At 69.8% G+C, this 228,671-nt stretch carries 209 protein-coding genes and 24 pseudogenes (1 of these 233 running past the window's edge); 118 read left to right on the forward strand and 115 right to left on the reverse strand.

The window, feature by feature from the left end; translation table 11 throughout:
• Window positions 1-51: 51 nt before the first annotated feature.
• Entirely contained in the window at window positions 52-1,701 is a 1,650-nt protein-coding gene (locus GA0070607_RS22730; protein ID WP_089020006.1) for a hypothetical protein, read from the forward strand.
• A 216-nt stretch (window positions 1,702-1,917) separates the two neighbouring features.
• On the opposite strand, the gene GA0070607_RS32455 is transcribed toward GA0070607_RS22730, so the two are convergent.
• The 4 genes from GA0070607_RS32455 to GA0070607_RS22750 all read right to left on the reverse strand — a co-directional run bounded on the left by GA0070607_RS32455 (window position 1,918) and on the right by GA0070607_RS22750 (window position 8,106).
• Window positions 1,918-5,052 (reverse strand): coiled-coil domain-containing protein, encoded by a 3,135-nt coding sequence (locus GA0070607_RS32455; protein ID WP_157743204.1) that lies wholly within the window; start codon window positions 5,050-5,052, stop codon window positions 1,918-1,920.
• Window positions 5,053-5,090: 38 nt separating this feature from the next.
• Window positions 5,091-6,347, reverse strand: coding sequence for a hypothetical protein (locus GA0070607_RS32460; RefSeq protein WP_157743205.1), 1,257 nt, complete (start codon window positions 6,345-6,347; stop codon window positions 5,091-5,093).
• Window positions 6,340-6,879 carry a hypothetical protein gene (locus GA0070607_RS22745; protein ID WP_089020009.1) on the reverse strand — a complete coding sequence of 180 codons (540 nt, stop codon included), beginning with the start codon at window positions 6,877-6,879 and terminating at the stop codon, window positions 6,340-6,342. Before GA0070607_RS22745 ends, GA0070607_RS32460 begins: the two co-directional genes overlap by 8 nt.
• 82 nt (window positions 6,880-6,961) lie before the next feature.
• Window positions 6,962-8,106 (reverse strand): IS3 family transposase gene (locus tag GA0070607_RS22750; protein WP_089020010.1). Its coding sequence is split into 2 segments (ribosomal slippage): window positions 6,962-7,833 and window positions 7,833-8,106, totalling 1,146 coding nucleotides; the frame shifts between segments, so codons are not numbered across the junction.
• A gap of 122 nt (window positions 8,107-8,228) precedes the next feature.
• Here GA0070607_RS22750 and GA0070607_RS22755 point away from each other — a divergent pair.
• The 4 genes and pseudogenes from GA0070607_RS22755 (at window position 8,229) to GA0070607_RS22770 (ending at window position 10,967) form a co-directional block, all read left to right on the forward strand.
• Entirely contained in the window at window positions 8,229-8,999 is a 771-nt protein-coding gene (locus GA0070607_RS22755; RefSeq protein WP_408630847.1) for a hypothetical protein, read from the forward strand.
• Window positions 9,000-9,054: 55 nt separating this feature from the next.
• Window positions 9,055-9,981 (forward strand): DNA methyltransferase, encoded by a 927-nt coding sequence (locus tag GA0070607_RS22760; RefSeq protein ID WP_231931192.1) that lies wholly within the window; start codon window positions 9,055-9,057, stop codon window positions 9,979-9,981.
• Window positions 9,982-9,985: 4 nt separating this feature from the next.
• Window positions 9,986-10,546: pseudogene (locus GA0070607_RS22765) on the forward strand (DNA cytosine methyltransferase); the annotation flags it as partial.
• A 79-nt stretch (window positions 10,547-10,625) separates the two neighbouring features.
• Entirely contained in the window at window positions 10,626-10,967 is a 342-nt protein-coding gene (locus GA0070607_RS22770) for a hypothetical protein (RefSeq protein ID WP_231931238.1), read from the forward strand.
• Between the two features lie 321 nt (window positions 10,968-11,288).
• Here the strand turns inward: GA0070607_RS22770 and GA0070607_RS22775 are convergent, their stop codons facing one another.
• Complete coding sequence (locus GA0070607_RS22775) at window positions 11,289-11,522, reverse strand: hypothetical protein (RefSeq protein WP_089020012.1); 234 nt, start codon at window positions 11,520-11,522, stop codon at window positions 11,289-11,291.
• Between the two features lie 122 nt (window positions 11,523-11,644).
• On the reverse strand, window positions 11,645-12,106 hold the full coding sequence (locus tag GA0070607_RS22780; protein WP_089020013.1) for a DUF6328 family protein: 462 nt from the start codon (window positions 12,104-12,106) through the stop codon (window positions 11,645-11,647).
• A gap of 202 nt (window positions 12,107-12,308) precedes the next feature.
• Here GA0070607_RS22780 and GA0070607_RS22785 point away from each other — a divergent pair, with 202 nt between their 5' ends.
• Both GA0070607_RS22785 and GA0070607_RS22790 read left to right on the forward strand, forming a co-directional pair.
• Window positions 12,309-13,709, forward strand: coding sequence for a sulfatase family protein (locus GA0070607_RS22785; RefSeq protein WP_089020014.1), 1,401 nt, complete (start codon window positions 12,309-12,311; stop codon window positions 13,707-13,709).
• Between the two features lie 9 nt (window positions 13,710-13,718).
• A complete protein-coding gene (locus GA0070607_RS22790) occupies window positions 13,719-14,585 on the forward strand; it encodes a bile acid:sodium symporter family protein (protein WP_197701116.1) in 867 nt (288 codons plus the stop codon).
• A 49-nt stretch (window positions 14,586-14,634) separates the two neighbouring features.
• Here the strand turns inward: GA0070607_RS22790 and GA0070607_RS22795 are convergent, their stop codons facing one another.
• Window positions 14,635-15,303, reverse strand: a complete 669-nt coding sequence (locus GA0070607_RS22795; RefSeq protein WP_157743206.1) for a DUF421 domain-containing protein — start codon at window positions 15,301-15,303, stop codon at window positions 14,635-14,637.
• Window positions 15,304-15,984: 681 nt separating this feature from the next.
• Here GA0070607_RS22795 and GA0070607_RS22800 point away from each other — a divergent pair.
• Window positions 15,985-16,199 (forward strand): annotated as a pseudogene (locus GA0070607_RS22800) (IS110 family transposase); the annotation flags it as partial.
• A 608-nt stretch (window positions 16,200-16,807) separates the two neighbouring features.
• A pseudogene (locus GA0070607_RS34170) lies at window positions 16,808-17,309 on the forward strand (hypothetical protein); the annotation flags it as partial.
• Here the strand turns inward: GA0070607_RS34170 and GA0070607_RS22810 are convergent.
• The 5 genes and pseudogenes from GA0070607_RS22810 to GA0070607_RS33995 all read right to left on the reverse strand — a co-directional run.
• Window positions 17,277-17,557 (reverse strand): annotated as a pseudogene (locus tag GA0070607_RS22810) (glycoside hydrolase family 15 protein); the annotation flags it as partial. The pseudogenes GA0070607_RS34170 and GA0070607_RS22810 overlap by 33 nt on opposite strands.
• 382 nt (window positions 17,558-17,939) lie before the next feature.
• The gene (locus tag GA0070607_RS22815; protein WP_197701117.1) at window positions 17,940-19,451 is read right to left on the reverse strand and encodes a glycoside hydrolase family 15 protein; all 1,512 of its coding nucleotides are present in this window, start codon (window positions 19,449-19,451) and stop codon (window positions 17,940-17,942) included.
• A gap of 59 nt (window positions 19,452-19,510) precedes the next feature.
• Window positions 19,511-19,783, reverse strand: coding sequence for a trehalase-like domain-containing protein (locus GA0070607_RS33015; RefSeq protein WP_197701118.1), 273 nt, complete (start codon window positions 19,781-19,783; stop codon window positions 19,511-19,513).
• On the reverse strand, window positions 19,780-20,271 hold the full coding sequence (locus GA0070607_RS33990; protein ID WP_331716465.1) for an LLM class flavin-dependent oxidoreductase: 492 nt from the start codon (window positions 20,269-20,271) through the stop codon (window positions 19,780-19,782). Before GA0070607_RS33990 ends, GA0070607_RS33015 begins: the two co-directional genes overlap by 4 nt.
• Window positions 20,181-21,521 carry an LLM class flavin-dependent oxidoreductase gene (locus GA0070607_RS33995; RefSeq protein ID WP_331716429.1) on the reverse strand — a complete coding sequence of 447 codons (1,341 nt, stop codon included), beginning with the start codon at window positions 21,519-21,521 and terminating at the stop codon, window positions 20,181-20,183. Before GA0070607_RS33995 ends, GA0070607_RS33990 begins: the two co-directional genes overlap by 91 nt.
• A gap of 62 nt (window positions 21,522-21,583) precedes the next feature.
• Between GA0070607_RS33995 and GA0070607_RS22830 the strand changes: the two genes are divergently transcribed.
• The 4 genes and pseudogenes from GA0070607_RS22830 to GA0070607_RS22845 form a co-directional block, all read left to right on the forward strand.
• Window positions 21,584-22,801 (forward strand): D-arabinono-1,4-lactone oxidase, encoded by a 1,218-nt coding sequence (locus GA0070607_RS22830; RefSeq protein ID WP_089020016.1) that lies wholly within the window; start codon window positions 21,584-21,586, stop codon window positions 22,799-22,801.
• On the forward strand, window positions 22,798-23,175 hold the full coding sequence (locus GA0070607_RS22835; RefSeq protein WP_089020017.1) for a sensory rhodopsin transducer: 378 nt from the start codon (window positions 22,798-22,800) through the stop codon (window positions 23,173-23,175). The genes GA0070607_RS22830 and GA0070607_RS22835 overlap by 4 nt, the downstream gene beginning before the upstream one ends.
• A gap of 200 nt (window positions 23,176-23,375) precedes the next feature.
• Window positions 23,376-23,660: pseudogene (locus GA0070607_RS33495) on the forward strand (FUSC family protein); the annotation flags it as partial.
• Between the two features lie 654 nt (window positions 23,661-24,314).
• A pseudogene (locus GA0070607_RS22845) lies at window positions 24,315-24,575 on the forward strand (ATP-binding protein); the annotation flags it as partial.
• 875 nt (window positions 24,576-25,450) lie between these two features.
• On the opposite strand, the gene GA0070607_RS32465 reads toward GA0070607_RS22845, so the two are convergent.
• The 6 genes and pseudogenes from GA0070607_RS32465 to GA0070607_RS33020 form a co-directional block, all read right to left on the reverse strand.
• Window positions 25,451-25,792 (reverse strand): nuclear transport factor 2 family protein, encoded by a 342-nt coding sequence (locus tag GA0070607_RS32465; RefSeq protein ID WP_231931193.1) that lies wholly within the window; start codon window positions 25,790-25,792, stop codon window positions 25,451-25,453.
• A gap of 2 nt (window positions 25,793-25,794) precedes the next feature.
• Complete coding sequence (locus tag GA0070607_RS22855; RefSeq protein WP_157743208.1) at window positions 25,795-26,487, reverse strand: dioxygenase family protein; 693 nt, start codon at window positions 26,485-26,487, stop codon at window positions 25,795-25,797.
• Between the two features lie 851 nt (window positions 26,488-27,338).
• Entirely contained in the window at window positions 27,339-27,668 is a 330-nt protein-coding gene (locus GA0070607_RS22865) for a heterodisulfide reductase-related iron-sulfur binding cluster (protein WP_089020019.1), read from the reverse strand.
• Window positions 27,669-27,759: 91 nt separating this feature from the next.
• A complete protein-coding gene (locus GA0070607_RS22870; RefSeq protein WP_089020020.1) occupies window positions 27,760-28,440 on the reverse strand; it encodes a tetratricopeptide repeat protein in 681 nt (226 codons plus the stop codon).
• 370 nt (window positions 28,441-28,810) lie between these two features.
• A pseudogene (locus tag GA0070607_RS22875) lies at window positions 28,811-29,182 on the reverse strand (ATP-binding cassette domain-containing protein); the annotation flags it as partial.
• 89 nt (window positions 29,183-29,271) lie between these two features.
• Window positions 29,272-29,838 carry a transposase gene (locus GA0070607_RS33020; RefSeq protein ID WP_197701119.1) on the reverse strand — a complete coding sequence of 189 codons (567 nt, stop codon included), beginning with the start codon at window positions 29,836-29,838 and terminating at the stop codon, window positions 29,272-29,274.
• A 362-nt stretch (window positions 29,839-30,200) separates the two neighbouring features.
• Here GA0070607_RS33020 and GA0070607_RS22885 point away from each other — a divergent pair, with 362 nt between their 5' ends.
• Window positions 30,201-31,070, forward strand: a complete 870-nt coding sequence (locus tag GA0070607_RS22885) for a Rieske (2Fe-2S) protein (RefSeq protein WP_089020021.1) — start codon at window positions 30,201-30,203, stop codon at window positions 31,068-31,070.
• Between the two features lie 87 nt (window positions 31,071-31,157).
• Here the strand turns inward: GA0070607_RS22885 and GA0070607_RS22890 are convergent.
• Both GA0070607_RS22890 and GA0070607_RS22895 read right to left on the reverse strand, forming a co-directional pair.
• A pseudogene (locus GA0070607_RS22890) lies at window positions 31,158-31,295 on the reverse strand (DUF6328 family protein); the annotation flags it as partial.
• A 614-nt stretch (window positions 31,296-31,909) separates the two neighbouring features.
• A complete protein-coding gene (locus GA0070607_RS22895; protein ID WP_089020022.1) occupies window positions 31,910-32,434 on the reverse strand; it encodes a hypothetical protein in 525 nt (174 codons plus the stop codon).
• Between the two features lie 575 nt (window positions 32,435-33,009).
• On the opposite strand from GA0070607_RS22895, the pseudogene GA0070607_RS22900 reads away from it, so the two are divergent.
• The 3 genes and pseudogenes from GA0070607_RS22900 to GA0070607_RS22910 form a co-directional block, all read left to right on the forward strand.
• A pseudogene (locus GA0070607_RS22900) lies at window positions 33,010-33,225 on the forward strand (sensory rhodopsin transducer); the annotation flags it as partial.
• A 132-nt stretch (window positions 33,226-33,357) separates the two neighbouring features.
• The gene (locus GA0070607_RS22905; RefSeq protein ID WP_408630894.1) at window positions 33,358-34,236 is read left to right on the forward strand and encodes an IS5 family transposase; all 879 of its coding nucleotides are present in this window, start codon (window positions 33,358-33,360) and stop codon (window positions 34,234-34,236) included.
• A gap of 60 nt (window positions 34,237-34,296) precedes the next feature.
• Entirely contained in the window at window positions 34,297-35,439 is a 1,143-nt protein-coding gene (locus GA0070607_RS22910) for an FUSC family protein (protein WP_089020024.1), read from the forward strand.
• A gap of 60 nt (window positions 35,440-35,499) precedes the next feature.
• Here the strand turns inward: GA0070607_RS22910 and GA0070607_RS22915 are convergent.
• Window positions 35,500-35,687, reverse strand: a pseudogene (locus GA0070607_RS22915) (transposase); the annotation flags it as partial.
• 476 nt (window positions 35,688-36,163) lie between these two features.
• On the opposite strand from GA0070607_RS22915, the gene GA0070607_RS32470 reads away from it, so the two are divergent.
• Complete coding sequence (locus GA0070607_RS32470) at window positions 36,164-36,655, forward strand: hypothetical protein (RefSeq protein ID WP_157743210.1); 492 nt, start codon at window positions 36,164-36,166, stop codon at window positions 36,653-36,655.
• Window positions 36,656-37,005: 350 nt separating this feature from the next.
• Here the strand turns inward: GA0070607_RS32470 and GA0070607_RS22930 are convergent, their stop codons facing one another.
• Window positions 37,006-37,479: a GNAT family N-acetyltransferase gene (locus GA0070607_RS22930; RefSeq protein WP_197701120.1), complete on the reverse strand. Its 474-nt coding sequence runs from the start codon at window positions 37,477-37,479 to the stop codon at window positions 37,006-37,008.
• Between the two features lie 315 nt (window positions 37,480-37,794).
• On the opposite strand from GA0070607_RS22930, the gene GA0070607_RS22935 reads away from it, so the two are divergent.
• From GA0070607_RS22935 to GA0070607_RS33500, 21 genes and pseudogenes are all read left to right on the forward strand, one after another.
• Window positions 37,795-38,637, forward strand: a complete 843-nt coding sequence (locus GA0070607_RS22935) for an integrase core domain-containing protein (RefSeq protein ID WP_089020027.1) — start codon at window positions 37,795-37,797, stop codon at window positions 38,635-38,637.
• A gap of 212 nt (window positions 38,638-38,849) precedes the next feature.
• Window positions 38,850-39,695: a DODA-type extradiol aromatic ring-opening family dioxygenase gene (locus tag GA0070607_RS22940; protein WP_089020028.1), complete on the forward strand. Its 846-nt coding sequence runs from the start codon at window positions 38,850-38,852 to the stop codon at window positions 39,693-39,695.
• 33 nt (window positions 39,696-39,728) lie between these two features.
• Window positions 39,729-40,055, forward strand: coding sequence for an extradiol ring-cleavage dioxygenase (locus tag GA0070607_RS22945; protein WP_089020029.1), 327 nt, complete (start codon window positions 39,729-39,731; stop codon window positions 40,053-40,055).
• 22 nt (window positions 40,056-40,077) lie between these two features.
• A complete protein-coding gene (locus GA0070607_RS22950) occupies window positions 40,078-41,148 on the forward strand; it encodes an amidohydrolase family protein (RefSeq protein WP_172899083.1) in 1,071 nt (356 codons plus the stop codon).
• Window positions 41,149-41,231: 83 nt separating this feature from the next.
• On the forward strand, window positions 41,232-41,912 hold the full coding sequence (locus GA0070607_RS22955; protein ID WP_089020030.1) for a FadR/GntR family transcriptional regulator: 681 nt from the start codon (window positions 41,232-41,234) through the stop codon (window positions 41,910-41,912).
• A gap of 21 nt (window positions 41,913-41,933) precedes the next feature.
• Window positions 41,934-42,578 (forward strand): cysteine hydrolase family protein, encoded by a 645-nt coding sequence (locus GA0070607_RS22960; protein ID WP_089022036.1) that lies wholly within the window; start codon window positions 41,934-41,936, stop codon window positions 42,576-42,578.
• Between the two features lie 44 nt (window positions 42,579-42,622).
• On the forward strand, window positions 42,623-43,417 hold the full coding sequence (locus GA0070607_RS22965) for a 2-keto-4-pentenoate hydratase (protein WP_231930162.1): 795 nt from the start codon (window positions 42,623-42,625) through the stop codon (window positions 43,415-43,417).
• A complete protein-coding gene (locus GA0070607_RS22970) occupies window positions 43,414-44,313 on the forward strand; it encodes an acetaldehyde dehydrogenase (acetylating) (protein ID WP_089020032.1) in 900 nt (299 codons plus the stop codon). Before GA0070607_RS22965 ends, GA0070607_RS22970 begins: the two co-directional genes overlap by 4 nt.
• Window positions 44,310-45,347 carry a 4-hydroxy-2-oxovalerate aldolase gene (dmpG, locus tag GA0070607_RS22975; protein WP_269458393.1) on the forward strand — a complete coding sequence of 346 codons (1,038 nt, stop codon included), beginning with the start codon at window positions 44,310-44,312 and terminating at the stop codon, window positions 45,345-45,347. The genes GA0070607_RS22970 and dmpG overlap by 4 nt, the downstream gene beginning before the upstream one ends.
• Window positions 45,348-45,353: 6 nt before the next feature.
• A complete protein-coding gene (locus GA0070607_RS22980) occupies window positions 45,354-46,139 on the forward strand; it encodes a 2-keto-4-pentenoate hydratase (protein WP_197701122.1) in 786 nt (261 codons plus the stop codon).
• Window positions 46,139-46,339 carry a tautomerase family protein gene (locus tag GA0070607_RS22985; RefSeq protein WP_197701123.1) on the forward strand — a complete coding sequence of 67 codons (201 nt, stop codon included), beginning with the start codon at window positions 46,139-46,141 and terminating at the stop codon, window positions 46,337-46,339. Before GA0070607_RS22980 ends, GA0070607_RS22985 begins: the two co-directional genes overlap by 1 nt.
• Before the next feature lie 2 nt (window positions 46,340-46,341).
• Window positions 46,342-47,772 (forward strand): aldehyde dehydrogenase, encoded by a 1,431-nt coding sequence (locus tag GA0070607_RS22990; RefSeq protein WP_089020034.1) that lies wholly within the window; start codon window positions 46,342-46,344, stop codon window positions 47,770-47,772.
• Window positions 47,773-48,109: 337 nt separating this feature from the next.
• Window positions 48,110-49,078: an ABC transporter substrate-binding protein gene (locus GA0070607_RS22995; RefSeq protein ID WP_157743211.1), complete on the forward strand. Its 969-nt coding sequence runs from the start codon at window positions 48,110-48,112 to the stop codon at window positions 49,076-49,078.
• 116 nt (window positions 49,079-49,194) lie between these two features.
• Entirely contained in the window at window positions 49,195-49,863 is a 669-nt protein-coding gene (locus tag GA0070607_RS23000) for an ABC transporter permease (RefSeq protein WP_197701124.1), read from the forward strand.
• Between the two features lie 44 nt (window positions 49,864-49,907).
• Window positions 49,908-50,630 (forward strand): ABC transporter permease, encoded by a 723-nt coding sequence (locus GA0070607_RS23005; RefSeq protein ID WP_231930164.1) that lies wholly within the window; start codon window positions 49,908-49,910, stop codon window positions 50,628-50,630.
• A gap of 27 nt (window positions 50,631-50,657) precedes the next feature.
• Window positions 50,658-51,431 carry an ABC transporter ATP-binding protein gene (locus GA0070607_RS23010; RefSeq protein ID WP_089020038.1) on the forward strand — a complete coding sequence of 258 codons (774 nt, stop codon included), beginning with the start codon at window positions 50,658-50,660 and terminating at the stop codon, window positions 51,429-51,431.
• Window positions 51,432-51,433: 2 nt separating this feature from the next.
• The gene (locus GA0070607_RS23015) at window positions 51,434-52,297 is read left to right on the forward strand and encodes a cyclase family protein (RefSeq protein ID WP_089020039.1); all 864 of its coding nucleotides are present in this window, start codon (window positions 51,434-51,436) and stop codon (window positions 52,295-52,297) included.
• A gap of 2 nt (window positions 52,298-52,299) precedes the next feature.
• Window positions 52,300-53,817, forward strand: a complete 1,518-nt coding sequence (locus GA0070607_RS23020) for an amidohydrolase family protein (RefSeq protein ID WP_089020040.1) — start codon at window positions 52,300-52,302, stop codon at window positions 53,815-53,817.
• Window positions 53,810-54,514: a GntR family transcriptional regulator gene (locus tag GA0070607_RS23025; protein WP_089020041.1), complete on the forward strand. Its 705-nt coding sequence runs from the start codon at window positions 53,810-53,812 to the stop codon at window positions 54,512-54,514. Before GA0070607_RS23020 ends, GA0070607_RS23025 begins: the two co-directional genes overlap by 8 nt.
• A 127-nt stretch (window positions 54,515-54,641) precedes the next feature.
• Window positions 54,642-54,782, forward strand: a pseudogene (locus tag GA0070607_RS23030) (helix-turn-helix domain-containing protein); the annotation flags it as partial.
• A pseudogene (locus GA0070607_RS33500) lies at window positions 54,779-54,997 on the forward strand (hypothetical protein); the annotation flags it as partial. The pseudogenes GA0070607_RS23030 and GA0070607_RS33500, both read left to right, overlap by 4 nt.
• Here GA0070607_RS33500 and GA0070607_RS23035 read toward each other — a convergent pair.
• The 6 genes and pseudogenes from GA0070607_RS23035 to GA0070607_RS33850 form a co-directional block, all read right to left on the reverse strand.
• On the reverse strand, window positions 54,909-56,006 hold the full coding sequence (locus GA0070607_RS23035; protein WP_089020042.1) for an integrase core domain-containing protein: 1,098 nt from the start codon (window positions 56,004-56,006) through the stop codon (window positions 54,909-54,911). The pseudogene GA0070607_RS33500 and the gene GA0070607_RS23035 sit on opposite strands and share 89 nt — an antisense overlap.
• 66 nt (window positions 56,007-56,072) lie before the next feature.
• Window positions 56,073-56,306: a hypothetical protein gene (locus GA0070607_RS23040; protein ID WP_089020043.1), complete on the reverse strand. Its 234-nt coding sequence runs from the start codon at window positions 56,304-56,306 to the stop codon at window positions 56,073-56,075.
• A gap of 104 nt (window positions 56,307-56,410) precedes the next feature.
• Entirely contained in the window at window positions 56,411-59,089 is a 2,679-nt protein-coding gene (gene fdhF / locus GA0070607_RS23045) for a formate dehydrogenase subunit alpha (protein WP_089020044.1), read from the reverse strand.
• Entirely contained in the window at window positions 59,090-60,826 is a 1,737-nt protein-coding gene (locus tag GA0070607_RS23050) for an NAD(P)H-dependent oxidoreductase subunit E (protein WP_197701125.1), read from the reverse strand. It abuts the gene before it with no gap.
• A gap of 378 nt (window positions 60,827-61,204) precedes the next feature.
• Window positions 61,205-61,687 carry an NAD(P)-binding protein gene (locus GA0070607_RS33845; protein WP_197701309.1) on the reverse strand — a complete coding sequence of 161 codons (483 nt, stop codon included), beginning with the start codon at window positions 61,685-61,687 and terminating at the stop codon, window positions 61,205-61,207.
• A pseudogene (locus GA0070607_RS33850) lies at window positions 61,664-61,990 on the reverse strand (potassium transporter TrkG); the annotation flags it as partial. The gene GA0070607_RS33845 and the pseudogene GA0070607_RS33850, both read right to left, overlap by 24 nt.
• Before the next feature lie 77 nt (window positions 61,991-62,067).
• Here GA0070607_RS33850 and GA0070607_RS23060 point away from each other — a divergent pair.
• The 6 genes from GA0070607_RS23060 to GA0070607_RS23080 all read left to right on the forward strand — a co-directional run bounded on the left by GA0070607_RS23060 (window position 62,068) and on the right by GA0070607_RS23080 (window position 66,227).
• Window positions 62,068-62,436 carry a hypothetical protein gene (locus tag GA0070607_RS23060; RefSeq protein WP_157743212.1) on the forward strand — a complete coding sequence of 123 codons (369 nt, stop codon included), beginning with the start codon at window positions 62,068-62,070 and terminating at the stop codon, window positions 62,434-62,436.
• Window positions 62,406-62,555 (forward strand): transposase, encoded by a 150-nt coding sequence (locus GA0070607_RS32480; protein ID WP_157743213.1) that lies wholly within the window; start codon window positions 62,406-62,408, stop codon window positions 62,553-62,555. Before GA0070607_RS23060 ends, GA0070607_RS32480 begins: the two co-directional genes overlap by 31 nt.
• A gap of 240 nt (window positions 62,556-62,795) precedes the next feature.
• Window positions 62,796-63,065 (forward strand): metal-sensitive transcriptional regulator, encoded by a 270-nt coding sequence (locus GA0070607_RS23065; protein WP_089020047.1) that lies wholly within the window; start codon window positions 62,796-62,798, stop codon window positions 63,063-63,065.
• A gap of 142 nt (window positions 63,066-63,207) precedes the next feature.
• Window positions 63,208-64,608 carry an MBL fold metallo-hydrolase gene (locus GA0070607_RS23070; protein WP_089020048.1) on the forward strand — a complete coding sequence of 467 codons (1,401 nt, stop codon included), beginning with the start codon at window positions 63,208-63,210 and terminating at the stop codon, window positions 64,606-64,608.
• A gap of 129 nt (window positions 64,609-64,737) precedes the next feature.
• The gene (locus GA0070607_RS33510) at window positions 64,738-65,340 is read left to right on the forward strand and encodes a rhodanese-like domain-containing protein (protein ID WP_231930166.1); all 603 of its coding nucleotides are present in this window, start codon (window positions 64,738-64,740) and stop codon (window positions 65,338-65,340) included.
• A complete protein-coding gene (locus GA0070607_RS23080; protein ID WP_231930168.1) occupies window positions 65,337-66,227 on the forward strand; it encodes a sulfite exporter TauE/SafE family protein in 891 nt (296 codons plus the stop codon). The genes GA0070607_RS33510 and GA0070607_RS23080 overlap by 4 nt, the downstream gene beginning before the upstream one ends.
• Here GA0070607_RS23080 and GA0070607_RS34175 read toward each other — a convergent pair.
• The 6 genes from GA0070607_RS34175 to GA0070607_RS23100 form a co-directional block, all read right to left on the reverse strand.
• Window positions 66,211-66,624, reverse strand: a complete 414-nt coding sequence (locus GA0070607_RS34175) for a hypothetical protein (RefSeq protein ID WP_089020050.1) — start codon at window positions 66,622-66,624, stop codon at window positions 66,211-66,213. The two genes, GA0070607_RS23080 and GA0070607_RS34175, sit on opposite strands and share 17 nt — an antisense overlap.
• 12 nt (window positions 66,625-66,636) lie before the next feature.
• Window positions 66,637-67,143: a cation-transporting P-type ATPase gene (locus tag GA0070607_RS23090; protein ID WP_172899084.1), complete on the reverse strand. Its 507-nt coding sequence runs from the start codon at window positions 67,141-67,143 to the stop codon at window positions 66,637-66,639.
• A gap of 630 nt (window positions 67,144-67,773) precedes the next feature.
• Entirely contained in the window at window positions 67,774-69,342 is a 1,569-nt protein-coding gene (locus GA0070607_RS23095) for a glycoside hydrolase family 65 protein (protein WP_197701126.1), read from the reverse strand.
• Window positions 69,251-70,171, reverse strand: a complete 921-nt coding sequence (locus GA0070607_RS33030) for a glycoside hydrolase family 65 protein (RefSeq protein ID WP_197701127.1) — start codon at window positions 70,169-70,171, stop codon at window positions 69,251-69,253. Before GA0070607_RS33030 ends, GA0070607_RS23095 begins: the two co-directional genes overlap by 92 nt.
• A 164-nt stretch (window positions 70,172-70,335) precedes the next feature.
• A complete protein-coding gene (locus GA0070607_RS32485; protein WP_157743214.1) occupies window positions 70,336-70,473 on the reverse strand; it encodes a hypothetical protein in 138 nt (45 codons plus the stop codon).
• Window positions 70,474-70,964: 491 nt separating this feature from the next.
• Entirely contained in the window at window positions 70,965-71,975 is a 1,011-nt protein-coding gene (locus GA0070607_RS23100; protein WP_089022040.1) for an Acg family FMN-binding oxidoreductase, read from the reverse strand.
• Window positions 71,976-72,160: 185 nt separating this feature from the next.
• Here GA0070607_RS23100 and GA0070607_RS23105 point away from each other — a divergent pair, with 185 nt between their 5' ends.
• Both GA0070607_RS23105 and GA0070607_RS23110 read left to right on the forward strand, forming a co-directional pair.
• Entirely contained in the window at window positions 72,161-74,500 is a 2,340-nt protein-coding gene (locus GA0070607_RS23105) for a heavy metal translocating P-type ATPase (protein WP_089020052.1), read from the forward strand.
• 472 nt (window positions 74,501-74,972) lie between these two features.
• Complete coding sequence (locus GA0070607_RS23110) at window positions 74,973-76,202, forward strand: IS110 family RNA-guided transposase (protein WP_157743215.1); 1,230 nt, start codon at window positions 74,973-74,975, stop codon at window positions 76,200-76,202.
• Window positions 76,203-76,304: 102 nt separating this feature from the next.
• On the opposite strand, the gene GA0070607_RS23115 is transcribed toward GA0070607_RS23110, so the two are convergent.
• The 3 genes from GA0070607_RS23115 to mqo all read right to left on the reverse strand — a co-directional run bounded on the left by GA0070607_RS23115 (window position 76,305) and on the right by mqo (window position 78,918).
• Window positions 76,305-76,817 carry a hypothetical protein gene (locus GA0070607_RS23115; RefSeq protein ID WP_089020053.1) on the reverse strand — a complete coding sequence of 171 codons (513 nt, stop codon included), beginning with the start codon at window positions 76,815-76,817 and terminating at the stop codon, window positions 76,305-76,307.
• A 231-nt stretch (window positions 76,818-77,048) separates the two neighbouring features.
• Window positions 77,049-77,396 carry an FAD-binding oxidoreductase gene (locus GA0070607_RS23120; protein ID WP_197701128.1) on the reverse strand — a complete coding sequence of 116 codons (348 nt, stop codon included), beginning with the start codon at window positions 77,394-77,396 and terminating at the stop codon, window positions 77,049-77,051.
• A gap of 34 nt (window positions 77,397-77,430) precedes the next feature.
• Entirely contained in the window at window positions 77,431-78,918 is a 1,488-nt protein-coding gene (gene mqo / locus GA0070607_RS23125) for a malate dehydrogenase (quinone) (protein WP_231930169.1), read from the reverse strand.
• A gap of 219 nt (window positions 78,919-79,137) precedes the next feature.
• Between mqo and GA0070607_RS23130 the strand changes: the two genes are divergently transcribed.
• A complete protein-coding gene (locus GA0070607_RS23130) occupies window positions 79,138-79,365 on the forward strand; it encodes a transposase (RefSeq protein ID WP_157743216.1) in 228 nt (75 codons plus the stop codon).
• Window positions 79,366-79,677: 312 nt separating this feature from the next.
• Here GA0070607_RS23130 and GA0070607_RS23135 read toward each other — a convergent pair whose 3' ends face one another.
• The 3 genes and pseudogenes from GA0070607_RS23135 to GA0070607_RS23145 form a co-directional block, all read right to left on the reverse strand.
• Window positions 79,678-80,385 carry a transposase family protein gene (locus GA0070607_RS23135; RefSeq protein WP_231930171.1) on the reverse strand — a complete coding sequence of 236 codons (708 nt, stop codon included), beginning with the start codon at window positions 80,383-80,385 and terminating at the stop codon, window positions 79,678-79,680.
• Between the two features lie 836 nt (window positions 80,386-81,221).
• Window positions 81,222-81,428 (reverse strand): DUF2795 domain-containing protein, encoded by a 207-nt coding sequence (locus tag GA0070607_RS23140; RefSeq protein ID WP_157743217.1) that lies wholly within the window; start codon window positions 81,426-81,428, stop codon window positions 81,222-81,224.
• A 248-nt stretch (window positions 81,429-81,676) separates the two neighbouring features.
• Window positions 81,677-81,766, reverse strand: a pseudogene (locus tag GA0070607_RS23145) (transposase); the annotation flags it as partial.
• A gap of 77 nt (window positions 81,767-81,843) precedes the next feature.
• Between GA0070607_RS23145 and GA0070607_RS23150 the strand changes: the two are divergent.
• From GA0070607_RS23150 to GA0070607_RS23155, 3 genes are all read left to right on the forward strand, one after another.
• Window positions 81,844-82,713 (forward strand): integrase catalytic region, encoded by an 870-nt coding sequence (locus tag GA0070607_RS23150; RefSeq protein ID WP_231930173.1) that lies wholly within the window; start codon window positions 81,844-81,846, stop codon window positions 82,711-82,713.
• On the forward strand, window positions 82,707-82,907 hold the full coding sequence (locus tag GA0070607_RS33520) for an integrase core domain-containing protein (RefSeq protein ID WP_231931196.1): 201 nt from the start codon (window positions 82,707-82,709) through the stop codon (window positions 82,905-82,907). Before GA0070607_RS23150 ends, GA0070607_RS33520 begins: the two co-directional genes overlap by 7 nt.
• A 728-nt stretch (window positions 82,908-83,635) precedes the next feature.
• The gene (locus tag GA0070607_RS23155) at window positions 83,636-83,872 is read left to right on the forward strand and encodes an SHOCT domain-containing protein (RefSeq protein WP_197701129.1); all 237 of its coding nucleotides are present in this window, start codon (window positions 83,636-83,638) and stop codon (window positions 83,870-83,872) included.
• 250 nt (window positions 83,873-84,122) lie between these two features.
• On the opposite strand, the gene GA0070607_RS23160 is transcribed toward GA0070607_RS23155, so the two are convergent.
• The 3 genes from GA0070607_RS23160 to GA0070607_RS23170 all read right to left on the reverse strand — a co-directional run bounded on the left by GA0070607_RS23160 (window position 84,123) and on the right by GA0070607_RS23170 (window position 88,429).
• Complete coding sequence (locus tag GA0070607_RS23160) at window positions 84,123-84,659, reverse strand: universal stress protein (RefSeq protein WP_157743218.1); 537 nt, start codon at window positions 84,657-84,659, stop codon at window positions 84,123-84,125.
• A gap of 77 nt (window positions 84,660-84,736) precedes the next feature.
• Window positions 84,737-85,630, reverse strand: coding sequence for a universal stress protein (locus GA0070607_RS23165; protein WP_089020057.1), 894 nt, complete (start codon window positions 85,628-85,630; stop codon window positions 84,737-84,739).
• Window positions 85,631-85,678: 48 nt separating this feature from the next.
• On the reverse strand, window positions 85,679-88,429 hold the full coding sequence (locus tag GA0070607_RS23170) for a bifunctional acetate--CoA ligase family protein/GNAT family N-acetyltransferase (protein WP_231930175.1): 2,751 nt from the start codon (window positions 88,427-88,429) through the stop codon (window positions 85,679-85,681).
• A gap of 182 nt (window positions 88,430-88,611) precedes the next feature.
• Here GA0070607_RS23170 and GA0070607_RS23175 point away from each other — a divergent pair, with 182 nt between their 5' ends.
• On the forward strand, window positions 88,612-89,316 hold the full coding sequence (locus GA0070607_RS23175) for a CBS domain-containing protein (protein ID WP_089020059.1): 705 nt from the start codon (window positions 88,612-88,614) through the stop codon (window positions 89,314-89,316).
• Between the two features lie 152 nt (window positions 89,317-89,468).
• Complete coding sequence (locus GA0070607_RS23180) at window positions 89,469-89,828, forward strand: CBS domain-containing protein (protein ID WP_172899085.1); 360 nt, start codon at window positions 89,469-89,471, stop codon at window positions 89,826-89,828.
• A gap of 213 nt (window positions 89,829-90,041) precedes the next feature.
• Here the strand turns inward: GA0070607_RS23180 and GA0070607_RS23185 are convergent, their stop codons facing one another.
• From GA0070607_RS23185 to GA0070607_RS23210, 6 genes and pseudogenes are all read right to left on the reverse strand, one after another.
• A complete protein-coding gene (locus GA0070607_RS23185; protein ID WP_089022044.1) occupies window positions 90,042-90,515 on the reverse strand; it encodes a universal stress protein in 474 nt (157 codons plus the stop codon).
• Between the two features lie 175 nt (window positions 90,516-90,690).
• Window positions 90,691-91,263, reverse strand: a complete 573-nt coding sequence (locus tag GA0070607_RS23190; RefSeq protein WP_157743219.1) for a hypothetical protein — start codon at window positions 91,261-91,263, stop codon at window positions 90,691-90,693.
• Window positions 91,149-91,850 (reverse strand): recombinase family protein, encoded by a 702-nt coding sequence (locus tag GA0070607_RS34180; RefSeq protein WP_089020062.1) that lies wholly within the window; start codon window positions 91,848-91,850, stop codon window positions 91,149-91,151. The genes GA0070607_RS23190 and GA0070607_RS34180 overlap by 115 nt, the downstream gene beginning before the upstream one ends.
• 132 nt (window positions 91,851-91,982) lie before the next feature.
• Entirely contained in the window at window positions 91,983-92,915 is a 933-nt protein-coding gene (locus GA0070607_RS23200; RefSeq protein WP_231930185.1) for a transposase, read from the reverse strand.
• A 136-nt stretch (window positions 92,916-93,051) separates the two neighbouring features.
• Window positions 93,052-93,829: pseudogene (locus GA0070607_RS23205) on the reverse strand (transposase family protein).
• 203 nt (window positions 93,830-94,032) lie between these two features.
• Window positions 94,033-94,977 (reverse strand): oxidoreductase, encoded by a 945-nt coding sequence (locus GA0070607_RS23210; protein ID WP_331716430.1) that lies wholly within the window; start codon window positions 94,975-94,977, stop codon window positions 94,033-94,035.
• 79 nt (window positions 94,978-95,056) lie between these two features.
• Here GA0070607_RS23210 and GA0070607_RS23215 point away from each other — a divergent pair, with 79 nt between their 5' ends.
• The 4 genes and pseudogenes from GA0070607_RS23215 to mctP all read left to right on the forward strand — a co-directional run bounded on the left by GA0070607_RS23215 (window position 95,057) and on the right by mctP (window position 98,168).
• Window positions 95,057-95,692 carry an acyl-CoA-like ligand-binding transcription factor gene (locus GA0070607_RS23215; protein ID WP_231930187.1) on the forward strand — a complete coding sequence of 212 codons (636 nt, stop codon included), beginning with the start codon at window positions 95,057-95,059 and terminating at the stop codon, window positions 95,690-95,692.
• A 356-nt stretch (window positions 95,693-96,048) separates the two neighbouring features.
• On the forward strand, window positions 96,049-96,213 hold the full coding sequence (locus GA0070607_RS34185) for a DUF3311 domain-containing protein (protein ID WP_089020065.1): 165 nt from the start codon (window positions 96,049-96,051) through the stop codon (window positions 96,211-96,213).
• Between the two features lie 59 nt (window positions 96,214-96,272).
• Window positions 96,273-96,516: pseudogene (locus GA0070607_RS23225) on the forward strand (DUF3311 domain-containing protein).
• Window positions 96,516-98,168: a monocarboxylate uptake permease MctP gene (mctP, locus tag GA0070607_RS23230; RefSeq protein WP_089020066.1), complete on the forward strand. Its 1,653-nt coding sequence runs from the start codon at window positions 96,516-96,518 to the stop codon at window positions 98,166-98,168. Before GA0070607_RS23225 ends, mctP begins: the two are co-directional and overlap by 1 nt.
• 404 nt (window positions 98,169-98,572) lie before the next feature.
• On the opposite strand, the gene GA0070607_RS23235 is transcribed toward mctP, so the two are convergent.
• Both GA0070607_RS23235 and GA0070607_RS23240 read right to left on the reverse strand, forming a co-directional pair.
• On the reverse strand, window positions 98,573-100,507 hold the full coding sequence (locus GA0070607_RS23235) for an NHL repeat-containing protein (protein WP_089020067.1): 1,935 nt from the start codon (window positions 100,505-100,507) through the stop codon (window positions 98,573-98,575).
• A gap of 102 nt (window positions 100,508-100,609) precedes the next feature.
• Complete coding sequence (locus GA0070607_RS23240) at window positions 100,610-102,541, reverse strand: NHL repeat-containing protein (protein ID WP_089020068.1); 1,932 nt, start codon at window positions 102,539-102,541, stop codon at window positions 100,610-100,612.
• Between the two features lie 339 nt (window positions 102,542-102,880).
• On the opposite strand from GA0070607_RS23240, the gene GA0070607_RS23245 reads away from it, so the two are divergent.
• Complete coding sequence (locus tag GA0070607_RS23245; RefSeq protein WP_089020069.1) at window positions 102,881-104,932, forward strand: ligand-binding sensor domain-containing protein; 2,052 nt, start codon at window positions 102,881-102,883, stop codon at window positions 104,930-104,932.
• 92 nt (window positions 104,933-105,024) lie between these two features.
• Here the strand turns inward: GA0070607_RS23245 and GA0070607_RS23250 are convergent, their stop codons facing one another.
• Window positions 105,025-106,977: an NHL repeat-containing protein gene (locus GA0070607_RS23250; protein WP_172899086.1), complete on the reverse strand. Its 1,953-nt coding sequence runs from the start codon at window positions 106,975-106,977 to the stop codon at window positions 105,025-105,027.
• 180 nt (window positions 106,978-107,157) lie between these two features.
• Between GA0070607_RS23250 and GA0070607_RS23255 the strand changes: the two genes are divergently transcribed.
• Window positions 107,158-109,425 (forward strand): NHL repeat-containing protein, encoded by a 2,268-nt coding sequence (locus GA0070607_RS23255; RefSeq protein WP_089020071.1) that lies wholly within the window; start codon window positions 107,158-107,160, stop codon window positions 109,423-109,425.
• Window positions 109,426-109,558: 133 nt separating this feature from the next.
• Here the strand turns inward: GA0070607_RS23255 and GA0070607_RS23260 are convergent, their stop codons facing one another.
• Window positions 109,559-111,529, reverse strand: a complete 1,971-nt coding sequence (locus tag GA0070607_RS23260) for a ligand-binding sensor domain-containing protein (RefSeq protein WP_089020072.1) — start codon at window positions 111,527-111,529, stop codon at window positions 109,559-109,561.
• A 99-nt stretch (window positions 111,530-111,628) separates the two neighbouring features.
• A complete protein-coding gene (locus GA0070607_RS23265) occupies window positions 111,629-112,885 on the reverse strand; it encodes a Gfo/Idh/MocA family protein (RefSeq protein WP_089020073.1) in 1,257 nt (418 codons plus the stop codon).
• 149 nt (window positions 112,886-113,034) lie between these two features.
• Here GA0070607_RS23265 and GA0070607_RS23270 point away from each other — a divergent pair, with 149 nt between their 5' ends.
• From GA0070607_RS23270 to GA0070607_RS23300, 7 genes are all read left to right on the forward strand, one after another.
• Window positions 113,035-114,276, forward strand: a complete 1,242-nt coding sequence (locus GA0070607_RS23270; RefSeq protein WP_089020074.1) for an ABC transporter substrate-binding protein — start codon at window positions 113,035-113,037, stop codon at window positions 114,274-114,276.
• Window positions 114,277-114,338: 62 nt separating this feature from the next.
• Window positions 114,339-115,268 (forward strand): carbohydrate ABC transporter permease, encoded by a 930-nt coding sequence (locus GA0070607_RS23275; RefSeq protein ID WP_089020075.1) that lies wholly within the window; start codon window positions 114,339-114,341, stop codon window positions 115,266-115,268.
• A complete protein-coding gene (locus GA0070607_RS23280; protein WP_089020076.1) occupies window positions 115,265-116,164 on the forward strand; it encodes a carbohydrate ABC transporter permease in 900 nt (299 codons plus the stop codon). The genes GA0070607_RS23275 and GA0070607_RS23280 overlap by 4 nt, the downstream gene beginning before the upstream one ends.
• Complete coding sequence (locus tag GA0070607_RS23285) at window positions 116,161-117,165, forward strand: hydroxyacid dehydrogenase (RefSeq protein ID WP_089020077.1); 1,005 nt, start codon at window positions 116,161-116,163, stop codon at window positions 117,163-117,165. Before GA0070607_RS23280 ends, GA0070607_RS23285 begins: the two co-directional genes overlap by 4 nt.
• Before the next feature lie 55 nt (window positions 117,166-117,220).
• Window positions 117,221-118,102 carry a Gfo/Idh/MocA family protein gene (locus tag GA0070607_RS23290; protein ID WP_089020078.1) on the forward strand — a complete coding sequence of 294 codons (882 nt, stop codon included), beginning with the start codon at window positions 117,221-117,223 and terminating at the stop codon, window positions 118,100-118,102.
• Window positions 118,103-118,261: 159 nt separating this feature from the next.
• Entirely contained in the window at window positions 118,262-119,278 is a 1,017-nt protein-coding gene (locus GA0070607_RS23295) for an NAD-dependent epimerase/dehydratase family protein (protein WP_089020079.1), read from the forward strand.
• A gap of 8 nt (window positions 119,279-119,286) precedes the next feature.
• Window positions 119,287-120,342 carry a dihydrodipicolinate synthase family protein gene (locus GA0070607_RS23300; RefSeq protein ID WP_197701130.1) on the forward strand — a complete coding sequence of 352 codons (1,056 nt, stop codon included), beginning with the start codon at window positions 119,287-119,289 and terminating at the stop codon, window positions 120,340-120,342.
• A gap of 52 nt (window positions 120,343-120,394) precedes the next feature.
• Here GA0070607_RS23300 and GA0070607_RS23305 read toward each other — a convergent pair whose 3' ends face one another.
• Window positions 120,395-121,615, reverse strand: coding sequence for a response regulator (locus tag GA0070607_RS23305; RefSeq protein ID WP_089020080.1), 1,221 nt, complete (start codon window positions 121,613-121,615; stop codon window positions 120,395-120,397).
• 81 nt (window positions 121,616-121,696) lie between these two features.
• Here GA0070607_RS23305 and GA0070607_RS23310 point away from each other — a divergent pair, with 81 nt between their 5' ends.
• The 5 genes from GA0070607_RS23310 (at window position 121,697) to GA0070607_RS32490 (ending at window position 125,556) form a co-directional block, all read left to right on the forward strand.
• Window positions 121,697-122,872 (forward strand): DegT/DnrJ/EryC1/StrS family aminotransferase, encoded by a 1,176-nt coding sequence (locus tag GA0070607_RS23310; RefSeq protein WP_197701131.1) that lies wholly within the window; start codon window positions 121,697-121,699, stop codon window positions 122,870-122,872.
• Window positions 122,869-123,765, forward strand: coding sequence for a dihydrodipicolinate synthase family protein (locus GA0070607_RS23315; protein WP_197701132.1), 897 nt, complete (start codon window positions 122,869-122,871; stop codon window positions 123,763-123,765). Before GA0070607_RS23310 ends, GA0070607_RS23315 begins: the two co-directional genes overlap by 4 nt.
• The gene (locus tag GA0070607_RS23320; RefSeq protein ID WP_197701133.1) at window positions 123,762-124,502 is read left to right on the forward strand and encodes an amidohydrolase family protein; all 741 of its coding nucleotides are present in this window, start codon (window positions 123,762-123,764) and stop codon (window positions 124,500-124,502) included. Before GA0070607_RS23315 ends, GA0070607_RS23320 begins: the two co-directional genes overlap by 4 nt.
• Window positions 124,499-125,257, forward strand: a complete 759-nt coding sequence (locus tag GA0070607_RS23325; protein ID WP_089020082.1) for an amidohydrolase family protein — start codon at window positions 124,499-124,501, stop codon at window positions 125,255-125,257. Before GA0070607_RS23320 ends, GA0070607_RS23325 begins: the two co-directional genes overlap by 4 nt.
• A gap of 128 nt (window positions 125,258-125,385) precedes the next feature.
• A complete protein-coding gene (locus GA0070607_RS32490) occupies window positions 125,386-125,556 on the forward strand; it encodes a hypothetical protein (protein WP_157743223.1) in 171 nt (56 codons plus the stop codon).
• Between the two features lie 113 nt (window positions 125,557-125,669).
• On the opposite strand, the gene GA0070607_RS23330 is transcribed toward GA0070607_RS32490, so the two are convergent.
• From GA0070607_RS23330 to GA0070607_RS23345, 4 genes are all read right to left on the reverse strand, one after another.
• Window positions 125,670-126,263, reverse strand: coding sequence for a DDE-type integrase/transposase/recombinase (locus GA0070607_RS23330; RefSeq protein ID WP_089020083.1), 594 nt, complete (start codon window positions 126,261-126,263; stop codon window positions 125,670-125,672).
• Complete coding sequence (locus GA0070607_RS33530; RefSeq protein ID WP_089020084.1) at window positions 126,260-126,568, reverse strand: transposase; 309 nt, start codon at window positions 126,566-126,568, stop codon at window positions 126,260-126,262. Before GA0070607_RS33530 ends, GA0070607_RS23330 begins: the two co-directional genes overlap by 4 nt.
• A gap of 458 nt (window positions 126,569-127,026) precedes the next feature.
• Window positions 127,027-127,377, reverse strand: coding sequence for an IS5 family transposase (locus GA0070607_RS23340; protein ID WP_089020085.1), 351 nt, complete (start codon window positions 127,375-127,377; stop codon window positions 127,027-127,029).
• Between the two features lie 142 nt (window positions 127,378-127,519).
• Window positions 127,520-128,749: a helix-turn-helix domain-containing protein gene (locus tag GA0070607_RS23345; RefSeq protein ID WP_157743224.1), complete on the reverse strand. Its 1,230-nt coding sequence runs from the start codon at window positions 128,747-128,749 to the stop codon at window positions 127,520-127,522.
• 70 nt (window positions 128,750-128,819) lie between these two features.
• On the opposite strand from GA0070607_RS23345, the gene GA0070607_RS23350 reads away from it, so the two are divergent.
• Window positions 128,820-133,106, forward strand: a complete 4,287-nt coding sequence (locus GA0070607_RS23350) for a carboxypeptidase regulatory-like domain-containing protein (RefSeq protein ID WP_089020087.1) — start codon at window positions 128,820-128,822, stop codon at window positions 133,104-133,106.
• A gap of 114 nt (window positions 133,107-133,220) precedes the next feature.
• Here GA0070607_RS23350 and GA0070607_RS23355 read toward each other — a convergent pair whose 3' ends face one another.
• The 4 genes and pseudogenes from GA0070607_RS23355 to GA0070607_RS23370 form a co-directional block, all read right to left on the reverse strand.
• Window positions 133,221-133,526 (reverse strand): site-specific integrase, encoded by a 306-nt coding sequence (locus GA0070607_RS23355; RefSeq protein WP_089020088.1) that lies wholly within the window; start codon window positions 133,524-133,526, stop codon window positions 133,221-133,223.
• A gap of 75 nt (window positions 133,527-133,601) precedes the next feature.
• The gene (locus GA0070607_RS23360) at window positions 133,602-133,835 is read right to left on the reverse strand and encodes a hypothetical protein (RefSeq protein WP_089020089.1); all 234 of its coding nucleotides are present in this window, start codon (window positions 133,833-133,835) and stop codon (window positions 133,602-133,604) included.
• Window positions 133,832-134,749 carry a tyrosine-type recombinase/integrase gene (locus GA0070607_RS23365; protein WP_197701134.1) on the reverse strand — a complete coding sequence of 306 codons (918 nt, stop codon included), beginning with the start codon at window positions 134,747-134,749 and terminating at the stop codon, window positions 133,832-133,834. Before GA0070607_RS23365 ends, GA0070607_RS23360 begins: the two co-directional genes overlap by 4 nt.
• Before the next feature lie 46 nt (window positions 134,750-134,795).
• Window positions 134,796-134,966 (reverse strand): annotated as a pseudogene (locus tag GA0070607_RS23370) (PEP/pyruvate-binding domain-containing protein); the annotation flags it as partial.
• 131 nt (window positions 134,967-135,097) lie between these two features.
• Between GA0070607_RS23370 and GA0070607_RS23375 the strand changes: the two are divergent.
• From GA0070607_RS23375 to GA0070607_RS23400, 6 genes are all read left to right on the forward strand, one after another.
• Window positions 135,098-136,138 carry a zinc-dependent alcohol dehydrogenase family protein gene (locus tag GA0070607_RS23375; protein WP_089020091.1) on the forward strand — a complete coding sequence of 347 codons (1,041 nt, stop codon included), beginning with the start codon at window positions 135,098-135,100 and terminating at the stop codon, window positions 136,136-136,138.
• Window positions 136,135-136,764 carry a hypothetical protein gene (locus tag GA0070607_RS23380; protein ID WP_089020092.1) on the forward strand — a complete coding sequence of 210 codons (630 nt, stop codon included), beginning with the start codon at window positions 136,135-136,137 and terminating at the stop codon, window positions 136,762-136,764. Before GA0070607_RS23375 ends, GA0070607_RS23380 begins: the two co-directional genes overlap by 4 nt.
• An 89-nt stretch (window positions 136,765-136,853) precedes the next feature.
• Complete coding sequence (locus GA0070607_RS23385; RefSeq protein WP_231930191.1) at window positions 136,854-137,540, forward strand: CBS domain-containing protein; 687 nt, start codon at window positions 136,854-136,856, stop codon at window positions 137,538-137,540.
• Between the two features lie 54 nt (window positions 137,541-137,594).
• A complete protein-coding gene (locus GA0070607_RS23390; RefSeq protein WP_089020094.1) occupies window positions 137,595-137,858 on the forward strand; it encodes a cyclic nucleotide-binding domain-containing protein in 264 nt (87 codons plus the stop codon).
• Window positions 137,859-137,922: 64 nt separating this feature from the next.
• Window positions 137,923-138,399, forward strand: a complete 477-nt coding sequence (locus GA0070607_RS23395) for a nitroreductase/quinone reductase family protein (RefSeq protein ID WP_231930193.1) — start codon at window positions 137,923-137,925, stop codon at window positions 138,397-138,399.
• 99 nt (window positions 138,400-138,498) lie between these two features.
• Window positions 138,499-140,898 (forward strand): phosphoketolase family protein, encoded by a 2,400-nt coding sequence (locus GA0070607_RS23400; RefSeq protein WP_089020095.1) that lies wholly within the window; start codon window positions 138,499-138,501, stop codon window positions 140,896-140,898.
• Between the two features lie 241 nt (window positions 140,899-141,139).
• Here the strand turns inward: GA0070607_RS23400 and GA0070607_RS23405 are convergent, their stop codons facing one another.
• Window positions 141,140-142,171, reverse strand: coding sequence for an Acg family FMN-binding oxidoreductase (locus GA0070607_RS23405; RefSeq protein WP_331716431.1), 1,032 nt, complete (start codon window positions 142,169-142,171; stop codon window positions 141,140-141,142).
• 261 nt (window positions 142,172-142,432) lie between these two features.
• Window positions 142,433-143,296 carry an IS701 family transposase gene (locus tag GA0070607_RS23410; RefSeq protein WP_197701135.1) on the reverse strand — a complete coding sequence of 288 codons (864 nt, stop codon included), beginning with the start codon at window positions 143,294-143,296 and terminating at the stop codon, window positions 142,433-142,435.
• Window positions 143,297-143,622: 326 nt separating this feature from the next.
• On the opposite strand from GA0070607_RS23410, the gene GA0070607_RS23415 reads away from it, so the two are divergent.
• The 3 genes from GA0070607_RS23415 to GA0070607_RS23420 all read left to right on the forward strand — a co-directional run bounded on the left by GA0070607_RS23415 (window position 143,623) and on the right by GA0070607_RS23420 (window position 145,280).
• Window positions 143,623-144,063, forward strand: coding sequence for a hypothetical protein (locus GA0070607_RS23415; RefSeq protein WP_172899087.1), 441 nt, complete (start codon window positions 143,623-143,625; stop codon window positions 144,061-144,063).
• A 246-nt stretch (window positions 144,064-144,309) separates the two neighbouring features.
• Window positions 144,310-144,549, forward strand: coding sequence for an MmyB family transcriptional regulator (locus tag GA0070607_RS34190; protein ID WP_172899088.1), 240 nt, complete (start codon window positions 144,310-144,312; stop codon window positions 144,547-144,549).
• 335 nt (window positions 144,550-144,884) lie between these two features.
• Complete coding sequence (locus tag GA0070607_RS23420; RefSeq protein WP_089020098.1) at window positions 144,885-145,280, forward strand: hypothetical protein; 396 nt, start codon at window positions 144,885-144,887, stop codon at window positions 145,278-145,280.
• Window positions 145,281-145,392: 112 nt separating this feature from the next.
• On the opposite strand, the gene GA0070607_RS23425 is transcribed toward GA0070607_RS23420, so the two are convergent.
• Complete coding sequence (locus GA0070607_RS23425; RefSeq protein WP_089020099.1) at window positions 145,393-146,277, reverse strand: ABC transporter substrate-binding protein; 885 nt, start codon at window positions 146,275-146,277, stop codon at window positions 145,393-145,395.
• Window positions 146,278-146,474: 197 nt separating this feature from the next.
• Between GA0070607_RS23425 and GA0070607_RS33535 the strand changes: the two genes are divergently transcribed.
• Complete coding sequence (locus GA0070607_RS33535; protein ID WP_089020100.1) at window positions 146,475-146,990, forward strand: SCP2 sterol-binding domain-containing protein; 516 nt, start codon at window positions 146,475-146,477, stop codon at window positions 146,988-146,990.
• Complete coding sequence (locus tag GA0070607_RS32500; protein WP_231930195.1) at window positions 146,890-147,210, forward strand: glycogen debranching N-terminal domain-containing protein; 321 nt, start codon at window positions 146,890-146,892, stop codon at window positions 147,208-147,210. The genes GA0070607_RS33535 and GA0070607_RS32500 overlap by 101 nt, the downstream gene beginning before the upstream one ends.
• A gap of 136 nt (window positions 147,211-147,346) precedes the next feature.
• On the opposite strand, the gene GA0070607_RS23435 is transcribed toward GA0070607_RS32500, so the two are convergent.
• From GA0070607_RS23435 to GA0070607_RS23465, 8 genes and pseudogenes are all read right to left on the reverse strand, one after another.
• On the reverse strand, window positions 147,347-148,381 hold the full coding sequence (locus GA0070607_RS23435; RefSeq protein WP_089020101.1) for an alpha/beta hydrolase: 1,035 nt from the start codon (window positions 148,379-148,381) through the stop codon (window positions 147,347-147,349).
• Window positions 148,382-148,579: 198 nt separating this feature from the next.
• Complete coding sequence (locus GA0070607_RS32505) at window positions 148,580-148,711, reverse strand: hypothetical protein (protein ID WP_408630848.1); 132 nt, start codon at window positions 148,709-148,711, stop codon at window positions 148,580-148,582.
• A gap of 397 nt (window positions 148,712-149,108) precedes the next feature.
• Window positions 149,109-150,956, reverse strand: a complete 1,848-nt coding sequence (locus GA0070607_RS23440; protein ID WP_089020102.1) for a multicopper oxidase family protein — start codon at window positions 150,954-150,956, stop codon at window positions 149,109-149,111.
• Complete coding sequence (locus tag GA0070607_RS23445) at window positions 150,953-151,399, reverse strand: DUF6220 domain-containing protein (RefSeq protein ID WP_089020103.1); 447 nt, start codon at window positions 151,397-151,399, stop codon at window positions 150,953-150,955. Before GA0070607_RS23445 ends, GA0070607_RS23440 begins: the two co-directional genes overlap by 4 nt.
• A 112-nt stretch (window positions 151,400-151,511) precedes the next feature.
• Window positions 151,512-151,685, reverse strand: coding sequence for a YceI family protein (locus GA0070607_RS23450; protein ID WP_157743226.1), 174 nt, complete (start codon window positions 151,683-151,685; stop codon window positions 151,512-151,514).
• Window positions 151,682-151,936 carry a YceI family protein gene (locus tag GA0070607_RS23455; RefSeq protein WP_157743227.1) on the reverse strand — a complete coding sequence of 85 codons (255 nt, stop codon included), beginning with the start codon at window positions 151,934-151,936 and terminating at the stop codon, window positions 151,682-151,684. The genes GA0070607_RS23450 and GA0070607_RS23455 overlap by 4 nt, the downstream gene beginning before the upstream one ends.
• A gap of 268 nt (window positions 151,937-152,204) precedes the next feature.
• A pseudogene (locus GA0070607_RS34195) lies at window positions 152,205-152,459 on the reverse strand (MMPL family transporter); the annotation flags it as partial.
• The gene (locus GA0070607_RS23465; protein ID WP_089022050.1) at window positions 152,366-154,543 is read right to left on the reverse strand and encodes an MMPL family transporter; all 2,178 of its coding nucleotides are present in this window, start codon (window positions 154,541-154,543) and stop codon (window positions 152,366-152,368) included. The pseudogene GA0070607_RS34195 and the gene GA0070607_RS23465, both read right to left, overlap by 94 nt.
• Before the next feature lie 212 nt (window positions 154,544-154,755).
• Between GA0070607_RS23465 and GA0070607_RS23470 the strand changes: the two genes are divergently transcribed.
• Window positions 154,756-155,886, forward strand: a complete 1,131-nt coding sequence (locus GA0070607_RS23470) for a sensor histidine kinase (protein WP_089020107.1) — start codon at window positions 154,756-154,758, stop codon at window positions 155,884-155,886.
• Window positions 155,883-156,545 (forward strand): response regulator, encoded by a 663-nt coding sequence (locus tag GA0070607_RS23475; protein WP_089020108.1) that lies wholly within the window; start codon window positions 155,883-155,885, stop codon window positions 156,543-156,545. Before GA0070607_RS23470 ends, GA0070607_RS23475 begins: the two co-directional genes overlap by 4 nt.
• 174 nt (window positions 156,546-156,719) lie before the next feature.
• Here GA0070607_RS23475 and GA0070607_RS23480 read toward each other — a convergent pair whose 3' ends face one another.
• The 3 genes from GA0070607_RS23480 to GA0070607_RS23490 form a co-directional block, all read right to left on the reverse strand.
• Window positions 156,720-156,947 (reverse strand): hypothetical protein, encoded by a 228-nt coding sequence (locus GA0070607_RS23480; protein WP_089020109.1) that lies wholly within the window; start codon window positions 156,945-156,947, stop codon window positions 156,720-156,722.
• 39 nt (window positions 156,948-156,986) lie between these two features.
• Window positions 156,987-160,358, reverse strand: coding sequence for a S8 family serine peptidase (locus tag GA0070607_RS23485; RefSeq protein WP_231930197.1), 3,372 nt, complete (start codon window positions 160,356-160,358; stop codon window positions 156,987-156,989).
• A 134-nt stretch (window positions 160,359-160,492) separates the two neighbouring features.
• A complete protein-coding gene (locus GA0070607_RS23490) occupies window positions 160,493-163,735 on the reverse strand; it encodes a S8 family serine peptidase (RefSeq protein ID WP_172899089.1) in 3,243 nt (1,080 codons plus the stop codon).
• Between the two features lie 316 nt (window positions 163,736-164,051).
• On the opposite strand from GA0070607_RS23490, the gene GA0070607_RS23495 reads away from it, so the two are divergent.
• Window positions 164,052-165,026: a helix-turn-helix domain-containing protein gene (locus GA0070607_RS23495; RefSeq protein WP_089020111.1), complete on the forward strand. Its 975-nt coding sequence runs from the start codon at window positions 164,052-164,054 to the stop codon at window positions 165,024-165,026.
• A 208-nt stretch (window positions 165,027-165,234) separates the two neighbouring features.
• Here the strand turns inward: GA0070607_RS23495 and GA0070607_RS33540 are convergent, their stop codons facing one another.
• Complete coding sequence (locus tag GA0070607_RS33540; protein ID WP_089020112.1) at window positions 165,235-165,429, reverse strand: site-specific integrase; 195 nt, start codon at window positions 165,427-165,429, stop codon at window positions 165,235-165,237.
• A 110-nt stretch (window positions 165,430-165,539) separates the two neighbouring features.
• Window positions 165,540-165,677, reverse strand: a pseudogene (locus GA0070607_RS34200) (Tn3 family transposase); the annotation flags it as partial.
• 56 nt (window positions 165,678-165,733) lie between these two features.
• On the opposite strand from GA0070607_RS34200, the gene drmC reads away from it, so the two are divergent.
• Complete coding sequence (gene drmC, locus GA0070607_RS33550) at window positions 165,734-166,399, forward strand: DISARM system phospholipase D-like protein DrmC (protein ID WP_408630919.1); 666 nt, start codon at window positions 165,734-165,736, stop codon at window positions 166,397-166,399.
• 211 nt (window positions 166,400-166,610) lie between these two features.
• On the opposite strand, the gene GA0070607_RS34205 is transcribed toward drmC, so the two are convergent.
• Genes GA0070607_RS34205 through GA0070607_RS32515 form a run of 3 tightly spaced genes read right to left on the reverse strand, consistent with a single transcriptional unit; the run spans window position 166,611 to window position 168,521 of the window.
• On the reverse strand, window positions 166,611-166,952 hold the full coding sequence (locus tag GA0070607_RS34205) for an SDR family NAD(P)-dependent oxidoreductase (protein WP_408630920.1): 342 nt from the start codon (window positions 166,950-166,952) through the stop codon (window positions 166,611-166,613).
• Window positions 166,953-166,991: 39 nt separating this feature from the next.
• Window positions 166,992-168,254 carry an ISL3 family transposase gene (locus GA0070607_RS23520; RefSeq protein ID WP_089017243.1) on the reverse strand — a complete coding sequence of 421 codons (1,263 nt, stop codon included), beginning with the start codon at window positions 168,252-168,254 and terminating at the stop codon, window positions 166,992-166,994.
• Between the two features lie 45 nt (window positions 168,255-168,299).
• Complete coding sequence (locus GA0070607_RS32515; RefSeq protein ID WP_197701136.1) at window positions 168,300-168,521, reverse strand: SDR family NAD(P)-dependent oxidoreductase; 222 nt, start codon at window positions 168,519-168,521, stop codon at window positions 168,300-168,302.
• A gap of 501 nt (window positions 168,522-169,022) precedes the next feature.
• Between GA0070607_RS32515 and GA0070607_RS23530 the strand changes: the two genes are divergently transcribed.
• Window positions 169,023-169,568: a GNAT family N-acetyltransferase gene (locus GA0070607_RS23530; RefSeq protein ID WP_089022053.1), complete on the forward strand. Its 546-nt coding sequence runs from the start codon at window positions 169,023-169,025 to the stop codon at window positions 169,566-169,568.
• A 53-nt stretch (window positions 169,569-169,621) separates the two neighbouring features.
• On the opposite strand, the gene GA0070607_RS23535 is transcribed toward GA0070607_RS23530, so the two are convergent.
• Window positions 169,622-170,785, reverse strand: coding sequence for an IS110 family RNA-guided transposase (locus GA0070607_RS23535; RefSeq protein WP_089016390.1), 1,164 nt, complete (start codon window positions 170,783-170,785; stop codon window positions 169,622-169,624).
• A gap of 368 nt (window positions 170,786-171,153) precedes the next feature.
• A pseudogene (locus tag GA0070607_RS23540) lies at window positions 171,154-171,376 on the reverse strand (helix-turn-helix domain-containing protein).
• Between the two features lie 168 nt (window positions 171,377-171,544).
• Here GA0070607_RS23540 and GA0070607_RS23545 point away from each other — a divergent pair.
• The 3 genes from GA0070607_RS23545 (at window position 171,545) to GA0070607_RS23555 (ending at window position 174,489) form a co-directional block, all read left to right on the forward strand.
• A complete protein-coding gene (locus tag GA0070607_RS23545) occupies window positions 171,545-172,738 on the forward strand; it encodes an NAD(P)/FAD-dependent oxidoreductase (RefSeq protein WP_089020115.1) in 1,194 nt (397 codons plus the stop codon).
• Between the two features lie 18 nt (window positions 172,739-172,756).
• Complete coding sequence (locus tag GA0070607_RS23550) at window positions 172,757-173,716, forward strand: sigma-70 family RNA polymerase sigma factor (RefSeq protein WP_172899091.1); 960 nt, start codon at window positions 172,757-172,759, stop codon at window positions 173,714-173,716.
• Between the two features lie 377 nt (window positions 173,717-174,093).
• Window positions 174,094-174,489, forward strand: coding sequence for a VOC family protein (locus tag GA0070607_RS23555; protein ID WP_089020117.1), 396 nt, complete (start codon window positions 174,094-174,096; stop codon window positions 174,487-174,489).
• Between the two features lie 64 nt (window positions 174,490-174,553).
• On the opposite strand, the gene GA0070607_RS23560 is transcribed toward GA0070607_RS23555, so the two are convergent.
• A complete protein-coding gene (locus tag GA0070607_RS23560) occupies window positions 174,554-175,054 on the reverse strand; it encodes a DUF4240 domain-containing protein (protein WP_089020118.1) in 501 nt (166 codons plus the stop codon).
• Here GA0070607_RS23560 and GA0070607_RS33855 point away from each other — a divergent pair.
• Window positions 174,949-175,461: a Type 1 glutamine amidotransferase-like domain-containing protein gene (locus GA0070607_RS33855; protein WP_269458394.1), complete on the forward strand. Its 513-nt coding sequence runs from the start codon at window positions 174,949-174,951 to the stop codon at window positions 175,459-175,461. The two genes, GA0070607_RS23560 and GA0070607_RS33855, sit on opposite strands and share 106 nt — an antisense overlap.
• 64 nt (window positions 175,462-175,525) lie before the next feature.
• Complete coding sequence (locus tag GA0070607_RS23570) at window positions 175,526-176,446, forward strand: phosphotransferase (protein ID WP_089020119.1); 921 nt, start codon at window positions 175,526-175,528, stop codon at window positions 176,444-176,446.
• 104 nt (window positions 176,447-176,550) lie between these two features.
• Here the strand turns inward: GA0070607_RS23570 and lepB are convergent, their stop codons facing one another.
• From lepB to GA0070607_RS23585, 3 genes are all read right to left on the reverse strand, one after another.
• Window positions 176,551-177,072 carry a signal peptidase I gene (gene lepB / locus GA0070607_RS23575; protein WP_157743231.1) on the reverse strand — a complete coding sequence of 174 codons (522 nt, stop codon included), beginning with the start codon at window positions 177,070-177,072 and terminating at the stop codon, window positions 176,551-176,553.
• A 213-nt stretch (window positions 177,073-177,285) separates the two neighbouring features.
• Window positions 177,286-177,780, reverse strand: a complete 495-nt coding sequence (locus tag GA0070607_RS23580; protein ID WP_157743232.1) for a DUF5134 domain-containing protein — start codon at window positions 177,778-177,780, stop codon at window positions 177,286-177,288.
• A gap of 120 nt (window positions 177,781-177,900) precedes the next feature.
• Complete coding sequence (locus tag GA0070607_RS23585) at window positions 177,901-178,680, reverse strand: DUF899 family protein (RefSeq protein WP_089020122.1); 780 nt, start codon at window positions 178,678-178,680, stop codon at window positions 177,901-177,903.
• A gap of 133 nt (window positions 178,681-178,813) precedes the next feature.
• On the opposite strand from GA0070607_RS23585, the gene GA0070607_RS23590 reads away from it, so the two are divergent.
• Window positions 178,814-179,419: a winged helix-turn-helix transcriptional regulator gene (locus GA0070607_RS23590; RefSeq protein ID WP_231930199.1), complete on the forward strand. Its 606-nt coding sequence runs from the start codon at window positions 178,814-178,816 to the stop codon at window positions 179,417-179,419.
• A 141-nt stretch (window positions 179,420-179,560) separates the two neighbouring features.
• Here GA0070607_RS23590 and GA0070607_RS23595 read toward each other — a convergent pair whose 3' ends face one another.
• The 4 genes from GA0070607_RS23595 to GA0070607_RS23610 form a co-directional block, all read right to left on the reverse strand.
• The gene (locus tag GA0070607_RS23595) at window positions 179,561-180,400 is read right to left on the reverse strand and encodes an RNA polymerase sigma-70 factor (RefSeq protein ID WP_231930200.1); all 840 of its coding nucleotides are present in this window, start codon (window positions 180,398-180,400) and stop codon (window positions 179,561-179,563) included.
• Between the two features lie 158 nt (window positions 180,401-180,558).
• Window positions 180,559-180,918, reverse strand: coding sequence for a sigma factor (locus GA0070607_RS23600; protein ID WP_089020125.1), 360 nt, complete (start codon window positions 180,916-180,918; stop codon window positions 180,559-180,561).
• A gap of 29 nt (window positions 180,919-180,947) precedes the next feature.
• Window positions 180,948-181,388 carry a hypothetical protein gene (locus tag GA0070607_RS23605; protein ID WP_089020126.1) on the reverse strand — a complete coding sequence of 147 codons (441 nt, stop codon included), beginning with the start codon at window positions 181,386-181,388 and terminating at the stop codon, window positions 180,948-180,950.
• A gap of 173 nt (window positions 181,389-181,561) precedes the next feature.
• Window positions 181,562-183,949 (reverse strand): low temperature requirement protein A, encoded by a 2,388-nt coding sequence (locus GA0070607_RS23610; RefSeq protein WP_231931198.1) that lies wholly within the window; start codon window positions 183,947-183,949, stop codon window positions 181,562-181,564.
• Between the two features lie 508 nt (window positions 183,950-184,457).
• Between GA0070607_RS23610 and GA0070607_RS23615 the strand changes: the two genes are divergently transcribed.
• Window positions 184,458-184,814: a hypothetical protein gene (locus GA0070607_RS23615; protein ID WP_089020128.1), complete on the forward strand. Its 357-nt coding sequence runs from the start codon at window positions 184,458-184,460 to the stop codon at window positions 184,812-184,814.
• 184 nt (window positions 184,815-184,998) lie between these two features.
• On the opposite strand, the gene arsB is transcribed toward GA0070607_RS23615, so the two are convergent.
• From arsB to GA0070607_RS23635, 4 genes are all read right to left on the reverse strand, one after another.
• Window positions 184,999-186,075, reverse strand: coding sequence for an ACR3 family arsenite efflux transporter (gene arsB / locus GA0070607_RS23620; RefSeq protein WP_089020129.1), 1,077 nt, complete (start codon window positions 186,073-186,075; stop codon window positions 184,999-185,001).
• A 176-nt stretch (window positions 186,076-186,251) separates the two neighbouring features.
• Window positions 186,252-186,659 carry an arsenate reductase ArsC gene (locus GA0070607_RS23625; RefSeq protein ID WP_089020130.1) on the reverse strand — a complete coding sequence of 136 codons (408 nt, stop codon included), beginning with the start codon at window positions 186,657-186,659 and terminating at the stop codon, window positions 186,252-186,254.
• A gap of 240 nt (window positions 186,660-186,899) precedes the next feature.
• Window positions 186,900-187,601, reverse strand: coding sequence for an arsenate reductase/protein-tyrosine-phosphatase family protein (locus tag GA0070607_RS23630; RefSeq protein WP_089020131.1), 702 nt, complete (start codon window positions 187,599-187,601; stop codon window positions 186,900-186,902).
• Between the two features lie 203 nt (window positions 187,602-187,804).
• Window positions 187,805-188,134, reverse strand: coding sequence for an ArsR/SmtB family transcription factor (locus GA0070607_RS23635; RefSeq protein ID WP_089022054.1), 330 nt, complete (start codon window positions 188,132-188,134; stop codon window positions 187,805-187,807).
• A gap of 62 nt (window positions 188,135-188,196) precedes the next feature.
• Here GA0070607_RS23635 and GA0070607_RS23640 point away from each other — a divergent pair, with 62 nt between their 5' ends.
• Complete coding sequence (locus GA0070607_RS23640) at window positions 188,197-189,303, forward strand: flavin-containing monooxygenase (RefSeq protein WP_089020132.1); 1,107 nt, start codon at window positions 188,197-188,199, stop codon at window positions 189,301-189,303.
• On the opposite strand, the gene GA0070607_RS23645 is transcribed toward GA0070607_RS23640, so the two are convergent.
• Window positions 189,275-189,652: an ArsR/SmtB family transcription factor gene (locus tag GA0070607_RS23645; protein WP_089020133.1), complete on the reverse strand. Its 378-nt coding sequence runs from the start codon at window positions 189,650-189,652 to the stop codon at window positions 189,275-189,277. The two genes, GA0070607_RS23640 and GA0070607_RS23645, sit on opposite strands and share 29 nt — an antisense overlap.
• A 509-nt stretch (window positions 189,653-190,161) precedes the next feature.
• Here GA0070607_RS23645 and GA0070607_RS23655 point away from each other — a divergent pair.
• The 5 genes from GA0070607_RS23655 (at window position 190,162) to GA0070607_RS23675 (ending at window position 195,010) form a co-directional block, all read left to right on the forward strand.
• The gene (locus GA0070607_RS23655; RefSeq protein WP_231930208.1) at window positions 190,162-191,421 is read left to right on the forward strand and encodes a M28 family metallopeptidase; all 1,260 of its coding nucleotides are present in this window, start codon (window positions 190,162-190,164) and stop codon (window positions 191,419-191,421) included.
• Between the two features lie 2 nt (window positions 191,422-191,423).
• Window positions 191,424-191,750 (forward strand): ArsR/SmtB family transcription factor, encoded by a 327-nt coding sequence (locus GA0070607_RS23660; protein ID WP_089020135.1) that lies wholly within the window; start codon window positions 191,424-191,426, stop codon window positions 191,748-191,750.
• Complete coding sequence (locus GA0070607_RS23665; RefSeq protein WP_089020136.1) at window positions 191,750-192,247, forward strand: GNAT family N-acetyltransferase; 498 nt, start codon at window positions 191,750-191,752, stop codon at window positions 192,245-192,247. The genes GA0070607_RS23660 and GA0070607_RS23665 overlap by 1 nt, the downstream gene beginning before the upstream one ends.
• A gap of 76 nt (window positions 192,248-192,323) precedes the next feature.
• On the forward strand, window positions 192,324-193,742 hold the full coding sequence (locus tag GA0070607_RS23670) for an FAD-dependent oxidoreductase (RefSeq protein ID WP_089020137.1): 1,419 nt from the start codon (window positions 192,324-192,326) through the stop codon (window positions 193,740-193,742).
• Complete coding sequence (locus tag GA0070607_RS23675; protein ID WP_089020138.1) at window positions 193,742-195,010, forward strand: MFS transporter; 1,269 nt, start codon at window positions 193,742-193,744, stop codon at window positions 195,008-195,010. The genes GA0070607_RS23670 and GA0070607_RS23675 overlap by 1 nt, the downstream gene beginning before the upstream one ends.
• A gap of 69 nt (window positions 195,011-195,079) precedes the next feature.
• Here GA0070607_RS23675 and GA0070607_RS33555 read toward each other — a convergent pair.
• A pseudogene (locus tag GA0070607_RS33555) lies at window positions 195,080-195,268 on the reverse strand (hypothetical protein); the annotation flags it as partial.
• Window positions 195,269-195,381: 113 nt separating this feature from the next.
• On the opposite strand from GA0070607_RS33555, the pseudogene GA0070607_RS33045 reads away from it, so the two are divergent.
• Together GA0070607_RS33045 and GA0070607_RS23690 are read left to right on the forward strand one after the other, a co-directional pair.
• A pseudogene (locus tag GA0070607_RS33045) lies at window positions 195,382-195,791 on the forward strand (proton-conducting transporter transmembrane domain-containing protein); the annotation flags it as partial.
• Between the two features lie 361 nt (window positions 195,792-196,152).
• Complete coding sequence (locus tag GA0070607_RS23690) at window positions 196,153-197,079, forward strand: peptidase M23 (protein WP_089020139.1); 927 nt, start codon at window positions 196,153-196,155, stop codon at window positions 197,077-197,079.
• Between the two features lie 97 nt (window positions 197,080-197,176).
• On the opposite strand, the pseudogene GA0070607_RS23695 reads toward GA0070607_RS23690, so the two are convergent.
• From GA0070607_RS23695 to GA0070607_RS32520, 4 genes and pseudogenes are all read right to left on the reverse strand, one after another.
• A pseudogene (locus GA0070607_RS23695) lies at window positions 197,177-197,431 on the reverse strand (multicopper oxidase domain-containing protein); the annotation flags it as partial.
• Window positions 197,432-197,590: 159 nt separating this feature from the next.
• The gene (locus tag GA0070607_RS23700) at window positions 197,591-198,646 is read right to left on the reverse strand and encodes a CapA family protein (protein ID WP_089020140.1); all 1,056 of its coding nucleotides are present in this window, start codon (window positions 198,644-198,646) and stop codon (window positions 197,591-197,593) included.
• Window positions 198,647-198,874: 228 nt separating this feature from the next.
• Window positions 198,875-198,994 (reverse strand): annotated as a pseudogene (locus GA0070607_RS23705) (IS110 family transposase); the annotation flags it as partial.
• Window positions 198,995-199,144: 150 nt separating this feature from the next.
• Window positions 199,145-199,447, reverse strand: coding sequence for a hypothetical protein (locus tag GA0070607_RS32520; protein WP_172899093.1), 303 nt, complete (start codon window positions 199,445-199,447; stop codon window positions 199,145-199,147).
• A 247-nt stretch (window positions 199,448-199,694) separates the two neighbouring features.
• Here GA0070607_RS32520 and GA0070607_RS23715 point away from each other — a divergent pair, with 247 nt between their 5' ends.
• The 3 genes from GA0070607_RS23715 (at window position 199,695) to GA0070607_RS23725 (ending at window position 202,326) form a co-directional block, all read left to right on the forward strand.
• A complete protein-coding gene (locus GA0070607_RS23715) occupies window positions 199,695-199,958 on the forward strand; it encodes a GIY-YIG nuclease family protein (RefSeq protein ID WP_089020143.1) in 264 nt (87 codons plus the stop codon).
• Window positions 199,959-200,143: 185 nt separating this feature from the next.
• Window positions 200,144-201,499 carry a hypothetical protein gene (locus tag GA0070607_RS23720; RefSeq protein ID WP_157743234.1) on the forward strand — a complete coding sequence of 452 codons (1,356 nt, stop codon included), beginning with the start codon at window positions 200,144-200,146 and terminating at the stop codon, window positions 201,497-201,499.
• Entirely contained in the window at window positions 201,496-202,326 is an 831-nt protein-coding gene (locus tag GA0070607_RS23725; protein ID WP_089020145.1) for a hypothetical protein, read from the forward strand. The genes GA0070607_RS23720 and GA0070607_RS23725 overlap by 4 nt, the downstream gene beginning before the upstream one ends.
• A 52-nt stretch (window positions 202,327-202,378) precedes the next feature.
• Here GA0070607_RS23725 and GA0070607_RS34210 read toward each other — a convergent pair whose 3' ends face one another.
• From GA0070607_RS34210 to GA0070607_RS23750, 6 genes are all read right to left on the reverse strand, one after another.
• A complete protein-coding gene (locus tag GA0070607_RS34210) occupies window positions 202,379-202,495 on the reverse strand; it encodes an HNH endonuclease (RefSeq protein ID WP_408630849.1) in 117 nt (38 codons plus the stop codon).
• A 270-nt stretch (window positions 202,496-202,765) separates the two neighbouring features.
• Window positions 202,766-203,944, reverse strand: a complete 1,179-nt coding sequence (locus GA0070607_RS23730; RefSeq protein ID WP_089020146.1) for a low temperature requirement protein A — start codon at window positions 203,942-203,944, stop codon at window positions 202,766-202,768.
• A 268-nt stretch (window positions 203,945-204,212) separates the two neighbouring features.
• Window positions 204,213-204,440: an IS3 family transposase gene (locus GA0070607_RS23735; RefSeq protein WP_089020147.1), complete on the reverse strand. Its 228-nt coding sequence runs from the start codon at window positions 204,438-204,440 to the stop codon at window positions 204,213-204,215.
• Window positions 204,441-204,629: 189 nt separating this feature from the next.
• Window positions 204,630-205,178, reverse strand: coding sequence for an isochorismatase family protein (locus GA0070607_RS23740; protein WP_089020148.1), 549 nt, complete (start codon window positions 205,176-205,178; stop codon window positions 204,630-204,632).
• Window positions 205,179-205,331: 153 nt separating this feature from the next.
• Entirely contained in the window at window positions 205,332-205,994 is a 663-nt protein-coding gene (locus tag GA0070607_RS23745; RefSeq protein ID WP_231931199.1) for a response regulator, read from the reverse strand.
• Window positions 205,995-205,999: 5 nt separating this feature from the next.
• Window positions 206,000-207,265, reverse strand: coding sequence for a sensor histidine kinase (locus GA0070607_RS23750; RefSeq protein WP_089020150.1), 1,266 nt, complete (start codon window positions 207,263-207,265; stop codon window positions 206,000-206,002).
• Window positions 207,266-207,420: 155 nt separating this feature from the next.
• Between GA0070607_RS23750 and GA0070607_RS23755 the strand changes: the two genes are divergently transcribed.
• Genes GA0070607_RS23755 through GA0070607_RS23765 form a run of 3 tightly spaced genes read left to right on the forward strand, consistent with a single transcriptional unit; the run spans window position 207,421 to window position 210,745 of the window.
• On the forward strand, window positions 207,421-208,386 hold the full coding sequence (locus tag GA0070607_RS23755) for an ABC transporter ATP-binding protein (RefSeq protein WP_089020151.1): 966 nt from the start codon (window positions 207,421-207,423) through the stop codon (window positions 208,384-208,386).
• Entirely contained in the window at window positions 208,383-209,954 is a 1,572-nt protein-coding gene (locus GA0070607_RS23760) for an ABC transporter permease subunit (RefSeq protein WP_089020152.1), read from the forward strand. Before GA0070607_RS23755 ends, GA0070607_RS23760 begins: the two co-directional genes overlap by 4 nt.
• Window positions 209,951-210,745 carry an ABC transporter permease gene (locus tag GA0070607_RS23765; protein ID WP_089022056.1) on the forward strand — a complete coding sequence of 265 codons (795 nt, stop codon included), beginning with the start codon at window positions 209,951-209,953 and terminating at the stop codon, window positions 210,743-210,745. Before GA0070607_RS23760 ends, GA0070607_RS23765 begins: the two co-directional genes overlap by 4 nt.
• Window positions 210,746-210,793: 48 nt before the next feature.
• Here the strand turns inward: GA0070607_RS23765 and GA0070607_RS23770 are convergent, their stop codons facing one another.
• On the reverse strand, window positions 210,794-211,603 hold the full coding sequence (locus GA0070607_RS23770) for a metallophosphoesterase (protein WP_089020153.1): 810 nt from the start codon (window positions 211,601-211,603) through the stop codon (window positions 210,794-210,796).
• Window positions 211,604-211,691: 88 nt separating this feature from the next.
• On the opposite strand from GA0070607_RS23770, the gene GA0070607_RS23775 reads away from it, so the two are divergent.
• Both GA0070607_RS23775 and GA0070607_RS23780 read left to right on the forward strand, forming a co-directional pair.
• Entirely contained in the window at window positions 211,692-212,543 is an 852-nt protein-coding gene (locus GA0070607_RS23775; protein ID WP_089020154.1) for an NAD(P)-dependent oxidoreductase, read from the forward strand.
• Between the two features lie 124 nt (window positions 212,544-212,667).
• Complete coding sequence (locus GA0070607_RS23780; protein ID WP_089020155.1) at window positions 212,668-213,435, forward strand: DUF427 domain-containing protein; 768 nt, start codon at window positions 212,668-212,670, stop codon at window positions 213,433-213,435.
• Window positions 213,436-213,523: 88 nt separating this feature from the next.
• On the opposite strand, the gene GA0070607_RS23785 is transcribed toward GA0070607_RS23780, so the two are convergent.
• Entirely contained in the window at window positions 213,524-214,603 is a 1,080-nt protein-coding gene (locus GA0070607_RS23785) for a hypothetical protein (RefSeq protein WP_157743235.1), read from the reverse strand.
• A gap of 42 nt (window positions 214,604-214,645) precedes the next feature.
• Here GA0070607_RS23785 and GA0070607_RS23790 point away from each other — a divergent pair, with 42 nt between their 5' ends.
• Window positions 214,646-215,950, forward strand: a complete 1,305-nt coding sequence (locus GA0070607_RS23790) for a low temperature requirement protein A (protein ID WP_231930221.1) — start codon at window positions 214,646-214,648, stop codon at window positions 215,948-215,950.
• Here GA0070607_RS23790 and GA0070607_RS23795 read toward each other — a convergent pair.
• A complete protein-coding gene (locus tag GA0070607_RS23795; protein ID WP_231930224.1) occupies window positions 215,843-217,165 on the reverse strand; it encodes an MFS transporter in 1,323 nt (440 codons plus the stop codon). The two genes, GA0070607_RS23790 and GA0070607_RS23795, sit on opposite strands and share 108 nt — an antisense overlap.
• Before the next feature lie 58 nt (window positions 217,166-217,223).
• Window positions 217,224-217,997 carry an AAA family ATPase gene (locus GA0070607_RS23800; RefSeq protein WP_231930226.1) on the reverse strand — a complete coding sequence of 258 codons (774 nt, stop codon included), beginning with the start codon at window positions 217,995-217,997 and terminating at the stop codon, window positions 217,224-217,226.
• A 138-nt stretch (window positions 217,998-218,135) separates the two neighbouring features.
• Between GA0070607_RS23800 and GA0070607_RS23805 the strand changes: the two genes are divergently transcribed.
• Window positions 218,136-218,798 carry an MOSC domain-containing protein gene (locus GA0070607_RS23805; RefSeq protein WP_089020158.1) on the forward strand — a complete coding sequence of 221 codons (663 nt, stop codon included), beginning with the start codon at window positions 218,136-218,138 and terminating at the stop codon, window positions 218,796-218,798.
• A gap of 165 nt (window positions 218,799-218,963) precedes the next feature.
• Here GA0070607_RS23805 and GA0070607_RS23810 read toward each other — a convergent pair whose 3' ends face one another.
• The gene (locus tag GA0070607_RS23810; RefSeq protein WP_089020159.1) at window positions 218,964-219,866 is read right to left on the reverse strand and encodes a helix-turn-helix domain-containing protein; all 903 of its coding nucleotides are present in this window, start codon (window positions 219,864-219,866) and stop codon (window positions 218,964-218,966) included.
• 172 nt (window positions 219,867-220,038) lie between these two features.
• On the opposite strand from GA0070607_RS23810, the gene GA0070607_RS23815 reads away from it, so the two are divergent.
• The 3 genes from GA0070607_RS23815 (at window position 220,039) to GA0070607_RS23825 (ending at window position 222,539) form a co-directional block, all read left to right on the forward strand.
• Entirely contained in the window at window positions 220,039-220,896 is an 858-nt protein-coding gene (locus tag GA0070607_RS23815; RefSeq protein WP_089020160.1) for an aldo/keto reductase, read from the forward strand.
• Between the two features lie 130 nt (window positions 220,897-221,026).
• A protein-coding gene (locus GA0070607_RS23820; RefSeq protein ID WP_197701278.1) for an IS5 family transposase occupies window positions 221,027-221,826 on the forward strand; the annotation gives its coding sequence in 2 pieces (ribosomal slippage) (window positions 221,027-221,363 and window positions 221,363-221,826; 801 coding nt in all).
• 194 nt (window positions 221,827-222,020) lie between these two features.
• Window positions 222,021-222,539, forward strand: a complete 519-nt coding sequence (locus GA0070607_RS23825; RefSeq protein WP_197701139.1) for a flavodoxin — start codon at window positions 222,021-222,023, stop codon at window positions 222,537-222,539.
• A 78-nt stretch (window positions 222,540-222,617) separates the two neighbouring features.
• Here the strand turns inward: GA0070607_RS23825 and GA0070607_RS23830 are convergent, their stop codons facing one another.
• Entirely contained in the window at window positions 222,618-224,231 is a 1,614-nt protein-coding gene (locus GA0070607_RS23830) for a hypothetical protein (protein ID WP_089020161.1), read from the reverse strand.
• A gap of 241 nt (window positions 224,232-224,472) precedes the next feature.
• Here GA0070607_RS23830 and GA0070607_RS23835 point away from each other — a divergent pair, with 241 nt between their 5' ends.
• On the forward strand, window positions 224,473-225,651 hold the full coding sequence (locus GA0070607_RS23835) for a MalY/PatB family protein (protein ID WP_089020162.1): 1,179 nt from the start codon (window positions 224,473-224,475) through the stop codon (window positions 225,649-225,651).
• A gap of 12 nt (window positions 225,652-225,663) precedes the next feature.
• Here GA0070607_RS23835 and GA0070607_RS23840 read toward each other — a convergent pair whose 3' ends face one another.
• Window positions 225,664-226,104 (reverse strand): hypothetical protein, encoded by a 441-nt coding sequence (locus tag GA0070607_RS23840; protein WP_089020163.1) that lies wholly within the window; start codon window positions 226,102-226,104, stop codon window positions 225,664-225,666.
• Between the two features lie 366 nt (window positions 226,105-226,470).
• Here GA0070607_RS23840 and GA0070607_RS23845 point away from each other — a divergent pair, with 366 nt between their 5' ends.
• Window positions 226,471-228,671, forward strand: partial view of a M14 family metallopeptidase gene (locus GA0070607_RS23845; RefSeq protein WP_089020164.1) — the 5' portion only. Its footprint extends 280 nt past the window's final position; 2,201 of the gene's 2,481 nt are visible here — the first part of the coding sequence; its start codon is at window positions 226,471-226,473; its stop codon lies off the right edge, out of view.

The raw sequence follows: 228,671 nt of genomic DNA on the forward strand, positions 1-228,671 counted from the left end.
CTGTATGGGCTGAGGCGCGGTCACTGCTACGCGCCTGAGTGCGACGAGCCTGTGGTCGTCCTCGACGAAGGCCAGTCGGTCTTTGTCGGTGAGATCGCGCATATCGTCGCGGCGGTCGCGTCCGGCCCGCGCGGCGGCGCGAACGTCCCGGACCGCAACGCGTTCGAGAACCTCCTGATCCTGTGCGGCCGCCACCACAAGATCATTGACGATGTGCGGACTCGAGACCGCTATCCGGTCGACGTGCTGCGTGAGTGGAAGGCCAAACGCGAGGCTGAGTTCGACACCGCGACCCGCGAGGAGCTGCACCGACTCGACGACCTGCCGGTTCGGCTGCCCCACCTGCTCGTCGAGGCATTCCGCGACGCGACCACCGAACTTACGGCGACCGTCGACCGGTTGGAAGCCACCGGCCAGCTCACCCACGATGCCGCGCGCCTGCTGCACGCGGCGCTCGCACGCACCGCCAACACTGGTCCGGGCGTGGGCGACGGTGTGCCGGGGGTCAAGGAGGCGTTCGAAGAGGCGTACGACGCCGCCGGCGGCGCGTCGTTTCTCGGCCTGCCCAGCGCGGCAGCATACGAAACCGGCCCCGGCGTCGTGCAGCATCTGCGCGGTGCCCGCTGCGGCCACCCCGCAGTAATCTGCGCGATCGCGGGCAGGGCGGCGGTGGTAATCACTACGGACCTGTGGAACGGGATCGCGAACATCGGCGGCGGCCGTCCGAGCGGCGGGGTTCACGGCGTCGGCTTCCCGGTGCACACGACAGGCGGCGACCAGCGCTACATCAGCCCTACCATCGAGCAGGTACCGACTACGGGCGGTTCCTGGCGCGCAGGGACCATGCGCCGGACCGGCGACCGCCGGTGGATCTGGACTCCGGATCTTGTATTCGACTCGAACAACTCCGCCAATGCTGAAACGGCCTTCAACTCGCAGTCGGCGTTGGATCTGCGGCTGCGGCTCGCCGCGCAGATCCCGTTCGCGCAGGACGAGCCGAGGCTGACCGCATCGGGCCGACGTCGACTGACCGCTGAGTTGGCCGAGCCGGAGATGACTGCAATCGTGGCCGCCTTCGCTGCTGACAGGACCGGGGTGCCGGGCGAACTGCGGTGGCGACCGTGCGCCGACCAGTTCGCCCGCAACGACAGCTGGGGCGCCTCCTACGAGTGCGTGATCCACTCGGCTGATGGCCGGCCCACCATTCGCGGCACGCTGCAGTTCCTCATGCCTGACCTCATGCGCTCTCAGCGGCTCACAAGCCTGGTTGACATTGAGATCGACTTCGACGGCTGCCAGACTGAACCCTGCCAGCCGAACACGCCGGTGACCCGGCGGCTGTCCCACGTGGAGATCACCGAGTTCTTCACCGCGGCGTGGCGCCTTGCGTTCGACGTTCTTCCTCTGGCCTTGGGCGAGCCCGTCGCAGACGGTGACCACGGCGACCGGCCCGGGGCGAGCCTGTACATCATCAACGAGCGCGGGCAGAACACCGGTGGTGAGCGGACCTTCCGGCTCGGTGACCTGGTCGATCTAAGTCCGTTTGGTAGCACCCACAAGATTTACCAGTCTCGGCTCGACCTCGCCGTCGTTGGCCGCGGATCGCTGAGCGAACACGACGCACGCAACGTCGTGCGGCGTGCGCTGGTGCGCGCGGCCGAGGACGCCGGGTTCGACGCCGCCGATCTTGTCACCTGGTGAACTATCCCGCCGAGCACCCCATTGGCCCGCCCTAGCCGCGAACGGGCGCACCGGAGACTTTTCTCGCCTGCGCTGGCCCTACCCGCAGGCCAACGCCGCATTCGACAGCGGAGCGCCTCGAGTCGCACTGGGATAAAACCCCTACAGCGGCGCACCTAGAACCTGCTGCCGATGGCCGACCAGATGCGCAGCAGCTTGTTTGCCGGTACGCGATTCTTACATCAGCTCTCTGCCCTCGAGCAAAGCTTCTGCGGTCAGCTCTACACGGTTGCCCAGTTGATCCCTTCCGAACATTCTTGTGGGCCGGTTCAGTGCCTCGGACTTGGATGGGTAGTGGAAGTAGAGGACTTGTCCGCAGTGCGGGCTTGCTTCGGACATGATCGCGTCCTGGCAGGTGGCCAGAATCGTGATTCGATGCTGACGGGCCACCTCGGCGATGGCGTCGAGCACCTCACGGCGATGTTCGGCGCCCAGCGAGTCAGCAAGCTCGTCGAGTATCAATACCCGGCCCTCGGGATTCGGTGCCGCGAGCAGGGCAGCCAGGACGAGGTGGATCGAGAAGAGCTTTTCCTGCGCTGTGTTGGTGACGTTGTCGTAAGCTAGCATCGGCCCTTCTGGGTTCCGCCGCCATCGCGGGACCACCTGGCATTCCCATTTCTTGTCCGGCTTGTCCGGCGATTGGAGCGTGTAGTCGAGTTTTGCACCCAGGCCGCCGGAGTTGCGGTTCAAATCATTGAGTGCCTTGCTGATTCGATCCAAGGCGGAGGATGCGCGTTGCTTTATTGCGTCTTGCGTCATCGTGAGGGCTTGTTCCAGCTCGCGGCATTTTTTGCTGGCGAATTCGGTGGTGTGCTGCCGTGTCTGGCGTGCGTGGATCACCTCTTCGTGGGCGGATGAGTCGCGTTCTGCTGAGTCGTCGAGCCATTCCATGATGCTTGCGAGTGTGGAGATCATCTGTTCGGCGGTTGCGGAGCCTGAGCTTTCGCGGCTTGCGGCGTACTTGCCTGCAGCCTCAGCGACGTCGGCAGGTGGAGGTGCGCTGCTGTCCGGGTAGACCTTCAGGTTCGCGATGGCTACGACTAATTTGTCGTGGGCGCCTTGTTGGAGCGTTGCATTGGTACGGCGCTCGATGTGCGGGTTTTCGTCGCTCGCCGGTGGGGCGGGGGCTTCGTCGACGAGTTGGTCGTAGTCGTCGTCGGTGTTGAGCGCTGGCCATCCCAGTTGCTGCAGCGCGGCGTCGATGCCGCGTGCCCATGTGGAGAGAATGGCGTCGTTCGGTCGGCTTGCGGCCTCGTATTTGTTTAAAGCCGAGGTCAGAGTGCGAAGCTCTTCCTGTGCGGCCATCAGGTTGCTGTTGGCCCCGTTGAGCAGTTGAGTACGTTGTGCCAATGCGGTCTCGGCGGCACGTTGTTTGGTTTCTGTATCATCAACCGCGTCGGATAGGGGTGGCATGACCTGTTGACGGTGGGCGGTCAGGCGGTGTTGGAGTCCTTTCTGATGTTGCGTCAGCGATGCGCATTGTTCTGCAGCATGCGCGCGTGTCGCGTTGGTAGCGGCCAGTTCGGCGAGTTTTTTGGCCCGGCCGAGCTCGTCTAGGCGGCGTTGAACCTTCTCTTTGGCGAGTGTGACCTGCCGATCCCAATAGGCGATGAGGTCATCGAGGCCGACAGTCGGGGCCTGGAAGCCACCGATGATGCGCAGGCCGATGTCCTCAGCGTGTACATGGGTGACGGGCTCAGCTGCGAGGTGTTGCCGTCCTAGTGCCTCGAGGAATGGGACTGCTTCACTGGGTGCTGAGACCACTCCAGTGGGAAAGCGGGAGACTTTGTCGGTCGAGCTGTTGGGGGCAGGTCGTGAGATGAGAATCGTGCCTGGATTTTCATGTAGAAGGGGCAACGCCTCAGTGAGGTTCTCACGCGAGACCACAAGTGCTTCTCGCCATGGGTGGAGCCGGGCCTCCCAATCTTGGCGATAGGTTGCCTCTAGGTGTACGGAGGCGATGAGTGACTGTGCGGTTATGCCCTTCTCAGCCAGCAGGCGGATGACCTTGCCGGATTCCCCGAATTGACCGTGGGCGGCTTCCTGTCTGGCCGATTTGGCTGCGACGAGAACGTCTTCCGCGGTCTCAAGCCTAGACTTGGCTGCGCCGACTTCCTGGTTTCGGCTTTGGCGTTCCTCGGCGGCCTCCGCGGCGGGTGGGTCGAACTTTAGGTCGTAACCGGTCGCCTTCTGGCGGGCACTTCTTAGGGGGCTTTCCAAGGCGTTGAGTTCGCCGACGAGTTGTCCTTCGACTCCGAGGGCCAGCTGGTAAGCGCTCTTGGCCTCGCTCAGTTTGCGTTTCTGTTCCTCGTGAACGTCTTGGAGTTTCTTAAGGTTGCGTAGCTCGTCGCGCTGAATGGCCAGTGTGGCGATCTGCTTCGTCAGCTCTTCGCGAGCGATCTTTGCCTTAGACAGCAAGCAGGTGGCGGATGCCGCTCGCGCGTAGGTGTCCACAACAGCGCGCGCAAGGCTGGCGTTCCACATTTTAAGCGCAGCGCCGGTTTGCTCGCGAAGCTCGTCGCGGGCTTCGACCTGGCGCAGAATCTCTGCCTCACGCGCTGTCTGATTACGATCGTTGTCGATGTGCGTCTGCAGCTCTGCCTGTTTGTTGGCGAGGTCCAGACGTTCCTGTTCGTCTCGCTCGAACAGGGTCGCACGTCCGGTCAAAGCGATGAGCGCATCGCCAATCTGGTCTGGAGTGAATGTTCCCGCGTCTAGCTTCAGCAGCGAAGGGCGGGAGCGGACTTGGCCTCGGCTAGCCACATAGGCCAAGACGCGCGGGCTGCGGCCATAGAGTTTCTCGGCGAACTCGGCACCGCCGAATGTCTCGCTGGGCAGGGACCGGAACACGCGAGTGGCATTGAGGTGTCGTTCTCGGTCGTCGCTTCCTGGTGTCAAGTGGATCCCGGGCCCGTGCTTCACCTGGACGTAGGGGGTGCCGGAGGAGATCTTCATCCAGACGGTACAGGCCGACCCGGCGACGTTCGTCGGATCAGCGAACACGCCGACGATGTAACCCTCGGTGGCAGCGCTTGCCCCGGTGATGCCCGCGGTAACCGGTTCGAACAGCAGCGTGGCGACGGCGCCGGCGCCGTTGCCACCGACCCGCCATTCTGGATCGCCGAGGAGCAGGGCAGTTGCGGCGAGAAAGCTCGTTTTGCCGGATTCGTTGGAGTCGACGGGCCCCATGCCGGTGACAGCGATGAAGGTCTCGGGGATCAGTCTCACCGGGTGAGCGGTCAGTCGCGCGATATCGAGGGTCTGCACCAAGATGAGTTGTCTGGTGCCAACGATTCCGAGCTTGGCGGTCACGAACCTCGATGCTGCCACGGTAATTGCAAGCCCTTCGGTTAGGCGTCGGTCGCGCGTTGCTCGCGGATTCGACGGGCCATGTAGCCGTTTGGTCGGCCGAGCACGATCAAGTCTTCCCAGAGCAGGTTCCGCTGGTTGGGAGTTAGCCGTAGCAGGGCCGGTCCTGGTAGGTAGCCGCCTGCCCTTGCGGTAGCGACGAAGCCTGCCCGACGCAGTCCCCGTAGGGCCGCGACGGCGGTTGTGCGCTTGACCGTCCGGTTGGCAATGAGCGTGTCCATCTGAACCGGGTGGGTGCTGGCCCAGGTGTCGTCGAGCTGGATGCCTCGTGCTCTGGGAATGGCGACCGTGTGAAGTAGCACGAGGGCTAGGACTGCTCGCTCCATCGGTTGCAAGGTGCCGACTTGGTGCCGGGCGAGGGTCGCCGCGACAGCAGATGGGTAGCCGGTGATCCAGCTGTGCGACCCCACGGATACTAGTGTTCGCCCGCATCGTGACAGCGTGATCTCGACTGAGGAGCGGATCGCGGGATCCATGAGCATGGGAAGGTCGGCGTGCCGGATCGGACCTTCGGCTGCTTCCAGGGCGCAAATGACCCTTCGGATATTGTCGTCGAAGTCGGTCGCCGGCGCCTGTGAGTCAGTGGCGATCCATCGCACCGCCGATGACTCGAACGTCTCGTCTGGCGCGGTTTTCGGCGGCTGGCGGTGCTCCGTAGGTCTCGGCAGCCGCTCATGAATCCTTCGTAGCTGTGACCAGGTGGCCGACGGTAGCGCAGCGGCAGCCGGGCCGAGTTCACCTCGGTCCCCGTTCAACGTGATCAGTCTTGCGGTCGGCAGTGTGGTGTCCAGCGCGGTGACGATCGACCTACTGTCGGCGTCCAGCGCCGCGCACGTCGCGATGATGGACGCGCGGGAGAATGGGCGTCCCGGGTACGGGCTCGCGGCGGGATCCGGCCACGCCTCGCCGAGACATGCAGCCCACACGAGGTTCGCTACTGGAGGCAACGTCCTCGGCGGGCCGCTCGGGTGTAAGTCGGGATTGGGCGCAGCACCGTTGAGCCATCCGCGAATCAGAATCGTTCGCCCGTGCGCGTCAATCAGTTCACCGAGGCATCGGTCCGCTCCTGCTGCGGCGGTCATCGCTCGGCCCAGCGTCGATGCTGCCACCGGTCCGTTGACGTGTCCGATCGCTCGCACGTGGGCGAGCAGCAGCGCTCCCGGGTCCGGCTCCGCAAATTCGTCGGTGGCCTCGGCGCGCTGCGCTTGACTGCCTATCGCTGCCGAGGGATTAGACATCCTCACCATTCCGATCCAGCTGTGTTTGCTCGATGATCGCGCCGATCTCAGGCAGCGCAAGGTCCGTTCGTATTAGCCGAGCAGGGTGCAGATAGGTGACGGGAGCCTCCGCATCGATTAGCAGTGCCTGGTCAATGTTCAGTGCGAACGGTTCGCTCCTGTCCGCGTCCAGCGTCATGGCGTCGGTCAAGATGCGGATGGCAGCTGGCCAACTGGTTTGCATGGCCGACGTCAAGTCCGCTTCCGATCGCCCAGCGAGGAGCGCTTCGAGGCCGAGCCGTCGCCGACGGCGGGTCTCGGCCGCAGCCCGTTCGATGGCCGCGATCGGGTCGGGATCCAGCCCACCTTTGGGCGGTTCGGGTGGCCGGAACCGGTGCTTGGGCCGGGGCCGATAGTGGTCGAGGACCTTGATCATCGCGGTGGTGTCGATGACGACTTCGGGTGCGTCGGCGACGAGGTGTGTACCGACCTCGCCGAGCAGTTCCGGGGTGCTCTCGATCGCGGCGTCTTCGTACTCGCGTGGCGTAAGCACGTCGAAGTTGAGACTCGCTCCACCGTGCGCGAGAACCTTGCGGGACTGCCCCGGGTTTGGTTGACTCGCGGGGTTGAGTGGTTCAGGCCGCGTGTGCGGGCTGGTTGATTGTCTCAAACTCGATGGGCGTGAGCCGGCCGAGGCGGCGTTGCCGTCGCCGGCGGTGGTAGGTCCGTTCGATCCAGGTCACGATCGCCAGGCGTAGGTCGTGGCGTGTTTGCCAGCGTTGCCGGTCCAGGACATTGCGCTGCAGCAGGGCGAAGAACGACTCCATGGCGGCGTTGTCCCCGCAGGCGCCGACGCGGCCCATCGAGCCGGTCAACCCGTTGCGGTGCAACGCTTTCACGAATTTCCTGGACCGAAATTGGCTGCCCCTGTCGGAGTGCACGATCGTCGCGGCCGGGTTCCGCAGCCGGGTGGCGTTCGACAGCGCAGCGACGGCCAACGAGGCTTTCATGCGGGTGTCGATGGAGTAGCCGACGATCCGGCCGGAGTACACGTCCTTGATCGCGCACAGGTAGAGCTTGCCCTCGGCGGTGGGGTGTTCGGTGATGTCGGTCAGCCACAGCTGGTCGGGGGCGTCGGCGGTGAAGCGGCGCTGCACCAGGTCGTCGTGCACCGGGGGTCCGGCCCGCCTGGTCAGGCCTCTGCGCTTGGCGAAGACCGACCAGATGCGCTGCTGTGAACACAGCCGCGCGACCCGGTTGGCGCCGGCGCTGATGCCGTGGGCGGGTAGTTCGTCGGCGATGAACCGGTAGCCGAACGCCGGGTCGTCGGCGTGGATGTCGAGGGCGGCGTTGATCAGGTGAGCGTCGTCGAGGTGTCGCTGCGAGACCGGCTCGGCGCGCCACGCGTAGTAGGCCTGCTTACTGAACCCCAGCACCCGGCAGGTCACCGCGACGGGGATCCCGTCCGCGGCCAGGTCACCGACCAGCGGGTACATCATTTTGGGGAGATCTCCTTGGCGAAGTACGCCGCGGCCCGCCGCAGGATCTCGTTCTCCTGTTCCAGCACCTTGTTCCTGCGGCGCAGCTCCCGCAGCTCCGCCGACTCGCTGCTGGTGGTCCCGGGACGGATGCCGTCCTCGACGTCGGCGAGCTTGAGCCAGCGGTGCAAACAGGCCTCGGAGATCCCGAAGTCCTTCGCGATCTGGGCGATGGGGGCCTCGCCCTTACGGGCGACCGCGACGACGTCACGGCGGAACTCCAGGGGGAACGCTTTCGGCATGACAGACATCCTTCCAGCGAGGAACGCATCCTCACAGGTCAGGAGTCAACCGAACCGGGGGCAGTCCCGACCGCTCCGGCGCCGACCCAACCCTGACCGATCTGGTAACCGGCAATCCGCCGGTGCCGATCACCGTGTGGCGCACCGCCCGAACCTCCGCCGACGCAGGCCGCACCATCGGCGCCCGCTTGGCCTACCGCCTCGTGTCCGCCTACAGCCGGCCCCGCGACACGGTCGTCGACTGCACCGACGACCACGCCCTGTCCACCGCCTGCCTCGCCGGGCGACGCCAGCACCACCCTGGCCGGTTCACCAACGGGCCCAGCCTCCTCATCGGTCCGGCCACCGAACCTGCCGAACCCCACCCGACCGACGAGCAGCAGCAGTACGACGACGCTCCGGAGATGAGCGCCTGGTTCGGTGACGACCTCACCGACCCGGCCGACCCCACTGGCTCGCCGCAGGCGACCGGCCTGCTCGTCGCCACCTGGCCCCTCGACGGCAACGAGGCCACGAACCGGGTACGCCTGGCGTGCCTGCTGAGCGCCTGCGCCCGCCTGCTGCGCCCCGGCGGCTGCCTCGTGCTCATCGTCGCGGTCCCCGCCGGCACCATCGCGACGCCGGAGGACTTCGGCCCTCTCGCCGCTGCGGCGGCGAACGTCGGGCTGGGGTATCTGCAGCACATCGTCGCGGTCACCGCCGACACCGACGCCGACACCTTCGTCTACCACGTCACCGACGACGAACTCCTCGCCCTCGCCGAGGAGACGGTCGGGCAGCAGTGGACGCTCACGCACCACCGCGTCCACGCCGACCTGCTGGTGTTCAGCCCTTCACCGGTCACCCCGCCGCAGCGGCGGCGAAGCCGCGAGGGCGGTGAGCGACGTGGCTGAGTACCCCACCATCCAGGGCCCGGATGAGCCGGTCCGGCCGGAGGGCGCTGGCGACATGCACCGCGCCCACGAGGATCGCCACCGGGATCACGACGGACGAAACCCGGACCCGACCGGGCCAGAGAGCCTGTCGGTGTGGGCTACCGCCCAGAGCACCGGGCCGGTACAGCGCCGAGGCCGCTACGTGCCCGAATCGGTAAAGCACCCCGCCCGGATGCTGCCGGCGATCGCCGCCCACGCCGTCGCCGCCTACACCAACCCGGGGGACCTGGTCCTCGACCCGATGTGCGGCATCGGCACCACCCTCGTCGAGGCCATCCACGCCGGCCGCGACGCCATCGGCGTCGAATACGAGTCCCGCTGGTCCGACATCGCCGACGCCAACATCACCCACGCCCAGCACCAAGGGGCGACCGGTAGGGCGGCAGTGATGCGCGGCGACGCGACCCGCATCCTGTCCCTCGTTCCCGCCGCCCTCGCCGGGCAGGTCGCCCTCGTGGTGACCTCGCCGCCGTACGGGCCGACCGTCCACGGCCTGGTCCGCCCCGGCGCCGACGGAGTGGCGAAGTTCGACAACGCCTACAACGACGGCACCGACCGAGGCAACCTCGCCTACCGCGACCTCACCGGCCTCGCCGACGGGTTCGCCCAGATCCTGGCCGGCTGCCACACACTCCTGCGTCCCGGCGGCGTCGTCGTCGTCACCGCCCGGCCCTGGCGCAAGCACGCGCAGCTGGTCGACCTGCCGTCTGCGGTCATCGGTGCGGGGATCCGCGCAGGCCTGACACCGGTCGACCGGTGCGTCGCACTCCTCGCGGCCGTCCGCGACGGGCACCTCGTCGCCCGACCCAGCTTCTTCCAGCTTCAGCAGGTCCGCCGGGCCCGCACCGCGGGCACCCCGATGCACCTCATCGCACACGAAGACGTCCTCGTGTTCGCCAAGACCCAGCCTCCCACTGAGCTACGGGAGGGCCGCCAGTGAGCAGATGGGCCACACCCTGCCTGCGCCCCGGCGCCAACACCGAGCCACTGGACGTGATGCGGATGCGGGAGGTGGAGTGAGTGGCCAGCTTGCCGGGCTGGCGCCTGGACCGCGAATCGGATCGCTGTGCACCGGATACGGCGGACTCGACCTGGCCGTCGAGCTGGTGCTCGGCGGCCAGCTCACCTGGTACGCCGAGACCGACCGGCACGCCCGCACCGTCCTGGCCCACCACTGGCCCGACGTGCCCAACCTCGGCGACATCCGCACCGTCGACTGGAACACCATCGAACCTGTCGACATCCTCACCGCCGGGTTCCCCTGCCAGGACATCTCCAATGCCGGCAAGCGCGCCGGCATTGGCGGCGAGCACTCCAGCGTCTGGACCTGCGTCGCCCACGCCGTTCGCGTACTTCGACCGCCGCTCGTCTTCGTGGAGAACGTCGCCGCCCTCCTCCGACGCGGACTCGACGTCGTCGAAGCCGACCTGGCCTCGATCGGGTACGACACGAGCTGGCTGTGCCTAAGAGCATCCGACATCGGCGCCGCCCACCGACGCGACCGGTTGTTCCTGCTTTATCTGGACAGTCGAGTGCCCTTGTGGTGCAGATCACGCGGGGAGCGTGAGGTGATACCACTGTCGGGTGCGGTACCGCCACGCCCGGACCCTGGTCCGCCGCGCTGGCACGGCGCTACGCGACGCCGAACCGGTGCCACCGGACCTACCCGCCGCCATCGAAGAGTACGGCGCGGCAGTGCGGCTGCTGCACCGGGAATTCCTGGCCGGCAAGCAACCAGTCCAGGCCCGCCATCGGGTGCTGTCGGCGGTGCGGCTCGCCGGGGAGGCGTGCCGGCAGGAGATCCGCTTCTCCGGAACGATCGTGGTCTCCCAGCTGCGTACCGTCGCCAACGAGCTGCTGCGGGCCACCGGGGTCCGACGCGACGAGGCACGCCACCTGGTTCGCCGTGCCGCCGCCGGCCACTGAACGCTCCCACCCGACCGTCGGCCGGCCACGCGCCCCGCCTGCTCCGCCCCAGGGGCGCGCCGATTGGATGTACCGCACTCTGGCGGAGCAGCGTCGGCCGATGCGGAGTTGCCATACCGGCAGCGGGACCTGCCTGCGCTGGCAGACGGGCAGCGGGTATTCGGGCTGGAGATGCTGCGCCCGGCGCCAACCCCCAGCTGCGGTATCGCGATGAGCAAGGCCCTGGACCACCGCTGACCGCGTTGGCGATCAGCGCCAGGGCGGCGCAGGGATCACCAGGCCTCCCAGTAGTAATCAGCGAAAAATCACCGACAACTCTGGTCAGAGCCGGTACCGCAGGGCGGCGGTGTCGCTCGTGCCGCCGATCGGTTGACCAGCGTTGCCGTTGATTGCGGGCTGGAAACTACGGCCGGGCCCATGGCGCAACTCCTCGTCGCCTGGGCCGTCGGCGACGACAGCCTGTTCGTGCCAGGTGACCCCGACCCCCGAGCAGCAGCAGGCGAAATCCCGCTTCCTCACGCTGCCGCTGACCAGCCAGCAGCGGTGGCTCACCACCCACGCCCACGCTATCCGTACCTGCGGTGACAGGACTCTAACCTGAACCCCCGTGGGGCGGGCGGTCAGCTGGCCGTGCCGGTACCCCTCCGAAAGCTGCCGGCGCGGGGGCGCGGGTTCGGTCACCTCGCCCGTCCCCAATCGCGTCGGGTGAGCGGCAGGCCCACCCAGAGCAGCAGGAAGACCAGCGCGGTGATGGCGGACAGCAGCAGGGCGACGCCGCGGGGGAGCACGTAGTCGGTGATCAGCAGCACCGCGCTGGTCATGGCGATCAGCAGGAAGCCCAGCGCGCCGGTGGACACCCGGTGCGCGTATCGGACCAGCTCGGATTTGCGGGCCTGGCGGAACAGCGCCGAGTGCATCGCGACCGGCGCGATGATCAGTGCGGTCGCGGCGGCGGCGGACACCAGCGCAACGAGGTACGCGTCGCGCTGGAACGGGGTCACGTGCGGGAATCCGGCGGTGAACGGCAGGGTGAGCAGGAAGGCGAAGAGGATCTGCACGCCCGTCTGTGCGACGCGCAGCTCCTTCAACTCGTCGGTGAAGTTGCGCTCCAGGCGCTGCTTCTCGGTCTCCCTGGCCATGGCATTCCCACCTCCCGTCCCGTCCGGTTCGGTCGTCAAGGGCAGGACCGGTACCCGATGGTAGAACGGCGCGGGCCGGGGCGCCGGTGTTCGAGGGTTGCCGGCCTGGTTCCGGACGTCGCGGGAGTCGCGGCCGCAGGCCGCGCCCGCATCTGCGGTGCGGCGGGACGTTAGGTGCCGCGAAGAACAGGTATAGGGGGGCATGGCGACGGCAGGTGGCACGGGGACGGTGGCGGGCGGAGGTCGACCGCCCGAGCCGCCCAATATCCTCTTCATCCTGGCCGACGACCTGGGTTGGGCGGATCTCGGCTGTTACGGCTCTACAGAGATCCGTACCCCCAACCTCGACCGGCTGGCCGCGGCGGGCCTGCTGTTCCGGCACGGCTACGCGTGCTCGCCGTGGTGCTCGTCGACCCGTATCGGGCTCTACACCGGGCGCTACCCCACCCGGCTGCAGGCGGGCCTGGAGGAGCCACTGACCACGCGCGCGGAGGGCAACGGGATTCCCGCCGACCAGCCGACCCTGTCGTCGTTGCTGCTGGCCGCCGGCTACGAGACGGCCATGTTCGGCAAGTGGCACTGCGGCTGGTTGCCCTGGTACAGCCCACTGCGCATCGGCTTCCAGAGCTTCTACGGCAACTTCGACGGGGCGATCGACTACTTCGAGCACCTCAACACCACGGGCGAGGCCGACCTGTACGAGGGAGAGACCCCGGTGGAGGAAGCGGGCTACTACACCTCGCTGATCTCCGACCGCGCGGCCGAGTTCGTCGCCGCGGACCGCACCGGCCCGTTCTACGCGCAGCTCAACTACACCGCGCCGCACTGGCCCTGGGAGAGCTCTGGCGACCGCGACGTCGGTGCGGAGATCCGGCGCAGGTTCAGTCGGCAGTCGGTGCCCACCCCCCTGATCCATCCCGACGGGGGCTCGCTGGCGAAGTACGCCGAGCTCGTCGAGGAGATGGACGCGGGCATCGGCAGGGTGCTCGCCGCGCTCGCCGCGGCCGGACGCGCCGAGCAGACCATCGTGGTCTTCACCTCCGACAACGGCGGTGAGCGATGGTCGAAGAACTGGCCGCTCGTAGGCGAGAAGGGTGATCTCGCCGAGGGTGGCATCCGGGTGCCGCTGATCCTGCGCTGGCCGGCCGCCGTGGCCAGCGGCCAGGTCACCGACGAAGCGGTTCACACCCTGGACCTGACCGCGACGCTCATCGACGCGGGCGGGACGGCCTCGGACGAGCGGTACCCGCTGGACGGGGTGAACCTGTTGCCGTGGCTGGTCGACGGGGCCGACTTCCCCGAGCACGACCTGTTCTGGCGCACCTCCAACCAGGGGGCGCTGCGCCGCGGCCGGTACAAGTACCTGTTCGACCGCCGCGACCGGTCCGTGCTGGGCAACTGGCCGCGCCGCCCCGGTCCCTTCCACCTGCTGTACGACGTGACGGTCGACGGCCGGGAGCAGGCGGACATCGCCGACCACCATCCCGAACTGCTGGACGACCTGCGCACGACCTGGACGCGGATCGACGCCGAGCTGCTGACCTTCCCGCCGGAACACCCCGGCGTGCCGGAGACGACGGCCGAGCACAGCGAGCCGGACTGAGCTGGTGTGATGATGCTGCGCGATGTCCTGTCCGGGCTGGCGAACCTGGCGGTCCTGGTGTTCGCCGTGACGTCGATGCTCTCGGTCGGGTTCGCCCACTCGGCCCGGGAGATCCTCAGCCCACTGCGGGACGTGTCGAAGTTGCTGCGGGCGCTGCTGGCCAACTTCGTCCTGGTCCCCCTCCTCGGGCTCGCCATCGTCCGGGTCTGGCCGCTCGAGCGCCCGCTGGCGGCCGGGCTGGTCCTGGTCGCGATGGCCGCCGGCGCACCGTTCCTGATCAAACTGACCGCACTGGCCAAGGCCGAGGTCGCGCTCAGCGCCACGCTGCTGGTGCTGCTGCTACCCCTCACCGTCCTGTACGCGCCGATCGTCGTGCCCCGGGTCCTGCCCGAGGCGGACGTCTCCGCCGTCGCCCTCGCGGTGCCGCTGGTCCTCACCATGCTGCTGCCCCTCGCCGTGGGCCTGCTGGTCCACGCGCGCTGGCCCGCGCTGGCCCGGCGGTCAACGCCGGTCGTCCGCCACGCCTCCACCGTCGCGCTGGTGGTGCTCGTCGCGGGCACCACGCTGGCCAACATCCCGACGATCATCGAGCTGTTCACGACGGGCGCGATCGTGGCGCCCGTGCTGCTGATCGTCGGCGCGTTCGTGATCGGTTTCCTGCTCGGCGGCAAAGACCGCAATGCCCGCGAGGTGCTCGGGCTCGGCACCGCGCAGCGCAACATCTCCGCGGCGACGGTAATGGCCACCCAGGGCTTCACCGACAACGACACCCTGGTCATGGTGATCGCGGCGTCACTCGCCGGCTTCGCGCTGCTCTTCCCTGCGGCAGCAGTGCTGCGCCGCAGTGAGTCCGCCCCCGCCAACCCGAACGGTTGAGCCGCCTGGTCCGCGCACGCTCGAACCAGGCGTGCGGAGCGCCGGTGCGTCACTCCACCGCGATCCGCACCACCTGAACGTCCTTGTCGAGGCTCACCTCGAGGATCCGGGGCCCCTCGTGGCGCGGGATCACGCTGATCGTGCCGTCCCGTTCGAGGTAGGCGAGCCGCACCCGGGAGAGATCGTTTTCGCTGCCCGTCTCGTGCAGCGCCTGGTCGAGATCCATCCGGGAGATGTGCGCGTCGCGCAGCGCGGCAGGATCGGCCTGCCCGTCCTTGACCAGCAGCACCGGATGACCCTTGACGAGCGGACCGAACCAGTCGAGGCGGTACGCGAGGGCCGCCATCAGCCGATGCAACATGACGAGCACGAAACCGGCCAGCCAGATCGCGAGCAGCCCCAAGGTGTTCGTGATGGCGCGGCTCATCACGGAGCCGAACATGATCGCCACGACGAGGTCGAACGCCGTCCCCTTACCGAACAGCCGCTTGTGGCCCAGACGGACGATGATCACCGCCACCACGAAGGTCAGGACCGCCCGCAGTGCCATCTGACCGGGATTGAGGTTGTCCGCGCCGATGCCGACCAGGGACCGCAAAAACTCAATCATCTGACCGGCACCTCCAGCCTCGCCTGAACCGCGATAATCAGGATCAATCCGAGAATACTGGACACTGCCGGGGCCGCGGCGGCGTGAAGCGACGTTCGCCGTGGACACCACCAGGGGGTGCCGCCAGGCCGCACTGCGGCGAGCCCCGGTCGAGGTAGATCCGTTCGGCCGGCACCCCGAGGTCGAGCAGAACCTGTCGGTTCGCCTCCAGGTTCCGCTAACGGACACCCCGACGGTCAGCATCACTCAAGATTCAATATTTGGCTGGCTGGGACAGCTGATAAAGAGCAAACGACGTCTGCGGCTGGATGGATGTCGTTCGGCAGCGGCCCGTCGACGCCTGGGATGTGACAGGGTCTGCGGAGACCTCCGCGTAGACGAGCACGGCGGGGCCACTGCTTGTAACTTGGCACGTCGACGCCTGGTAATGCCGGGACCATCGAGTCCTTCGGCAAGACCGCGCGTGGTGCCGTCCAGCGCGGCTTGGGCCAGCGGGTGACGTCGGTGGGACAGCACGGGACGTGATCCCTCTGGGTAGATCGGCGACCTGCTGGCCCAAGTCGTAGCACCACAGGCGGGACAGCGATGCTGATCATGGTTCGAGCCCGCCCGGCTCGGCACACACCTCGCTACAGGCGAGCCCTTGAGCTCTGACGCGAGACGGGAGCCGCGCGGGTCGCTGGGATCGCGAACGGCTCAATCGGAGGGAAGACCATTGAGTCTCGTTATCAGGGCGCCGCGCGTTCCCGCCAGGGATCCGAACCAGCTCCGACACGCGAAGGAGTACAGGTGCAGGTGTACTGCGGTATCGACTGGGCTGAGCGGCATCACGATGTGGCCCTGGTCGACCAAGACGGCAACCTCGTGGCCAAGAAACGCCTCCACGAGACCGTCGAAGGATCCGCCCAGCTCGTGGACATGTTGGCCGCGGCGGGCGACAGCGCGCACGCCCCGACCCGGTAGCGATCGAGACACCGCGCGGCCTGCTGGTCGCGGCGCTACGGGCGATCGTCGAGGGTGTGGTGTTCGGTGAAGCCGGCCCGGTGTCTCGTGGCCAGGTCAACGCCGATCTCCAGCGAGTCCGTCAGCCACGGGATCCAGGCACCGCTCCGCTTGTTGGCCGCAGGGCGGGCCGGCCAAGCAATAGCATTCGGCACACGAGATCAGGCAGCAGGACAGTTCGCCTGCCGAGCGGCGGTGATACGGCCGAAGGGTCTGCGCGGTCACGCCGACATGCAACACTGACCACATGGACCAGCCGGTCATCGCAGAGTTCCAGGGCGGGCCCCTCGACGGTACCCGCCGGATTCAGCAGGACCTGCCGTCGACCTACGTCGAGCCGACTCCAGGGACGGCCACCGGAGACCTCGCTGGGCGATCACATCAGCGGAGAGGCACCTCGATGGTCTATGAGCTATTGATCGACGCGGCGAGCGGGAGACCCGACGCTGACGGCTCCGGACTGTACCGGTACGAGTTCCGGGGCTACCGGCACGGTAAGTAGGCCTTGCCCACCGCCACCACCCGCGCCGAAACCGAGGATGAGAACCAGGTGCAGATGGGTGGAACCTCAAGCTCGTAACTTTTTCATCAGGATGCCGAGCCGGACTCCGAGGCCGTGCTCCGCGCAGCCGGGGTGCAGACCGACGTCCTGCTCTGGCTGCTGCGGCCTGGCCGGCAACTTCGGTTTCGAACAGGGACACTACGAGGTATCCGAGGCATGCGCCGAGCGAGTTCTGCTGCCGGCCGTGCGGGACGCCGCGGACACTGACGTGCTCCTCGCCGACGGCTTCAGCTGCCGCACCCAGGTGACGGCCTGCTCCCGCAACCGATTCACGTCCTCGTCGTCGGGCACTCCTCGTTCCGAGTTCCGTCAACCGCTGATCCGCCTCCTTGCGTCGATCCACGCGGCGAACCGGCACCGGCCGGTTCCTCGTACCAGCGCACACCGAGATCGCTGGCGGCGTGGGCGACGCGGACCCCTGAGGAATGCTGCCGGCGGGTGCCGGGTGGCTGCCTCGCCGGAGCGTCACGGCCGGCGGGCTCGGCGCAGCCGGAGTTCGGCCGGTGCCCGCGGCCGCTCACGCCTCACCGACAGGAGTTGGCTGGCCTAGGCTCACTGCCGTTTCCAGCATCAGCGCATGCACGAACGCCTGCGGCAGGTTGCCGCGCAACTGCCGCTGGCCGACGTCGTACTCCTCGGTGTAGAGGCCCGGCGGCCCGCACGCCGCTCGGTTGCGCTCGAACCATCGGTTTACCCCGACCGGGTCGCCGCCTTCAAGGCGGCGAGCGCTGCCGCGAAGCCGCAGAGCAGAAACGCGCCCGCCGCGTCGCCGAGCCACCGCCGGGCCTGGCGGCGACGCACCTCGACGACCTTGCCAGCTCGCTGGGCGATCTGTCCTACGCGATCGACGATCTCGAAGCCCGGCGGGCGGCCGCGTTCCGGGTTCGCCGGACAACCCGGCACCTCGTACACGACCTCAACGTGCACACGTCCCCGATTCCGGAATCACAAGAGGCAATCACCGTCACCCTGATCAAGATCGTCGTCGCCGACATCGTGGTCTTCGCCGACGCCGATCAGGTGGGAACGTAAGGACGCCGAGTACCGCAGGGCATCACGCTGCGCGAGGGGTTGCCGGTTGGCGCGGGCAGAGACCCTGTTCCGCATCGCCCGGTTGTCGGCCCCGCACACGTCCGCCGCGTCACGGACGCCTCGCCGCGCCGTTCGGCGACGTCGCGCCTCACGTGGGTGGTGGTGGCGGGACCGGCCGGCCGGCGGGCACCGGTCGGGCGCGTTCGGCCCAGGTGTGCAGGGCGTCGCGGTCGCCGGCGGCGTCCAGGTTGAGCGCTGCCTCGATGAGGGCGAGGTGGGTGAACGCCTGAGGATAATTGCCCAGGGCGGTTCCGTCGCCGGCGAGTTGTTCGGAGTAGAAGCCGAGCGGTCCCGCGTATGCGCTGAGTTGGTTGAAGAGCTGCCGTGCCGAGTCTCGCTCGCCGGCCAGCACGAGGGCGGAGACCAGTTCGAACGAGCAGAGCAGGAACGCCCCCTCCTCGCCGGGCAGCCCGTCGTCCGCCTGGTACCGGCGGATCAGGGCGGGGCCGATCGCGAGTCGCTGCCGGATCCGGTCGATGGTGGCGAGCATCCGCGGGTCGTCAGCGGGGAGGAAGCCGACCAGCGGGATCCGCAGCAGGGACGCGTCGAGATCAGTGCAGCCGTACGCCAGCACGAAGCTGCCCGCCGCGTCGTCGTAGCCGCGGTCGAGGACCTCGGCGCGCAGGTCGTCGCGGGCCTGCCGCCAGCTGTCGACGGCGGCGGCGCGGTCGTCGAGCAGGTCGGCCAGGCGGATGCCCCGGTCGAGGCAGACCCAGGTCATCACCTTCGAGTTGACGTAGTGCCGGCGGGGGCCGCGAATCTCCCAGGTGCCGTGGTCGGGTTCGCGCCACCGCCGCGCCATGGTGTCGACGTGCCGCCGCAGCAGCCGCCACTGGTCGCCGGTCAGGTCGCCGGTGAGCTGCTGGTAGACCAGCGCGGCGTCGAGGATGTGACCGTAGGTGTCGAACTGGACCTGGTCGGCGGCCTCGTTGCCGGTGCGGACCGGTCGCGAGTCGGCATAGCCGGACAGGTGCGGCAGTTCCCGCTCGGTGGTGGTGTGGCCGTGGATGCCGACGAGCGGGGCGATCGGGTCCGCCTGCGTGGCGCAGATGTCCAGCAGGAAGTGCAGGTACCGCCGGCCCTCCTCGGCGTGACCGAGTCGGAACAGGGCGAGCAGTAGCAGCGAAGCGTCCCGGTGCCAGGTGAACCGGTAGTCCCAGTTCCGCACCCCGCCGATCTCCTCGGGCAGCGCGGTGGTGGCGGCGGCCAGCAGGGCGCCGGTCTCGTCGAACGACACGCCGCGCAGCACCAGGGCGCTGCGCCGGACGGCCTCGGCGGCGAAGCCGGCGTAGTCGCTGCGGCCGGACCAGTCCCGCCAGGTGCGGCAGGTCCGATCGAGCAGCCCGGTCGGATCCGGCGCCGGCCCCGCGGCGTCGCCGTAGTCGAGCAGGATGGTGGCCGTCCGGCCGGCGGGCAGTTCCACCTCGGCGGTCAGCGCCGCCCCGTCCGCGACGAGCGGCAGGTCCGCGCCGACCCGCAGCGGAACCCCGGAGGCGTGCCACCGGCCGTCGACCTGCGTCCAGCCGGTGGCCCCGGCGCCGAAGCCGGGTCGTGGGGTGATCCGAACCATCAGCCGCACCACACCGCGCTCGGCCGTCACCTGGCGGACCAGTACCTTGCCGGCCCGGATCGGTTGCGCGGCGTCGCCCGGCCCGACGGCTAGGAAGTCTCGGCCGACGGCCCTGCCGCCCGGCCCGTCGCACTCGCTGTGTAGCACCAGGGTGTCCGGCAGGTACCGGCGGGCCGCTGCCGGGCAGCCGTCGACGGTGAGCGAGAACCGCCGCCGACCTGTCGGTCGAGCAACCGGGCGAAGACGGCGTCACCCTCGAAGTGCGGTACGCAGAACCATTCGACCGTCCCGTCCGGTGCGACCAGCGCGGCGGTGTGGGTGTCGGAGAGGAAGGCGTACGAGTCGACGGGCGGGAAGCTCATACCAGCTCCGGCAGCACGCGGGAGCCGAAGACCTCCAGGAATCCGTCCTGGTCCCGCCCGACATGGTGCAGGTAGATCTCGTCGACGCCCAGGTCAGCGTACTCGCGCAGCCAGTGAGTGTGCCGGCCGGTGTCGCTGGAGACCAGCACGTGCTCCCGCATGTCCTCCGGGCGGACGTAGGCGGTGGCCTCGGCGAAGTCGTCCGGGGTGGCCAGGTCCCAGCCGAGATCGCTGCCGAGGATGGCGGTACGCCACTGCTCGTGGGCCACCCGTAGGGCGGTCTCCTCGTCGGCGGCCCAGGACAGGTGCACCTGCAGCAGCACCGGCCCGCCACCCCCGCCGTCCCGGTACGCGTCGACCACCTGCCGTACCCTGTCGATGCCCTGGTTGATGGTGATCAGCCCGTCCGCCCAGGAACCCGCCCAGCGGGCGGTCTCCGGGTGACCGCCGCCGCGTACACCGGTGGCGGCTGCGCCGGCCGCGACCACAGCACCGCCCGGTCGACGGTGACCAGCCCCCTGTGGTCGACGCACTCGCCGGCGAACAGGGCGCGGATCACCTGCACGCACTCCCGCAGCCGGGCGTTGCGTTCCGGCGTGGCCGGCCACCGGGCGCCGGTGATGTGCTCGTTGAGCGCCTGGCCGCTGCCGAGGGCGAGCCAGAACCGACCCGGGAACATCTCCGTCAGGGTGGCCGCGGCCTGCGCGACGATGGCCGGGTGGTAGCGCTGGCCGGGCGCGTTCACCACGCCCAGCGGCAGGTCGGTACGGGCCAGCGCCGCCCCCAGCCAGGACCAGGCGAACCCGGAGTGGCCCTGCTCCGCCCCAAACGGGGCGAAGTGGTCCGAGCACATTGCGCGGGTGAAACCGGCCGCCCGGGCCGCCTCGACCAGCCGCAGCAGCGCGCTCGGCGGGAACTGCTCGTGCGAGGCGTGGAAGCCGAGGACCGGCATGGGCTCCTCCCGCCGTCGGTGCTCCGCCGGGTGCGGATGACCCGGTTTACCCGCCCTTCCCGCGCGGAAACGACGCCCGCACCCGGCGGCACGACGCCCCGAACCGGCCGGGCAGGATCCCTTCCTGGCCGGGCAGGCTGCCGAGCAGGACGGCGCGGCTGCTGCGTGGGCCAGGTCCTCCGCCACGTTGCCCAGCAGCTTCTCGTCGAGCCCGTGCCCCAGCCGCCCGATCACCAGCAGGTCCACGTCGCGGACGTCGGCGACGGCCAGGATGGCGTCGGCCGGGTGGCCGGCCACGATCTCCGTGCTCGCGTCGCCCAACCCGTCCGGCAGGGTGCGGGCAACCTCGTCCAGCATCCGCCGGGCCCGCTGGCGCTCCGCGTCCGCCTCAAGGTCAACCAGGTCCGGGTCGGTGACGGTGACCAGGACCAGCTCGCTGGTGGTCCCGGTCAGCGCGTGGGCGACGGCGCGCAGCGCCCGGTCGGAGTCGGGTGAGCCGTCCAGGCCGACCAGCACGCGCAGGCCGGGCCGGGTGGGTGCCGGCGCCCGGAAGCGGACGTCGAACCGCTGCGGGGCGGCCCGACCACGCTCGACGGCGATCGGGACGAGCAGCGGGCCGGGCAGCCCGCCGACGAGGTACCAGAGCAGGTTGCGGTGCCCGCCGCGGGTGACGAAGACCGCCGCGGTAGCCAGTCCCGTCGCCAGCCAGGCCACCAGCGCCAGCTGGGCCCAGCCCAGCTCAGCCATGGTGGCTCCGGGCGTGGGCGGTGCGGGCGGGTCGGTCATGCCGGTGAATACTCCCGGCGGCGGTGGGTACGCCACCGCGTCCAGTCGGGGGAAGAAGGGTCGTGGGACACGAGTTCGTCAACTGGTCCGGCAGCCTGTCCTTCACGCCCGCCGAGTACGCGGAACCGGCCGACGAGGACGAGGTCCGCGCCCTCGTGCGGCGCGCCCGGCAGGACGGAACCCCGGTCCGCCCGGTGGGCTCGGGGCACTCGTCGAGCCCGCTGGTCCGGACCGACGGGATCCTGCTCAGCCTGGACCGGATGGCCGGAGTGATCTCCGACCGGGGCAACCTGGCCACGGTGTGGGCGGGCACAAGGCTGAAGACGCTGGGGGAGGGCCTGTACGACGCCGGTCTGGCGATGGACAACCTCGGCGACGTGGACTACCAGTCGATCGCCGGGGCGACCGCCACCGGCACCCACGGCACCGGCCTCCGCTTCGGGAACCTGTCCACCCAGGTGGCCGGCGTCCGACTGGTCACCGGCACGGGCGAGATCCTGGACATCGGCGCGGACAGCAACCCCGAACTCCTGCCGGCGGTGCGGTTGTCCCTCGGCGCCCTAGGCGTGGTCACCCAGGTCACCCTCCAGGTGCAGCCCCGCTACGACCTGCACCGACGGTCCTGGTGCGCCCCCATCGACTGGACCCTCGACCACCTCGCGGAGCTCCAGCACACCAACCGCAACATGGACTTCTACTGGTACCCACGCAGCGACCAAACGCAGATCCGGGTGATGAACCGAGCCGACGAGACACCCGAGCAGCAGGTCTGGGCCCTGCCCCGGGTGCCCAGGTCGGACCCGTGGGCACAGCCCCGCGAGGTCCAGGTCGGACCGACGCACCGCACCATCCCCCGGCACCGCGAGCTGCGATTCGAGGAGATCGAGTACATGCTGCCGGCGGAGGCGTTCCCGGCCTGCTTCGCCGAGGTCCGGCGGCGGATCCGGGAACAGCACCGCCGGGTGGCCGGATGGCGGGTGCTGGTGCGCAGCATCGCCGCCGACGACATCTGGCTCAGCAACGCGTACGGCCGGCCCACCACCACCATCGCCTGCCTTCAGAACACCTCGCTGCCCTACGAGGAGTACTTCCGGGACATGGAGGCGGTCTTCCGGCAGTACGGCGGCCGGCCGCACTGGGGCAAGAAACACTGGCTGACCGCCCGCCAGCTGCGCCCCCTCTATCCCCGCTGGGACGACTTCCAGGCGCTGCGGCGCCGACTCGACCCGGACGGGGTGTTCCTCAGCCCCGACCAGACCCGGCTGCTGGAGGAGCGGTGATCCCGGAAATCGGCGCGCGGACCTGGGTGGTACCCGGCGGGCACGTGCCGTTTCCCAACCACGGCCCGGAACCGGAGTTCACCGGCTTCGACCAGCTCTGCGTACTCAACGCCACCGACCGGGACGCCGAGCTCGACCTGGACATCTACTACGAGGACGCGGACCCGGTCGGGCCGTACCGGATCCTGGTCGGCGCCCGGCGCATCCGGCATGTCCGGGTCAACGATCTGATCGACCCTGCGGCGGTACGGCTGGACCGGCCCTACGGGTGCGTGCTGCGCTCGCCGGTGCCGGTGGTGGTGCAGTTCCTCCGGCAGGACACCCGGCTGCCGGGCGTTGTCGCGCTCACTGGCACGATGGCCCATCCCGCATGACAGCGGCGAAGGTTCGCGACCGTCCGCGCCGGGTATGTCCGGCCACGCGGTTCCCGGCGGACACACGGTGACGACGGCACTGCGGGTCCGGTTGCGGCACGCTGGCCGGACGGGTCGCCGCCGGTTGGAGACGTACCTCATCGTGGTCGGCGCAGGCCGGCCTGGCCGCGACCCTGGCCTGGCTGGCAGCCCGGGAGCTGCTGGGCAACCAGGATCCGACCTTCGCCCCGGCTGCAGCGGTCGGTGTGATCGCCGCCGCACTGGGCAACCGGGCCCGACGCACCGTGGAGCTGGTCGTCGGGGTGTTACTCGGCATCTTCGTCGGCGATACGCTGGTGGAAATCCTGGGTACCGGCCCGTGGCAGACGGGCGTCATCGTCTTCCTGTCGGCGGCGGTGGCTGCGGCGGCTCGCGGCACCGGTGCGCTGATGACCCAAGCCGGCGGTACCGCGGTGCTGGTCGCCACCGTCACCCCCACCTCGCCCGACCTGGAGTGGTCCCGGACCGCCAACGCGACGGTCGGGGGAGCGATCGGCCTGCTGGTGGTGCTGGTGCTCGCCCCGTTGAACCCGATGCGCACCGTACGCCGGGTCGCGGACCCGACACTGAACCTTTTCGCCCGGGAAATGACCGCCTCGGCGGAGGCGCTGGCCCGCGCTGACGCCCGCGCCGCTCAGGAGATCTTGCACCGGATGCGCGCCGCGAAGCCACAGCTGGAGCGGCTCAGCGAGGCGGTGACCGCCGCCGAGGAGGTCGTCCGGCTCTCCCCGGTGCGCTGGCGCCGCCGTCGAACGCTGGCCGCATACGGGCGGGGCTGTCGAGCACATGGACCGGGCCTTCCGCAACAGCCAGGCCATGGTGCGCCGCATCGGCACCACGCTGCCCGACGAGGAACCGGTCCCGGCCGACCTGCCCGCCGCCGTCGAACGTCTCGGCGAGGCCGTGCGGATGCTGCACCGCGAGTTCCTCGCCGCCCGCGAACCCGTGCAGACGCGCGAGCGGGTGCTGAGCGCGGTGCGGGAAGCCGACGAGGCATGCCGGCAAGACACTGGATTCTCCGGCACCCATCGTCGTGGCGCAGCTGCGCACTGTTGCCAATGACATGCTCCGCGCCACCGGGGTGTCCAGCAACGAGGCCCGGCTACATCCCGTTCGAAGCCGAAGCGGCGAACCTGTTCTTCCAGCTGGTCTCCAACCGCTACGAACGAGCCAGTCTGATCGTCACGTCCAACAAGCCCTTCGGAAGGTGGGGCGAAGTCTTCGGCGACGACGTCGTCGCCGCAGCCATGATCGACCGCCTCGTCCACCACGCCGAAGTGATCTCGATGAAGGGCGACAGCTACCGGCTCAAAGACCGCGACCTCGGCCGCGTTCCTGCAGCCACCAAGACCAACGACTGAACATCAACAACCAGCGAGGGGGCCAACATTCGGCCGGAACAGAGGGGTCAAAGTTCAGCCGGCGTTGACACGGGTCAGCCCGGCTTGGGCGCCTCAGCCGGCTTCCCGCCTGCACCGGGTCCTCTCGCGGTGGTGGTCTCTCGATGCTGCCTCGCAACGTCCGGTGTGCGGCATGACGGCGGCAGCGGATCCGGGGACCGGGCGAAAGCAGGCTTCAATCGCTGGACCCGTCGGCTTCGACCGGTCAGGGGTGCGCCGTTCACCCATCTGAGCAGGCACGGGAAGAAGTATCACGCGTGCTCGCCGAGCGAATCTGAGTACGCCGACTCATGCTCGGCCGGGTTGAGCCGCCCACGCTGGGCGGCATGACGTCTGAGGCGGTCGGCACAGGTCGGCGGGGTGGCCCGATCGTGGGATTCCTGGTCCTGGTCTGGGTCTGCGGGCTGATCGCGGCGGCCGTGTGGTGCCGGCTGGCAGCACTTCCGGTGTGCGCCGGTCACCCTCCGCCACGTCGGACAGGGTGGGGGAGTGGGGGAGTCGGGTTGCTGCCCGACCCGGTCGATGACCCCTAGGCCAGATGCTGGCTCGGCGGGTCGACAACGTGCCCGTGGTGGTCTACCGCGACGGCCGAAATCACCGTCGGCTAAGCGGTCCAGCGGCCCACGCGACCAGCGATGCCGGACGGCTGATGGCCCGGATCCGGATACGCACGTCGTCCGTGTTGGCTGGCTGCGCTCCTGCGTAATGCCGAGCTGGTGGTGCAGCCGCGGCATGCGTCCCCTAAGTGGGCGGCCCCTCAGCATTCCGGGCTTCGGTGGAGCGGTTCCTCGCATGTAGCCGGACGGCAGGCACGCAGGTCATTCCGACCGCGATTTTTAGCTCGCGTACGCCTGCATTGAAGTGATCATGGCCTGGTCGTCGAAGGTCATGGTGTCGATGACGTCTCTGGTGGGGCCTTCGGCTGGTGTGGCGCGGAAGTGGAACGCGGCGTGGTGGTCGGCGATCGCCACCATGACGAGTTCCATTGTCCGTTGCTCGGTGAGCACGCCGGCAAAGTGCTGCTCGATGGCCGTTCGGCCGGTGACTGGGGATCCGCCAGCGGGATCATGCAGGCGGGCATCCGGTGTGTAGAGGTCTGCCAGTGCGGTAGCGTCGGCGGCGCCGACGGCGGCGAGGTGAGCCTCGATGGTGGTCCTGATCTGCTCCGTGCTGGCCACGATCAACCGTCGCTTTCCGCCGAAGGACCCGCAGCCGAGGCAGGTCGCGCTTGCCGGTCGAGGACGACGCAGAGGACTCCGGTGTAGCCGGTCGTCGGATCTCCGTGCAGGTCCAGGATCATCTGCTCTCCGCCGTCGGCGAAGATGCTGTCGGTGGCGTTGGTGGTGTCGCGCTGCGGCCGGCCCCGATAGGGCGGGCGACTGAACACCTCGTCGGTGACCGTGTCGGGGAAGTAGAGCTGCGTGGTCACCGAGCGGTCGCCGAGGTGCGCGATGAGGTGGATGTGCACGGTGCGGCTGGCATACCAGCCCGGGTAGATCGTGTTGAACGCGCACATCCCGCGCTCGTCGGTGCGCTGGCTGCCCCGCAGGTACGTCTCACCGGCGGCGGTCACATCGTGCGGCACCGACTCCGAGGTGACCACCTGTCCCGGTCTCGCTTCGAATGGCTGGAAGCCGGAGTATCGGCCCACGTGGTCGGCCTGCCAGACCTCGACGAGGACGTCCGCGAGGGGGGTGGTGGCGTCCGCCGCCAGTAGGCGTAGCCCGAGGCGCAGCGGGAGACCATCGCGGTCCTCGGTGATCGCCCGACGCTCGGGATGCACAGCTCGGTGGTATGGGCCCTGCGTCTGCTCGACCAACAACCGGCAGGCGACTTCGGTCGAGGCCAGTAGTTCGACGAGGTCCTCCTCCACCGTCCCAGTATGGTCCGCCGTTCCTTGCGGCGCCCGCGGTTTGCCGGCCGCCACCCGCGTAACCGATGCTTCTACCCACGGGGGCGGTTATGGCAGACGAGACACCTGACTACTTCGAGCCGGAGGGCGGGGCGGTGCTCACGCACTTGCTGATAGTCCGGGACATCGATCGGCCCCGCGAGTTCTATCGCGGGTGACCGTCCCCTGCTTTTGCGAAGATCAACCGCGTTAGCTGCACCCACGCCGGTTCGGAGTCACCGAGGTTGGCGGCGTCCGCACTCATTTGCCGCTGACAAGGCGCGGCGTCCCTGAGCACACGACACCCGGGCGTACCTACCGTCGGGTCGCTCGCCGCGTAGCAGCGTTACCCCGCGCCTATCGATGCCGCGTTCGGCGGGGGCGGCAGGCGGGAAGGGCGTCGGGCAGTATCGGCGCATGTCGTCTCCCGAGCTGCTGCGAATACGAGATCTCGTGCCGGATTTTCCGGCGTACGCCGATTAGCGCGGGGCGTTAGACCGTGCGGGTTGACCGGAGCTTTGGCGGTCTCGCTACCTTGACCGTCACCCGCGGATCTTCAGTGAGCTGGACGGGGAGGGGGTGGTCACGTCCTGACGACCTCGCCGCGATTTCTGGGCCGGCTGCACGAGGACACCGCTGACCTCATGGCCCGCTCCGCAGCGCTGCGCGCGCTCCTGCCGAGTCGGGTCGCGGCGGTCGCGGGGGAGGGCGGCCCGGTTGACTGCATCGTGCTGGTGGGATGCAGCGGGCCAATGGCTGGGCCGAGAGCGCGACGGAGTCACCGACGGGATCGGTGACGACTGTGAACTGATCGAACATGGGTCACCTCGACGCTATGGGGAACGGGGGTCAGCGGTGACGGTGTATCCCGCCGTCAGGACGGGGTTCTCTGGTGCAGCAACTCGTCGACGCCTCGTCCGCGGATCGAGGCGTCGAGGACTGTCGCCGCCGGCGCGGGTCACCGAGGCGGCGACCTGCATCAGGCAGCCGGGGTTGGCGGTGACGAGCAGCCGCGCCCCGGTGGCCAGTACGGTGCGGGCCTTGCGGTCGCCGAGTTCGGCGGCCGGCCCGGGGTGGAGGATGTTCCAGATGCCCGCCGAGCCGCAGCAGATCTCCGGATCGGCGATCTCCCGCAGCTCCAGGCCGGGGATGTCGCGCAGCAGCCGGCGGGGCTGCGCGCTTTCTGGCTAAGCACGATGGTGGCGCGGTGGTAACCGTCTCTGCAGCGGGTTGCGGCTGCGCGCCGTGTCGGGTTCAGCCGCCATTCATCGGGTCATCGGCACGTTCGGACCTAGCCAGCATCTCCGCCCTCATCTGCCGGGTCTGGTTGACCTGTGGCAGGTACGCCGGCTCGATAGCCGCCGCCTCCCGGTAGTCGTCGACTGATGCGTCGACGTCGACGAGCGCCTCGCCGTAGCGGCCGAGAGCGGCGAGGCTTTCGGCTCGATAGCGCCGTGCACTAGCCAGGTATGCCTTGTGCTCGTGGTCGACCGCCGCCAGTGGGATCCGGACGGCGAGGGCCTCCGCCCAGGCGGTCACCGCCTCGGCGTGCCGGCCGGCCAGGTGGAATGCGATCGCCTGGTCGTGCAGTGCCTTGACCAACTCCGGCCGGTCCGCCGCCATGTCCTGCCACAGCGCAATCGCTTCGGCTCGAGCGGCGATCTCCTCGTCGTGACGGCTCTGTCGACACAGGCAGTACGACGATGCCGACAGGCTGCTGGCGAGCCACTCCCCGCATGCGGGGTCGAGGTTTCGCAGCTTTCGGCTCGCGGCGACTGCCATCCGGTAGGCGGCGGTGGACCTCTGGGTTTGCCCGGACCGTTCCAGCCCGCGGCCTAGGTTAAGCGCGGCATCGACGAGCGACGGGCTGTACCGACGCGGAAACAGCCGTGTCCCGACGCGCAGTAGCGCGGTCCGGATCCGCAACACGATCACCGGCACATCATTTCCGCTGTGATGTACCCGGTCAACCGGCTCGACGAGGCTGAGGCTAGTAGAGCCTTCAGAAGCGGGGCGACTGCCGTTCATCCGGTTCTGCCTGCCAGCTCCATCCGAACGTGCCGCATCCTTAGAAAGCCAGCGAACGCTGTGATGCGCGACCGACTCCAATGAACACAGCCGGCATGACACCGAGGGCAGGGGACCACAGGAGCCACAACCGCTGACACCCGACGCGGCAGCGACTCCTCGGTGCTGTCCCGCAACGACCGGTGCGCCGGGCGTCGATACGACGGCTGCAGCGGAGCCGGGCGCCGGGCAACAACCGCCTTCAACCGCTGAATCCCATCAACGGCGACCCCGGGCATCAGGCACCCACCGTCGCGCCCGGTCGGTCGCGGTAACCGTCGGCCTGCAACGCGAACAGCCGGGCGTACGTGCCGTGCAGATTGATCAGCTCGTCGTGGCTGCCGGCCTCGACGACCCGGCCCGCGTCTAAGACCACGATGCGGTCGGCGTCGCGGAGCGTGCTCGCCGGTGCGAGATCAGCAGGCTGGTACCGCCGCGACGGTACGTGCGCAGGGGTGTGCACGCTGTGTTCGGCCTGCGCGTCGAGACCCGAACTGGGCTCGTCAAGAATGAGCAGGTCGGCCTCGGTACGCATCACCGAACGGGCCAGCGCCACCCGCTGCCACTGGCCGCCGGACAGGGCGGTGCCCGGTGCTCGGTGATGTCGGTTACCCACAGCAGGTTCGGCGCCGATCGGGTGAAGTCGCGGTTGACCAGGTCGCTGGCCGTGGGGTCTGGTGCTTCGGCCGGGGCCGGCGACTACCAGGCAGACCGCGGATGCCGGCACGGCGCATCAGCATCTCCACCGCGTGATAGCCCACGACAAGGCCGCGGTTCGGCGCGCACTCGCCGGGAACCGTATGTGCCGCGCGACGCCAGATGCACCGCGCGTATCTGCTCGGTCAGCCAAGCGTGGCGCAGCGCCCGCTGCGAGAGCGGTCGGTAGCGCCAGGCGTAGTACCCGGACGCTGAGACGTCGAGTACGCGGCAGCAGACATCGACGGGCAACCCCTCAGCGGCCATCCGTTGGATGACCGCGTACCGGTCTTTTGAGGGCACCACCCCCTTGAGCAGTTCGGCCGCGCGGCGATGCGCCGCCAGCTCGGTCTCCAGCTCGGTGATACGCCGTCGAGCCGCGACCAGCTCTGCCTGGTCGGTGGAGGTGACACCTGGAACCTGGCCGGTGTCGATCAGGTCTTGGCGGCGCCAGTTGTAGATCGTCTGATCGCTGACCTCCAAGTCCCGGACCAACTCCGCGACCGATCGGCCGGCCTTGAGCAGATTGAGGACCTTGCGACGAAACTCGGGCGGATATCTTCTCGGCACGTCTCTCCTCAACGAGCGACGAGCCTGACGAGTCAACCAACCCGACTCCACCGAACCCGGGGAACATCATTGTCTCCATCAAACCCGGTGCGGGACAGTGCCGCTGAGCGGTGTGGTGGTGGAAGCCGAGGCCTGGGCGACGATCGGCGCTGAAGCCATCGCCCACGCCGGCGATTGTGACTGGGCTCGATAGTTGGCCGGATGGCAGCTCGTGATTCTCACCTTTTCGCAGCGGCTGGGCGCGGTGGTTGACCGGCCGAAGCAGGGCTGGTTGGCCGATTGGGATCTTTCGTGCAGCCCCGCCACCGTTCCGGGGGCGGGCCCCGTGGGTTTGAATGCCACGTGGCGGGGTATGGGCGGCCATGCGCACGGCACTGATGAACAAGCTGGAGCGGGCGTCCGCGCTGGATCCGGTGGGGGACCGGCTACAGCCCAAGGTTTGGTCCCTGCTGCGGCCGCAGCGGGTCAAGGATGCGCTGCACGGGGTGTGGCTGGGCCATCCGCTGCACCCGGCGCTGGTGCAGATTCCGATTGGCGCGTGGATGAGCAGCGTGATCCTCGACCTGATGCCGGGGCGGCGGACGCGAGGACAGGAGCGAGCCGCCACGGCCCTGGTCGCGGTCGGCACGGCAAGCGCCCTGCCCGCCGCGCTGACCGGCATCAACGACTGGTCATGGCTGTGGCAGGAGGAACGGCGGGTCGGCCTGGTGCACGCTGCAACGAACACCTTGGCCATCGCCCTTTACGCGGGGTCGCTCGCCGCCCGGTTGGGAGGGCGGCACCAGCTCGGCCGTACGCTCGGATTGCTCGGCCTGACAGCGGTGAGCGCGGGCGGCTACATCGGTGGCCACCTCGTCTACAAACAGACCGCACAGGTCAACCAGGGCGCCCCGGACATGCACCGGGTCGAGTACGGGTGGCGTCGGGTGGCCGAGGTCGACTCGCTGCCGCAAGGCCAGATGCTGGCCCGGCGGGTGGACAACGTGCCCGTGGTGGTCTACCGCGACGGCAGCGCCATCACCGTCATGCTCGCTCGCTGCGCCCACCAGAGCGGGCCGCTCGACCAGGGGAAGGTGATCCAGGTCGATGGGCAGGCCTGCGTCGTCTGCCCCTGGCACGGCAGCACCTTTCAACTGAAGGATGGAGAGGTCGTGCACGGCCCGTCCAGCACCGACCAGCAGGTGCTGGCCACCCGGATCACCAACGGCGTGCTGGAGGCCGCCCTGCCCTGAGCACAGGAAGGTCCGTGTGCCCAGCTTTTTCCGCTCGGGTGATCGTCACCCACTTCCTCAACATCTGGCCGTGCTGGACGGGGCGGCGCGCGGGAACCCGGCGGTGAACGGCAGGGTGAGCAGGAAGGCGAAGAGGATCTGCACGCCCGTCTGTGCGACGCGCAGCTCCTTCAACTCGTCGGCGAAGTTGCGCTCCAGGCGCTGCTTCTCGGACTCCCTGGCCATGACACTCCACCGTCCCGTCCGGCTCGGCCGCCCAGGGCGGGATCGGTACCCGATGGTAGAACAACGCGGGCCGGCGCGTCAGTGTTCGAGGGTTGCCGGTTCCCCAAGTCGCGAGAGTCGCGGGAGTCGGGGTCCCCGTTCGCGCCCGCATCTGCGGTGCGGCGGGACGTTAGGTGCCGCCACAAACAGGTATAGGGGGCATGGCGACGGCTGGTGGCACGGGGACGGTGGCGGGCGGGGGTCGGCCGGGCGGGCCGCCGAACATTCTGTTCATCCTGGCCGACGACCTGGGGTGGGCGGATCTGGGTGAGTCGGAGAATACTGGACGCCGCCGGAGCCGCGGCGGCGTGAAGCGATGTTTGCCGTAGACACCACCAGGGGTGCCGCGGAGCCGCACTGCGGCGAGGGCCTGGTCCAAGCCAGGCCGGGCCCGGAATACGGCCGGTCGAGGTCGATCCGTTCGGTCGGCACGCCAGGGCGATTGCGTGCTCGCGGTTCAGGCTTCTGAGCTGAGGCTTTGCAGGGCTACGGCTCGCCCCAGCAGATCAGGGGCAGCAGGATCGTACGTCGCCTGCGTGGCGTGGTCTTCCTAGGTGCCGGTCGGAGGGCGGGGGTTATCGGTGCTGGCGGGTTGTCTCTTGGTGGAACGCGGCGTCGGCGGCGTCGGCGAGGTGTCCTGCTAGGACGCGTAGGGATCGTAGCTGGGGTCCGGCCGCCGGGTAGCCGGTGGCCTTGAGTACGCAGGCGGTGCGCATCGCGATTTCCCCGGTCAGTCTGGCCAGTTCCAGCCCGGGCGGCGGTGCGGGCATGATCGGCTCGGTGAGTTGGCGTATCTGCCACGCCACCGACTCCAACTCCTCTCCCAGCACCCGCGGGCATGGTGGCGTCTGCTGCTGTTGCCGGCAGCTCAGGTTCCCTGCTTCGGCCTCATCGCTTGGTCCCCACATCGGAAACACCCGAACCCGCCACCTGACCGCCGCCGCGGTGGACTGCCATTGCCCTGCAATGGCCTCGGCGACCCGACCGGCGCTGGAAGTGTCAACGCCGCTGAGGTCCCAGCCGGCGTTACTGTCTCCGCGCCGCGTGGCCACCTGGCCGCCGTGGACGTCGTACTCCACCACCGTGTACTCGAAGTCCATGGTTAGCCGCCTTCCGTGTCCTTGAGCCCTGCTATCTCGACATGCGTGAGCACATGCGCGGCCTGAAGCTCCTTCAGGGCCTCATCGACGGCGGCCTCGCCCTCTGACCGCACAAGTTCTCGGATTGGCCGCCCGCACAGCAGGCTCAACGGCACCGATAGCTTGACCCCCGGGTGGAGGGCCCGCTACATATCGGATGCGGCGGGATACGTCTGCAAGAAGACGAGCAAACCCAACGCCGCAACCCAAGACCGTAATCGCGCACCAAGCCACGTGGAACACACACAACCCGAACATCACTACTCGCCGTCATGTCACCCGCCCGGCCTCTCCAGCAGCCCCAACCGACGCAAGGCTGTTCCGTGGGTGGTCCTTACTTGGCCTCGGCCGGTCGCTTACCCGTCTGGCGGCAAACTCATCGGGTATTGGCTCGACGCGAGTGATTCACAACCACCTGGCCGTTCCTGCCGGCAGCCTCGAGAGGCGTTCACGAGTGGCCATGCCATTTCATCTTGTCTGAGAGCGTGTTTGACATGGGGTTGATCAGGTCCAGTCGAAGGTGATACTACGAGGACGTCGATCCCGTGGGACCGTACCGGCTCCTGGTCGGCGCCCGGCGGATCCGGCACATCCGGGTCAACGACCTGATCGATCACGAGGCGGTCCGCGTCGATCGACCGTACGGATGCGTGCTGCGTTCGCCGGTGCCGGTGGTCGTGCAGTTCCTTCGCCAGGACACTCGGCTGCCGGGCGCGGTCACGCTGACCGGCACGATGGCGTTCCTCGCCTAGGGCGCGTTTCATAAATCGGGGTGCGCCGGGTGAGGTCACGGCGTGGCGGTGATCGATACTGAAGAGGTCTCCGGTACTTGGTACGACGACCAAGAAGCACCATGCACCGGAGACCTCGTGGCCACCCTAGCGGTGACGAGGCGGCACGACCTGACCGATGCGCAATGGGCGGCCCTCGCCCCGCTGCTGCCTGCGCGCTCGACCAGAGGACGTCCGCCGAAATGGACAAGACGGCAGCTCATCGACGGAATCCGTTGGCGGATCCGGATCGGATCGCCATGGCGAGACGTCCCGGCCGAGTACGCGCCCTGGCCCACCATCTACGGCCTGTTCCGCCGCTGGCAACGTGACGGCACCTGGGAGCGAATCCTGGCCGCGTTGCAGGCCGTGGCGGACGCGGCCGGCCGCATCGACTGGGACGTCAGCATCGACTCGACGACCAGCCGCGCCCATCAGCACGCCGCCGGCGCCCGCCACGACGGGCACCTGCAGAAAGAACCACCCGGCGGCGTGCACGACGAACCCGCCGATCACGCCCTGGGTCGCTCCCGCGGCGGGCTGACCACCAAGACCCACCTCGCCTGCGAGCAAGGCCAGAAAGTCCTGGCCCTGACCCTGACCGCAGGCCAACGCGGGGACAGCCCACAGTTCATCCCCGTCCTGCGCAAGATCCGCGTCGCCCGGATCGGCGGTGGGCATCCCCGCACCCGCCCGGACCTGGTCCTCGCCGACAAGGCCTACACCTCGAAGGGCAACCGGGCCCATCTACGTTCCCGCGGTATCAAGGCCTGCATCCCGAGCAAAACCGACCAGGACGCCCACCGCAAAGCCCGAGGATCAAAGGGTGGCCGCCCGCCCGGGTTCGACCCGGTCAACTACCGGCAACGCCACGCCGTCGAGTGCGGCATCAACCGCCTCAAACGCCACCGCGGCGTCGCCACCCGTTACGACAAGTTGGCCGTCCGCTTCCAGGCCGTCCTGACCATCGCCATCATCAACGAGTGGCTCTGACTGGATTATGAAACGCGCCCTAACCGCGTGTGACGAACGTGAATCCGGGTAGCCGCCCCCATGTTCGCCCGCGTCGCGCCAGCGGAAAGCCCCGGCTCACCGGTCGGTCGGCTGCGGAGCCGGCTGGCCAAAGCCAGCCGGGCCGCGTACCGGCGGTTCCGGACGTACCTGATTATCGGCGTCCAGGCCGGTCTCGCGGCAGCGCTCGCCTGGGTGATCGCCCATCAGCTGCTGCGCATCGAGGAGCCCACGTTCGCTCCGGGTGCCGCGGTGGCGGTGATCGGTGCGTCGCTGGCCAGACGGGCGCTGCGCACCGTCGAGCTGCTCCTGGGCATCGGGGTCGGCATCGCCGCCGGTGACTTGCTGATCGCCCTGATCGGCACCGGGGCGTGGCAAACCGGGATCATCGTCTTCCTGGCAGTCACCGGCGCGGCTGCCGCTCGGGGTACCGGCCTGCTGATGACGCAGGCCGGCGCCACCGCGGTACTGGTGGCGACGCTCACCCCGGCCAACCCCGACTTGGAGCTGCCCCGGGCGATCAACGCCCTGGTCGGCGGCCTGGTCGGGCTCGTCGTGATGCTGGTCCTGGCGCCGCTCAACCCGTTACGCACCATACGTCGGGTCGCCGGCTCCGCCTTGGACCTATTCGCCCGCCAGATGACCGCCTGCGCAGAGGCCCTCGCCAATGGTGACGCCAGCCAGGCGGAAGCGGTGCTGGACCAGATGCGCAACTCGGAGTCGAAGCTGATCCAGCTCAGGGAGGCGGTGTCCGCCGCCGACGAGGTGGCCCAGTTCTCCCCGCTACGGTGGCGCCGGCGTCGGGCGGTAAGCGCCTACCGGGATGGCGTCAAGCACATGGAGCGGGCGTACCGCAACAGCCGGACTCTGGCCCGCCGCGCTGGCACAGCCCTACGCGACGCTGAACCGGTGCCACCGGACTTACCCGCCGCCATCGAAGAGTACGGCGCGTCGGTGCGGCTGTTGCACCGAGAGTTCCTGGCCGGCGAGGAACCGGTCCAGGCCCGCGATCGGGCGCTGTCGGCAGTGCGGCTCGCCGGGGAGGCGTGCCGGCAGGAGATCCGCTTCTCCGGAACGATCGTGGTCTCCCAGCTGCGTACCGTCACCAACGACCTGCTGCGAGCCACCGGGGTGCGGCGCGACAAGGCACGCCACCTGGTCCGCCGTGCCGCCGCCGGCCACTGAACGCTCCCACCCGACCGTCGGCCAGCCACGCCGCCCACCAGGTCGGCCTACTTACCAGTCTCGCAGCAGGTCCGCCCACGATCCGGTCGATTCGCGGTAGCCGTCGGCCAGGGCGACTAGCTCCTTGGTGACCGTCGGCGCGAACCCCGACCATCACGAGCAGGCAGAGTCTGTCCTCGCCGAGACGCACATTGACGTGGATGCCATCGGCCCAAACCATACAAGTAGTCAACCCGCGACAGGTCCCGCTTGCATCAGGTGCGGTAATCGTCGGTCCTGGCATCGGCGGTGGATCCGCAGGTAGTGGCCGGCTCGGCCGAGGAGGAGAACGCCGCGTTGCGGCGGCGGGTGCGACAGTTGGAGAAGGCACGGGACATTCTGCCAAAGGCAGCCCGGGTATTTCGCCGGGGAGACGCGGTTGTGTCAGATCATTGGGTCGCTCGAGCTTCTACTACTGGCGGTCGACTGCCACGATGCGGAAGGCCGCCGAGGTGCCCCTCGCGGGGTCGGATCGGGCGGTGCACACGGCGCAGGGCGGCATCTATGGGGCGCCGGCACTCCAATGTCCCGCACCGCCGGTCTGGCTGATCCATGACCACAACCACCGGTGGATGACCCGACCTGCCGGTCCGATGGTCGAATATCGGGCGAGATTGGCGTTGCCCACCGGCGACCTCGGTCGGGCCGTCGCTCGCTGCGGGGCACCAAGGAGGCCACAGAGGCCGTGACCATCGATCACCTCATCGGCAAGCGCCTCGGCAAGGGCATCTGGATCCGACCGCCTCCCCTCGGCGCGGGCATGACGGACGATCCGGAGCAGGCGGCCATCGGGTTTCGAGGCACTGATGACGGGCAAGGACGACGGTGTGGTCGGCTCGCTAAAGAACGAGGTGATGGCCGACATCGCCGAGGTGAGGTCGTAGACGGAGAAGCACAGATGCATCGCAGGATGGGCCCGGGGAGCTGGCGCGGAACCACCGATACCGGCCCGGGGCAGGAGAGGATAGCGGCGATGAACCAGCCGGTGGACAACACGACAGCATATGGGCACGATCAGGACCGTCAGCCGCCGAAGAGTCGCACAACCGCGCAGCGGACGGCGGACCGGAACCCCGACGACTACGGCCCGGACGCCGAGGACGGCACCGACGTCAACCCGGATTCGGGAGTCGAGTTCGGCGAGGTCGACAGCACCCCTGACACCCGACCTCGCTGACTGTCGGCTCTGTGTCAACCCACTCAGGCCTACCGAGAGTTCAGCTTCCCGCAACCTCAAATAGGTGACACTGTCAACAACAGGACTGACTTGATCTTTAACCTGTGCGGCGTGGTCGGGGATTGACGGTCTTCGCCTTCTTTGTAGCCGGTGTCTTGGCGTTGGTGGTGGTCGCGATGTGGACGTCGTAACGCGCGGCGGGGTGAGTGTTGCGGCGTCCGGGTGGCCGCCCTGGTCCTGGCCGGGAGGGTTTGGGTGCACTGGCCGGGCAGGTCAGAGGCTGTCGCACAGCTTCCGATCTTCAACTGTCAAGAGGTCCTCTGCCTGGCATCGGCCGGTGTCCCGTCAGGTCAGACGGCGGGCCGTTCGAACAGGAATTCCGTACCGTCGACCTCGTCCCACTGCTCACCGACGTGTTCGAAATCGAAGCCCGCGATGGTGGCGAGCGAGGCGGCGTTCTGCGGGCTGATGCTCGCCCGCACCGTCGACACGTCCGGCTCGCCCGCCGCGCGCCGCAGCAGCTCCCGCACCATCGCCCGAGCGTAGCCTCGACGGCGGCAGTCCGGGTCCACCCCGTAGCTGAGCTCTACCATCCCGGCGCTGTCCGGCGGTCCGTGGTAGCCGCCCACCCCGACCACCGTCTCGTCGGGGACGGCGACCGCGGCGCAGGCCACCCAGTCGGCGGCACGCCGATCAGCGGCGATCTGGTCCAGGCGCATCTGCCACAGCCACGTGATGTCGTCGGAGACGAACCAGTCGGTGAGGGGGACGCCGGTCGCGGCGCGGGCGGCGGCCAGTTCTCCGTTCAGGAGGGCTTGCAGCACGACGGGGGGAGAGGGACGAAACGTACGGACGGTTCGGGGGTGGTGGACATCGCTGAATGATCACACACCGAACCCTCGGTCCACTGTCCTTTCGCCGTGACGGGCCGGTCAACCCCGGAGCCGGACGTCGGGCGCGGCCGGTTCAGCCGCGTCGGGCGAGCGAGCGAGCGTCGATCTTTCCGTGCGGGGTGAGCGGCATGGCATCGACAACGATGAACTGTTTGGGAACCTGTTGGGCTCGTAAATTCGGTTCGGTGGCTGTGACGTGCGGCTTTGTGCGAGGTCAGTCCAATCAGGGCGGCGACGATCCAAGGTATGGCAGCCTCGCTGGTGTACGTGCTCCTGCGTCAGGTCCTGCAGATGCTGACCCAGCTCGCCCGGGACGGCGGCGCGAAGGACGTCGAACTCCTGGTCTTACGGCATCAGGTGGCGGTGCTGCGCCGGCAGGTGCACCGACCCGATCTCCAGCCCGCGGACCGGGTGGTGTTGGCGGCGTTATCGCGGCTACTGCCTCGGCAACACTGGGCGGCGTTCTTCGTCACCCCGGCGACCCTGCTGCGCTGGCATCGACAGCTGATCGCACGACATTGGACCTACCCACACGCGCGACCCGGCCGGCCACCCGTAGACCGCGAGATCCGGGAACTGGTCCTGCGCCTGGCCGCGGAGAACCCGACCTGGGGGCATCGCCGGGTGCAGGGTGAGCTGGCTCGTCTGGGCTACCGGCTCGTGGCCAGCACGGTATGGAAGCAAGCACGGAACCTGCTCATGAGCCTCGACCAGCGCGCCGACGGGATCCGGTTCCTGCTCCGCGATCGCGACACGAAGTTCACCGCCGCCTTCGACACGGTCTTCACCGCATCGGACATCGACGTGATTCGAATACCGCCACAAACGCCGAGGGCGAACGCCTACGCGGAACGGTGGGTCGGCACGGTGCGGCGTGAGTGCACTGACCGGATGCTCATCGCCGGCGAACGGCACCTGTCGAGCGTCCTGACCGAGTACATCAAGCATTACAACGGCCACCGGCCACACCGATCACTCGGCCAGCGACCACCGAACCCGCCACCGCAGGTCGTTGACCTCAGCAGTGCTCGCGTCCAACGACGCCCGATCCTGGGCGGATTGATCAACGAATACTCGCACGCAGCGTAGGCCGAATCTGATTTACGAGCCCGACAGGCTGGTGCCACTGCCGGTGCTCGCCGGGCTTCGCCCCAAGTTTTCCCGAGGCCGCCGCCTCGGCGGACCCGAGCCGGGTTCAACACGCCGATCCGACAAGCAACGGCGCCGGCCGACATGCTTGCCAAACCACGCCGAACCAATATAATCAATCGCACCAAGGCGAGAGATTGACCGGAGGAGCGATGGCGGAGATCAGCGTGGCCCTGGCCGCGAGTCATGCACCCGGCCTGACGGGCTGGTTCGGGAAGGCGCCCGAGGAGGATCGAAGGACAGTGCGCGCCGCCTACGGCGCCATCCGCGACGCCATCGTCAACTCCCGGACTGACGTGCTGCTCATCATCGGCAACGACCACGTGGCGAATGCGCGGGTCAGTGACTATGCCGACTTCAGCTTCGGTATCGCCGACCGGCACACGGGTCCTGACGAATGGTTCAAACCCTGGCTGCGTGTCGACGACTACGACCTGCCTGGGGCGCCCGAGGTTGGTCGGACGCTCCATGACAGTGTCCAAGCCACCGGCTTGCGGACCAGGGCCGTCCGGGACAACCTTCGGTTCGACGACAACATTTCCGTCCCGGTCGCGATGGCTGACCTGACGTCGACCTCCGTGGCGCTGGTTCCGGTGCTGCAGAACTGCACCGTTCCGCCCGTGCCGAAAGAGCGCGCCTGCTACGCGTTCGGCGAGGCGCTGGGCGCGGCCATCCGGACGCAGTTGCCGGGGGATCTGCGCGTCGGACTCCTCGGTTCCGGAGGTTTGAGCCACGAGCCGGGTGGCCCTCGCTATCTGGAAATCGACGAAAAGTTCGACCGGTGGTGGCTCGATCTCCTTGTCGAGGGGGACCACTCCAGGATTCTGGCGGAGGCGACCTTCGAGCGCATGGAGGAAGCCGGGTCCGGCGGCACCGCCGAACTGCTGTCCTGGCTTGTCGTCATGGGAGCCATTGGGCAACGTCCCTGCACGTCTCTGGGGTACGTCGCCGTTGAGGAGTGGCGCTGCGGCGTCGGTGCAGTCCAGTGGCAGTTGTAACAGCAGCGCCGCTTCGACGGAAAGGATGACTTCATGGGGCTTGAGCACTTCAACCCGCTCCTACGCGCCAATGACCTCGTACAGGATCTCAAGTGGGACGACGAGTTGCGGGCCCGCTTCGAGACATCCGAGGAAGAGGTGCTGTCGTCGTACCCGATCACTGAGGACGAGCGGGAGGCGATTAGAGGCCGAGATTTCCGTCGGTTGTACGAGCTTGGCCTGCATCCTTACCTGCTTTCCCAGCTGGCACGGTTGATCTACGGAACAGGCGAGAAGGCCGGTACATCGGCCGCTGCGACCGCCTTGATCCAGTCCTTGCTCGGTGATGACTACGAGAGATACATGGCTGCTCGTGAGTGAAGAAGACCAGCGGGGTGGGACCATGCAGCGGACGCCGATCATCGACGTGCACACCCACGCCCTGCCGATGCCGTTACTTCGCGACCTGGAGGCGTTAGGGCATGCCGACCTTTCCGGCCTCGCCAATCGGGTGCTGAGGCTGGACTCCGCCATCAGCGGTCTGGCGCCCGGTGCGCCCATTCCGCTGCCGGCAGAGCAGTACGACCTCGCCACGAGGCTGGCGTCGGTGACCGCAGCGGGCGTGGATTACCAGGCGGTCTCGCCCCCGCCCTTCACTTTCGCGTCCGAATCGACCGATGAGCGGCTCGTGATGGACATTACGCGACGGACGAACGACGCGGTGGCGGAGTTCGTCGCCGGGTCCGGCGGGCGCTTAGTGGGACTGGCAGCGCTGCCGGTGGGCTTTCCGGGTGCTGTCCAGGAACTTGCCCGCTGCCTGGATGAGTTGGGGTTCGTCGGGGCGACAATGGGCACCTTTGGTGGCGGTCGGGAGCTTGACGACCCACTGAACGAGGAACTGTGGAGTTCCCTCGCCTTCCGTCGGTGTTTCGTGCTGCTGCACCCCAGCCGGGCCTCGTCGCCCACCAGACTCGCGGATTACCATTTGCTGCAGCTTCTCGGATATCCGGCCGAGACCGCTCTCGCGACGGCCCGGCTCGTCTTCGGCGGGGTGTTGGACCGGAATGACCTCATCCTCTGCCTGGCCCACGGCGGCGGCTGTCTGCCCGGCATTGGGGCTCGACTCGACCTGGGCTGGCACCGCAAGGCGGTGTCGCGGGTCATCCCATATCCGCCGACGCACTACCTGCGCCGCCTGCGTTACGACACCGCGGTGTTCGACGCGAGCGTCCTGGCTCGACTCGTGGAAGACGTGACGCCCGCCAACGTGCTGTTGGGCACCGACGCTCCATACGACCTGGCTGACCGCCAACCCTTGGCGACTGTGCGGACGCTCAAGATCGACACGTCCGAGCAGGACGCCATCCTGGGAGGTAATGCAGCCTCCCTGTTGCAGGGCATGTTCCGGGCGACGCATGGCGGTACGGCGGCCAGCGATACGTTGTCATACATCACTACGTCTCGACGGTCGTGAGTAGTGCCTACATCGTTACGTCGTACCGGCAACAAAGCTGTTGCCGGTACGTCGACTAAAGGTCGTGAAGGTGCACAGTGAACATGATCGAGATCCCTAGGTCATCTCGGGCGGACGCGGTCGCCAATAGCATCGAGGAGCAAATCTCCACGCAGGGCTTGCCACCCGGGCACCGCCTCGGCACCAAGGAGAGTCTGCGTCGCGAGTATGACGTAGCGGTCGCGACGTTCAACGAGGCAGTTCGACTGCTGAGCGCGCGGGGGACGATTGCCGTTCGTCCCGGTGTCAACGGAGGCATCTTCGTCGCTTCCCCAACGGCGCTGGTTCGGCTCGGGCGAAAAATGCTCGAACTCAGCGGCGAGTCAGTGTCGGTGGCCGACTGTCTGATGATGCGCGACGCGCTCGACCCGTTGGTGGTGCGGGAGGCGACGCGGCATCGCAACGCTCAGGACGTTCGCGAGCTGCGCAACATCGTGCGGGAGATGGCAGCTGCCGACCTGGCCATCGCGGAGTACCTGAGGATTAACTGGGCGCTGCATCGGCGGATGGCCGAGATCACGCCGAACCAGATTCTCCGGCACACGTACCTGTCTCTCCTGGCGTTCGTCGAGAGCCGGCTGCAGGGGGTGACGGCCGACGAGCCGGCCCGTGGGTCCACCGATGGTCCGCAGGTTCACGAAGAACTGGTGGAAGCCATCGCCAGCGGCGACGTTGAGCGGGCCGATCGCGCCGCAAGTCGCCATACGACGTTGACCGCGAGCTGACGAAAGCACTAGGTGAGCAGCATGGTAGGCACCGACACCGACCCGACCGGCGTTGCGTTGGTGGTCGTCGATGTACAGAACGACTATTGCCACCCGGATGGCGTGTTCGCCAGCGCCGGATTGCGGGTCGAGGAGCCGCAGCAGCTGGTCGAGCAGATCAATGTGTTGGTTCACGCGGCGCGTGCGGCGGGGCGACCGGTCATCTGGGTACGGATGGAGTGGCCCGACGATGCAAGCGTGGGGCTGCTCGCCGAGCGCAGCCCTTTCCTGCGGACGCAGGGGCTTCGCGAGGGCACGTGGGGCAGCGAACTGCTCGACGGGCTCGACCATGAACCGGGCGACCCAGTCGTGGTCAAGCCGCGGTTCAGTGCCTTCCACCAAACGATCCTGCAGGACGTTCTCCGGCAGCTGGCGGTGGGCACCATCGTCGTGGCGGGAGTGCGCACGGACTTCTGTATCGAGTCGACAGTGCGGGACGCGTTCTTCCGGGACCTGCGGGTGGTCGTGGCCGAGGAAGCCGTCGCCGGGTACTTCAACGAGCTGCACCGTAACAGCCTGCGCGTGATGGGCACGGTGTTCGCCCAGGTGGTCCAGTTGGCTGTGGCGGCCGACGTGCTGGCTGGCGGCCCACTCGACACGGCGCCGGCCGCGAAGGCCCCGTCATGAACGCGAGGGTCCACACCAGAACTAAGCAACCAGGAGGATACGCCGTGCGCGAGGTAGACCGAGCGACGGCCGCCGATCTGCTGGTCGAGGCCCGTCGGCTGCATCAGCCTATTAATTCGCTCACCGAACGGTTCCCCGACCTGACCGTCGAGGACGCATACGAGATCCAGGCGCGGCAAAGCCAGCAGCGGCTGGACTCCGGGCGGGTGATCAAGGGCCGGAAGGTGGGACTCACCTCCGCCGCGATGCAACGTCAGTTGGGTGTGAACTCGCCGGACTTCGGCGTGCTGTTCGACGACATGTTCTTCCCCGAACACGAACCCATCGCGCCCGCGCTGTTCCTTCAGCCGCGTATCGAGCCGGAGGTGGCGTTCGTCCTCAAGCGGGACCTCCAAGGCCCCGGGATCACCGTGGCCGACGCGATCCGAGCGGTCGATTTCGTGTTGCCGGCCCTGGAGATCATCGACAGCCGGATCGCCGACTGGCGAATCACCATCGCCGACACCATCGCTGACAACGCCTCCTCCGGCGGGGTCGTGCTGGGTGGCTCGCCCGCCCGGTTGGCCGACGTGGACCTCCGTCTGATGGGCGGCAACTTGTTCGGCAACGGCGACCTCGTCGCCACCGGCGCCGGCGGCGCTGTGCTGGGCTCACCCCTGCTGTCCCTGGTCTGGTTGGCCAACACCCTCGGCGATCGGAACGCGGGGCTGCGCGCGGGCGATGTCGTGTTGCCCGGATCGATCACCAGCGCCCAGCCGGTCCGACCCGGTGACACTTGGTCCGCGCACTTCGCCGGGCTGGGCTCAGTCACCACGTGCTTCGCGAAGGAGGCGAGATGACCAGGCCCATCGCGGCCATCGTCGGTCCCGGGAACATCGGCACCGATCTGCTGATCAAGTTGCAGCGCAGCCCGCACCTCGACGTGCGGTACATGGTGGGGGTGGACCCGAACTCCGACGGTCTGGCCAAGGCAAGGGCCCGCGGCGTGGAGACCTCGGCCGAAGGCGTTGACTGGCTGCTCGCCAGGCCGGAGCCGGCACAGTTGGTCTTCGAGGCCACCAGCGCCAAGGCGCACCTGGCGAACGCCCCGCGCTACGCGGAGGCCGGCATCCAGGCGGTGGACCTGACACCTGCCATGGTAGGGCCGCTGGTGTGTCCGGTGGTGAACCTGCACGAGCACTTGGCCGCGCCGAACGTGAACATGGTGACCTGCGGGGGGCAGGCGACCATCCCGATGGTTGCCGCGGTGGCCTCGGTGACGCCGGTTCCGTACGCCGAGATCGTGGCGTCGATCGCGTCCCGTTCGGCCGGTCCCGGCACCCGCGCCAACATTGATGAGTTTACCGAGACGACCTCGCTGGCGTTGCGCGAGGTCGCCGGTGCCGGGCGAGGCAAGGCCGTGATCATCCTGAATCCGGTCGAGCCGCCGATGATCATGCGGGACACCGTTTTCTGTGCCATCCACCCGGACGCCGATCGCGACGCGATCACCGCATCCGTGCTCGCCATGGTGGAGCGAGTCCGGGAGTACGTCCCGGGCTACACCCTGCGGGCCGATCCGCAGTACGACGAGCCGCGTCCGGGCTGGGCGGGCAACGCCCGCGTCGCGCTGTTTCTGGAGGTCCGCGGTAACGGCGACTACCTGCCGCCGTACGCGGGCAACCTCGACATCATGACGGCCGCCGCCGCCCGCGTCGGTGACCTCATGGCCCAGGCGAAGGCGGTGGCGGCGTGACGACTACGGACCCGGGCGCGGTACGCATCACGGACTCGACGTTGCGGGACGGGTCGCACGCGATGGCTCACCAGTTCACCGAGGGGCAGGTCCGGGCCACGGTGCACGCCCTGGACGCCGCCGGTGTGCAGGTTATCGAGGTGGCACACGGCGACGGTCTCGGTGGATCCACATTCAACTACGGCTTTTCCCGCACCGACGAAATTCGGCTCATCGAGGCCGCGGTAGACGAAGCCACCAGGGCCAGGATTGCTGTCCTGCTGCTGCCTGGTCTCGGCACTGTGGAGGACCTTCGACACGCACACGGCGTTGGTGCCTCGGTAGCGCGCATCGCCACCCACTGCACGGAGGCGGACGTCTCGGTGCAGCACTTCGGCGCCGCCCGCGAGCTCGGCATGGAGACCGTCGGTTTCCTGATGCTGTCGCACCGGGCCAGCCCCAGTGTGCTGGCGAAGCAGGCCCGGATCATGGTCGACGCGGGGGCGCAGTGCGTTTACGTTGTCGACTCCGCCGGTGCACTGGTGCTCGGTGACGCACAGGCCCGGATCGCGGCGCTGGTCGACGAGATCGGGGCCGAGGCCCAGGTCGGCTTCCACGGCCACCAGAACCTCTCGCTGGGGGTGGCCAACTCCGTTCTCGCCTACCAGACGGGCGCCCGGCAGATCGACGGCGCGCTCTGTGCCCTTGGCGCGGGCGCCGGTAACGCCCCGACCGAGGTTCTCAGTGCGGTGTTCGAGCGCCTGGGGGTGCCTACCGGCGTCGATGCGCAAGGCGTCGCGGCGGCGGCGGAAGACGTGGTAAAACCCTTCATCCCGCGACTGCCATGGATGGATCGTGCAGCGATCGTGCAGGGCTATGCCGGCGTTTATTCCAGCTTCTTGCTGCACGCCGAGCGGGCCGCCGAGAGGTACGGCGTCCCGGCTCACGAAATCCTCGAGCGAGTCGGTGCGGCGGGCTACGTGGGCGGGCAAGAGGACATGATCATCGACATCGCGTTGGAGCTCGCAGAGGCACGCGAGCGGCGCCAGGGGTAGGGGAAGATGATGGGTGACTGGGACGTACAGCGCGCGGCGAGCACGCTCCTTGAAGCCGAGCACACGAGGACCGATCGCCCGCCGATCACCGACGAGTGGCCGGAGTTGGACCTGGCCACCGCCTATGCGATCCAAGATGAGACGCTGGCCCGCCGGCTGGCTCGGGGTGAACACCTGATCGGCGTCAAGCTGGGGTTGACCTCCCGAGCGAAGCAGCAGCGGATGGGAATCTCTTCGCCGCTGGTCGCGTGGCTGACCGACGCTATGGTGCTTCCGGCCGGGGCGCCAGTGCCGCAGGACCAACTGATCCACCCTCGCGCCGAACCGGAGATCGTCTTCGTGATGGCCCAGCGGCTGGCCGGGCCCGGCGTGACGGCCGCGACCGCGATGTCCGCGGTGGGCGCGGTGCTCGGCGGTGTGGAGATCATCGACTCCCGGTACACCGACTTCCGCTTCACCCTGCCCGACGTCGTCGCGGATAACGCCTCGTCCGGCTGCTACGTCACTGGCCCGGTCAGCCGGCCGCCGACCATCCTGGACCTGTCCATGGAGGCTGTCGTCCTCGAGGTCGACGGAGAGGTGGTCGATTCGGCTACCGGCGGGGCCGTCCAGGGGCATCCGGCGGAGGCGCTGGCGCTCGCGGCCAACGCACTCGCCGAACGGGGTCTGGCCATCGAGGCTGGCTGGGTCGTACTCACCGGTGGCATGACCGACGCGGTCTTCGCGCCACCCGGATCCCGGTTGGCGGCGCACTTCAGCACGCTCGGCTCGATCGTCCTGAGCGGAGGCTGATGATCGTGCCGTTGGTTGAGATCACCGTGGTGCAGGGCCGTTCCCCGACGCAGCTGCGCACCCTGATCAGCAAGGTCACCGAGGCGGTCGAGGCCGCCATCGAGGCACCCCTACCGAGCATCCGTGTCATCCTCCGCGAAGTTCCAGCGACGCACTGGGCCGCCGGGGACGTCACCGTTGCGGAACGAGAGAAGAAGTGACAATGGAACTGATCCCCCACATCATCGACGGCAAGGAAATCGAGTCCCGCGACGGCGGCGAGTTCGAGACCGTGGATCCGTGGACCCGGCAGGCCTTCGCCCGGGTCGCACTCGGCACTGCCGAGGATGCCGGCCTGGCCGTCGAGGCTGCTCGAAGGGCCTTCGACCGTGGGCCGTGGCCCCGGATGGGCTTCGCCGAGCGCGGCGCCGCCCTGCACCGGTTGGCCGACCTCATCGACGAGCACCGCGACGAGTTGGCCTTGGCCGACACCCGGGACATGGGTAAGCCGATTTCGGACAGCACGTCAAAGGATGTGCCGCGTTCGGCGATGAACTTCCGGTTTTTCGCCGACCACGCTCGGCTGTCCGCAGGCGAGGCTCTGCCGATGGACAGCGGGCACCACGCCTACACCCGGTATGAGCCGGCCGGGGTTGTCTCCGCGATCGCGCCGTGGAACTTCCCGCTCATGCTCGAGTCCTGGAAGGTCGCTCCGGCGTTGGCCTGGGGCAACACGGTCGTCCTGAAGCCTGCCGAGGGCACACCGACGTCCGCCACGCTGCTGGCCCGCCTTGCGCTCGAGGCCGGCATACCGCCCGGAGTGTTCAACGTCGTCCACGGATTCGGCCCCGATTCCGCCGGCGAGGCGCTGACCAAGGACCCGCGGGTCGACCGGATCACCTTCACCGGCGAGTCCACCACCGGGCGGGTGCTGTCCAGGGCGGCCGCGGCAAACCTCACGCCCGTGAGCCTGGAACTGGGCGGCAAGGGCGCCAACCTCGTCTTCGCCGACGCCGACCTGGAGTCGGCGGTGCGCTGGTCGATCCAAGCCATCTTCAGCAACGCGGGGCAGGTGTGTCTGGCCGGGAGCCGGATCTACGTGCAGCGCGAGGTCTATGCCGAATTTCTCGACCGCTTCTGCGCCGCCGCAGAAGCCCTCGTCATCGGTGACCCCAAGGATCGCCGCACGCAGGTCGGGCCGCTGTCGTCCGGCGAGCACTATCAGAAGGTCCGTTCGTACGTCGAGGGCGTTCCTGCCGAGGGCGGCATTATGCGGACCGGCGGCTTCGGTGACGGCTGGGTGGTGCGCCCGACCGTCATCACCGATGTTCCCGCGGATGCCCGGGTCTGCCGGGAGGAGATCTTCGGACCCGTGGTCGTGGTCGCGCCATTCGACACCGAAGCCGAGGCGGTGTCGTCGGCCAACGCGACGCCGTACGGGCTCAACGCCATGGTTTTCACGGAAAACCTGTCCCGGGCGCACCGGGTCGCCGCAGCGCTACGTGCCGGCACGGTATGGACGAACTGCTTCTTCATCCGCGACCTGCGCGCCCCGTTCGGTGGGGTTGGCGATTCGGGCGTGGGGCGCGAGGGCGGCAACTTCAGTCGCGACTTCTTCACCGAACCGAAGGCCGTGGTGATGGAACTGCGCTGACGGCCTGCGTACACGGGCGCCCTTCAGCGTTAACCGCTCGCGACTCCGTCGCTGCCACAGATCTGAAGATCGGACGTTCTCGAATCGGCGTGGGCGGGCTACGCCGACCGAGTCTGCCTGGGCAGATTCGAAGCACCAGGTTCCGCTCAATTCGCGGCGCAAAAGGCGTTCCGTGTTGGTTCCGCCGCCTTCGTCGGCCCTGCGGAAACGGCCTCTGGGCTGCGATGACAAGCTCGCACCCCTTGCCTGGGGCAACATAACCAATATAATGATTCGGGTCACGTGTGAACCCGGGCAGGTTGCGGCGGGGGCCGACAACCAGACAGGAGACAAGGCCATGCGGAAGCAGAAATGGTTCGCATCGCTCGCGGTGGCAAGTGTCGTCGCTACCACGGCTTGCGGCAGCGGCGGCGACGAGGCGAGTGGGGGTGACCAGGCGGTGAAGATCGACGTCGGTGGGCTCCCGCTGGCCGCGCTGGCACCGCTGTACCTCGGCATTGACAAGGGCTTCTTCGCTGACGAGGGCCTTGAGGTGACCCCGCAGCAGGCCCAGGGCGGCGCGGCGTTACTGCCGGCCGTCGTCAGCGGAGACATGGAGTTCGCCTACTCGAACACCGCCTCTCTCATCACGGCAAGCGTCAAAGGACTGCCGGTCCAGATCGTCGCGAACGGCAATGACGAGACCCATGACGTCAAGAAGGCGTCGTCGACGGTCGTGTCCAAGGGCGGCGGACCCATCCGCCAGCCGGCCGACCTGGCGGGCAAGACGATAGCGGTCAACACGCTCAACAACGTCGGTGACATTACGATCAAGGCAGCACTGGAGAAGTCCGGTGTGGACGTCAGTGGACTCAAGTTCGTCGAGCTGCCGTTTCCGGACATGCTTCCTGCCCTCGAAGCCGGGCGGGTGGACGCGGTCTGGCTGGTAACCCCCTTCACCCAGACCGCGAAGGACGCCGGCCACCAGGAAGTGCTCCGGCCCTTCTTTGACACCCAGCCGGGGTTGAACATCGCCACCTACTTCACCTCCCAGCGTTACGCGAAGGAGCACCCGGACGTCGTGGCCGGGTTCGTCCGGGCGATGAACAAGTCACTGACGTACACCAATGACCACCCGGACGAACTGCGCGCCGCGGTCAAGACGTACGCCAAGATTCCCGATGACGTGCTGGGCAAGATGCCGCTGCCGGAGTTCCCGGCGGAAATCGACGTCCCAGACATCGAGTTGACCGCCGAGCTGATGCGTAAATACGGCATCATCGACAAGCTGCCGGACTTCAAGCGCCTGGTCAGGCAGGGCGCATGAGGCGCGTCCGATCGCTACCTTGGTGGGTGCCGGGGTGCCTCAGCGTTGCGCTCGTCCTGGCGCTCTTCGAAACCCTGTCCCGGACGGGGATCCTGCCCAGCCGCTACTTTCCGCCGATGTCCTCGACGTTGGCGCGACTGGTGACCGAGGGTGGCGACACGAGCTTCTGGGTCGAGGTCGGGCACACCATGCAAGGCTGGGTGATCGGGATCGGCCTCGCCTTCGCGGTCGCGGTGCCGCTCGGCATCGCGATTGGATCGGCATGGTGGATCTTCCGGGCATTGCGGCCGATCATCGAATTTCTCCGACCGGTGCCGTCGGTGGCGCTCATCCCGCTTGCCGTCCTGATCTACGGCTCCGGCCTGGAGACGAAGGTGTTCCTGGTTACCTACGCCGCCGTGTGGCCGCTGCTGCTCCAGCTGCTCTACGGCGTGCGCAGCATCGACCCGATCGCGCTGGACACCGCGCGTTCCTTCCGGGTAAGCCGGTGGAACCGACTAACGCGAATTGTGCTGCCAAGCATCGTGCCCTACCTCGCCACCGGGCTCCGGATCTCCTCGTCCGTCGCGCTCGTCCTGGCCGTGACCGCGGAGCTGGTCGTGGGCGCGCCCGGTATCGGCCGCACGATCACTGCTGCGCAGGCCGGCGGAAACGTCGAGCTGATGTACGCGCTCATCATCGCGACCGGGCTACTCGGATGGGGGCTGAACATCGTGTTTCGACAAGCGGAACGGCGACTTCTGCACTGGCATCCCTCCCAGCGCATGCTGGCGGCAAGCCGATGAGCCGCCGCATCCTCGGCCCACTGGTCGAGATCACATTCCCGCTCGTGGTGCTGCTCGGCCTCGTCGTGTGGTCCAGCGGCAGCGAATCCTTCTACTTTCCACCGGTCACCGACATTTTCGTCACCTTCCGGGAGACCTGGCTGTTCGAGCGCTTTGGCTCCGACGTCGTACCGAGCCTCTACCGCCTGGGCGCCGGCTACGCCCTCGCGTGTTTGCTCGCGGTGGGTGTCGGCGTCATCCTCGGGTCCTCGAAGGTGGCGGCTCGCGCGGCCGAGCCGATCGTCGAGTTCCTGCGGGCGGTCCCGCCGCCGGCCCTGATTCCCTTCGGTATCCTCGTGCTCGGGCTGGGCGACCAGATGAAGATCTTCATCATCGCCATGGTCTGCTTCTGGCCGGTGCTGCTCAACACCATCGACGGCATCCGCGGTATCGACCCCACTCTACTGGACACCGCGCGGGCGTACGGGATCCGCGGCTTCGAGCGCCTGCGTAGCCTCGTGCTTCCCGGCGCCAGTCCGCAGATCTTCGCGGGCATGCGGACCAGCCTGTCCCTCGCCCTCATCATGATGGTTGTCTCCGAACTGGTGGCCAGCACCAACGGCATCGGCTACTTCGTACTGCAATCTCAGCGCAACTTCGCGATCCCGGAGATGTGGTCCGGGATCGTGCTGCTTGGCCTCTTGGGCTATCTGTTGAACGCCGTCTTCCTCCTGGTGGAGCACCGTGTCCTCGCCTGGCACCTGCGAGCGAGCGCGGTGACCCGGTGAGGCACTCGAACGGAGCGGGAGCTCACAATGCTTGATGTGGTCGGTCTGAAGAAGACCTACGGGGAAGGCAACGCAGCAACCACCGCCATTGGCGACCTGTCCTTCAGCGTTGGCAAGGGCGAGTTCGTCTGTGTCGTCGGGCCATCCGGTTGCGGCAAGACGACGTTGCTCAAGTGCATGTCCGGTCTGCTGTCCGCGACCGCCGGGCAGGTCCTGTTGCAGGGCCAGCCGATCGACGGCCCGCCCGAGCAGATGGCGCTCGTCTTCCAGGACTACAGCCGCTCACTGATGCCCTGGTTGACCGTCCGCGGCAACATCGCGCTGCCGCTCAAGAGTCGCCGGCTTACCAGGACCGACCGCGCCCAACGCATCGCCGAGGCGGTCGAGTCAGTGGGGCTCGCCAGCTTCATCGACCACTACCCGTGGCAACTCTCCGGCGGCATGCAGCAGCGGGTCGCCATCGCCCGCGCCCTCGCCTACCAGCCCGACATTCTCCTGATGGACGAGCCGTTCGCGTCCCTGGACGCGCAGACCCGCGCGGACTTGGAGGATGTGATGCTGAGCGTGCGGGACAAGTACGACGTGACGGTGCTCTTCGTAACTCACGACATCGACGAGTCGGTGTACCTGGCGGATCGGATCGTCGTCCTCAGCTCGCGGCCCACCTACGTCAAGGAGATCGTCGAGGTCGGCCTGCCCCGCCCGCGCGACCAGGTAAGCACGAAGGAGCAGCCGGAGTTCGCGCATCTGCGGGCACACATTTACCGGGCGATTAAACACGCGACGCCGGAGGCCGCGTAGCCATGAGCAAGGAACAAGTAACCACCAGCAAGGAACGGGTAGCCATGAGCAAGGATTCCGACGAAACGCCTCCGGTCATCGGCATCTTCCAGGAGGTCGTACGGCTGGGCGAGGTGCTCGATCTATCGCACGAGATCTCCTCGTCGACTCCGGTGTTCCCGTTCCACGCGCCGTACTCGCTCGCCCTGCATCGGCGCCACGGGGACACGGTGCGCCCCGGAAACGCCAGTTTCGCCAACGAGGTCCTCATCATGCCCGGCCACCTGTCCACGCACATCGACGCGCTGGGGCACTTCTCCAAGGAAGGGCTGGTCTACGGGGACGTCTCGGCGAAGGATATCGAGACGCATGATGGCCTCAATGCGCTGGACATCTCGATCACACCGCCGATCTGGCGACGAGGGGTGCTGCTCGACGTCGCCAGGCTGCGCGGCGTGGACTGCATGGAGGTGGGCGACGGCATCGACGACGAAGACCTTGCCGCCTGCGAGCGAGCGACCGGTGTGACCGTACGGGAGGATGACGTCGTCGTCATCCGGACCGGTTGGTCCCGCCACTGGCTCGACCGGGATCGTTTCAACGGGCTCGACGGCGGCTATCCCGGCGTCACGCCAGACGGGGCCAGGTGGCTGATCGACCGGAAGGTGGCCATGGTCGCCTCGGACACGCCCGCGTTCGAGGTGGCCCCGTCCACCGGGGTCTCCGTGCACGCCATGTTGCTGGTGGACAACGCGATCAACATCCTGGAGAACCTGAACCTGGAGGAGGTGTCCGCCCGGCGCGTCAGCCAGTTTCTCTTCGTCGGCCTACCGCTGCGCCTAGTCGGTGCGACCGCGTCTCCGCTGCGCCCGATCGCGGTCGTCTGAGCATGGTGAAGCCCGCCGCGACCGGCCTGTTGCTCGCCGGCGGGCTGGTCGACCTCGGCGCCGGCCGGTTCGAGCGTGCCGACGTGCGGGTACGTGACAGCCGTATCGAGACGGTCGGCGCTCTGTCGCCCGAACCGGGCGAGAACTGTCTCGACGCTCGGCGCCGGATCATCGTCCCTGGCCTGGTCAACGCCCACACGCACTCCAATGAGGCGTGGCTGCGAGCGCGGTTCGACAACCTGCCGTTGGAAACGTGGCTAGTGCACGCCTACCCGGTGGGCGCGGTTCGGCAGACGCCCGACGAGGTTTACCTGCGCACCGCGCTGGTGGCTGCGGAGCAGCTCCGCTGCGGCACCACCAGCGTGGTGGACTGCCTGTACGAGCCCGGGGGCGCCACCGTCGACTCCCTCGCCGCGGTCGTGCGCGCCTATCGGGACACCGGTATCCGGGCGCTGATCTGTCTGGCGCTGGCCGATCGCCCCCCGCGGTTCGACCGAGCCGCGGTCGAGCCGGTCGACCTCGTTGTGCTCGACGAATTTCGGCCAGCGCCGGCGGCGGCACAAGTGGAGTCGGCGCTGGCGCTCGCCGAGCGCTTTCACCGCCCGGCCGAGGGCATCTCGATCGGGCTGGCCCCGGCCGGAATCCACCGGTGCGGCGACGAGTTGCTCCAGCGCGCCGCAGCCACCGGACTGGACCTGCATGTCCACCTGGCCGAGACACGGCCCCAGGCGGCGGACGCCGCGGCAACGGGCAGATCGTTGGTACGCCGGGCCGTCGACCTCGAGTTCCTCGGACCGCGCGTACATCTCTCGCATGCGGTGTGGCTGTCGCCGCAGGACATCGGCTGGCTGGCCGCCTCGGGCGCGACAGTCGTGCACAACCCTGTGTCGAATCTCAAGTTCGGCAGCGGACTGGCGCCCGTACCGGAGCTGCTACGGCACGGCGTGCCAGTGGCGCTCGGCACGGACGGGGTCTGCTCGGCCGACGGTCAGGATCTCCTCCAAGCGGTCAAGCTCGCCGCCCTGCTGCATAAGGGATCCGGCGATCCAGCCGGCTGGCTGGGCGCCGCCGAGGCCTGGCACATGGCGACGGAGGCTGGCGCGCGCCCGGCCGGTGATCCGGAGGGCATCGGCCGGGTGGCATCAGGTCGGCGTGCCGATTTGACGCTCTTCGACCTCGATCACCCAGCGTTCCTGCCGTTCGGCGACCCGTTGTTGCACCTGGCGCTTGGCGCGCCTACCAGTGCGGTCAGCGAGGTCCTGGTCGGCGGCCGGCTGGTGTTGGCCGGTGGAACGCTGACCGGGCTTGACGAACGGGTACTGCGCCACGAGGCGCGGCTAGCGGCCGCAGCGGTCGAGGGCCGTAACGCACCTGCGCGGGCCCTTGCCGGTCGCCTAGCGCCGGCCGCCGAGGCGTACCGGCAGGCGACCGAGCGGCAGGCACTCGCCATCGACCGTTCTCTGCTTGGCGGGCCGGGCGAACATATCGCCGAATGCGACGGTGCCGAGCATCATGAGTGACCACAGGCCACTGCGGGAGGCCGACAACGGCCACGCCGCCGACGTTGCCTACTGTCTGATCCGAGAGCAGATCCTGGCCGGTCAACGGTCGGCCGGTGAGTGGCTCCGTGAGGCCGAGTTGGCCGAGTCGATCGGGGTGAGCCGCACCCCCGTCCGGGAGGCGCTCAGACGGCTGACGGCCGAGGGGCTGGTCCGCCACGAACGGAACCGTGGCGTGCAGGTCCAGGCATGGAGCATCCACGATCTCGACGAAATCTTCAGCCTGCGGTCCGTGCTTGAGCCGTGGGGCTGCCGGTTGGTCGCCACCACGGGCACCATCGACGTGGACGCGCTCGACGCGCTGGCCCACCAGATGGACGAGGTCGCGCCGGACGGGCGACCGACCGATGTGGACGAGCTAATTGCATTGAACAACCGGTTCCACCGGATGATCCTCGAGGCGTCTGACAACAGGCGACTGGCCGGTGTCGTCTCGTCGATGATCCAGATGCCGCTCGTTTGGCGCACCTTCTCCCGCTACAGCCCCGACGCGCTGCGCCGCAGCCTCGCTCACCACCACGAACTGGTCGCGGCTCTGGCCGCGCCCGACCCCGATTGGGCGGAGTCGGTCATGCGCAGCCACGTACGCGCGGCATGGCATTCCATCCGACGGCGAGAAGGCCGAGAGCAACCGCCTGGCCGGGAACTGCCGAACTAGGTGTACTGCCCAGGCACGTTGGTTGAGGTCGTGTGACGACACGACCTGACGGATCTTGATTGGCGAGGACCTCCTGTCGTGGAGTGGAGCTGCTGAAGGCGACCACACCACAGACCAGGAGGTCCTCGTGTCTCACGCTAACGCAGCGTTGACTCCCCGCGCCCGGCTGCGTCTGGCCAAGCTCGTCGTGGACCAGGGCTGGCCCGTCGCGCGGGCGGCTGAGCGTTACGACGTGTCATGGCCGACTGCGAAGCGGTGGGCTGAGCGTATCTTGCACGTCGCACCAGCGAAGGACTCAGCAAGCGAGAGATCATCCGATGCTTGAAGCGCTACTTAGCCCGCGAGATTTATGCCGCACTGGCCCTGTCCTTGTCGAAAACCCCATCCGCACAGGTCAGGCGGCATGCTGGTACTCGTGGAGGATGCCGCCGAGGCGATCGCGTCTTCGTATGTCGAGGCGGGCCAGCTTGTCCGGGTCGGTGATCTGTGTGGGCAGCGGGCGTAGCGGGCGGGCGTTCGCGATGCCCTGGTGTGGGCGGTGTCCGTTGTAGAACTGTTCGAACTCGCGTAGGGCGTGGAGCAGGTGCCGCTGGTTCCAGATCAACGTCCGGTCCAGTAGTTCGCGGCGGCACGTCTGGACCCACCGTTCCATGATTGAGTTCATTCTCGGCATCTGGATGCCGCTGAGCACGATGTCGATGCCAGCGTCGGCGAGGATGGCGTTGAACAAGTGGGGGAATTTGCCGTCCCGGTCGCGGATCATGAATCGGGCTCGGCAGCCCGCGTCTTCGAGGTCCATGACAAGGTTCCTCGCGGCCTGTACTACCCATGCGGTGGTCGGGTGCGGGGTTGCGCCGAGGATCCGGATTCGGCGGCTGGCGTGCTCGATCACCGCGAACACGTACATTCGCGCCCCGGACAGGGTGACCGTTTCCAGGAAGTCACAGGCCAGCAGGGCGTCGGCTTGGGAGCGCAGGAAGTCGGCCCAGGTGCTGCAGGCCCTTTCGGGTGCCGGGTCGATGCCGGCCTCGTTCAAGATCTCCCACACCGTGGACGCGGCCACTCGTACGCCCAGCACCAGCAGTTCGCCGTGCAGGCGTCGGTAGCCCCAGCTGGGATTTTCCCCGGACAGACGCAGTACCAGGGTGCGGACGGAACGCACGGTTCGTGGCCGGCCCGGACGCTTCGGCCGGGAGACGTCCGCGTGACGGCGGGCGACCAGGTCGCGATGCCAGCGCAGCACCGTCTCGGGGCGCACCAGCAGCCGCACTCGGCGCAGCACGTCGCGCGGCAGCCGGTGCAGCAGCGCCGCCAGGAACGCCCGATCAGTCGCGTCGAACCGCACCTCTTCCTTGCCCAGCTGGCGCTGCAGCAGCGTGATCTGATGGCGCAGGGCAAGGATCTCCACATCCTTGTCCCGATTGCTCATCGGCAGCAGGCGCAGCATCGCGAACGCGTTCGTCACGCTCAAGTACGCCAGTCGGAGCAGCACGGCTGCCGATCATGCCGCAGCGATCACCCGGCTGCGCGCAGCGCCAGCACCGGTAATCGGCGCCGACTAACCGGTACCCCGGCTCCCACCAGGGCGGATGACGTTTTCGGCAAGTGCAGCGTCCTGGCGCCGTGGACGAAGGTCGTCGCCGTCAACGTCAGGGCGCTGTTCTTCATCGTCCAGCAGGGTTTGGCCGCCCGCATCCGCGACGGCGGCCGCCGCGGCGACGGCGATCAGCAGCGCCCAGTCCCACCACAGCCTCGGGGTCTTCACCTGCCCTTGGCTGGGGCTCTTCCGCACGCGAGCCTCCTGTCACCATGGGCGCCGGGCGGGCGGGCCGGCACCGCCTGCCGGTGTGCGACCGGCGGCGCTGCTCAATGTGCCGCCTCCGGTCGGCTGGGAGGTCAGACGGGACGCAGTGATACTGCGGTTAGCTTGTATTCGGGGCATCCCGTCACCGTGTCCGTGACGTCAGACGTGAGGGCGTTCGTGGGGGTCTCGGGGAAGTTGAAGGCGGTGAACATCTGGCCGGGGGCGACCGTGTCGGTCAGGTGGACGGAGAAGGTCACGGCTGCGCGGCGGCTGCTCGCCTCGACGAGGTCTCCGTCGGTGAGCCGGAGCCGGGCGGCGTCGTCGGGATGGAGGTCGAGCACCTCGCGTGGGCGAAGCTCGATGTTGGGGGTGCGGCGGCTCATCGAGCCGCTGTTGTAGTGCACCAGCCGGCGGCCGGTGATCAGGACGTACGGGAAGGCGGCGTCGGGTTGTTCACCCGGCGGCAGGTACGGTCGCGCGGCCAGGGCAGCACGCCCGTCTGGGGTGGCGAAGGAGTCGAGGTAGAGGCGCCCCTCACCGGGCTGGTCCGCCGCGCGGCACGGCCAGTGCAGCGGCCCGTCCCGGTCTAGCCGGGCGTGGGAGATGCCGGCGAACGTCGGAGTCAGCGCGGCGCACTCGGCCATAGCGTCAGCCGGGGTGGGGCAACCGAGGTCGGCGCCCATCGTCCGGGCAAGCAGTTGCAGGATGTCGAAGTCGGGCTTGGCCTGTCCGGGTGGCGTCAGTGCGGGGCGGACCCGCTGCACCCGCCGGTCGAAGTTGATGAATGTTCCGTCCTTTTCGAGGAAGGACACGGCCGGGAACACCACGTCGGCGAGCTGGGCCGTGCGGGAGAGAAACAGGTCGTGGCTGACGACCAGGTCGCAGGCCGCGAGGGCCTTGCGCACGTTGCCGCTGTCGGGGTCGGTCTGCGCGATGTCCTCGCCGATGACGTACATCGCCCGCACCCGGCCGGCAATGGCCGCCTCGAACATCTCGAGGATGCGTAGCCCGGGTCGGTCGGGCACGTCCACGCCCCAGGATTGGCCGAAGCGGGCACGGACGTCCGGGTCGGTGACGTGCTGGTAGCCGGGCAGCATGTCCGGCAGGGCGCCCATGTCCGACGCCCCTTGGACGTTGTTCTGCCCGCGCATTGATAGCACGCCGCAGCAGCCGGGGGTGCCGACGGCGCCTTTTAGGATGGCCAGGTTGGCTAGGGTCCGTACTCCGTCGGTGCCGTGGGCGTGCTCGGTGATGCCGAGCCCGTAGACGATCGCTGGGCGTCGCGCGGTCCCGTACAGGCGGGCTGCCATGGTGAGTGTCTCGGGCTGGACCCCGGCCAGGCGCGCGGCCTGCTCCACCGGGTAGTCGCGGAGCAAATCGGTGAGTTCAGCCAGCCCGCTGGCCCGCGTGCGGAGGAACTCCTCGTCGGCGTAGCCCTCGTCGAGCAGTACTCGGGCGATGCCGTTGAAGACGGCGACGTTCGACCCGGGTGTGGCCTGCACGTGCACGTCGGCCATCTCGGCGAGGTCGATGCGACGCGGGTCGATGACGACGAGCCGGGCTCCGCGCAGTACCAGCTGCTTGATCCGCGCCCCGATGACCGGATGGGCTTCGGTCGGGTTCGCCCCGGCGATCAGGATGCAGTCGGTGCCGTCGAGGTCGTCCACGGAGTTGGTGCCACCGGCGTAACCGAACGAGGCGGTCAGCCCGACGGCCGACGGGGCGTGACAGAGCCGGGAGCAGTTGTCGACGTTGTTCGTGCCGAGGACGGCACGGGCGAACTTCTGAGCGAGATAGTTCTCCTCGTTCGTCGCCCGCGCCGACGAGATCATCCCGATCGCGTCCGGCCCGTGCCGGTCCCGGATCTCGGCCAGCCGGGTCGCCACCACGGTGAGCGCCTCCGCCCAGGACGCGGGCTCCAACGGCGAGTCCCGGCCGCCGCGACGCATCAGCGGTGTGGTCAGCCGGTCGCGGGACCGGGTGAAGGCATGCGCGAAGCGACCCTTGATACAGGCGTGGCCACGGTTGACGGGAGCGCCGTGCACGGGGGTGATGGCGGCCACCTCGTCGTCGCGTACGTGCACCCGCAGGCTGCATCCCACGCCGCAGTATCCGCAGGTGGTGGTGGTCGTCCGGCTGACCGGGCGCGGGTCGAGCAGCCCTGGCTCGGACAACGCACCGCTCGGGCAGGTGTCGACGCAGCCGCCGCAGGCGACGCAGGGAGAAGACACCCAGTCGTCGCCCGTGCCGGCCGCGACCACTGTGTCGAACCCGCGCCCGGTCAGGGAGAGCGCGAAGGTGCCCTGCACCTCCGCGCACATCCGCACGCACCGATTGCAGGCAATACACAGATCCCGGTCGAGTTTCACGTACGGGTGGGAGTGGTCGATGCCCCGCGTTCGGATGGCCCCGTCGAAACGGCTCCCGGTCACGCCGAAATGTTGGCAGACGCGGACCAGTTCGCTGCGGTCGGCGGGAACGTCGAGCGCCCGGGCGGGCAGTTGGGAGACGAGCAGTTCCAGCGACAGCTGCGCCGACCTGCGGGCGGCCGGGTCGTCGGTGTGCACGACCATGCCGTCGGTGGCGGGTGTCGTGCACGCCGGCATCGCCCGGCCTTTCACACCGACCAGGCAGACCCGGCACGACCCCTGTGGGGTGAGCCGTTCGTCGTAGCAGAGGGTCGGCACTACTGCCCCGGCCGCCTTGACGGCGTCCAGCACGCTGGCCCCGTCGGCTACCTCGACAGTCAGGTCGTTGACGGATAGCCGCATCTACTCGCCCGTCCGGCGCAGCTCGTCCGAATAAATGCGCAGCAGACTGCGCACCGCACAGGACACCCCGCGTCCGAAGGCGCACAGGCTCGCCACGGTCAGCACCTCAAGCAGCGGTTCGTGGGCGGCCAGGGCCGCCTCAGCCTGGGCGGTTTCCCCGATACGCTCGGCGAGTTCGACGCCACGGCGGGCGCCCACCCGGCAGGGCGTACAGGCCCCGCAGCTCTCCGCGGCCCCGAACGCCCACGCGTGCCGCAGGATCGCGGCGGCCGGCAGCGCCGAGTCGACCGCGACGAGACTGCCGTGTCCCAACGCGACACCAGCCTCCGCCAGCGGCCGGGACAGCAGCGGAAGATCCAGCTGATCCGGGGTGAGGAACCCGCCGAGCGGTCCGCCGACCTGCACCGCCCGCAGCGTGTGCGGCTCGCGCAGCCCGCCACCGAGATCCTCGACCAGATGGCGCAGCGGCACGCCGTACTCGACCTCGTACACGCCAGGCCGGCGGAAGCGCTGGCTCAGGCAGACCAGCTTGGTGCCCGGCTCGTCCGGATGACCGAGGCGGGCGTACCCGGCCCCACCGTGCCGGACGATCCAGGGCACGGCCGACAGCGTCTCCACGTTGTTCACGGCGGTCGGCTGCCCTAGGTATCCGTGGCTGGTGGGGTAAGGGGGGCGGGCCCGCACATCGGCCCGCAGGCCGGCCACGGCGTGCAGCAACGCCGTCTCCTCCCCGGCGACGTACGAGCCGGCGCCCCGCACGACTTCCACGTCGAAGTCGAAGTCCGAGCCGTGTACCCGCTTGCCCAGGTGGCCGCTCTCCCGCGCCTCGGACACTGCGGCGCGCAACCTCTCGGCGGCCGTCGGGTACTCCGACCGGATGAGGATCAGACCATGCCGCGCTCCCACCGCGAAGGCCGCCAAGGCCAGGCCCTCCAGGATCCGGTGCGGATCGCCCTCCATCAGCAGCCGATCGCAGAACGAGCCCGGATCCCCCTCGTCGCCGTTGGCCACCACATACCTCGGCCCGGGTTCCTGAGCGGTCGCGGACCACTTCTTCGCCACCGGGAACCCGGCCCCACCCCGCCCACGCAGACCCGACGCGGCAACCTCAGCCATCACCTGATCGGGTGAACCGGAAGCCACGACGCCCGGCCACACCTCCCAAGGGCCCTCGTCGCCGACCAACCCGGCCAGCACCACCGGACGATCCACCGCGCTTGCGTGCGGTATCTGCGCGGTCCGCATCTTCAACGGCTCAGCCCAGCCGGGCCTCGTCCGCCGCTCGGCGGCGCGCGGATCGCCGAACAACCCGCCGAGCTGCTCACCACTACCCGGATGCTCCCCGTCCAGAACCGCGGGCGAGTCGTAGCAGTACCCGAGACACCGCACCCCCTGCAACGACACCGACCCGTCCGCAGCGCACTCGCCCAGACGAACGCCCAGCGCCCGCTCCAGACGTGCGATGTGCTGACCCTGCATGCTCACGAAGCACGAGGTCCCCTCGCAAACCAGGACATGACGCTGGCCACGGCGCCCCTCGGCAAAGTCGGCGTAGTAGGACGCCGCCCCCGTCACGGCCGCCACAGGCCAGCCGAACTCGCCGGCGACCCGCTCCAGGACCTCGGCGTCGACGCGACCGTCCTCCGCCTGCGCCTGCCGAAGCCGATCCAGCATCCGGGTTCCCGGCCTGCGCAGGCGTTCCTGCAACTCGACGAACGCCTCGCGTGGCTCGCCCACCGCACCTACCCCCGTGCAACGCTGGCTCTGCCAGCAACCATACGTCCGCCTCGCTCCACCTCGCGGCCAAACGTTTGCTTTCTCCAAGGGGCGATGACCTGGTCGCGTGAGTGACCCTGGTGCATCTGGTCTAGGTGACGTCAACGGGACACCGAGGCGCAGCGGGTACCCGTCATGGCCGATCAGAGGGCTGATGGAGCATATGTCCGCCGATCACGACCAGCTGATGCGACGCAGGCACAGCCGCCACGGACCGCGACGAGCCAGAGGATCTTGACGTACACGGTCAAGCATCACCCGATTTCAACGTCTGACTTCTGGCCCGCATGTGAATCCGGCTGATCACGGGGGTAAACCCGATGTTGCACGCATCGACGATCAGCAGGACCCAACCGACACCGGCATGTCCACCCAGCGCTCGTTGTAGGCGTCCATGAAGGTGCGGATCGCGTCGATCAGGTCTGGGACGCGTGTGAAGGTGCCGCGGCGGATGATCTGCCGGGTGATGATGCTGGCCTCGACATCGGTGCCGATGGCCACGACCACGCGGCAGAACTCGGATACGCCGAGTAGCCGCAGCGCCTCGATGTCCGTGGCGTCGGCGGTCGCGACGTGCGGCAGCCGCCCGGCAAAGCTCTGGACCACCTTCAGGCGGTGGTCAACGGCGAGAACCTCGGTGCCCTGCTGGTGGAGTTCCAGGGCGAGCGCGCCACCGAAGCGGCCGAGCCCGACCACCGCAACCATCTCTTCTTCGGCGTCAGCCAACGATCGTCCCTCCTCGGGAAGTTCGAACCGGCGAGTACGCTCGCGCAGCGCAAGCGCGGAGGCGAGGGTCAACGGCCCGGTCCGGCCCAGGAACATCAGCCCGACGAGGAGTAGGGCGCCGCCCGGTGGCAGGTCCGCGGTGATGCCGGTGGACAGGCCCACGGTGCCGAAGGCGGAGACCGCCTCGAACACTACCCGGTCAAAGCTGTGCGAGGTCAGGGCTAGCAGGAGGAACGTGGAGATCTTCACCGCTCCGATACCCAGCACTGCGACGGTGAGCGCCTGGCGTTGGTTGGTCTCGGGAACCCGTCGGCGTCCGACGTTGACCTTGGTCTCGCCGCGCATCTCGGACCAGATGACGAACGCGAGCAGCCCGAACGTGGTCACCTTGATGTCGTCGGCGGTGCCGGCGCTGCCATCGAGAAACGCTGGTCGACCCGTTCCGCCGCCGCCTGGCCGAAAGCCCCAGCGTGGCGGTGATCCGCCTACTGAGCGAGGTCCGCGAACAGGGCTACACCGGCAGCGCCAACCTGCTCGTGCGTCACCTCAACCAGGGCCGCGCCCACGCCGAACGGACTCCGCCGTCACCCCGCCGGCGGGTCGCCTGGCTCATGACCCCACCGGACAACCTGCCTGCTCACCGCAGTCACCTCGACGACCTGCTCGCCGCATGCCCGCACCTGACCATCCTGGCCCGACGAGTGCGCGAGCTCGCCATCCTGCTCACCAGCCGCCGCGGTCAGGGCCTCAACGCCTGGATGTCCGCCGTCGACGCCGACGACCTGCCCTGCACGGCTTCGTCCACGGCCTGCGCATGGACCTGCCCGCCGTCGCCGCCGGCCTGACGCTGCCCTACAGCAACGGCCTGATCGAAGGCGCCAACACCAAGGTCAAGCTCCTGAAACGGCAAATGTGCGGCCGAGCCGGATCCGCCCTACTCCGGCAACGAATCCTGCTCGCGTAGGTCACTCACAGCGACCACCGTTTCTCCGCCAGAGCCGAAGACTTGGTCCTTGGGGGGCGTGGACCCGGCCGATGGTCGGGGCGAATCCGGCCGGGAGCCGGGCGGTGATGGAGTAGGCCATCAGGGTCGCCTGTGAGCGTGCCGGCAGAGTCTGGGCGACGTGGGCGGTCGGCCGATCCGGTACGGCAGGTGGCAGGTTGATACCCCGGGGGGTATGGTCGTGAAACAGGAGGTGGCGAGATGAAACTTCGACCCGAGATGACCGGCGAGGCGCTGACCCGGCTCAAGCGGGCCCGTGGGCAGCTGAACGCGGTGATCGAGATGATGGAGGAAGGTCGGGACTGCCGGGAGGCGCTGACGCAGCTCGCCGCCGTGTCGAAGGCGATCGACCGGGCCGGCTACAAGATCATCGCGTCCGGCATGCGGCACTGCAACGTCGCCCGCGAGCGCGGCGAGCAGCCCGAGATGACCGAAGAGGAACTGGAGAAGCTGTTCCTGGCCCTGGCGTGACCCGCCATGACTGAAGAAGCGCAAGCCCACGCTGCGTGTCCGTGACGTGGGCGGGTAGGCGCCTGTCGAATTCGACCAAGGGTAAACGCTGTTCCTTGCATACCCCCCCGGGTATATGGGTTTTCGGAGAAGGAGTGGGTAAATGGCAGTGCAGGTGTCCGTCATCGCGACGTCGTCGTTGGGTGACCGCAGCTACCTGGCCACCGATGGCCAGGTGGCCGTGGTGGTCGATCCGCAGCGTGACGTCGACCGGGTGCTGGCCCTGGCCGGCGAGCTCGGGGTGCGCGTCACGCACGTGGTGGAGACGCACATCCACAACGATTACGTCTCCGGCGGGCTGCAACTGGCCCGACTGACCGGCGCCGAGTACCTGGTCTCCGCCGACGACGAAGTGGGCTTCGACCGGATGCCGGTGGCCGACGTTGACGCGGTCGTTGTGTCGGAAGAGCTGCGGATCCGGGTTGTCGCCACGCCCGGACACACCTTCCACCACCTGTCGTACGTCCTCGACGAGGCCAGCGACGGCGGCTGGTCCGAGGTGGGAGTGTTCACCGGCGGGTCGCTGCTGTTCGGCACCACCGGGCGTACCGACCTGCTCGGCCAACAGCACGCCCACGAACTGGCCCACCACCAGCACGCCTCGGCCCGCCGGCTGGCAGACCTGCTGCCCGACGGCGCACAGGTCTGGCCCACCCACGGCTTCGGCAGCTTCTGCTCGGCCAGCCAGGCCGACGCCCCCGAGTCGACCATCGGCCGGGAGAAGCAGGCCAACCAGGTGCTCCGCCTCGCCGCGGACGACTTCGTCACCGAGACCCTCGCCGGCCTCGACGCCCACCCGGCGTACTACGCCCACATGGGAGTCGCCAACGCCGCCGGCCCGGCGCCGGTCGACCTGAGCCCGGTGGCCCGCGCCGACGCCGGGCAGCTGCGGGACCGCATTGCCGCGGGGGAGTGGGTGGTCGACCTGCGCCACCGCAAGGCGTACGCCGCCTCACACCTGGCCGGCACCGTCAGCCTCGGCCTGGACGGGCCAATGTCGACCTGGCTCGGATGGCTGATCGACTGGGGAGTTCCGATCACCCTGCTCGCCGAGACCCCGCAGCAGGTCGCCGACGCCCAGCGGGAACTCGTCCGCATCGGCATCGACCGGCCCGCCGCCCGGGCCACCGGAACCCCCGACCAGTGGGCGACCGACCACGCTGACCTGCGCGAGCTGACCGTCGCCGACTTCCCGGCGCTGGCCGCCGCCCAAGCCGGGAACGCCCCCGCCGGGCTGCCCGCCCCGCAGGTCATCCTGGACGTGCGGATGACCAACGAGTGGCGCGCCGGCCACATCGACGGCGCCGTGCACATCCCGCTGCCTGATCTGCCCCAGCGGCTGGCTGACGTGCCCCCCGGCACGGTGTGGGTGCACTGCGGCTCCGGCTACCGCGCCGCAGCCGCCGCGTCGCTGCTGGCCAACGCCGGGCGTGAGGTCGTGGCCATCGACGACATGTTCGGGCAGGCCGAGCAGTCCGGCGTGACCATGGCCCCCACCGTCTGACGACCCGCCGTCCCCGGGGCCACCCCAGGGACGGCTTCCTCTTCCGACGAATGGCGACCGGCCGTGACCTGGCCGGCCGGCACACCGTGTTGCCCGTTTCCGTGCGACCCCACCTGAACGAGGAGAGACATGAGCACTTCCCCGACGACCCCCGCCACCCTCGACGCGGCGGCCCTGTGCGAGCTGATCGACTCCGGCCGTGCACCCCGGGTACTGGACGTCCGCACCCCGGCCGAGTTCGAGACCGCCCACATCCCCGGCTCCTACAACGTGCCTCTAGACATGCTCAAAGAGCACCGCGCCGAGTTGCGAAACCACCTGGACGAGGACGTGGTGCTGGTCTGCCGCTCCGGCGCCCGCGCCACCCAGGCCGAGCAGGCCCTCGCCCAGACCGGCCTACCGAACCTGAAGGTCCTCGACGGCGGCATCCTCGCCTGGCAGGCGGCCAACGCCCCGGTCAACCAGGGCAAGCCGCGCTGGGACCTCGAACGGCAGGTCCGTCTCGTCGCCGGCTCGATCGTGCTGGTCAGCGTCCTCGCCTCGGTCGCTGTGCCCGGCGCCAAATGGGTCGCCGGGTTCATCGGCGCCGGCCTGACTTTCGCCGCGGTCACCAACACCTGCGCCATGGGCATGCTGCTGGGCACGTTGCCCTACAACCGGGGCGCCAGCTGCGACCTGGACACCATCGTCGGGCAGCTGCGCGACGGCACACCGACGGCGGGCCGGTCGTGACCGGCCTGGTCCTGACCGTCGCCGGGGCGGTACTGATCGGCGTCAGCCTCGGCCTGCTCGGCGGCGGCGGCTCGATCCTCGCCGTCCCGCTGCTGGTCTACGTCGCCGACCTGCCGGCCAAGGAGGCCATCGCCACCTCGCTGCTGGTCGTCGGCGCCACCAGCGCGGTCGCCGTCCTCCCGCACGCCCGCGCCCACCGGGTCCGCTGGCGTACCGGACTGATCTTCGGCGTCGCCGGGATGGCGGGCGCCTATGCCGGCGGCCGGCTGGCCGAGCTCGTCCCGGCCAGCGTCCTGCTGACGGCCTTCGCGCTGATGATGCTCGCCACCGCAGTCGCGATGATCCGCGGCCGGCGCAGCGGCGAGGTCAAGCCGGTGCCGCACGAACTGCCGGTGCTGAAGGTCATCCTCGAAGGCGTGGTGGTCGGCATGGTCACCGGGCTGGTCGGCGCCGGCGGCGGCTTCCTCGTCGTCCCCGCGCTCGCGCTGCTCGGTGGGCTGCCGATGCCGGTCGCGGTCGGCACCTCGCTGGTCGTCATCGCGATGAAGTCCTTCGCCGGGCTCGCCGGTTACCTGTCCATCGTCAGCATCAACTGGGAACTGGCCGCCGCCGTCACGGCTGCCGCGGTCGGCGGCAGCCTGCTCGGCGGCCGGCTGGTCGGCCGGATCCCGGAGGACGTCCTCCGCAAGGCGTTCGGCTGGTTCGTCGTGGTCATGGGCGTGTTCGTCCTCGTCCAGCAGGCGCCCGCCGGCCTGCGCAGCAACCCGCTGCTGTGGGCGCTCGCCGGGTTGGCCGCCGCCGCGGTGGTGGCCACGATGCTCATCCGGCGCGGTAAGCGGGCCGGACGGCACGCCGAGCGGGGCGTCCTGGTCACCGGCCGGCGGTGAGACCGGCACGGACGTGATATGCGGGGGTGCGCGAGCGCCGGGCACCCCCGCACGTCATCTCCGGCGGCCCGGCCGTACGACCGGTGAGTCGCCCTGTTCCGGGTGGTTTCGCCGCCGCCACCGGACCGCGAGGACTGTGAGCGCGATCGCCGCGACGGCCAGTAGCACCACCGCGTGGGCACCGGCATCCGCCCCGACGCGCACTTCGAGTGGTCCGAGGGCAATCCCATCGCGCATCTGCGGCGCTACCTCGGCCTCGGCTGGGGCGACGGTCGGCGAGTGGCGTGTCCGGCGGCACCGGCTCGACCGTCTTGACGACGGCCTCGCTCTCGCCGGTGAGGGCAGCCTCCTCGACGGTGAGGTCTTCGGCCTCCAGGACGCGTATGTCGGCCGGCACCCGGTCACCTGCCTAGACCGATACGAGGTCGCCTGGCACCAGCTCCACCGCGTCGATCTCCTCACGGCGGTCCTGGCGCTCCACGTCAGCTCTGGCCGCGGTGAGATGGCGAAGCGCCTCCATCGAACGCAGTGCCCGCAGCTCAGTGACAAAGCCGACGAGGGTGTTGACGATGATGACCACCGCGACGGCAGCGGCCTCCAACGTCTCACCGATGAGAAGACCCGCCACGACCGCGGTGGCGAGAAGCACGATCACCACGCTGCAGACCTGATCGAGCAGAATTCGCCAGCTCGATCTCTGCGTGGGCATGGCCGGCGCGTTGCGCCCTACCACAGACCGTCGCCGAATGACCTCATCCGAGGCGAGGCCACGCTCCGGGTCGACGTCAAGGCCGGCCAGCACCTCGGCGCCGGCGAGGCCGTGCGGAGCCTCCACGCGCCACCGCCGCGCCCGTGGCTCGCGATGCCGCATGTCGGACGCTGAGGTGTTGCCCGGTTCATGTGCGGAGGCGCTCACCCGGGCAGTTCTACGACTTTCACGACAGCTACCACCGATGGTGCCGATCCGGTTGCCCCGCTGTTTGTTACGGGCATCGAGCACGGGTCGCGGCCAGCTGCCGCACGAGTTCCCGCCATCCATGGGCTCCGTCCTGCCGGCGGAACTCGTATGACCCGAGTTCCGCGCGGCGTCGGTGCCGGCGGAAGGCCAGGCGAGACGGCCTTGACGTACACAAGAAACTCGAGCGGCTGTCCGGGCTCGTGCCCGACGGGTAGCGCATCGCGCTTCCCGTATCCTGGTGAACGCCGCGCCATGGGTTCATGCTGCCGCACCACCCACCACGAGGCGGGCTTTTCTGCCACGGGCTCACCCTAGGTCGGTGAGGGCCGACCTCCCTGGTGTGCTTGCCGCTGATCGTCCTCTCGGAGCCGCCCTTAGACGGTTGCGGTTGTCACGCGGTTCCTACGACGGTAGGGAAGATCACCAGTGGCGGCCTCCTCCTATGCCGGTAGATCTTTTCCGCACCCACCGTGAACAGGCCCATCATGGAAGGCCTCATTGTCGAGCGCGGATACCTGGCCTGAAGCGGACGAGGCGAGTCGGACGCGGGGCCCGGTTGGCTCATCCGTCGCCAACCAATGCCCAGCCTCAGAAGGCGAACGTCAGGCGGGACCCGGGGCTCAAGCCGGCGGTCTTGTCGCGGCAGGAGACCTGGATGGGCTGCTGTTTGCCGGCGTCGCTGGCTATCTGCACTGTTCGTCCCGTTAGGTGCACCGTCAGGACGTGTTCGCGGTAGCGGATGGTGAAATTGAGTGCCTGTAGCGATTCCGGCCAGTACGGGTTGAGCAGCAGTTGCCCGCCTCGGGTCTCGATGCCGGCGAAGCAGCGCTGAAGAAGGTCGACACTTCCTGCCATCGCGGCGAGGTGGATTCCCTCGGGGGTGGTGCCTGCCTCGATGTTGACGACGTCAGCGCGGAGTGCCCGGAAGAACAGCTCCACGCCCTGCTCGCGGTGCGCGCGGGTGAGGACCCAGGAGTGCACGACGGCGCTGAGGGTCGAGCCGTGGGAGGTGCGTGCCAGGTAGTAGTCGACGGTCCGGGGAATCATCTTCGGCTCGAGTCGGTACCTCAGTCGCTCGAGCAGGTCACGCAGCTCGTCGGCGGACAACAGGTAGAACAGCATGAGGACGTCGGCCTGTTTCGAGGCCTTGTACCGGTTCACGTTGTCGCCTTCGGCTTCCAGGATGCGGTCGAGTCGCCTTATGTTGCCGTGCCGTTCGCGGTAGGCGTTCCAGTCCAGTTCGGTGAGTTCGTGGTAGCCCTCGAACTGGCTGATGACCCCGTCGTCGTGGAACGGGATGAACATCTTCCGGGTGATGTCGTCCCAGCGGCCGAGTTCATCGGCACTGATCTGCAGCGTGCCCAGCAGTTCCGCCCTGGTCTGCGACGAGAGGGCGTCCAGCGCGTCCTTGGCGCGCAGCAGTATCCACACCGCCATGACGTTGGTGTACGCGTTGTTGTCAATGCCGCCGTCGTTAGCGCCCGGATATCCCGAGTGGAATTCGTCGGGTCCCATCACGCCCTTGATGACGTAGCGGTCCCGGCTGGGGTCGTAGCTGGCGATGCTTCCCCAGAATCGGGCGATCTCCAAGAGCATCTCGGCGCCGTAGTGGGTGAGGAATTCCCGATCATCGGTGGTCTGGTAGTACTGCCAGACGTTGTACCCGATGGCGATGCCGGCGTGTCGTTGCAGGTGGGTCGGATCGGGTATCCAACGTCCGGACGCCGGGTTGAGGTGCAGGCGTTGGCTCTCCTCCCGTCCGTCGCTGCCGGACTGCCACGGATACATGGCCCCGGCGTAGCCGGCGGCGAGTGCCGCCTCGCGGGCCTCCGGCAGCCGCCGGTACCGGTAGAGCAGCAGGCCCCTGCTCACCGCGGGAGTCCGCAGGTTCAGGATCGGCAGGACGAAGAGCTCGTCCCACAGGACGTGGCCGCGGTACGCCTCGCCGTGCAGGCCTCGCGCAGGTACCCCTACGTCGAGGTCGACACTGTTGAGTGACACGGTCTGGATCAGGTGCAGCAGATGCAGCCGTACGATCCGCAGCCGCTCGGTTTCGTCGGCGTTGTCACCGGCGCCGAACGAGAAGCGTTCCCACAGGTGCCGCCACGCCGTGACGTGGGTGCCGAGCAGGGATCCCAGGTCGCGCGCGCGGTGCAAGCGACCGTATGGCCTGCTCAGCCGGCTCCAGGCCGGCGGCGTCCCGACTGGTGAAGACGGTGACCACCTTCTCGAACGTCACGGCGCGGTCGGTGCCGAGATCGACGGCGATGTCGTGGCCGATCCACCCTTCGCGCTCCACGAGACGGCGGTGCAGGTCGAGTCTCGCCGCACCCCGCGCGGTCGTCCGGGCGGCCATGGCCACCCGGACGTGAGACTGGTTGGTCTGCACCTCGAGCAGGACGGAGTCGGCGGAGACCTCGGCCGTGCGGACGGCATGGAGGTGATCGCTTGCCAGCGTGCGGTACCGCTCGACGAGAGTGTTTCGGACATTGCCGTCGAGGGCCGAGCGCACCTCCAGGCGTCCGGACCAGTTCTCGGCCGCGAACGTGGTTTCCAGCACGCACACATGCTGCAGGCGCATGTGGACGAACCGGCGCTGGGTGACCGCGGTGACGCGGCCCCGCTCGTCGCGGAAGCGCATCCGCCGATGCAACGTGGCGTGCCGGAGGTCGAGCTCCTGGCGGTAGTCCAGAAGATCCACGCTCTCGATGTCGAACCACGGACCGGTGTCCATCCGGAAGGTCAGCAGAAGCCAGTTCGGCAGATTGACGAGACATTCGTTGTCGATTCGGGTGTCCGCCACCTCGCTGGTCCGGCGGTTGTAGATTCCGGCGGCGTAGGTGCCCGGGTAGTGGATGCCGTCCGCCGAGCCTTCGGGCGCGGAACCGCGGCTGGCCAGATAGCCGTTCCCCACGGTGCACAGCACCTCGCGCAGGCCCTCCTCGCGAGGATCGTAGCCCTCGTGACACCAGGCCCAGCCATCCATCGCTCTGTCCTCCACCACGTTCGCCCCCGCAACGAGGCGGCGATTCCGAACCTCATTCGATTTGCCGCCGGCAGCCCTCCACGGTCCAGTTTCGTCCAGGCTGCCGCCCCCGTACGCGGTTCTCGCAAGGCGAGTTCACGCCCGGTATTGTGAACCCTCGGGGATCAGGTGCGGGCCACGACCAGGTAGGTGAGGTAGGCCGCGTAGGCGAGGACGAAGAAGCCTCCTTCGGTTCGCGTCACCTTCCCTCGACCCGACCGGGGCCGGACGCCGGCGCTGGACCATGCGCTGGAAGGCGCCATTGAACGCGTTCCAGATCGCCTTCGAGGGCCGGCTCACCCCGGCCAACCACTGACCACCTCAACAACCAAGATCAGCCGTTAACTTGACACTCCCGATCAGGGTGCACGCGTCCAGCCCCTTTCGCGGAGGCGAACATGTCCAGGATGCGTAGCCCGGGCCGGGCGGGCACCTCCGCATGCCAGGCTTGGTTGAATCGGGCGCGCACGTCGGGGTCGGTGACGCGCTGGTAGCCGGGGAGCATGTAACGTTGGATCCCGGTCTTGCCTGGACGTGCACGTCGGCCATCTCGGCGAGGTCGATTCGGCGGGGATCGATGACGATGAGCCGGGCGCCGCGTAGCTGTCGTGGGTCATGCCCGGCCGGCATGGGTTTGTCACGCGCATCCTGTGGTGGCTGCCGCGCCATGCTTTAAGACTGCCGTACAGGCAAGCGCGAGGCGCTCGTTTCCTTGGCTTGGCCGCCCCCGGGTGAGCGTCCGGGGACGGGCCCGCTACCTGGTGCCGGCGTCCACCGCGGAGGTGTCGACGACCTGCTCGGTGGGCAGGCGCGGAGTGTGGGGTGGCGCGGCTTGCGCCCGGTCGGCGATCCCCAGGCGCATCGCCAAATACGGGAAGCCGAGCCCGGCCAGCATCTGGCGCAAGGTCTGCCGGGTGCCGTCCGTCTCCACCACACCGCTGAGCGGCACCATCGAGACGCCGAGCCGGGTGGCGGTCAGCCAGGCGGCGGAGAGCCCTTCACCGGCACGCAGCCAGCTTTCCGGCTCATCCTCGGTGTCCCAGAGGATCCCGTAGACGGCCGCGCGGTCGTGCCCGGGGCCAATCGGCAGAGTGCCGGTACGGCCGAAGTCCCGGCCCGGCACGGTGGTCTGCGGGGCCTGCTCGGGCAACACCTCGGGCGGCAGCCCGGTGCCGGCCGCGGCCCGGCTGGTCCAGTACGCGAGCTCCTCCCGCAGCTCCGGCTCCTCCGCCGCGACCACCGCGGCCTGGGCCGCCACGGCGGCCAACTCCATCACCTGGTCGGAGCCGAGCAGTTGGAGTCGGGCGCCCTGCGCGCAGGTCGCCTTGACGATCTCGTCGAGCGTGGCGTTGGGCACCGGCTCGTCGCTGACCGGCCGCCGGTCCGTCTGCCGGACCCGCATGCACTGCACGAGGCGGGTCGCGTCCGCGTCGGCCGCGGTCTGCCGGAACCGGCTGAGCCGGGCGAGCAGCTCAAGCTGGTCCGGGTCGGGTAGCCGCTCCACCTGGGCGGCCCAACCCTCAGCGGCCAGCGCCACCCGCGCGTGGTGCAGCGCCAAGCCGCAGCTCAACGTCACCAGCCGATTCTCCGGATCGGTGGCGGCGAGTTGCGGCTCCTGCACCATCCGCAGCTCCAGCGCGTCGGGGAGAACCGTCCAGCGCCACGGCTGGCTGTTGTGCACCGACGGGGCGAGACCGGCTGTCGCGGCGGCCTGCGTGAGCGCGGTGGTCAGCGGGCGGTCCCTGGCCGGCGTCTCCTGGCTGATCGTCACGACCTTTCGTTTCCCCACATCGTGCCCCACTCCGGACGCGTCCCGGGTGGTGTTGCCGCTCCATCCTCCGGGATGCCGGTCAGCCCGGACACGGATTCCCCTCGACGGGGTCGTCCGGCCCGCAAAGGATCACGCCGGTTCCCGCTTGCGGCGAACTGTGCTGCTGAGACGATTCGCAGGTGGGAGCGGAACCGGACGAGTGCGTGCCGGAACGGCCGGTGCGGCGGCGCCGGGTGGACTGGCGGGAGTGGGCGCCGCTGACCCTGCTTACCCTGGCCGCGCTGCTGGGCGGCGGGCTGTGGCTGGCAGGGTTGCGGACGGCGGCCCAGCTGGTCTGGGCGGCGGTGACCCTGGCGGCGCTGGTGCCGGCCACCTGGGCGACGTTACGGCAGCTGTGGCGCCGGCAGTTCGGGGTGGACGTCATCGCGGTGCTGGCGCTGGTCGGCACGCTGCTGGTCCGCGAGTACCTGGCCGGCGCGGTGATCGCCGTGATGGTCGGCACCGGGCAGGCGCTGGAAGGCTACGCACAGCGCCGGGCCAGCCGTGACCTGCGCGCGTTGTTGGAACGGGCCCCCCGGGAGGCCCGGCGGTGCACTCCGGACGGCGCGATCGAGCTGGTGCCGCTGGACCAGGTGGCGGCGGGGGACCGACTGGTGGTGGGTCCCGGCGACGTGGTACCGGTGGACGGGACGGTCGAGGAGGCTGCGACGCTGGACGAGTCGGTTGTCACCGGCGAGTCGCAGCTGGTCACCCGCGCCGCGGGCGAGCAGGTCGCCAGCGGCGTAGTCAACGCCGGCGCTGGGTTCGGGCTGCGGGCGACGAAGAACGCGGCGGAGAGCACGTACGCCGGGATCGTCCGGCTGGCCGAAGAGGCCACCGCGCACAAGGCGCCGATGGTCCGGCTCGCCGACCGGTACGCCGCCGCGTTCGTGCCGTTCACTCTGCTGCTGGCCGGAACCGCCTGGCTGCTCACCGGCCAGTTCCTGCGGGCGGTGGCGGTGCTGGTGGTGGCTACCCCCTGCCCGCTGCTGCTGGCCACCCCGATCGCGATCGTCTCCGGACTGTCCCGTGTAGCCCGGCGCGGGGTACTGGTCCGCGACGGCGGGTCGCTGGAGCTGCTGGGCCGGGCCCGCACCCTACTGATTGACAAGACGGGCACACTCACCGCCGGCCGCCCCCGCGCGACCGAGACGGTGGTCGCACCGGGCGCCGACCGGGACGACGTGCTGCGGCTGGCCGCCTCCGTCGAGCAGCTCTCCCCGCACGTGCTGGCCGCCGCCCTCGTCCGCCAGGCCCACGAGCGGGGGCTGCGGTTGACCGAGCCGACGGATGTCACCGAGGAGCCGGGGCGCGGGGTGACCGGACGGGTGGACGGGCACCTGGTGCGGGTGGGCCAGCTCGCCGGTGAGCCGCCCGAGTGGGCGCAGCGGGTACGCGAGCGCGCCGAGCTGGCCGGCCGCTCCACTGTCTGGGTCAGCGACGACCGCGGCCCGCTCGGCGCGATCCTTCTCGAGGACCCGGTACGCCCTGACGCTCGGCGCACCGTGCGGCGGCTTCGAGAGGCCGGCCTCAGCCGGCTGATCATGGTCACCGGCGACCGGTCGCGTACCGCCCGGCAGGTGGCGCAGACCGTCGGCGTGGACGACGTGATCGCCCAGTGCTCGCCGCAGGAGAAGGTCGACCGGGTCAAGGAGGAGTCCGCTCGGGCGATCACCGTGATGGTCGGCGACGGCGTCAACGACGCCCCGGCACTGGCAGAGGCGCACGTCGGCGTGGCGATGGGCGCCACCGGGGCCACCGCGTCCGCCGACGTGGCCGACGCGGTGCTCACCGTCGACCGGCTGGACCGGCTCGCCGACGCCGTCGAGATCGCCCGGTACGCACGCCGAATCGCGGTACAGAGCGCCACCGTCGGCATGGGTCTCGCGGTGGTGGCGATGGTGGTCGCCGCCGCCGGCGGGCTGCCCCCGGTCGCCGGCGCGTTCCTCCAGGAGGGCATCGACGTGCTGGTCATCGTCAACGCGCTGCGAGCCCTCCGCGGCGGCCTGCGCCGCCGCGAGGTCCCGCCGGAGACCCGGGAACTGCTCGACCGGTACGCCGGCCAGCACGGCGGGGTACGGGATGTGCTGGCCCGGCTGCGGGACACCGCCGACCTGGTGGCGACCCGCCCCGACGCGCCGGAATGCGTACCGGCGCTACGTGAGGTGCACCGCCGGCTGGTCGACGAGGTGCTGCCGCACGAGGCGGCCGAGGAGCAGCAGCTCTACCCGGCGCTGGCCGGCCCGCTCGGCAGCGACGAGGCGACCTCGACCATGAGTCGGGAGCACGTGGAAATCAGCCGGCTGGTGGACCGCATCGGCGGCCAACTGGCCCAGCACCCGGCCGGCCGGCTGCGTCCCGACGAGCTGCCGGACCTTCTAGCCGCCCTGTACGGGCTGGACGCCGTGCTCCGCCTGCACCTAGTGCAGGAAGAGGAGGACTACTTCTCCCTCAACCCCGCTGACACCCCGCCACGGTAACTGGCATCGCTAATCCGCGTGCGCGTTCCGCCTCGGATTCGAACCATGCCGCCGGCACAGCAATCGGCTGCTGCCGTCGAGCCGGATCGACGCCGCGTGCCGCGGTGCGGGTTTGGTGGGCAAGACGAGCCAAGCCGCGGCTGCGAGAAGCTCGCCACCGGTCCCGGTCGAGTGCCACCGTCAAACCCTGACCGGCGGAGACATCGGACGGCTCCATGATGGTCGTCGTCCCAGCGGCCGATCAGCGCCCGGTTGCCCGTTACCTTTTTGATCGTCCCCAGCCGGGGACCCTCGGTCGCCTGGCCCGGTATGACTTCCTGCCCCTGTCGTTCGGATGATCCGGGGGGTGTTGTCGCCGGGTCGGGTGGCGTCGGCGGACCGCTGATAGGGACACGGCCACCCGTGTTGGGGTAGGTCTCTTCGTAACGTGGCTGCCGGCAGTCCGACGCCCTGACTGCGGCCGAGGCCCACGATGCGATGCGTGGAGGCGGGTCTGGTGCACGACGGATATGGCGTCTTCCTGGGCTTGGACGTCGGTAAAGAGGGCCACCACGCGGTCGGGTTGGCCCCAGACGGCAAGCGGCTGCACGACGCGCCGTTGCCGAATACCGAGGTCCGGCTGCGGCAGCTGTTCGACAAACTCGCCCGTCACGGGCGGATCCTGGTCGTGGTCGACCAGCCCGCCTCGATCGGCGCCTTGCCGGTCGCGGTGGCTCGGGCGGGCGGGCATCAGGTGGCCTACCTGCCTGGCCTGGCGATGCGCCGGATCGCCGATCTGCACCCTGGCTCGGCGAAGACCGACGCCCGCGACGCCTACGTCATCGCTGACGCGGCCCGCACTCTGCCGCACACGCTGCGGCGGGTCGACACCGGCGACGAGACCCTGGCCGAGCTGGAGGTCCTCGTCGGCTTCGACGACGACCTCGCCGGCGAAGCCACCCGCGTGTCCAACCGCATCCGGGGACTTCTCACCCAGATCCACCCCGCCCTGGAACGCATCCTCGGCCCGAAAGTGCAGCACAAAGCTGTGCTGGAGCTGCTCTCGCGCTGCGGCGGCCCGGTCGGCCTGCGCAAAGCCGGCCGCCGCAAACTCCTCTCGATCGCCACCGTCCACGCACCCCGCATGGGCGAACGGCTCGTCGAGCAGATCATGACCGCCCTCAACGAGCAGACCGTCACCGTCCCCGGCACGACAGCGGCAGAAACGATCCTGCCCCGCCTCGCCGACAGCCTCCGCGACGTCCTGCGACAACGCGACCACGTCGCCGGCGAGGTCGAGAGGATGCTTGATGCGCACCCTCTTGCCGGGGTCCTGACCTCGATGCCCGGCATCGGCGTCAGGACCGCCGCCCGGATCCTGCTCGAAGTCGGCGACGGCACCGCGTTCGCCACCCCCGGCCACCTCGCCGCCTACGCCGGCCTTGCCCCCGTCACCCGACGATCCGGAAGCAGCATCCGCGGCGAGCACCCACCCCGAGGCGGCAACAAGAACCTCAAACGCGCGTTCTTCCTCGCGGCGTTCGCAGCCCTCGCCGACCCCGTCAGCCGGGCCTACTACGACCGCAAACGCGCCGAAGGCAAACGCCACAACGCCGCCCTCATCTGCCTCGCCCGCCGCCGCTGCGACGTCCTATACGCCATGCTCCGCGACAAGATCCCCTACCAACCACGACCGACAGATCAGGCACCCGTCCCCGCTTGACGAAACCCATAGGGACACGTTACGCCAAACGGGCATCGCTCTATCGAACCAGCCTCTCCTCATCGCGGCAATCATCTGGCTCATGATCGGCAGGAGCAGCCCTTAGTTGCAGTTCGTCAGTGCGATCCCGCTGAGGATCGGCCGCCCGAGCCGAAACCCGGTCACGAGCTCCCCGGCCTCGGCGAGTGCCGTCACCTCGAACTCGCCACTGCGCGCCGCCGTCCAGAAGCCGTCGGCCTCCCCACTGGTGCCAGGAGGGAATGTCAACTCCATCTCGATCTGGACCGTATACGCGAGGTCGAGGTCATCCTCGCCGCCCGACGGTTCGCCCGGCACACCGTCGCGCCATTCGACCGCAGGGATGGCGAAGCGCCGGGCGAGCAGCAGCCGCGGCGGGCCGTCCGGCCATTCGGAGACACCGAACTCAAGAACCAGCGTGTCCGCTTCCACGTCACCCTCCCAGCGGTCGAAGAGACCGTCCAACGGGACCACGAGGAACGCCCGGAAGCCACGCCACGCGAGGCCCACGTCCTGGATACAATCCGGGTCGCCGCCCTCCGCCGCGAGCAGTCGGCGCAGTTCCTGCAGTCCGTCACGCCACGAGAGAGCTGTCATGACTGCATTTCATCACGCAGGCCATCATGATCGGCAGGACACGCCGCACGACCTGACCCTGCAGCAACCAGCCGACCGAGCGTCGGTCACGCGGTCCGCCAGATCGCCATGCCAAGAAAGCGACACGATCTTGAGAAGGGGCGACAGCAACCTGAGAAACCGAACGCTCTGCCCTGGCCAGAGACACGTCGGGCGATAAGACCGACGAGAACCTACATCATCTGTAGTTTCTCAACCTCGAGTCCCCCTCCACCGTGATGGTCTGTTTGGCGACGTCGAGGTCGCGGATGCGGCGCATCGCGTCAGGGAGAGCACGACCTGACGGCCGGAGGAGTCCGGGACGGCGCCGCCGCACAGCCCCGTGTTGCCGCCCTGTGGGACGACCGCGACGCCCGCCTCGCGGCACACCGTGACGACCGCGGCCACCTCCTCGGCGTTGCCCGGCCGCACGACGGCCGCAGCGGTTCCCGCGTACGCGTTGCGGCAGTCGGTGAGGTAGCCGGCCATGTCGTCCGGGTCGCTGATCACGCCGGAGGGCCCGACCACATGCCGCAGCCGGCCGATGAGGTCTGCGGTCACGAGGCCGCCGCTCCCTTCCCGTGGACCGTCGTGCTCACCCCGGCAGCAGCCCGAGTACCCGGCGGGCCCGCGTCACCTCCTCGCCGAGCCGGTCGGGGCCGAACTGCCGCACCGTCTGCGTCGACGGCGCGAGCCGGTCCAGCTGTGGCGCCCACTCCGGCATGCGCTGCGGAAAGCTCGCCGCGAGCACGTCGAGCATCGTCGACGCGGCGGTCGAGGCACCGGGCGAGGCGCCGAGCAGGGCGGCCAGGGAGCCCGCGGAGGTGACGATCTCGGTGCCGAAGCCGACCGTGCTGCGGCCGCCGGTCTTCTTGAGGACCTGAACTCGCTGCCCTGCGGTCATCAGCGTCCAGTCGTCCGCGCTCGCCGACGGCACGAACCGGCGCAGCGTGGCCGTTCGGGCATCCGCGGACTGGGTCACCTGCCGGATCAGGTAGGTCACCAGCGGGCGGTTGTCCCGCGCCGCGGCCATCAGGACCGGGAGGTTCCCGGGCCGGACCGATCGCACCAGGTCGGTCAGCCGGCCACGGGTGAGGAAGCGGGGCGAGAAGGCGGCGAACGGTCCGAAGAGCAGCGCCTCCTGTCCGTCCACCACCCGCAGGTCGAGATGCGGAACAGAGATGGGCGGGGCGCCCGGAGCCGAATGCCCGTACACCTTCCCCCGATGGGCCGCCACAAGCTCGGGCCGATCGGTCCGCAGGAACTGACCGCTGATCGGGAAGGCGCCGTACCGCCGGATCTCCGGGACCCGGGCCGACTGCAGCAGCGGCAGCGTCCCGCCCCCGGCCCCGACGAAGACGTATGGCGCCCGCAGCCGCCGGCGATGCCCCGTCCTGCGGTCGCGGACCTGCACCACCCAGGTCCGCCCATGCCGGCGCAGGGACGTGACCTCCTGGCGCGTTCGCACGACGCCGCCGCGCTGCTGCAGGGCCGACAGCAACTGCCGGGTGAGGACGCCGAAGTCGACGTCGGTCCCCTGCGCCGAGCGGGTGACCGCCACCGGTTCGTTCCCGTTCCGGCCCTCGAACATCAGCGGCAGCCACGAGGCGAGGACGTCGGGGTCCTCGCTGAACTCCAGGTCGGAGAAGAGCGGGTGGCCCCGCAAGGCCTCCCACCGGGCCCGCAGGTACGCCACGCCGTCCGCACCGCGGCCGAAGCCGAGGTGCGGGACCGAGTGGATGAACGCCTCGGGCGGCCCGAGCACCCCCCGCTCCACGAGACGGGCCCAGAACCCCAGAGATGAGACGAACTGCTCGCCGATCCGCACGGCGCTCGACACGTCCACCGTGCCGTCGGGCCTCCGCGGGGTGTAGTTGAACTCGCAGAGCCCGGCGTGGCCGGTACCGGCGTTGTTCCAGGCGCTGGAGCTCTCGAGCCCGGCCTCGTCGAGCCGCTCGACGACGGTGATCCGCCAGTCCGGCTGCACCTCGCTCAGCAGCACGCCCAGGGTGGCGCTCATGATCCCGCCGCCGACGAGGACGACGTCCCAGCCCTCGCTCGCACCGCTCCTCGACACGATCACACTCCCCACGCTAGGAGCCCACGACGATGCCTGTCCAAGTCTGCTCGGGCATGGGGTCGATATCCCCACGATATCGCGATCAGCCGAGCAGCACGGCGATCCCGACGAGCACGGGAACGGACAGGACGGTGGTGGAGTCTCTACGCGAGTTTGCATGCTGCCGAAGCTTCCGATCTTGGCTGTTTGGGCTGGTAGAGGGTCTTGTCGCGGATTGAGGTGGTGTTCGCGACGAAGCCGCAGCTGGCGCAGGCCATGCTTGCCCGGGCGATGGACGCCGGGGTCCCAGCCCGGTGGGTCACCGCGAACGAGGCCTACGGCCAGGACTCGAAGTTCCGGACGTTCTGCGACCAGCGCCGGGTCGGCTACGTGGTGGCCGTGCTCCGCGACCAGCAGATAGGGCTGGGTGTGCACCGCCCGCGTCGACACCCTGGCCGGACAAGCCCCTGACGAGGCGTGGAAACGGCTCGGCCGGGGCCGGCTCGAAGGGGCCACGGCTGTACGACTGGGCCACGGCCGGCCTGCCCGACCTCGACGACAGCGGCCGCAGCCGATGGGTCCTGATCCGTCGCAGCATCGCCGCCCCCGGCGAGCTGGCGTTCTACCTGTGCGCCGGACCCGCCGGCACCACCATCACCACCTTGGTCGCCGGAGCCCGGTGAGCGATCGAGGAATGCTTGTGCGCCACGAGGCGCCTTGTCGTATTCCCAACGCAGTTGGGAGGAACTCGGAGGGAGGTTTCTGGGTCTGAATGACGTGATCTCAACAAGAAGGCGGTAGGTAGCGGTATTCGAAATGGGTGAGGTGGAGAGCAGCGCGGACGATGTCGCCGACCTGTCGTGGGATGGCTGTGCTGTGACGTAGGGTCCGCCAGCGGCCGACGAGAATCGCGAAGCCGCGTTCTCCGAGGCACCGCATCGATCGAAGGACGGCGTTGTAGGCGCGGTTGTCGACCGCGAGCCTGCGGCCGTCGGCAGGCTGCTTGTATGGAGCGTGGATGCCCTGGCTAGCGCCTTCGTAGCCCGAGTCGGCCAGAGTCGGCAACCCGAGTTCGGAGGCCGCCCAGTAGAGGGCGCCGGTGGCGTCCAACCGCTGGGCGCATGTCAGGTCGTGCAAATGTCCGGGCATCGCATCCGAGGTCCAGATCGGTAGCCCGTCGGGGCGCATGCTCGCTTGGATGTTCGCGCCGAAGTCACGGTGTTTCCCGGAGTACCACGCGTCGATCGTGTCGTCCTTCACGGTGGCGATGGTCTCGGCGAGGCGGTCGGTGTCGAACAGCTTCCCGTCGAGGATCACGTGCGACCAGCCGTCGGCGGCGACCCGGGTCAGCGCGTCGTGCAGGGTGGGTGTCTGCGCCGCCAGGACCCGCACGGCCTCGGCGACGTACCGGTAGGCGGTCGCCCTCGACACGCCGAACCCCGCCCCGAGGGTGGTCTTGTCCTCACCCTTGCGAAACCACACCAACACCATGATCGCCTGGTCAGCGCACGAGTTCCCGGGCGGGTGCCCACCGTGCGACGCTCGGCACGAAGCAGCCGCACCACGTGCTGTATGAGTTCCCTGGGAACGTCGAGCCTGGCAGAATAGGCGATCACGTGGAGCCCTCTCGAAGACTGGATCCTGTCGCAAGAACCTGTCTATCGATGGCTCCACGCCCATATCCAACACCGTCCGGTATGGACGTTACGCCCGTGTCATCCCCACACGGCCGCCGGACCTCGCTGAGATCACCTCAATGGCCCTCAGCCACCGCTTACTTTCCCCGCTGGCTGATGAAGAAGCCGTTCCAAGTTGCCATTCCGGACTCGACCGGGAAGGTGGAACTCGAGTAGCGAACCGGCCGGTCAACTGTATCACGTGCATCTCGGCGACCTTGTAAAGGAACAAATCTCTGGGTGTCCATTGTTGCGTCTCCGGTCATTTTCTGCGGTGCCTCCTGACTACCCGTGATGAGGTCACTTGATGCTGCAGGACTGCCGCCCCGGCAGAATCTTTGGGACGGGGGTGCCGGCGGGCTAGGGCGATTCAGGGCGCGGGCGTGGATTTTTCTGCGGCCGGAGGCTGCCGGGTAGAACACGCGGCGTGTGCTGCGGTGGTAGTGCGTGGGCCGGCGCAGGTGCAGCCGGCTGGGGTTGCCGAAGGTGGCTTGCAGGTCGCCGCGGTCGCGGCGAGGATCTCGGCGCGGAGCAGCGGCCAGAACTGCAGGCGTGGCAAGCAAACCACCTCCTCATTGTGATGGCGCTCCATGCCCACCTCCGTGGGCGCGCCAGGCCAGGGCCGAAGGTCCCGTGATCCCGGAGACTGTGTTAGCTGCCGATGGGGACGTGGCCAAGTTCGTACCACAGGTTGCGGATCGTCGGATATGGCTTGTCCGGTAGGGCTTGGAGGACGGCGATGATCTCGGGGCGGGCGTGGCTGCCGGCGGCGTGGGCGAGTATCCGGTCGCGGGTGGCGGGGCCGGTGGTGAAGGCTGCTTCGACGTGGACGGCCAGCTCGGTTCGTGTGACGGTCATCAGTGTTTTCTCGGCTCGCGTTGGGGGTGGGTGGGCTGAGGTTGGCGTGGCCTGCCGTACGAGTGTGGCCATGCCGGTTGGGTGCGGGCGGCTATGGGAGCCGGTGGGTGAGGGTGTCTAACGACCTCGTGCACGGTTGCCGGGAGGGCCAGTCACCTCATCGGCGGTGAGGTGCGGCTGGTAGGGCCTTGAGCGGCTTGGTGGCGTTCTCGGTGCGGTCGGTGTGTTGGTGGTCGGATAGCAGGCCTGATCCTGCCGGCGGTGCCGGTGTACTGGCGTTGCACCCCGACCGAATGCACGCCCTTCTTCAGGTCGCCGGTCTCGTCGACGACCAGGACCTGTGGGTGCCAGAAAGTCGTCCGTTGCGGCTGAGCTGGGGTTTCGTGGGGCTGGTACCTGCCGGGATGATCGGTGAGTGGCACTACGACTGGTCTACTTGATGTGCTCGCAATTGATGCAGTGGGCGGTGCTGCTGGCCCGGGACTCGGCGGCCAAAGACGTCGAGCTTCTGCTGCTGCGTCATGAGGTGGCGGTGCTGCGGCGACAGGTCGCTCGGCCGCGGGTGGACTGGGCTGACCGGGCGATGCTGGCCGGTCTGGCACGGCTGCTGCCCCGCCGGCTGTGGGACGGGTTGTTCGTGCGGCCGGCCACGCTGCTGCGCTGGCATCGGGATCTGGTTCGCCGGCGGTGGACCTATCCGAGCCGGCGGGGCCGGCCATCGGTCACCGCTGAGATCCGCGGCCTGGTGTTGCGACTGGCCGGGGAGAATTCGACCTGGGGCTACCGCAGGATTCACGGCGAGCTGTGCCGGTTGGGCTTCCGGGTTGGCGCCAGCACGGTGTGGACCATCCTCAGGGGTGCTGGGGTTGATCCGGCGCCGAAGCGGTCGGCGGTGACCTGGCGGCAGTTCCTGCGGGCGCAGGCCGAAGGCGTCCTGGCGGTGGACTTCTTCACCGTGGACACGGTCTTGTTGCGGAGGTTGTATGTGCTGTTCGCCGTCGAGGTCGCCACCCGCCGAGTCCACGTGCTTGGGATCACCACGCACCCGGCGGGGGAGTGGGTGGCCCAGCAGGCGCGGAATCTTCTGATGGACCTCGGCGAGCGGGCTGGGCGGTTTCGGTTCCTGGTGCGGGATCGGGACATGAAGTTCACCACGGTGTTCGACGCTGTGTTCGTCGCCGCCGGTATCGAGGTGCTCAAGACGCCGGTGCGGGCTCCGAGGGCCAACGCGTACGCGGAGCGCTGGGTGGGCACGTGCGCCGCGAACTACTCGACCGGATGCTGATCTTCGGGCGTCGCCATCTGCAGTCGGTGATGCGTGAGTATGTCAACCATTACAACGTGCATCGCCCGCACCGCTCGTTGGGACAGGCGCCACCGCTCCGCCCGACGCAGTCACCAGTCGCCGTAGCCGGTGTGCGGGTGGTGCGGCGCGATCGTCTCGGTGGCCTGATCGGCGAGCACTCGCAGGCTGCGTAAGGTAACCGATTTTCTGGCACCCACACGTCTCGACCCGGTATCTGCGCCAGGAGTTCTCGTCCCACCTCAGCTGGTATCTGCGGGGGCGGTCACCTGTGGTCGCCGTCGTACTTCGCCGGCTCGTGAGGCGGCACTCGACGTGGTCAAGGAGTACATCGAGAGCCAGGAGCGTCCAGGTCCGTGACGGCGTTCCTCCCGGCCGTAAACGGCCGGGGTGCCCTCCCTATTCACGGCTGAACCTGCAAACGCAGCGGCTTGTCGGTCAGCACCTGTACGGCGTCGTCAACGCCGTACCGCTGCCGCTGACGTACGAGCTGGCGCGCCGAGGGAAGCGTCCGATTCTGGAGGAGGTCGTCATGCGGCGGGACATCTCGATGGCGGTCGGGGCGATCGCCCTACTGGTGGTGGTCGCGTTGGCCGGTCTTTGGCTGACGGCGCGGCTCTGAATCCCGCCACCAGCCAGGTTCGATGACGGCGGTGAGCGTTGAGGCATAGCCTGAACTCATTCTGTCGCCGCAGGCCGCAGCCGCCAGAACGTTGGCGCTGCACGGTCAGGGACCTTCGGCCCTGAGCATGCGGTGGCTGTCGCGACCCTCGCGAGGGGTGACGCCCTGCGGCGGGAGTGCCGAAAGTCTCTACCGGGCGTCGTCCGCCGCGACCTAGCGTCGAAACAAGTGGCCAGCGGCATCGCACGACGCGTGCGGGCCGGACAGTAAGGGGGCGCGGACGTGTTCTGGCACCACAACGGCATGGGTGGTTTTGGCTACCTGTTGATGCTGCTCAACAGCCTTGCGTTCGTGGGGTTGTTGGCAGCTGGCGGATGGGTCGGGTGGCGTGCGCTGCGCGATCATGGCGAGCGCCGGGTGGGCGATCCGGCAGAGCGGCTGCTCGCCGAGCGTTTCGCGCGGGGCGAGATCAACGACGAGGAGTACCAGCGTCGGCTCGACACGCTGCGGCACGTGTGAGCGCTTCACCGACGAGCCGGTCGCGCGCCTGCCAAGCAAGGTCCTGCGGCAGGTGCGATGCGGCGCAGACCGGCGCGTTAAGGTAGCGCTGTCTCGGGAGTGAACTGACCAATCAGGGCTCAGCGGTCGCCGCCGCTGGCGCCGGAGGTGAGGTCATCGTAGTTCGCGATTTCCGTTATGAGCTCGTCCACTATCACGCGGAGACCTGGATGGTCAGTTGCGGGTACGCCCCTTGTGTCTGGTGCGTCGCTCAGCAGGCCGCAGCGTGGGCGGCGTCGACGGGCGTTTCGCGGGGGCTTCGGTGCATCGACACGCAGCCGCGCGTGGATACGACCACGATCGGCGCGGGTTCACCGCCGCGCCGGTGTCGCGCCAGCCGGGTGGCGACCCCGGCGGCGACCGATCGCGGTCGCAGGCCGCCCGTGGCGTCTCCACCGAGTACCACCAGGTCGGCGAAGCCCGCCGCGTGGCACAGCGTGGTGACCGGGTCGGCGAACGCCATCTCCCGAGCGACCTGAGGAGGGTTGGCCGGCCCCGCGGTCGCCGCCGCGACGGCGTCGCGCTGCATCCGGTGCAGCCGCACGCGGTGGTGGACGAGTTCACCGTTGTCCCGGGCGCCGATCCGGTCCACGGCTGGCCACGCGGTAACAACCAGAAGTGTGGCGTGGCGACGTGCCGCTTCTCGCGCCGCCCACGTCAGCGCGTGGTGCGCCGATGCCGATCTGTCGAGCCCGATGACGATCCCGGTCGTGTGCCATCGCGTCCTTTCTTTGCCTGCGCGCCTCAAGCTTCGTCCGGTTGCGGTACGGCTGCAGAACCGGGGTCCCGACCGGGGGCAGGTCGGGACCCTTCTCGGAGTGCGGGTCAGACGGGATCGGCCCGCTCCGCCGTCGCTGGCGGGATCTCGCGGATGACCGCGACCGGGCAGTGGCTGTGGTGCAGCAGTTGCTGGCTGACCGAGCCGAGGAGCAGGCCGCGGAATCCGCCGCGCCCGCGGGATCCGACGACGACCAGTTGGGCGTATCGGCTGGCCTTGGCGAGGACGCGGCTTGGGTTGTCCGCGACGACCTCTGTGGTCACCTCGACGTCCGGATATTTCTCTTGCCAGCCGGCGAGCAGCTCGTCGAGCGCGGCCTTCTCCGCTGCGGTGATGTCTCGCTGATCGAGGTTGGGCGGGCTCCACCGCGGTGTCGGCGGGGTCCAGGCCCGGATGACGTGCAGGGGCACGCCGCGGTCGGCGGCCTGCTCGAGGGCGTACTGGAGCGCCAGCAGGGAGCCCGGGGATCCGTCCACGCCCGCGAGCAAGTGTGCGCCGGGCCGTTGCTCATCGCCGCGGACGACCACGACCGGGCAGTGGGCGTGCGCGGAGACCGCGAAGCTGGTGGAGCCGACGAGCAGGTCGGCGAAGCCGCCGTGTCCCCGGCTGCCGAGCACGACGAGGGACGCGTGCCGGGACTGCTCCTGCAGCACGACGGCGGGCGGCCCGTCGAGCAGCGTGCCGGTGACGATGAGGCCGGGGTGGGACCTGGCCGCTTCGGCGACCGCGTCGTCGATCATCGTTTGGGCGTCATGTCGCGCGGTGGTGTCGGGCCAGCTCGCTGGTCCGGGGGAGAGCGCCGCGGGGACGATCGGCCAGTCGAAGGCGTAGGTGAGCAGGAGGGGCGTGCCGGTGCGGGTGGCATGGGTGATGGCCCATTCCACGGTGGCTGCGGCGCTGGCGGAGCCGTCGTAGCCGACGACGATCGACCTGCTGGTCATGAGAGCCTCCCTGATGGTGGGCGCGCGACGGAGGCGTCGCGCGGGGGGTTACTGGGGTTGGCGGAGCTGTCGCAAGGCGGGGTCGGGTTCCGCGCCGACAGGCTCGAGGCGCAGCTTTGCGTCGACGGCGAGGGCGCCGTCGGGTCCGACCAGCACCGGGTTGAGGTCCAGTTCGGCGACCTCGGGTACCTCTTCGGCGAGACGCCCCAGTCGCAGGAGCAAGTTTTCGACGGCGGTGGTGTCGACCGGTTGTGCGCCTCGGTATCCGGTCAGCAGTGGCGCGGCGCGCAGTGAGCGCCACATCCGTTCCGCGTCGTGGTCGGTCATCGGCGCCAGCCGGAATGTCCGGTCGCCGAGCAGGTCGGTGTGTACGCCGCCGAGGCCGGCCATCACCAGGGAGCCGAACAGCGGGTCGTGCACGATGCCGGCTACGAGTTCCGCCTGTCCGCGCGCCAACGGCTGGACCAGCGCGCCGCACTCCGTCCGACCCGCGGTGGTGACCGCTCGATAGGCGGCGCGCACTGCCGCGGCGTCGGCCAGGTTGAGCTGGACGCCGCCCGTGTCGCTCTTGTGCACCAGGTCCGGGTCCCCTGACTTGAGCACGACCGGGTAGCCGATGCGCTCGGCCGCGAGGACAGCGTCGTCCTTGCTGCGGGCGGTGACGGAGGTGACCAGCGGGATGCCGTAGCCGGCGAGGATGGCGGCGGTGCGCTCGTACGGCTGCCAGCCGGCACCCGCGGCCAACCCCTGCGCGACGGCGGTGCGGACGGCAGCGGTGTCGATGTCGGACAGTTCGGGTCGGGTGCCGAGCGGCTCCCGCCGCCAGGCGGCGTACCGGGTGGCGTGCCCGAGTGCCCGCACCGCCCGTTCGGGTAGGTCGAAGATCGGCGTGCGCCGCGCGCCGAAGGTCGGCTGCGCCTCCGGCAGGCCGATGACGACGGCGGCGACAGTCAGGTCGGGGTGCGCGTCGACGACCGGGGTGATGGCCGCCAGGGTCGCGGGCACGTCGTTGGTGCGGGTGGCGGCGACAATCACGAGCAGGGAGTCCACCTCCCCGCTGACCGTCAGCGCTTCCACCGTCTTGGCGAATGCCGCGGGTGTGGCCGCGGCGCCCAGGTCCAGGGGGCTGTCATGGCCGGCCGCGTCGGGGGCGACGGCTGCCAGCCGCTCGCGAAGCGCCGGGCTCAACGACGGCACACGTAGGCCGGCGGCTGACGCGGCGTCGGCAGCGAGCACGTTGACTCCGCCAGCGTTGCCGACCACGGCCAGCCGCTCACCGGCGGGCAGCGGCTGGTCGGTGAGCATGCGGGCGGCGTCCATCAGGTCACCGAGGTGGTCGACCCGCACCACCCCGGCCTGGGCGAAGATCGCATCGACCGCTACATCGGGAGCGGCGGCCGCACCGGTGTGCGAGGCCCCGGCCCGCGCTCCGGCCGTCGACCGGCCGCTCTTGACCGCCAGAACCGGCTTGCGGCGGGCGAGGGCCCGCACCGTACGGGCGAACTTGCGCGGGTTACCGAACGACTCCAGGTACAGGGCGACGGCGGTGGTGGCCGGGTCGTCGAACCAGTAGGCGAGGAGGTCATTACCGCTGACGTCTGCTTTGTTGCCGAGCGACACGAAGGTCGACACACCGCAACCTGCTCGCGCGGCGTGATCGAGCAGCGCGATGCCCACCGCACCCGACTGGGAGGCCACCGCCAACCCACCCCGAAGCGGCGCGGCCGGAGTGAAGCTGGCGTTCAACCGGATGGCGGGATCGGTGTTGACGATGCCCAGGCAGTTGGGTCCGACCAGCCGGATGCCGTGCGCGCGGGCCAGCCGGACCAGCTCGGCCTGCCGGGCCCGCCCTTGCGCGCCCGCCTCGCCGAAGCCGGATCCGAGCACGACGGCGGCTCGCACGACGGCGGCGCCCGCCTCGGCGACAACGCTGGCAACGGCCTCGGCCGGCACCGCGATAACCGCCAGGTCGACCGGACCGGGTAGGTGTGCGAACGACGGGTACGCGGGCACGCCCGCGATCGCGCTGGCGTGGGGGTTCACCGCGTACAGATCGCCGGTGAAGCCGTACTCCCGCAACGCCCGAAGGGTTTCGTGGCCGATACGGCCCGGCCGCCGGCCGGCACCGACGACGGCGATCGATGTCGGCGCCAGCAGCGGGCGCAGCGAGGCCCGCTCGGCGATGCGCTCACGCTCGTCCACGGCCAGCTGCGCAGCCTCGTCCGCGCCGGTGGTCAGCGCCAGGTCGACAACGCCGTTAGCAAGGCGCGACCGGAGGCCGGAGGTCAGATCCCGGGCCACCTTCAGCATCCGGCTGTTGCCCGGCAGGACCTCGCCGACGAGCTCGTCAACGCCCTGTGCGCGGGCGGCCGCGGCCAGGTGCTCCAGCAGCAGGGTGCCGATGCCGCGCCCGCGCTGCGTCTCGTCGACGAACACCGCGAACTCGGCCCGCCGCTCAGCGCTGCCGCGCTCGTACGACGCGACGCCGACGACCGCGCCGGACTGCTCAGCGACGAACGCCTCGTGACGCGGTGACGCCCGCCGGCACAGCCGATCGATCTCGGAGGCGATCATCGCCGGCCCGGGAGCCACGAAGAACCGCATCCGCAGACTGTCGATACCGGCCCGGCCGTAGAGCGCGGTCAGTTCCGGCCGGTCAGCCGGGTGTACCGGGCGGATGCGGACGATGCCGCCATCGGCGGTCAACGCGTCGACGCCGGTCAGCTCACGGCCCCCAGCAGCGGCGTCTGCGGTAACGGCGGTTGATGTGGCAGGGGTTGACGCGGCGGTCGCGATCACGGTCGGCCTCCTGAACATCCGGTTTCCGTCCACTTCAGCCAACCGCAGCCGGCCCCATACGGGTCAGGGCCATCCGACCCTCAACCGGCCTGCCGCAGGTCCCTTCGACAGCGGTCATCCGGCTCTGACCAGCCTCGCTCTCGGATTCGTACGGTGAGGTCAGGACTGCGAAGGAGGTCGTGATGAGGACATGGCAGGTGTGCGACGTGATGAGCACGGACGTCGCGACGGTGCGGGACGACACCCCGTACCGGGAGATCATTGACGTGCTCACGCAACGGCACGTCAGCGCGGTGCCCGTGGTCGACAAGCTCCAGCACGTGCTCGGCGTGGTGTCCGAGGCGGACCTGCTGCACAAGGTGGAGCTCATCGGGCAGCCGCACGAGCGGCGCGTCTTCGAGGGCAGCCGACGGCGGAAGGAGCGGGTCAAGGCCGACGCCGCTGTCGCTGCCGACCTGATGACCGCACCGGCGGTGACCACCCTTCCGCACACGCCGTTGGTCGCCGCAGCCAAGACGATGAACAGTGAGCAGGTCAAGCGCCTGCCGGTGATCGACGACCTGGGCCGGCTCGTCGGCATCGTCACCCGCAGCGACCTGCTTAAGGTGCACCTGCGCCCCGACGCCGACATCCGCCACGACGTGGTGCAGGAAGTCCTGCGCCGAGTCCTCGCGGTCGAGGAGGGCGTCGTCCAGGTGACCGTGCACGGCGGCGTGGTCCGGCTGACCGGGCAGATGGACCGCAAGTCCTCGGCGGACATCGCCGGCCGACTCGCCGCACAGGTCAGCGGCGTCGTCGAAGTGACCAACGAGCTCGGCTTCGACTTCGACGACAGTCAGCTCGCCGACCGGTGGTCCGGACGGACCACCTTCACCGGCATCGCCTGAAGGCAGCGGGCACGGAGAGGAGCATCCGGCGACGCGCCCCTCTCTGTGCCCCTCGGGCAACCTGAGAGGCGATCATGAAGGCGATCTACATTGCAGGACGTGAGCCCGACGGTGGGCCGGGACGGTTGGCGACCCGGCCGGTCACCGAGGTGATGAGCAGCCCGGTCTTCTCCGTAGACGTCGACATTCTGCTCGGCGACGCGCTGGAGGCGTTGGTCCGCACCGGGCGCCGTCACCTTGTGGCGGTCGACGGGGCCGGGCGGTGCCTGGGCGTGCTCGCCGACCGGGCGGTGGCCGCGGCGTGGGCGCATGACCACGCGGCGCTGTCTCGGCTTACCGTCGCGGCTGCGCTGGATCCGGACCCCGCCACGGTGAGCACCGACGCGCGGGTGATTGACGCCGCACGGTTGATGCGGGCGGGCGGCATCGACGCCGTCGCGATTGTCGACGCGGACGGCCGTCCGGTGGGCATCGTCACCGGAAGCGATCTGATCGCCCTGCTTGCCCGGTAAGGCGCACGTCCATGTCCCTCGGCGAGCCTGAACACCGCGGCGGGCCTGGGCCTTGACAGCGGCGTCGTCGCGTCGCGTTGAACTGGATCCTCCTGGAAACCCGGCCGCCACCATCGCCCGCTTGAGGCGTCCGGTCCGCTGGCCCGCCGAACAGCCAGCGCGTGGAGGAGGGGCAGCCGCGATCGGGCCGCTCCTCCTCAGCGATGGTTGCGGTTAGACCGGCAGCGCCGGCTCTGCCGTAGCATGCGGCACCGGCACGGGCACGGGGATGACGACGACCGGGCAGCACGCCTTGCTTACGCATTCCTCGCTCACCGACCCGAGGACGGTGTGCCGGATCCGGCTGTGACCGTGGCTGCCGAGAACGAGCAGTTCGGCGCTGCGAGCGGCACGCGTCAGCACGTCGGCGGCTCTGCCCTCCACGACCTCAGCAGCGACAGGCGACGACGAGCCTCGACGGGCCGTGAGTGCCTGGATCTCGCGATCGAGGATCGCGCGGGCCCGCTCCTCCTCGTCGGTCGGATTGCCGGCAGTCATCGGGCCGGACTCGATCCCGTCCCACCGCCAGGCGACTACCGCCTGCACCGCGCCACCGCGAGTCGCCGCTTCACGGGCCGCCCAGTCGAGGGCACGCCGCCCGCCATCGGAGCCGTCCACGCCGACGACGATCAGATAGTTGCTGGTCATCTGCCTCACTCCCTCCATGTCCTCGACCTCATCACACACCCGTCGTCGGCGGTGAGGTAGACGCGAAGGGCCCGGCGCGGCCGGGCCCTTCGACCTGTCATGCGGTGTGGTCAGGGCGTTGTTTCGGCCTCCGCCCGCAGCCAGCGCCACTCGGTGACCTGCGGCGGCTGCCGTACTAGAGTTGTGCGAGCTTCAGGCTCGTGCCGATCGTTATCGGCGGTGGGGTAATGGTTCGTGTTGCCCCTCGGACACAAACCATTACCCCACGGTGCGCGCTGAGATCCACTTCGGCGCGCACCGTTTGCGTTTCGGGTTGGTAATTCAGCCGGAGACCGAGTTGCCGGTAGACCTCGGCCTTGTCGGCCGGGTCGGCGTCGCGGAGCACGGTGGTGATGTCGCCGAGCGCGGTCACCAGGGCCGTGATTTCTGCTCGGCTCATCCGGCGCGGGGTGGTGCCCGCGATCGTGCGTAGATCTGCTTCCGCACGGGCGCGTTCGGCCTGGGTCTGCGCGATCCAACCGGTGACCACCGCTGGGTCGGCGCCAGCGTCGAGGGCGGCGCGGTAGCGCTCCAACTTGGCGTCGCACTCGATGATGATCGTCTGGGCTGCTGTGCCCGTTGCGGCCGGCTGATCTAGGGGTTGGGCGTCGGCCATCGCGGTGATCGTTTGTTCGATGCGGTGGGGCGCGAAGGCGGAGGCCAGCCAGGTGTCGAGCGGGTCGGTGAGAGCGTCCTCGCGCAGGTACACGTTGCGGGGGTGGGGTGGGCTACCTGGTTGGCGAGGGCGTATTCCTGGGGGAAGCGGCAGCGGTAGTAGGCGTCGCCGTGGTTGTACTGGCCCTGCATCCGTCGGTCGCAGGCGGCGCAGTAGATCAGTCCGCGGAAGACGTACGGGTTGCGGGTGCGCTGCCGGACGTGTTGTCTGCTGGCTCCTCGTCCGCGCCCGCGCAGGATGGCTTGGGCCTGCTCGAAGGTCGCGTCGTCGATGAGTGGTTCGTGGGTGATCTCCTTGGAGACCACCCACTTGTCGCGGGGGTTCCAGCGCATGACGCCGGTGTGGCCCATTGCCACGTCGTCGACGTCGAGCAGCACCTCGTCGGTGCGTTGCTTGGTCCAGACCTGACGGCCGGTGTAGCGGGGGTTGGTGAGGATGACGCGGACGGCGCTCTTGGACCAGGCGATGCCGCTGCGGTGCCGGTTGCGGACGCGGTCATGGGCTGATGGGCAGGGCACGTGATTGGCGCTGAGTCCCTCGGCGATGGCGAACAGGCCGATACCGGCGAGGAACTCGGTGAAGATCTGCCGGACGATCGGCGCGGTCTGCTCGTCAGGAATGAGGCCCTTGAGGCGCTTGCCGTCGGCGGCCTTAGCGGGGTTGGGATGCGGTCCGAGATCGCGGAGTGTGTAGCCGTAGGGCGGGCGGCCGTCTAACGACCTCGTGCACGGTTGCCGGGAGGGCCAGTGACCTCATCGGCGGTGGGGTGCGGCTGGTAGGGCCTTGAGCGGTTTGGTGGCGTTCTCGGTGCGGTCGGTGTGTTGGTGGTCCGATAGCAGGCCGGCGATGGCTCGGATGGTGGCGTCGAAGTGTTCGCGTCGGCCGTGGTAGCGGGCCAGGATTCGCCAGTTCTTCAGGTGTCCGATGACATGCTCGACGCGGATCCGTTGCGACGAGTGCCTTTTGCGGGCGGCGTCGTGCGCGGCGATGACGCTCGGTGGCAGTGACTTTTGGTGTTTGCGCGGTTTGGGCTTCGGTGTGATGACCACGCCGGCGGTGTCGGCGCCCAGTCCTTGATAGCCGGCGTCGGCGAGGACCTGGACCTTGAGGGGCGCGTGGAGCAGGAGGTCGACAAGGCCGGCGGTCCGCGCCTGGGTGAGGTCGTGCATCGAGCCTGGCCGAGTCTCGCCGCAGAACAACAGCCGACCAGCCGGATCGCAGATCACCAGCGCTTTCATCGTGTTCAGCCGGGCCTTGCCAGATACGAACCGGTCCCTACCCGCCCGCCCCTCGACCGGCCGGCGGACCCGCACCTCGGTGGCGTCCATCAACGCCCGCGGGTGCTGGCCCAGGTACCCGACCACGTCGGCGAGAGTGCGCAGCCGGACGCCGTCATGCACCCGGCAACCCCTCTCGGCCAGCAGCGGCCGCACCTCGGCGATGCTGCGGGAGACCGTCGAACGGTGCACCCCGAACCAGGCTGCTACCACGTCATGGGTCAACCCGTGCCGTAGGTGCACCAGCGTGGCCAGCAACCGGTCGGCGAACCCGAATCGGTGCTTCGCACCCGCGCCGACGCGGCGGCGACGCGTGCGCGTCGCGAGCCGATCACGGTGGCGGGCCTGCCACCGCGGTCCCAGCTCCGCGATGAGGCCCGCTATCACCTGCCGGGACAGACCCGTCATCCGAGGATTCATCATGATCGCAGCGCCAACCATGATGCCAAACGATCATCGATCCTCGCGGACTCGCAACGGTGCACGAGGTCGTAAGGGACGTCTCGTAACTGGGTGAAGGCGTTGCCCGGCGTGGGCTCGGCGGTCAGCTGGCGAGGATGATGTTGTGGAGGTTGGCGATGCCGGAAGCGGCGTCGGCCAATGTGTGGGCGGCGCGGCGGTAGTCGCGCAGGATCTTGAAGCACTTCATCCTGGCCAGGGCGTGTTCGACCCCTGCGCGGACGGTCCGGTGTTCGACGTTGAGGGCTTCTTTCCAGTCCAGCAGAGCGCTGCCGTCTGAGGGCTTGCGGTACGGCATGATCACCTCGGGGTTGCCGCGGTAGCCGCCGTCGGCCATCACCGGCCTCTCGTTCAGCTTCTGGTCGATGCCGCTGGTGCGGTAGACGATGGTGTCGTTGCGGTTGCCGGGCTGCGGGTCTCCGACGGCGATGACCAGGCGGGTGCTGGCGTCGATGGCGACCTGCAGGTTCGTTGAAACCGGTAGTTCTTGCTCCGGCGGCCAGGCGGTGATCGCGGGTGGGGATCAGAGTTCCGTCGACGATCGCGATCTGCTCGACCGGCCGCTTACGCACCGGCGACAAGGCCAGCAGCGGGCCGAGGGTGTCGATGACCCGGTGCGCGGCGGAGTGCGACACCCCGAACAGCGGGCCGATCTGGCGCATGGTCAGGTTGGTGCGCCAGTAGGTGGCCACCAGCAGCACCCGGTCGGCGAGATCCAGGGCCCACTGCCGGCCAGGCCGGCCGTCGGCGACGCCCTCACCGCCACGCTCGGCGACCAGCCGGACCAGCTTGCGGAACTGGGCGGGCTGCAGCCCGGTGAACGGAAAGATCCAGTCAGGGTTGGCTGCGGTGATCACCTGCACCCAGGGATCCTGACCGATCGTCCTGACTAGACAGACAGCGGGGTTACGAGACGTCCCTTAGAAGGACGAGCAGGCGCTGTGGGATGTGACAGCGGAGAGACGGTTACGGCGAGCGTTCGCCGGTCCAGGGGCCTCTGTGTTCCCGCCAGCGCCCTCGGACCCACGGGTGTCGACGCTCGTGAGTGTCGGCGGCGGGTAGCTGATTAGCCGGAGGTCGGCAGCGAGTCGAACCGCACGCCGGTGGCCTGTTCGGACAGTTCCCACAGTCGGCGGCCGTTGTCCGGGTCGATGGCGGCTTCGGACAGCCGTCCCGGTGCGGGGTGGCCGCGCAGTTCGCCCGGCCCGTCGGGGGCGATGAGTAGGCCCGGTTGGGCGGTGGGATCGGTGGCGGCGAACAGTTGCGGCCAGGCACCGCGCTCGACGGGTTGGGCGAGCAGGGGGTTGCCGATCCGGCCGAGCAGGAGCCGCCAGAGCGGGGTCGTCGCGCTGGTCTGCAGGTTGGTGGCGGTGTAGCCCGGGTGGGCGAGGTAGCTCCGCACCGGGCTGGCCGCCGCGCTGAGCCGCCGGTGCAGCTCGAGGCCGAAGATCGCGTTGGCCAGCTTGGACGTGTTGTAGAAGCGCATCGGGGAGTAGCCGTGCGCGCCGGTCGGGTCGGTGGAGGGCAATTTCCCTTGCCGGTGGTTGACGGAGGTGACGGTCACCACCCGCGGGTCGCGGCCGGCCAGCAGCAGGTCGAGCAGGCGGCCGGTGAGGGCGAAGTGCCCGAGGTGGTTGGTGGCGAACTGCAGCTCGTGCCCCTGCGGGCTGAGGGTGCGCGGCGGTGCCATCACGCCGGCGTTGTTGATCAGCACGTCCACCCGGGCATGGTCGGTGTGCAGCCGGTCGGCGAAATCGCGTACCGAGTCGAGGTCGGCCAGGTCGAGCCGTCGCATCTCCAGGTCGGCGCCGCCCATGTCGGCGACTACGCGGCGGCCCTTGGCCTCGTCGCGGACGGCCAGCACCACGCGCGCGCCGTGGTCGGCGAGCGCCCGGGTGGTGGCCAGGCCCAGTCCGCTCGTGGCTCCGGTGACGACGAAGGTGCGGCCCGTCAAGTCGGGGATCCGTTCGGCGGTCCACCCGTCACTACGCATCAGCTCATCAGCGTTCACGGGCTCACTGTGCTCGATGTGACACTGAGTGTCAATGGGTGCATTGAATGCGGGGACCGGCGTGACGTAGCATCGCTGAATGAGGATGCACGCGGGCGGCAGCATGGCCGAACGCAAGCGGCAGCTGGTCGCCGACGAGCTGCGCGACGCGGCCCTGATGCTGCTCGCCACCCGGGGGTTCGACGTGGTCACCGTCGATGACATCGTGGCCGCGGCCGGCATGTCGCGGCGTACGTTTTTCCGCTACTTCGCCTCCAAGGAGGACGTGGTCGTCCGGTTCCTGGCCGACCTGTGCGCGGACGTCGTGGCCGAACTGGTCGCCCGGCCACCCGCGGAGCCACCGTCGGTGGCCTTGCGCCACGCCCTGTGGGTGCCCTTCGCCGCCTGCACCGACCACCCTGACCACACCGAACGAGCCAGGGTCGTCGTGCGTCTGATCCTGGACACGCCGGCCCTGCACGCCCGGGCGCTGGAGTACCAGATCCAATGGCGCGCCGGTCTGACCACCGAACTGGCCACCAGGCACGGCCTCGACCCGGACGCCGATCCCTTTCCACGGATGGCCGCCGGTATGGCCATGCTGGCCTTCGACACGGTGTTGCAGCAGTGGCAGGTCGGCGACGACGAGCACCGCCTAGCCGAGCTGACCGATGGGGCGTTCGCCGTTGTCGCACCGGCCCTCGATGCCTGCACCGCCTCGTCCGACGTCGGCTGACCGGCGGCTCGACCACTGACTGCTGTCGTGGCCGCCCCGTCGCGAGCAGCGGGCTGGTGGCCACAGAACGCGTTCGCGTCCTGGCCGTCGAGGGCGGCCGTCAACCGTCTACCTCGCCGGTGTGTCCGACTCCCGCATGCTGCGCATTGGTACCTGCAACTCTCTAGTGCGGGGCCCAGCCGGAGCCGGCGGCTGGGCGATTGCGCCGCCAGCAGCCCCGGTGACACTTCGCTACGCAGATTTGCGTAGCGGAGATAGTCGCCGGCGCCGACGACCTCGCGCCCGCCGCCGGTGAGACTTTCAGGATGGAGAAGTTGCCGTGTCCTGAGCCTTGCGCCGGTCGTCAGACACTGCCCATGCTGGGCGCGGTAGCCACACCGGTGTTCGCCCGCGCCGAACCGCGACTCTTCGGCGTGCCGTTCTTCCACTGGTACCAGCTCGCGTGGGTCCCCTTGACGGCAGCGTGCTTGGCCTGCGCCTACCTGGCCCATCGGCGTGCCAGGCGGGCGGGTCCGCACTGAGTCCGGCCACCGCGCGGCCCGCCCCCGACCATCGCGCGCATCGCACCGATTACCCCCGCATCGACGAACAGGAGCAGAATGTGGGGGCGAAGCCGAGAGCTAGAGCCAAGGACAGCAGCCCGTGGAACTGGCTGTTGTTCGTCCCGATCGTGGTGCCGTTGACCACGCCCGTGCTCAACTCGGAACGGACCGCGGCTGTTCGGGTTTCCGACCTTCTACTGGCTGCAACTCGCCTTCATCATCATCGGCGTCTCCACCACGACGGTGGTCTACCAGATGACGAAGAAGCGGGGTGAGCGCTGATGTGGCGCGACCATCTCACAGAGATCATCATCTTCTGCTTGCTGTTCCTGCTGGTCAGTGCCATGGGATTCGTGGCGGCCAGGTGGCGTGCACCCAAGGACATGGCCCACCTCGACGAGTGGGGGCTGGGCGGGCGCAGCTTCGGCGGCTGGATCACCTGGTTCCTGGTCGGCGGTGACCTCTACACCGCGTACACCTTCGTGGCGGTGCCGGCGCTGATGTTCGGCGCGGGCGCGGCCGGGTTCTTCGCTGTGCCCTACACGATCATCGTCTATCCACTGGTCTTCCTGGTGCTGGTGCGGCTCTGGTCGGTTTCGCACCGGCACGGCTTCGTCACTCCGGCGGATCTCGTCCGGACCCGATTCGGCTCGCCAACGCTGGCCCTGCTGGTGGCGATCACCGGCATCGTCGCCACCATGCCGTACATCGCGCTGCAACTGGTCGGCATCGAAGCGGTGCTCAAGACGATGGGGGTGACCGGCGAAAGCACCATCGCCCGGCACCTGCCGATCATCATCGCGCTCGCGATCCTCGCTGCGTACACCTACAAGTCCGGCCTGCGGGCGCCGGCGCTGATCGCCTTCATCAAGGACATCCTGATCTACATCGTGATCCTGGTGGCGATCATCTATCTGCCGTACAAGCTGGGGGGTTGGGGGGAGATCTTCGACGCGGCGGACGCCAAGTTCGACACCAGCCAGAACGCCGGCGACGGGATCCTGCTCAACGCCAACAACCAGTGGCAGTACATCACCCTGGCGCTGGGCTCGGCCCTCGCGCTGTTCCTCTACCCGCACAGCCTAACCGGCGTGCTGGCCAGCAAGAACCGCAACGTAATCAAGCGCAACATGTCGGCGCTGCCGGCGTACACCCTGCTCCTGGGGCTGATCGCGCTGCTCGGCTACATGGCGATCGCGGCCGGGGTGACCCCGTTGCCGGGGGCCAAGGAGGGCTCGGTCGACAACAACACCGTCGTGCCGCTCCTGTTCGACCAGCAGTTCCCGAGCTGGTTCGCCGGCATCGCGTTCGCCGCAATCGGGATCGGCGCCCTCGTCCCCGCGGCGATCATGTCGATCGTGGCGGCGAACCTGTTCACCCGCAACATCTACAAGGAATACCTGCGGCGCGACGCCACCCCAGCGCAGGAGGCGAACGTCTCGAAGATCACCTCGCTGGTGGTGAAGGTCGGCGCCGTCGCCTGCATCGTCTTCCTCGACCCGCAGTTCTCCATCGACCTGCAACTGATCGGCGGCGTGATCATCCTGCAGACGTTGCCCGCGGTGGCGCTGGGCCTCTACACCCGCTGGTTCCACCGGGGCGCGCTGATCGCCGGCTGGGTCGCCGGGATGAGTCTGGGCATGTGGATGCTCTACCAGGTGGCCAGCCCCACCCGGAAGCACTTCGGTGGCTCGGCGTTCCCGCTGTCGGAGTTCGGCTTCGACACCACCAAGACAATCTACGTAGGCATCGTGGCCGTACTGGTCAACCTGTTGGTGGCGGTGCTCGGCACGCTGATCCTGCGGGCCACGAAGGTGGCCGACGGCGCCGACGGCACCACCACCGACGACTACCACGCCGACGAGGGCGACGCCCGGCTCGTCCCCGCGCCGCGTAGGGAGGCCGGCGTGGACGCGCCCGAACCGGTTGCCTAAACCGATCGCAGGCCCCCTCCCGACCGCCGCCGGTCGGGAGGGGGGCTCACTAATCGCCCACGACCACTGACCAAACTTCGGACTTACCGTCTAGACGAACGGGGTCGGGGCAGGCTGCTGCGGCGGCGGGTCCACGAACTGCTCTCATGTACCCGCTTTCGCGAGGGCTTGCGGTGAGCTCTGCGACCGCAGCTCTCGGGCACTGGCCGACGCGCTAGGTGTCGCGCCGACGATGTTCCCCGGCGGTCACATCAACTGCGTGCAGGACCCCGACGGCGTTCGCCGCCCGGCTGCGCGAGGTGCTCATGGAGGACCGAGATCCCCGAAGATCACGAGTGGGCTGCTCAAGTTTTCCGCGATCTTGCCTACGCTCAACGCAACAGAGCGACACCCTCCGCGGCCCATCAGGAGGGCAGTTCGATCAGGGCGAGGTTCCGATCTACTGCCGCCCATGCCTTGCGAGCCCCGAGGACAGGCTCGATCCGAGGAACCGTGTACCAGTTGGTGCCGATGCCGGTGTGCAGCCGCACCGCCGACTCCAGCCCGGGGCCAAGCAGGTAGATGTTGTCGCCGAAGTTCGCCCCGGCGTAGATGCGGCCGCGGTGGGCGACGATCTCCCCGTAGCCGCTGAGCTTGCCGGACCGCAGAACGGTGCGGGTGGCGAGGTCGTACGCGAGCCAGCTGCCGCTCGTGCGCTTGTAGAGCGCGTAGAGCACCCCGTTGAGCACCTCGACGTGTTGCATGCTGGGCTGGTCGGGCAGCGGCGCAAACCGGTCGACCACCTCGCGCCGGCTGATGTCGAACACCGCCACCTGGGCGGTCGGCTCGGTGGGCGGGATACCGTTGCCGCCCCAGGTGTCCCCGGCGATGTAGGCCATATCCCCGTCCAACGCGATGGCGTTCAGCGCCTGGTTCGGCAGGATATCGAGGCGTACCTCCATCTTCCCGGTCGCTGGGTCCAGGAGCGTGAGGGCGCCCTGCAGGCTGCCGTAACGCGGGGCCGACGCGATCAGGACGAGGCCCGACGGCTTGTGGTGCACCACGTCCCAGGGCCGCTGCTGATTGTTGTCGATCCTGCCGAAGCTGCGCACCCGACCGGTCCGTGGGTCCAGGTCGATGACCTCCCCGCTCGGGTACAGGGCGCTGATCATCCGGTTCCGCCAAGCGGCGATGTCCTTGGCCTCACCGGCGACGGGATACCGGCGGCTGATGCCACGAGCGGGCTCGTGCACGGTGATTGCGAAGTGCCCGCCCACATACACCGAGCCGTCCGGCGCTGCGCACATCGACTGGAGAAGTTCGGGTCCGGCGGCCCGCGCGTCGTTGGTCAGATCGTCCTGCTCCACCGTGTTCCGGCCGGGCGCGAGGATGGACACCCGGCCGCTGCCGTTGGCGGCGAAGACGGTGCCGTCGGGGAGCAGCGCCACGCCGCGTCCCTCGTCCCCTTCCGGGCCCTGGGCGATTCTGGCCAACCGGTCGCCCTCCCGGCGGAGAATCGATCCGGTCAGCCGTCCGAGGGCGAGCAGCCCACCGTCGCCCGTGACGGTCAGGGAGTCGACCAGGTACTCCTCGTCGGCGGGCACCTCGACGTAGCCGGAGCCGTCGCGGGCGATGTCGTGGACCCCGAAGGAGGATGCGGCGTAGACGCGGTCGCTACCCGCGGCCAGTGCGCCTAGACCCGAATCGAGCGCAGTGCCGACGGGCATGATGTCGACCTTCGCCCCGGTGCTGCGGTCGATCCGGACGATGTGGGCGGGGATCGTGCCCGCGTAGACGTAGGTCTCGTCCGCGGCGAGCAGGCGGGCGTACTGGGATCCGGGGAAGGCGCGCCCGAGGTTGGTCAGCGTTCCGGTCGCCGGCTGCAGGGACCACACCTCACCACGGGGATAGGTGCCGAAGTAGACCACGCCATCCGGCGCGGTGGTGGCGGCGAACACGATCGTGCCCGACGGGCCGATGGTGCCGAGTCGCCGGGCCACCCTGGTCGCCGGGTCGTACTCGACAATGTCGCCGAACGAGTACGTTCCGATGTAGACCTTGCCGCCGGAGACGGTGCAGGCCCACCCGCCGTCGCCCCGCTCGAGGGAGACCACGTCGGTCACGGTGCGGGACACGATGTCGTATGTGACCACCTTCGGCGGCGTCTGCCCCCGGGTGACGAAGTACCCGGTGGTGCCGTCCACGGCCATGCCGACGATGGCCGCGCTCAGCGACGCCGGGCCGAACTGCCCCGGCCGACGTAGTCCGTCGGCTGCGGCCGGCAGTTCGCCGAGCACGCTGCCGCCCAGCGCGGACAGTGCCGTTAGTTGGATCACGTTACGTCGGTTGAGATGCGTCATGCGCCTGCTCCTCTTCCATAAGAGATGTCTCGAAGTCGGGCCCCTATCCGCAGCCCGTGGGAGTCCGGCCGGCACTGGCGGGTTGCGGGCGGTCACCCTTTGTCAGTGGCCGGCGATCGTGATGCGGACCAGGTTGCGTTCCTTGAGGCCGAACAGGGCGCGCCGGGACGGGTCCAGGGCGAGTTTGGGTTCGGCGCCGAACCATTCTCCGGTCAGTCCGTCGACGATTGTGGTGACCGTGAATGTCACCAGGTCGATCTTGTGGACGGCGTTGCCGTCGGTGGTGTAGGCGACCCGGCGGACGATGTGCAGGTCCGCACCGCGCGCGCCGACCTTCGTGGTTCGGGTGACCTGACGTCGTAGCAGGTCGTACTCGAAGAGCACCCCGCTGTCGGTGATGCCGTAGACGGCGAGTGCGGTGTGCGCGAGGCCGGGGATGACCTTCGCCCCGGGCATCGGTTCGACCTGCCAGCACAACCGGCGGCTGCGCAGGTCGAAGGCGGCGAGCCGGGCGGTGGTGGTGACCGGCGGCAGGCCGAGCCCTTCCTGGATGTTCGTGCCGAGGTAGGCGACGCCGGCGCGGCAGGTTACGGCGTAGAGGCTCTGCCGTTCGACGACGGGCCGGTAGGTGTCGAACCGGCCGGTCCGCGGGGCGTAGAGCGCAAGCGTCCCGTTGAGGTGTCCCGGCTCCGGCTGCGTGGTCATGGCGATCAGCCCGGTCGCCTCGTCGTACGCCAGGTCCCGCGGGCGGTCCTGCTGGTTGCCGGTCCCGGCGAGCAGGGTGGCCTCGGGCTCGCCCGCGCGGTGGCGGTAGAGCAGGGCCTGGGTGTACACGCCGAGGTACGTGGCATCGCGGACGGTCAGCGCGGTCTTGGGTTCGCCTGGTATGCCCACGCGGGTACGCGTGCCGGTGGCGAGGTCGTGGATATCCGCGCCGCCTTTACCGCCGACGTAGACTCGCCTCCCGTCGCTGTGCACCGACATGGGCTCCTCGGGCGCGGCCCGGAAGCCACGCTGCACGAGGTTGACGTAGCGCAGCGAACGGTCGGCGGGGTCGACGACGACGATCGCGCCGTCCTGCACGCCGTAGACGAGGCCGTCGCGGACGAGGAGCCGGTGGGTGGCGGCTTCGGGCTGAGCCACGCCTAGCGTCTCGACGGCCCCGCCGTCGGTCGCGCAGCGGTAGAGCATCCCTGACGGCCGTCCGGCGAAGTAGACGTAGCGGTCGTGGATGAGCACCGACGTCACGTACTTCTCACCAGTGGCCAGCACCCGGTGATCGGCCGGGTCGGCCTTGTTGAGCACGAGCACCTCGCCGTTGGAGGAGATGCCGGCGGCCAGGTGGGTGTCGGACAGCGTCAGGCTCGCCACGAAGTCCCGGCCCGCGAGCGCGGCGGGAAGGATGTCGCGCTTGGCTCCGGTCGCCCGGTCGATCGCTATCAGGTGGGCGTGCGCGCCGACGCCCGCGTAGACGGTGGTCTCGTCCGCGGCGATGCTGCGCACGTACGCCTCACCGTCGACCGTCACGCCCAGGTCGCGGCTCTCTCCTGTCGCCGGGTCGTACTCGACGACCCGGCCGGGCTCGGAGATCGCGAGGTAGACCTTGCCGTCCGGTGCCGAGGCGAGGTTCCAGATGAAGTGGTACGGGTAGGCGCCCACCCTGTCGAGGGCACCCGTCAGAGTGTCGAGCCGGTAAAGGTCGGAGCGGCTGTGGGTGCCGACGTAGACGTCGGTGCCCACCCGGCACATCGCCCACACGCCGATTCCGCTGGGGATGTCGGTGTGGGAGGTGACGGCGTCGGTGGTGAGGTCGTAGCCGCCCACGAGGTTGGGCGAGAGGCCGCGGGTACCGGCGTAGAGCACCGAACCGACGATCTCGCCGTTCCCCAGCGGGGTGGTGACGCTGGCCGGGCCGAGATCGGTGACGGTGCCCTCGGGTTCGGCGGCGGCCTGGGCGTGGGCAGTGGCTGACGGGAGCAGTGCCGCTCCGCCGGTGAGCGCGGCGGCCTGCAGGAGATGACGACGGGCGACCATGGGCACTGCCTTTCGGCCGGGACCGGAATTGCGGAGAGTCTAGTACGGCTGCCTGCCGCCGGGACATGGTCGAAGAGGAATTCGGTGATGAAATGAGGGTGACACCCACCGGGGCCACAGCCGCCGGCAGGTGACCGCGAGGCGTTGACGCCGGCGAAGAACGCGGCCTAGGGTCATTGCGGCCCCGCCCGATATGGGTCGCGAGGAGTAGCACCAGCAACAGCTCACCGACGCCCGGGATGGATCGCTTATCCCAGGCCTCATCGAGATTCCGGTATCTGACCGTCACGGCTCGGCCGCCGGCTCCCCGGTGGCCGCTGGAAGAGAGGCAGGCGTCCCATGACGAACCGCCGTACCTTGCTCCGCTCCGCCGTCGCCCTCACCGCGGTGCCGGCCCTGCCCGTCGCCTGGACCGCGGGCCCCGCGACCGCCGGCGTCACGACCGGGGAGTCCGCCGCCGGGGTGACCGTGGACCCCTTCGGCATCCCCCTGCGCGACGTACTGCTGATCGGTGGCACCGTCGCCCCCGGCCCGACCGGGACGCCGGTGCTCTGGTCCGCGGTGTCCGGGGAGCCCGCCCGGCTGGTCGCGATCGACCCGGCGACCGGGCGGACCGTCTCCGCCCAGGACCTCACCGGCGCCCCCGGCTCGTACGCGGTGGCCGCCGCACCCGACGGCACCGTCTACGTCGGCGCGTACAACACCGGCGACCTGTATCGCCGCCAGCCCGGCCCGGACAGCCCGATCGAGAACCTCGGCCGTCCACTGCCGTCCGAGACGTACATCTGGCGGATCGCCGTGGACGACGCGGGCATCGTCTATGGCGGCACCTTCCCCGGCGCGCGGGTCTTCGCCCACGACCCGGCCACCGGGACGACCCGCGACTACGGCCAGGTGCTGCCCGGCGCCCAGTACGTCCGCAGCCTCGCGGTCACCGCCGACACGATCTACGCCGGCACCCAGCCGGACGCCCACCTGTTCGAGATCGACAAGCTGACCGGCGAGCAGCGCGAACTCCCGCTGCCCGACGGCCTCGGCGACGGCACCGGCCAGACGGTGTACGACCTCAATGCCCACGACGGCCGCGTGTACGCGCGGTTCGGCTCGGCCACCACCGGCCGGCTCGGCGTGTACGACATCGCCCGGCGGCGGTGGACCGACCTGATCGACGACGTCGCCGGCCTGGACGTCTCCGCACCCGGGCCCGGCGGCCTGGTCTACCTGACCCGCGCCGGGCGGCTCACCGGCTACCACCCCGGCAAGCGGACGTTCACCGACACCCCGCTGGTCTTCCCGGGCCGGGTGGTCAACAACCGGGGCATCGGCTGGGTGAACCTCCACGACCGGGATTGGCCGGGTCGCACGCTGGTCGGGCTGCTCTGGCGCGGCGACATGTTCCGCTGGAACCCGCTCACCGGGCGGGCCGACGTGGTGCCGACCGACGTGCCCGGCGCGCCGATCCCCATCGCGGCGCTGCACGTCGGCCCGACCGGCACAGTCTGGCTCGGTGGCTACCTCAACGGCGGCCTGGCCCGGGTGGACCCGGACACGGGCGTGTCGACCTTCCAGCGGTTCGCCCAGGTGGAGAGCGTGCTGGAGACCGGCGACCGGATCTGGCTCGGGGCGTACCCGGACTCCCGGCTGTACCGGTACGACCCGGCCGCGCCGTGGCACAGCCCCGAGTACTCGCCCGGCCTGCCCGGCAGCGCCGACAACCCGGCTAAGCTGCTCGACCTCAAGGCCGCCGACCAGGTGCGGGCCCGGGCGCTGACCGACGCCGGCGACAAGGTCGCGTACGGCACCATGCCCAACACCACCCTCGGTGGTGTGCTGGCCATCGTGGACAAGGCCAGCGGCGCGTCGCGCGTGCACCGGCCGGTGGTCACCGACCAGTCGATCGTCAGCCTCAGCCACGTCAACGGCCTGCTCGTAGGCGGCACCTCCATCTCCGGTGGGTACAGCGTGCCCCCGCCCACCCAGAACGAGGCGATGCTGTTCGGCTGGGACGTCGCCGGCGACACCAAGACGTTCGAGTTCGTGCCGGTACCGGGCGCGACGGCGATCCCCGCGCTGGCGGTGGACCGCACCGGGCTGCTCTGGGGCCTGGCCGGCGGCCAGCTCTTCGCCGTCGACCTGGCCACCCGCTCGGTCGTCCAGCGCCTCCAGCTTGCCCCGGGTGTCGCCGACAGCCGCGGCAAGCTCGGCTACGACGCACCGCGTCACCTGCTGTACGCGCTGGTCCGCGGCGAGCAGGTGGTACAGGTTGACCTGGCCACCGGCGCCACGCGGCAGCTGCTGGAGCAGCCGGCGGAGTTCCTCGCCGTGCATCCGGACGGCCGGCTCTTCCTCGGCGCCGGCGAGCACCTGTACCGGGTCACCGTGACCGGCTGACCGCCGCCCGTTCGGCCGCGCAGAGACGGAGACGGGCCGGCGATCCCCCCTCGGGATCGCCGGCCCGCGTCCTGCGCACCGGAATGCGGGGTCTACAGCTGGATGCGGACCAGGTTGCGACCGCGCAGGGCGTACAGCGCCGAGCCGTCCGGGGCGGCGGTGAGCAGCGCCCCGCCGCCGTACCACTCGGCGTTCAGGCCGGTGACGAACGGGGTGACCGTCATCGTCGCCGGGTCCAGCTTCCAGACGTCCCTCCCGTTGGTGCCGTAGATCGCCGGTCCGACCTGCACCAGAGTGTTCTGCCCGGACGTGACAGTGGTGGTGGCCACCATTTGGCGGGTCCGCTGGTCGACGGCGAAGAGCACGCCGGTCTCGGTGAGGCCGAGGATCCGGTCGCCGGCGGCGACCAGTTCGACGATCTGCTTCGCGCCGGGTACCGGGCTGATCTCCCAGGTCTTTGTCCGGGTGGCCAGGTCGAAGCCGGCGAGCCGGGCCTCGGTGGCCCGGGGCGTGGTGCCCAATCCACCGTTGATGCTGCTGCCGAGGAACGCGGTGCCGTGCTTGACCGCCACCGAACGGATCGACTGGTCCGGGATGACGTCGCGGTGCACGTCCAGCGCGCCGGACCGGGGGTCGTAGAACGAGACCGCGCCACCGTGGCGGCCGTACTCCGGTTCGGTGCCGACGACGAGCAGCTTGTCGGCGGGGGACCAGGTCGCGTCGAGCGGCCGAGTCTGCTCGTGGCCGATCGTGGTCACCCGGCGCGGGTCGCCGTCGGGTGCCATCCGGAACAGGTACGCCAGCGTGTAGACCGACATCCAGATCTCACCGGCGACCGGGGTCATCGCCTTGGCCTCGCCGGGCAGGAACCGGCGGGTGGAGGTGCCGGCGACCAGGTCATGCACCTGCACACCGGCCTTGCCGGAGACGTACACCCGGGGGCCGTCGGTGGCGATCGCCATGGCCAGTTCCGGTGCGGGCGGCATGCCGGCCTCGGTGAGGTCGACGCCCGTCAACTCGCCGGTGGACAGGTCGTAGGTGACGACGGTGTTGGTGACCACGCCGCGCAGCTGGTCGCCCGTGACGAATAGCCGGCCGAAGGAGGCGCCGTCGTAGGGCACGGCCAGGGTGCTGAGCTGCCCGGTGTCCCGGTCGTACCGGCGCAGCGTCCCTGAGGGCCGGGTGCCCACGTAGACGTCGTTGCGGCCGGGGTCGATGGCGATCGCGGTGATGTAGCTGTCCGGGGTCTGCACGACCTCGTAGCGCGACGGGTCCGCGGTGTCGATCAGCAGCATGGTGCCGGTGGGGGAGAGGGCGGCGGCGAGGAGACCGTCCTCCAGGGCGAGGGTGCCGACGAAGGTACGGTCGGCGAACTCCGGTGGCAGGATCTCCCGCTTCGCGCCGGTGGCCCGGTCGATGGCGATCAAGTGGGCGTGCGCGCCGACGCCGGCGTAGATCGTGGTCGCGTCGACGGCGATGCTGCGCACGTACTGCTCGCCGGGGACGGCGACGCCGTAGTCGCGGGTGGCGCCGGTGGCCGGGTCGTAGGAGAAGACCCGGCCGTTGGGATAGGTGCCGCCGTAGAGGACGCCGTCGGGCGCGGTGGCCAGGGCCCAGATGAATTGGTCGGGGGAGACGTCGGCGACCTTGGTGACGGCGGTGCCGGTGGTGTCCACCCGGTACAGGTCCCCCGGGTCATAGGTGCCGACGTACAGGTCGGTGCCGACCGCCGCGGTGGCCCAGGCGCCAGCGCCGGTGGGCAGTTCGTAGCGCCGGTTCACCCGCTGCTCGGCCAGGTCGTAGGCGCCCACCACGATCGGCGTCACACCACCGGTGGCCGTGTAGATCGTGCCGTCGATCAGCTCGGCGCCGTTGACGGAGGTGACCTCGGACGCGGGTCCGAGGTCGGTGACGGTGCCGGGCGGTGCTCCGGTGTGGACGGTTGCCGCCGCGGCCGGCGGCTCGGCGTGGGCGGTTGCCGCCGGGACCGCCAGCGCGGCGGCGGCGAGGGCAAGGGCCGCGGTCAGCGCGGTACGTCGCAACACGACCTCCAAGGACTCGGGATTTCGGTCAGGGCTGTAACTGTTACAGCGCATCATGTCGGGCGCATCGTGTCGAGGCTCCGCCCGTAAGTTCGCCACCGATAGCATGGATCGATCGGCGGCTCTGGAATTCCGGACGCCACCGTAATAGGGTACCGGCATCGTCGAACGTGGAGGTCGCCCGTGTCGTCGTTCCGTCGTACCCTCGTGCCCGTCGCCGTCCTGGCGCTCGCCGCCGCCCTGTTCCCGGCCGCCGCTGCCGCCTCGGCGGTTCCGACTGGCGCGACGCCCGGCACCGTCACCGACTTCGGTGTCCAGCAGACCGCCCTCACCGTCTTCGAAGCCCACTACGGCACCGGCGCCGAGAACCGGCCGGTCGTCTACGGGGTCCAGATGGGATCACCGGGGGTGCTCAGCGTGACCGACCCGGTGACCCGCGAGCTGCTGGACACCGCGTACCTGCCCGACTCCTCCGGTGCCTGGGGAATCACCCAGACGGCCGACGGCACTGTGTATGCCGGCAGCTACCCCAACGCCCATCTCTACTCGTACGACCCGCAGACCCGGACCACCGTGGACCTGGGCGCCCCGGTCGCCGGGCAGACCGTCCTCTACGGCCTGCGGCCCGGCGCGCACGGCCGGGTTTACGGCGGAACCTATCCCGGCGCGCACGTCTTCTCCTACGCCCCGGGTGAGGGCTTCCGCGATCACGGCCGGATGTACGCCGGTGAGCAGTACGTCGTCGATGTCGCGGTGGACCCCGCGCGCGACGTGCTCTGGGCGGCGGTCGGCACCGCCGGCCACCTGATCCGCCTCGACCTGGGCACCGGGGAGAAGCGCGACATCTGGCCGGAGGCGCTGCGCGGCGACGCGAACTACCCGTACGACATCAACCTGGTCGGCGGAAAGCTCTTCGTCAAACGCAACAAGCTCCAAGGGCTGGTGCTCGACCCGGACACCGGCGCGGTCCTGGCCGACGGGTTCACCATGGGCTCGCGCGGCACCTCACCGCTCGCCCCCGACGGCCGGTCGGTCTACTTCACCTCCGGCACCGAACTCTGGCGCTACGACCTGCCGACCGACACCGTCGGACCGGTGCGCGACACCACCGGGGCGCCGGTGCGCGGTGACGGCGCGGGCATCGGGTTCGGCTTCCTCGACGGCCAGCTGTACGCGGTGATCGGCAACTACGCCGGGCAGGCGCTGCGCTACGACCCGGCGACCGGCGCCAGCGAGCGGTACCAGCTGCCGTTCCCGCCGCAGGCCCTGGACATCAACACCATCACCGCCGGTCCGGACGGCCGGATCTGGACCAACCTCTACATCAACGGGAACCTCGCGGTCCTCGACCCGGGAACGGGCACGGCGATCAACGTGGGCCGGCTCGGGCAGGCCGACGGCTTCGGCTGGCATGAGGGCAGGATGTACCAGGGCGTGTACCCGTACGGTGGGGTGCTGGTCTACGACCCGGCCCGGCCGTACCAGCTCGGCACCAACCCGCACGAGCTGTTCCGCCTCCAGCCCGACGGGCAGAACCGGCCGATCGCCTTCGCCTCGTCGGGAAGCCGGATCTACGTCGGCAGCACCCCCGACTACGGCCTGTGGGGCGGCGCGCTGACGGTCTACGACACGGCGAACGGCGCACGTACCACCCGCCGGAACATCGTCGCCGACCAGGGCGTGATCAGCCTTGCCGTGGTCGGCGACCAGCTGTGGGCGGGCACCACGATCAGTGGCGGCGGGGGCACCGTGCCGCGCGCCGCCGAGGCCAAGGTGTTCACGGCCGACCTGGCGACCGGCGAGAAGACCGCCGACTACACCCCGGTGCCCGGCGCCGACTCGATCACCTCGCTGGTCGCCGGCCCGGATGGGATGATCTGGGGCCTCGCCGACGGCGAGGTGTTCGTCCTCGACCCGGCGACCGGCGCGGTGACGCACCGCCTCGACGTGCCGGGCCGCTCCTCCGGGGTGGCCGACGAACTCGTCGTCAGCGCCGCCGATGAGCACGTCTACGCCGCGCTCGACGGGTACCTGCACAGGATCGATCCACTGTCGAAGGCTGTGCGGACCATCCGGGACACGCAGACCTACCGGGTGACCCAGGACGGCGAGGGCAACCTCTGGTTCCGCAACGGGGTCAAGGCGGCCAACGGGGCGGTCCAGTACGGCTCGCACCTGCTGCGGTACGTGCCGGAGCCGGACGACTGCCCCCGCTCCGATCTGCGGGCCCAGGTGCACGCGGGCGGCGGGTCCGGCGTGCCGAACCGGTACGCCGAGCGTGGGTGCACGGTCAACGACCTGATTCGCGATGAGGCGCACTGGGCCAGCCACGGCGCGTTCGTCGCACACGTCGCCTCAGTCACCGGCGATCTGGTCGAGGCCGGCCTGCTCAGCGGCGGCGAGAAGGACGCGATCGTGGCGGCGGGCGCGCGGTCCGGCATCGGCCGGTAGCCGCCGCGCCGGCGGCTTCTCGCCCTGAGCGGGTCATGCCCAAGCGTGCCGAGCCACCGCCGGGTGCCGGCGATCAGACGGACCGGCCCCGCTCTCCTCTCGCGGGGAGAGCGGGGCTGGTCGGCGTCGGGGCTCAGCGCGTGAGCTGGTAGAGCTGGCCCCCTCGGGCGTAGTACATGGTGCCGGTGGCGTCCATGGTCCAGACGTCGTCGATCCCGGTCGCCAGCCTCTGGACGGCGAGGGTGGCCGGGTCCACGCACGCCACGGTGGTGCGGAAGTTGCCGCACAGGTCGCCGTTCGGCGCGAAGGCCAGGTGGTCGCTGCGCCACACGTGGTCGACGTTCCAGTCGAACGGCTCCACCTCGACGGTCCTGAGCACCGTCCTGGCCACCGGGTCGAACTCGAACAGCGTCCCGGCGGTGGCGCCCCACACGTGGCCGTCCGCGCCGACGATCAACCGGGTGATCGCCTTCGCGCCGGGAATGGGTACGCCCTCCCAGACCTTCGTCGAGGTCGCCGGATCCCAGAGGAAGAGCTTCGCCTCGGTCTGCGTCGGTACCGCGCCGAGCCCACCCCAGACGCCGGAGCCGCCCAGCACCAACTCTCCGACCGTGGCCAGGGCGGTGACGCTCTGGTCGGGTACGACATCGCGGTGCACCTGCTGCGCGCCGGTGGCCGGGTCGACGATCGCGAGCGCGCCACCGAGCTGTCCGTACTCCGGGATCGTCCCGAACGCGATTCGGTCACGGACGCCGGTGATGGCGAAGGGGCGGTCCTGGTGGGCCGAGCTGAGCGACCCGAACTGGCGCGGGTTGCTGCCCCGGACGACGGGCCTGGCCGGGTCGAGCTCGAACAGGTTCGCGCCCGGGTAGACGCCGGCGTAGATCAGGCCGCGGTACGAGTGCAGCCCTTCGGCCTGGCCCAGTGCGGTGGGATTCTCGGTGAAGGTGCCGGTGGCGGGGTCGTACGAGGTGATCCCGCCGCTCGGGTAGGCGCTTGACCAGATCTTGCCGTCGGGGCCGGCTACCACGGTCTGCAACTGGGCGGGCAGGCCCTGCACGCCGGGGGAGACGACCTTGCGCGCCCCGGTCTGCGGGTTGAAGTAGGAGAGCATCCCGCCCAGGCTGATCGTCACCAGGGTCCGGCCGGGCCAACCGTCGGCGTCGAGGTGGGTCCAGCCGAAGCCGCGGGCGGTGCCGAATCCGGTGAAGCCGGTCGGGGTGACGGTGCGGGTGTTCAGGTTGTAGGCCATGAGGCGGCCACCGGTCGATCCGAAGTAGACGTTCTTTTTGGCGTCCGGTGGCGAGACGTTCAATCCGGGGCTGGTGCCCAGGTCGGCTACCCACTTGCCGGTCTTGAGATCGTGGACCAGCAGCCGGTTGCTGTTGGTCAGCCGCGCGAAGAGGGTCTGCTGGTGGACGTCGAGGTCGTAGACGAACTGCTCGGCTCGGTACTGCTCGGGCAGCGGGATCTCGCGGCGGTCGCCGGATTCGACGTCCACCTCCACGATCCGGGCGACGGTGCCCAGGCCCGCGTAGAGCTTCCCGTTCGCCACGCCGAGGCTGCGCACGTACTGTTCGCCGGGCCAGACCTGGCCGTAGTCGCGTACCGCCCCGCTGCGGTGGTCGACCGAGTAGATCTTTCCGTTGGGGAAGGTGCCGACGAACACGCGCCGGCCGTCGTTCGCCAGGCGCCACGTGGCGGTCTCGCCCGGTGCGGGCGAGCCCAGGTCCTCCACCTGGTCGGCCCCGGGCCGGTAGCGAAAGAGCTTGCTGTCGGCGCCGATGTAGGCGGTGCCGTCGGGCATGACCGTGCCACCCCAGGATCCTCCGGCACCGGGTAACGGCATTGTCCGGATCACCTCCGCCGCGCGGGTGTCCACCACGCTCAACTCGCCGGTGGTGCCGCGGGCGACGGCGTACGCGTAGTCGCCGGCGGCGCTCGACCCGAACGTCGCGCCGTAGATCGCGAGGTTGTGGTGAGGGGTTCCCACCAGTACTTCTGTCACCGGTGCAGCACGCGCGGGGACGCCGACGGCGGTGGCGGCGAGCAGGGTCACGAGGGCGGCGAGCGGCGCGGCGCGCCGTGGTCGATCGAGGGCCATGAAACATCCCTTCGTCTATTTTGGCCCTCACCGTAATCATCAATTCGTCGAAGAATCAACATCGGCCCGGGGCGCCGGCGGGGACGTGGCCGGGCTCGGTCAGCCCCCGGCGAGCGCGACGGGGATACCGCCCGCGAGCCGGCTGCGTTCCGCCGCGAACGCCATCCGGTGGCTGTCCAGGGACTCCCGTGGCCCCGACCGCACCGCGGACCGATCACCGGTCGCCACGGCCTCGACGAAGGCCGCCATCAACCGCATGTCTCCGCCGCCGTGGCCGGTTCCGGCGTCCGCCCCGCCGCCCCGCGTGTCGGTGGTGACGGTGGCGCCGGTGACGAAGTCGGTGACGGTGACCTGCTCGCCGTCGCCCTCCAGGTAGCCGTGCGTGCCCATGATGCGGGTGCGCCGGTGACCGCCGGGGGTGAAGGCGCTCATGGTCAGGGTGGCGGTCGCCCCGCCGGCGAAGGAGATCGTCACGCTCTGGTGGTCGGCGACGTCGTTGCCGCCGGTGAAGACACACCGCCCGTACGGGCCGTTCCGCAGCGCCTCGGTCACCCCGGCAGGGGTCAGGTCGCGGGTCACCACCGACAGGGGCCACACCCGACGGTCGGGATCGGCGAGGCAGTCGCGGTAGAAGCGGACGGCCGAGTACGGGCAGCGCGGCTCGACGCGACAGTCGAGGCAGGTGTCGGCGGCACCGACCGGCCGGTTGCCGGGGTGGAAGTGGTGCAGTCCGCCGACGCTGCTGACCCGTACCGGGGTGTCGTCCACGACGTGGCGGAGCCAGTCGAGGTCGTGGCAGCACTTGGCGAGCAGGCTGCTGGACGAGGTGTCGGCGCGGCGCCAATTGCCGCGCACGTAGGAGTGGGCGAAGTGCCACCAGCCGACCGGCTCCAGGTGTTCCACGCCGACGATGCGGCCGAGCGTGCCCGCCTCGACGTACCGCTTCACCGCCTCGGTGTAGCGGGTGTAGCGCAGGACATGGCAGACGGCGAGCAGGACGCCGGCGTGTTCCGCCGCCGCGGTGACCGCCTCGCACTCGGCCTCGGTCGGTGCGATGGGCTTCTCCAGCAGGACGTGGTAGCCGAGTGCGGCGAAGCGGGCGGCCGGTTCGGCGTGCTCGCGGTCGGGGGTGGCCAGCACGATCGCGTCGGCCAGCCGGGGTCGGGCGGCCAGGGCCTGCCACGAGTCGAACCGGGCGGACGCCGGCACCCGGTGTGCGCCGGCGAGCGCGGTGCGGTGCGCGTCCCGGGGTTCCGCGACGGCGACGACCCGCGCCTCGTCGGGGGAACGCAGCGTGTAGCCGGCGTAGGTGGTACCGCGGTCGCCCGCGCCGACGATGGCCAGGGAGACGGTCATCGGGCTCCTTCACTATTACGGGGCTGGATCGATCCGACGCGACGCTCGTACGAACAGTAACGGTGTGACCTCGATACTCTTCGGCTCTAGTATCGGCCCGGACCGTAAGTTAATGTACGGCGAACCTGACTCCCCCGGAAGGATGCGAGATGCGTGTTCGCAAGAGCCTGTCGGCCGTCGCGGTGGCGCTCGTCGCCGCACTCGCGGCCACGGGTTGTGGCGGTTCCGGCTCCGGTGACTCCGGCAAGACCACCGTGACGATGTGGACATATCCGGTGATCGTCGACGAGGCGAAGCACCGCGCGCACTGGGACGAGACCGTCAAGGCGTTCCAGTCCGCCAACCCGAACATCGAGGTCAAGACCGAGATCTTCCCCTGGGCCAACCGGGACCAGGCGCTGGCCACCGCCATCGCCGGCAACAAGGGGCCCGACGTCGTCTACCTGATCCCCGACCAGCTGCCCAAGTACGCCCGCAACATCGAGCCGGTCGACAAGTACCTCGACGACGCGGCCAAGAGCGACTACCTCGAGAACGTGACGAAGTCGGTGGGCATCGACGGCAAGATGATGGGCGCGCCGATCCTCACCAGCGCCGCCACCCCGATCTGCAACAAGAAGGTCTTCGCCGCCGTCGGCGAGACGACCTACCCCACCAGCTGGAACGACCTGCTCACCCTGGCGCCGAAGTTCAAGGCCAAGGGCTACGACATCGCGGCGTACCCCGGTGACTCCAAGCAGACCCTGAACCAGACCTTCTACCCGCTGCTGTGGTCGGCCGGCGGTGACGTGTTCAGCCCGGACGGCACGTCGGTCGCCTTCAACAGCGACGCCGGAAAGAAGGCGCTGACCTTCGTGAAGCAACTCGTCGACGGCGGCTACGTCGACAAGAGCCTGATCACCAACGTCCCGTCGACTGAGCAGACCCGCATCGGCCAGAACAAGGTCGGCTGCGTCTGGCACGTGCCGGTGGCGGAGGTCGAAAAGCTGTGGGGCAAGGAGAACATCCAGGCCGTCCCGCACTTCACCGACGTCAAGCAGATCGGCTACGGCACCGTTGGCTCCCTGTCGATGCTGAAGGGCGCCAAGAACAAGGAGGCGGCCGGCAAGTGGACCGCCTTCGCGACCAACGCCGAGAACACCAAGAAGTACGACCTGGCCTCCAACTTTTTCTCCCCGCGGAAGTCCACCGGCACGCTCTACGCCGGTGATCCTGTCCTCAGTGTGCAGGAGCAGCAGGTAGTCACCAGCACCGTCGGCCCGCTGCACGAGAAGGCCCGGGACGTCCAGGGCGTCCTCTTCCCGGAGATCCAGGCTGCCCTGCTCGGCAAGAAGTCGGTGGAGCAGGCGCTCGACGACGCCGCGAAGGCCGCCGCTCCGCTGCTTCGCTGATCCTGGCGCGGCTCGCGGTGGGCGTACCCTGCCCACCGCGAGCCGCCGAGAAAGGTTGTCAGATGGTTGCACTACCGGAGAGCCAGGTCCGGCGGCCACGCCGGCCGGGGAGCGAGGTTCGGCGTCTCCGCCGGGCGTCCGCCCGTGAGGCCGGCACGGCCCTGCTGTTCGTCCTGCCGTTCCTGCTGCTCTTCGCCATCTTCCGGTTCGGGCCGGCGATCGCCGGGGTGATCCTCGGCTTCACCGACTACACCATCGGCGGTGACACGAGCTGGGCCGGCCTGGAGAACTTCCGCCGACTCGTCGACGACCCGACCTTCTGGTCGGCGCTGCGCGTCACGGTCGTCTTCACCGCGCTGTCCGTACCCCTGTCGATGCTGGCCTCCCTCGGCATGGCACTGCTGACCCGCCGCGCCTTTCGCGGCGCGAAGCTCTTCCGGTCCATCTTCTTCCTGCCCGTGGTGACCAGCCTGGTCCTCGCCGGGGTGGTCTTCACCTGGGTCTTCGCCGACGGTGGGCCGTGGTCGCGGGCGATGGGCGCGCTCGGCCTGCCGGCCGGCTCCTGGCTCGCCAACAGCGCGCTGGTGGTGCCGGCCCTGGTGCTGGTATCGGTCTGGTCCCGCTTCGGCTACGGCATGCTCATCCTGCTCGCCCGGCTTCAGGACATCCCGGCGGAGCTGGAGGAGGCGGCGCTGACCGACGGCGCCTCGGCCTGGCAGCGCTTCCGGTACGTCACGCTGCCGCAGCTGCGGCCCGCGCTGTTCTTCGTCGCCATCATCGAGACCACGGTTTCGTTCCAGGTCTTCGACATGATCTACGTGATGACCGGCGGCGGGCCGGTCCGCTCCAGCTACAGCCTCGTCTACCTGCTCTACGACCAGGGGTTCAAGTACTTCGACCTGGGCTACGCCAGCGCGGTCGGGGTCGCTCTGTTCGTGATGACGATCGTCGTGGCGCTGATCCAGCGGCTGACCCTGGGGAGGGAAGAATGACCGACATCATCACGCCCCCGGCCACCGCCGCGCCGGCCACCGAACGGCCCCGGCGGGCCTGGCGTCCCTACCGCGCGGACCGGGCCGGCCGGGGCTGGGTGATCGGGCGCACCGCGCTGCTGCTGGCTGGTGCCGTGCTCACCCTCTTTCCCTTCTACGCGATGGTCGTGTTGTCGCTCAAGCCGACCGGGCCGGTCACCTTCCCGGACAGTCTGCTGCCCTGGCCGTTCTCCACCGAGGCGTACGACCAGGTCATCGGTGCCAAGAGCGTGCTGCGCTGGATGGGGAACACGCTCGTCTACTCGGTGGTGTCGGTCGTCGGCGTGCTGCTGTTCGCCTCGATGGCCGGCTACGCCTTCGCCAAGAAGCGATTCCCGGGCAAGGAGACGATGTTCTGGTCGTTCCTGGCGATGCTGATGGTGCCGTACCACGTCACGATGATCCCGACCTTCATCATCATCTCCGAGCTGAACGGCGTGGACACCTACTGGGGCATGATCGTGCCGACGCTGGCCAACGCCCAGGCGGTCTTCCTCATGCGCCAGTTCATCGCGTCGCTGCCCGACTCGCTGTTCGAGGCGGCCCGTTTGGACGGCTGCTCCGAGTGGCGGGTGTACGTCTCGATCGTGCTGCCGCTGATCAAGCCGATCCTGGCCACGCTGGGCGTCTTCGTCTTCCTCTGGCACTGGAACGACTTCCTGTGGCCGCTCATCGTCGGGCAGAGCCTCGACATGCGGACCCTCACCACCGGCATCGCCTCGCTGCAACAGGAGAACGTGCCGTTGAACATGCTGCTCGCCGGCTCGGTGGTGGCGTTCGTGCCCATCTTCATGGCCTACCTGATTGGCCAGCGGTACTTCCAGGAGGGCGTCTCCACCACGGGCATCAAGGGGTGACCGTCATCGCCGTGGCGGCGACGCCGTACGTCCGCGAGCTGTTCCTCGACCCCGACACCTGGACCGCGCTGCAGCGCGTCGGCGAGGTGCGGCTGCCCGCCGACCGCGCCGACGTGGGCGACGAGGCCGTGCTCGCGGGACTGCTCGCCGACGCCGACGTCGTCGTGACCGGCTGGGGAACCGCACCGCTGACGGCCGCGGCGCTCGCCGCCGCGCCACGGCTGCGGCTGCTCGCGCACACCGGGGCCAGCGTGAAACCGTTCGTCACCCCGGAGTGCTTCGCTCGCGGGGTACGCGTCACCCAGGCCGGCGACGCGATGGCGTACGCAGTGGGGGAGCAGGCCCTCGCGTTGACCCTCGCGCTGCTGCACCGGCTGCACCGGTTCGACCACGCGCTGCGCACCGGGGCCGACTGGGCGAGCGCGAAGGGCGCCCCGCCCCGCCGGGAGCTGCGCGGCGCGACGGTCGGGGTGGTCGGCGCGTCCCGGACCGGCCGGGCGTACCTCGGCCTGGTGCGGGCGCTCGGAGCGCGGGTGCTCGTGGCCGACCCCTACCTGTCCGGCGCGGAGGCCGTGACGCTGGGCGTCGAACGGGTCGGCCTCGACGAGTTGCTCGCCCGCAGCCTGGTGGTCTCCCTGCATGCTCCGGTGCTGCCGGAGACCGCCGGGATGATCGGGGCACGCGAGCTCGCCCTGCTGCCGGACGGGGCGCTGCTGGTCAACACCGCCCGCTCGGCGCTGGTGGACGAGGCCGCGCTGCTGGCCGCGCTGCGCACCGGCCGGATCGACGCCGCGCTGGACGTCTTCGACGCCGAGCCGCTGCCGGTCGACCATCCGCTCCGCGGGCTGCCGAACGTGCTGCTGACGCCGCACGAGGCGGCCGGGACGGTGGAGTCGCGGCGGCGGGCCGGCGCGATCGTGGTGGCCGAGATCGACCGGTTCCTCCTCGGGCGGCCGCTGGCCCACGAGGTGCGGCCGGAGCAGCTCGATCGGACGGGCTGACCCGGGCTGACCTGCGCTGGCGCGGCCGGAGACCGGAGAAGTAGCCTCTGCGCTCATGCGCATCGCTCTGGCCGGACTCGCCACCAGTCACCCCTACACCGACGCCCGCGCGCTGCGTGACCACGCTGAGCTGGTGGTGTGGGAGCCCGATCCGCAGCGGCTGGCCCGGTTCCGGGCCGAGCAGCCGGACGTCGCCGTGGCGCCGGACCTGGCCGCGCTGCTGGCGACCGGCCCGGACGGTGTGGTGCTCACCGTCCCGACCCCGGACGTGCCGGACGCGCTGGCCCAGGTGCTGGCCCGCGAGCTGCCCTGCTTCGTCAACAAGCCGGCCGCCGCGACCCTCGGGCAGCTCGACCGGTTGGAACGCGTCGTGCAGCGGGCGCCCGAGCTCGTGCTCACCTCCTCGGTGCTGCGCTTCGCGCCGGACTTCGTGGCGTTCGATGTGCCGCGCGACGAGGTGCTGTCGGTCCGGGCCACGGTGCGGCACGATGTCGGCCTCTGGGCCACCGGCTACAACCCGTGGCAGGACGACCCGGCGGTGGGTGGCGGCACGCTGGTGATGATGGGACTGCACGGCGTGGAGCTGCTGGTCGCGCTGCTGGGGCCGGCGGTACGGCTGGTCGGGGCCGCGGGCACCGTACGCCGGCACCGGGGACTGCACTCCGAGGACACCGGGCTGCTGGCGCTGCAGTGGGAGGACGGGGTGCCCGGCGCGGTCGAGGTGCTCGGGGTCAGCGAGGGCGAGGCGTACGAGGTGACCGTCCACACCGGCGCTGGGGAGCAGCGGGTGGCGCTGCGCGGCGGCCCGGACCAGCTCGGCTACCGGGCCACCATCGACGCGTTCCTGGGCATGGTCCGGGGTGGGCCGAGCCCGGTGCCGTGGCCGCAGACCCGGGCCGTGCTGGGCCTTCTCGCCGCGGCGCGCGCCACGGCCTGACACCGCGCAGCCGGCCGATTGCCCCTGACGTGCGAACCGGACGGCCGGTTCGCCGTGCCCGTCGAGCCCGCGCCGGTCGACCCACCTCCCCGGACACCTTGACGCTCCCGTGGCCGGAAGTTACGGTCATGACCGTTACTTCGGAAGGGGTGTGGTGGCATGCGTACGGTGGCGGACCTCGAGGAGCGGCTCTCCCGCCCGCGGGACGTCCTGGTGGACGACCTGCGCAAGCTCGACGGCGACATCCTGGTCCTCGGCGCGGGCGGCAAGCTGGGGCCCAGCCTGGTGCGGCTGGCGCTGCGGGGGGTCGCGGCGGCGGGCACCGGCGCGCGGGTCGTCGCCGTGTCACGCTTCTCCGAGGCCGGCCTGGCCGACGCGCTGCGCGATGAGGGCGCCGAGGTGGTCGAGGCGGACGTCGCCGACGACGCCACCCTGGCCGCGCTGCCCGACGCGGCGAACGTCGTCTTCCTGGTCGGTGCCAAGTTCGGCACCTCCGGCCGGGAGCACGCCACCTGGGCCACCAACACCTACCTGCCGGGCCGGGTCGCGCAGCGCTTCGCCGGGTCACGCCTGGTGGCGCTGAGCACCGGCAACGTCTACCCGCTCGTGCCGGTGACCGCCGGCGGCTGCGTCGAGCAGACCCCGGTCCAGCCGGTCGGCGAGTACGCGATGTCCTGCCTTGGCCGCGAGCGCATCCTCACCAACTTCGCGCTGCGCGACGACACCCCGCTGGCCCTGATCCGCCTCAACTACGCCGTCGAGATGCGCTACGGCGTGCTCGTGGACATCGCCCGCGCCGTGCACGCCGGCCAGGCGGTGGACCTCACCATGGGACACGCCAACGTCGTCTGGCAGGGCTACGCCAACGAGGTCGTCCTGCGCTCCCTGCACCACACCGCCACACCGCCGTTCGTGCTGAACCTGACCGGGCCGGAGCTGGTCTCGGTCCGCCAGGTATCCGCCGCGGTCGCCGCGCGGCTGGGCCGCGAGCCGATCCTCACCGGCACCGAGGCGCCGACCGCGCTGCTGTCCAACGCCCAGCTCTGCCACGGCCTGTTCGGCTACCCCGACGTAACCCTCGCCGAGCTGATCGAGCTGACGGCGGACTGGGTCGCCGACGGCCAGCCCCTGCTCGACAAGCCGACCGGCTTCCAGCGCCGCGACGGCAAGTTCTAGGAGAGACCGTGTTGACCGCATCGAGCACCCGACAGGCCGCCGCGCTGGCCCGGTTCCGGCACGGGTGCGTCATCCCCGCCCATCCGCTCGCCCTGGACGCCGACCACAAGCTCGACGAGCGCCGGCAGCGGGCGTTGACCCGCTACTACCTCGCTTCCGGCGCTGGTGGCATCGCCGTCGGCGTGCACACCACCCAGTTCGCCATCCACGACCCGGAGGTGGGCCTGCTCGCCCCGGTGCTGGAACTGGCCGCCGAGACCGCGGCCGGCTCGGACGCGATCCTGGTCTCCGGGGCCTGCGGGGACACCGCGCAGGCCGTCGCCGAGGCGGAGCTGGCGGCCTCCCTCGGCTACCACATGGTGCTGCTGTCGCCGTACGGGCCGCTGGACGAGGACGCTCTCGTCGAACGGGCCCGGGCGGTCGGCGAGGTCCTGCCGGTGATCGGCTTCTACCTGCAGCCGGCCGTCGGCGGCCGGGTGCTGTCCCGGCACTTCTGGGCCCGGTTGGCCGCCCTCGATTCGGTGGTCGGGATCAAGGTGGCGCCGTTCGACCGCTACCGCACGCTCGACGTGCTGCACGGCGTCTGCGCGGCCGGCCGCAACGGCGACCTCGCCCTCTACACCGGCAACGACGACCACATCCTGGCCGACCTGGTGGCGCCGCACCAGGTCGTCGTCGACAGGCGGGCGGTGGAGGTCGAGTTCGTCGGCGGCCTGCTCGGCCAGTGGGCGGTCTGGGCGCGCACCGCGGTGACCCTGCTCGACGAGGCCCGGCGGGCCCGGGCCGGTGACGACAGCGCGCTGCGCCGGCTGCTCACCCTGGACGGTCACCTGACCGACGCCAACGCGGCCATCTTCGACGCCGCCAACGGCTACCACGGCTGCATTCCGGGAATCCACGAGGTGCTGCGCCGGCAGGGCCTGCTGGCCGGCCGGTGGTGCCTGGACCCGGACGAGGAGCTCTCGCCGGGACAGCTCGCCGAACTCGACCGGGTGTACCGGGCCTACCAGCACCTGCGCGACGACGACTTCGTCGCCGAACACCTGGACGAGTGGCTGTCCTGACGCGTGCCGAGAGGATCTGGTCCGCGTCGACGGGGGCGTGGACCGGCTCCTCTCAGAGGGTCAGCCGGTAGAGCGTCAGCGGGCGGCCGCTGGTGCCGGAGGCGAGGTTGCCGGTCCGCTCGGCCAGGCCGGCCAACTCCAGCCGGTGCAGCATCCGTCGGGCGGTGCGTTGTTGCACGCGCAGCTGGTCGGCCACCTCCCGGCTGGTCAGCGGCTCGTCGCCGACCGTCGTGCGCACCTCCCGCAGCCGCAGCAGGGTGGGCACCGACAGGCCGACCCGCTGGGCGATGACGGCCAGGTTCACCTCCGACGGTGGCGGGGCCGGCGTGGTCGACTCGAGCACGATGTCGGTCTCGCCGCGCAGCGACAGCACCGCCGTGGTCGGGCCGACCCGGCGCGCCCGGCTCAGCGCCCGCCGCGCCAGGTTCTCCGCCTCTGCGGCGCTGCGTCCCAGGCCGAAGCCGATCTGCACGGTCTCGTGCCGGTCGGCGAGGCGGCGCAGCATCGGCAGCGCGGTGAACCCGCCGGTCGCGTCGTGCAGCGGGCCACGGGTGGTGACGATGAGGTACGTGTCCGGGGCGAACCGCGCGAGCGTGCCCCCGAGCCCGGCGACCTCCTTGAGCAGCCCGTCGTCGCCGTCGGAGAGGTTGGCCAGGCCGAGCGCGATCTGGGCGTCCTCCTGGGCCTGGCTGCCCACCTGCAGCAGGAGTTGGCGCAGCGCCGTGCGGACCGAGTGGTTCGACGGGGCCAGGCGGAACGCCGGCATCTCGTGGCGCAGCACCTCGTACACCGAGCTGATGCAGGTGACCGCGACGTCCGCGCCGGCCTTGCGCTGCCGCTGGTGGAATGCCACCACGTCCTCCGACCTGAGGCCGCTGCGGTACGGCAGCGACCGGACCCGGTCCATCGGCAGGACCGCCTCGCCGAAGGTGGTCGCGACGTCGGCGCCGGTGACGGTGTCGATCGACATCCGGGTGACGTCGTGCCCGGCGCGCAACAACCGCACGGCGGCCTGGAGCAGCGTCGATCCGGTGTAGTCGACGAAGACCGCCGGACGGTTGAGGGAGTTCGCCTCCCGGGCGAGGGTGTAGGGCACCACGCCGGTGAACAGCCACGCGTCCACCTGGCCGGCGTGCGCCTCGACGATCGCGGGGGCCTGCGACTCGTGGTCGTAGTGCAGCCGGCGGGCGGTGACGCCGGGCTGCTCCTCGCAGGTCGCGGCCACGTCGTCGACCAGGTCGTGCGGACCGATGACCCCGATCTCGATGGTCACCGCTGCCTCCTGTCGGGGGTTGCATTGTTCGCAGCACAAGATTACGGTCAGGCCCGGTATTACTGTAGCCCGGGAGGGTACGTGTCGTCGTTTCCCAGCATGGCCGACGCCAGCGGCCGAACGATCGGCGCGGAGGAGTTGGCCGCGGTCAGCCGGGTGCTCGAGTCGGGCATGCTCAGCTCGGTCTGGGGCACGGAGGTCCGCGCCCTGGAACGCGAGATGGCCGACCGCCATGGAGTGTCGCACGCCGTCGCCGCCAGTTCGGGAACCGCGGCCCTGCACCTGGCCGTCGCCGCTGTCGCGCCGGATCCGGGCGACGAGATCATCACCTCTCCGATCAGCGACTTCGGCACGGTCGCGCCCATTCTCGCGCAGAACGCGGTGCCGGTGTTCGCCGACGTCGATCCGTATACCGGCAACCTGGATCCGGCGGCGGTCGCCGCTGCGATCGGGCCGCGCACGCGGGCGATCCTCGCGGTGCACCTGTTCGGCGCCGCCGCCGACCTGCGCGCGGTCGCCGACGCCGCCGGCGTGCCGCTTATCGAGGACTGCGCCCAGGCGTGGCTCACCCGCTACCCGGACGGCACCCTCGCCGGCACGGCCGGCGCGATCGGGTGCTTCAGCCTCCAGCAGTGGAAGCACATCACCTGTGGCGACGGCGGTCTGGCCGTCACCGACGACTCGGTGCTGGCCCGCCGGATGCGGCTCTTCGCCGACAAGGGCTGGCCGCGCGACGAGTCCCGCCGGCACGTCGGCCTCGGCCTGAACTACCGGATGACCGAACTCGCCGGTGCCGTCGCCCGGGCCCAGCTGGCGAAACTGCCGGGGGTGCTCGCCGACCGGCGACGCACCGCCCGGCGGCTGGTCGACGCGCTAGCCGACCTGCCCGGCGTGCACCTGCCGGCGAACGTGGACGCGCACGCCTGGTGGCTGTTCCCGATCGTGCTGGACCCGCCGCTGACCAACCACGGGGTGGCCGGGAAACTAGCTGCCGCCGGGATCCCCGCCCGCGCCGGCTACCTGGAACAGCCGCTGCACTGCGCCCCGGCGCTGACCGAGGCCCCCGTCTACGGCGACTCCCGCTTCCCGCTGACCGTGCCACCGGCGGACCGGTTGCCGGCCTACGGACCCGGGTCGTTCCCGATCGCCGAGCGGATGATCGAGCGGACCCTACTGGTGGTCGACTGGAACGAGCGGTACACCGACGCCCACGTCGACGAGATCGCCCGGGCCGTCCGCGCCGCGGTGACGTCGTGATCGCTCCGGTCGCCGCCGCGCTGCGCGACCGGCTGCGCTGGCGGCTGATCGCCGCGACCGCCACCCCGGTGGACGCGACCGGCGCCGTCGACCCGGACGTGCTCGGCCGCTATCTGCGAGGGCTGGTCACCGACGGGGCGGACGCCTTGGCGGTGCTTGCGCACACCGGACGCGGCCCATACCACGACGAGTCCACCCGCGCTCTGGTCATCCGCCGCGCCGTCGACACTGGGGCGCCGGTGATCGTCGGCGTCGGCGGCCAGCCGGGGGAGGAGACCGACGAGGTGGTTGCGCAGGCGGCGCGGGCGGCCGCCCTCGGTGCGGCCGGCCTGCTGGTCTTCCCGGTGGACGACGATCCCGTTGCCCACCACGACGCGCTCTGGCACGCCGCCGGCCTGCCGATGCTCGCCTTCGACCTCTACCTCCGGCCGTACGCCGAGCCCACGCTGGCCGAGTTGCTGCGACACCCCGGTGTCGCCGGGGTGAAGGTGGCCCGCCTGCACGACGCCCTCGCCTGCCAGGCAGCCCTGGCCGCCGCGCACCGCGCCGACCGGCTGGCGGTCACCGGCGAGGACCGGATGTTCGGCCCGTCGCTCATGTGGGGCGCCGAGGCGGCCCTGGTCGGCCTGGCCGCCGCCGCGGTCCCGGTCACCGCCCGGGTGCTGCGGGCCTACGCCGACAAGCGCTACGACGAGTTCGTCACCGCCTCCGCCGACCTCGACCGGCAGGCCGAGGTCACTTTCACCGAACCGATGGAAGGGTACGTGCAACGCATGCTCTGGATCGCCGCCGAGGAAGGGCGGATCCCGGTGGGCCACGCGGGCGACCCGCACGCACCGGCGCTGCCCGACGGCGACCGGGACCGGGTGCTGCGGGTGGCAGGGCGCTGGTGACCGGCAACCCATTCGTGGCCGGCGACCTGCCGCCGGTCACCCTCGACATCGACGTGCTCGTCGGCCGGTACGCCGACCGGGCCGGCCCCACCGGCGAGCCCGCGGCGGTCGCCGAGACGCTGGCCGCCAACGGCGTCGAGCGCGCAGCCGTCGCGAGCCTCCGCGCCGCCCTGTTCGACGTTGCCAGCGGCAACGACGAGGTGGCCGCCCTCGCCGGCCCCGGCGTGCTGCCGGTCGGCGGGCTGGACCTGCGCGACCCGCTCGGCGCCGAACGGGAGGTCGTCCGGCTCGCCGAGGGCGGCTTTCGGGCCGTTCGGCTGTTCCCCGACGAGCAGGGCGTCGAGGCGGACTTCCCGTCCGTACGGCACGTCGCCCGCCGGGCCGCCGAGGCGGGCCTGATCGTGCTCACCGGCGGGGACGTCCGCCGGTTCTGGCGGCCGCTGCGCGGCGCGACCGTGGTCTTCCTCGACACGCACTTCTACCACCTGGGCGACTTCGTGGTGGTGGCCCGCGACGAGCCGGGCTTCCACACCTCCACCCGGCTGCTCAACTCGCCGGACGCGCTGGAGACCGTCGCCGGGCACCTCGGCGTCGAGCGCCTGCTCTACGGCTCCCGCACCCCGTTCTACGAGCCCGTCGTGCCGCGGCTGCGGCTGGCCCGGACCGGGATCGGCCCGTCCGCGATCGCGGCGGTGACCGGAGGGAACGCCCGCCGGATCCTGGGGCTGGCCCGATGATCATCGACGTGCACGCCCACTGGGGGCCGTGGTTCTTCAGCATGGAGGTCGGCGCGGTCGCGACCAACCTCGCGGTGATGGACCGGTACGGCATCGACTTGGCCGTGGTCTCCGCCACCGAGGCGGTGATCTACGACGTAACCGCCGGCAACCGGGCGATGGCCCGCGTGCTGGAGGGCAATGATCGGCTGCTCGGCTACCTGACGATCAACCCGCGCCGGCTGGACGACGCCGAACGGGACCTGCGCGACCTGCTGCCCACCGGCCGGTTCGTCGGCGTGAAGATCCACACCGACTACACCGGCTCGCCGGCGAACTCCGCGCCGACCCGGGCGGCCCTGGAACTGGCCGCCGCGCACGGCCTGCCCGCCCTCGTGCACACGTGGGACACGACGCCGCTCGACCTGGCCCAGGCGGTGGCGGACATCCCCGGGGTGCGGGCCATCGCCGGGCACATGGGCGCGAACGGGTGGCGACACGCTATCGAGGCGGCCAACGGGGTGGATCGGCTCTGGCTGGAGCCCTGCTTCTCGCACACGGAGGCGGGTCGCTTCGCCGCGGTGGCGGCGGCCGTGAACCCACGGCGGCTGCTCTTCGGCACCGACGCCACGCTGATCGACCCGGCCGCCGCGTACGGGGCGGTGCTCGCCGCCGACCTGCCGCCCGAACTGGCCGAACGGGTCGCCTGGCGAAACGCCGCCGAACTGTTCCGGCTCGACCTGTCCGCCCACACGTTCTCCCGAGCCAGCGGATGAGGCAACGGCCCGCCGCCCGGCAGCGCCCGCGAGGCGTTACCGAGCGGCGGCGCCGCAACGATCGGCAGCAGCCTCTACCGTTTCATCGAGGCCGCGCTGCGGGACGGGGCGTCCGCCGCCGTCGCCGAGTGGCTATTGTGCTGTTCGGGATGGCGTTCGCCGCGGCCGGCTATGCCCTGACCGGCGGGCGTTGCGACTTCACCTCCAGGAGCGCCACCGTACCCAGCCGCTTCGAGGTTCTCGTCGCCGTCGGGTACAGCGAACGGGCCCGCACCGTGCTGGAGGGTGCGGCGCGGTAGCCCGGCGTGGTGTTCCGACCTGGCCAGAGGTACCGGCCTTGATAGACACCGTCCGTGACAGCCCACGAGGGCTGTCACGGACGGTGCCGGTGAACGGCTGGCTGGGCAGTCGGTCAGCTCCGGCTGCGAAACTGCGACCCGCGGTCGGTGTGGAGCACGCAGCCGGCCACTGGGCCGCGTCGGGCTACGGCGTTGTGCAACGCGTTGACGGCCAGGCGGGACTTCATCCGTGAGTCGATGGAGTAGCCGACGATCCGCCTCGACCACACGTCCTTGATCGCGCACAGGTAGAGCTTGCCCTCGCCGGTGCGGTGTTCGGTGATGTCGGCCAGCCACAACCGGTTCGGGCCGTCGGCGGTGAAGTCTCGTTTCACGAGGTCGTCATGCACCGGCGGACCGACCTTGCCACCCTTGCCGCGTCTCTTGCGCTTGCCGAAGGCGCTCCACCAGCCGTTGTCCGAGCAGATCTTCCACGCGGTGCGCTCAGCCATCGCCTGTCCGGCGATGCGGGCCTCATCCACCAGGAACCGGTACCCGAACTCCGGGTCATCGCGGTGGGCGTCCACCAGGGCGTTCGCGCGGTGAGCGGCAACGAGTTCGGCGTCGCCGACGGGCCGGGCGAGCCATCGATAGTAGGGCTGACGAGCGATCTTCAATACCCGGCACATCACCGCCACGGGGATCCCGTCGGCGGCCAGCTCGCTCACGAGCGGGTAGAGCCTTTTCCCGGCAGGTTCGCCTGCGACAGATACGCCGCGGCCCGACGCAGGACCTCGTTCTCCTGCTCCAACAACCGGATCCGCTTACGGGCCTCGCGCAGCTCGGCTGACTCGCTGCCGCTGACACCCGGTCGGGATCCCGCGTCAACGTCAGCCTGGCGCAGCCATTTGAACAACGTCATCGGGTGGACTCCGAAGTCCTTCGCGATCTGCTCAACCGTCACGCCCGGATCACGGTCACGCGCCACCCGCACGACATCATCGCGGAACTCACGAGGGTAGGGCTTGGGCACAGCAACATCCTTCCAGCCCGCCACCAGGGCAAGCCATCTCAGATGTCACCTATCGGTGCAGCAGACCCGTGGGAGCAGATTGGGTGCAGGTTGGCGAAGTGGTCACCCCGACCGAAGTGCTCACCGAGGGTGGACAGAGCAGAGGGCTCTAACCTGCGGTGATGCAGGTGAGCGGTCCGGCGTGACCTCCCAGAGAAAACCGAAGTGGTCAGCGCTCGTTGCTCCCCGCCTGGCTGGTGCCGGCTGTCGACCTGAGGCCTGCCGACGCCGATCACGAGGCCAGGCCGCATCGATGTACGGCTCTGGGCGCCGTCGCGATGGCGTCGGTATGGATCCCGCGACCTGAGACCCGAATCCCACCGGCAACCGCTGAACAGGGCTTTCTCAACGGTGAGCACTTCGGCGCGCCCGAATGCCTCAGCACCGGCAGCTCCGCTTCACAGGCCGGCGACGTCCGCTCACTGCCCCCCTTTAGCGCCAGCGGCGTGCTGGTGGGCCCGCACGATGGTCGAATCCACCGACACCAGCCAGTCGATGTCCCCGGCCGCGTCCGCGTCGGCCTGCACCCCGGCCAGCATCCGTTCGAACGTGCCGTCCAGGGCCCACCTGCGGAAACGGGTGTAGATCGACTGCCACGACCCATAGCGAGCGGGTGCGTCCCCCCACGCCGCCCCGGCCCCGATCTTCCACACGATTCCGTTGAGCACCCGCCGGTCATCCGACCGCGGCCGACCACCGGTCACCGCCGACGGCAGGTACTGCGACAGCGCTTCCCACTCGACGTCAGACAACTCGTAGCGACGACCCACGCGCTACATCATCCGACACCAAGATCCTTTGAAGGCACCGCCTAGCGCTGTCTTGTCGGTCCGTAGCCCGCTTCGGTGGGAGCCAGGGGCGAGGACGGGTTGGTGGCTTCACCGGTCCGGCATGCCGCGATCTTGCCATGGCTCAATGCGACGGAGCCTGCCACCCCGCGAGACCAGGTTTACGGACCGGCGCTGGAAGCGCTGTACCGAATTCTCCGTCCGGTGTCTTGACCATGTTGTATTCCTGCCCGCGGATCCGGTCAAGCAGGCCGCGCTGGACCGCGCGGACACCGGCCTGGAAGCGGCCGGAGGCGTCGAGTTCGTCGAGCAGCGCGGCGATCCGGCGACGGACCGTCCGCGGGCTCACCCCGAGGTGGCGGGCGATCGACTCGTCCTTCATCCCCGCGTTGAGCAGGTCGACGAGTTCGCTCGTGTCGGCGTCGCGCGCCACCGTGACGCCCTTGCGGCCCGACCCGAACCGGATGGGGCTGGCGTGCGACCACAGTTGCTCGAAGATGGCCTGGAGACCGTCGGTCAGCGCCGAACGCGTCGCCACGACCGAAAGGGTTTCCGGCGCGGTCTCTTCGCCAGCGAGGAGCACCACGGCGGTCTCCCGATCGACTAGCAGCAGCTTCATGGGTACCTGCGGCAGTGTCCGGGCCTCCTCGCCGTTGTCGACCATCCACTGGATACGAGCGACCAGCGCCGGTTCGTCGAGGACCTGGCTGGCGTACAGCGAGCGGAACCGAACGCCTCGGCGCAGCAGACCGAGTTCGGCGTCACTGACGGGCGTGCTGTTCGGCGCAACGTACGGCGGGGTGTCGATCCCGACCACCTCCGTCCTCGCCGAGCCGAGCAGGTCGTGGATGCGGCTCGCGGTCGCCGTGCGCCCCTCGACCACCTCGAACAGTCGTCGCGGTTCAGTGCGCATCAGTCCGGCGGCGAACACCCGTGACAGCTCGTACGACGCGGCCTCGAGCCGGTCCAGGGCATGCCGGCGTTCCCGCACCAACGCGGCCAGGCCGGCGAGGGGGTCCACAGCCTGGTAACGGCCGTCGGTCTCGGTATCGTGGCGTATCAGGCCCAACAAGGCCAGACGGTCCAGCGCGGCGTGTACCTGCGCGGCCGAACACCACAGCGCGTCGGCGTGGGACTTGGCGTCGGCCCTGGGGTCGAGCAGGAGCCGTCGATACACCTGTTGGTCTAGGTCGGACAGCCCGACCAGGTCCCACCCTCCCCGCTCACCGTTGTCCGTCACAGCGCGAGCATAGGCCCGTGCGTCCGGAACGGGCACCTGGCCGAATCGGGCACCGTTGCGCGCCATCACGCTGTTATTGTCTCGCCGCCGGTGATCTAGGTGCATGGCGAGCATGTGGGATCCCCTCGTGACGACGCGTGACCACCGTGACGATCGGTGCCGGCACGATTGAGGAGGAGCAATCATGTCGCGTCGTTTGTTACGCGCGCTCGCGGTGACCGCCATAGCTGTCAGCACACTGGTCGCCCAAGGTTTTCCCGGTGCCATGGGCGTGGCCCGCGCGGCTCCGCTGACCACGACATCCACAGGTTTCGCCACCACCGTGACCGGCCCTGGCCCGTCCAGCGGGTGGCGGCTCGAGCGAGTGTGCAGCGGGCCCGTGCGGGCGGGGTACGCACAGTGCCATTCGATCCGCCGCACCCCGCCCACGGCGTCGACGCAGCCGTCGCCATCGACGTCCAGGCAGGCCGGCGCCGCCGAGACGGTCTACGGGTACGGGCCGGCCGACCTCGCCTCGGCGTACAACCTCCCCGCCGCGGCGGGTGACGGCGTCACGGTCGCGGTCGTGGCAGCCTTCGACAACCCGACGGCCGAGGCCGACCTCGCGGTCTATCGGGAACACTGGGGCCTGCCCCCGTGCACCACCGACAACGGCTGCTTCAAGAAGATCGACCAGCGCGGCGGCCAGAACTACCCCACACCAGATGAATCGTGGGCCGGGGAGATCTCGCTCGACCTCGACACCGTGTCGGCGGTGTGCCCGCGCTGCCACCTCCTGTTGGTCGAGGCCGACACCAACTCAGCCGAGGACCTGGGCCAGGCCGTCGACCAGGCCGTCGCCAGTGGCGCGCATGTGGTGTCGAACTCCTACGGCGGTCCGGAGGACGCCGACCTGAGCTCGACCTACGGCAAGCACTACCGGCACCCGGGGGTGGCGATCGTGGCGTCCTCCGGCGACAGCGGGTACGGCATGTCCTTTCCCGCCTCGTCGCCGCACGTGACGGCCATCGGTGGCACCTCGCTCTCCCGCGACGACACCACCAGCCGCGGCTGGACCGAGCAGGTGTGGAACAACTACTCCGGGGCGCCGGGCAGCGGATGTTCCGCGGTGGAATCGAAGCCCTACTTCCAGGCCGATCCCGGATGCGACGGCCGCACCGTCGCCGACGTGTCCGCCCTCGCCGACCCGCTCAATGGTCTGGCCGTCTACCAGACCTTCGGCGGCTACGGCTGGGCGCAGTACGGGGGCACGAGCCTCGCCGCCCCGATCATCGCCGGCGTGTACGCACTCGCCGGTCGGACGCCGGCCGGCGACATGCCGAACTGGTACCCCTACGCCGCGTCGGCCGGCAGCCTCAACGACATCACCACGGGCAGGAACGGCACCTGCGAGCCGGCGGCGGCGTACCTGTGCACCGCCAGTGAGGGGTTCGACGGCCCGACGGGCCTCGGAACCCCGAACGGTGTCTCCGCATTTCGGGCACCTGGCCCCCACGGCCATGTCGCGGGCACCGTGACCGACGCGAGCAGCCACGCGCCGGTCGCGAACGCCACCGTCACGGTGAGCAGCAGCGGTCACAGCGTCACCGCCACCACCGATGCCGCCGGGCGGTACTACGTCACCGAACCCGTCGGCACGTTCACCGTGGCGGTCGCCGCGTTCGGCTACGTCGACGTGGCTCGTAGCGTCGAGATCACCGACGGGCAGACGTCCACGGTGGATTTCGCGCTGCACGCCCAGCCGCTGGTCACGCTCTCCGGCACGGTGAAAGACGGTTCCGGGCACGGCTGGCCGCTGTACGCCACGGTGTCCGCACCCGGCACGCCACTGCCGGCCGTGCGCACCGATCCCTTCACCGGCCGCTACCGCATGCGGGTGCCCGTACAGTCCGCCCTGACCCTGCGCGTACGGGCCGAGCCGGCCGGATACCGGACCGCCGACGCGCAGGTCACCATCGACGCCACCGACGTCGGCCGGGACATCGCGGTGTCCGTGGACGACGAGATCTGCAAGGCCGCCGGCTATCACCACAACTACGCCGGATTGCCCGCCCAACCGTTCGAATCCACCGATGTGCCGGAGGGTTGGCAGGTCGACAACGCGACCGAGGACGGCGGGTGGGAGTTCAACCGGGGCACGGTGATCCCGCGTACCAACGAGACGACGGGCAGCGGAAACTTCGCCCTCATCGACACCCAGTTGCAGGACCGCAAGGACACCACGCTCACCACACCGCCGGTCGACCTCACCGACGTCGATCATCCCGTCGTCGGGCTGCGCACCCGCTTCGTCGGGTACCTGCCGACGCAGTCGGCCGACGTGGGCGTGTCCATCGACGGCGGCGCCACCTGGTCGACGATCTGGAAGCAGGACGGGCTGGCCATCATCAACGGGCCGCTGTCCCTGCCAATCCCGAAGGCGGCCAACCGCCGCGGGGTGCTGGTGCGGTTCCACTACGCTGGGCAGTTCGCCCGTTACTGGGAACTCGACGACGTCTACGTCGGCAGGCGTACCTGTGACCCGGTGGCCGGCGGGATCGTCGCCGGACGGGTCCTCGACGCGACCACCGGCGACGGCGTCGACGGGGCCACCGTGGCGGCGGTCGCCCACCCGGACGCGCAGGCCAGGTCGGTGGCCACGCCCGACGACGACAACGTCGGCGACGGCTACTTCGCCCTGTTCGCGCCGGGCGACGGTGACCAGCAGTTCACCGGTTCGGCGCGCAACCGGGTCAGCCTCACCCGGTCGGTGCACGTCGCAACCAACGCGGTCACCAGGGCCGACTTCTCGCTGGCCGCCGCGGCGCTCACCGTCAGCCCGGCGACGGTGACGCGGAACGTGCGGCTCGGCGAGAGCGGGCAGGCGGAACTCACCGTCACCAACTCCGGGTCGGCGGAAGCGCACGTCTCCCTCGTGGAGCAGCCCGGCGGCTTCACCCCGCTCAGCGCGCCGCCCGCCGCCGCAGCGGCGGTTCCGGTGCGACGGGTCCCCGGCGTCGCCGCCGGCGGCCGGCACACCGCCGGCGGGCAGCGGGTCGTCGCAGCGCCGACCGTCACCTCCCCGCCGGCCATGACCGCCTCGGCAGCGCCCGGCGGTCCGGCGTGGGCGCCGCTGGCCGACTATCCGGGCGGCCCGATCATGGACAACGCGATGGTCCGCGGCGACGACGGCAAGGTCTACGTCGTCGGTGGCACGCCTGACGGGTACGGACCCACGGCGAAGGGGTACGTCTACGACCCGGTCCGGCTGCTGTGGTCGGCACTGCCGGACCTGCCAGTGCCCGTGCAGAAGCCGGTGGCGGCGTTCGTCGCCGGCCGACTTGTCGTCGCCGGCGGCTGGGGACCGCTGGACGCGGTCACCGACGTGCAGATCTACGACCCGGCGAACGGAGCGTGGACGCGCGGCGCGCCGCTGCCCGCACCGCGCGGCGCCGCCGGCAGTGCCGTGCTCGACGGCCTGCTGTACGTGGTCTCCGGCTGCGACGTCGGTGACTGCATGACCGCCACCACCAGCGTCTTCGTGTACGACCCGGTACGCGACCGGTGGAGCAGCAGGGCGGACTACCCGGCGAGCGAGGCGTTCATGTCCTGCGGCGGACTAGCCGGACGGGTCATCTGCGCCGGAGGTGTCGACTTCGGGACCGGCAACGGGTCGGCCGCCGCCTACTCGTACGAGCCGCGCACGGACGTGTGGACCCGCGTCGCCGACCTGCCGACCGGCTGGTGGGGCGCGGCGTCGGCGGTCGCCAACGGGCAGCTGCTGCTGAGTGGCGGCGTCGCCGGTGGCACGGGCCCGACGTCGTCCGTCACCAACGAGGGCCACGCGTACGATCCGGTGGCCGGTAAATGGCAGGCACTGCCGAACGCACCCGCGCCGTTCTATCGCGGCGCTGCCGCGTGTGGCGTCTACCGGGTCGGCGGGGCGCGGCAACACTTCGAGGCCACGGCGAGCACCCAGGAGCTGCCGGGATACGACATCTGCGGCCCGTCCGGCGACGTGCCGTGGCTCTCCGAGAGCGACAGCGCCTTCACCCTTCCGCCTGGGGAGAGCAAGACCGTGACGCTCAAGCTGGACGCCGGCAACGCGTCAACCGTGGACCAGCCGGGCGACTACAGCGCCGCACTGGCGGTCCGGGTCGACGGCCCCGTGCAGCCCGCACCGGTCCAGGTCACGATGCACGTCGATCCGCCGAAGAGGTGGGGCCGGCTGAGCGGCACGGTCAGTGGTGCCGGTTGTACCGGTTCCGTCGGGCCGCTGTCGCGCGCCACCGTCACGGTTCGGACGAAGCGCTCCACCACCACCCTGTGGACCGACGAGGCCGGCAACTGGTCGGTCTGGGTCGACAAGCGGGACAGCCCGATCACGCTGGTCTACTCCAAGGACGGATTCAGCAGTCTGACAAAGAGGGTCACGGTGCGGTCCGGTAGCACGGTCAGCACCGACGTGGTCCTGCAGCCAGCTCGCTGCTGAGCCTGAGGGCACGGGCCGACCAACGCTTCGGCGACGACCGGCCCGTGCCCGTTGGGTGCCTGATAGGCGCCGCACCGCACCGCTTCGCATCGCGTGACTGTCATGGCCGTCTCCTCACCGGTCCTCGTGGAGTTTGCCGACCGGGACGTGCAGCCAGTGCGCGGCGCCGATGAGCACGATCGCGTCGGCTTGCAGGGCGGTGAACTCGCCGACGCGTAGTCCGGTGCGTAGCAGCACTTCGACCACGACGCGGGTGAGCGCGCGGGGTTCGGCTTGGGCGGCGCGTAGCAGTTTCGCCGCGGACGCGTCGTCGAGGGCCTTCGGCAGGGGGTGGTCCTGTCGCGGTCGGTCGGCGGGGATGATCGGGATCCGGATGGGAGCTTCGGGGCAGTCCCAGTCGCTGATGCGGACGAAGAACATCCGCAGGGTGCCGAGCCGGTGCGCGAGGGTCGCCGGGGTGAGCCTGTCGGTGCGGTAGCCGGTTCTGGCGGTGAGTCAGGTGCGGAAGTCCTCGATGTGCCGGCGGCGGATGTCGGCGAGGTGGCGGACTTCGGGTGCCTGCTCGACCAGGAACGCGGTCAGGGATCGCAGGGCCAGGTCGGCGCCTTTCACGCTGCCCGGCCGCAGGATGCAGGTCAGTTGGTCGAGGTAGCGGCGCATCGGTGTCACCATGTCAGGGATCTCGGTGGCGAGCTGGTCCCAGCCGGGGAGCCGCCGGGGGCCGCTCACCGTCCACCCTCGATCAGGCTGACGGCGTTGCGGGGTAACGGTTTTCCGGAGAACAGTTGCGCGTCGATCGCCTCGGCGGCCCGCCGGTACTGCGAGGCCAGCCAGTCGTCGGCCAGGTGCAGGTAGATGCGGGTGGACTCGATCGAGGCGTGCCCGGCCTGGGCCTGGACCGCCTCCAGGGCCATGCCGGCCTCCCGCAGCCGGGTCAGGCAGGTGTGCCGCAGCTGATGGCAGGTCACCGTGCCCAGCCCGGCCCGCTGCCGGGCCGAGTCCAGGATCTGATCCAGCCCAGCCGGTGACAGCGGCCGGCCCCGGCGAGGGCCTTTCAGCACCACGAACAGCCGGTCGGTGGCGATACCGGACGGGCGTTCGTGGTGCAGGTAGGCGGCCACGGAGGTGAAGAACCGGCCGGAGACCGGGATCTGCCGCTGATGGCCGCCCTTGCCCTCGGCGATGAACACCCGCCGGGCAGCGACCTGCAGATCGTCCAGCCGCAGACCGAGGACCTCACAGCGGCGCAGCCCACCCAGCACCATCGCCTCACACATGGCCCGGTCCCGGTGCATGCGCAACGCCGCTAGCAGCGCATCGACCTGGACCGGCTGCAGAATCCGCGGCAGGGTGCGTGGCGTGCGTACCAGCGGCACGCCCTGACGGGGTCGCTGCCGTTCGCGGCGTGTCGGCAAACCTCGGGGCACCGGGTTCGCCTCGACATCACCACGGGCCTGCAGGAACGCGAACAACCCGGACACGCTTGACAGCCGCCGCCGGACCGTCCGGGCCGACACACCAGCGCTGTCACCGGCGGCCTGCAACCGTCGTGCCGGGCCGCCGGCATACTGCGCGGTTACGAACGCCAGCACGTCGGCCGCGACGACCCGGCCCGGCGCCTTACCGACCACGCTGAAGAACACCTTCAGGTCATACGCGACCGCGACCACAGTGTTCGGCCGCGACCTCGGGCATCATGCCGGTGCGCAGGTAGTCACGGCATGCCTCGGTCGTGACGGTGAAGCCGGGCGGCACCGGCAGCCCCATCCGCGTCATCTCCGCCAGGTTGGCGCCCTTGCCGCCGAGCAGGTCCTTGAGGTCCTTGTTCCCCTCGATGAAGTCGTAGACGTATCTGGTCATCGCCGGTCGCACCCCTCTCCCTTTCCTTGTTGGTAGCCCGGCCGACGGCCCCCGTTGTAGAGCCGGACGTCCCTACTCGACAGACCCCGGCCGGACGAGCGTGGAGACGACGACAGAGAAAGGGGAACGTCATGAGAGGCCTTGTGTACGGCGGACCAGGCGTCCGATCGTGGACGGAGATCCCGGACGCCCGAATCGAAGACCCGCGCGACGCGATCATCCAAGTCGACGCGGTCACCATCTGCGGCACCGATCTGCACATCCTGGGCGGCGACGTGCCGGAGGTCACGGAGGGCACGGTGCTGGGGCATGAAGCGGTCGGCACGATAGTCGAGACCGGAAGCGGTGTCGCCGGACTGGTACCCGGTGACCGGGTGCTGGCCTCGTGCATCTCCGCCTGCGGCATCTGCCGCTACTGCCGCCAAGGAGCGTACGGCCAATGCCGCGGTGGCGGTGGCTGGATCCTCGGCCACCTTGTGAACGGGGTGCAGTCCGAGTACGCCCGCATCCCGTTCGCGGACCTGTCCACCTACAAACTACCCGACCGGGTCGACGACGAATCCGCCGTGCTGCTGGCCGACATCCTGCCCACCTCGTACGAGGTCGGTGTGCTCAACGGCCACGTCCGGCCGGGTGACACCGTGGCCATCGTGGGTGCCGGGCCGATCGGGCTCGCCGCCGTGCTGACAGCGCGACTCTTCTCGCCCGCGCACATCATCGTGATCGACAAAGCAGAGAGCCGTCTACAGGCAGCGAAAGTCTTCGGCGCCGACACCACCGTTCTCGTGGGCTCGGACGACGCCCTCGACACCGTGCGGGCACTGACCGGCGGCCTCGGCGCCGATGTGGCGATGGAGGCGGTCGGCACACCCCAGACGTTCGAGCTGTGCACCACGCTGGTCCGGCCTGGAGGCCGAGTCGCCAACATCGGCGTGCACGGCGCGCCGGCCACCCTGCACCTGGAAGACCTGTGGATCCGCAACGTCACCATCACCACCGGCCTGGTCAACACCTACTCCACCCCGAAACTGCTGGACATGCTGGTCGCGGGACAGCTTGATCTCGGGCACATGGTCACGCACCGCTTCGGCCTGAACGAGTTCATGGCTGCGTACGACGTGTTCGCCGACGCCGGACGCTCCGGCGCGCTGAAGGTGGTGTTGTCGCGATGAGAACCGGACTCCTCGTGATCGGTGCGGGCTTGGCCGCGGCGTTGTCGCCGTGGGCCCGTCGGCGGTATGTCACCTGGGGCGCCACGCCCGAGGAAGCGTCCGGGCCCGTGCCGGGCGATGAACTGCTGTCGGATGCCGGCCTTGTCTCCACCCGCGCGATCACCATTGACGCAGGCCCGGAGGCAGTGTGGCCGTGGCTGGTGCAAATGGGCAGCGGCCGTGGAGGTGCCTACACGTACGACTGGATCGAGAACCTCTTCGGGCTGAACATGCACAGCGCCGACGAGATCCTGCCGCAGTTCCAGCGCCTGGGCGTCGGCGACAGTCTGCCGCTGGGTACCAAGAGGCCGGCCATGCAGGTGGAGATCTGCGATCACGCGAAGACGTTGGCCTTCCGTTCCGCCGACGGCGCCTGGGTGTGGATTTTCGATCTGCGTCCCGACCAGGGCGGGACACGCCTGATCAGCCGCAACCGCATCTCCCCGCCCGGAACGAGCCGGGCCGCCCGCTTGCTGTACGACGTGATGATGGCTCCCGGCAGTCTGATCATGGAGCGCCGGATGCTCCGCGGCATCAAGGAGCGGGCTGAGCGGGTCGGTCGTTCAGCGGAGCCGGTCAGAGCCTGACCTGGTGGCACGTCTGCGTCAGGTCTTTCGGCCCTGACCGGTGGCGGGTCGGACTTCTACCGTGAGAGGTACGTAGCGAGGAGGCTGCCATGTCGGCGTGGAGAGTGGACGATGTAATGACCAAGGCGGTCGTGTCGGTGCAGCCGACGGCGACCTACCGCGAAGTGGTAGATCTGCTGATCGGCCGGCGCTTCAGTGCCGTACCGGTCGTGGACGGGTTCGAGCACGTGACCGGCGTGATCTCCGAGGCGGATCTGCTTCGTAAGATCGAGTACGCGGGTGAGGACGCGCCTCGGCTGTTCGAGGGACGCCGTCGCCGGGGCGAGCGAGCCAAGGCGCACGCGGCCACCGCCGCCGACCTGATGAGCAGCCCGCCGGTGGTGGCACTCAGCGGGACGCCGATCGCGGCCGCCGCCCGGGTCATGGACGTCGAGCACGTGAAGCGGTTGCCGGTCGTCGACGATCTGGGCCGGCTGATCGGCATCGTCTCCCGCGGTGATCTGCTCAAGGTCCACCTGCGGCCGGACGACGAGATCAGCGCCGACATCTGCCGCAACGTCTTCGAGGTCTTGCTGCCCGACGGCTCCGAACAGGTGGACGTCGCCGTGGCCGAAGGAGTGGTGAGGCTGACCGGGCCGATCGACCGGCGCTCGACCGCCAACATGGCGATCCGCCTGACCCGGCAGGTCCCCGGCGTCGTGGACGTGATCGACAAGTTCAACGTCGCGTTCCAGGACACGGACACCACCGGCGCCAGCGTCTTCATCGTCGCTTGAACACGCGCGGGGCCTGGCCGCCACCGGGCCCCGCGCCCACCATGGGAGAGCGCCATGCCGTCGTTGAGCGTCTTCGACCTGCTCGCCATGCATGACTTCGTCGCCGACCTTCCGTCGAACTGGCTGCATCGGCTCGCCGTGGCTGGGCGACCGGTGTACTTCGCTGCCGGGCGCCGGCTATGCCGCGAAGACGCGCCTGCTGAGCAATTCTGGTTGCTCCACTTCGGCGCTGTCGCGGTCGACTTCTCCGTTCCGGGCCGCGGCAACATCGTCGTCGAGCGTGTCGGTGCCGGCGCGCCGGTCGGCTGGACGTGGTGACGGACCGCCTGCAACACGCCCGGCATCGACTGATCGAGGTCTACGCCTACCCGGGAGATTGACGATGCTGCTCACAGATTCCTTGAAGCGCTGGATGTACCGTGGCGGACGCCCGCAGGGCTTGGCCCGCTTGATGAATCGCTTCTCAGCTATCCAGTTCCGGGCCGGCCTGCTCGTGCCGTCCAACTGGGCGACTCTCGAGGTGCGTGGGCGGCGTACGGGCCGAATGGTGTCCTGCCCGCTCGTGGTTGCCAGATACGAAGGCCGGGAGTATCTGGTCTCCATGCTCGGCAACGACGCCAACTGGGTCGCAAACGTGCGTGCCGCTGGCGGCGACGCTGTTCTGAGCCACGGGCGCAGGGAGAGCATCCATCTCAGCGAGGTAGCGGTGCCGGACAAACCGCCGATTCTGCGCCGCTACCTGGAGAAGGCCCCCGGAGCGCGACCGCACATCCCGGTCGATCGGCATGCCCCGCTCGAGGCATTCGAGGCGATCGCGGAGGACTACCCGGTGTTCCTCGTAACTCGTCCCGCCTCGTAGGGCCGAAGGTCCCACCGGCGCTGGCTTCCGACTACGAGCGCGACACGCCCGCGCCCTACGGTCGGACACAACGACAAAGATCCGCCGAAAGGAATCGCCGTGACCGCGGTTGTGTCCGACCTGCTGCAGACCCTGGCCGAACCCGACGAGGCCGAGCTCGCCCGCCTCGACGCGTGGTGGCGGGCCGCCAATTACTTGACCATCGGGCAGATCTACCTCAAGGCGAATCCGCTGCTGCGCCAGGCCCTTTCCGCGGAGCACATCAAGCCCCGGCTGCTCGGACACTGGGGAACCAGCCCGGGCCTGTCGCTCATCTACGCCCACGTGTCGAGGCTGATCCGGCACACCGGCCAGCAGGCCATCTACCTGGCCGGGCCCGGCCACGGCGGCCCGGCGCTGGTCGCCGCCGGCTACCTGGAGGGCACGTACTCGGAGATCTATCCGCAGATTGCCCAGGACGAGGACGGCGTGCGGAAGCTGTTCCGCCAGTTCTCCAGCCCCGGCGGCATCCCCAGCCACGTCTCGGTCACGACGCCCGGATCGATCCACGAGGGCGGCGAGCTCGGCTACGTGCTGGTCCACGCGTTCGGCGCGGTCATGGACAACCCGGACCTGCTGGCGATCGCGGTGGTCGGCGACGGTGAAGCCGAGACCGGCCCGCTCGAGGGCTCCTGGAAGGGCGTGTCGTTCATCAACCCCGCCCGCGACGGAGCTGTGCTGCCGATCCTGCACCTCAACGGCGCCAAGATCTCCGGCCCCACCGTGCTGGCCCGCAAGCACGCCGACGAGGTGCGGGAACTGCTGCGCGGTCACGGCTACGACGTCATCGAAGTTTCCGGTGAGGACCTGCCCGGCATGCACTACCGGTTCGCCGAAGCGCTCGCTACGGCCTGGGGCCGCATCCGCGCCATCCAGACCGCGGCACGCAACGGCGAATGGGACGGGACCCGGCCGGTCTGGCCACTGATCGTCCTCCGCTCGCCCAAGGGCTGGACCGGACCGGAGGAAGTCGACGGCGTGCGCGTCACCGGCACGTGGCGATCGCACCAGGTGCCGCTGTCCGGCGTGCGCGACAACCCGGAACACCTGGCGATCCTCGAGCAGTGGCTCAAGTCGTACCGCCCCGAGGAGCTCTTCGACGCGACCGGAGCGCCGACCGCTCTGATCCGCGAGCAGGCGCCCGCCGGCGATCTCCGGATGAGCGCCTCGCCGCACGCCAACGGCGGCGTCCTGACCCGCGCTCTCGACCTGCCTGACTTCCGCGACTACGCCTTCCCGGTGACGCAACCGGCGACTGAGCATGCCGAGTCGACCCGCCGGCTCGGCGAGATGATGCGCGACATCTACGTCCGCAACCCGCAGACCTTCCGGCTGTTCTGCCCCGACGAGACCAACAGCAACCGCCTCGGTGCTATCTTCGAGGTCTCCGACCGGGCGTTCATGGAGCGTGTCGGCCCCGGCGATGTGGCGACCAGCCGCGACGGCCGGGTGATGGAGGTGCTGTCCGAGCACAACTGCCACGGCTGGCTCGAGGGCTACAACCTGACCGGCCGACACGGGATGTTCGCCACCTACGAGGCCTTCGCGATGGTGAGCGCGTCCCAGACCGTGCAGCACGGTAAGTGGCTGCAGGAGGCGAAGAACCTGCCCTGGCGGGCCAAGGTGCCCAGCCTCAACGTGCTGCTCACCTCTACGGCGTGGCGCAACGACCACAACGGCTTCTCCCATCAGGGCCCAGGCCTGATCCAGGTGGTGCTCACCCAGCGCGGCGACGTGGCTCGCGTCTACCTGCCGCCGGACGCCAACACCCTGCTGTCGGTCGCGGATCACTGCTTCCGGTCGCGGTCGTACGTCAACCTGATCGTCATCGACAAGCAGCCGCAGCTGCAGTACCTCACCATGGACGAGGCCATCGAGCACTGCACCCGCGGTGCGGGTGTCTGGGACTGGGCCGGCACCGACGACGACGGCAGCGATCCCGACATCGTGCTCGCCTGCGCCGGCGACGTGGTCACCATGGAAACCGTCGCCGCGGCGCAGATTCTCCGGGACCGGCTCCCCGGCTTCAAGGTCCGGGTCGTCAACGTCGTCGACCTGATGACGCTGCCGCGGCAGAAGGACCACTCGCACGGCATGAGCGAAACCCAGTTCACCGAACTGTTCACTGACACCGTCGACGTGGTCTTCGCCTTCCACGGCTACCCGGGCGCCATCCACCAGCTCGTGCACGGGCGGCCCGACGCCGACCGCTTCCGGGTGCGTGGCTTCATCGAGCAGGGCACGACCACCACCCCGTTCGACATGACGGTCCGCAACAAGGCGTCGCGCTACCACCTGGTGATGGACGCGATCAACAACGCCCACCGCCTGCCCCGCGGCGCCGCCGATCTGAAGGCGTGGTGCGAGGCACAGCTCAAGCGCCACGAGGCGTACGTGATCGAACACCTGGAAGACATGCCGGAGGTTCGTAACTGGTCGCTGGACACCGCAGCGAAGTAAACAGCTGGCTCCCGTCGGCGGCGGCTCCGAGCTCGGGGCCGCCGCCAGCCTGTCGGTCTCGTCCCCTCCGCGTGTCGCGTTCACCGCTGCGACGTCAGCTCGTCGTTCACGTGCAGGTGTCTTCGCAAGTGGTGGCGCATAACTCGTGGCGGGCTGGCTGTGGACCCGCGATTCCGCGGTGAGGTCGTCCGGCGCGGAGCAACTGCCGGACGATCTCGGAACCCGCCGAAAGTCTGTGCGATCAGTCTTCGATGCGGATCACGTCGGCGGGCGCACGGCGCGGTGAAGGAGGGACGGGGTCGGTCGCCTCGACGTAGCCCAGCCGAACAACCAGATAGGGCTCTCCCACCCCGGAAAGCAGGCGGCCGAGCAGGCGCCGTGGCCAGGCAACCTCGACCGCTTCGCTGATGGGAGCGGTCGCCAGGCCGTCGGCGGTTGCCCGCAGGAGTAGCGCGGACATCGCCTCCCCGCCGCGGAGCAGATCGACCGGCTGATCGGTGGTGCCGAAGATGATGACGTACGCGGCGCCTTCGTCGTGATCGGCGCCGGGCAGCAAACCGGGCGAGCCGTCCGGCAGGAAGTTGCGAACCGGCACCCGCCGAAGGCTGGGCTCGACGGCGGTCGTAGGCGGCACACCGTCGGCGGTCCAGGCCGGTCGATGCGTCCAGTCGGTGAGCTCGCTGGTGTGGGCCAGGTCGAAGTGGTTGGCGTCGGCGGCCTCGTCGACCGAGATGGCCAGCTCCGGCACCCGGTCATCGGGCACGAGATGCAGATAGGCGCCCTGAGCCTCGACAAGCCGGCGCAAGCGGGTGAGGCTTCGCTCGGACACCGGGCGGTCGCCGAAGGCGCGGCGATCGGTGCGGCGCCGGCTGATGGCGGCGATCAGTTCCCCGGCGTCCGGGTCCGGCGTGGTGCGACCCGGGACACGGATCCGGGCAAGCAGGTCAGGGTGCTTCTCCTCGGGTAAGCGGTCCACCTCTGCGCACCATCCGGCCGCCGCCAATGAGACTCGAGCGTGGTGCAGTGCTCCACCGCAGCTCAACAAGAGCAGTCGACCCTCGGCATCGGTGACGCCCAGACGGCGGCCCGGGTCGGACGACAGCTCCAGGACCTCGCCGCTGAGACGCCACCTCCAAGGCTGAGTGTTGAACACCGATGGAGCACGCAGCGAGGCCCGGGCGGCAATCTCCAGGGCCGTTCGTGCCTCGGCACGGGTCACGCCTTCTCCTGGCCTGGTCATGGCAGAACCTCCGGACTCGTAGCGTTCCTTCACCGTTGCAGGCTGTGACCCAGACAGGGCAGGGCCGAAAGTCCCCACCGGTCAGCCGATGACCACATCCCGCCGATTCACACCGGGGAGATTCACGGCGCACAGCAGTACCGGCACCCCTCCAGCAGCCCGGAGCCCATCGCCGCGAAGAGTGTCCCGATCGCCGTCACCGCCGCCGTCCAAGTGAGCAGCGAAGCGCCCTAGTACTCCAGCCGCAGCACAGGTAGTAGGCCAGTTCGGTGGGGTCGGTGATGTTGCGGCGGATCAGCAGCCAGCGGCGGTAGCTGTGTTCGGCGGTGCCGGTGTCGGGCAGAGATGCCACGGCCCAGTCGTAGAGTCGGGGCCTTTGACTCCGTCGCCGCAGCTGCGGCGTTTCCATGCCGGGTCCGGTGCGCGGGCGGCGAGGGCGTCGGCGCGGGAACTGCCGGTCTCGGTGGGGATCTTCTGGTTGCAGGCGACGGCGAGGACGTAGCCGACGTGCCGGCGTTGCAGCGCGGCGCGGAACTTGCTGTCCTTGCCGTATGCCTCGTCGGCGGTGACCCATTTCGCCGGCAGCCGGGCGTCCAGGGCGCGGGTCAGCATGGCCAGGCCCTGGGCGGGTTTGGTTGCGAACGTCACCTGCTCGCCGATGCCGGCCTCGGCGCGCCGCGCCGGGTTGTCGCACCAGCGTTGTGGCAGGTAGAGCTCGCGATCGATCAGGGCACGTCCTTTGCAGCTGGCGTAGGCGAGGAACACGCCGAGCTGGCAGTTCTCGATCCGTCCAGCGGTGCCGGAGTACTGCCGTTGCACGCCGGCGGACTTGACGCCTTTCTTCAGAAAGCCGGTCTCGTCGACGATCAGGACCCCGTCGGGCTCGCCGAGGTGCTCACCCACATAGTCGCGCAGGTCATCGCGGACCGCGTCGGCGTCCCACCGGAAATTGTTGAGCAGGCGTTGCATTCCGTCCGGGGTGCTGTCGCCGGCAGCCTCGGCGATGGTCCAGCTGTTCTTACCCGCCAGCGGCGACAGCAGCCCGAGCAGGTAGCCCCTGGCCCGGCGGCGCGGTTCCACCCGTGCGAACCGGCGCGCGATACGCGCCATCACGTCGTCCAGGCCCGCCACCCAGCCCGCCACAAGATCCACTGTCACGAGACCGGGAGTCTACATAGTACGATCGACGTCGTGACGGCGCCGGCACCAGCACCGCGCTCGAACCAGCCACCACCAGCGCAGACTCCGAACCTGAAAGTGCGGCTGGAGTACTAGCCGCGTGGTTGACGGCCGTCGGGTTAAGGAGAGGTGAGGAAGCGGTCCCGACGGCGAGCAGGTACGCCCATGAGCAACTTGCGCCAAGTACGGGAGCCCCTGGGAGCAGAGCGATGAAGATGCGTCGACGCCGCCAGAGGTGATCTCGCTGACTCGAGACACGGCTGTGGCTCGAAGACGACGATCGTGGCATGGGCTGCCTGCGGTGTGTGATCGAACAGGTGGCACGAGCACGCACCTGGCGGGTGAGGCCGGATCGCGCTGCCAGGATTGAAGCGAACCCGAGGTCCACCCCTCGCGACTGGATAGAGGGCGCTGGCTGGAAGCGCCTGAACCTGTTGAACCGGGCCCTCGGCGAGTTCGCGCACGGGTCGACAAGGACGAATTGGAACGTCGCCCGTGGTGCACTCGTCGCGCTTCAAGCCAACGCAGAGGCGGATGAAGAAGCGCAGTACACCGGCCGCACCCACGCACTGGCCGCGATGATCTTCATCGTATCCGTGGAATGCGCGGCCTGGGTCGACAGCTTCAGCAGACAACTGGGCGAGGCGTACCGCAAGGTCATTCGTGTCGACGACGTGGGGGCCGACCGCGCCATCGACGCACTGATGAATCGAGCGTGGGAGAAGCGCGGAACACCGCTGCGGTGAGGCTCACTCAACGACAACATCCCGGCGGTTGCCGCCGGGAGGCCCGCAACGACGCGGGCCGCTGACTGGGCAGGGCGCGGTAAAGGCGGCCGATACTCCGACGATTTCCTTGACCGGGTCGCTGACGCTCTGCGGCTCACCGACAACGAACGAGAGGTCCTCTATCGCCTGGCCGTCGGGCGTCAACCAGTCCCGAGGGCAGGTGCCGACGAAGACACCAGCCCCGCTCGCGAGATGTGCTGGACGATGGAACGGCTTGTGGCGACCCAGCAATGCCCGGCGTACATCATCAACAGTGCCTTCAACATTCAGGCGTGGAACGCCCAAGCGGCAGCTTGGTTCCCATCGCTGCCGAGCGAGCCCAACCTGATGCGGTGGGCGTTCGGGCACCCGGCAGCTCAACGGCAGCTGGACCGGTGGGAGGAAGACTGGGCGCCGTCACTGCCGGCGCAGCTACGGATGGCTCACGCCCGCGAACGACAATGAATCGCTCACCCGGGTCATCCGGGATGTCATCGCCAGCAACGAGCAGGCGCGTTGGTGCTGGGAGAACAAGCCCGGCGTCACTGATCCAGGTCAGGTCTCACGGGGAGTTCGTATCCCTGACAGCGCCAGCCCGGTGATGGTAGAGGTGATCACCTGCTCACCGCTGGGCTACGCCGGCATGCAAATGGTCTGCATGGTGCCGGTTGATCCCGCGCAGGGCGGCACGTTCGTCTCCTCGATGAGCGCGCGGGCGGTTCCAACGTCGGGGAGTCGAGCCGCCTGACTAGGCTCGGGTGCACCGGAACGACGGTGCTCAGTCCCGGCATACTGGCCCGGTGATCGACAACGGATCGCCGGGCCGACCGGACCTCTCCTCCGCGCTGCGGTTCCTCAGCGAGCTGATCGCCTGGGTGGCCACGCCGTGGGCGCTCGCCCCGCACTCGGTGCCGCTGGCGGTCGCCTCGGTGGTCCTCCTCGTGGGGCTGCCGACCGTTTTCGCCACCCCCGGCGACAAGAACCACGTCCTGGTCCCCGTGCCCGGGGCGGTCACCATCGCGCTGGTGGGGTTGCAACTGGTCGCTGCGGCGGTCTCGGCCTGGTTCGCGTGGCCGTGGCCGGCCGCCCTGGTCGTGACCGCCGTGGCGCTGTCCACCGTGGTCACCGAGCTGCCGCGCTGGCGTCGGCTCGCCCCGCTCGGCCCCGAGGGCCGGCCCTCGCACCGACCTGCCTAACCCGCCCGCGGCCGGCGACTACCTCGCCGGCCGGGCCGAGCGGGAGCTGTGCCAGCGGGCCCACCGACGGGCGGCGAGCCGACCGCGCGTCGGCGGACCGGGCCGGGCGGCGTCAGGCCACCCGGCGGATGCTGCCCGCCGGCGGGGCCGGCACGGCGTCCGGGTGCAGGATCCCCGCGATCGCCTCGACCCCGTCGACCAGCCGGGGTCCGGCCCGCACGATCAGCCCGTCCGCGTCGACGGCCCAGACCTCCGCGTCAGGGAAGTGCGGGACCACCGCCGCGGCCTGCTCGGCCGCCCCGTCGAGGTGGAAGCCGCACGGGGTGACCAGCACGACCTCCGGCGCCGCCGCCCGCAGCGCCGCCCAGGTGGTGGGTGTCGATCGGGCGCCGGGGTGGGTGGCCACCGGCTTGCCGCCGGCGGCCCGGACCTGGTCTGGGATCCAGTGACCGGCGCCGAACGGCGGGTCCACCCACTCCACCACCGCGACCCGGCGCCGGGCCCGGCCGGCCACCGCCGCGCTGACCCCGGCCAGCCGCGCCCGCAGGCCGTCCACCAGGGCCTCCGCCCGATCCGGTACGTGGGCCGCCGCCCCGACCGCGAGGATGGTGCCGAGCACCTCCTCCAGGGTGTACGGGTCCAGCGACAGCACGTCAGCCCGGCAGCCGAGGTGGTCCACGGCGTCGGCGACCCGCCCGGCGGGCAGGGCGCAGACCCGGCACAGGTCCTGGGTGAGGATCAGGTCGGGGTCGAGCCCGGCGAGCGCGCCCGCGTGCAGGGTGTAGAGGTCGGCACCCGCGGCGAGCTGCCCCTTGACGTACGCGTCGATCTCGCCGGGGCTCATGCCCCGGGTGTCCCGGCCGCCCACGACGACGGTCTTGCCGGCCCGGTCGGCCGCCGGCACCTCGCACTCGAAGGTCACCCCGACCAGGTCCTCGGCGAGGCCCAGGGCGTAGACGATCTCGGTGGCGGACGGCAGCAGGGAGACCAGGCGCATCCCGCCATCCTGCCCGCCCGCGCCCCGCGCCCCGCACCGACCCGGCAGTTGCCCGATCCGGCCTCCGCGCCAGGGCACGGCGATAGGCTGGGGCGGCGCCGGAAGAGCACGGACGCGTCGGTCGTCGCCGCTGCACGGGTCGCCGCGGTCCACCTCGGGCCGCCCGCCCCGACGGCGATCTCGCGGGAGGCGGTGCGGTGTCGGATCCCATCGGAGCGTCCTTCGACCGGCTCGCCGGCGGTGGGTACGAGCGCCTGCTGCGCAAGACCGCCGGCACCGTCCGGTTCGAGCTGGTGGGCGACGACGGGCTCGACCTCTGGCACCTGACCATCGCCGACGGGCGGGTCGCGGTGTCCCGGGAGGCGGGCGCGGCGGACGCGGTGACCCGTACCGACCGGGCCTTCTTCGCCCGGATGGCGCGGGGCGAGGCGAAACCGCCGCCGGCCCGGCTGCGCAACGACATCACCACCGAGGGCAGTTCCGCTACGTCGTCCTGCTGGAGCGGCTCTTCGCCGCGCCGCAGAGAGCCCGGCACCCGCGCGCCCTGGCCGGCGACCGCCGGGAGCGGGCGTGAAGTCGAGCCTGGTCCGGGTGCTGGACGGCAACATCTTCGTGCTCAGCGAGGACAACGGCGACATCGAGGCGAGCATCGCCAACCCGTGCGGCTTCTTCGACTTCGACACCCGCTTTCTGTCGCTGTGGCACAGGGTTGAACGACGGCAGTACGCACTCCTGGACCGGTCGCCGCAAGCGGCCCGGCCTGGGGAAGGGGCCAACGGCCTTGCTCCTCGACCAGGTGGTCGACACCGCCAGCAGTTGAGTTCGCTGTGCGCGTCGAGACTCGACGCGCACAGCGACGTCAGCGAGGCAGCTCAGCACGAGAATCGGGCTCGCCGACACAAGGCGGCGCATGGGCCTGGGCGGCACCAATAATCCTGCGTGGGTCGTGGCGATTGGCCGATGCGCTGCCGACCCTGCCAACTGTGGCCACCGAACGACCCAATGGCGACTGCGGGGGAGGGGAAGCGCCCGCTGGCGACCGGGCCGGTCACCAGCGGGCGCTCGTGCGTTACCGCTCGAGGGAGTGGGTCGCCACACCGCGCCCCGTCTCGAGCGCCCCGAGCAGCATCGGCAGCGACCGGTGCAGCTCCCGCTGCCAGTACGGCCAGCTGTGCGTGCCGGGGCCGTAGAAGTCGGTCGTGACGGAAACGCCGAGTTCGCGCAGCTGGGCGACGAAGTCGAGGTTCTCCTGGTGGATGAGCGCCTCCAGACTGTTGGTCTGGCCCGGCGGGTCGAATGGTCCGCCGGCCGTGCCATCGCCGGTGGCCACGAAGAGCGCTGTGTGCCGCAGCTGCTTCGCCAGGTAGTACGGGTCGTGGTCCTGCCAGATGTCCCGTTGCGCGACCGGGTCGCCCCACAGTGCGTACGGGTCCAGCCCGGTGCGCCCGAAGAACGGCAGCCAGTAAGACGGGTCCTTCAGCGGGTGCACGACCCCGCTGAACGAGGCTGCCGCGCGGAACATGCCCGGGTTGCGGGCCGCGTACGACATCGCCCCGAAGCCGCCCATGGACAGGCCGGCGATGGCGCGCTTCGGGCCCGCGCCGTACCCGCGCTCGATGATCTGCCGCACCTCGGTCAGGTGGAACCTCTCCCAGGCCGGGGCGCCGCCCTGACCGCCGTTCCACCAGTCGCTGTACCAGCCGGCGGCACCGGCCTCCGGCATCACGACCAGGACGTTCCGGAGTTCCGGGATGCTCGCCACGTCGGTGGAGCGGGTCCAGCTGACGTATGAGTCGCAGCAGCCGTGCAGCAGGTAGAGCACGGGCCAGTGATCCCCGGGCGCCCGCTGCTCCCACCCGTCGGGCGTCAGCAGCCGTACTTTGGCGGCGGTGCCGAGTGCTGGCGACTGGATCGTCAGGTCGACCAGGCGTGGCCCGACGGCCGTCTCTTCGGCCAGGTACGCGCCGTCGGAGGCGTGGATGGGCGCGGGGGCGGCGACGCCGGCCGCCGCCGAGTCGGGGGCCGCGACGGCGGCGGGTCCGGCCACCCCGGCCAACGCGAGCCCGATCGCCACGGCGGCGCTGATCGCCGACAATCTCCTCATGACTCCTCCTCTGTGACCGCGGGGCAGGCTTCGCCGCGCGGCCCTTCATGGTCCGGGCGGAACGATTCTGATCGTTTCCTGCGGGTGGCGGGAGGCAAAGCTGTCACTGTCGGCCAGCGGCCAGCGGACGGGCGTGAGCGGTGATCGGCAGGTGGTGCGCGGCGAGTGGTCCCGGCGGCGACTCGATGCGTGACGTCCTCAGCGCTGCGGCGCAGCGATCGCACCACCGCCACGCTCGGCTACCAGACGGACCAGCTGGCGGAACTGGGCGGGCTGCAGCCCGGTGAACGGAAAGATCCACTCAAGGTGGGCTGCGGTGATCACCTGCACCCAGGCATCCTGACCGATCATCCTCAACGGACAGACATCGGGGTTACGAGACGTCCCTTACGTGGAGATCAGGGTCGCCCACGGCCGTACGTCGGCCGGGTGGACCACAGGCGCAGCTCCAGCCGGGCGGCAAGGTCGGGCGCGGTGGGCTCCAGGGCGCCGAACGCGAGGCGCAGAGCACTCGGCACGACACCGCTGATAGGACGAACGGTCGCGCTTTTTCCGAAACCACTGCGGTCATGGCCATCTCCTTTGCGGGGTTCGGTACCGCCGGGCGGCGTTGATCTGGCGCCACCCGCCGCCGTAATGGGCCCGGTATGGTCCATGCGGCGCATTCCAACCAACCGCCTCCCAACCAGTTGATCAGCGCGCCGACCTGCGGAACCCGATCCCGAGATCACTCGGGATGATTCGCCGTGCGCCGGCCGACGGCGAACGGCGAGGTCACCCCCCGGTATGCCACATGCAGCACCATGCCCTGTTTGGCGTGCGGCAGGTTGTGACAGTGGTCGAGCCAGATCCCCGGGTTGTCGGCCCGGAACGCGACCTGCCACACCTCGCCGGGCAGCACATCGAACGTGTCCAGCCAGAGCGGACTACCGGTCACCGGGCGACCGTTGCGGGACAGCACCAGCACGTGGTGGCCGTGCAGGTGCATCGGATGGCTTTCGGTGCCGCGGTTGACCACCGTGGTGCGCACCTCGTCGCCCTGGTCGACCAGCAGCGGCGGGATGTCCGGGTAGACGCCCCCGTTGACCGTGTACGCGTAGCTCGGCACCCCGTCCAGGAACCGAACCAGTCGGTCCAGTACCAGCGTGTAGTCCTTGTTGTAGCGGCCGAACGGTCCCGGCGCGGGGGTGCCGTACCGGGTAATGTCCAGGTCGGAGCCGGCCGGGTGCGCCGGCATTGCACCGGTACCCAGGAGCAGCCCGTCGGAGTCCCGGCCGTCCACCATCACGTGCACGGCCCCGGCGGGCATCGTGAACACGACGTCGTAGCGGCCGCCGGCGGGCAGCCGCAGCGTGGTCTCGGCCGTCAGCACGGTCGGGCCGTTGAGGTCCCGACCGTCGATCGCACTGACGATGTACAGCGTGCCGCCGACCGCCACGCGATGCGCGTCGTTGTCGGTGTTGATCAGTCGCAGGCGGACCCGTCGACCCGCGGGCACGTCCCGGGTCTCCCGCCGGTCGGATCCGCCGAGCATCGTTGCGCCGGTGTCGAACCGGTGCACGGGCAGCGCGATGTCCGTCTCCGCCGATTCGGTCCCGTCGGGAGTCACTACGAGAGTGCCGTAGAGGCCTTTGCGGACGGCTTCACTGGACATCTCGTGTGAGTGGTACCAGTAGCTGCCGACGTCCTTGGCCTCGAAACGATAGGTGAACGTGCCGCCTGGCGGCACCGCGTCCTGGGTGACACCCGCGACACCGTCCTCGCCGGCCGGCACGTCGTACCCGTGCCAGTGCAGCGTGACCCCGATGCCCGGCAGGTCGTTGCGCAGTGTCACCTCGACCACGTCGCCCCGGGTCACCCGCAGCTCCGGCCCCGGCAGCTGGCTGTCGAAGGTCCACGCGTCAACCGTCGCGCCGGACGGCAGGGTGACCGTTGCGGCGCGGGCGGTGAGCGTGAACTTCCGGGTCGGCGCGCGGCTCGGACCGCGCAGGTCGGCGACGGACACACCAGGTGCCGCGGCGGGTCCGGCGTGGGCGGCATGGCCGCTATCTGCGCCGTGCGTGTTGTGGTCGAGTCGGTCGGGCAACCGGCTGCCGACGGCGGCCGTGACACCCGCGGCCAGCAGCGCCGCCGCCGTGGTCGCCACCACCGCGACCCGTGCCGTCAGGGCCGGGAGTCGCCATACCAGCAGCGCCGCGGCGCCGGGACCGAAGACGGCCGCGACCGCACCGACCGTCACCGGATACCCGACCAGGAACTGCATCGCAATGCCCGCGACCGCGACGTACGCCGCCGCGATCATCGCCGGCGCCGGAGGCGTCCGTCGGCGGACCAGGGCGACGCCAACCAGCCCGGACAGCAGCGTCAGCGGGACGGCGGTCACCAGCCGGTCCGGCACGAACCACCAGCCGGCACCGCCGAGCAGTGCGACCACGGTGGCCCGCGCGGCCGTGGCCAGCACGGCCGCGATCAGCACCGCGGCGCCGGCCTTTGCACCCCGCAACGGCCAGGCCGCCACCCATAGGCCACCGGCGACCACCACCAGGAGCAGGTCGAGGACCAGCAACACGCTCATGCCGCGTGCGCCCGCTCGGGCCCGGTGGTCAGCTCGTCGGCCGCCCTGGCGGCGAGCCGGCGGGCGTTCGCCAGGCCGGTGATGGCGGTGCCCAGCACGGCCAGGCCGTTCACCGCGTGCAGCGCGACGAGGTACAGCGGCAAGCCGCTGCGGTCCGTCGTGCTCCCGCCCAGCGCGGTGCTCATGGCGCTCAGGACGAACTGCAGGATGACCAGGCCAATCGGCAGCGCGGCGAAAGCGATGGTCCGCCCGCCGGCCCGCGCCAGCGCCGCGACGACGGTGTTGAGCAGGGCGAGCGCCAGGATGGCCACCGCCCCGGTACGGTGCGCCGTCCACGCGTCCGCAGTGGCCGGCCGGCTGAACGCGCCGACCCCGGCCAGATAGAACTGCGCCAGCACGACGACGACGACGAGCGCGCTGGTGATGACAAAGACCTTACGCATGTGGATCACTCCTTTGTGTCGACTTGATCGGGACCGGAACCTGGCCACGGGGCCGTTTGGTCGGCTCCAGGGGCCCCGGCCCCTCATTCGGGGGCGGGGCAGGTAGCCGGCGCTATATCGACGTCGTGGCGACGATCTCGATCGTCACGGCGAGTTCGCGCGCGATGAAGCCGACCGTCCGGCTCACCCCGAACGCAGTCCGGTCGACCACCGCGGTGGCGGTGAAGGCGCAGCCGTCCACGGTCTGGCGGCCTTCGACCAGCCGCAGCGTCACTGGGGCGGTCACGCCGTGGACGGTGTGAGCCGGCCGGTCATCGTCCAGCCGCCGCCGTGGGTCCCCACCCGGGTGCTGGCGAACCCCGTGGCCGGGTACGACGCGACGTCGAGGAAGTTCTTACCTACTACGCCCCGGTCGCGGCGCTTGTTGCCGCTGGCGATGCTGGCCGGATCCATCGTCACCCGGACCGACGAGCGGGCCGGGTCCTCGGCGACGACGATGACACCGTCGATGACGTCGAACGTGTCGCGGACCGTCACGATGCCCACAGCTCCTTCACGGCGAAGCGGACGGTGGTGCGGAACGGGTCGACCGCGTACGTGTCGGCGGCGATCGCCGGCCGGGTGGCGGTGCTGTCGGTGCTCATCGCAGGACTTCCTGGTTGTGTGCGGTGATGTGGTTGATAGCCACCCGGTCGGGTCCGGGTAGCAGCGCGGGGTCCTCCCCTCGGGTCAGCCGGCGCGGGAGAGGACGCCCGGGCTGCCCTCGGTGCCGCCCGGCCGGACCGTCCTCGCCGTCAACGGCGTGAGCGAGCCTGCCGGTGGCCCAGATACGCCGGCCGAGATCGTGTGACAGGGACGGCAGCAGCAGGGACCGGACGATGATGGTGTCTAGTAGCACCCCGTAGGCGACCACGAAGCCCAACTGCGCCATGAACGTCAGCGGTAGCCTGGCCATCACGGGAAGGGTCAGACTCTGGCGTCTTCCCTGACCCCGGCCGGTGAAGCCGAGGTCGCCTTCGGTGCCCGGCGTCCGGGCATCCACCAGTTGGCCTTGCCGCACAGTTCCATCACCGCCGGGACGAGGACCATCCGGACGATGGTGGCGTCGATGAGCACGGCGACGGCCATGCCCAGACCTCCCTGCTTGACCGCGACGTCGTGGCCGAGCAGGGAGGTCGTGAAGACGGCGATCATGATGGCGGCCGCGGCCGTGATGACCTTGGCGGTCCGTGCCAGCCCGCGAGTGACGGCCATCCGGGTGTCGCCGGTGCGCTCGTACTCCTCACGGATCCGCGAGATCAGGAAGACCTCGTAGTCCATCGACAGGCCGAACAGGACCGGGAACATCATCATCGGCACCCAGGTCGTGATCGGCATTTCGGTGGGGAAACCGAGGGCCGAGCCGAGCCATCCCCACTGCACGACCGCGACGAGCACGCCGTAGGCGGCGCCGATCGACAGCAGGTTCATCACGGCGGCCTGCAGCGCGATCGTGACCGACCGGACCAGCGCGATCAGCAGCACCACGGACATCGCGATGACGACCGCGATCATCAGGGGCAGGCGCGAGCCGACCTCGTCTGCGTTGTCGATCGTGACGGCGTTCGGGCCGCCGACGTAGACCCCTTCGCCGCCGGGTGCCTTGGGCAGCACGTCGTCGCGGAGCTGGTGCACCAGGTCCGCGGTCGCCTCGTCCTGGTATCCGGTCTTGGGGAAGGCTATGAAGGTGACGGCCTGCCCGTCCTCGCTGATCCGAGGCTGCGTGGCGTAGGCAATGCCCTCGGTCTTGCTGACCGCTTCGACGACGGGACGCAGATCGGCGTTCTTGGAGTCGACCTCGGTGGCGAAGATCAGGGGTGCGCCGTAGCCGGGACCGAAGCCCTCGGAGACGATCTTGTGTGAGGTGTAGCTGCTCCTGTCGTGGGGCTGGACACTGGCGTCGGGCAGGCTCAGCCGCATCGACAGCATGGGGGCGGCCAGCACCAGCAGGACCGCGCCGGCCAGAACCGCGGCGACCAGCGGCTTGCGCTGCACCACGCCCGCCCAGCGCTCGGCGGGAGTGCGGCGCTCCCGGGACGGGACACCGTCGGCCCTCTGCCTGCGGGACGTGCGACGAGGCAGGCGCAGCGAGTTGATCTTGTGGCCAGTGAAGCCCAGGAACGCCGGCAGCAGGGTCACCGCGGCGATCATCGTCACCAGCACGATCACCGACGTGGCGACGGCCACTCCGGTCATCAGCCTCTGTCCCATGACGATCAGGCCCAGCAACGCGATCACGACGGTCGTGCCGGCGAACAGCACCGCGCGACCTGCGGTGGTGATGGCCTTGACAGTGGCGCTCTCGGGCTCATCGCCGTCCTGCAGGCTGTCCTTGTAGCGGGTCACGATGAACAGTGCGTAGTCGATGCCGACACCGAGCCCGATCATCGCGGCGAGGATCACAGTGAAATCCGGCGAGGGGACCACGTGCCCCACCAGCTTCATCATGGCGATGCCGCCGAGGATCGCCAGCAGTGCGGTCACGATCGGCAGGCCCATCGCCACCAGTGACCCGAAGGCGATGAACAAGATCACCGCTGCTGCCAGGACGCCCACGCTCTCGGCCGGACCCTGCGGAGGTGTCTCGGCCTTTTCTGCCTGCGCCCCGCCCAGCCCAAGCGTCACGCCGTCACCAGAGGCTTCCTTGACCGTGTCCACCAGGGGCTTGACCTCGGTCTTCTCCGCATCCTTGTCGGTCAGCGGGATGGTCGTACGGGCGATACGACGATCCTTCGTCACCAGATTCTCGTCCTGATACGGCGAGGTCACCGGTCCTGTAATGGGTGAGGCGTCCAGATCGGCGAGAACCTTCTCGATCTTCTGCCGCGCGGCGGGGTCGTCGATCCCCTTCTCTGCCTTGATCGCAAGGGTCAGCGTGTCCCCTTGCTGCTCGGGGAAGTGCTTCTCGATCAGAACCTGCGCCTTGGCGGATTCGGAGTCTCCACCGGAGAAGTCGTTGTCGGAGGCGGCGCCGAAGCCGAAGCCGACGATCGCCACGGCGATCACGCCGACGATCCAGGTCAGCAGGACCAGGCGGCGGCGCCGGTAACAAAACCGGGCTAGTCCCGCCAGAACTCCATCCGTAGGGGCAGTCTCGGTTGGCATCATCTTCTCCTCGATGGTTTTGATGTCGCTTGATCATGTCGCCGGGCGCACCGCCGGTCGTCCTGCAGACGGATGCAATTCGCGCTGCCGCCGATGGCGCACCCGGCTGCTGCGGACGCCGCAGGCGCCGGGAAAGTACTGCGTACGCGGTAGGCAGCCGCCCGTCCGCGAGCAGGATTCGGCCGCGGCAAGATCCCGGCTAAGGTGCGCGCATGAGCACAGGACGGCCCGGTGTTCGGGCCAATGTCAGAGACTGGGCGATCGCCGTTTGCGTGGCGGCGACGCTGCTGGTCGCCGGGCTGTCCGGGAACCACTCCGCCACGGATCTCGACCTACTCGGCTACGCACTGTTGGCGGCGGGTGGCCTGGCGCTGGCCGCGCGCCGCCGGGCTCCGGTACCCGTCCTGGCGGTCACCGGGCTCTGCGCGGTGGGCTACCAGGCGGTCGGCTTCGACGTGCCCGCCGTCGCGTTCCTGTTCGCGGTGTACGCCGCCGTGCGGGCGGGCCACCGCATCACCACGGTCGTGGCGGCCGTGCTGATGCTGGCCGCTCTCCCGCTCGCGGCCCTCGCCCCGCCGCAGGACATGGCCGTGGGCGAGGCGCTCGCACGGGCCCGGGGCGCCCTCGAGGTGGCTTGGCTGGTCGCCGCCGGTGCGGCGGGGGAAGCGCTGCGCCAGGCCGAGCGGCGGGCGGACGAAGCCGAGCGCACCAGGGAGGAGACCGCGCGGCGCCGCGCGGACGAGGAGCGGCTGCACATCGCGCGGGAGCTGCACGACTCGCTCACCCACCAGATCTCGATCATCAAGGTGCAGGCCGAAGTAGCCGTCCACCTGGCCCGCAAGCGTGGCGAACAGGTGCCGGAGGCCCTGCTGGCGATCCGCGAGGCCGGTCGGGAGGCGACCCGGGAACTGCGCGCGACCCTAGAAGCGCTGCGCGACGACGGTGAGACCCCGCCGCATGGGCTCGACCACCTCCCGGAACTGGTGGAACGGGCCCGTGCGACCGGCCTGGACGCGACATTGACGATCGAAGGACAACGGCACGACGTGCCGGCCGCGATGGACCGGACCGCCTACCGGATCGTTCAGGAGTCCCTCACCAACATCGCCCGTCATGCCGCCACCGCTACGGCGTCGGTCCGGGTCGACTACCGTCCGGACGCCCTCGCGATCCGAGTCGACGACGACGGCAAGGCCACGCAGGACACCACCCCGATTCCCGGCGTCGGGCTGCTCGGAATGCGCGAACGAGTCGCCGCCCTCGGCGGTCGCCTGCGCGCGGAACCACGCAACGAGGGCGGCTTCACCGTCCACGCTGAACTACCCGTGGGCCGGACGTCATGATCCGCGTCCTGCTCGTCGATGACCAGCCGCTCCTTCGCAGCGGCTTCCGCGCGCTCCTCGATGTCGAGGACGACATCGAGGTGGTGGCCGAAGCCGCCGACGGGGAGGAAGGCGTGACGCTGGCCATCCGGTACCTGCCGGACGTCGCACTCGTCGACATCCAGATGCCGGTCATGGACGGCGTCGAGGCGACCCGGCGCATCGCCGCCGACCCGGCGCTGGCCCGGGTGCACGTCGTCATCCTGACCAACTACGGCCTCGACGAACACGTGTACAACGCGCTGCGCGCCGGCGCCGCCGGATTTCTCGTCAAGGACATCGAGCCAGGAGACTTCCTACATGCCGTTCGCGTCGCCGCGCGCGGTGACGCCCTGCTCGCACCGTCGATCACCCGCAAGCTGATCAACCGGTACGTCACCGAGCCGCCCCACACACGCGCCGACACGGGGCTGAAATGGCTGACCAACCGCGAACGCGAGACCGTCGCCCTGGTCGCGCGGGGCCTGTCCAACGACGAGATCGCCGACCTCATGGTGATTAGCCCAATGACCGCCAAAACCCACATCAACCGGGCCATGGCCAAGCTCCATGCCCGTGACCGCGCCCAACTCGTGGTCCTCGCCTACGAATCCGGCCTGGTAACCCCACGCAACCGCTGACATCGATACGGCGGCTGCGGCCGGATCCAAGATCAGGTGCGCTCTTCTGGTAGCCGCGATCCGCGCCTGAGGCGTCCGCTAGGCGGTGACCGAGTGTAGTGGCCTGGGCCGGCATCAGTGGCGTGGACGGCAGCCGCAGGGCGGCGGGCATCAATCCCGTCGCCCGCACCAACGTCATGAACATGTGCGTGACGTGTTCGCCCAGCTGAAGCCGATGATCAGCACAGCGTCCGCCGCGAAGCTCTTGATCTCCGCAGCGCCGGCCGTGAAATCGACAGCCAAAGCGTCCTCCGCCGGGTCGTAGGTCAGCAGCTTCAACCCGAGCGGGAGTTCCTCGCCGACGCGGCCCTCTCGTCCTGAGCCAGCCGCCTGAAACGCGCCGAGGCGCGGCCCGGTCTGCACCGGGCCGCGCCTCGGTGGAGGTACGGCGGATCGGGACGGTCAGCCGGCGCGGTACGCCCGGATGATCGTCTGCTCGATGCCGCTACCGCTGTCTGCGGTGGCCTTCACCCGCAGGGAGATCGCCTGTCCGCCCGTCAGGGCCGGCAGCGCGGCGTGGTAGCCGTCGCGGTCACCGTCGACCTTGGCCGGCTGCCAGGTGGCGCCGTCGTCGGTCGAGGTCCAGACCTGGAACGAGGTCACCCGCTGGGCTGGCGCCCCCTGGGCCTGCCGGACGGCGAATGTGGCCGGACCACCGGTGGGATGGTTCGCCGCGTCCAGTGGCAGGGAGTAGTCGACCGACAGGAGCGGCAGGGCACTGCGCGCCGTGCCGGCCGGCCCGGCCGACCGGAAGGTCCACGCGGTGTTGACGTGGGTCGAGAACGGCAGGATCCGGCTGGTGTCGACGTCGAAGGTGAGCCGGTAGTCCGCCGCCTTCGCCGGCACGCTGAAGTCGGTCCGGGCGGCGTTGCGCTCGTCGACGAGCTGGCCGTCCCGGTAGAGGGCCAGCGTCCGTGTGATGCCGACCGCGCCGGGCTGCAGGCAGTCGGCCCGCTGGTGTTCGTCGACGAGCATGGCCAGGTCGACGTGCAGGTTGCCACTGGTCCGCCACGGCGCGCCGGCGCAGCTGTACACCCCACCGGCCGGGTCGTCGAACCAGTCGGAGCGCAGCGGCTGCCGCGCCCAGATCTTGGTCTGCCGGCTACCCGGCGCGTAGTTCCGGGGCGCCTCCTGGGCCGGGAGACCGCCGTAGGTCCCGGTGTCCTGCCAGAGGAACCCGGGCGAGACGTAGTCGGTACGCGTCGCCGGCAGGTCGTAGGTGGGGTTCTGGGTCAGGTAGAACCCGTCGGGGGTGTAGCCGGCGCGGCGCATCGAGGTCACCATCCCGGTCAGGTCCAGCTGGTTGAACCGCTGGTCGATCCGGGCGAGCCGGGCCTGCTCGGCGGCGGTGACCCGGTAGGTGGGGTCGGCCGGCACGCCCTTGGTGTACTCATGTGCCAGGTCGTAGTGGTATGGCGCGGCCGTGCCCGCCGGCGAGTCCAGCCCCCAGCCGCCGTACATCCGCAGCGACCCCACGCCGGGCAGTGCCACCGGGCCGGATGCGACCGTGGCGGAGTCGCCCCACGCCGCGATGGCCTGCCACCAGGAGAGACCGTTTCCGGCCGTCTGCACGTACAGGAAGTCGCTCGCGAGGGTCTGGGTGGGCTTGCCGGGCACGGTCGCGGTGAGCGGCTTGACCTGCGTCGGGTCGAGGATGACCGTCCGGGGGCTGTCGACGGCGAGGTCGCTGTTCCCGACGAATGCGCCCGTCTGCGCTCCGGTCTCGTCGTTGTACGTGGTGAACGCCGCGGTGACCTGGTAGCGGCCGGCCGGGACCCGCAGCGTGGCCGACTTGCCGGGGGTGAGGAACGCCCCGCCGCCGTAGAGCAGCGGGTCGGCGAGGTTGGTGACCTCCACCCCGACGGCGCTGTACCCGTTCACCGGGGTGTCCGGTATGGGGCGGGTCTGGATCGTCAGGTCGTAGCTGCGCGGCTCCACGTAGAAGGCGACCGGCGTGGTCGCCACCAGCGCGTGGTTCGGCGTGCGGGCGGTGACCGTGGCGAGGTAGTACCCGGGCGAGCCGGCCAGCGCCGCGCGGTCGAGCCGCAGCGTCGCCGTGCCGGGCACGCCGCGCTTGAGCGTCACCCGGGTGGTCGACAGCTTCGCGGCCCGGCGGGGTGCGGTGGTCCCGTCGTGGTTGGCGACCGTGACCGCGAGGTTGAGCGGGACGGCGGCCGGGGTCTGGTCGCCGGTCCAGCTCAGCCGCACCTCGTGGGTGCCGGACTGGGGGTAGCTGAAGGTGCCGAGGTTGACCACCGGCTGGTCGCTCACCGGGCCGGTGAGTGCCCGTGCCGCGTTGAGCCGGCCGGCGCCGACGGTGTAAGGCTCGGCGTCGGGCAGTGGGTCGGCGGCGCCGACGAGCCCGGCCTTGAGCCGGTCCGCGGTCCAGTCGGGGTGCCGCTGGGCGAGCAGCGCGGCGGCACCCGCGGCGTGCGGGGCGGCCATGGAGGTGCCGGAGAGCGTGGTGTGGTGCTCGTCGAACGGCGTGCCGAGGGTGGTGCCGGCGGCACGGCCGGCGACGATGTCGACGCCGGGAGCGGCCAGCTCCGGCTTCGCCGCCCAGGTGTTGATCAGCGGTCCCCGGCTGGAGAAGTCGGCCCGCTCGTCGTCGGAGTCGACCGCGCCGACTGTCAGTGCGCGCCCGGCCGAGCCGGGGGACGCGATGGCGCCGCCGCTGTTGCCGGCGGCGATGACGAAGAGGGCGCCAGTCTGCTCGGTCAGGTTGTCGACGGCGACCGCCATCGGGTCGGTGCCGTCGTCCGGCATGGCGCCGCCCAGGCTCATGTTGACCACGTCGGCGCGGGAGGCGGCCCACTCCATGCCGGTGATGATGTCGGAGTCGGAACCGGAGCCGAAGTCGTCGAGGACCTTGCCGATGACCAGGCGCGCGTCGGGCGCGATGCCGCGACGCTGGCCGTGCGAGGCGGCCCCGGTGCCGGCGATGGTGGTCGCGACGTGGGTGCCGTGCCCGTTGTGGTCGACCGCGTCGCCGCCCGGGGTGACGAAGTCGGCGCGGTCGACGACCTGGCCGGCCAGGTCGGGGTGGCTGAAGTCGGCGCCGGTGTCGAGCACGGCCACCCGGGTGCCCTTGCCGGTGTAACCGGCCTGCCAGGCCTGCGGCGCGGAAACCTGACTGATGTTGTGGTCGAGTTGAGCGGGCTGCCCGCCGCCGTGGTTGCCGGCGGTGATCCCGGTCGCGTGCACCTTGCGGTCGAGCCATACCTTGCGCGCACCGGTGAGCAGGCTGGTGGTGGCTGCCCTGGCGTTGGCCGCGGACCTCTTCGGCACGGCCCCGGCGACCGCGCCGATGCTCGACAGTGGCCGGACGCCGGCGAGCGCCGTCGTCCGCTGGTTCTCGGCGGGCTGCACGATGACCGGCAGCTCGGTGGTGCTCTCGTCGTCGTAGCCGTCCGCGATCAGCGTGGTCACGTCGAACAGGTCCGGGTCGAGCACGGTGCCGACCTGGGCCGCCACCGTGGCCGGGATGACCTTCATGTGCCCGTCGGCACCGCAGCTGCGCCGGATCACACCGGCCGGGTCGACGGGCTGCACGCGGACCCGGGGGCAGCCGGACCCGGTGGCCTCGACGGTCACCACGTCGCCGGTGAGCAGCGTGACGGTGTGCGTCTCACCGCTGCCGGCCGGGGCCGCGGTGGCGGGGTTCGGGGTGGTGAGGTCTGGGGTCGGGTTGGCCAGCGCCGGGGTTCCCGGCACCGCTTGCAGCGTCGCAACCACTGTGGTGGTCACCAACAGCCACCGAATTCGTCTGGGCATCTCGCTCCCGGGGTTGGGGGGTCGGCCGCATCTGCCGCAGGCACGCACGTTCGGTGTGGCCGACCAATCTGGAAAGGATCGGAAAAGACCGGGCCCGGGCGGCTGCACAGCCGCTCGGGCCCGGCCTCGCTCGGTTACCGGGGCCGCGCCTCGTAGGCGCGGTGGACGGTCTGCGTGACCTGGTTGCCGTCCCGGTCCGCCAGCGTGACCCGCAGCGCGACGTGGGCCGCTGCGGGCGGGTTGGGGACCATCACCTTGCCCAGCGTCCCGTCCGGCCCAGCGGTGACTTTCAGCGACTTCCAGGTGCGGCCCTCGTCGAAGGACGCCTCCGCGCGAGTGACCCGGGTGGCCGGGATGCCGCCGGCGGGCTGGCCGCTGACGCCGATCAGCACCTTGGTGGGTGCCTTGCCGGCGGCCCGGTTGTACTCGTCGAGGCCGACGGCTGCCAGGCGGGGCACCATGAGTGGATTGGCCAGCCACTCCGTGGTGCCTGCCGTGGTGAACCGCCACTCGGCGTCGATCCGGCTGGACAGGGTGGAGAACGGCACCGACCGGGTGACGCTGGCCTGCAGGGTGTAGGTGGCTTTCTCCACGGGCAGCCCGTAGGCGTAGCCCCACTGGCCGGCCTGCCACTGCGCGACCTGCTGGCCCTCCCGCTTCAGCGTCAGGGTGCCGGACGCGGGGGTGTACGCGAAGTCGTGCGTCTCGGCGTCGACGAACCACGGGATGTCGGGGATCGACATGAAGCCGTCTCCGTTCAGCCCGGTGGTGCTGTCCAGCGTCGGCCCGAGGAGCGCGTTGTTCCAGGTCTCCCGGCCGGGTTCAGCCAGGCTGACGGTTCGGGCCGGTGCCGTGATCCAGTTGTCGCCGATGCGGATCTCGCTCTCGTACCGCCCCGGCGCCCGGTAGTCGATCACCTTTGACGGGAAGTCGACCGGCCCTTCGATGGTGAGCGTGGGAAGGCTGTCGTCGGTGATCATGCCGACGGCGGCGGATCCGCTGGAGGCGACGCCGGGAGCCTTGAAGTCCATGACGACCCGGGCGAGGTCCTCCCTGGCCACGGTGCGTACCGGGTCGGTGGGGATGCCGGCGCGGGTGTCGGCGATCCGGTAGTGGTAGGGGCTCGGCGACTGCTCGCTCGAACCCTTCTTGTCGAAGACCGCCCGGGCGCCATAGGTGACCGCCGGATCCTCGACCGGGAGCACGTAGCTCGCGCCCTGCACGCCGAAGGAGCCGCCGTGCGCCATCCGGGTACCGGCCACGTCGAGGGTCAGGTCCACGGACGTGACGACATGCTCGGCCGAGCGGTCGGAGACCTCGAGCCGGACCTGCCTGCCGCGGCGGGCGTCGACCCGTACCGGCAGGACGGCCGTATCGTCGGTGACCGTGACCGGCACGATCCCGTAGGTGAAGGCGATGTCCTCCGGCCCGCCCGGGAACACCGTGGTCAGCAGGTAGTGCCGGCCGGTGGGAAGCATCCCCCGTGCCGTGCCCCCATTGACCGTCAAGTACGTCACCGCGCCGGTGTCGCCGTTCACCGCGGCCACACTGCCCTCGGCGGGCGCGCCGAGCCGGTTGACCAGCTCCACCGACACGTCGTACCGCGCGTCCTGGTGGTAGGTCAGCGCGGTCCGGGCCACCGGGGCGCCGTCGACAGTGGCGGTGAGGGCGCCGAGGTGGTACGCCTCTGCCTCGCCCTCGCTGCCGACGGTGAGCGTCACCGAGGCGTTGCCTCCGGCGGGCACCGTCAACCGCTGGGTGCTCAGCGTGACCAGCGCGGCCGGGATCGACGAGACGGCCAGGTCGAGGACGACCGGCTCGATCCCGGCGTTGCGGTAGCTGACCGTGCGGGTGACGCCCTCGCTGGGACGCGGCCAGGGCTGGTTGATGTTCAGACCACCGGCGCTCGGCGTGACCTGAGCGGCGATCGCCCGCGCCACGTCGACACGGCCGGTCCCGTACCGGGGCGATGGCATGCTCTCCCAGCGGGGCTCGGAGGCGCTGCTCATCAGGCCGGCCTTCAGCTGCTCTCCGGTCCAGTCGGGATGCTGCTGGGCCAGGATCGCCGCCGCGCCGGTGACGTGCGGGGCGGCCATCGACGTGCCGCTGTAAGTCCCGTAGCCCCCGCCGGGGACCGCTGCGACGATGCCCACTCCTGGCGCACTGATCTCCGGCTTCAGCGCGTTGTCGAGCATGCGTGGACCGCAGCTGGAGAAGTCGGCGATGAAGTCGGTCCGGTCGACCGCGGCCACGCTCAGCGCCGCGTCAGCGGTGCTGGGCGAGCCGACCGGGCGGGCGCCATACCTGCAGCCGTTGTTGCCCGCCGAAATGACGAAGAGGGCTCCGGTCTGAGCCGACAGGTCGTTCACCGCGGCCTCGAGCGGGTCGATACCAGCGGAGTCGAGCCCGCCGAGGCTCATGTTGATGACCTTCGCATGCACTTCGTTGGCCGCCCAGTGCATCCCGGCGAGGATCGCCGACCAGGGGCAGCCTTCTTCGGAACAAACTTTGCCCTCGGCCAGCTTCGCGCCGGGCGCCACGCCCTTGCGCAGCCCGTTCGAGGCCACTCCGCTGCCCGCGATGGTCGAGGACACGTGGGTGCCGTGCCCGACGTGGTCGTCTACCGTGCCCTCGCCGACGAAGTCGGCGGACGCGACGACCACGTCCTTGAGGTCGGGGTGGTCGATGTCGTAGCCAGTGTCAAGAACGGCCACGGTGACACCGGTCCCGGTGAGCCCCGCCTGCCAGGCAGTCGGGGCGCCGATCTGGGGCACACTGCGCTCCAGCGAGACCTTCATCCTGCGGTCCAGCCAGAGCTTGCCGAGGCCACCGCGCAGACGCTGGGCAGCTTTCTCTCCACCGGTGACTGCACGCCACATGCGTCCGGTGTTGTTCGGGGGGACGCGCACCGCGTTCAGCCCGAGCCGGGGCAGGGCGAGAGTGGTCCGGGCACCGTCGGCGAGCACGCCCCGCACCCGGTTGGAGGGCCTGGCCGTGGTCGCCTTGGCGTACTGGGCGATCAGCGGCAGTTCGCCACCGTCGTCGGGCGCGCTGTCGATCAGCGCGCCCAGGTCGAACAGTTGGGGGTCCAGTTGGTCGGCGGAGAGCAGGTTCAGCGCGTCGGAGGGGATTACCGAGACGGCGCCGTCGCTGTCCGATCGGGTCAGGAACGTCACGTCCTGGCGGCCAGGGCCCGGGGTGACGCTGTACGAAATGATGCCCTTCGGTCCACGAGTGACGGCCACTGTATCGCCGGTGACAAGGGTGATCGTGTGGTGTTCGGCACGCTGCTGCGCGGGGCCGGGCACGGTGGCAGGTTGCGGCGAGGCGAGCGCCGGTGGCGGAGGCACGGCCGCCAGAGCCGCGAGCCCCACCATGAGGGCACCGGATACCGCCGTCAGGGCAGTACGACGGTGTGGCCGGGAAGGATGCACAGACATGGACCCCTTCTTCAAATGGCCGCTCTTGACCCTGTAGCGACCTCACGACAGGGCCCTCCTCCCGACCGCGGTCTCCCGGATGATCGTGGAATCGAGCTCGGCCGAGTGTCACACTTGGCACCACCCGGGGCTAGATCACTCAGGGGCGCAGATGAGTCGTGACTCAGGTGCGCCACCGCCGATCACACGTCCCGGAACCGCCGGCCTCGCCACCGGTCCCGTCCCGCACCGCCGCTAGATGGGAGGCCCACGCATGCTCGAGCCCGCCGGACTCACCACCGCCGAGGAGTCGGCTTACCTTGGGCTGCTGCGGCAGGGCAGCGCCACCGTGGATCAGCTGGCCAGACGCACCGGACGGCCCACCACGCAGATCAGCCGGGCGGTGGCCGGCCTGCACCGCAAAGGAATGGTGCACCGCACGCCACCGCCGCACGGCCTGGTCGTGCCGGTTCCGCCAGACGAGGCGATCGAGCAGTTGATCCAACGCCAGCACGCCGAGCTGGACCGGGTCCGCGAGGCGGCGCACGCGCTGGCGGCCCAGACCCGCGACCGTACCGCCGGACGGCGTACCGGTGAACTCATCGAGATCGTCCAAGGGCAAGCAAGCGTGCAGCGTGCCTTCGACCGGGTACAGCGTGTCGCGAAGGCAACGATGCGGATGCTGGTCGCGCCGCCGTACGCCGCGGCCGAGCAGGTCAACCGCGTACAGATGGAGCGCGGGCGGGAAATCACCTACCGCGTCGTCTACACCATCGACGCGCTCGCCGATCCGGCCACCCTGGCGGCGGCCGGGGAGCACGTCCGCAATGGCGAGATAGCGCGCCTCGCGCCGAGCGTGCCGACAAAGCTCGCCGTCGCAGATCGCACGCTGGCCCTGCTCCCTCTGGTATTGACGGATGCGGCGCAGGATGCGGCGGTGCTCGTCCACCCGTGCGCGCTGCTCGACGCGCTCGTCGCACTCTTCGAGGGCGTGTGGTCGACAGCGAGTCCCTTGGGCCTGTCGGGCGCCGGTGAGGTTACCGCGCGGGGCGAGATCTCGCATGAGGACCGCAAGTTGCTGTCGCTGCTGGTTGCCGGGATGACCGACGAGACGGCGGGTGCGCGCCTCGGGATGAGCCGGCGCACCGTCGTTCGCCGGGTGCAGCACCTGATGGAGACGGCGGGGGCGCAGTCGCGCCTGCAGTTGGGCTGGCGTGCCCGGGAGCGTGGCTGGCTGCCCGAGGCGTGAGTGTCGTGCGGTGACTCCGCCGTCCGGCTGTTGGACTCCAGTAGCCGGCGTCCAGCGGCTGCGCGTACAGGCCCGTCCGTAGTTTCCAGACCAAAAACAACGCTAAGTAGTTGATCTAGGCCCTTACCTGGGGTGGCTGCCTCAAGATGGCGGATTGCCGGGCGGTCACTTCGCTGTTTCCCGTGATCCCGGTACGTGGGATGCGAGATCAGCGCCGGTGCCGCCGGTGGTGCCTGTCGTTCTCGGCGGTGATGCGGGCGGAGGTCTCCTCGCCGTGCCGCACGTAGACGCCAAGCGTGGCCAGGTGCCGGTGGCGGGACTGGGCCTGTAGTTCGGCGGCGCTGCGGCCCTTGGCGGCCAGATGGGTCAGCCCGGAGTGGCGCAGCGGGTGCAGGGCGTACACGGTGCCGTGCGGTCGTGGAGCTTGGATGCCTGTCTGAACAGGTACTCCGCGCGCGGGTAGGACAGCCGACCGCGGCCGGTGTCGGGGCAGATGTCGCCCAGGGCCGGCGCGCGTTCGGTCTGCTGCTCGTGGTGGCGGCGCCGCAGTGCTCCCTCGCCGGCGTACGCGAGGGAGCGGCGCAGGGCGTGCACGTTCTCACCCTTGTTCAGCTGCCGGGCGATGCGCCGCCGGTACGTCCCGTCGGCCATGGTCGGCGGTCCTCCGCTGCGCCGAGGGCCCCACTGCGGCCGTAGAGGCCGCACTCATCGATGCTCGGCCCGGCTTCACTCTGGCCACCAAAGCTCGAACACTCATCAACGCCTGGGCCGCCCAAGATCGGCAATTGCCCGGCCGGGCGGTCGCCCTCGCATTGCGCAGCGGGAGCAACGTCTACCAAGCCGCCACACGGCGGCGAACCGAGCTGGTGATCAGCGGGCCCACCAGCCCGACCGTCTCCGTCCGCCTAACCAGTTCCGTGGTGATTGAGGTCGTTCGCACCGCTCGGGAATCCCTGCTCATCGTCAGTTTCGCCGCGTACGGCGTAGCTGAAGTCGTCGCCGAGCTGGCCGCAGCTGCCAACCGAGGCGTCCGCATCAACCTCGTCCTGGAAGGCACCGCCGACGACGGCGGCGCCCTCCGCGGCTCTGTCGGCGCCTCCGCCGCCTTCGCTGAGTTACACAACCAGGCGAACTTCTGGCACTGGCCGGCGCGCTACCGGACTGCCGCAGGTGCATCCCGCGCGGCGCTCCACGCCAAGATCATCGCAGCCGATACCTCGACTGCGTTGATCAGCAGCGCCAACCTGACCGACCGTGCACTGTCGACGAAGCTTGAAGTTGGGGTCGTCCTGCACGACCCGACCATCGTAGACCGCCTCGTGCAGCATTTCACCGCCCTGATGAGTCGAGGCGTACCGGAACGGGTGCCGTAAGGGGGCTGCTCTGCTCCCTTACGACGGCGATGTCGCCCAGACTGGGGACAGCCGTCGGAAGCACGGCCGTGCCAGCTTCAGGCCCTGATCCGGTACATAGGGACGGGCTCGGCCCGAACTTGATCAGTTAGTCGGGAACCGACGCTTTTCGGTGCAAATTTCAGCGGTGCCTTCGAGATTTCAGCGATCCTCCTCCTGCCCTTCCTCGTCTTCACCGGCAGCGGCTCAGGTGGGAACGGGCAGACTCTTCCCGGTTCCCGGCCGTACGCGTCCAGCGTCGCCGCCAGGTCGGGATGCCTCTGCGCTTCGAGAAGGGCGAGGTAGGCCTCCGCGGCGCCCGGATGCCCGCCTCAACCTCGATGCTGAGCAGATCGCCGGCGACCGCGTTGCAAGGACGCTCACGCAGCTGCGCGTCGCTGACCTCCTCGACCGCTCCGACCACGGCCCGGCCCGCGTTGTTGACGAGAACGTCGAGCTGACCGAAGCGGTCGAGGGTGGCCCGCACGAGCGACGCCGCCGCAGCGATGTCTCGGGCGTCGAAGTTCGCGATCAGAAAGTTGGGTCTTGTGTCGAGTTAGTGGGTCGTTGGTGATCATCTTGCGGGTAGTTGGGGTCGGTGGCCGCCGAGGCTGAGCATGGCCAGGGCAATGAGGGCGTCGGGTGAGTGGAAGCCGAAGGCCATCCGGGTGATCAGGCGGATCTTGGCGTTGACGGACTCGATGCGGCCGTTGGACAGGCCGTGTTCGATGGACGCGACGATGGCGTCGCGGTGACGCGTCACGCGTCGTTGCAGGTCGACGAAGACGTCGATGCGGCTGCGTCGGGCCCATCCGATCCACCGGTCGAGGGCTTCGACCGCCGCTGTCGGGCTGGTCTTGGCCAGGGTGAACACCAGTCGTAGGCCTTCCTTCAACGCCCAGGCCCGGTGCAGGCGGGGATGGGTCTTGGCGATCCAGGCGAGTTTGGCGTGCTGGGCGTCGGTGAGGTTCTGCGGGTTCTTCCACAACGCCCAGCGGGTGTTCTTCAACTGCCGGGCCGCGCCGACAGCGACGCCGCGACGGCCTGCCCCACGCCCGGTGGCCTCGTTCCAGGCTTGGCGGCGAACCCGATCCACGGCGTCAGTGGCCCAGGCCACGACGTGGAACGCATCGGCGCAGCGCACCGCGTTCGGGCAGCGGCGACGCACGACCGTGGTGATCCAGTCCGCGCCGTCAGCCGACACGTGCGTGATCTTCGCGGCCCGATCAGAACCGAGCAGGTCGAAGAACTCCTGCAACGTGGCTGCGCTCTTGCCCGGCGCCGCCCACACCAGCCGACCCGTGTCGTGATCGACGACCACCGTCAGATACCGGTGGCCCTTCTTGTAGCTGACCTCATCGATGCCGATACGACGCAACCCGTCGTACCGGTCTTCAAGGCCACCGGTGTCAGCCCACACCCGGGCCACGATCGCCCCGACGGTGCGCCACCCGATCCGCATCACCTGCGACACCGCCGACTTCGCTGTGTGCACCGCCAGCCACGCCACCGTCGCGTCGAACGCCCGCGTATGCCCCGCCCCATGACGAGCCCAGGGCACCGCCGCGACCACCACCTGATGCACCGGACACGACACCCGCGGCGCGTCCGCCTCGACCACCGCCCGCACCACACCCAGATCCAACGTCCGCCACCGACGCCGCACCCCGGCGTCATAGCGCGCACACCGCCGCCCGCAATGCGGACACCGCCGCGACGCGCCCTTACGCACCCGCACCCGAGCCACCACCACCGACTCGACCGGATCGAACTCCACACCCTCCACCACCGCCTGCTCGACCCCGAGCAGCACAGCCCATACCCTGGCAGAACGCACGCCGTTCTCCCGCCCATCCAGTTCTGACCTTCGACAAGCCAGAACCTAGGCAGGACAACGGCGTGCGCCACAAACGACGCGCCCAACCACCCACAGACACGACACAAGACCCAGAAAGTTGTCGGGGTATTTGGCCGCCAGGTCGGCCACGCTGTCCGGCCGGCGTACCGCCGCCACCACATGGTCGCCCGCGGCGAGCGCCGACTCCGCCAGTGCTCGCCCGAAACCGCGGGACGCGCCGGTGATGATCCAGGTCTGTGTCGTCATGGCGGCAACGCTATGGCTTTGAGCGCGCGCGAACGCAAACGCAAACTCGCTGCGACGCAAATCCTCTGGTCGGCCGTAAGGGGCAGCGTCTGCCTGCGTCTTGGGCAGCGTTTGCCCCCGCGTTTCACCGAGGGCAAGTCCGCCAAGAACCGAATGCATGTCGACATCCGCGTAGCCGGACCAGGCTCCTGGGACATGGCCGAGCGCGCCCGACTGATCCAGCGGAAGTGCCCCAGCTGGTCGCCGCTGGCGCGACGGTGGTCCGCGAGGAGTGGTACGGCGACGTCCTCGGGCACGTCGTCATGCAGGACCCGAGGGCAACGAGTTTTGCGTGGCTTGATACTGCGGCCGCCGAATTCTGGCGTCCGGAGTTGCCGCGAAGCGCTCGTCACCGAAGGTGAGGTCGGGTGCCGGTCGCCGGCATCCGGACGTGCCGATGTGCGGACGTTCACATGGGCGGCATGGCGGCCTTGGGTGCAACCGCGTGAGAGCATAAAGATCATGGAGGTCAGGACCGGAACCGCGCAGGACACCTTACGTGTCGCAAGCCTGCACACCGACAGTTGGCTGGCAGCGTATGCCGGCCTGATGCCGGCCAGCTACTTGGACGGTCCGCTGCGGGACCAGCAGGCAGACATGTGGAGGAGCCGGCTGGCGCCCGCGACTCAGCGCGACGGAGGCACGGATGGCGGCCACCTGCTGATCGCCGAGCACGGCATCGACCTACTCGGCTTCGCTTACCTCATCCCCGGCCCCGACGGACGGATCCTGCTCGACAACCTGCACGTCGATCCGACACACACCGGCAGCGGTATCGGACGTCGCTTGCTACGGCACGCCTTTACCTGGGCGGCTACCACCCACCCTGGCCAACCCGTGTATCTGGAAGTGCTACGCGACAACGCCCGCGCGATAGCCTTTTACAGCAAGGCTGGCGGGCACGCCACCGCGGCCCGCATGGCGCGCTTCCCCGCAGGGTTCGAGTTGCCCGAGATCGAGTACACCTGGGATGCAGACGCCATCAGTGCCTACGCTTCAGGGCACTGAGACGACCCGGACGCGGAGCCATCGGGCGCGCCCTCTTCTGGCACCCCTCTGTGTCAAGTGATGATCAAGAGGGGTGTTCTAGGCTGGGGTGTGGCGGGTCCGGGAAGTGACTTTTCCGAAGTGTCGATCTCGGGGTTCAGGTCGGCCGCGCTGGATTGCAGAGTCGCCCCCGCGTGTCCTCCCGGACCCGTCCCGACCAGCTTCGCGTCGGCCACCATCTGCCGGTAGACGATGTCGGACAGCCGCCGTTTCAGTGCCCGTAGGGCCTCCATCGGGGTCTTGCCCGCAGCCAGTCTGCGTCGGTAGTAGCGGCGCCCTTCGGTGTCACGGCGCAGTTGGACGATGGCCATGATGTGCAGGGCCCGGTTGATGCGCCGGTTCCCGGCTCTGGAGAGCCGGTGCCGGTTCTGGTCGCCGGACGAGGCGTCGATCGGTGCGGTGCCGTTCCACGAGGCGAAGTGGGCGCGGCTGGGAAACCGGTGGATGTCTCCGATGTCGCCGATCAGGCGGGCCGCGCCGGACGGTCCGATGCCGGTCAGGTCCATCAGCCGGCTTCCGGTGCTGTTGACCAGGTCGGTGAGCTCCTGTTTCGCGGTTTTGATCTTCTTGTCGATGACGACGAGTTCGCCGATCAGCTCGGAGGCCAGCCGGCGGCGGGTCTTGCCGACCACGTCGCGCGGGCGCACGCTGCCCAGCAGGGCGCGGGCCTGCTGGGCGGACAGGTCCTTCTTCGCGCCGCCGGGCACCAACTCGAGCAGCAGGTGGTGCAGCCGGGAGACCACGTCGGTGCGGGCCCGTCCGAGCTGGTCACGGCGGTCGACCAGCAGCCGTAACGCGACCGTGGTGTCGTCGGTGACGACCTGCCGCAGACCTTCGGTGCGCAGGGCGACCACAGCGACGCTGCGGGCATCGACCGGGTCGGTCTTGCGGCCCTGGCCGGTGGCGAACACGCGGGCCCGGGCGGACAGCTTCGCGGGAACGTCCACGACGGTTTCGCCGTCGGCGACCAGGCGTTGAGCGACGTGCCGGCCGATGCCGTTGCAGCCCTCGACCGCCCACAGGCGGTCCTTGTGCTTGCGGCCGGCGGCGAGCATGACCTGGTAGCCGTCGCGGTCGGTGCCGAACCGGCCCTGCCCGATCGCCTTCTCGCGGGCGTTGATGATTTCGATGGTGGCGGAACGCTTGTGCGGGTCCACGCCGATGATGACCTGGGCCATCGTGTCCTCCCTCGATCCGACGGTGTTCGTCGACGGGAGGGCAGCGCTACCTTGAGCCCGGCAGTCCCCTCTTGAGCCTCTCTCCGCCGCGGTGACCGGCGGGACGCACGCCAGATGAGAGCCACACCAAACAGCGGTGGGCAGCCGCGATGAGAGCGACCCCACCGGTCACCTCGACCAAGCCTGGCCGGGCTGCGGTCGTACCACCAGTCAACAGGTAGCCGCAATCCGCGCGGCACGCAGCGTGACGGCTGGAGCTCCCGCTCGCCGTCCGGATCTGCCGAAAGCAGTGCGTCTGACCTTGTATGCAGAATCGGCTCACCGCAGCGCCCGGAGCCCGCATCGCAGGTCTCGGTGGCCCGTGGCCATCACGCGCTCGCGGGGTCCGCGGTCTCCCCGCGCAGCAGGTCGCCGGGCTGGCAGTCGAGGGCTTCGCAGAGTGCGGCGAGGGTGGTGAAGCGGACGGCCTTGGCGCGGCCATTCTTCAGCACGGCCAGGTTGGCGGGTGGTGATGCCGACGCGTTCGGCTAGTTCGCCCACGGACATCTTGCGCTTGGCGACCGTGACGTCGATGTCGACGGTGAATGGCATCAGGTCACCTCGTTCAGTTCGGCCTGCATCTGCGCCGCCTCGGCGTCGCGAGCATCGTTGGGCGGCGCTCCTGCCGCTCGGTGACCCATGCCACATGCAGTTCCTGTCAGCAATCAGGGCGCCGTTCCGCTCAACTCACGGAAGCAAGCGAACCGACAGGAGCAACACATGAAGCACCGCATCGTCGTCCTCGGCGCCGGCTACGCCGGGGCCTACGTGGCCGGGACCCTGGCCCGCCGGCTGTCCCCGGCGGACACCGAGATCACCGTGGTCAACGCCGTGCCGGACTTCGTCCAGCGGCTGCGGCTGCACCAGCTCGCGGCCGGCCAGGACATTGAGGCTCCGAAGCTCGCCGACGTCTTCGCGGGCACGGGGATACGGCTGCGCGTGGCCCGCGTCACCGCCGTCGACCCCGAGCGCCAGGTCGTCGCCGTGGCCGACGCCGACGGCGGCGGCGAGCTCGGCTACGACACTCTTCTCTACGCGCTCGGCAGCCACGGCGCCGACTGCGGCGTCCCCGGCGTGGCCGAGCACGCCTTCGACATCGCCGCCCGGCCCTCGGCGCTGCGCCTGCGCGAGCGCCTGGACAGCCTGGGCAGGCGGGGCGAAGGTGGCAGAGTGCTGGTCGTCGGCGACGGGTTGACCGGCATCGAGACCGCCACAGAGATCGCCGAATCCCGGCCCGGCCTGTCGGTGGCCCTGGTCGCCCGCGGCGAGCTGGGCGCCCGGCTCTCCGCCGGAGCCCGCAGCCACCTGCGCCAGGCCTGCGACCGGCTGGGCATCACCGTCCTGGAGCACACCAGCGTCGAAGCCGTCGAAGCGACGCGGGTGCTGTGCGCCGCCGGCACCGCTCTGGCGTCCGACGCAACCGTGTGGACGGCCGGGTTCGCGGTCAACCCCATCGCCGCCGCCAGCGGGCTGGAGGTCACCGGGAACGGTCGGATCGTCGTCGATCGCACCATGCGGTCGGTCTCGCACCCGAACGTCTACGCCGCCGGCGACAGCGTCTACGCAATCGGCGACAACGGCCGGCCGCTGCCGATGTCCTGCGCTTCGGCCGGCTACACCGGCATGCAGGCCACGGCCGCGATCGTGGGACGCCTGACCGCCCGCAAGATCGCGAACACCAAGCTGGAGTACCCGGGCAACCACATCAGCCTCGGGCGGCGGGACGCGATCCTGCAGCTGGTCGATGACGAAGGGCAGGCAAAGCCGAAGTACATGGGCGGCCGGACGGCCGCGCGGATCAAGGCGGGCATCCTCAAGATGTCGCTGTGGACCAACTCGCACCCGACCTTCGGCCTGCCCAAGCGCAAGCACCGCCTGGCCGCCGCGCCGTCCGCCGAGAAGGCGGTCGCGTAGCCGCCTAGGGTGGTCCGCGTGGACAGCACCGCCACTGATCGCTTCGACACCAGTCGGTTCGAGGCCAGCCGGAACCGGCTGGCCTCTCTGGCGTACCGGCTGCTGGGCTCCGCCGCCGACGCCGAAGACGCCGTGCAGGATGCGTTCCTGCACTGGCAGACTGCCGACCGGCAGCGGATCAAGGTGCCGGAAGCATGGCTGACCAAGGTCGTCACCAACCTGTGCCTCGACCGGCTCCGCTCGGCACAAGCCCGCCGCGAACGCACCGTCGGCGCCTGGCTGCCCGAACCGCTCCTCGACGGCGACCCGATGCTCGGCCCGGCCGACACCTTCGAGCAACGCGAATCGGTCTCCCTGGCCGTGCTGACCCTCATGGAACGCCTGTCACCCCTCGAGCGGGCCGTCTACGTCTTGCGCGAAGCGTTCTCCCACAGCCACGCCGAGATCGCCGAGATCCTCGACATCACAGAGTCCGCAAGCCAGCAGCACCTCCACCGGGCCCGGCGCCGCATCACCACCGCGCGCCGCCGCGGCGGCGAAGTCGACCCGGCATCCACCCGCAGGATCGTGGAGGAATTCCTCGCCGCTGCCTCCTCGGGCCGCACCGAACGGCTGGTGGCGCTGCTCACCGACGACGCGACCGCGATCGCCGACTCCAACGGCGCCGGCCTGACCGAGACGCTGCTGCAGTACCGCACTCCGCAGCGCATCGCCGCCATCGCACGGGCCGGCTTCAAACCCACACCCGCGAAACGGCGACATGCCGGCGGCACGCCCGCCATCCACTACGCGCTCGTCAACGGCGCCCCCGCCATCCTCTTCGTGCTCGGCGACCAGGTCATCGGCGCCGTGACGTTCGACATCACCAACGGCAAGATCGCAACCGTGCGCGGCATCGCCGCCCCCACCCGCCTCGCCCGCCTCACCGAAACCTGGCGGCAGCACGAACCGGACATGCCGCTCATCACCCAGTGGTGACCCGACACCAACCGCAGCCAGGCGCAGCACCCGTGCTGCGATGAACCGCTCCCAGGCTTCGGACGCCACCAGCCGCATGCGGACACGGCGGCCGGGCTGGCTGGACTCGCCGCCGCGCTAACTACATGCCTGCTGTCCCACCACTCGCCCGCCCGAATGCGGTCTCCGCTCAGCGATTTCGGCCTCGCCGGGGCACCGGACCTGGAGCCCTGCGGGGCCGGCGCCCGGCCTGGCGCATGAGGCGCGGGCCCGTGCCTTCGGCCGCGCCGCTCCGGCGACGAGCGTACGGCCGCGGACGCTCGCTTCTACCGTGACGTCCTCATTTGCCGCTGTCGGCGCGCGGGCGGCGAGCAGGACGGGACCCTGCGTACGCTGCCGTGGTGCAGATCGACTTGGTTGCCCTGATCGTTGATGAGTACGACACCGCGATCGCGTTCTTCACCGACGTACTCGGCTTCGACCTCGTCGAGGATTCCCCATCGCTGACCAATGACGGGTGGCCCAAGCGGTGGGTCGTCGTCCGGCCGCCGGGTGCCCAGACCGGGATTCTCCTCGCTCGCGCCGACGGAGAACACCAACGTGCCGCAATCGGTAACCAGGTAGCTGGCCGGGTCGGGTTCTTCCTCCGAGTCGACGACTTCGACGCCGCTTACCGGCGGATGGCCGAGGCCGGTGTCACCTTCGTCCGGGAGCCACGGGCCGAGCCCTATGGCCGGGTCGCGGTCTTCCTCGACATCGCCGGCAACCGGTGGGACCTCCTCGGTTCCGCCTGAGGTCGCCGCAGTTGCCAGCCGAGGCGCCAAGGTCAGACGTCCTGATTGCCGCTGAGTGCGCTGGTCAGCTGGCTGCGCGTCGCCACGGACGTTCAATCCACGGGTTGTCATCGAGGTAGGCCGTGAGCCTGGGGAATCGGTGTCTCGTACGGATCTCGTCGGTCAGGTCGGCCGCAGTTCCGACGGGTGTGTCGGGTCCGGAAGGCCCATCGACGGCAAAGGGTGCCCCGGTTGCGGCTATGTGTGCCTCGATCGGGAGGCCGCAGAACCAGTCGATCCGAGCGTAGTGCCGATCGGGTGCCAATTCGACAAGACTGTCAGGGTCGTCCTGGACGCGCTGCATGGTTTGCCGCCCGTGCGACACGATCCAGTCCTGCACCGCGAGGAAGACATCATCGTCGAAGGGCCCCAGCAGCAGTGTCGCAGCGTGCCGGACTGGCCAGCGGCAGAGCTCCTCCTGTGCCTGAGACCAAAGCTCCTGGAACTGTTCGATCTCGTCCTGACTCAACGCGCGAAGGCGATCGGCGAACGCGGCCGCGTCGGGGAACACCAGGTCCAGGCTCACCTGCCAGTATTCCGGCTGGTACTAGTCGGGCTCGGTCCAGGTGTCCCGCACATCGACGGCGAACTGCCAGGTGCAGCTCAGGCTGGGCAGCCGGTCGTGCCAGCGCTGGCTCGATGATCTTCAGCCGGCGCTTCGACGAGCGGGCGGCCGACCTGCTCGGTGACCTAGCCGACCTCCACCTCCTCGGCGAGGAGCGGATCAAGCCGGCCTGCCCGCTGTTCGACTGGTACGTCAAGCCGCACCTCGACTCCCCGTCCTTCCCCAACCGCGACGAGGCATGGGCGGACCGGCTGGCGGCGAGCGCCGACTTCCCGCTCTACCTGCTCGACGACGACCCCGCGATCCGGGTCCGCGGCGACAAGGTGGACGTCGTCTCGACCGGGCGCTGGCGGCTGGTCGGGCGATGACGGCGCGGAGCCTGCCGCGCGAAAGTCGGAGGACACCCGCGGCCGCCTACGGGAGGATGGCGGCATGACGATGCACGCCGACCAGCTCCACGTCGGCGCGCAGACCGTCCGCCGGCTGGTCGAGGGGCAGTTCCCTCAGTGGCGCGGACTGCCGGTCACCGAGCTGCGCACGCCCGGGACCGTGAACGCGATCTTCCGGATCGGCGACGACCTGGCCGCCCGCTTCCCGCTGGTCGGTCACGACCAGGCGCAGACCCGCGCGTCGCTGGCGGCAGAGGCCGAGGCCGCGCGTGAACTGGCCGACGCCGCCACCGTGCCCACCCCGGAGCCGGTGGCGATCGGGGAGCCGGGCGCGGGCTATCCGCTGCCGTGGAGCGTCCAGACCTGGCTGTCCGGCCACGACGCGACGGTCGAGGACCCCGCAGGGTCGAACGCGTTCGCCCATGACCTGGCCGAGCTCATCGCCGGGATGCGCGCCGACGACACCCGTGGGCGACGCTTCGACGGCGTCGGTCGCGGCGGGCACCTCCCGGACCACGACGAGTGGCTCGAGACCTGCTTCCGGCAGAGCGAGGACCTGCTCGACGTACCCCTCCTGCGGCGAATCTGGGCGGAGCTTCGGACGCTGCCCCAGGTCGACGAGGACGTAATGTGCCACCGCGACCTCATCCCGCCCAACGTCCTCGTCAAAGACGGCCGTCTCGTCGGCCTCCTGGACGGCGGCGGCTTCGGCCCGGCGGACCCGGCGCTCGACCTCGTGGCGGCCTGGCACCTCCTCGACGAGACCCAGCGCGGCATCCTCCGCCGCGAGCTCGGATGCGGCGACGTCCAGTGGAGGCGCGGGATGGCTTGGGCGTTCCAGCAGGCGATGGGGCTGGTCTGGTACTACCTCGACTCCAACCCGACGATGAGCCGGTGGGGCAGGCGCACCCTGGACCGCATCGTCGATGCCTGGGCCGCCCGAGCGAGGACGATTCCCGCCTAGAGGCTGACCGAGTTCGGTGAGCGTGTGAACGCACTCATCTGGCCGCCGTCCGAGCGCTTAGCGTCGGCCACCTCGGTACGTCCCGAGTGTCAGGTGCGCCTTGGTCAGTCGACAATTACGGCGAACACCGACGACACCGGCACCGGCCCGGCACACCGGGAGTCGTTCGACCGGGCGCGGCTATCGCCCATCACGAAGACGGAGTCGGCCGGCACGGTGACCGCGGCGAACCGGCGCGGCCCGCAGTAGTTCGGGTTCGGCGGCTCGTCGAGCGACGCGTCCTCAGCCACATACGGCTCGGCCAGCGGCTTACCGTCGACCGTCACCTTGCCCGAGGTATCGCAGCAGGCGATGGTTTCGCCGCCGACCGCGACGACGCGTTTGAGTAGCGGCGCCTTACGGTCACCCCAGAGGCCGCCGGGGGAACGGATCAGGACGACATCGCCGCGCCGTGTCTCATACGTGCCGGTTACTGTCCGTGCGGTGACAACCTGGCCGGCCTTGACCGTCGGCTCCATACTGACGCCGCCCTGGGTGAACTGTTCGGTGGCTCCCGTCTCGGTCGCGTCACCGTCGCCGCAGCCGGCAACAGCCATCACGATAAGGAGCACCATCAGTCTGCGCATCCGACGGATCCTGCCAGAAAGCGGCGGTGCCGTGCGGTCCGCCGGGCGCGGTGCTACCCGGAACTGCTGCCCCAAGGTCACATGCGCTGTCATCCCGCTGTCAAGGCGCGCCGGTCGCTGGTCGGCTCGTCACCGTCCGTGCCGGCGGTCTGCGTGGCTACGGCATCCGGAACTGTCGAAGAGCGGATGTCCGATCTTGGCAAGTTCCCTTGTCTACGCCATCGCCAGTAGGGCGATGCCCATACCCGCGCTCATCACGCCGTGGAGTAGCGCCGACCAGTCCAGCGGACGCGCCACCGCGTCCGTCGTTGTCGCCGCGGACAGACCAGCGAGGTGCACCCCGCGGCCCACCCACCAGAATGCGGCGAGCACCAGGTAGCCTCCGAGCAGCGCACTGACCCATCCGGCACACCCGACCGGCGCATGACGCATCCCGGCCATGTCCATGCCGCCGTGACCGCCGGGTGAGGCGTGCCCGTGTATCGAGGCGCCCATCCACACCATGGTTCCCGTCGCGGTGGCGAAGAACGCCGGAACCGCACGACGTCGCGACGTCCGCGCCGCCTGCACCAGGAACCACCCCGTAGACAACATGAAAACGACAATCCAGACGGCTGTCGGTACCGCCGCGCCCCACGGCCAGATCATCGCGATCATCGATAGGCCCATGGCCGAGTGCAGTATCTCGGAGAGTCGATGCTCCGCCACCAGAGAAGGCCACGCAGGGGATGGGCGCAGGCGTTGCAGCAGGTGAGAGATGGAGGCCCCGCCGAAGGCCACCGTCAGCAGCCATCGGAGGGGATCACTATCGATCATCGCAGGGGCGGTTCATGACTCAGCCGACGTCGAACCGCAGTGGCAGTGGTGCTCGCTGTCGGCGTGCCCGGTGGTGCCAAGGTCGTCGTCACGGCCGGCGGCGAGGCGTGACCATTGCGATGTGGGTCGGCCGTCGAGCCGGAACTGGTCGCCGTCGGTCCGGAAACGCTGGGGCCAGCCTTCCGGCGAGTTCTCCCAGTCTTCTTGGCGGCCGTAGACGGTCATGTCGAGCAGCCCGTACGAGGCTGCCATCGCCTCGCAGCCGCGCCCGGTGGTCCAGTAGGTCTCGAACACGCGGTCGCCCTGGCGCAGGTAGCACGCCTTCATGCCGAACGCGCGCCCGGCGACGAGCGGGTCGAGCGACTGCGCGGGCACGGAGTACCAGGGCGCCTGCCAGCCCATGAAGTCGCGGTAGCGCGACGTCTCCTCGAACGGCCCCTGACAGAAGACCGCGAACGTGACGTCGCGCGAGTGCAGGTAGGCCAGCTCGAGCACCTGGCCGGTGAAGAACGTACAGCCCTCGCACTGGTCGGCGGCCGGCCTGCCCGTGTGCCACATGTGGTACGACGCGAACAGCTGGCTCCTGCCCTCGAAGACGTCGAGCAGGGGCACCGGACCGTCGGCACCGACCAGGCGGGTGGTCGGGTCGACCTCGACCATAGGCAGCCGCCGACGGGCCGCGGCGATGGCGTCACCCTCACGCGTGTGCGCCTTCTCGCGGAGCCGGAGCGCGTCGAGCTGCTTCTGCCAAGTCTCGCGGTCGGTGATCGGGGGTACCGCTGGCGTGGTCATGGGCCCTCCTCAGGTAGAGGGCTATGAGGCTAATAGTAGATGCTATGATCGAGCAAGTGTGAAGGGGAGGTGTTCGGTGCCGGCTCAGCGGGGTTATCGACAGGCTTGTGGCGTCGCGCGTGGCCTCGACATCGTGGGTGAGCGGTGGTCGCTGCTCGTAGTGCGCGAGCTGCTGCTCGGGCCGAAACGGTTCACTGACCTGCAGCAGGCGCTCCCAACCGCCAGCCCGAACGCGCTGTCCGACCGGCTGCGCGAGCTGGCCGACGCGGGCGTCGTACGCCGTCGGCAGCTGCCTCCGCCAGGCAATGTGCGGGTCTACGAGCTGACCGCGTGGGGTCGCGGCCTCGAGCCGATCGTCGTCGCGCTCGGCACCTGGGCGCTGGCCGCCCCGCCGACCGCGGAACAGCTCTTCGTCAGCGCGGACAGCGCCATGCTGACCATCCGCACCTTCTTCGTGCCGGCGCAGCAGCGGCCCGAGGCGACGCTGCGGATCGAACTACGCGACCACGGCCCTGCCGGGGTGTTCGGCGTCCGCCTCACACCCGACGGCGCCGAGGTCGCCCACGAGCCGCCCGAAGAACCGGACGCCGTCCTGGTCACCACGACGGATACCCTTCTCGGCGCCTTCGGCGGCGACGACCTGGCCGGGCTCGTAGCTGCCGGCGCCGTCATCGGCGATCCCGAGGTCGTACGCCTTCTCGTCGCGAACGTGCGGATCCCGGCCTCCACAAATCAGTAGGCGGGTAGACCGGTGGCCGACCAGACAACCAGCCAACCCAACAGAGTCGTTCAGGCCAGCGTTCGTGACAGCGCGGACTGACGCATCACGGCGGTGCCAGCCTGACCGGGCTGCCCGTCGCTGTGTCACCGTTGACGACGGCTAGCGCTGGAACTGGGCTAGTTTCTGTGGGTTGAGGATGATGAGCACTCGTTCGATTCCGGCGGGGGATGCCTCGATGGTGACCAACGCGACCGTTGTTCCGGACCGCGAGAGGAGGATCGCGGCTTGGCCGTTGGATTCAACGATCTCCAGTGAGACATCGTGGCCGAACTTCCGCATCAGTCCCACGATGTAACGTGCGACGTTGTCGCGTCCGACGATGGGTACCTGGGCGGCCCGGACGATGCCGCCGCCGTCGGCGTAGGAGGTGGCTGTTTCGGCGAGCAGTTCCTCGAGCTGGGTCAGCTCACCGGACCGGGCGGCGGCGAGAAAGGCACGCAGCAGGCAGCCGTGGTCGGCGCGGGCGACCGGATCGCGCCGCTGCTGGGCAAGGTGCGTACGGGCGCGACGCCCGAGCTGCCGTGCGTACGCCTCGCTGACGTCGAGTACCTCGCCGATCCGCCGGAATGGATAGTCGAACGCCTCGCGCAGCACGTACACCGCCCGCTCGGCCGGGGTGAGCCGTTCCAACAGAAGCAGCACGGCGAGTTCGAGCGACTCATTGCGTTCGGCCTGCAGTGTCGGGTCGGCCGAGGTGTCGACGGGCTCGGGTAGCCACGGTCCGGGATACAGCTCGCGTCGGGCGCGAGCCGATGTCGCGGCGTTCAGAGCGAGCCGAGAAGTCGTCGTGACCAGGAACCCGATCGGGTCCCGTACCTGGCTGCGGTCGGTCTGTTGCCACCGAAGCCAGGCTTCCTGCACGACGTCCTCCGCCTCCGCGACACTTCCGAGCATCCGGTAGGCGATGCCGAAGAGCCGCGGACGGACTGCGCCGAACACTCCTAACGCGTCGATCAGTGTCCCGTCTTTCCCTCGCCCCACCATGACCGCCCGCCTCGTCGCTTCTATCCCTTAATATGCAGGTTAGTCCGAACTATCATCGATATCGCTGCTGTCCGTTGGGGCACCAGCGCATACGGATACCCGGTGCGGCCGCACTACAGCATCGGCGCACTGCGCCAGGGCCCCCACCGCTGAGACGGAGGGCCCGCAACATGGAGGCGACCTGCTCGATCGGCGATCTGGCCACCGGCCCGGGGCGGCGACTCGAGCAGACCGATACAGATCCGCACGAGCGTGCTCACGAGCCAGGTGAAGGGGGTGTCGATGCCATCCTGTTGGTCGTCCGGCATCGTGTACCAGCCGGTGTACGTCTCTTGTACCGCTTGTTCGGCGACGTCGACCGAACCGAGCAGGTGATATGCGAGGTTCATGAGGAGGCGTCGTTCGGCGACGACGACGCAGAACGCGCTGGGCAGCGCGTTTGACCGAAGTGGCCGGCGGGGTTCGGGAACCATCGGTTCTCCCAGTGGTTGACGCGGAAGGCTCAGTGCGCGGCGGCGGCCCGAGCCGAGGCGAAGCCGCGCCGAGCCGCTCGACGGTCACGCAGCACCGTCAGAAGGATGACCACCAGGCCGACGAGCGCCACTGCCGCGTTTCCGGTGGTGAGGAGGACCGCCTGACCTACGGTCGCCCCCTCCATGTTCGTGAGGTGGTAGAAGAAATGCGGCACCGCGAAGACCGAATAGGCACCCGCGGACGGGATGACGAAATGTGCCTTGGGTTTGATCGCCGCGATTCCCAACACCAGGGCGATCGCTAGTGACGCCGTACCGAAGTCCCGCGCGTAGTGCTCGGTGAACGGCGGCGTGAGGTCCACTGTCGGGAAATTCGCGTAGAAGCTGGCCGGCCAGATCGCGTTCCAGGCCCCGACCATGAAGTTGTCGACAAACAAGATCGCCAGCGCGATGCGGATGATGATGGTCACGAGCGTTGCTCCTTGCACTGTCCCAGCTCGACGTCCGAGGTGTCGTCGCCCTTGACGGGCCAGCCGACGTAGCTGGGCACATCGGGTGCCCGCCGGTGGTGGGCGAGTGTCACCAGGTACGGACCGAGCAGCTATCCGATTCGTGACAGATGGCCCAGCGGCGAATTCTGCTGTCACGAATCGCAGGGCCGCTCGGTCGTATCCAGAGGCGGCGTGGCCGTGCGTCCGACCAGAAGCGCGGCGGACAGCAACAACGTGAGTACAACCAACGCCCACATGATCGGCAACAGTGTCGTCAGCGGAGCCAGCACGGCAACAACCAGGTAGGCCGCCCGCCGGCCACCTACTGGACGCCGTGCCCTTTGCCAGATGAGGTGGTCCGCGAGGAGGTAGACGACGATTCCGCACACCAGAGCCACCTGCCCGAACATCGCCGGTGCGCCGAGGTCCTGTCCCGGGTTCGGCAGGGTCGTGCGCAACCCGAAGGCGACCAGTACGAGGCCGGCGACGAGGAACAGGTGCAGGTATGCATAGGCGTCCCGGGCCAGGGCCCCCCGTTGGCGGCTGGTGCGGAGCTCGATGAACCGTTGAGCGACGACGACGTCGCTGCCGACGTAGGTCCACCACAGTGCGGATATCAGGGCGGCGCTGAGGGCGACGGCGACGAAGCTGGGCATTGAGACGGGTGGATCGCCGACGGCGATGCCGGTGGAGATGACCGCCTGGCCGAGCGCGATGAGGATGATCAGGTTGAAGCGGCCCATCCATCGGCTGACCGAACGCAACCGCCAGTTGCGGGACCCGATGAAGTATCCCCCGCCCACGTCGATGGCAATGGCGGCAATCCAACAGGGTGTGGTGATCGGTGTGAGCGGGTCGCCGGTGCCCGGCGCGGTCAACACCGCGCACAGCAGCAGGCTTATCCCCACGCCGGTCGGTATCGCCGCGCGCACAACGATGGCGCGAAGCTCGGAATCGTTTCGGAGCACCCACCAGAACGACACCAGGTGCAGCAACCGCACCGCCGCGTACGAAGCGACCACGATCAGCGGCCCGGGTAAGCCTCCGGGGACGTAGCTGAACGTCTGGGGTGTTGCGACGCCGAGCATCAGGGTCAGCGCCACCGCGACGAGGACGACGAGTCGCAGCGCGTTCCCCGCACTGCGGATCGTCGTGGTGAACCAGGTGTAATTGACCCACGACCACCACAGCAACGCCAGGACGGCCAGCCCCTGCAGCACCCCGATCAGCGACGGGCGCCGGGTCATCAGCACGGTGACCTGGATGAACGCGTACACGAAGACCAGATCAAGGAACAGCTCCTCGGGGGTGGCATCCACCTCTCGGCCAGCCGTCACCGCGACGGCGCGATGCAGTTGGCGGTGGCGGCGCCGTAGCACGGTCACATGGGCAACCACCACACAGGCCAGCGCGCCGGCGAGGAGCGTGAGCGACCCCAGAGCGGTCAAGCCTCGGGCCGGCATAACCAGAAGCGCCACGACGACGAGGCCGAGCACGGGACCTCGACCGACCCGCCGGACGGTGCGCCACTCGAACGCCACCAACCCGAGCAGATACAGGACCACACCGCCGTAGAGAGCCGACAGGTTGGTCACGGTCCACTGGTCAGGGTGGCCGAGGGGCGTCCCGCCGAGCGCTTTCTTGAGCCCGAACGCCACCAGGATGAGCCCGGCGATCATCGGCAGGTGTAGCAGTGTGTAGGCGTCGCGGGCGCGGCGTGACCGCTCGTGGGGTGGGGTGGATTCCAGCGCCTGCTCGCCGGCGGGCGACGCGATGTCGAAGTACGCCCACCACAGGAACGCCACGACGACGAGTCCGAGCGCCGACCCGCCGAGCAGGGACCAGGTGATCGGATCGCCGCCGCCGAAGCCGCGACTCGTCCCGATCGAGATGATCGTCTCGCCGAGCGCGATGAGCATGATCAAGTTGTGCCGCTCGGTCCAGTGCCGCACCGACGTCAGCTGCCACGTGCCGACGCCCGGTGCCCGCAGCCCCAGGTAGTCGATGACGATCGCGACCGCGAAGAGCAGAAGCTGAAGGACTTCCGTGTCGCGTCCGGGTGGGAGGTGGTAAGGCAGCAGGACCGCGCACAGCAGCAGCGGCAGGCTGCCGGCCAGCGGCAGCCAGGCGCGTGCGGCAGGGACCCACGACCCCTCCGTGCCGCCCCGGGCACGCGAGACGATCACCAGGGACCCGACCCGGACCGCTAGGAAGCCGATGACGAAGACGAGTGGCCCGATCAGTCCAGAGGGATGATCGACGAAGACCTCCGGAATGGCGACGGCGACGAGCAGGATCGTGATCGCCGCCGCGAACACCGCGACCGGCCGGGCTCCGCGGTCGAGCCGGACCAGGTTTCCCACCCAGGCGTACCCGGCCCAACCGCGCCAGGTCAGCGCCACCACCAGCGTTCCCTGGAGCACCCCGTCCAGGGCCGGGCGTTCCGCCATGAGATGGGTGACGTTGAGGAAGGCGTAGACGAAGACCAGATCCAGGAAGAGCTCCGAGCGCGTCACCCCGCCGTGCGTCGCGGCCTTCATCCGTCCACCGGCGCCGAATGCGCCCTGCGAGGCCACCTCCTCACCGCCGCCACTCACCCACCTACTGTGCCTACGACGCGTGGCTCAGGAGTGGAAACCGGGTAATGCCATAGTCGATGCCGTCCCGACGAAGTCCGGCCCGTGGGGGCCCGGCGAAGGTTTCGTTTCGCGGACGAGCGGGCCACTAGCTTCTGGCGGGCATGCCGCCACCGGCCAACTGCGCCGCCGGGCTGCAGGAACCACGGCGGCGAACCCGGCGGGACACGCTCGACGGGCATATGGATGAGACTCCCCTGCAGCCGCAGTCGTTGAAGGAGTGGATTGCTGTCCTTGATGCGTCGACCATGAGGTATGTGATGGTCCGGTCGACGGCGTTCGCGCGCAGCGGACGATCAGTCCACGGTAGATGCCTTCCCGGCGTCATTGCGCCAGAGTCGATCCGCCCCACAGCGCGGCAAATTCAGTGCCGGGATGAAATGACCAGCCAGGCGGCCGAGACGAGCTCGGCTTGGACTACCAGCTCGCCCATCTCGATGTGTCCACCGGCACCGACTTGGCCATCGCCCGGGAAGATCTGCCCTCCTCGGTATGGTCCCGCGTGTTGCCCGTGATGTTGGTCGCGCTCACTTACCTGGTGGTGATCGGCGGGCTGCGGTTGGGCCGGCGCAGGGCGTACCGGCAGGTGATCTTTATTTCGGTGATCGTGCTGCTCGGCGTCGGCCTGGCCATGTTTCAGCCGTTCCCCTGGTGGGTGCGGGCGGTCAACGTCGCCAAGGCGCTCGTGGTGCTCGCGCTGCTCTTCCTAGCCAGCCGCCCCCAGGTCCGCAGTTGGTTCCGCCGCCACCAGCCAACCCGACGTGGTTGACCGACTCGGGTAGAAGAGCGAGCCCTTACGCATCGTGCCCATCCCCGCTACGGCCGCTGATCAGTCGCACTCATCCGAGATCTGGCGACGATGTCGTACGCGGCCGTCGAATGGACCCTGCTGGCGCCGCAGCGCCTCAGATCGCAGGCAGGTCTCGATTGCTGCGGGCTGTGCCTGTGCCCGGCTAGGCGTCAGTGACTCCGGTGGGGAAGAACCGGCGGCGGGCGGCAAGGCTGACGTAGACGAGGGCGACCAGGACCGGTACCTCGATCAGTGGTCCGACGACTCCGGCGAGGGCCTGGCCGCTGGTGACGCCGAACACGCCGATCGCCACGGCGATGGCGAGCTCGAAGTTGTTGCCGGCGGCGGTGAAGGCGAGCGTGGTGGTGCGTTCGTAGTTCAGGCCGATGGCCCGACCGATAGCGAACGAGCCGAACCACATGATCGCGAAATACGCGAGCAGGGGGAGCGCGATGCGGGCGACGTCCCAGGGCTGGGCGGTGATCGCGTCGCCCTGCAGGGCGAAGAGCAGCACGATGGTGAACAGCAGCCCGTACAGGGCGACCGGCCCGATCCGGGGCAGGAACGTCGCCTCGTACCAGTCGCGGCCCTTGGCGCGTTCGCCGAACTTGCGGGTGAGGTAGCCCGCGGCTAGGGGGATGCCGAGGAAGACCAGGACGCTGCCGGCGATGTCCCATCCGGAGACCGCCAGGCCGGCCTGCTCCAGGCCGAGCCAGCCGGGCAGGACGCTGAGGTAGAACCAGCCGAGCAGGCCGAAGGCGAGGACCTGGAAGACGGAGTTGAGCGCGACCAGGACGGCGGCGGCCTCCCGGTCGCCGCAGGCGAGGTCGTTCCAGATGATGACCATGGCGATGCAGCGGGCGAGGCCGACGATGATCAGGCCGGTGCGGTACGCGGGCTGGTCGGGCAGGAGCAGCCACGCCAGGGCGAACATGACCGCGGGCCCGATGAGCCAGTTGATGACCAGCGAGGAGATCAGCAGGCGCCGGTCGGAGGTGACGGTGTCGAGGCGGTCGTAGCGGACCTTGGCCAGGACCGGGTACATCATGACCAGCAGACCGAGGGCGATGGGTACGGAGATCCCGCCGACCTTGATGTGGTCGAGGGCATCGTCGAGTCCGGGGATCAGCCGGCCCAGGAGCAGCCCGGCGGCCATGGCGGCGCCGATCCATACCGGCAGGAGCCGGTCCAGCGTCGAGAGCCGGGGTGTGGTGCGCGCCGGTATGGCCAATGTCGTCATGTGCTCGGTTCCTCTGTTGGTTCCGGGGTGGGTGCGTCCGGCCCACTGGGCCGTCTGCCTCGGCGCCGGTGGACGAGTGGTGGGCGAGGGCCGCGAGGCCCTGGCCGAGTGCGTGGACCGCTGCGGGCCGAAGCCGGTGATAGGTCCAGTGGCCGGGCGGACGGTGCGGTCACGGGTCAGATGGCGGGGCGCAGTTCGGTGAGGAGCTTCTCCACCCGGGTGCGGATCTCGTCGCGGATGGGGCGTACGGCTTCGACGCCCTTGCCGGCGGGGTCGTCGAGCTTCCAGTCCTCGTAGCGCTTGCCGGGAAAGACGGGGCAGGTGTCACCGCAGCCCATGGTCACGATGACGTCCGAGGATTCGGCGGTGGCGTACTCGAGGAGCTTTGGGGTCTGGTCGGTGATGTCGATGCCGACCTCCCGCATGGCCTGCACCGCGGCGGGGTTGACCGTCTCGGCCGGGGCGGAGCCGGCGGAGCGGACCTCGACGGTGTCGCCGGCGAGGTGGCGCAGCCAGCCGGCGGCCATCTGGGACCGGCCGGCGTTGTGCACGCAGACGAACAGGACGCTGGGCCTGTCGGACATCAGGAGCCTTCCTTGCGGTGAGAGTCACCGGGTCGGTTGATGAGTGCCTGGTCGGGAATCGTCGGCAGGGCGCGGGCGGGGCCGCTGTTGCGGTCGAGGAACTGGTATTGGCCGGCGGGACGCGACGGATTCACCAGACGCCGATATGTCTTGCCCGCCCTACCGTGCTGCGCCTTGGTGCTTACGGGGTGCGGTGGGGCAACGCGTTGCGCTCGTTCATCGCGCACGTACGGGCTGGTGTCAGTCATCGCGGCTGGCCGACGTCGCGGCGGGGGCGACGATGGGGGCGACGCGGTCGACACGGGCGGCGAGATCGGCGAACGCGGCCTCGAACGCGGCGTCGGTGTCGACACGGACCGGGTCGGGCACCGACCAGTGCAGCCGGGGCGCGGCTGGGCCGGTGAGTTCCTCGTGGGCGTTGTCGCAGACCGCGATGACGAGATCGCCGTTGCGCACGACGTCCGCCACGTGCGCCGTGCCGGTCGGGTTCAGCCGCAGCCCGTGCCGGTGAGCCACGGCGACAGCGCGCGGATGAACCCGCTCGGCGGGCTTGGTTCCGGCGGACGCCGCCGAGGTGTGGGTGCGGTCGGACCAGAGGGCGGCGGCGAGCTGCGAGCGGGCGGAGTTGTGGGTGCAGACGAACACCACCCGACCCGCCTCGGGCAACGGCGCCGGCATCAACATGGCCAGGGCCTCGGGCCGCAGCCGCAGATAGGTGCGGCGGCGGTCTCCCTCGGACCGGCCGCGAACAACGAGTCCGGCCTCGGTGAGGACCTTGACGTGGTGGGCGACCAGATTCGTCGGCATCCTCAGGTCGTGGGCGATCTCACCAGGAGAGGCGTCGCCCAGGGTGAGGGCGTCGACGACCGCCAGGCGCGCCGGGTCCCCGAGCGCGGCGTGGATGCGGGCGCGCCCTTGCAGGGAATCAAGCTCAGTAGCCATTGAGTCAACTATTGCTGAGCGACTGTGGCGCTGTCAAATGACGACGAGGCGGTGGTCGATAGGGCGCGCTGAGAGCACCCGGCTGGGTGGGCGTTTGGCCGAGAGGGGTGATTCCTGGATCCGACAGGGGCCGCTTTCGCGGGCGGTTCGCGCCGATCGGCGAGCGGCTGGGGGAGTGCTGACGGTGGCGGCCCTGCTGTGGGTCAGCAGCAGGTCATGAGGTACGACTGCAGCTCGGCCAGCGCCGCGACGGCGCCGTCGCGGTCGGCGCGGTAGTACACGGACTTCCCGTCGCGCCGTGAAGTCACGATCCGCCCCCGGCGCAACAAGGTCAGCTGCTGAGACGCCGTCGCCTGGCTGATGCCCGTGCGTTCGGCGACTTCCCCGACCGACAGCTCGGCGCCTTTGGAGAACAGCATCATGATCCGCTGTCGCGTCGGGCTGCCCAGCGCCTTGAGGAACTCCTGCGTGTCCGGCGCCAGCCCCGTTGGTCCGGCGCCGGGCGCGACCGCTGCGGGCTCTGGCTGGTCCATGGCCCTACCTTCTCGCATCACCTTCATATTGTCATTCAACAAAATGACGATACGATGGTGGAGTGACCACCCCTTCAGAACCCGTCGTCATCGTCGGTGGCGGCCAGTCCGGTCTCGCCGCCGCTCGCGCCGCCCTCTCCGCTGGCCTGCGCCCCGTCGTCCTGGAGGCAGGCGCCGCGCCGGTGGGGTCCTGGCCCGACTACTACGACAGCCTCACCCTGTTCTCCCCTGCCCGATACAGCTCGCTGCCCGGCATGGCGTTCGACGGGGGAGACCCCGACCGATACCCGACCCGCGACGAGGTCGTCGCTTATCTGCACCGCTATTCCACGAGCATCGACGCCGAGATCCGCACCGGTACCCGGGTCACCGCTGTGCACGCGCGCCCACGCGGTGGCTACCTCGTCCATACCGACAGCGGCGACGAGATCGCCGCGGCGGGCATCGTCGCCGCGAGCGGCTCCTTCGGCAACCCGTACCTACCGGTGCTGCCCGGCCGACACAACTACGCCGGCGAGGTGCGGCACGTCGCGCACTACCGACGGCCCGAGCCCTACGCCGGAAAGCGGCTCCTCGTCGTGGGCGCCGGGAACTCCGCCATCCAGGTCGCCTACGAGCTGGCATCGCAGGCGCGGGTCACCCTGGCCGCCCGGGCGCCGATCCAGTTCATGCCCCAGCGCATCCGCGGCCGGGACCTGCATCACTGGCTCCGCGTCACCGGCGCGGATCTCCTGCCCCGATCGGTGCTCACCCGACTCGTCCGCCACGCCGCCGTGCTCGACACCGGCGTCTACCGCGACGCCATCGCCTCCGGCCTGCTCGCCCGCCGCGAGATGTTCACCGCCTTCACCGCCGACGGCGTCAGGTGGGCGGACGGTACTGAGGAGGCGGTCGACGCGGTGATCTTCGCGACCGGCTACCGCCCGAACCTCGGATACCTCGCTGCGCTGGGGGCCCTGGAGCGCGACGGTCTGCCCCGGCATGCGGGCGGTGTCTCCACCACCCACCCGCAGCTGGTCTACCTCGGTTTGGAGTTCCAACGGTCGTTCTCGTCGAACACTCTGCGCGGCGTTGGCCGCGACGCCACCCGCGTCCTCACCGCCCTCGCCCTGCCCGGCGGGCTGCGCCGTCGGCCGCGCCCTACGCCGCGGGGGTCGGTTCGACCGTGAGCAGCGCGGCGAGCTGGCGCAGGATGGCCGGGCGGGCGCGGTAGTAGACCCACGTTCCGCGTCGCTCGGCGTCGACGAGGCCGGCCTCGCGCAGCGTCCTGAGGTGGTGCGAGATGGTCGGTCCGGTGAGGTCGAAGGCAGGAGTGAGGTCGCAGACGCATGCCTCCCCGCCCTCCGCCGAGGCGATCATCGACATCAACTGCAGCCGCACCGGGTCGCCCAGGGCTTTGAACGCCGGAGCAAGCACTGCGGCGGTTTCGGCCGGCACCCGGCGCTGAGCCAGTGGTGGGCAGCACGGCGTGTCAGCGGTCAGATCCACGGGCGCGAGGGGCGTGCCTTGCTTTGACATGCCTCTAGGTTGACATCCTTCTAATCAACGTGCAACTCTCTGCTTAGACAGACGTCAAGACAGGCGTCGCGGGAAGGAGCTTGTCATGTTCTCCAGAGTCCGACGCTCAGCGGTGGATCGAGCGGGAGTGCGGTTTTGTGACTCCTGCGCCGCAGCGACCACCGCTGCGCAGCGCGCACAGCGAAGCTACGACCGCATCCGCACCAGCTACTACACCCTGACCGGCTCACGGTAACCAGGAAGGGAAGGGACAACGCGATGAGCGAGGACACCCAGACGGTCGCCGGCGGTTTCACCGGCGACCCGGCCGCCGCCTTGGCCGTGACCGGGTCGGGCTCCTGTTGCGGAAGCCCCGCACAGGGGGTCGGCTCGATCCTCCCGCCCGCCGGCGAAACAGCGACGACCGGCGGCCCGTGTTGCGGCACCCAACGGGCCGCCGAAGCGGCCGACTCATGCTGCGGCACCACGGCGAAGGCCGACGCCGTGCGCACCGGACAGGGGTGCTGCGGATGACCCCGGCAGCCGGCCCGCCCGCCACCATGAACGCGCGGCTCGCGGCCGTGTCCGCCGAGCGGATGACCACGACCGTCGCCGCCCTGGCCGCGGACGACTTCGCCGGTCGGCGGGTCGGCACACCGGGCGCGGCCGCAGCCCGCGCCTGGCTAGCCGACCACCTCACCGCCCTCGGCGCGAAGGTCGAAACCGACGACTTCCCGGTCCGAGCCGTGCCGGACATTCACGCCGCACCGACCGTCACATGGGGTGTCGGCGCCGTGTCGACGGATTTGACCTTCGGCCGTGAGGTGTCGATCCACCCGGCGTCCGCCGACACCATCGAGGTCAGGCGCGGCCCGCTGGGCGTGGCCGGTAGCGATGACCCCACCGGCCGCTGGCTGGTGGTGCCAGCGGGGATGAGCCTGTTCGACGCCTACCGTGACACCCGAGGGGCCGCCGGTCTGCTCCTGAGCCGCGCCGTCGACGCCGACGGATGGCAGTACACAGCCCTCGCGGGCCCGGACCCGGGGCCCCTGCCGGTCCTGACGCTCGACTCGCGCACGCACCCCGTCGTGCTGGACGCCGCCGGTGAGGGCTGGATGAGCGCAAACAGCCCACTGCGCCGCGTCGACGCCACCGGCACCAACATCTACGCCACCTTCGACCGACCCGCGCCCGGTGCGGTCGAGCTGCTGTTGACCGCCCATTACGACGGGGTCGGAGACCACCCCGGCCTGCGTCAGCCCGGCGCGTCCGACAACGCCAGCGGCGTCGCCGTGGTCCTGGAGGCCGCCCGAGTCCTGTCCGCCATGCTCCCCGACGACCTCGGACTGTCCGTCGCGCTGCTCGACGCCGAGGAGATCGGCGCCTTGGGCTCCGCCCACCACAGTTCCCGCCTGCGGGCCGGCGGCGGCAATCCGCTGGTCCTCAACGTCGACGGCGCCGGCCGCCTCGACCAGGCCGCCGCGGTCGAGGCCGGCGGTCCCGCCCACCGGCTGCTCGCCCTGCTCGACCAAGCCGGCCGCCACACCGGCCTCGCCCTCACTGCCGGGCCGGTGGCGTCGGACAACCGCCGCTACGGCGCCGCCGGGCTCGCGGCCGTGGGCATCGGTGCGGGAATGGCCGGCTACCACAGCCCCGCCGACACCCCCGATCGCGTCGACCCGCACACCCTGATGGCTATCGCCCGCCTGGTGGTCGCGACCGTGTCCCTCGCCGCGCTCGCACCCGCTACACTTCCATCGTTTATCGGCGATGAACGATCAAAGGTGTAGTGATGAACGACCTGCTCGATCGGGCGACGGCACAGACCTACGCGTCGTGGTTCCGGGCCCTCGCGGACCCGACCCGGGTGCAGATCGTGGAATACCTCGCCCGGCACGCTCGGCCGATGAGCGTCGGGGAGATCGTCACCGCGATCGGTCTGGCGCAGTCCACCGTCTCGCAGCACCTGAAGATCCTCACCGAGGTGCGGTTCGTCCTCGTCCAGCCGGTCGGCACCGCCCGGCACTACCGGATCAACGACGCCTGCGTCGGCTGCTTTCCCTCCGCCGCGGACGTGGTCATGGGCCGACCCGCCCCCAGCCCGAACGGAGCCTGCTGATGGCCGACATCACGGTGCGCCCCCTGCGGGACGACGACGCCGAGCGGGTCCTGGCGATCTACCAGGCCGGACTCGATGCCGGCAACGCCAGCTTCGAGACGACCGCACCCACCTGGGCGGCGTTCGACGCGGCAAAACTGCCCGAACACCGCTTCGTTGCCGTCGACGGGAATGACACGGTGCTCGGTTGGATCGCGGTCGCACCCGCCTCGACCCGCGCGGTCTACGCCGGGGTGGTCGAGCACTCCGTCTACGTCGACCCCGCCGCGCAGGGCCGCGGCGTCGCCCGGCTGCTGCTGGACACGCTGATCGCCTCCACCGAAGCCGCTGGCATCTGGACGATCCAGTCCGGTGTCTTCCCCGACAACGCCGCCAGCCTCACGCTGCACGAGCGGGCCGGCTTCCGTGTCATCGGCGTGCGCGAGCGGGTCGGTCGCCACCACGGCCGCTGGCGCGACGTCGTCCTGCTCGAGCGGCGCAGTCCCGTCGTCACCTGACCAACCCCGGCGCCGCACCAGTGGGTCCCCGTTACCCATGTGATTCGACAGTTATCAACACAGAGGAGTTTGATCGATGAGCACCCTGAACGAGCTACCCGTCGTGGTGATCGGCGCCGGGCCGGTCGGTCTGGCCGCCGCCGCGCACCTGCACGAGCGTGGCCTCGCCTTCACCGTCCTGGAAGCCGGCGAGACCCCGGGTGCGGCGGTGCGGCAGTGGGGGCACGTGCGGGTGTTCTCCCCGTGGCGCTACAACATCGACCCGGCCGCCCGGCGGCTTCTGGACGAGGCGGGCTGGGTCGCCCCCGACCTGGAGGCCCTGCCGACCGGGGCGGAGCTGGTCGGGGACTACCTCCGGCCCCTCGCGGACCTGCCCCAGCTCAAGCCGTACGTGCGCTACGGCGCGCGGGTCGAGGCGATCAGCCGTCTGGGTCTGGACCGGCTACGCACCGCCGGCCGCGAGTTAACGCCGTTCCTGATCCGCCTCGCCGACGGCGACGAGTTGCTGGCCCGCGCCGTTGTCGACGCCTCCGGTACCTGGGGGATGCCGAACGTCCTGGGCGCGTCCGGGCTGCCCGCCCACGGCGAGAGCACTGTCGCTGCGTACCTGGAGCACGCGCTGCCCGATGTTCTCGGCGCGGCCCGGGACCGCTTCGCCGGCCGGCACACCCTGGTCGTCGGGGCCGGTCACTCCGCCGCGAACACGCTGCTGTCCCTGGCCGAGCTGGCCGAAGCCACGCCGGGCACCGAGGTGACCTGGGCGATCCGGACCGCCTCGCCGACGCGGACGTACGGCGGCGGGGACGCCGACGCGCTGCCCGCGCGCGGTGCCCTGGGCTCACGGCTGCGCGCGCACGTCGACGCCGGCCGGATCCGGCTGCTCACCGGCTTCTGGGTGCACGCACTCACCCCCGCCGACGGGCGGGTGAGTGTCGTCGTGCGGCACGCCGACGGCGGCGACGAGTCCGTCACCGTGGACCGGATCGTCGCGGCCACGGGCTTCCGACCGGACCACTCGATCACCGCCGAGCTGCGCCTGGACCTCGACCCGATCATGGGCGCCACCCGCGCCCTCGCGCCGCTGATCGACCCGAACGAGCACTCCTGCGGCACTGTGCCCCCGCACGGCGTGAACGAGCTCGCCCACCCGGAGCCCGGCTACTACGCCGTCGGTATGAAGTCCTACGGCCGGGCGCCGACGTTCCTCATGGCCACCGGCTACGAGCAGGTCCGCTCCGTGGTCGCCGCCCTCGCCGGCGACTGGGCCGCCGCCCGCGACGTCCAGCTCGACCTGCCCGAAACCGGCGTCTGCAACAGCAACCCCGCCGACTCCGGCACCGGCGACAGTTGCTGCGCACCGGCGCCCACCGCCAAGCCCGCAGCGCGCGGACTCGCCACCGGCATCACCGGGGGCCTGCTGTCCACACCCTTGAACCTGGTCACCCTCGACGCCGCCCCCGCCGGCGGTCAGGCCGGCGGCTGCTGCGGCAGCTGATGCTCACCACCGCGACGGTGCCCGCCGACCCCACAGTCGGCGGGCACCACGCCCACAGCTGGCGAATCGTCGCCGCCCTGGCCATCACCTCCACCATCGGCTACGGCACCCTCTACTACGCCTACCCAGTGCTGCTGCGCCCCATGGCCGCCACCCTCGACGCCTCCACCACCGCCGTCACCGGCGCGCTCACCGTCTCCGTCCTCGCGGGCGCCGTCATGGCCATCCCGGTCGGCAGGTGGCTCGACCACCACGGCGGGCGCGCGCTGATGACCGCCGGGTCGATCGCCGCTACCGCTCTGCTCGTGGCCTGGTCCCAGGTGCAGACCATCGGCCAGCTCTACACCGTCATGATCGGCATCGGCATCACCGGCGCGATGGTGCTCTACGAGCCAGCCTTCGCCGTCATCATCGCCTGGTTCACCCCCGACCGGCGCGCCACGGCCCTGCTCGCCGTCACCATCGTGGCCGGCTTCGCCAGCACCATTTTCATGCCCCTGACCGGTCTCCTGGCCGCACACCTCGGCTGGCGCGGCGCACTCCTCGTCCTTGCCGTCATCCACGGGCTGCTCACCGTGCCTCTGCACGCACTCACCATCCGCCGACCCCGCACATCAACGGCGCCGACACGTGCTGACCCCACACCGCCGGCCCACGCCCAGCGGCGCGCGATCGTCACGGCCGCGATGCGCGACGCCCGATTCTGGATCCTGACCGCAACGTTCATCGCGCAAGGCGCGGCCACCAGCACCATGACCGTCCACCTCGTCGGCTACCTGATCAGCCGCGGCCACCCCGCCACCTTCGCCGCCACCGCCACCGGCCTGCTCGGCGTCCTGTCGGTCACCGGCCGACTCGTCCTCACCGCCGCCCGCCGACACCTACGCGTCACCACGATCGTGGCCGCCGTCTTCACCACCCAGGCCGCCGCCGTCCTCACCATGCCCCTACTCGCCGACACCCGCGCCGGCGCTGTCATCACCGTCGTCGGCTTCGGACTCGGCTTCGGCATCACCAGCCTCGCCACCCCAGCCCTGCTCGCCGACCGCTACGGCACCACCGCCTACGCCACCATCGCCGGACGCCTCGCCGCCCCCGTCACCATCGCCAAAGCCACCGCACCCCTGGCAGCCGCCGTTCTCCTGCACACCGCTGGCGGATACACACCGCTGCTCACCGCCGTCGCCACCTGCTGCGCACTCGCCGCGATCGGTATGACCACGCGAGCGAGAACACCTGCGCCGCAACCCTTCACCGCCCAGAGTTGAGGCGATCAACCAAGTCGCGCCCGGTCTGAACCGCTGCACGGTCACACGGGCGTCGGGTCCGACAACTCGCTCACATTTGTCCTCGGAGCCTCGCCCCTGCGGCTCGCAGCAATCGGGATGGTGTCGGTACACCCGCAGATCACGTCCGTGACGGAGTGCTACCTCGGACGTGACCTCGTACAGGCACGCCTGCCACACGACGTTCTCCCCGCCGCAGCGGACCACCTGGCCGTCACCCGGCCCGCCGCGCAGCAACACGTCCGGGACTGTGGATCTAACGGTGTGGGAGTGAAGCAAATTGGGTGCAGGCCGCCGAAGTGGTCACCCTCCCGAAGCGTTCAGCCGATCCCGCACGAGCCGAGCTGCTGAGCACCGCGGCGCTGCCCGAGCACGGGGACCTCGCCCACCGGGGAGGGGGGAGTCCGGCGGCCCTGGGTCGGCGGGAGCGCTGCTGGTGGCGCTGCTCGGCCTGGTGGCGATCCCACCCACCGCCGTGTTCGTCGGCAAGCTCACGACGGCCACCGCCGCGTGGGATGGAGGTTATGCCTGGCTTGCGGTCGTCGGCTTCCTGAACACGTTGGTCAGCCTGTTCTACTACCTGCGCTGGATCGTCCCGACCTGCCGCGACCTCGCGCTCGCATCGCCGAACAGGGACCACCCCCGTCGTATGACACGCCGGGTAGGCGATGGTCGGCGAGGGGTGCGGCGGCGGCTGGCCGCCCTCAGCCTCGCGGTGGGTGTCGCCGCACGCCTGCTGCGGAGCGTGGCGGCATCGCCGTAGGCACCGAACAGGCCCCTCCGGTGAACGTGAACGGCGTCGGCAACCCCTGCGACTAGACGTGGGATGCGGGGATCAAATAGGGGCGAATTCGCCGATCTGCTATCGGCATTCTCGCGAACGGCTGAACCCGATATCACCTGAAAGGTTGAGCTAGCCGATCATCAGGCAGCGCCTGGCTTGCTGCGTCGTTCCTGCCTTGCCCTGCGGTGAGCGCAGGAAATGACCGGTTCGCCCGGACGGCGAGGGTTCACCCCGTGGCCGCCGGAGTGGCCCTGAGGCTCCCGTTGCCGAGGGGCAAAGTGTGGCCATCGCCACATGATCACCGTGTGTAACTGCCGTAGCCCCTGCTTAGCCTCGTCCAATGCGTAACGACGGCAACCTCGATGACCACCACGGCCTCGGCGGACCGGCTGACCGATCGGACGATGTCACCCCAACCAATTGGGCAGTCAGCGGATTCAAGTACCGCTTCTCCAACGCCCTGTCCCGGCTTGCGGGCCTCGGGGGTCTCGATAACCAGGCCGCCGACCGGCGGCGCCGGAACCGGATGACGATCATCAGCGGTGCGGCCTGCTGCCTCGGCCTGGTCGGCTTCAGCCTGATTCCCGCGAACCCCGCCGGTCAGTCACCGACCCCCGACCAACGCGCCGAGATCGCCCAGCGCGCGGAAGCCGACGCCGCCTCCCGCGGAAAGGCCCGCGAGTCCGTCGCCCCGGTCACCGAAAGCCCCGCCCCCTCAAGCTCCCCGTCGCCGACGGCAGAGCCCACCCCCTCGACCAAGCCCACCCCCTCGACCAAGCCCACCCGCTCGGCCAAGGCGACCGCGAAGCCCAAGCCGAAGCCGAAGCGGATCACCCCGGTCGCTGGGCTGGATCAGGCCCAGATGGACAACGCGACGGCGATCGTCCGCGCCGGGCAGAAGATGGACGTCCCCCGCCGGGCCCTCGTCATCGCGGTGGCCACGGCGATGCAGGAGAGCAACCTGTACAACTACGCCAGCGGCGTGCTGCCGGAGTCGCAGAACTACCCGCACCAGGCCATCGGCTGGGACCACGACTCCGTCGGGCTCTTCCAGCAACGGCCCAGCACCGGCTGGGGCGCTGTTCCGGACTTGATGAAGCCCGAGTACGCCACTCAGCAGTTCCTCACCGCCCTGTTGGAGGTCCCCGGCTGGCAGGACCTTCCGCTGACCGTCGCCGCGCAGACTGTGCAGGTGTCGGCGTTCGGATGGCTGTACGCCCAGCACGAGTGGCGGGCCACCGAGGTCGTGGACGCCGTCGTCTCCTGACGGCCGCTCCCGAGCGGCTCCCTCCAGTGCCACTCGGGCACCGCTTTGGCGAAAGGCGCCTGGACTGTCGATAGGGACCGTCGAGGCAGCCTCCGTCCCGGTAGCCGAGGGTGGCCATCATGCCGGGCTCGGCGTGGTAGGCGTTGTGGCAGTGGGCCATCCCGCGGCCCGGGTTATCAGCGTCGAATTCGACGGTGACCGTCCGGCCGGGAACGACGATGACAGCGTCCTTGCGGACGCCGCCACCGGCCACGGCAAAGGTGTGCCCGTGCAGGTGCATCGGGTGAAACATTTGGCTGCGGCTGACGAACTCCAGCCGGACCCTCACGGAGCCCCGCCCGCAGTGACGCGGCGTACCGCTTAAGGGAGTGGCATGAGGCCGACGGCTGCACGAGCTGCACTCGGCGGTGCTCACGGAGCTGTGGGTCCGCGCGGTTTAAGCTGCGCGTGTCGACGTCGGCTGAAGATTCACTCCTCCGTGCTCCACATTGCCGGACTGTGCTTTGCCCGACTACTGGGCGGGGCTCGCGGCGAGTCCGGTGCAGGCGTGAAGGCCCGCGTACTTCTGGCGGATCCGGGCCGTGTCCTCGCCGTCGGCGAGTTCGGGTCGACCGGTGCGTCGGGAGATCGTCGCGGGTACCAGTTCCGTCTTCGAGATCGCCGAGGCGGCGAGGGTCACCCGCAGCACCCCCGTGTCGTTGCTGTACGCGTCGTCGCGCCACCAAAGAAAGTTGCCGAGTCCGTACTGGACGAAGGTCTTGCCGAGCCACCCGTCGCCGAGCAGTAGGTGGGCGTGGGTGCCGACCACGATCGAGGCACCCGCCTCGGCCATCTTGTCAGCGAACGCGCGAGCCTCGGCGGGTGGACACGCCTTGCCCTCGGTGCCCCAGTGGACGTAGACGACGACCACGCTGGCCTGGCGCCGGGCGGCGCGCACCGCCGCGACGGCGCGCGGCAGGTCCCGGGTCAGCGCGATGCCGGCCCGGGTGTCGGTGGCTTTCCACTCCGACCACAGCTCGGAGACCTGGCTGAAGCCGAGGACAGCAATTCTGGTACCGCGTATCTCGGTGATCCACGGCCTGTACGCCGCCGCCGCGTCGGCGCCCGCCCCGACGGCCGGCAACCCGACGGTCCTGGCTGCGTCCACGGTGTCGGCCAGCCCCGTCCGCCCGTAGTCCAACGCGTGGTTGTTCGCGATCGACACGACGTCGATGCCGGCGGCCTTTACTGCGTCATACGCGCCTGCTGGCGCCTGGAAATGGAACTCCTTCGGCTCGGGAGCGCCGCGTGTGGTGACCGCCGTTTCCAGGTTGACCATCGCCAGGTCTGCGGCCGGCAGGGTCGACGAGATCGACCCGAACGCGGTCGCCGGGTCGCCCAACAGGTCGGCCGTACGGCCGGCGAAGTGCACGTCGCCCGCGAAGGCCAAGGTGATTTCGGCGGGGGGCGACGGGAAGCCTGCAGGGGCGGAGCGGGTGGGCACACCGGCCGGCGGCGTCCGGGCGGCATCGCACGCCGTAACAGTCAGGGTCGCCGCCAGCGCGACGAAGGAACGTGCCCATTTCACTCAGCGCAGCGTACGGAAACCCGCCAGACCCTGAGCCTACTTGGCCAGAATTGCCCTCGGCCTGACCTGCGTGATGTCGGGGCCGAGATGGCAAGGTAGAAAAAATCTGGACGACAGTCCCTGGCGGCACCCGAGCTCTCGGGTGCCGGCCAGCGGCAGATCCAGTCATGGGCGGCGGCTGACCCGGCCCTGCCGGGGCAGCACGCCGGCATACGTGTGAACCGGCTCAGGGGCATGCGACGTAGCGACGACGAGCTTGCGGCGGCCGGCCTTGCGTAGCCCGGCCGGGCCGCCGCAGCGCGACAGCAGCTCCAGCACGGCCTTGTGCTGCACCTTCGGGCCGAGCACGGTCCATCCGCCGAGCGGCGCTCCGCGTGGTCCGGCGAACAGCGCGACGGCCGCACCACGACAGCGCCAATTGGCGCGGCCGATCCGGGGCTCTGGCCGGACCTTCAGCTTGCTGGCCTCCTCGGTTGCGCCAAGCGGTCACCCGTGCAGCTAGGCTGGTGCAAGCATCAGAGTCGTGCCGAGCGTCATCGGCGGTGGGGCAATGAATCGTGTCGCCCCTCGGACACGAACCATTACCCCACGGTGCGCGCTGAGATCGATTGCAGCGCGCACCGTTTGCGTTTCAGGCTGGTAGTTCAGCCGGAGACCGAGTTGCCGGTAGACCTCGGCCTTGTCGGCGGGATCGGCGTCGCGGAGCACGGTGGTGATGTCGCCGAGCGCGGTCACCAGGGCCGTGATCTCTGCTCGGCTCGTCCGGCGCGGGGTGGCACCCGCAATGGCGCGGAGGACCACGAGGAGGACCGTCAGTTCCCGCGTACCCCGATCTGGTGTGACGCCAAGCTCGACGGCGCTGGTCGCTGCCGACGCCGCAATGACCACGACGGCCCGTGCGGAACCACGGCGGAGTAGCCGCCGTGCATGCCCGACCCCTTGATCGACGGTCTGCTGGCCAGCTTCACGGCTCCCCAGCCGTACACGATGGAGGCTGTCGCCGACGCTCCCCGCGCACCCGCGTGCACGTGGTCCCCGACGGGGGCAGGTGATCTACGTCAGCCGGACCGGAAACCTCCGCAACCGCCTCCGGCAGCACCTGACCGGTAACCGCGCGTCGTCGGTGTTGCACGAGCAGCTCGTCCAGCTCCTCGACGAGCAGGGCGCGGTGGCGACAGCGCAGGACATCGCCGACTGGCTGGGTCGCTGCGAGGTCCGCTGGCAGGAGACCGACAACTCGGAGGGTGCGAAGGAGGCCCTGGTCCTGGCCCTCAATCCCCGCTTCAACCGGCAGGTGCCGAAGGCGCGCTGATGAAACGCGCGGAGCTGGGAGGAGGCCGAGGCGTGCGGAGGCTCGTGCGCCCCATCGTCCACCGCGGGTGGACGGGACCTAGATCAAGAGCGGGGCGGGCGGTGGGGTACAACGCCAGTGGCGAGCCCGGTACTAGGATCTCGCCTGGCCGTCGGTACCGCGGCTGGCCGACACGGGGAGGTGTCATGCGACGTCGTCAACTGCTGGCGTCCGGGGTAACTGCGGCCATCGGGCTCAGTGCCGGGGAGCTACTGAGAGCAGCGCCGGCCGCCGCCGCGGCGGCCCCGCTGAGGAGCGTCGGCGTCCAGCTGCCGGTGGACGACCTGCGCGCGATCGAGCTCGACGAGGCGCGCGGCCGCCTCTACCTCGCACAGGGGGTCGGTGGCGGACTGCCGCTGGTGGTGACCGACCTCGACGGTCGGCTGCTGTCCCGGATCACCGCCGTCGCTGACATCTCCGACCTCGTCCTCAGCGACGACGGACGCATCCTGTACGCGGCCCAGGGCTTCAACCGGATCATCGCGTTGGACGCCGCCACGCTCACCATCATCGCCAGCTATCCCGCACCCGTCGGCGCCCACCTGTACACGGTCGAACCGACCGGCGAGAAGGTCATCGGCGGGTTCATCGACGCCGGTATCGGCTCCGGCGGTCTGCTGATCTGGTCCGCGCCCGGAATCCCGCCAGTGGTCTACACCGAAGGCCCCAACTACCACCCGATCATCGACGCCAGCCCCGGCGCGCCCGGTCTCCTCGTCGCCGGCGACACCGGGTATTCGCCCGTCACCACGTACGTCATCGACGTCTCCGGCGACCGCCCGACGATCATCGCCCGGCGGGACAACACCGGCAGCAACCTCATCGACTACGCCGTGAGCCCGGACGGCACCGAGGTGGTGGAGACGGTCGGCCACCCGTACGAGCACCACTCGTACCGGCTGCCGGATCTCGCCGACGCCACCGTCTATCCGAGCGGCGTCTATCCGCAGGACGCCGCCTGGTCCGGGGACGGCTCGACCGTCGCCATCGGCCGCGCCTCGACCTCCTCCGGTGACGCGGACGTCTACCTCTACGGCAAGGGCAGCACTGTCCCGACGTACGCCGTCGACTTCCGCAGCGGCGACAGTCTCTGGGAGGGCACGCTGCTGGTCAACCGGGACGGCACCCGCGCCTGGGCGGTCACCTCGACCGACCCCTACCAGGAAACCCAGCTGCTGCACTCCTTCGGGCCGGCGCACCCGCCGAAGCCGCCGGTCACCGATCTGGCCGTCACCGCCCAGGTCGGGACCGGCAAGGAGAAGCAGACCGCGCAGCTCACCGTGACCTGGAGCTCGCCCATCGGTGACGACAATTACTGGTGGATCACCGCGTCGACCAACGGCGGGGCGGAGCGGGAGTTCTGGCGCAGCAAGCTGGACGTCAGCGGCAAATACACCCTCACCTACTCGCTGCCTCGCGGCACCACCACCTTCACGGTCCGGTACCGCGACTACTACGAGTTCTATCCTGACGGCTACGCAACCGCGACGCTGCAGCGATGAGCGCACCCGTCCGGCGGCGCCCTCCGCTCCTCCGCTACGGCCTACTGGCGCCGCTGCTGCTCGCCACGGGCGCTGCCGGCTGCGGCGAATCCGGTGCTGCCGGAGCCGCCTGGGCCACCCCGGCGCCCACCGTGGTGGCGACGGCGCCCACCGTCGTGGCGACGGCGCCCACCGCGGCGGCGACGATGAGTGCCGCCACGGCGGTGACCCCCACGCCCAGCAACCTGCCCGCGAGCGCCTCCCCGACGCCCAAGCCGCGCACGTCGGCGACAGCGCGGGCCGGCTCGGCCGCCGCCCCGGCCCCCGCCGGTAGGGCCACCCCGGCCCCGGAATTCCCCCGCGGCTACACCCTGCTGTCGCAGACCTGCACCCTTCAGGCCGGCAATCAGGTGTACGTCTCGCGCAGCGGCAAGACGAAGGGAAACTTCCGCTTCTGCACCCAGCGGCTGCGCAAGAACGACACGGGCGCCTACCACCTCAACCCGTACGTCTTCGTCGAGCCGTTCTTCTACGACGACGGCCGATGGACCCCGGACTCGCGTGAGCCGCTGAGCCTGACCATCACCTGCCGGGTCAGCCACGCCGGCGAACAGGACTACTCCCTCACCGCCACCTCACCGAGCGGGAACGGGCCCGGGCACACCGCGTCCTGCGGCCGGCTGGTCCCGCACGCGGTCACCCCGACGACCGGCAGCGACGCTTACACGATCCGGTTCAGCGGCTACACCTCGGGCGGTTACTACGGGGTGCTCGCCTTCGACACCGAGGTGCACTTCCCGGGCGCCGGCAAGCCGACCCCGGAGCAGCGGGTGACCGTACCGGACTGACGCGCACGTACCACCATTACGCCCCTAACTACGCCGACACCGAGTTTTTTACTCATGCCCGGCAGACCATGGGCCTCGACATCGGGATCCACATCAGGCCCTTGTCGAAGAGGTTGTGCACGTCTGCGCGAAGCAGCAAACCGTTCATCCGTCGTATACCCCCGGTCATCTCCCGCCGTTCTGACCCGGGCGGCTCCGCGTCAAGAACCAGGGAATTCAGTCGCGGGGATGGACTGGCTGATACGGGAGGCCGCTCTGCTGGTGGTCAAACCACCTCACCTCACTGTCCGCCGGCCCGCCGCCGGTTTCGCCCATCGACCGAGACAAGGACGGCGTGGTGTGCGACAAGTCGGCCTCAGCTCGGCAAAAGGCGCAATCGGGGTCACGGCATGTGCCCTCCGCTACGCCGCGCTGCTCCCACCCGCGGCCTGTCACGATGTCACCCGGGCGGCGACGGCGCTTCGGGTGGACGCCTACGTGCGCGCGCGGCGTCGGCGACAGCAATCCCGGCCAGGACCGCCGTGGCGGCGAGGGCGGCCACCAATGGCGGCGCCAGGAGCATCGCCGGTGTCGCCGCGGCCAGCACGAGCAGCCCAATCGTCCGATCCCGGGACACGCGGCCGAACACCTGGTATTCGAAGAGAGCACGCCCGGCCAGGAACAGTGCGGGTCCGCCGAGGATGACGGCGACCCAGGACGGCTGTGTGTGCACGAGCGGGTGGGCGATGACAACCTCCTCGCCGACGGCGGTTACGACGATGCCGGCCACCATGACCACGTGGGCGTATACCGCCAACAGGCCGACGCGGAGCGGGTCGCGGGCCGCGGCAAGGGCTGCGGCCAACAACTGACCGGCCCGATAAATGTAGATCCGCCACAGCAGCACGATGGCCGCGAACGACACCACGGCCGCCGCGCTCCGGTCAGCCTCGAATCCGCTCCTGCTAAAGGCCAGCCCGGTCACCAGGATCAACTCGCCGAGCGCGATGATGAAGAACTGCCGGTAGCGCTCGGCCAGGTGCTCGCCAAGGATCGCAAGCTCTGCTGCCCTCACCCGGCCGAAGCCCGGTGTGGGCAAGCGGAGTGCGGTCGCCGTGTAATCCACCGCCACCGCCAGCGTCCACAGCGCCACACGCGCTGTGTCGTGTGCGAGAGCCCCCGCGATCCACGGCACCGCGGATATGCCGGACCAGAAGAGTAGCCGCACGAAGGTGCGCTGCGCCTCGTGGCCACGCAAAGCGATCTTGAAGTAGAGGGCCTGGCCGATCAGGATGGCGACGTAGGCGCCCGCGAAGGCCAGGCCCCGCTCGCCGAAGGCCTCCGGCACCGCGGCGGCCATCACCAGAGTGCCGAGCATGGACGCGATGACCAGCAGTTGTATCGACGGTCGCTGCGGGTCGAACCTGTCCGTTACTCCCGACGTGCGGGACCAGACCCACCAGAGGGGCAGCAGCAACACCAGCGTCTGGTAGGCACCGCTCCAGGTGAGATGATCCAGCAGCGCCTGCGAGAGCCGGGCGAGGGCGAGGACGAACACGAGGTCGAAGAACAGTTCCAGGAAACTTGACCGTGGATCCCCTGGTCTCCGCAGCAACTCTCGTGCCGCGCTCGTCGTCATCGGGCCGCCCGTTCTGCCGGCTTCACGCCGAGGTTAAGGCATTCGTACCACGCTGCGGGGCCTCCGTGTGCCGACACGGCGATCGCCAAATGGCCACTCCCGGGCCTCTGTGCAGGGCATCAACACCTGCGGTTCTTGATCCAGCTCTGACTCGCTCGCGCGGTGCCGCCCCAAAGGGCGCAACTGGGGCGCACAGGTGACCTGATGGTGGTGCGGCCGGCGGCCAGATGAGCTTCCCCCGGTTTGCCGGACTGCTCTTCTGTGATGGTCAGGCCGCGGCTGCGGCCGGGGTGTGTTGTCGTTCGTAGTCGATCGGGGACAGGTTGCCAAGGCTTGAGTGGCGTCGGCGCGGGTTGTACCAGGCTTCGATCCACTCGAACATCGCGTTGGCCAGTTCCTGGCGGGTTGCCCAGGGTCGGCGGTCGAGCAGTTCGAGCTGCATGGAGCCGAAGAACGACTCGACCATGCTGTTGTAGCAGTCGCCGATGGAGCCCATCGAGCCGAGCAGCCCAGCTGAGCGGAGCCGTTGCCCGAAGGCCCAGGACGTGTATTGCCTGGGTTCAACCGGTCGTTGCAACGCCTGCTGGTTGGAGCAACCGTAACTGCTCGTCGATTGCCTCGGCGGGCGTTCTCCAGCGGGCCGGATCAGAGGGCAACGGGGCCCCGGCGTAAGCCGGGAACCTGTCTAATCTCGCGAGGCCCGTTCCGGTGCCGCGAAGTCAACATCCTTCGTTGACAGAACCCGAACGCTGCGGTCGGGGAAGTCGATGTGCCGGTAGATCTCGTTGTGGTGGGCGATCGACTGGTCCGGCGGAACGAAATCTGTCGGTTCGGGGCGAATGGATGTCGTGTGCCCGTCCGCCACAAGCACCAGGTCGTAGCCGTGGCTGAGGGCCTGGCGCGCGGTCGTCTCCACACAGTTCTCCGTGGCGAAGCCCGTGACCAGAATCTCGGTCACGCCGAGACGACGCAGCATCGCATCGAGTTCGGTGTCCAGGAAGGCGTTCGCGGTCGTCTTCGTCACGATCGGCTCGCCTGTCTGTGGCGTCAGTTCGGGCAAAACGCCACCGCACTGTTGCTGTTGAATGGTGACTACCGGAACGCCCGAAGCGCGCGCCCTGGCGCTGAGGCTCGCGATGGTTGCGACTGTGCGCTCGGGGCAGTGCATGATCGACAGCATGTCGTCCTGCATGTCGATGACGAGGAGCGCGGGACGGTGTGGCGGTGGCGGCATGCGCAGACCGTAGCTTTGGAGAACTCACCGCAACCACCAACATCAGACGCCGTCAGTTTCCCAGCGGTGTGCCAGTTGCCAGAGCCCTGAGTTCCTTCGCCCAGTCCGCGCGGGAGCGGGGCAAGGGCAAGATATGCCACGGGAACTGACCCGTCAGCCCGGGTTGCTGCGCGGGATGACCAGGCCGCTCTCGTAGGCGACGACGATTGCCTGCGCCCGGTCCCGCAGGCCCAGCTTGCCCAGCAGCCGGCTCACGTGCGTCTTGACGGTCTCGTCGCCGACCACGAGCCGCTCCGCGATCTCCGGGTTGGACAGGCCTTCGGCGAGCAGTCGCAGCACCTCGGTCTCCCGTGGGGTGAGCACGCCGAGCGTGGTGAGGGGCAGGGGCGGTCGCGGGCGTATCCGCGCGAACTCGCTGATCAGACGCCGGGTTACCGTCGGCGCGAGGAGCGCCTCGCCGGCCGCGACGACCCGGACGGCGTCGAACAGTCGCTCGGCGGTGACGTCCTTGAGCAGGAAGCCGCTCGCTCCGGCGCCGAGGGCGTCGTAGACGTGCTCGTCCAGGTCGAACGTGGTCAGGATGAGGACACGGGGTCCTCCAGCGGCGGCGAGGTGCCGGGTGGCCTCGATGCCGTCCATCACCGGCATGCGCACGTCCATGAGAACCACGTCGGGTCGCCGCTCCCGGCAGATCCGCACCGCCTCCGCGCCGTCGGCGGCGCTGCCGACCACCGTGAAGTCTGGCTGTGTGTCGAGGAGCGCGGCGAAGCCGGCCCGGACGACCTCCTGGTCGTCGGCGATGACGACCCGCACCAGCTCGCTCATCCGTCCGTCCCGGCTGGCTCGACGGCGGTTGCGGCCCGTCGGTGATCCGCGGCTGTGACCGGGGTCGCCTCCCTGGGCAACGGCAGCACCGCGTCGACCAGGAAGCCACCGCCGTTCGGCGTCGAGCCGGTCCACAACTCGCCGTTGACGGTGGCGACCCGCTCGCGCATGCCGAGCAGGCCGTGTCCGACCTTGCCGGCGCGTCCGGGGGCCAGCCCGGGGCCGTTGTCGCGGACACGCACGCGCAGGGCGTCGCTCGTGTACGCCAGTTCCACGTCGACGGCGGCGCCGGGCGCATGCCGGCGGACGTTGGTCAACGCCTCCTGCACGATCCGGTACGTGGTGAGCTGCACCCCCGGATCGAGCGGGATGACCCGGCCGCGCACGAGCAGTCGCGCTCCCGCCCCGGTCGAGTTGCGTGCTTCGTCGAGCAGGTCGGTCAGCTGCCGCAGGCCGGGCTGCGGGGTGCGGCGCTGGCCGGTCACCGCGGGTTCCTCGGTATCGTCGCGCAGGACCCCGAGGAGCCGACGCATCTCGGTGAGCGCCGCCCGCGCCGTGTCGCCGATCGCGAGGAGGCGCTTCGCTCCGTCGGGCGGCAGGTCCGGCGTGGTCAGCCGGGCCGTCTCCGCCTGCACCGCGATCATCGATATGTGGTGAGCCACGACGTCGTGCAGCTCGCGGGCGATGCGGGCGCGTTCGCCCCGCGCCGCGTACGCGAGCAGGGCCTTTGCCATCGCCTGGCTGGACTCGTCGCGGACCGCGGCCTCAGCCCGCACCCGCACGGCGGCACCCGCGCCGGTTGCCCCGATGGTCGCCGCCGCGACGGCGAACGCGAACATCCGCCCGTCGATGCCGTCGCCCGGCGGGCCGAGGAGCGCGTAGACGACGAACGGCGGTGTGAACCAGGCGGCCACCGTGGCCCGACGGCGCCGCCCTACCAGGTACAGCGTGGCGACCTCGGCGACAAGCACCGCGATCGGCGGCCGCGGGTACAACGCCAGAGTGAGCGTCACCGCCGCCGTTGTGATCACGGCGGCCGACACCGGCCGGCTCCGCAGCAGTGCCACCGGCGCCGTGGCGCAGACGGCGAGGAGCAGCGCGGCTGGCAGCAGCGCGCTGGAAACCGCGTCGCGCAGGACGGTCTCGACCATCGCGGCGAAGCCGAGCAGCGCCGCGCCGGCCGCCGGCAATTCGGGCAGGCTGGTGACCCGTCCGACGAACCGCCCGATGGCGGCGGTCCGGCCGTGCCTTTCGCCCCGCATGCCACCATTCTCGCGGCCCAGCCGATCCACCGCGTCCCCCGGGTGTCCGTCCCCCGCGCGGGGGAGCCGCCGCCGCATTGTCACCCAGGTCCGGTCCCGGAGGACGGCTCTCCACGGGGACGACCGGGCCGCGCCGGCCGCCTAGCGTTACTGCCATGACCGAGCCTCCCCCCTGCAGCTCCGGCGTGACGATCGAGGTGTGTCGGCTGCGCAAGCGGTACGGCTCGACGGTCGCCGTCGACGACCTGTCGTTCACCGTCGCGCCCGGCATGGTGACCGGGTTCGTCGGGCCGAACGGCGCGGGCAAGTCCACCACGATGCGGATCATCCTCGGCCTCGACGCGGCCGACGAGGGCACTGCGCTGGTCGGTGGCCGGCCGTACCGAACGCTGACCCGGCCGCTGCGCACGGTCGGTGCGCTGCTCGACGCGTCCGCAGCGCACCCGGGGCGTAGCGCCCGTAACCACCTGCTCTGGCTCGCCCGGTCCAACGCAATCCCGGCTCGGCGCGTCGACGAGGTCCTCGACCTGGCCGGGCTAGCGGCGGTCGCGAAGCGGACGGTCGGCGGGTTCTCCCTCGGTATGCGGCAGCGGCTTGGCATCGCCGCAGCGTTGCTCGGGGACCCGGCGGTGGTCATCTTCGACGAGCCGCTCAACGGCCTCGACCTCGAGGGCATCCAGTGGATCCGCGGGCTGCTGCGGTCGCTGGCAAACCAGGGCCGGGCGGTCCTGATCTCAAGCCACCTGATGAGCGAACTGGAGGACACCGCCGATCACCTGTTGGTGGTCGGCCGCGGCCGGCTGTTGGCCGACACGACCGTTCGGGAACTGGTCTCTGCGGCGTCCGGGGATCGGGTCTCGGTCCGGACGGGCATGCGCACCGAGGCCATGACGACGCTCGCTGACGCGGGCGGGCTCGCCGCCATCACCGACGGGGAGACGGTGATCGTGTCCGGGCTGCCGGTCGAACGCGTCGTCGAGTTGCTCACCCGCCGCGGGGTGGCGTTCACCGGCGTGTCCGCGCACCGGGCGTCGCTTGAAGAGGCGTACATGGAACTGACCCGCGACGCGGTCGAGTTCGGGTCTGCCACCGGTGAACGTGACGGGCGGGATGCCCGATGACTACTGTGCACCGCCGCGCGGACCCACTACCGGACTCCGGGCGCCCCGGCTTCGGACGGCTCCTGCTGTCGGAGTGGGCGAAGCTGCGCTCGGTCCGTCGCTGGACGCTCGCCCTGCTGGCCGCACCGGTGTTGACCGTCCTCGTCAGCCTGCTGGCCGCTGCGAGCAGCGGACCCGGCAACCCGGACTCGATCGTCGAGGGCCCGGACGGTACCTGGGTGCAGGACCGGTTTCACTTCGTGCACCGCCCGCTGACCGGCGACGGCAGCGTGACCACCCGGGTCAGCGAGACATCACTCGACTTCCCGGCTGCTCAAGATGACGCACAGGCCAAGCAGATCCAGCCGCCCACGTGGACCAAGGCCGGGCTGATGATCAAGGACGGCGTGCGGCCCGGTGCGCGCTACGCCGCGGTGATGGTGACCGCCGGGCACGGCGTCCGGCTGCAGTCGAACTTCACGACCGACATCGCTGGTCCCGCTGTTGGCGCGCCGACCTGGCTCAGGCTCACCCGGGTCGGCGCGACGATCAGTGCGTTCCAGTCGGCGGACGGCGTCTCCTGGACGCCGGTCGGGACGGTGACAGTGGCCGGCCTGCCGCAGACCGTCGAGGTCGGGCCGTTCGTCACCTCACCGCCCGCATTCCGGGTGCAGCGGCAGTTCGGCAGCGGCACTGTCGCCCAACTCCCGACCTCCACCCGAGCGACTTTCGAGCGGCCCACCCTGGAGCCCGCCGGCGCCCCAGCTGCCGAACCTGGCGAGTCGGGGCGCGGCTGGCAGGACGACGAAATCAACGACGCCCCCGTACCGGAAATCAAGGAGCGAACGGCCACCAAACCCGGCGCCGCATGGGCCGGTGACCGGCTGACGCTCACCGGTACCGGCGACGTCGCGCCGCGAACGACGTCGGAGGACACCGTCGCGCAGGGCCTCACCGGCATTCCCGTCGGTCTGGTCGCGACCGTCGCGGTGGCGGTCCTGTTCGTCACCGCCGAGCATCGGCACGGCATGCTGCGCACAACGTTCATGGCAACTCCGGGACGAAGGCGGGTCCTGGCAGCCAAGGCGCTGGTCGTCGGCGCTGTCGCGTTCATCCTCGGGCTGGTGGCCGCAGTGACCGCATTGCTCGTCGTCGGACCGATCCAGCGGCAGAACGGTTACCTGCCCCCCAGGTATCCGGACTGGTCACTGACCGATGCGGCGGTGCTGCGGGCGGTCATCGGCACCGCCGTCGTTTTGACCGCGATCGCGGTCTTCGGCATGGCGCTCGGCAGCGTGCTGCGTCGTGCCGCGGGCGCGGTCGCCATCGTCATCGTGCTTCTCTTCCTGCCGCAGTTGCTCGCCACCGGGCTGCCGGGAGCGGTTGGGACATGGCTGATGCGACTCACGCCGGCCGCCGGCTTCACGATTCAGCAGACGACCCCGCACTACGACCACGTGTCGAGCATCTGCCTGCCCCAGGACGGCTGCGCCTACGACCAGTCCTGGGCCGGGCTCGCCGTCTGTTGCGCGTACGCGGTAGCGATGCTGGTGGTGGCGCTGTGGCTGGTCCGCCGGCGGGACGCATGAACACCCTGGACGCGGTCCGCGCGGAGTGGACGAAACTGCGGACGGTGACGAGCACGGTTTGGCTGGTACTCGCCGCCGTCGGGGGCACCGTCGGCATCGGGGCGGTGGTCATGGCCGCGGCCAGCACCAGCAGGTGCCCGACGCCGTCGACCTGCTTCGAGGACCTGCCGAAGCTCAGCCTCACCGGTGCCGGGTACGGCCAGATCGCTGTGGTCGTGCTGGCCGTGCTCATGATGAGCGAGGAGTACGGCACGCGCACGATTGGCGCCACCCTGGCCGCGGTGCCGCGCCGGTGGCGGGTGTACCTGAGCAAGGCGGTCGTCCTCACCGGCGTGGTGGTCGCCCTCGGCGTCCTCGGCGTCCTCGGCGCGCTCCTCGTCGCCCGGCAGGTACTGCCCGGCAACGGCTTCAACGCCGCCAACGGCTACCGTTCGCTCTCGCTGGCCGACGAGCCGACGCTGCGGGCGGTGTACGGCACCATGCTGTACCTCGCTCTGGTGGCGCTGCTGAGCTACGGCGTCGCCGCTGTGCTACGCGACACCGCTGGGTCCATCGCCACGATGCTCATCCTGCTGTACACCGGGCCGATCCTGAGCGCGGTGGTCACGGACGCTCAGTGGCTGAAGCGCATAGACCGGATCTCACCGATGTCCGCCGGTCTGAAGATCCAGGCGACGAGGGCGCTGGAGTCGCTGACGATCGGACCTTGGCAGGGCCTGGGCGTCCTGGCCCTGTGGGCGGCGGGCGCCCTGCTGATCGGCCTGCTGTCGCTGCAGCTGCGCGATGCGTGATCCGACGACCCACCGAAGGATCCGGGGGGAGACCGACGGGAGGGGCGTCTATCCGCCATCGAGTCGGGTGACCAGGACCCGGCCGCCCTCGTACACTCCGCCGTCGATGGCGAGGACACGGCCGTCGGCGTACCGCAGGGCCTCGCGCACCTCGCCGGGGGCCACCCCGAAGTGCTTGGTGAGCGTGCTGTGTCCGTGCACCAGCACCTCGCCACCGTACGTGCCGAGCATGGTGGCCACCGGGTCGTCCGGCTTGGCCGGCTCGCTGTCCCGGAACGCGCCACGGTCGCTGATCTGCCCGCAGAACGCCAGCCAACCGGGGGCGTCCCGGCGGGCGAGCGCCTCCGCGATCCCGGCGTTGACGGCGGCGACACTGTCGCCGAACTCCAGGTAGCGGGTGGTGTCGGAGTGCACCAGCAGGTAGTTGTCGACCACCGCCATCGCCGGCCGGGAGACAATCCACGAGATGTGCTCGTCCCCGAGCCGGCGCAGGTCGTCATCTCGACCGCCGAATCGCGCCCAGCCACCCCGGAAGCCGTCCTCCTGCAGCCAACCGGGCACCGTGCTGGTGCCGAAGAGGTACGCCGCCAGCAACTGCACCTCGTGATTGCCCAGCAGCGCCTGCACCTGGCCGCCGGCCGCGGCGGCCTGCACGGTCAGCTGCCGTACGTCGTCGATGACCCCGATGCCGTCGGGCCCGCGGTCGACGTAGTCACCGAGCAGCCACAGCCGCGCGTCTGCGCCGGACCAGTGCCCGGCCCCGTCGGTGAGGCCGGCATCGTGCAGCGCGTTTCGCATTTCGGCACGGTGGCCATGCACGTCGGCGACCACGAAGAGGGGCGTACGGTCGACAGTCACCCGCCGAACCTTACCCACATTCGACCGACGGGCGACGCCGGTGAGCGGGTGGGGCGCGCGCCGCAGCGGGTGACGTTAGGTTGTTCGGATGACACGCATCGGTTTCATCGGCCTTGGCCGGATGGGCTCCCTGATGGCCGGTCGGCTGGTCGCTGCCGACCACGAGGTGACGGTCTGGAACCGTACCGCCGACAAGGCAGCGCCGCTGGTTCGGGCGGGGGCGCGGGCCGCCGCGACCCCCGCGGAGGCGGTCGCCGGCGCCGACGTGGTGATCACCATGCTGACCGGCCCGGGCGCCGTGGACGCGGTGCTCTTCGGCGACCACGGTGCCGCCGCAGCGCTCCACCCGGCCGCGACGCTTGTCGACATGTCGACGGTGGGTCCCGACCACATCGCCTCGCTGCACGATCGACTGCCCAACCTGGACCTCGCGGACGCCCCGGTCAAGGGCAGTCTGCCGGCCGCCGCGGCCGGCGAGTTGGCGATCCTCTTCGGCGGCAGTGACAAGACCCTCGCCCGGGTACGCGACGTGCTGGAGGTGCTCGGCAAGGTCCAGCACGTCGGGCCACTGGGTGCGGGCGCGGCCGTCAAGCTGGTCGTCAACGTGGCGCTGTGCGGCTCCTTCGTGCTCGTCGGTGAGGCGCTGGCGCTGGGCGATCGGCTCGGGCTGTCCACCGAGACCACCTTGGCAACACTGAGCGGCACCGCCCTCGGCTCGATCGTGCCGCGGGTGCGCGCCCGGCTGGACAGTCCCGAGGCACCCACGCAGTTCTCGTACGGACTGGCCGCGAAGGATTTGAAGCTGGCGCTCGAGGCCGGCGCGCCGACGGAGGGAGTGATCGCCGCCGCGCACCAGCAGTTCGCCTCCGAACTGCCCCGGCTCTCCGAGAGCGACATTGGGGAGATCGTCGCGGTGCTGCGGCGGGCCGCGACGCGCTGATTGGAGGGCGGCAGGACCCGGGCCAGTGCGGGTCGGCGGCCACTGACATCGGCGAGACGCCAAGGCGTCCTGATCGTTGAGCCAATGCCCACGAATCGGGGCTGCCGCTGAACTGGAGGACATCGTGTCGGACTACCCGAGGGCGATCGCCCCGGACGACCGCGTTGAGGCGGTGCCCCGCCGTATCCGCGCCTACCTCGCCGGCGAACTGGTGCTGGACACCAGACGGGCGCGGTACGTGTGGGAGTGGCCCTTATACCCGCAGTACTACATCCCGGCCGCCGACGTGAACCGCAGCCTCCTGATCGACGAGCACCGCACGGAGCGGGTCCGGTGTGGGACCGGCCAGGTGCATGGGCTGCGGGTCGGCGACACGGTCCGTCCGTCGTCCGCCCGGTGGTACGGGAACGAAGACGTTCTGCCCGGGTTGGCGGACACCGTCCGGTTCGACTGGGCCGCCATGGACAGCTGGTTCGAGGAGGACGAGGAGGTCTTCGTACACCCCCGTAACCCGTACGCGCGGGTCGACGCAGTACGGTCCACCCGCCGCGTACGTGTGGAACTCGGCGGGGTCGTGCTGGCCGAGTCGGCGTCGCCGGTGCTGGTCTTCGAGACCGGTCTGCCGACCCGCTACTACCTCAACCAGACTGAGGTGAACTTCGGGCACCTCGTGCCGTCACAGACAACGACCTCCTGCCCGTACAAGGGCCGAACCAGCCGCTACTGGTCGGTGCGTGCCGCGGGCACCGTCCACCCGGACCTGGCCTGGTCGTACTCCTTTCCCACGAGCGCGCTCATGCCGATCGCCGGGCTGATCGCCTTCTACAACGAGAAGGTCGACCTGACCGTCGACGGGGAACGACTCGCCCGGCCGAAGACGCACTTCTCCTGATCGGGCCTGTCGACAATCGCCCGCCCGGCCGGGTCCAGCCGGATGGTGACGGTAGCGCGACGGCGCCATCGCCGAGGAGTGCCTCTGGTCAGCGAATCTTCCCGGAGCTGCGACTCACCATCAATCCGGTGGCGTCGACAACCTCGAAGTCGCTGCCGCGCAGAGCGTCAAGCGTGTGCAGCGCGTCGTTGTCCCATCGCCTGTCGGGTGCCCCGGAGATGAACCACGCCGAGCCGTGGTCGGCGACGATGACGCCGTACCGCTGCATTGCCTCGGCGACGATCCTGGCCTGCTTCGGCAGCCGGGTGACGTCGACAGAGCGCTTGAGCCGCAGTCGTTGACCCAACTGGGGCAGTGAAGCGTCCTTGTTGCCGGATGCGGAGTGCGACGCCGGCCAGGTCCACCCGCTGCGGGTGCGTGGCACGGTGACCCGGATCGCGTGGTCGATCCGCCCGGCGCCCACCTCGTCGTAGCGGACCAGGCCGGCGAGGATCGAGAGTCCGGCGGCGTCGGCGGAGGTCCAACCGGCCGGCCGCATGCGGTTGGAGCGCAGGTCGAAGACCGCCCCGGATCCCGCTCGCCAGCCCTTTCCGGCCGGGTGGGCGTCGAAGAGCTCGTACGCGCGGCACGCGTCGCGGTCCCAGACGATGACGTGCCGGTCACCGTCGCCGCGCGGCCCGCCCTCTACCGCTGCGTCCGGCGGGATCGGATAGGGCCCGGGGTCGCTCTCGTCGCCGTAGGAGAAGGTGACCGGTACGCGTCGCTGCCCGGCGCCGACGACGGTGACCGGGATGCCGATCGGTGCGCCCTGCCATGTGCCGGCGCCGAAGTCGGCGTGCACGGCGGCGGCCGGGCCGATGCTGCCGATGATGGCCGCCGAGCGGGAGTGCACGGGCAGCCGGGAGACGTCGGCGTGCCACACGTTGTCGGCGGGGAACACGGGGCACGCCGAGACGGGCGGGCGCGGGCGGGCGCCGATGCCGGTCCGTGCGGACGCGCTCGGCGACGGTACGGTCGGCGCGGCGCTCTGCGCCCCCGCCGTCCCCGGGGCGGGAACGCTGGAGGTGGGCGCGGCGGTGGTCGTCCGCTGCGGAGTCCCACAACCGGCCATCAGGATGACGGACAGCGTTGCGACGACGCCGGCGCGGCGCGGGATCGGTGCGAGCATCTCGCGCATCCTGCCTCAACGGTGGTGACAGCGTCCATCACAGTGCCCTCCGCGCCGCGTTCTATCCGTGGGCGGCACGGCGACGTGGTACGACTGCTTCAGCGACAAGCTGACGAAGCGGGCGGGCCGGTGACGACGAACAGAGTGGCCAATCTGCTGCGTCGGCGTGAGAGTCCGCAGCGGCCGACGTTCCTCGAGCTGTTCTTCGATCTCGTGTTCGTCTTCGCGCTCACCCGGATCGTGCACGAGTTGGTGCTGGACTACAGCAGGGATCACGTCGCCGAGACGTTGTCCACTTCTCTCTCGGAAAACGGCGAGACTCTGCTGCTGCTGTTGGCCGTCTGGTGGATCTGGACCCAGACGGCGTGGGTGACAAGCAAATTCGACCCGTTCCAGCCGGCGATCCAGTTCGTTGTCCTCGCGACGATGCTCGGGAGTCTGTTCCTGGCGGTCGCGATATCCGGGGCTCTCGCCGAGACCGGCCTGCTCTTCGCGAGCACGTACGTCGCGATCCAGGTGGGCCGCACCCTCTTCTTCGTCCTTACCCTGCGGGGCAACGTCCTGCGCCGCGTGAACATGCTGGCGCTCGTCTGGTTCGCGGCGTCGGCGGTGCCGTGGCTCGCCGGAGCCTTGGCACCGGGGGAGGTGACGCGCAATGCGCTGTGGGCGCTGGCCCTGGCGATCGACTACCTGGGGGGCAGATTCGGCTGGCCGGTACCGGGGCTGGGTCGCGCGCAGGTGTCCCCGTGGGCGGTCGCGGGCGAGCACCTGGCCGAACGCTACTGGCAGCTCGTCATCGTCGCGCTCGGTGAGACGATCCTGACTTCCGGCTCGAGTCTTCTACGCGGTCCGATCGTGGCCGAACGAACATGGGCCCTGACCTTGTCGTTCCTCACCACGGTGTTGCTGTGGCGGATCTACTTCTACCGAGCCGGCCAGATCCTGGGCGAGGCCATCGAGGCGTCCGCCGACCCCGGCCGGCTCGGTCGGTCGGCCGAGTTGTCCCACCTGCTCATGGTGGCCGGCATCCTCGCGACCTCAGCCGGTTTCGAGCTCGTCCTGATGGATCCATCCGGACACGCCAGACCCGCCTGGGTCGGCGCCATCCTCGGCGGGCCCGCGCTCTACCTCGCCGGGCGCTCAGTATTCGAGTACGTGGCCTTCGCCCGCGTGTCCCGGCCACGGCCGATCGGGATCGTCGTCCTCGCGGCCATGGCGCCGGTGATGGTCGGCCTGCCGTCACTCTGGGTCGCCGCGGCAGCTGCCGCGGTCCTGCTCGGCGTCGCCGTCTCGGACGCGATCCGAGCCCACGGACGCCCACTGGAGCAGGCCTCGCCGCCCCGCTGAGGCGTACCCGTCAGCGCGGCTGGTGGGGGAAAGGTCGGTGGTCGGCGTCGGCCCGGCGGTGCGAGACCGCCTCACGTCCACGGTGAGCAGCGTGAGGGCGGCCAGCGTCAGCAACCCGCCGACGAGTGCCAGCGGGCGCGCTCCCGAGGTGGGCAGGAGCGCCCCGCCGAGCAGCGATCCCCCGGCAATGCCGGCGTTGAAGGCGGTGCTGACGCCGGCCGACGCGATGTCGGTGCTGCCCGGAGCCAGTTGCAGCATCCGACTCTGCACGGCGGAGCCGAACGCCGCGTAACCGAGGCCTATCCCGGCGAGGAGCACGACCGCGCCGGGCCGGAGAGCGCCGAGCGCGTACAGGCCGAACAGCGAGGCGGTGCCGATGCTCAGCGGCGTCAGAAGGGAAGCGATCGGCCGGGTGTCCAGGGTCCGGGCCGCGGCCAGGGTGCCGACGACGCCGGCCGCGCCGGAGACGAAGAGCAACGGCGCCAGCACCCCGTCGGCGAAGCCGCTGACGTCGAGCAGGAACGGTGTGACGTAGGTCTGCAGGGTCATGAAGCCGCCGATGCCGAGGGCCGTCGCGATCAGCAACAGGGCGAAGCGCCGCCCGTCCGGTGCGGTGCCCCGGGCGGCGCCGCCAGTGGCCGGCGGATAGGAGGGAAGGAGGACGAGCACCACGGTGGCGATCGCCAGACCGACCCCGGCCAGCACCGCGAACGCCACGCGCCAACCCGCCTGCTGCCCGAGCCAGGTGCCGAGGGGTACGCCCAGCACCGGGGCGAGCGTCGCCCCGGTCGCGAACAGCGCCACCACCCGGCCGCGCACCGCGACCGGGAAGGGTCCGGTCACGGTCGCCGTGGCGATGGACCAGAACAGCGCCTGGGCGAGCGCTGTCACGACGCGGGAGCCGGCGAGCACGGCGTACGTCGGCGCGAGCGCGGAGGTGGCGTTCGCGGCGGCGAACAGGAGCATCGTGACACCGAGCAGTTGACGCCTGGGTACCCGCTGGGTCAGCCGGGCCAGCGGCACGGACGCCAGCACGACCACGACGGCGTATCCGCTGACCAGGAGGCCCACCTGTGTGCGGGACCGGTCGAGGTCGGGTGCGATGTGGGTCAGCAGGCCGACGGGCAGCAGTTCGGTCGTGATGAACGCGAACGCGGCGAGGGAGAGCGCGACGAGCACGGCCCTGGCCCTTCGCGGCGATACCTCCGGCGCCACCGCCCACCCCCTTCATGGTCACCGTAATCGAGAGTCAGCCTGCACTACCCAGCCTGGGTCAGCTGTCGTCGTTGAACAGGTGGTGCAGGTACCGCTGCGGGCTCGCCAGGAACGATCGGGTCAGCAGCACCGGTTGTGCGTCGTCGTAGTCGACGTGGCTGATGGTGCCGCTGCCTTCGATTTGCAGGATTCGGGCGTGCGGAACGGCCAGCAGGATGGGGGAGTGGGTGGCGATGATGAACTGTGAGCCAGCCTGGACCAGGTCGTGGATGCGGGTGAGCAGCGCCAGACAGCCATGGACGGACAGGGCAGCTTCCGGCTCGTCGAGCAGGTACAGGCCTCGCGGCTTGAATCGGTGAGTGGCCAGGTCGAGGAACGACTCGCCATGGGATCGTTCGTGGAGGCTGATGCCGCCGTAGCCGTCGGCCACACCGAGGCGGTCGATCTCGGTGGCCACGTTGTAGAACGACTCGGCACGCAGGAAGAACCCGGAGCGCGGCTTACCGATCCCGCGTACCAGTCGCAGGTGCTCACCGAGCGATGATTCGGTGGCCCGTGTGCTGAATCGGAAGTTGGTGGATCCGCCTTCGGGGTTGAACCCGGCGGCTACCGCGATCGCCTCGATAAGCGTTGACTTGCCGGTGCCGTTGTCTCCGGCCAGGAACGTCACCGCCGCATCCAGCTCCAACCGGCCGGCCGCCCGCAGTCCGGCGACGATGGGCAGTGTGAACGGATAGCTCGACGTGTCCATGTCGCCGTCCGTCAGCTCCACCCATCGCAGAAATCCGCCGCCGTCCCGACGCGAGGCCGACGCCTCGTCCCCAGTTGCCATCACGTGATCCCTTGCGCCGCTGTCCTGTCCACCGCCTCGACGGTAGGTGCCTCAGCAGGAGAATGTCCGAGGGTACGCCCGCTGCAAGTGGCGGGAAATTGCTCGGCGTGCGGGGGCACGGGCGGTTAGGTTGCCCGCGTGAGCAGGATTGTCTCGGTCAATTTGGCGGTGCCGGAGCCCAACCCGGCCAAGGGCGTTGGTGTCACGGGTATCAACAAGCGTCCGGTTGATCACCTGGTTACCGTGCGCGCGCCGGGACCCAAGACGACCGGGCTGCACAGCGGCCTGGTTGGTGACCAGATCTTCGACGTCGAGCATCACGGTGGCGACGACCAGGCCGTTTACGCGTACGCGCGGGAGGACTACGACTGGTGGCAGGCGCGGCTGAGCCGACGGCTGTCCAACGGACTCTTCGGCGAAAACCTGACGACTGAGGGGGTCGACGTCAACGGCGCGGTCATCGGCGAGCGGTGGCGCATCGGTCCGCGGTTGGTTCTCCAGCCGACCTTCGGCCGCATCCCGTGCGTCACGTTTCAGCACAAGATGGGCGAGCCGCGCTGGGTGAAGACCTTCGCCCGGGCGAACCGCCCGGGCGCGTACCTGCGGGTGCTGGAGCCCGGCGAGGTGTGGGCCGGCGATCCGGTGACCGTGGAGGACCGCCCGGCGCACGGGGTGTCGATCGCGAAGGCGTTTCGGGCGTACCTGACCGAGCCGGGGCTGCTGCCCGAGCTGATCGAGGTCGACGGGCTGCCCGACGATCTCCGTGAGACCCTCGCGGAGCGGCTTGTCCGGCGGCGGTAGCTCGTGATCGAGTGGCCGCGGTGATGTGCTGCTCGCCCAATAGGGGCGCTGAGCTCCTCCCTGGTACGCCTGCACGGGCGACACACATCCAAGTCCCTCCCCGCCAGATGGGTCACCATGTCGTTCTGCGTCGTACCCCAACGTGGCAGCAGCGCCTCCGACGGATCACCTGGATGTCGGGTCTCGGCGAGAGCGCGAGTGTTGGCTTGTGGTGCCGTCGACGGGCTGGGGATTCCATGATGCGAGGAAGGTGAGTGCCTGCTCTGTGGGGCTCGCTGGCTCCCACGTGTAGGTGATGATCGTCAGGTCGGGGTCGCCGGGCAGGTGGAGGGCTTCGCCGGTGAGTTCGAGGTCTCCGGCGATGGCGTGGTGCATGGTCTTGGTGGCGGTGTGGTGCAGTTTCACGTTGTGGGTGGCCCACAACGTGCGGAATGCTTCGCTGCGGGTGCTGAGTTCACCGACCAGGTCGGTGAGCACGCGGTCGTAGGGGTTTCGTCCGGCGTAGGTGCGCAGTGCGGCGACGCTGTCGGCGGCGACGGTGCGCCAGGCGGGGTAGAACTCCTGTGCGCGGGGGTCGAGGAACAGGTAGCGGACGAGGTTGAAACCGCCGGTCGCGCCGACGGCGTCGGCGAAAAGGGCCCGTCCGAGTCGGTTGGTGGCCAGAACGTCCATCCGCCCGTTGCGGGCGTACGCGGGGGCGTTGATGGTGTCCAGGACGCGCTGGACGCCCGGCCTCACTGGCGTCCGGCGTGCCACACGTCGGGGTGGGGACCCAGGTTTGGGCGCGTTGGCGGTTTCGGCCAGGTCGAACAGGTGGGTGCGTTCGGCTTCGTCGAGTTGCAGCGCTCCGGCGAGTGCGTCGAGCACCGAGTGGGAGACGCCGGTGAGGTTGCCGCGCTCCAGACGGGTGTAGTAGTCGGTGCTCATTCCGGCGAGCATCGCCACTTCCTCGCGGCGCAGGCCCTTGACGCGCCGCCTTCCGCCGAAGAACGGGACGCCGGCCCGCTCGGGAGTGAGGCGTTCACGACGGGTGGTGAGGAAGTCGCGGACCTCACTGCGGTTGTCCATGTCCTCGAACGTACGGCGCTGTCCGGGCGCGTAGGGAGGGTCTGGCATTACCGGGCAGGACCGTCACTGCCTACCGGCCGCGAAAGCGGGTTGGGTAGAGGTCAGGACGAAGACCAGGGTGAGCCGCAGATGCACGGTTGGCACGCCCGGTGAACCAGCGGAAGGAACCGGTATGGCTGCTCAGAACCGACTCGTCACGCTCAACAACGGGGTCGAGGTGCCGATCCTGGGTTTCGGCGTTTTCCAGGTCCCCGACGAGCAGACCGAGCAGGTCGTCACCGACGCGCTGGCGGCCGGCTACCGGTCCATCGACACCGCCGCCTCCTACGGCAACGAGGAAGCCGTCGGCCGGGCGATCGCCGCCAGCGGCATTCCCCGTGAGGAGTTGTTCATCACGACGAAGCTCTGGATCCAGCACACCGGCGAGGACACCGCCACGCGCGAGTTCGACAAATCCCTGCGGAAGCTGGGCCTGGACTACCTCGATCTGTACCTGATCCACCAGCCGCTGGGCGACTACTACAGCTCGTGGCGGGCGATGCAGAAGCTCTACGGCCAAGGGCTGATCAAGGCGATCGGCGTGTCGAACTTCTTCCCCGACCGGCTGGTGGACCTCATCCAGCACAACGACGTCACCCCGGCGGTCAACCAGGTCGAGACCCACCCGTTCTTCCAGCGCCACGGCGACCAGCAGCTCATGCGCGAGCACCGCGTGCAGATCGAGTCATGGGGGCCGTTCGCCGAAGGCAAGAACGACCTGTTCAGCAACCCGACCCTGACCGACATCGGCAGCGCGCACGGCAAGTCCGTCGCCCAGGTCATCCTGCGCTGGCTGACCCAGCGCGACGTCGTGGTCATCCCGAAGACGGTGCGTCCCGACCGCATGGCGCAGAACCTCGACATCTTCGATTTCGAGCTCAGCGACGAGGAGATGGCCCGCATTGCCGGCCTCGACACCGGCGAAACCGTGTTCTTCGACCACCGCGACCCGAAGATGGTCGAGTGGCTCGGCGGACGCCGGGTCGACTGACCCAGCCGGGCCGGCTGGTTGGCACACCGATGACTTAGAGCTCCTAACAGAATGACCTAGGGGCCGTCCGTCCTTATCGGATGGTCGACTAGAGTGCTCGGCCGTGAGGAGAGGTGACCAGCCGCCGTGGATCGTCTCGGACGACCTGTGGGCTGAGATCGAGCCGCTGCTGCCGCCCCGTCCACCACGCCGGCACCGGTTCCCCGGACGCAAGCCCCTCGACGACCGCAAGGTGTTGTGCGGGATCTTGTTCGTGCTCTACACGGCGATCCCGTGGGAGTACCTGCCCCAGGAGCTCGGCTTCGGGTCGGGGATGACCTGTTGGCGCAGGCTGCGGGACTGGAACGACGCCGGCGTGTGGCAACGGCTGCATGAGGTCCTCCTGGGCAAACTACGGGCCGCCGATCAACTGGACATGTCGCGGGCGGTGATCGACGGCTCCCACGTCCGGGCGCTCAAGGGCGGCCCAAAACCGGCCCGAGCCCGGTCGACCGCCGCAAGCCAGGCTCGAAACACCACGTCATCACCGATGCGGGTGGCATCCCCCTCGCTGTCAGCCTGACCGGCGGCAACCGCCACGACGTCACCCAACTGATGCCCCTGGTCGAGAAGATCCCGCCCCTGCGAGGCATTCGAGGTCGACCCCGACAAAGACCGAAGCGGATCTATGCAGACCGCGGCTACGACTACGACTGCTACCGCCGCGATCTGCGGGCCAAGGGCATCACCCCGGTCATCGCCCGACGCGGCGTCGACCACGGCTCTGGCCTCGGCACCCGACGATGGGTCGTCGAGCAGACCATCGCCCTGCTGCACTGGTTCCGCCGCCTGCGCATCCGCTGGGAGATCCGCGACGACATCCACGAAGCCTTCCTCACCCTCGCCTGCGCCATCATCTGCTGGCGCCGACTCCAACGCTCAAAGAGTTAGGAGTTCTTAGCCCGGAGGTGGACGACGTGCAGAGCATCGCCATTCGACGCCGGTCGCTGCTGCGGCTGAGCGGGGCAGGAGTGGTCAGCGCCGCGGCTGCGGCTGCCTTGGGAAGCTGTTCGGCGGACTCGGGACGGCAGTCGACAGCCAGCACGGCCCAGGGCCGTTCTCCGACACCGGGCGGGCGGCCAACGGTGCTGTTGGCGTACTTCTCCCGCGCCGGCTGGAACTACCACAGTGGCGGCCGCCGGTACCTGCAAACCGGCAACACCCAACGGCTGGCCGACATGATCGTCAAGCTCATCGGCTGCGACGTGCACCGCATCGAGGCCGCCGACCCCTACTCGGACGACTACGACGACACGGTCGCGCGCAACGTACGCGAGCAGAACGTCGACGCACGCCCCGCCATCGCCAACCCGCTCCCATCGGTCGACCGGTACACCACCGTGCTGCTGGCCAGCGGAATCTGGAACGTCCGCGCACCGATGATCATGTCAACCCTCGCCGAGAGCTACGACTTCACTGGCAAGATCGTTCATCCGGTCACCACCTACGCCATGAGCGGGCTGGGCACCACCGAGCGTGACTACGCCGCCTCCTGCCGGGGCGCCACGGTCGCCACCGGGCTGGCCGTACGCGGCGAAGAAGTCGATGATGCCGGGCCTACGGTCCAGGCCTGGCTGCGACAGAACAATCTGATCGCCCCTTGAGGCCGCCTGGCGCTCCGCGACGGTGCCCGCCCGGTACGTGACCGGACGGGCACCGTTGCGGTTACCGAGGCGGGTGGCTCAGGCGCTGGGGCCCCGAACCGCGACGTCCCAACTGGTGTAGGCGTAGGCGTAGGTGGCGTCGCCGTCGAAGCGGACGTGATACGTGTACTTGCCGCCCACCTGAGGGGTGTCGGTGATGGTGAACGAGCCGTCAGCGGCGAGCGGCACCAGCGGCCGGTCGGCCCCGACGGACCCGTTGCTGTTGGTGTAGACCCGATACACCACGATCGACCCGGAGGCCGGCGTGGGCACGTTGCCGGCGGTGCTCATCTGACCGGTGAGCCTGAGCGACTTCTTGGCGTTCGCTGTCGTCGGGCCGGTCACGATCAGCGAGGTGGGGTGCTGGGCCACGTCGACCGTGGTCGTGGTCTTCGACCAGCGGACGGCGGAGTTACCGTCCCAGATGGCGGTGTAGCTGACGCCCCCGCCGACCGGCGGGGTGTCGGTGACGGTGAAGGTGCCGTCCTGCGCAGTGGTCACGCCGGGCAGGGTGGTGGTGGTGCCGTTGGGCAGCGTGCGGGCAATCTCGATCGGCTGTGCGCCCGGCGCGGAGTCGTCGGGGAAGGCGAGCCGACCGGTCATGGTGAACGGGTCCAGCGCGGTCGCCGCGGTGGTCGCCGACACGCTCAGCGTGGACGTCGGCAGGAAGGCGCCCTCCACGCGCCACAGGTAGTACCGGTTGTTCGGCCAGTCGTTGAGCAGGGCGTAGAGGTCATCGCCCAGCACGGAGAGGCTGCCGGTGACCAGGTCACCCTTGTAGGTCATCTGGGCCTGCAGGGTCTTCGCCCCCGTGGCGGCGTTGTACACCTCGGCGTAGGGGCCATAGCTCGAGCCGTAGAAGGCGGTGGCGACGTGCGCGCCGTTCGGGCTGAGCGCGATCGCGCCCGGTGCGCCCGGGTAGTCGGCCCTCGATCCGTAGCTGCGGACCTTGGTCAGGGTCGTGGTGTCCCAGACGTCGAAGCCGGAGGTGGCGAAGACCGAGATGGCCTGGGCGCCGTCGGGTGTGATGGTGAGGTCGGTCAGATTCGACAGGTCGTTGTCGGCGCCGTCGATGACGCCCCGCAGCGTCGCCGGGATCGTGCTGACGTCGTACACCCGAGGGCTGGCGGGGTTGATCCCCGCCTCGGCGGTGAAGACCGTGTTGCCGGCGCCAGCGACCAGGGGCGCGCCATACATCCGGGTGGCGACCGGCACGGGCGTGGGCGCCGCCAGGGACAGGTCGAGGCCGAGGACGCCGCCGACAAAGTCGTTCTTGATGCCGTAGCCCACCCAGAGCTGGTCGCCGTCGAGAGACAGGTTTGCCGGCGACGGGTACCCGGCCAGGTTGATCCGTCGGACGACGGCGAGGGCGGCCGCGTCGATCTCGGCGATCTCGTTCGAGCCGGACAGCGCGGCGTAAACCCGGGTGCCGTCGGGCGTGACGGCCAGGCCGCTCGGGCTGGCCAGGCCGGTGATGCTTCCGGTGAGGGTGCCGTCGGCGTCAGCGACCACGATGCGGTCGTTCGCGGAGACGAAGACCCGGCCGCCGGCCGCGGCCGTGTCGACGACACCGGTAACGCCTTGGATCAGGGTGGTGGTGTCCCTGGCGGCGGCGGGTGAGGTGGTGGCGACGAGGCCGACTGCTGCGGCCATCGTCGATGCCAGGACTGAGCCGATCACGGTGCGAAATCGCACGTGCGGTCCCCTTTCGGTGGTAACCCCGTTGTGCCGCGGCGGCCGGAGAAGCCGGTGCCGGGCCCGCGACAAGATCGTCGCGCCATGGGGTTATGCGGCCGCCCGGCCGGCAGCGTTACACAGTGGATCGCGCGCGTGGGTGTCATCTCCACCCTGCGCTGTGATCGCGAGGTGGCGGGGAGCGGAATAGGCTTATGCCATGAGTGCTGTGCTTCGTGGTGCCCCCGACGCGGTGAATCCGCTTCGCCAGCTCACGATCGAGCAGCTCCGGCAACGGACGAGCCTCAAGTGGCGGGAGTACCCCGACGACGTGCTGCCGCTCTGGGTGGCGGAGATGGACGTGCCGCTGGCCGAGCCGGTCGCGCGGGCGATCACCGACGCCGTCGCGCGCGGCGACACCGGCTACACCGCCGGCACGGCGTACCCGCAGGCGCTGGCGGAGTTCGCCCGGCGTCGGTGGGGTTGGGACGGGCTGGCCGTGGCGCGCACCGCGCTGGTGCCCGACGTGATGCACGGTGTCGTCGAGGCGCTGCGGCTGGTCACCGAGCCGGGGGACGCGGTGGTCGTCAACTGCCCGGTCTACCCGCCGTTCTACGAGTTCGTGACGCACGCCGGACGCCGGATCGTGGAGGCGCCGCTCGGCGAGGACCTGCGGATCGACCTCGGCACACTCAAGGACGCGTTCCGGCAGGCTCGGGCCGGTGGGCGGCCAGCGGCGTACCTGCTGTGCAGCCCGCACAACCCGACCGGCGTCGTGCACACCGTCGACGAGTTGGCCGCCGTCGCCCGTCTGGCCGAGCAGCACGGGGTGCGGGTGATCGCCGACGAGATCCATGCTCCGGTGATCGCCGGGGGAGCGCGGTTCGTGCCGTACCTCTCGGTGCCCGGCGCGGAGAACGGCCTGTCGCTGATGTCCGCCTCCAAGGGATGGAACCTGGCCGGCCTGCGCGGTGCGCTCCTCATCGCCGGCCCGGCCGCGGCCGGAGACCTCGCCCGCGTTCCGTTCGAGGCCAGCGTCAGCACGAGCCACCTCGGCGTGATCGCCCACACCGCCGCCTTCCGCGACGGCGGTGAGTGGCTCGACGCCCTCTTGACCGGCTTGGACGACAACCGTCGGCTCCTCGCCGCGCTGCTCGCCGAGCACCTGCCGGCCATCCGTTACCGCCCCGGTCAGGCCACCTATCTCGCCTGGCTCGACTGCCGCGCCCTGGGCCTCGGCGACGACCCCGCGACCGTGTTCCTCGACCGTGGCCGGGTGGCGCTCAACTCCGGTTCGGCCTTCGGCACCGGCGGCGCCGGCCACGTCCGGCTGAATCTGGCCACCGCACCGGAGTTGATCACCGAGGCGGTACGCCGGATGGCCACCGCCGTCGCCTGAGAAGCCCCACGGTCAGCGGCGGCCGGTGGCCAGGGTGACGAGGTACTGTCCACCACCTGCGTCGACGTTCGCGGTCACCGGCAGTCCGGGCACCAGCCGGGAGAACCGGTCGACGAGCCAGTCCGCCGCCTCCTGGGCGTCCTTCTGGCTCGGACAGCGGGCGACCAGCTCGCGGCCACCCTTACGTTCGAGTCGTTCGGCGACGGTGATCAGCGGTGCGGGCTCCACCACGTGCAGGCGATCCGGCCAGGCGATGGCCACCTTGACCGCGCCCTTGCGGGTGTTGCAGGCACGGTGCGCGAGTCGCTCGACGACCTTGGCCTTCCTGTCGGCGGTACGGCTGTCGACGCTGGGACCACGCGGATCGTTCACCGACATGTCGGCGTCGACCGGCTCGTCGCACACCCAGCACCGCCAACTGTCACGTTTCGCGACGTCATCGAGGAGACTCATCCGAGCAACCTAGCCCGTCAGCGCACCGGCCGACGACAGCCCCGGCGTCGACAAATTCGGCGCGGACCCCAGCGTTGAGGCCGACCGCGCGCCGTAAAGACCGGCCACAGTGGCCGTCGAGGTGCCATCCGCGTCGTCGGTCGCCTCAAGGAATGCTCAAATTCGATCGACACGATCCACTCAGGCCACGAACGCACATACGCTCACCGGACCCAGCCCGCCCACGCCCTCCCGCTCCTTCTCGCACCGACGATGGTCGTCGTACCCAGGCTCTTCGCGCGTTCGGCACGGCTGTCCTACACGGGGGCGACGCGCACGGAGTTCCGCCACCACCTCAATCACCCGTCGTAAGTAGAAGGAGGGGGAATGCGGCGCACACAACGGCGCATCGCGCTTCTCGCGCTGCCCGCCCTGGTGGGTAGCATCCTCGTGGCGACCGGGCCTGCGGGCGCGGATCCCGCGGGGCCGTCGGCCACCGCCGGCCGATCCCAGGTCGAGAACGCCGAGTCGGAACGCCTCGTACACATCAGGCTGACCGGCGCGGACATGCTGGACAAGGTGGCAGCCGCCGGCTTCGACCTTGAGCACGGCCTCCGGCGTGTGCCGAGCGGCATCGAAGGCGAGGCGGTGGTGACCGCCGAGCAGATCACCGAACTCACGTCGATGGGCGTCGACGTGCTCGGCGACGACGCGGGCTTCGCCTGGAGCGACGAGGCCGACGGCGGCATCGACATCGACGCCGCCGGCACGCGAGCGGTCCAGCCGTCGAACCACGAGGCGACGGTACGTATCGCCCGCGCCGACTGGTTCACCACAAAGGGCCAGGGCTTCCTGTACGTCGAGGCGCGAACCACCGAGGGGCAGCAGGCGGACCCGATCGTCGGGATGCAGCTCGAGAACGACTCGGGCAAGGGCACCGCGTTCGGCTTCGCCCGAACGATGAGCCGGTTCGTCGACTCCGGGCAGTACATGTTCCACCGGAACCTGTTCAAGCTCGACGTCCGCCCGAACAAGATCCAGGTGACGAGCTCCACCGGCGGCGTCACCACAGGCGTCGTCTCCAACTGGCTCGAGGACGCCCCGCCGCCGCTGACGGCGAACCCGTCCTACAAGTCGGACTTCGTGGACGGTTACAAGCACCCGCAGCAGCTCTACAGCCGCGCCAAGGAGATCGCCCGCCAGTACCCGGACATCGCCGAGATCGTCTACCTGCCGAACCAGACGAACGGGTACCAGCGCAAGGCGCAGGCCCAGATCGGCGGCACCGGGCAGGCGGCGGTCGTCGTCACCTCGGCGGCGTGGGGCCACGAGGGCGGCAACGACATCACTGTGGAGTTCGTGGACCGCTCGGACGCGAACCTCCCGCTCGCGGTGGAGGTCGCGGACAAGGCGGTCCGCGTCCTGCTCGCCACGGACGCCTCCGGTGGACCGGCGAGTACGGCCACCGAGGTGGCGGAGGCACTGCGGACCCGGTCCCAGGGCCTCATCGACCGAGCGCACCCGTACCGCACCAACCAAGGCACAGGCATCGTCGCGCCGACGGCCGGACCGGTCGCGCTGACCGACTTCCTCGACCAGAAGCGCGCCGGCGCACCGGCGGGCGAGGTGCCGCGAGGCCCGGTCACGATCCCGGTCCTGCGGATCGGCAAGCACCGGGACGGCAAGAAGCCCGGTGTTCTCATCCAGGCGCAGGACCACGCCCGTGAGTGGGTGCCGGCGACGACCAGCCTGGAGTCGGCCGAGCGTCTGGTGCACAACTACAAGTCCGACAAGGAGACGAAGAAGATCGTCGAGAACACCGACATCTTCTTCATCCTGTCCAACAACCCCGACGGGGCGAACTACAGCTTCTACAACTTCGCCTCCCAGCGTAAGAACATGACGAACCACTGCCCGGACGCGAGCGCCGATCCGGGGCAGCGGAACTCCTGGGGCGTCGACCTGAACCGGAACTACCGGGTCGGGTCGGGCCACGACGGCTACGCGGGAGGGTCGACCAACTGCGTCAGCGGCACCTACCAGGGACCGGAGGAGCTGTCCGAGCCCGAGTCGAAGAACATCATCTGGCTGGTCGAGAAGTACTCGAACATCAAGTTCATGATGTCGGTGCACTCCAACGGCGGTCAGCTGTTCTGGCAGCCCGGCGCGTACATCGCGGACGGCCGGATCACCACGCCGCGTCCGCCGCTGGGTGACGAGGCGTTCTACTGGCAGTCGGCCGCCCGGATCCTGTCGCAGGTCAAGGCGCATCGGGAAACCGTCGTCACGCCCGAGAACGTCGGCGGCTCGTCCGACGTCCTCTACTCCTCGGCGGGCAACGTGCGCGAGGACCTGTACCACACGTACGGGATCTACGCGTTCGGCTGGGAGGTCGGCGGCTCGGTCTACAACCCGGCCACCGGCAACTGGCAGGGCGGTTCGTTCCAACCCGAGTGGGCGGGGAACCCCGACCTCGTCAGTGGCCACGCCGAAACGATGGAGTACGCCAACGGGATCATGGAGATGTTCCGGGTCGCGGCGGACTGGGGCAGAGACAAGAAGGACCCGACATCCCAGCTCGTCCCCGG

This window comes from Micromonospora coriariae, from assembly GCF_900091455.1.
Lineage (GTDB): Bacteria > Actinomycetota > Actinomycetes > Mycobacteriales > Micromonosporaceae > Micromonospora > Micromonospora coriariae.

Bases quoted from the DNA above. Each gene is read 5' to 3' on its own strand.
- GA0070607_RS32460 (WP_157743205.1), bottom strand. From the start codon at position 6,347: ATGTCTAATCCCTCGGCAGCGATAGGCAGTCAAGCGCAGCGCGCCGAG.
- GA0070607_RS22760 (WP_231931192.1), top strand. From the start codon at position 9,055: ATGCACCGCGCCCACGAGGATCGCCACCGGGATCACGACGGACGAAAC.
- GA0070607_RS22780 (WP_089020013.1), bottom strand. From the start codon at position 12,106: ATGGCCAGGGAGACCGAGAAGCAGCGCCTGGAGCGCAACTTCACCGAC.
- GA0070607_RS22785 (WP_089020014.1), top strand. From the start codon at position 12,309: ATGGCGACGGCAGGTGGCACGGGGACGGTGGCGGGCGGAGGTCGACCG.
- GA0070607_RS22790 (WP_197701116.1), top strand. From the start codon at position 13,719: ATGATGCTGCGCGATGTCCTGTCCGGGCTGGCGAACCTGGCGGTCCTG.
- GA0070607_RS33015 (WP_197701118.1), bottom strand. From the start codon at position 19,783: ATGAGCTTCCCGCCCGTCGACTCGTACGCCTTCCTCTCCGACACCCAC.
- GA0070607_RS33995 (WP_331716429.1), bottom strand. From the start codon at position 21,521: ATGACCGACCCGCCCGCACCGCCCACGCCCGGAGCCACCATGGCTGAG.
- GA0070607_RS22885 (WP_089020021.1), top strand. From the start codon at position 30,201: ATGCGCACGGCACTGATGAACAAGCTGGAGCGGGCGTCCGCGCTGGAT.
- GA0070607_RS22895 (WP_089020022.1), bottom strand. From the start codon at position 32,434: ATGGACTTCGAGTACACGGTGGTGGAGTACGACGTCCACGGCGGCCAG.
- GA0070607_RS22910 (WP_089020024.1), top strand. From the start codon at position 34,297: ATGTTCGCCCGCGTCGCGCCAGCGGAAAGCCCCGGCTCACCGGTCGGT.
- GA0070607_RS22935 (WP_089020027.1), top strand. From the start codon at position 37,795: ATGGCAGCCTCGCTGGTGTACGTGCTCCTGCGTCAGGTCCTGCAGATG.
- GA0070607_RS22940 (WP_089020028.1), top strand. From the start codon at position 38,850: ATGGCGGAGATCAGCGTGGCCCTGGCCGCGAGTCATGCACCCGGCCTG.
- GA0070607_RS22945 (WP_089020029.1), top strand. From the start codon at position 39,729: ATGGGGCTTGAGCACTTCAACCCGCTCCTACGCGCCAATGACCTCGTA.
- GA0070607_RS22950 (WP_172899083.1), top strand. From the start codon at position 40,078: ATGCAGCGGACGCCGATCATCGACGTGCACACCCACGCCCTGCCGATG.
- GA0070607_RS22955 (WP_089020030.1), top strand. From the start codon at position 41,232: ATGATCGAGATCCCTAGGTCATCTCGGGCGGACGCGGTCGCCAATAGC.
- GA0070607_RS22960 (WP_089022036.1), top strand. From the start codon at position 41,934: ATGGTAGGCACCGACACCGACCCGACCGGCGTTGCGTTGGTGGTCGTC.
- GA0070607_RS22970 (WP_089020032.1), top strand. From the start codon at position 43,414: ATGACCAGGCCCATCGCGGCCATCGTCGGTCCCGGGAACATCGGCACC.
- GA0070607_RS22980 (WP_197701122.1), top strand. From the start codon at position 45,354: ATGATGGGTGACTGGGACGTACAGCGCGCGGCGAGCACGCTCCTTGAA.
- GA0070607_RS22985 (WP_197701123.1), top strand. From the start codon at position 46,139: ATGATCGTGCCGTTGGTTGAGATCACCGTGGTGCAGGGCCGTTCCCCG.
- GA0070607_RS22990 (WP_089020034.1), top strand. From the start codon at position 46,342: ATGGAACTGATCCCCCACATCATCGACGGCAAGGAAATCGAGTCCCGC.
- GA0070607_RS22995 (WP_157743211.1), top strand. From the start codon at position 48,110: ATGCGGAAGCAGAAATGGTTCGCATCGCTCGCGGTGGCAAGTGTCGTC.
- GA0070607_RS23000 (WP_197701124.1), top strand. From the start codon at position 49,195: ATGTCCTCGACGTTGGCGCGACTGGTGACCGAGGGTGGCGACACGAGC.
- GA0070607_RS23010 (WP_089020038.1), top strand. From the start codon at position 50,658: ATGCTTGATGTGGTCGGTCTGAAGAAGACCTACGGGGAAGGCAACGCA.
- GA0070607_RS23015 (WP_089020039.1), top strand. From the start codon at position 51,434: ATGAGCAAGGAACAAGTAACCACCAGCAAGGAACGGGTAGCCATGAGC.
- GA0070607_RS23020 (WP_089020040.1), top strand. From the start codon at position 52,300: ATGGTGAAGCCCGCCGCGACCGGCCTGTTGCTCGCCGGCGGGCTGGTC.
- GA0070607_RS23025 (WP_089020041.1), top strand. From the start codon at position 53,810: ATGAGTGACCACAGGCCACTGCGGGAGGCCGACAACGGCCACGCCGCC.
- fdhF (WP_089020044.1), bottom strand. From the start codon at position 59,089: ATGCGGCTATCCGTCAACGACCTGACTGTCGAGGTAGCCGACGGGGCC.
- GA0070607_RS33845 (WP_197701309.1), bottom strand. From the start codon at position 61,687: ATGTTCCTGGGCCGGACCGGGCCGTTGACCCTCGCCTCCGCGCTTGCG.
- GA0070607_RS32480 (WP_157743213.1), top strand. From the start codon at position 62,406: ATGGACCTGCCCGCCGTCGCCGCCGGCCTGACGCTGCCCTACAGCAAC.
- GA0070607_RS23065 (WP_089020047.1), top strand. From the start codon at position 62,796: ATGAAACTTCGACCCGAGATGACCGGCGAGGCGCTGACCCGGCTCAAG.
- GA0070607_RS23070 (WP_089020048.1), top strand. From the start codon at position 63,208: ATGGCAGTGCAGGTGTCCGTCATCGCGACGTCGTCGTTGGGTGACCGC.
- GA0070607_RS33510 (WP_231930166.1), top strand. From the start codon at position 64,738: ATGAGCACTTCCCCGACGACCCCCGCCACCCTCGACGCGGCGGCCCTG.
- GA0070607_RS33030 (WP_197701127.1), bottom strand. From the start codon at position 70,171: ATGGATGGCTGGGCCTGGTGTCACGAGGGCTACGATCCTCGCGAGGAG.
- GA0070607_RS32485 (WP_157743214.1), bottom strand. From the start codon at position 70,473: ATGGCGCCTTCCAGCGCATGGTCCAGCGCCGGCGTCCGGCCCCGGTCG.
- GA0070607_RS23110 (WP_157743215.1), top strand. From the start codon at position 74,973: ATGCGATGCGTGGAGGCGGGTCTGGTGCACGACGGATATGGCGTCTTC.
- GA0070607_RS23115 (WP_089020053.1), bottom strand. From the start codon at position 76,817: ATGACAGCTCTCTCGTGGCGTGACGGACTGCAGGAACTGCGCCGACTG.
- GA0070607_RS23135 (WP_231930171.1), bottom strand. From the start codon at position 80,385: ATGGTGTTGGTGTGGTTTCGCAAGGGTGAGGACAAGACCACCCTCGGG.
- GA0070607_RS23140 (WP_157743217.1), bottom strand. From the start codon at position 81,428: ATGACCGTCACACGAACCGAGCTGGCCGTCCACGTCGAAGCAGCCTTC.
- GA0070607_RS33520 (WP_231931196.1), top strand. From the start codon at position 82,707: ATGCTGATCTTCGGGCGTCGCCATCTGCAGTCGGTGATGCGTGAGTAT.
- GA0070607_RS23165 (WP_089020057.1), bottom strand. From the start codon at position 85,630: ATGACCAGCAGGTCGATCGTCGTCGGCTACGACGGCTCCGCCAGCGCC.
- GA0070607_RS23175 (WP_089020059.1), top strand. From the start codon at position 88,612: ATGAGGACATGGCAGGTGTGCGACGTGATGAGCACGGACGTCGCGACG.
- GA0070607_RS23180 (WP_172899085.1), top strand. From the start codon at position 89,469: ATGAGCAGCCCGGTCTTCTCCGTAGACGTCGACATTCTGCTCGGCGAC.
- GA0070607_RS23185 (WP_089022044.1), bottom strand. From the start codon at position 90,515: ATGACCAGCAACTATCTGATCGTCGTCGGCGTGGACGGCTCCGATGGC.
- GA0070607_RS23200 (WP_231930185.1), bottom strand. From the start codon at position 92,915: ATGACGGGTCTGTCCCGGCAGGTGATAGCGGGCCTCATCGCGGAGCTG.
- GA0070607_RS23215 (WP_231930187.1), top strand. From the start codon at position 95,057: ATGAGGATGCACGCGGGCGGCAGCATGGCCGAACGCAAGCGGCAGCTG.
- GA0070607_RS34185 (WP_089020065.1), top strand. From the start codon at position 96,049: ATGCTGGGCGCGGTAGCCACACCGGTGTTCGCCCGCGCCGAACCGCGA.
- mctP (WP_089020066.1), top strand. From the start codon at position 96,516: ATGTGGCGCGACCATCTCACAGAGATCATCATCTTCTGCTTGCTGTTC.
- GA0070607_RS23235 (WP_089020067.1), bottom strand. From the start codon at position 100,507: ATGACGCATCTCAACCGACGTAACGTGATCCAACTAACGGCACTGTCC.
- GA0070607_RS23240 (WP_089020068.1), bottom strand. From the start codon at position 102,541: ATGGTCGCCCGTCGTCATCTCCTGCAGGCCGCCGCGCTCACCGGCGGA.
- GA0070607_RS23245 (WP_089020069.1), top strand. From the start codon at position 102,881: ATGACGAACCGCCGTACCTTGCTCCGCTCCGCCGTCGCCCTCACCGCG.
- GA0070607_RS23260 (WP_089020072.1), bottom strand. From the start codon at position 111,529: ATGGCCCTCGATCGACCACGGCGCGCCGCGCCGCTCGCCGCCCTCGTG.
- GA0070607_RS23265 (WP_089020073.1), bottom strand. From the start codon at position 112,885: ATGACCGTCTCCCTGGCCATCGTCGGCGCGGGCGACCGCGGTACCACC.
- GA0070607_RS23270 (WP_089020074.1), top strand. From the start codon at position 113,035: ATGCGTGTTCGCAAGAGCCTGTCGGCCGTCGCGGTGGCGCTCGTCGCC.
- GA0070607_RS23275 (WP_089020075.1), top strand. From the start codon at position 114,339: ATGGTTGCACTACCGGAGAGCCAGGTCCGGCGGCCACGCCGGCCGGGG.
- GA0070607_RS23280 (WP_089020076.1), top strand. From the start codon at position 115,265: ATGACCGACATCATCACGCCCCCGGCCACCGCCGCGCCGGCCACCGAA.
- GA0070607_RS23290 (WP_089020078.1), top strand. From the start codon at position 117,221: ATGCGCATCGCTCTGGCCGGACTCGCCACCAGTCACCCCTACACCGAC.
- GA0070607_RS23295 (WP_089020079.1), top strand. From the start codon at position 118,262: ATGCGTACGGTGGCGGACCTCGAGGAGCGGCTCTCCCGCCCGCGGGAC.
- GA0070607_RS23325 (WP_089020082.1), top strand. From the start codon at position 124,499: ATGATCATCGACGTGCACGCCCACTGGGGGCCGTGGTTCTTCAGCATG.
- GA0070607_RS23345 (WP_157743224.1), bottom strand. From the start codon at position 128,749: ATGCTCGCCATGCACCTAGATCACCGGCGGCGAGACAATAACAGCGTG.
- GA0070607_RS23350 (WP_089020087.1), top strand. From the start codon at position 128,820: ATGTCGCGTCGTTTGTTACGCGCGCTCGCGGTGACCGCCATAGCTGTC.
- GA0070607_RS23355 (WP_089020088.1), bottom strand. From the start codon at position 133,526: ATGTTCTTCGTCCGCATCAGCGACTGGGACTGCCCCGAAGCTCCCATC.
- GA0070607_RS23375 (WP_089020091.1), top strand. From the start codon at position 135,098: ATGAGAGGCCTTGTGTACGGCGGACCAGGCGTCCGATCGTGGACGGAG.
- GA0070607_RS23380 (WP_089020092.1), top strand. From the start codon at position 136,135: ATGAGAACCGGACTCCTCGTGATCGGTGCGGGCTTGGCCGCGGCGTTG.
- GA0070607_RS23385 (WP_231930191.1), top strand. From the start codon at position 136,854: ATGTCGGCGTGGAGAGTGGACGATGTAATGACCAAGGCGGTCGTGTCG.
- GA0070607_RS23390 (WP_089020094.1), top strand. From the start codon at position 137,595: ATGCCGTCGTTGAGCGTCTTCGACCTGCTCGCCATGCATGACTTCGTC.
- GA0070607_RS23395 (WP_231930193.1), top strand. From the start codon at position 137,923: ATGCTGCTCACAGATTCCTTGAAGCGCTGGATGTACCGTGGCGGACGC.
- GA0070607_RS34190 (WP_172899088.1), top strand. From the start codon at position 144,310: ATGGAACGGCTTGTGGCGACCCAGCAATGCCCGGCGTACATCATCAAC.
- GA0070607_RS23425 (WP_089020099.1), bottom strand. From the start codon at position 146,277: ATGCGCCTGGTCTCCCTGCTGCCGTCCGCCACCGAGATCGTCTACGCC.
- GA0070607_RS23435 (WP_089020101.1), bottom strand. From the start codon at position 148,381: ATGAGGAGATTGTCGGCGATCAGCGCCGCCGTGGCGATCGGGCTCGCG.
- GA0070607_RS23440 (WP_089020102.1), bottom strand. From the start codon at position 150,956: ATGAGCGTGTTGCTGGTCCTCGACCTGCTCCTGGTGGTGGTCGCCGGT.
- GA0070607_RS23445 (WP_089020103.1), bottom strand. From the start codon at position 151,399: ATGCGTAAGGTCTTTGTCATCACCAGCGCGCTCGTCGTCGTCGTCGTG.
- GA0070607_RS23465 (WP_089022050.1), bottom strand. From the start codon at position 154,543: ATGCCAACCGAGACTGCCCCTACGGATGGAGTTCTGGCGGGACTAGCC.
- GA0070607_RS23470 (WP_089020107.1), top strand. From the start codon at position 154,756: ATGAGCACAGGACGGCCCGGTGTTCGGGCCAATGTCAGAGACTGGGCG.
- GA0070607_RS23475 (WP_089020108.1), top strand. From the start codon at position 155,883: ATGATCCGCGTCCTGCTCGTCGATGACCAGCCGCTCCTTCGCAGCGGC.
- GA0070607_RS23485 (WP_231930197.1), bottom strand. From the start codon at position 160,358: ATGCCCAGACGAATTCGGTGGCTGTTGGTGACCACCACAGTGGTTGCG.
- GA0070607_RS23490 (WP_172899089.1), bottom strand. From the start codon at position 163,735: ATGGTGGGGCTCGCGGCTCTGGCGGCCGTGCCTCCGCCACCGGCGCTC.
- GA0070607_RS23495 (WP_089020111.1), top strand. From the start codon at position 164,052: ATGCTCGAGCCCGCCGGACTCACCACCGCCGAGGAGTCGGCTTACCTT.
- GA0070607_RS32515 (WP_197701136.1), bottom strand. From the start codon at position 168,521: ATGACGACACAGACCTGGATCATCACCGGCGCGTCCCGCGGTTTCGGG.
- GA0070607_RS23530 (WP_089022053.1), top strand. From the start codon at position 169,023: ATGGAGGTCAGGACCGGAACCGCGCAGGACACCTTACGTGTCGCAAGC.
- GA0070607_RS23535 (WP_089016390.1), bottom strand. From the start codon at position 170,785: ATGGCCCAGGTCATCATCGGCGTGGACCCGCACAAGCGTTCCGCCACC.
- GA0070607_RS23545 (WP_089020115.1), top strand. From the start codon at position 171,545: ATGAAGCACCGCATCGTCGTCCTCGGCGCCGGCTACGCCGGGGCCTAC.
- GA0070607_RS23570 (WP_089020119.1), top strand. From the start codon at position 175,526: ATGACGATGCACGCCGACCAGCTCCACGTCGGCGCGCAGACCGTCCGC.
- lepB (WP_157743231.1), bottom strand. From the start codon at position 177,072: ATGCGCAGACTGATGGTGCTCCTTATCGTGATGGCTGTTGCCGGCTGC.
- GA0070607_RS23585 (WP_089020122.1), bottom strand. From the start codon at position 178,680: ATGACCACGCCAGCGGTACCCCCGATCACCGACCGCGAGACTTGGCAG.
- GA0070607_RS23600 (WP_089020125.1), bottom strand. From the start codon at position 180,918: ATGGTTCCCGAACCCCGCCGGCCACTTCGGTCAAACGCGCTGCCCAGC.
- GA0070607_RS23610 (WP_231931198.1), bottom strand. From the start codon at position 183,949: ATGAAGGCCGCGACGCACGGCGGGGTGACGCGCTCGGAGCTCTTCCTG.
- arsB (WP_089020129.1), bottom strand. From the start codon at position 186,075: ATGACGACATTGGCCATACCGGCGCGCACCACACCCCGGCTCTCGACG.
- GA0070607_RS23625 (WP_089020130.1), bottom strand. From the start codon at position 186,659: ATGTCCGACAGGCCCAGCGTCCTGTTCGTCTGCGTGCACAACGCCGGC.
- GA0070607_RS23630 (WP_089020131.1), bottom strand. From the start codon at position 187,601: ATGGCTACTGAGCTTGATTCCCTGCAAGGGCGCGCCCGCATCCACGCC.
- GA0070607_RS23635 (WP_089022054.1), bottom strand. From the start codon at position 188,134: ATGGACCAGCCAGAGCCCGCAGCGGTCGCGCCCGGCGCCGGACCAACG.
- GA0070607_RS23645 (WP_089020133.1), bottom strand. From the start codon at position 189,652: ATGTCAAAGCAAGGCACGCCCCTCGCGCCCGTGGATCTGACCGCTGAC.
- GA0070607_RS23655 (WP_231930208.1), top strand. From the start codon at position 190,162: ATGACCCCGGCAGCCGGCCCGCCCGCCACCATGAACGCGCGGCTCGCG.
- GA0070607_RS23660 (WP_089020135.1), top strand. From the start codon at position 191,424: ATGAACGACCTGCTCGATCGGGCGACGGCACAGACCTACGCGTCGTGG.
- GA0070607_RS23665 (WP_089020136.1), top strand. From the start codon at position 191,750: ATGGCCGACATCACGGTGCGCCCCCTGCGGGACGACGACGCCGAGCGG.
- GA0070607_RS23670 (WP_089020137.1), top strand. From the start codon at position 192,324: ATGAGCACCCTGAACGAGCTACCCGTCGTGGTGATCGGCGCCGGGCCG.
- GA0070607_RS23675 (WP_089020138.1), top strand. From the start codon at position 193,742: ATGCTCACCACCGCGACGGTGCCCGCCGACCCCACAGTCGGCGGGCAC.
- GA0070607_RS23690 (WP_089020139.1), top strand. From the start codon at position 196,153: ATGCGTAACGACGGCAACCTCGATGACCACCACGGCCTCGGCGGACCG.
- GA0070607_RS23720 (WP_157743234.1), top strand. From the start codon at position 200,144: ATGCGACGTCGTCAACTGCTGGCGTCCGGGGTAACTGCGGCCATCGGG.
- GA0070607_RS23725 (WP_089020145.1), top strand. From the start codon at position 201,496: ATGAGCGCACCCGTCCGGCGGCGCCCTCCGCTCCTCCGCTACGGCCTA.
- GA0070607_RS34210 (WP_408630849.1), bottom strand. From the start codon at position 202,495: ATGACCGGGGGTATACGACGGATGAACGGTTTGCTGCTTCGCGCAGAC.
- GA0070607_RS23730 (WP_089020146.1), bottom strand. From the start codon at position 203,944: ATGACGACGAGCGCGGCACGAGAGTTGCTGCGGAGACCAGGGGATCCA.
- GA0070607_RS23735 (WP_089020147.1), bottom strand. From the start codon at position 204,440: ATGGGCTCCATCGGCGACTGCTACAACAGCATGGTCGAGTCGTTCTTC.
- GA0070607_RS23740 (WP_089020148.1), bottom strand. From the start codon at position 205,178: ATGCCGCCACCGCCACACCGTCCCGCGCTCCTCGTCATCGACATGCAG.
- GA0070607_RS23750 (WP_089020150.1), bottom strand. From the start codon at position 207,265: ATGCGGGGCGAAAGGCACGGCCGGACCGCCGCCATCGGGCGGTTCGTC.
- GA0070607_RS23755 (WP_089020151.1), top strand. From the start codon at position 207,421: ATGACCGAGCCTCCCCCCTGCAGCTCCGGCGTGACGATCGAGGTGTGT.
- GA0070607_RS23760 (WP_089020152.1), top strand. From the start codon at position 208,383: ATGACTACTGTGCACCGCCGCGCGGACCCACTACCGGACTCCGGGCGC.
- GA0070607_RS23765 (WP_089022056.1), top strand. From the start codon at position 209,951: ATGAACACCCTGGACGCGGTCCGCGCGGAGTGGACGAAACTGCGGACG.
- GA0070607_RS23775 (WP_089020154.1), top strand. From the start codon at position 211,692: ATGACACGCATCGGTTTCATCGGCCTTGGCCGGATGGGCTCCCTGATG.
- GA0070607_RS23785 (WP_157743235.1), bottom strand. From the start codon at position 214,603: ATGCTCGCACCGATCCCGCGCCGCGCCGGCGTCGTCGCAACGCTGTCC.
- GA0070607_RS23800 (WP_231930226.1), bottom strand. From the start codon at position 217,997: ATGGCAACTGGGGACGAGGCGTCGGCCTCGCGTCGGGACGGCGGCGGA.
- GA0070607_RS23810 (WP_089020159.1), bottom strand. From the start codon at position 219,866: ATGGACAACCGCAGTGAGGTCCGCGACTTCCTCACCACCCGTCGTGAA.
- GA0070607_RS23815 (WP_089020160.1), top strand. From the start codon at position 220,039: ATGGCTGCTCAGAACCGACTCGTCACGCTCAACAACGGGGTCGAGGTG.
- GA0070607_RS23830 (WP_089020161.1), bottom strand. From the start codon at position 224,231: ATGGCCGCAGCAGTCGGCCTCGTCGCCACCACCTCACCCGCCGCCGCC.
- GA0070607_RS23835 (WP_089020162.1), top strand. From the start codon at position 224,473: ATGAGTGCTGTGCTTCGTGGTGCCCCCGACGCGGTGAATCCGCTTCGC.
- GA0070607_RS23840 (WP_089020163.1), bottom strand. From the start codon at position 226,104: ATGAGTCTCCTCGATGACGTCGCGAAACGTGACAGTTGGCGGTGCTGG.